177 protein-coding genes and 1 pseudogene are annotated in these 196,827 nt (G+C 63.6%); 108 read left to right on the forward strand and 70 right to left on the reverse strand.

Annotated elements, in window-relative coordinates:
* Nucleotides 1-184 precede the first annotated feature (184 nt).
* The 4 genes from D0Z70_RS11425 to D0Z70_RS11440 are packed head-to-tail and all read right to left on the reverse strand — an operon-like array spanning nucleotide 185 to nucleotide 6,332.
* A complete protein-coding gene (locus tag D0Z70_RS11425) occupies nucleotides 185-3,358 on the reverse strand; it encodes an efflux RND transporter permease subunit (RefSeq protein WP_119746475.1) in 3,174 nt (1,057 codons plus the stop codon).
* Nucleotides 3,348-4,592, reverse strand: a complete 1,245-nt coding sequence (locus tag D0Z70_RS11430) for an efflux RND transporter periplasmic adaptor subunit (protein WP_119746477.1) — start codon at nucleotides 4,590-4,592, stop codon at nucleotides 3,348-3,350. Before D0Z70_RS11430 ends, D0Z70_RS11425 begins: the two co-directional genes overlap by 11 nt.
* On the reverse strand, nucleotides 4,592-5,860 hold the full coding sequence (locus D0Z70_RS11435) for a TolC family protein (protein ID WP_119746479.1): 1,269 nt from the start codon (nucleotides 5,858-5,860) through the stop codon (nucleotides 4,592-4,594). The genes D0Z70_RS11430 and D0Z70_RS11435 overlap by 1 nt, the downstream gene beginning before the upstream one ends.
* 58 nt (nucleotides 5,861-5,918) lie before the next feature.
* Complete coding sequence (locus D0Z70_RS11440) at nucleotides 5,919-6,332, reverse strand: hypothetical protein (RefSeq protein ID WP_119746481.1); 414 nt, start codon at nucleotides 6,330-6,332, stop codon at nucleotides 5,919-5,921.
* A 264-nt stretch (nucleotides 6,333-6,596) separates the two neighbouring features.
* Here D0Z70_RS11440 and kdgD point away from each other — a divergent pair, with 264 nt between their 5' ends.
* The 3 genes from kdgD to D0Z70_RS11455 are packed head-to-tail and all read left to right on the forward strand — an operon-like array spanning nucleotide 6,597 to nucleotide 10,001.
* Nucleotides 6,597-7,535 carry a 5-dehydro-4-deoxyglucarate dehydratase gene (gene kdgD, locus D0Z70_RS11445; RefSeq protein ID WP_119746483.1) on the forward strand — a complete coding sequence of 313 codons (939 nt, stop codon included), beginning with the start codon at nucleotides 6,597-6,599 and terminating at the stop codon, nucleotides 7,533-7,535.
* Nucleotides 7,536-7,563: 28 nt separating this feature from the next.
* Nucleotides 7,564-8,454 carry a LysR family transcriptional regulator gene (locus D0Z70_RS11450; RefSeq protein ID WP_119746485.1) on the forward strand — a complete coding sequence of 297 codons (891 nt, stop codon included), beginning with the start codon at nucleotides 7,564-7,566 and terminating at the stop codon, nucleotides 8,452-8,454.
* Nucleotides 8,451-10,001 carry a carboxylesterase/lipase family protein gene (locus D0Z70_RS11455; protein WP_220475639.1) on the forward strand — a complete coding sequence of 517 codons (1,551 nt, stop codon included), beginning with the start codon at nucleotides 8,451-8,453 and terminating at the stop codon, nucleotides 9,999-10,001. The genes D0Z70_RS11450 and D0Z70_RS11455 overlap by 4 nt, the downstream gene beginning before the upstream one ends.
* On the opposite strand, the gene D0Z70_RS11460 is transcribed toward D0Z70_RS11455, so the two are convergent.
* On the reverse strand, nucleotides 9,998-11,824 hold the full coding sequence (locus D0Z70_RS11460; protein WP_182913938.1) for a DUF8034 domain-containing protein: 1,827 nt from the start codon (nucleotides 11,822-11,824) through the stop codon (nucleotides 9,998-10,000). The genes D0Z70_RS11455 and D0Z70_RS11460 overlap by 4 nt on opposite strands.
* Nucleotides 11,824-13,164, reverse strand: a complete 1,341-nt coding sequence (locus D0Z70_RS11465) for an MFS transporter (RefSeq protein ID WP_119746489.1) — start codon at nucleotides 13,162-13,164, stop codon at nucleotides 11,824-11,826. Before D0Z70_RS11465 ends, D0Z70_RS11460 begins: the two co-directional genes overlap by 1 nt.
* 300 nt (nucleotides 13,165-13,464) lie before the next feature.
* On the opposite strand from D0Z70_RS11465, the gene D0Z70_RS11470 reads away from it, so the two are divergent.
* The gene (locus tag D0Z70_RS11470; RefSeq protein ID WP_119746499.1) at nucleotides 13,465-16,269 is read left to right on the forward strand and encodes a TonB-dependent receptor; all 2,805 of its coding nucleotides are present in this window, start codon (nucleotides 13,465-13,467) and stop codon (nucleotides 16,267-16,269) included.
* A 241-nt stretch (nucleotides 16,270-16,510) separates the two neighbouring features.
* Here the strand turns inward: D0Z70_RS11470 and D0Z70_RS11475 are convergent, their stop codons facing one another.
* From D0Z70_RS11475 to D0Z70_RS11495, 5 genes are all read right to left on the reverse strand, one after another.
* Nucleotides 16,511-18,904 (reverse strand): TonB-dependent receptor, encoded by a 2,394-nt coding sequence (locus tag D0Z70_RS11475; protein WP_119746501.1) that lies wholly within the window; start codon nucleotides 18,902-18,904, stop codon nucleotides 16,511-16,513.
* 218 nt (nucleotides 18,905-19,122) lie between these two features.
* Entirely contained in the window at nucleotides 19,123-20,583 is a 1,461-nt protein-coding gene (locus tag D0Z70_RS11480) for a lignostilbene-alpha,beta-dioxygenase NOV2 (protein ID WP_119746503.1), read from the reverse strand.
* Nucleotides 20,584-20,669: 86 nt separating this feature from the next.
* On the reverse strand, nucleotides 20,670-22,292 hold the full coding sequence (locus tag D0Z70_RS11485; RefSeq protein ID WP_119746505.1) for a GMC family oxidoreductase: 1,623 nt from the start codon (nucleotides 22,290-22,292) through the stop codon (nucleotides 20,670-20,672).
* Nucleotides 22,293-22,300: 8 nt separating this feature from the next.
* Nucleotides 22,301-24,472 (reverse strand): PQQ-dependent dehydrogenase, methanol/ethanol family, encoded by a 2,172-nt coding sequence (locus D0Z70_RS11490; protein WP_119746507.1) that lies wholly within the window; start codon nucleotides 24,470-24,472, stop codon nucleotides 22,301-22,303.
* Complete coding sequence (locus tag D0Z70_RS11495; protein WP_119746509.1) at nucleotides 24,469-25,383, reverse strand: NAD(P)H-binding protein; 915 nt, start codon at nucleotides 25,381-25,383, stop codon at nucleotides 24,469-24,471. Before D0Z70_RS11495 ends, D0Z70_RS11490 begins: the two co-directional genes overlap by 4 nt.
* A 95-nt stretch (nucleotides 25,384-25,478) precedes the next feature.
* Here D0Z70_RS11495 and D0Z70_RS11500 point away from each other — a divergent pair, with 95 nt between their 5' ends.
* A complete protein-coding gene (locus D0Z70_RS11500) occupies nucleotides 25,479-25,976 on the forward strand; it encodes a nuclear transport factor 2 family protein (protein ID WP_119746785.1) in 498 nt (165 codons plus the stop codon).
* 93 nt (nucleotides 25,977-26,069) lie between these two features.
* Here the strand turns inward: D0Z70_RS11500 and D0Z70_RS11505 are convergent, their stop codons facing one another.
* Genes D0Z70_RS11505 through D0Z70_RS11520 form a run of 4 tightly spaced genes read right to left on the reverse strand, consistent with a single transcriptional unit; the run spans nucleotide 26,070 to nucleotide 29,322 of the window.
* Nucleotides 26,070-26,588: a hypothetical protein gene (locus D0Z70_RS11505; protein WP_119746511.1), complete on the reverse strand. Its 519-nt coding sequence runs from the start codon at nucleotides 26,586-26,588 to the stop codon at nucleotides 26,070-26,072.
* A complete protein-coding gene (locus D0Z70_RS11510) occupies nucleotides 26,585-26,992 on the reverse strand; it encodes a c-type cytochrome (RefSeq protein ID WP_119746513.1) in 408 nt (135 codons plus the stop codon). The genes D0Z70_RS11505 and D0Z70_RS11510 overlap by 4 nt, the downstream gene beginning before the upstream one ends.
* On the reverse strand, nucleotides 26,989-28,521 hold the full coding sequence (locus tag D0Z70_RS11515) for an FAD-binding oxidoreductase (RefSeq protein ID WP_119746515.1): 1,533 nt from the start codon (nucleotides 28,519-28,521) through the stop codon (nucleotides 26,989-26,991). The genes D0Z70_RS11510 and D0Z70_RS11515 overlap by 4 nt, the downstream gene beginning before the upstream one ends.
* Nucleotides 28,522-28,554: 33 nt before the next feature.
* Nucleotides 28,555-29,322: an SDR family NAD(P)-dependent oxidoreductase gene (locus D0Z70_RS11520; protein ID WP_119746518.1), complete on the reverse strand. Its 768-nt coding sequence runs from the start codon at nucleotides 29,320-29,322 to the stop codon at nucleotides 28,555-28,557.
* Nucleotides 29,323-29,533: 211 nt separating this feature from the next.
* Between D0Z70_RS11520 and D0Z70_RS11525 the strand changes: the two genes are divergently transcribed.
* From D0Z70_RS11525 to D0Z70_RS11540, 4 genes are all read left to right on the forward strand, one after another.
* Nucleotides 29,534-30,382 carry a p-hydroxycinnamoyl CoA hydratase/lyase gene (locus D0Z70_RS11525; protein WP_119746520.1) on the forward strand — a complete coding sequence of 283 codons (849 nt, stop codon included), beginning with the start codon at nucleotides 29,534-29,536 and terminating at the stop codon, nucleotides 30,380-30,382.
* 115 nt (nucleotides 30,383-30,497) lie between these two features.
* On the forward strand, nucleotides 30,498-31,625 hold the full coding sequence (locus D0Z70_RS11530) for a cobalamin-independent methionine synthase II family protein (protein ID WP_119746522.1): 1,128 nt from the start codon (nucleotides 30,498-30,500) through the stop codon (nucleotides 31,623-31,625).
* Nucleotides 31,568-32,011, forward strand: a complete 444-nt coding sequence (locus tag D0Z70_RS11535) for a nuclear transport factor 2 family protein (protein WP_119746524.1) — start codon at nucleotides 31,568-31,570, stop codon at nucleotides 32,009-32,011. The genes D0Z70_RS11530 and D0Z70_RS11535 overlap by 58 nt, the downstream gene beginning before the upstream one ends.
* Nucleotides 32,012-32,026: 15 nt before the next feature.
* Nucleotides 32,027-32,788, forward strand: a complete 762-nt coding sequence (locus tag D0Z70_RS11540; RefSeq protein WP_119746526.1) for an IclR family transcriptional regulator — start codon at nucleotides 32,027-32,029, stop codon at nucleotides 32,786-32,788.
* A gap of 188 nt (nucleotides 32,789-32,976) precedes the next feature.
* Here the strand turns inward: D0Z70_RS11540 and desA are convergent, their stop codons facing one another.
* Both desA and D0Z70_RS11550 read right to left on the reverse strand, forming a co-directional pair.
* Nucleotides 32,977-34,377, reverse strand: coding sequence for a syringate O-demethylase (gene desA, locus D0Z70_RS11545; protein WP_119746528.1), 1,401 nt, complete (start codon nucleotides 34,375-34,377; stop codon nucleotides 32,977-32,979).
* Nucleotides 34,378-35,151, reverse strand: coding sequence for an alpha/beta fold hydrolase (locus D0Z70_RS11550; RefSeq protein ID WP_119746530.1), 774 nt, complete (start codon nucleotides 35,149-35,151; stop codon nucleotides 34,378-34,380).
* 116 nt (nucleotides 35,152-35,267) lie between these two features.
* On the opposite strand from D0Z70_RS11550, the gene D0Z70_RS11555 reads away from it, so the two are divergent.
* Genes D0Z70_RS11555 through D0Z70_RS11570 form a run of 4 tightly spaced genes read left to right on the forward strand, consistent with a single transcriptional unit; the run spans nucleotide 35,268 to nucleotide 38,236 of the window.
* Entirely contained in the window at nucleotides 35,268-36,137 is an 870-nt protein-coding gene (locus D0Z70_RS11555; RefSeq protein ID WP_119746532.1) for a methylenetetrahydrofolate reductase, read from the forward strand.
* Between the two features lie 29 nt (nucleotides 36,138-36,166).
* Nucleotides 36,167-37,021, forward strand: coding sequence for a formyltetrahydrofolate deformylase (purU, locus tag D0Z70_RS11560; RefSeq protein ID WP_119746534.1), 855 nt, complete (start codon nucleotides 36,167-36,169; stop codon nucleotides 37,019-37,021).
* 2 nt (nucleotides 37,022-37,023) lie between these two features.
* Nucleotides 37,024-37,887: a bifunctional 5,10-methylenetetrahydrofolate dehydrogenase/5,10-methenyltetrahydrofolate cyclohydrolase gene (locus D0Z70_RS11565; protein WP_119746536.1), complete on the forward strand. Its 864-nt coding sequence runs from the start codon at nucleotides 37,024-37,026 to the stop codon at nucleotides 37,885-37,887.
* A complete protein-coding gene (locus D0Z70_RS11570; protein WP_119746538.1) occupies nucleotides 37,880-38,236 on the forward strand; it encodes a dihydroneopterin aldolase in 357 nt (118 codons plus the stop codon). Before D0Z70_RS11565 ends, D0Z70_RS11570 begins: the two co-directional genes overlap by 8 nt.
* A 119-nt stretch (nucleotides 38,237-38,355) precedes the next feature.
* Here D0Z70_RS11570 and D0Z70_RS11575 read toward each other — a convergent pair whose 3' ends face one another.
* The gene (locus D0Z70_RS11575; RefSeq protein ID WP_239018886.1) at nucleotides 38,356-39,675 is read right to left on the reverse strand and encodes an MFS transporter; all 1,320 of its coding nucleotides are present in this window, start codon (nucleotides 39,673-39,675) and stop codon (nucleotides 38,356-38,358) included.
* Between the two features lie 140 nt (nucleotides 39,676-39,815).
* Between D0Z70_RS11575 and D0Z70_RS11580 the strand changes: the two genes are divergently transcribed.
* The gene (locus D0Z70_RS11580) at nucleotides 39,816-41,042 is read left to right on the forward strand and encodes a multidrug effflux MFS transporter (RefSeq protein WP_119746542.1); all 1,227 of its coding nucleotides are present in this window, start codon (nucleotides 39,816-39,818) and stop codon (nucleotides 41,040-41,042) included.
* Nucleotides 41,043-41,207: 165 nt separating this feature from the next.
* Here D0Z70_RS11580 and D0Z70_RS11585 read toward each other — a convergent pair whose 3' ends face one another.
* Nucleotides 41,208-41,759: a MarR family winged helix-turn-helix transcriptional regulator gene (locus D0Z70_RS11585; RefSeq protein ID WP_239018887.1), complete on the reverse strand. Its 552-nt coding sequence runs from the start codon at nucleotides 41,757-41,759 to the stop codon at nucleotides 41,208-41,210.
* A 59-nt stretch (nucleotides 41,760-41,818) separates the two neighbouring features.
* Nucleotides 41,819-42,220 carry a nuclear transport factor 2 family protein gene (locus tag D0Z70_RS11590; RefSeq protein WP_119746546.1) on the reverse strand — a complete coding sequence of 134 codons (402 nt, stop codon included), beginning with the start codon at nucleotides 42,218-42,220 and terminating at the stop codon, nucleotides 41,819-41,821.
* Between the two features lie 124 nt (nucleotides 42,221-42,344).
* Between D0Z70_RS11590 and D0Z70_RS11595 the strand changes: the two genes are divergently transcribed.
* From D0Z70_RS11595 to D0Z70_RS11605, 3 genes are read left to right on the forward strand one after another with little or no spacing between them, the layout of a single operon-like run.
* The gene (locus tag D0Z70_RS11595) at nucleotides 42,345-42,734 is read left to right on the forward strand and encodes a nuclear transport factor 2 family protein (RefSeq protein ID WP_119746547.1); all 390 of its coding nucleotides are present in this window, start codon (nucleotides 42,345-42,347) and stop codon (nucleotides 42,732-42,734) included.
* 11 nt (nucleotides 42,735-42,745) lie between these two features.
* Nucleotides 42,746-43,495 carry an SDR family oxidoreductase gene (locus tag D0Z70_RS11600; RefSeq protein ID WP_119746548.1) on the forward strand — a complete coding sequence of 250 codons (750 nt, stop codon included), beginning with the start codon at nucleotides 42,746-42,748 and terminating at the stop codon, nucleotides 43,493-43,495.
* Nucleotides 43,496-43,511: 16 nt separating this feature from the next.
* A complete protein-coding gene (locus tag D0Z70_RS11605) occupies nucleotides 43,512-44,015 on the forward strand; it encodes a DUF3237 domain-containing protein (protein WP_119746550.1) in 504 nt (167 codons plus the stop codon).
* Between the two features lie 133 nt (nucleotides 44,016-44,148).
* Here the strand turns inward: D0Z70_RS11605 and D0Z70_RS11610 are convergent, their stop codons facing one another.
* The gene (locus D0Z70_RS11610) at nucleotides 44,149-46,278 is read right to left on the reverse strand and encodes an acetate--CoA ligase family protein (protein ID WP_182913946.1); all 2,130 of its coding nucleotides are present in this window, start codon (nucleotides 46,276-46,278) and stop codon (nucleotides 44,149-44,151) included.
* 125 nt (nucleotides 46,279-46,403) lie between these two features.
* On the reverse strand, nucleotides 46,404-46,847 hold the full coding sequence (locus D0Z70_RS11615) for a MarR family winged helix-turn-helix transcriptional regulator (protein WP_119746554.1): 444 nt from the start codon (nucleotides 46,845-46,847) through the stop codon (nucleotides 46,404-46,406).
* A gap of 124 nt (nucleotides 46,848-46,971) precedes the next feature.
* On the opposite strand from D0Z70_RS11615, the gene D0Z70_RS11620 reads away from it, so the two are divergent.
* The 25 genes from D0Z70_RS11620 to D0Z70_RS11740 all read left to right on the forward strand — a co-directional run bounded on the left by D0Z70_RS11620 (nucleotide 46,972) and on the right by D0Z70_RS11740 (nucleotide 76,652).
* Nucleotides 46,972-48,390: an aldehyde dehydrogenase family protein gene (locus D0Z70_RS11620; RefSeq protein WP_119746557.1), complete on the forward strand. Its 1,419-nt coding sequence runs from the start codon at nucleotides 46,972-46,974 to the stop codon at nucleotides 48,388-48,390.
* Between the two features lie 167 nt (nucleotides 48,391-48,557).
* Nucleotides 48,558-49,301, forward strand: coding sequence for a DUF4198 domain-containing protein (locus tag D0Z70_RS11625; protein WP_119746559.1), 744 nt, complete (start codon nucleotides 48,558-48,560; stop codon nucleotides 49,299-49,301).
* Nucleotides 49,302-49,327: 26 nt separating this feature from the next.
* Nucleotides 49,328-49,708, forward strand: coding sequence for a hypothetical protein (locus D0Z70_RS11630; protein WP_119746561.1), 381 nt, complete (start codon nucleotides 49,328-49,330; stop codon nucleotides 49,706-49,708).
* Between the two features lie 12 nt (nucleotides 49,709-49,720).
* A complete protein-coding gene (locus D0Z70_RS11635; protein ID WP_119746564.1) occupies nucleotides 49,721-50,449 on the forward strand; it encodes a HupE/UreJ family protein in 729 nt (242 codons plus the stop codon).
* A gap of 1 nt (nucleotide 50,450) precedes the next feature.
* Nucleotides 50,451-51,050, forward strand: coding sequence for a hypothetical protein (locus D0Z70_RS11640; protein WP_119746566.1), 600 nt, complete (start codon nucleotides 50,451-50,453; stop codon nucleotides 51,048-51,050).
* A 23-nt stretch (nucleotides 51,051-51,073) separates the two neighbouring features.
* The gene (locus D0Z70_RS11645; RefSeq protein ID WP_119746568.1) at nucleotides 51,074-52,288 is read left to right on the forward strand and encodes an acetyltransferase domain-containing protein; all 1,215 of its coding nucleotides are present in this window, start codon (nucleotides 51,074-51,076) and stop codon (nucleotides 52,286-52,288) included.
* A gap of 315 nt (nucleotides 52,289-52,603) precedes the next feature.
* The gene (locus D0Z70_RS11650; RefSeq protein ID WP_119746570.1) at nucleotides 52,604-54,748 is read left to right on the forward strand and encodes a TonB-dependent siderophore receptor; all 2,145 of its coding nucleotides are present in this window, start codon (nucleotides 52,604-52,606) and stop codon (nucleotides 54,746-54,748) included.
* Between the two features lie 100 nt (nucleotides 54,749-54,848).
* On the forward strand, nucleotides 54,849-55,895 hold the full coding sequence (locus D0Z70_RS11655) for a PepSY-associated TM helix domain-containing protein (protein WP_119746572.1): 1,047 nt from the start codon (nucleotides 54,849-54,851) through the stop codon (nucleotides 55,893-55,895).
* The gene (locus D0Z70_RS11660) at nucleotides 55,892-56,818 is read left to right on the forward strand and encodes a 2-hydroxyacid dehydrogenase (RefSeq protein WP_182913939.1); all 927 of its coding nucleotides are present in this window, start codon (nucleotides 55,892-55,894) and stop codon (nucleotides 56,816-56,818) included. Before D0Z70_RS11655 ends, D0Z70_RS11660 begins: the two co-directional genes overlap by 4 nt.
* Nucleotides 56,819-56,977: 159 nt before the next feature.
* Entirely contained in the window at nucleotides 56,978-57,646 is a 669-nt protein-coding gene (locus tag D0Z70_RS11665) for a haloacid dehalogenase type II (RefSeq protein ID WP_119746574.1), read from the forward strand.
* Between the two features lie 7 nt (nucleotides 57,647-57,653).
* Nucleotides 57,654-58,937: an NAD(P)/FAD-dependent oxidoreductase gene (locus D0Z70_RS11670; RefSeq protein WP_119746576.1), complete on the forward strand. Its 1,284-nt coding sequence runs from the start codon at nucleotides 57,654-57,656 to the stop codon at nucleotides 58,935-58,937.
* Nucleotides 58,937-60,478 (forward strand): ABC transporter substrate-binding protein, encoded by a 1,542-nt coding sequence (locus tag D0Z70_RS11675; protein WP_119746578.1) that lies wholly within the window; start codon nucleotides 58,937-58,939, stop codon nucleotides 60,476-60,478. The genes D0Z70_RS11670 and D0Z70_RS11675 overlap by 1 nt, the downstream gene beginning before the upstream one ends.
* Complete coding sequence (locus D0Z70_RS11680) at nucleotides 60,478-61,458, forward strand: ABC transporter permease (RefSeq protein WP_182913940.1); 981 nt, start codon at nucleotides 60,478-60,480, stop codon at nucleotides 61,456-61,458. Before D0Z70_RS11675 ends, D0Z70_RS11680 begins: the two co-directional genes overlap by 1 nt.
* A complete protein-coding gene (locus D0Z70_RS11685; RefSeq protein WP_119746580.1) occupies nucleotides 61,455-62,288 on the forward strand; it encodes an ABC transporter permease in 834 nt (277 codons plus the stop codon). Before D0Z70_RS11680 ends, D0Z70_RS11685 begins: the two co-directional genes overlap by 4 nt.
* Nucleotides 62,285-64,093: an ABC transporter ATP-binding protein gene (locus tag D0Z70_RS11690; RefSeq protein WP_119746582.1), complete on the forward strand. Its 1,809-nt coding sequence runs from the start codon at nucleotides 62,285-62,287 to the stop codon at nucleotides 64,091-64,093. The genes D0Z70_RS11685 and D0Z70_RS11690 overlap by 4 nt, the downstream gene beginning before the upstream one ends.
* Nucleotides 64,090-64,395: a (2Fe-2S)-binding protein gene (locus D0Z70_RS11695; protein WP_119746584.1), complete on the forward strand. Its 306-nt coding sequence runs from the start codon at nucleotides 64,090-64,092 to the stop codon at nucleotides 64,393-64,395. Before D0Z70_RS11690 ends, D0Z70_RS11695 begins: the two co-directional genes overlap by 4 nt.
* Nucleotides 64,377-65,750 carry an FAD/NAD(P)-dependent oxidoreductase gene (locus D0Z70_RS11700; protein ID WP_119746586.1) on the forward strand — a complete coding sequence of 458 codons (1,374 nt, stop codon included), beginning with the start codon at nucleotides 64,377-64,379 and terminating at the stop codon, nucleotides 65,748-65,750. Before D0Z70_RS11695 ends, D0Z70_RS11700 begins: the two co-directional genes overlap by 19 nt.
* On the forward strand, nucleotides 65,747-66,883 hold the full coding sequence (locus D0Z70_RS11705; protein ID WP_119746588.1) for an NAD(P)/FAD-dependent oxidoreductase: 1,137 nt from the start codon (nucleotides 65,747-65,749) through the stop codon (nucleotides 66,881-66,883). The genes D0Z70_RS11700 and D0Z70_RS11705 overlap by 4 nt, the downstream gene beginning before the upstream one ends.
* 83 nt (nucleotides 66,884-66,966) lie before the next feature.
* On the forward strand, nucleotides 66,967-70,518 hold the full coding sequence (locus D0Z70_RS11710) for a CHASE domain-containing protein (protein WP_119746590.1): 3,552 nt from the start codon (nucleotides 66,967-66,969) through the stop codon (nucleotides 70,516-70,518).
* Nucleotides 70,519-70,658: 140 nt separating this feature from the next.
* Nucleotides 70,659-71,309, forward strand: coding sequence for a response regulator transcription factor (locus tag D0Z70_RS11715; protein ID WP_119746792.1), 651 nt, complete (start codon nucleotides 70,659-70,661; stop codon nucleotides 71,307-71,309).
* Between the two features lie 139 nt (nucleotides 71,310-71,448).
* A complete protein-coding gene (locus D0Z70_RS11720) occupies nucleotides 71,449-71,877 on the forward strand; it encodes a DUF4402 domain-containing protein (RefSeq protein ID WP_239018888.1) in 429 nt (142 codons plus the stop codon).
* 135 nt (nucleotides 71,878-72,012) lie between these two features.
* Nucleotides 72,013-72,519, forward strand: a complete 507-nt coding sequence (locus D0Z70_RS11725; protein WP_119746594.1) for a DUF4402 domain-containing protein — start codon at nucleotides 72,013-72,015, stop codon at nucleotides 72,517-72,519.
* Nucleotides 72,520-72,591: 72 nt separating this feature from the next.
* A complete protein-coding gene (locus tag D0Z70_RS11730; protein ID WP_119746596.1) occupies nucleotides 72,592-73,059 on the forward strand; it encodes a DUF4402 domain-containing protein in 468 nt (155 codons plus the stop codon).
* Nucleotides 73,060-73,157: 98 nt separating this feature from the next.
* A complete protein-coding gene (locus D0Z70_RS11735) occupies nucleotides 73,158-73,976 on the forward strand; it encodes a fimbrial biogenesis chaperone (protein WP_239018889.1) in 819 nt (272 codons plus the stop codon).
* A gap of 24 nt (nucleotides 73,977-74,000) precedes the next feature.
* Nucleotides 74,001-76,652, forward strand: coding sequence for a carboxypeptidase regulatory-like domain-containing protein (locus tag D0Z70_RS11740; RefSeq protein ID WP_119746600.1), 2,652 nt, complete (start codon nucleotides 74,001-74,003; stop codon nucleotides 76,650-76,652).
* Here the strand turns inward: D0Z70_RS11740 and D0Z70_RS11745 are convergent, their stop codons facing one another.
* On the reverse strand, nucleotides 76,653-78,125 hold the full coding sequence (locus D0Z70_RS11745; protein WP_239018890.1) for an aldehyde dehydrogenase family protein: 1,473 nt from the start codon (nucleotides 78,123-78,125) through the stop codon (nucleotides 76,653-76,655).
* Between the two features lie 206 nt (nucleotides 78,126-78,331).
* Here D0Z70_RS11745 and D0Z70_RS11750 point away from each other — a divergent pair, with 206 nt between their 5' ends.
* The 6 genes from D0Z70_RS11750 to D0Z70_RS11775 all read left to right on the forward strand — a co-directional run bounded on the left by D0Z70_RS11750 (nucleotide 78,332) and on the right by D0Z70_RS11775 (nucleotide 85,116).
* On the forward strand, nucleotides 78,332-79,189 hold the full coding sequence (locus D0Z70_RS11750; RefSeq protein ID WP_119746604.1) for a GNAT family N-acetyltransferase: 858 nt from the start codon (nucleotides 78,332-78,334) through the stop codon (nucleotides 79,187-79,189).
* Nucleotides 79,186-80,649 (forward strand): NAD-dependent succinate-semialdehyde dehydrogenase, encoded by a 1,464-nt coding sequence (locus tag D0Z70_RS11755; RefSeq protein WP_119746606.1) that lies wholly within the window; start codon nucleotides 79,186-79,188, stop codon nucleotides 80,647-80,649. Before D0Z70_RS11750 ends, D0Z70_RS11755 begins: the two co-directional genes overlap by 4 nt.
* A gap of 93 nt (nucleotides 80,650-80,742) precedes the next feature.
* Nucleotides 80,743-81,810, forward strand: coding sequence for a tartrate dehydrogenase (locus D0Z70_RS11760; protein ID WP_119746608.1), 1,068 nt, complete (start codon nucleotides 80,743-80,745; stop codon nucleotides 81,808-81,810).
* Nucleotides 81,811-81,933: 123 nt separating this feature from the next.
* Nucleotides 81,934-83,337 carry an aspartate aminotransferase family protein gene (locus D0Z70_RS11765; RefSeq protein WP_119746794.1) on the forward strand — a complete coding sequence of 468 codons (1,404 nt, stop codon included), beginning with the start codon at nucleotides 81,934-81,936 and terminating at the stop codon, nucleotides 83,335-83,337.
* Nucleotides 83,338-83,357: 20 nt separating this feature from the next.
* Nucleotides 83,358-83,852 (forward strand): Lrp/AsnC family transcriptional regulator, encoded by a 495-nt coding sequence (locus D0Z70_RS11770; protein WP_037490126.1) that lies wholly within the window; start codon nucleotides 83,358-83,360, stop codon nucleotides 83,850-83,852.
* A gap of 115 nt (nucleotides 83,853-83,967) precedes the next feature.
* The gene (locus D0Z70_RS11775; protein WP_119746610.1) at nucleotides 83,968-85,116 is read left to right on the forward strand and encodes a M20 aminoacylase family protein; all 1,149 of its coding nucleotides are present in this window, start codon (nucleotides 83,968-83,970) and stop codon (nucleotides 85,114-85,116) included.
* A 27-nt stretch (nucleotides 85,117-85,143) separates the two neighbouring features.
* Here D0Z70_RS11775 and D0Z70_RS11780 read toward each other — a convergent pair whose 3' ends face one another.
* From D0Z70_RS11780 to D0Z70_RS11800, 5 genes are read right to left on the reverse strand one after another with little or no spacing between them, the layout of a single operon-like run.
* A complete protein-coding gene (locus tag D0Z70_RS11780; RefSeq protein ID WP_119746612.1) occupies nucleotides 85,144-86,043 on the reverse strand; it encodes a copper resistance protein B in 900 nt (299 codons plus the stop codon).
* Nucleotides 86,040-87,779 carry a copper resistance system multicopper oxidase gene (locus tag D0Z70_RS11785; protein WP_119746614.1) on the reverse strand — a complete coding sequence of 580 codons (1,740 nt, stop codon included), beginning with the start codon at nucleotides 87,777-87,779 and terminating at the stop codon, nucleotides 86,040-86,042. Before D0Z70_RS11785 ends, D0Z70_RS11780 begins: the two co-directional genes overlap by 4 nt.
* Before the next feature lie 6 nt (nucleotides 87,780-87,785).
* On the reverse strand, nucleotides 87,786-88,361 hold the full coding sequence (locus D0Z70_RS11790) for an RNA polymerase sigma factor (protein WP_119746616.1): 576 nt from the start codon (nucleotides 88,359-88,361) through the stop codon (nucleotides 87,786-87,788).
* Nucleotides 88,358-88,798, reverse strand: a complete 441-nt coding sequence (locus D0Z70_RS11795) for a periplasmic heavy metal sensor (RefSeq protein ID WP_119746618.1) — start codon at nucleotides 88,796-88,798, stop codon at nucleotides 88,358-88,360. Before D0Z70_RS11795 ends, D0Z70_RS11790 begins: the two co-directional genes overlap by 4 nt.
* Entirely contained in the window at nucleotides 88,795-89,049 is a 255-nt protein-coding gene (locus tag D0Z70_RS11800) for a hypothetical protein (RefSeq protein ID WP_119746620.1), read from the reverse strand. Before D0Z70_RS11800 ends, D0Z70_RS11795 begins: the two co-directional genes overlap by 4 nt.
* 147 nt (nucleotides 89,050-89,196) lie before the next feature.
* Between D0Z70_RS11800 and copC the strand changes: the two genes are divergently transcribed.
* Together copC and copD are read left to right on the forward strand one after the other, a co-directional pair.
* Nucleotides 89,197-89,577: a copper homeostasis periplasmic binding protein CopC gene (gene copC / locus D0Z70_RS11805; protein ID WP_119746622.1), complete on the forward strand. Its 381-nt coding sequence runs from the start codon at nucleotides 89,197-89,199 to the stop codon at nucleotides 89,575-89,577.
* 18 nt (nucleotides 89,578-89,595) lie between these two features.
* Entirely contained in the window at nucleotides 89,596-90,444 is an 849-nt protein-coding gene (gene copD, locus D0Z70_RS11810; protein WP_239018891.1) for a copper homeostasis membrane protein CopD, read from the forward strand.
* Between the two features lie 105 nt (nucleotides 90,445-90,549).
* On the opposite strand, the gene D0Z70_RS11815 is transcribed toward copD, so the two are convergent.
* The 4 genes from D0Z70_RS11815 to D0Z70_RS11830 all read right to left on the reverse strand — a co-directional run bounded on the left by D0Z70_RS11815 (nucleotide 90,550) and on the right by D0Z70_RS11830 (nucleotide 96,842).
* On the reverse strand, nucleotides 90,550-91,269 hold the full coding sequence (locus D0Z70_RS11815) for a cupin domain-containing protein (RefSeq protein ID WP_239018892.1): 720 nt from the start codon (nucleotides 91,267-91,269) through the stop codon (nucleotides 90,550-90,552).
* A gap of 94 nt (nucleotides 91,270-91,363) precedes the next feature.
* Entirely contained in the window at nucleotides 91,364-93,508 is a 2,145-nt protein-coding gene (locus tag D0Z70_RS11820) for an autotransporter domain-containing protein (RefSeq protein WP_119746624.1), read from the reverse strand.
* A 122-nt stretch (nucleotides 93,509-93,630) separates the two neighbouring features.
* Entirely contained in the window at nucleotides 93,631-96,144 is a 2,514-nt protein-coding gene (locus D0Z70_RS11825) for an ABC transporter permease (protein ID WP_119746626.1), read from the reverse strand.
* The gene (locus D0Z70_RS11830) at nucleotides 96,141-96,842 is read right to left on the reverse strand and encodes an ABC transporter ATP-binding protein (RefSeq protein ID WP_119746628.1); all 702 of its coding nucleotides are present in this window, start codon (nucleotides 96,840-96,842) and stop codon (nucleotides 96,141-96,143) included. The genes D0Z70_RS11825 and D0Z70_RS11830 overlap by 4 nt, the downstream gene beginning before the upstream one ends.
* Between D0Z70_RS11830 and D0Z70_RS11835 the strand changes: the two genes are divergently transcribed.
* The 3 genes from D0Z70_RS11835 to D0Z70_RS11845 all read left to right on the forward strand — a co-directional run bounded on the left by D0Z70_RS11835 (nucleotide 96,841) and on the right by D0Z70_RS11845 (nucleotide 99,406).
* Entirely contained in the window at nucleotides 96,841-97,566 is a 726-nt protein-coding gene (locus D0Z70_RS11835; RefSeq protein WP_119746800.1) for an arylesterase, read from the forward strand. The two genes, D0Z70_RS11830 and D0Z70_RS11835, sit on opposite strands and share 2 nt — an antisense overlap.
* Nucleotides 97,559-98,602, forward strand: a complete 1,044-nt coding sequence (locus D0Z70_RS11840) for an oxidoreductase (RefSeq protein ID WP_119746630.1) — start codon at nucleotides 97,559-97,561, stop codon at nucleotides 98,600-98,602. Before D0Z70_RS11835 ends, D0Z70_RS11840 begins: the two co-directional genes overlap by 8 nt.
* 84 nt (nucleotides 98,603-98,686) lie before the next feature.
* Nucleotides 98,687-99,406, forward strand: coding sequence for a FadR/GntR family transcriptional regulator (locus tag D0Z70_RS11845; RefSeq protein ID WP_119746632.1), 720 nt, complete (start codon nucleotides 98,687-98,689; stop codon nucleotides 99,404-99,406).
* 1 nt (nucleotide 99,407) lies between these two features.
* Here D0Z70_RS11845 and D0Z70_RS11850 read toward each other — a convergent pair whose 3' ends face one another.
* Genes D0Z70_RS11850 through D0Z70_RS11880 form a run of 7 tightly spaced genes read right to left on the reverse strand, consistent with a single transcriptional unit; the run spans nucleotide 99,408 to nucleotide 105,781 of the window.
* Nucleotides 99,408-100,748 (reverse strand): DUF1552 domain-containing protein, encoded by a 1,341-nt coding sequence (locus D0Z70_RS11850; RefSeq protein WP_119746634.1) that lies wholly within the window; start codon nucleotides 100,746-100,748, stop codon nucleotides 99,408-99,410.
* On the reverse strand, nucleotides 100,745-102,430 hold the full coding sequence (locus D0Z70_RS11855; protein ID WP_119746636.1) for a DUF1592 domain-containing protein: 1,686 nt from the start codon (nucleotides 102,428-102,430) through the stop codon (nucleotides 100,745-100,747). Before D0Z70_RS11855 ends, D0Z70_RS11850 begins: the two co-directional genes overlap by 4 nt.
* Nucleotides 102,427-103,557: a hypothetical protein gene (locus tag D0Z70_RS11860; RefSeq protein ID WP_119746802.1), complete on the reverse strand. Its 1,131-nt coding sequence runs from the start codon at nucleotides 103,555-103,557 to the stop codon at nucleotides 102,427-102,429. Before D0Z70_RS11860 ends, D0Z70_RS11855 begins: the two co-directional genes overlap by 4 nt.
* Before the next feature lie 14 nt (nucleotides 103,558-103,571).
* A complete protein-coding gene (locus tag D0Z70_RS11865; protein WP_119746638.1) occupies nucleotides 103,572-104,345 on the reverse strand; it encodes a hypothetical protein in 774 nt (257 codons plus the stop codon).
* Nucleotides 104,345-104,797, reverse strand: coding sequence for a c-type cytochrome (locus D0Z70_RS11870; RefSeq protein WP_119746804.1), 453 nt, complete (start codon nucleotides 104,795-104,797; stop codon nucleotides 104,345-104,347). The genes D0Z70_RS11865 and D0Z70_RS11870 overlap by 1 nt, the downstream gene beginning before the upstream one ends.
* A 19-nt stretch (nucleotides 104,798-104,816) precedes the next feature.
* The gene (locus D0Z70_RS11875; protein WP_119746640.1) at nucleotides 104,817-105,473 is read right to left on the reverse strand and encodes a cytochrome b/b6 domain-containing protein; all 657 of its coding nucleotides are present in this window, start codon (nucleotides 105,471-105,473) and stop codon (nucleotides 104,817-104,819) included.
* A gap of 5 nt (nucleotides 105,474-105,478) precedes the next feature.
* On the reverse strand, nucleotides 105,479-105,781 hold the full coding sequence (locus D0Z70_RS11880; protein WP_119746642.1) for a high-potential iron-sulfur protein: 303 nt from the start codon (nucleotides 105,779-105,781) through the stop codon (nucleotides 105,479-105,481).
* Nucleotides 105,782-105,975: 194 nt separating this feature from the next.
* On the opposite strand from D0Z70_RS11880, the gene D0Z70_RS11885 reads away from it, so the two are divergent.
* Together D0Z70_RS11885 and D0Z70_RS11890 are read left to right on the forward strand one after the other, a co-directional pair.
* Nucleotides 105,976-106,704 (forward strand): response regulator, encoded by a 729-nt coding sequence (locus tag D0Z70_RS11885; protein WP_119746644.1) that lies wholly within the window; start codon nucleotides 105,976-105,978, stop codon nucleotides 106,702-106,704.
* Complete coding sequence (locus D0Z70_RS11890; RefSeq protein ID WP_239018893.1) at nucleotides 106,701-108,038, forward strand: sensor histidine kinase; 1,338 nt, start codon at nucleotides 106,701-106,703, stop codon at nucleotides 108,036-108,038. Before D0Z70_RS11885 ends, D0Z70_RS11890 begins: the two co-directional genes overlap by 4 nt.
* Here D0Z70_RS11890 and D0Z70_RS11895 read toward each other — a convergent pair.
* Both D0Z70_RS11895 and D0Z70_RS11900 read right to left on the reverse strand, forming a co-directional pair.
* Nucleotides 108,035-109,208, reverse strand: a pseudogene (locus D0Z70_RS11895) (FAS1-like dehydratase domain-containing protein). The gene D0Z70_RS11890 and the pseudogene D0Z70_RS11895 overlap by 4 nt on opposite strands.
* 111 nt (nucleotides 109,209-109,319) lie before the next feature.
* Nucleotides 109,320-110,444 carry an AraC family transcriptional regulator gene (locus tag D0Z70_RS11900; RefSeq protein WP_239018894.1) on the reverse strand — a complete coding sequence of 375 codons (1,125 nt, stop codon included), beginning with the start codon at nucleotides 110,442-110,444 and terminating at the stop codon, nucleotides 109,320-109,322.
* Between D0Z70_RS11900 and D0Z70_RS11905 the strand changes: the two genes are divergently transcribed.
* The 6 genes from D0Z70_RS11905 (at nucleotide 110,443) to D0Z70_RS11930 (ending at nucleotide 116,434) form a co-directional block, all read left to right on the forward strand.
* On the forward strand, nucleotides 110,443-111,012 hold the full coding sequence (locus D0Z70_RS11905) for a nuclear transport factor 2 family protein (protein ID WP_119746646.1): 570 nt from the start codon (nucleotides 110,443-110,445) through the stop codon (nucleotides 111,010-111,012). The genes D0Z70_RS11900 and D0Z70_RS11905 overlap by 2 nt on opposite strands.
* On the forward strand, nucleotides 111,000-111,881 hold the full coding sequence (locus D0Z70_RS11910; RefSeq protein ID WP_119746648.1) for an SDR family NAD(P)-dependent oxidoreductase: 882 nt from the start codon (nucleotides 111,000-111,002) through the stop codon (nucleotides 111,879-111,881). Before D0Z70_RS11905 ends, D0Z70_RS11910 begins: the two co-directional genes overlap by 13 nt.
* On the forward strand, nucleotides 111,871-112,431 hold the full coding sequence (locus D0Z70_RS11915) for a nuclear transport factor 2 family protein (protein WP_119746650.1): 561 nt from the start codon (nucleotides 111,871-111,873) through the stop codon (nucleotides 112,429-112,431). Before D0Z70_RS11910 ends, D0Z70_RS11915 begins: the two co-directional genes overlap by 11 nt.
* Before the next feature lie 445 nt (nucleotides 112,432-112,876).
* Nucleotides 112,877-114,067, forward strand: coding sequence for an AAA family ATPase (locus D0Z70_RS11920; protein WP_119746810.1), 1,191 nt, complete (start codon nucleotides 112,877-112,879; stop codon nucleotides 114,065-114,067).
* Nucleotides 114,064-115,083 (forward strand): ParB/RepB/Spo0J family partition protein, encoded by a 1,020-nt coding sequence (locus D0Z70_RS11925; RefSeq protein WP_119746652.1) that lies wholly within the window; start codon nucleotides 114,064-114,066, stop codon nucleotides 115,081-115,083. Before D0Z70_RS11920 ends, D0Z70_RS11925 begins: the two co-directional genes overlap by 4 nt.
* A 100-nt stretch (nucleotides 115,084-115,183) precedes the next feature.
* The gene (locus D0Z70_RS11930) at nucleotides 115,184-116,434 is read left to right on the forward strand and encodes a replication initiator protein A (protein ID WP_182913941.1); all 1,251 of its coding nucleotides are present in this window, start codon (nucleotides 115,184-115,186) and stop codon (nucleotides 116,432-116,434) included.
* Nucleotides 116,435-116,925: 491 nt separating this feature from the next.
* On the opposite strand, the gene D0Z70_RS11935 is transcribed toward D0Z70_RS11930, so the two are convergent.
* Nucleotides 116,926-117,975: a hypothetical protein gene (locus D0Z70_RS11935; protein ID WP_119746656.1), complete on the reverse strand. Its 1,050-nt coding sequence runs from the start codon at nucleotides 117,973-117,975 to the stop codon at nucleotides 116,926-116,928.
* A 227-nt stretch (nucleotides 117,976-118,202) separates the two neighbouring features.
* Between D0Z70_RS11935 and D0Z70_RS11940 the strand changes: the two genes are divergently transcribed.
* Together D0Z70_RS11940 and D0Z70_RS11945 are read left to right on the forward strand one after the other, a co-directional pair.
* Nucleotides 118,203-119,651, forward strand: a complete 1,449-nt coding sequence (locus D0Z70_RS11940) for an NAD-dependent succinate-semialdehyde dehydrogenase (RefSeq protein ID WP_119746658.1) — start codon at nucleotides 118,203-118,205, stop codon at nucleotides 119,649-119,651.
* A gap of 23 nt (nucleotides 119,652-119,674) precedes the next feature.
* Nucleotides 119,675-120,346, forward strand: a complete 672-nt coding sequence (locus tag D0Z70_RS11945) for an SDR family NAD(P)-dependent oxidoreductase (RefSeq protein ID WP_119746660.1) — start codon at nucleotides 119,675-119,677, stop codon at nucleotides 120,344-120,346.
* 6 nt (nucleotides 120,347-120,352) lie between these two features.
* On the opposite strand, the gene D0Z70_RS11950 is transcribed toward D0Z70_RS11945, so the two are convergent.
* Nucleotides 120,353-121,198, reverse strand: coding sequence for an alpha/beta fold hydrolase (locus D0Z70_RS11950; protein ID WP_119746662.1), 846 nt, complete (start codon nucleotides 121,196-121,198; stop codon nucleotides 120,353-120,355).
* Between the two features lie 10 nt (nucleotides 121,199-121,208).
* Nucleotides 121,209-122,054, reverse strand: coding sequence for an SDR family NAD(P)-dependent oxidoreductase (locus tag D0Z70_RS11955; protein WP_119746664.1), 846 nt, complete (start codon nucleotides 122,052-122,054; stop codon nucleotides 121,209-121,211).
* 166 nt (nucleotides 122,055-122,220) lie between these two features.
* Between D0Z70_RS11955 and D0Z70_RS11960 the strand changes: the two genes are divergently transcribed.
* From D0Z70_RS11960 to D0Z70_RS11980, 5 genes are all read left to right on the forward strand, one after another.
* Complete coding sequence (locus D0Z70_RS11960; RefSeq protein ID WP_119746666.1) at nucleotides 122,221-124,050, forward strand: flavin-containing monooxygenase; 1,830 nt, start codon at nucleotides 122,221-122,223, stop codon at nucleotides 124,048-124,050.
* Nucleotides 124,051-124,150: 100 nt separating this feature from the next.
* Nucleotides 124,151-125,527, forward strand: a complete 1,377-nt coding sequence (locus tag D0Z70_RS11965) for an aromatic ring-hydroxylating oxygenase subunit alpha (protein WP_119746812.1) — start codon at nucleotides 124,151-124,153, stop codon at nucleotides 125,525-125,527.
* Entirely contained in the window at nucleotides 125,524-127,311 is a 1,788-nt protein-coding gene (locus tag D0Z70_RS11970; RefSeq protein ID WP_119746668.1) for a thiamine pyrophosphate-binding protein, read from the forward strand. The genes D0Z70_RS11965 and D0Z70_RS11970 overlap by 4 nt, the downstream gene beginning before the upstream one ends.
* Before the next feature lie 214 nt (nucleotides 127,312-127,525).
* Nucleotides 127,526-128,941: an aldehyde dehydrogenase family protein gene (locus tag D0Z70_RS11975; protein WP_119746670.1), complete on the forward strand. Its 1,416-nt coding sequence runs from the start codon at nucleotides 127,526-127,528 to the stop codon at nucleotides 128,939-128,941.
* Nucleotide 128,942: 1 nt separating this feature from the next.
* The gene (locus D0Z70_RS11980) at nucleotides 128,943-130,532 is read left to right on the forward strand and encodes a Vgb family protein (protein WP_119746672.1); all 1,590 of its coding nucleotides are present in this window, start codon (nucleotides 128,943-128,945) and stop codon (nucleotides 130,530-130,532) included.
* Here the strand turns inward: D0Z70_RS11980 and D0Z70_RS11985 are convergent.
* Nucleotides 130,515-131,327 carry an IclR family transcriptional regulator gene (locus D0Z70_RS11985; protein WP_119746814.1) on the reverse strand — a complete coding sequence of 271 codons (813 nt, stop codon included), beginning with the start codon at nucleotides 131,325-131,327 and terminating at the stop codon, nucleotides 130,515-130,517. The two genes, D0Z70_RS11980 and D0Z70_RS11985, sit on opposite strands and share 18 nt — an antisense overlap.
* A 151-nt stretch (nucleotides 131,328-131,478) precedes the next feature.
* On the opposite strand from D0Z70_RS11985, the gene D0Z70_RS11990 reads away from it, so the two are divergent.
* From D0Z70_RS11990 to D0Z70_RS12000, 3 genes are all read left to right on the forward strand, one after another.
* Nucleotides 131,479-133,044, forward strand: coding sequence for an acetate--CoA ligase (locus D0Z70_RS11990; RefSeq protein WP_119746816.1), 1,566 nt, complete (start codon nucleotides 131,479-131,481; stop codon nucleotides 133,042-133,044).
* Between the two features lie 17 nt (nucleotides 133,045-133,061).
* Nucleotides 133,062-134,210 (forward strand): FAS1-like dehydratase domain-containing protein, encoded by a 1,149-nt coding sequence (locus tag D0Z70_RS11995; RefSeq protein WP_119746674.1) that lies wholly within the window; start codon nucleotides 133,062-133,064, stop codon nucleotides 134,208-134,210.
* A gap of 115 nt (nucleotides 134,211-134,325) precedes the next feature.
* Nucleotides 134,326-135,237: an SDR family NAD(P)-dependent oxidoreductase gene (locus tag D0Z70_RS12000; protein WP_119746676.1), complete on the forward strand. Its 912-nt coding sequence runs from the start codon at nucleotides 134,326-134,328 to the stop codon at nucleotides 135,235-135,237.
* Nucleotides 135,238-135,268: 31 nt separating this feature from the next.
* Here D0Z70_RS12000 and D0Z70_RS12005 read toward each other — a convergent pair whose 3' ends face one another.
* The 4 genes from D0Z70_RS12005 to D0Z70_RS12020 are packed head-to-tail and all read right to left on the reverse strand — an operon-like array spanning nucleotide 135,269 to nucleotide 139,531.
* The gene (locus D0Z70_RS12005; protein ID WP_119746818.1) at nucleotides 135,269-136,429 is read right to left on the reverse strand and encodes a sulfotransferase family protein; all 1,161 of its coding nucleotides are present in this window, start codon (nucleotides 136,427-136,429) and stop codon (nucleotides 135,269-135,271) included.
* Complete coding sequence (locus D0Z70_RS12010; RefSeq protein WP_119746678.1) at nucleotides 136,429-137,691, reverse strand: MBL fold metallo-hydrolase; 1,263 nt, start codon at nucleotides 137,689-137,691, stop codon at nucleotides 136,429-136,431. The genes D0Z70_RS12005 and D0Z70_RS12010 overlap by 1 nt, the downstream gene beginning before the upstream one ends.
* A complete protein-coding gene (locus D0Z70_RS12015; RefSeq protein WP_119746680.1) occupies nucleotides 137,688-138,698 on the reverse strand; it encodes a zinc-dependent alcohol dehydrogenase in 1,011 nt (336 codons plus the stop codon). The genes D0Z70_RS12010 and D0Z70_RS12015 overlap by 4 nt, the downstream gene beginning before the upstream one ends.
* A gap of 14 nt (nucleotides 138,699-138,712) precedes the next feature.
* Nucleotides 138,713-139,531 carry an SDR family NAD(P)-dependent oxidoreductase gene (locus D0Z70_RS12020; RefSeq protein ID WP_119746820.1) on the reverse strand — a complete coding sequence of 273 codons (819 nt, stop codon included), beginning with the start codon at nucleotides 139,529-139,531 and terminating at the stop codon, nucleotides 138,713-138,715.
* Nucleotides 139,532-139,688: 157 nt separating this feature from the next.
* Here D0Z70_RS12020 and D0Z70_RS12025 point away from each other — a divergent pair, with 157 nt between their 5' ends.
* From D0Z70_RS12025 to D0Z70_RS12085, 13 genes are all read left to right on the forward strand, one after another.
* Nucleotides 139,689-140,564, forward strand: a complete 876-nt coding sequence (locus tag D0Z70_RS12025; RefSeq protein WP_119746682.1) for a helix-turn-helix transcriptional regulator — start codon at nucleotides 139,689-139,691, stop codon at nucleotides 140,562-140,564.
* A 111-nt stretch (nucleotides 140,565-140,675) separates the two neighbouring features.
* On the forward strand, nucleotides 140,676-141,149 hold the full coding sequence (locus tag D0Z70_RS12030) for a VOC family protein (protein ID WP_119746684.1): 474 nt from the start codon (nucleotides 140,676-140,678) through the stop codon (nucleotides 141,147-141,149).
* Nucleotides 141,146-141,526, forward strand: coding sequence for a VOC family protein (locus D0Z70_RS12035; protein ID WP_119746686.1), 381 nt, complete (start codon nucleotides 141,146-141,148; stop codon nucleotides 141,524-141,526). The genes D0Z70_RS12030 and D0Z70_RS12035 overlap by 4 nt, the downstream gene beginning before the upstream one ends.
* Before the next feature lie 183 nt (nucleotides 141,527-141,709).
* Nucleotides 141,710-144,148, forward strand: a complete 2,439-nt coding sequence (locus D0Z70_RS12040) for a TonB-dependent receptor (protein ID WP_119746688.1) — start codon at nucleotides 141,710-141,712, stop codon at nucleotides 144,146-144,148.
* Nucleotides 144,149-144,450: 302 nt separating this feature from the next.
* Entirely contained in the window at nucleotides 144,451-145,143 is a 693-nt protein-coding gene (locus D0Z70_RS12045; RefSeq protein ID WP_119746690.1) for a TetR/AcrR family transcriptional regulator, read from the forward strand.
* A gap of 3 nt (nucleotides 145,144-145,146) precedes the next feature.
* Entirely contained in the window at nucleotides 145,147-146,130 is a 984-nt protein-coding gene (acuI, locus tag D0Z70_RS12050; RefSeq protein WP_119746692.1) for an acrylyl-CoA reductase (NADPH), read from the forward strand.
* A gap of 21 nt (nucleotides 146,131-146,151) precedes the next feature.
* Nucleotides 146,152-147,834 carry a class I adenylate-forming enzyme family protein gene (locus D0Z70_RS12055; RefSeq protein WP_119746694.1) on the forward strand — a complete coding sequence of 561 codons (1,683 nt, stop codon included), beginning with the start codon at nucleotides 146,152-146,154 and terminating at the stop codon, nucleotides 147,832-147,834.
* Complete coding sequence (locus D0Z70_RS12060; protein ID WP_119746695.1) at nucleotides 147,834-148,250, forward strand: nuclear transport factor 2 family protein; 417 nt, start codon at nucleotides 147,834-147,836, stop codon at nucleotides 148,248-148,250. Before D0Z70_RS12055 ends, D0Z70_RS12060 begins: the two co-directional genes overlap by 1 nt.
* Before the next feature lie 20 nt (nucleotides 148,251-148,270).
* Entirely contained in the window at nucleotides 148,271-149,032 is a 762-nt protein-coding gene (locus tag D0Z70_RS12065) for an SDR family NAD(P)-dependent oxidoreductase (RefSeq protein WP_119746697.1), read from the forward strand.
* A 119-nt stretch (nucleotides 149,033-149,151) separates the two neighbouring features.
* Nucleotides 149,152-149,934 carry a hypothetical protein gene (locus D0Z70_RS12070; RefSeq protein WP_119746699.1) on the forward strand — a complete coding sequence of 261 codons (783 nt, stop codon included), beginning with the start codon at nucleotides 149,152-149,154 and terminating at the stop codon, nucleotides 149,932-149,934.
* 99 nt (nucleotides 149,935-150,033) lie between these two features.
* Nucleotides 150,034-150,771: an SDR family oxidoreductase gene (locus D0Z70_RS12075; protein WP_119746701.1), complete on the forward strand. Its 738-nt coding sequence runs from the start codon at nucleotides 150,034-150,036 to the stop codon at nucleotides 150,769-150,771.
* Nucleotides 150,772-150,808: 37 nt separating this feature from the next.
* Nucleotides 150,809-152,275, forward strand: coding sequence for an aldehyde dehydrogenase family protein (locus tag D0Z70_RS12080; RefSeq protein ID WP_119746704.1), 1,467 nt, complete (start codon nucleotides 150,809-150,811; stop codon nucleotides 152,273-152,275).
* Between the two features lie 22 nt (nucleotides 152,276-152,297).
* Nucleotides 152,298-153,038, forward strand: coding sequence for a TetR/AcrR family transcriptional regulator (locus D0Z70_RS12085; RefSeq protein WP_239018896.1), 741 nt, complete (start codon nucleotides 152,298-152,300; stop codon nucleotides 153,036-153,038).
* 118 nt (nucleotides 153,039-153,156) lie between these two features.
* On the opposite strand, the gene D0Z70_RS12090 is transcribed toward D0Z70_RS12085, so the two are convergent.
* From D0Z70_RS12090 to D0Z70_RS12105, 4 genes are read right to left on the reverse strand one after another with little or no spacing between them, the layout of a single operon-like run.
* Nucleotides 153,157-153,957: an enoyl-CoA hydratase/isomerase family protein gene (locus tag D0Z70_RS12090; RefSeq protein ID WP_119746824.1), complete on the reverse strand. Its 801-nt coding sequence runs from the start codon at nucleotides 153,955-153,957 to the stop codon at nucleotides 153,157-153,159.
* A 10-nt stretch (nucleotides 153,958-153,967) separates the two neighbouring features.
* Nucleotides 153,968-156,178: an acyl-CoA dehydrogenase family protein gene (locus tag D0Z70_RS12095; RefSeq protein ID WP_119746706.1), complete on the reverse strand. Its 2,211-nt coding sequence runs from the start codon at nucleotides 156,176-156,178 to the stop codon at nucleotides 153,968-153,970.
* A gap of 19 nt (nucleotides 156,179-156,197) precedes the next feature.
* Complete coding sequence (locus tag D0Z70_RS12100) at nucleotides 156,198-157,025, reverse strand: coniferyl-alcohol dehydrogenase (protein ID WP_119746708.1); 828 nt, start codon at nucleotides 157,023-157,025, stop codon at nucleotides 156,198-156,200.
* 23 nt (nucleotides 157,026-157,048) lie between these two features.
* Nucleotides 157,049-157,279: a ferredoxin gene (locus D0Z70_RS12105; protein WP_119746710.1), complete on the reverse strand. Its 231-nt coding sequence runs from the start codon at nucleotides 157,277-157,279 to the stop codon at nucleotides 157,049-157,051.
* Between the two features lie 217 nt (nucleotides 157,280-157,496).
* Here D0Z70_RS12105 and D0Z70_RS12110 point away from each other — a divergent pair, with 217 nt between their 5' ends.
* Genes D0Z70_RS12110 through D0Z70_RS12125 form a run of 4 tightly spaced genes read left to right on the forward strand, consistent with a single transcriptional unit; the run spans nucleotide 157,497 to nucleotide 161,064 of the window.
* On the forward strand, nucleotides 157,497-158,750 hold the full coding sequence (locus D0Z70_RS12110; RefSeq protein WP_119746712.1) for a cytochrome P450: 1,254 nt from the start codon (nucleotides 157,497-157,499) through the stop codon (nucleotides 158,748-158,750).
* A 3-nt stretch (nucleotides 158,751-158,753) separates the two neighbouring features.
* Nucleotides 158,754-159,158 carry a Zn-ribbon domain-containing OB-fold protein gene (locus D0Z70_RS12115; RefSeq protein ID WP_119746714.1) on the forward strand — a complete coding sequence of 135 codons (405 nt, stop codon included), beginning with the start codon at nucleotides 158,754-158,756 and terminating at the stop codon, nucleotides 159,156-159,158.
* Nucleotides 159,155-160,324 (forward strand): thiolase family protein, encoded by a 1,170-nt coding sequence (locus D0Z70_RS12120; protein ID WP_119746716.1) that lies wholly within the window; start codon nucleotides 159,155-159,157, stop codon nucleotides 160,322-160,324. The genes D0Z70_RS12115 and D0Z70_RS12120 overlap by 4 nt, the downstream gene beginning before the upstream one ends.
* 2 nt (nucleotides 160,325-160,326) lie before the next feature.
* On the forward strand, nucleotides 160,327-161,064 hold the full coding sequence (locus D0Z70_RS12125; RefSeq protein WP_239018898.1) for a DUF2889 domain-containing protein: 738 nt from the start codon (nucleotides 160,327-160,329) through the stop codon (nucleotides 161,062-161,064).
* Here the strand turns inward: D0Z70_RS12125 and D0Z70_RS12130 are convergent.
* Nucleotides 161,061-161,333 carry a hypothetical protein gene (locus tag D0Z70_RS12130; protein ID WP_119746718.1) on the reverse strand — a complete coding sequence of 91 codons (273 nt, stop codon included), beginning with the start codon at nucleotides 161,331-161,333 and terminating at the stop codon, nucleotides 161,061-161,063. The two genes, D0Z70_RS12125 and D0Z70_RS12130, sit on opposite strands and share 4 nt — an antisense overlap.
* 140 nt (nucleotides 161,334-161,473) lie before the next feature.
* Here D0Z70_RS12130 and D0Z70_RS12135 point away from each other — a divergent pair, with 140 nt between their 5' ends.
* Nucleotides 161,474-162,469 (forward strand): thiamine pyrophosphate-dependent dehydrogenase E1 component subunit alpha, encoded by a 996-nt coding sequence (locus D0Z70_RS12135; RefSeq protein WP_119746720.1) that lies wholly within the window; start codon nucleotides 161,474-161,476, stop codon nucleotides 162,467-162,469.
* A complete protein-coding gene (locus D0Z70_RS12140; protein ID WP_119746722.1) occupies nucleotides 162,466-163,452 on the forward strand; it encodes an alpha-ketoacid dehydrogenase subunit beta in 987 nt (328 codons plus the stop codon). Before D0Z70_RS12135 ends, D0Z70_RS12140 begins: the two co-directional genes overlap by 4 nt.
* Before the next feature lie 44 nt (nucleotides 163,453-163,496).
* On the opposite strand, the gene D0Z70_RS12145 is transcribed toward D0Z70_RS12140, so the two are convergent.
* On the reverse strand, nucleotides 163,497-164,399 hold the full coding sequence (locus tag D0Z70_RS12145; protein WP_119746828.1) for a dienelactone hydrolase family protein: 903 nt from the start codon (nucleotides 164,397-164,399) through the stop codon (nucleotides 163,497-163,499).
* A 138-nt stretch (nucleotides 164,400-164,537) separates the two neighbouring features.
* On the opposite strand from D0Z70_RS12145, the gene D0Z70_RS12150 reads away from it, so the two are divergent.
* On the forward strand, nucleotides 164,538-165,551 hold the full coding sequence (locus D0Z70_RS12150; RefSeq protein ID WP_119746724.1) for an aldo/keto reductase: 1,014 nt from the start codon (nucleotides 164,538-164,540) through the stop codon (nucleotides 165,549-165,551).
* A 3-nt stretch (nucleotides 165,552-165,554) separates the two neighbouring features.
* Here the strand turns inward: D0Z70_RS12150 and D0Z70_RS12155 are convergent, their stop codons facing one another.
* The 3 genes from D0Z70_RS12155 to D0Z70_RS12165 all read right to left on the reverse strand — a co-directional run bounded on the left by D0Z70_RS12155 (nucleotide 165,555) and on the right by D0Z70_RS12165 (nucleotide 168,279).
* Nucleotides 165,555-166,502, reverse strand: a complete 948-nt coding sequence (locus D0Z70_RS12155; protein ID WP_119746726.1) for an acyl-CoA dehydrogenase family protein — start codon at nucleotides 166,500-166,502, stop codon at nucleotides 165,555-165,557.
* Nucleotides 166,499-167,710: an acyl-CoA dehydrogenase family protein gene (locus tag D0Z70_RS12160; protein WP_119746728.1), complete on the reverse strand. Its 1,212-nt coding sequence runs from the start codon at nucleotides 167,708-167,710 to the stop codon at nucleotides 166,499-166,501. The genes D0Z70_RS12155 and D0Z70_RS12160 overlap by 4 nt, the downstream gene beginning before the upstream one ends.
* 248 nt (nucleotides 167,711-167,958) lie before the next feature.
* Nucleotides 167,959-168,279 carry a Rieske (2Fe-2S) protein gene (locus D0Z70_RS12165; RefSeq protein WP_119746730.1) on the reverse strand — a complete coding sequence of 107 codons (321 nt, stop codon included), beginning with the start codon at nucleotides 168,277-168,279 and terminating at the stop codon, nucleotides 167,959-167,961.
* Between the two features lie 116 nt (nucleotides 168,280-168,395).
* On the opposite strand from D0Z70_RS12165, the gene D0Z70_RS12170 reads away from it, so the two are divergent.
* The gene (locus D0Z70_RS12170; RefSeq protein WP_119746732.1) at nucleotides 168,396-169,541 is read left to right on the forward strand and encodes an acyl-CoA dehydrogenase family protein; all 1,146 of its coding nucleotides are present in this window, start codon (nucleotides 168,396-168,398) and stop codon (nucleotides 169,539-169,541) included.
* A complete protein-coding gene (locus D0Z70_RS12175) occupies nucleotides 169,541-170,455 on the forward strand; it encodes an acyl-CoA dehydrogenase family protein (protein WP_119746734.1) in 915 nt (304 codons plus the stop codon). Before D0Z70_RS12170 ends, D0Z70_RS12175 begins: the two co-directional genes overlap by 1 nt.
* 188 nt (nucleotides 170,456-170,643) lie before the next feature.
* Here D0Z70_RS12175 and D0Z70_RS12180 read toward each other — a convergent pair whose 3' ends face one another.
* Both D0Z70_RS12180 and D0Z70_RS12185 read right to left on the reverse strand, forming a co-directional pair.
* On the reverse strand, nucleotides 170,644-172,041 hold the full coding sequence (locus D0Z70_RS12180) for an aromatic ring-hydroxylating oxygenase subunit alpha (RefSeq protein WP_239018899.1): 1,398 nt from the start codon (nucleotides 172,039-172,041) through the stop codon (nucleotides 170,644-170,646).
* Between the two features lie 114 nt (nucleotides 172,042-172,155).
* Nucleotides 172,156-173,316 (reverse strand): CaiB/BaiF CoA transferase family protein, encoded by a 1,161-nt coding sequence (locus D0Z70_RS12185; protein WP_119746832.1) that lies wholly within the window; start codon nucleotides 173,314-173,316, stop codon nucleotides 172,156-172,158.
* 183 nt (nucleotides 173,317-173,499) lie between these two features.
* On the opposite strand from D0Z70_RS12185, the gene D0Z70_RS12190 reads away from it, so the two are divergent.
* Genes D0Z70_RS12190 through D0Z70_RS12220 form a run of 7 tightly spaced genes read left to right on the forward strand, consistent with a single transcriptional unit; the run spans nucleotide 173,500 to nucleotide 179,575 of the window.
* Nucleotides 173,500-174,666, forward strand: coding sequence for an acyl-CoA dehydrogenase family protein (locus D0Z70_RS12190; protein WP_119746736.1), 1,167 nt, complete (start codon nucleotides 173,500-173,502; stop codon nucleotides 174,664-174,666).
* A gap of 14 nt (nucleotides 174,667-174,680) precedes the next feature.
* Complete coding sequence (locus D0Z70_RS12195; protein WP_119746738.1) at nucleotides 174,681-175,574, forward strand: HpcH/HpaI aldolase/citrate lyase family protein; 894 nt, start codon at nucleotides 174,681-174,683, stop codon at nucleotides 175,572-175,574.
* Complete coding sequence (locus tag D0Z70_RS12200) at nucleotides 175,571-176,827, forward strand: acetyl-CoA hydrolase/transferase family protein (RefSeq protein ID WP_119746740.1); 1,257 nt, start codon at nucleotides 175,571-175,573, stop codon at nucleotides 176,825-176,827. Before D0Z70_RS12195 ends, D0Z70_RS12200 begins: the two co-directional genes overlap by 4 nt.
* A 2-nt stretch (nucleotides 176,828-176,829) precedes the next feature.
* The gene (locus tag D0Z70_RS12205; RefSeq protein ID WP_119746742.1) at nucleotides 176,830-177,597 is read left to right on the forward strand and encodes an enoyl-CoA hydratase/isomerase family protein; all 768 of its coding nucleotides are present in this window, start codon (nucleotides 176,830-176,832) and stop codon (nucleotides 177,595-177,597) included.
* Nucleotides 177,598-177,615: 18 nt separating this feature from the next.
* Nucleotides 177,616-178,947: an aromatic ring-hydroxylating oxygenase subunit alpha gene (locus D0Z70_RS12210; protein WP_239018900.1), complete on the forward strand. Its 1,332-nt coding sequence runs from the start codon at nucleotides 177,616-177,618 to the stop codon at nucleotides 178,945-178,947.
* Between the two features lie 53 nt (nucleotides 178,948-179,000).
* Nucleotides 179,001-179,258 carry a ribbon-helix-helix domain-containing protein gene (locus D0Z70_RS12215; RefSeq protein ID WP_182913942.1) on the forward strand — a complete coding sequence of 86 codons (258 nt, stop codon included), beginning with the start codon at nucleotides 179,001-179,003 and terminating at the stop codon, nucleotides 179,256-179,258.
* Between the two features lie 5 nt (nucleotides 179,259-179,263).
* Nucleotides 179,264-179,575 (forward strand): type II toxin-antitoxin system RelE/ParE family toxin, encoded by a 312-nt coding sequence (locus tag D0Z70_RS12220; protein WP_119746749.1) that lies wholly within the window; start codon nucleotides 179,264-179,266, stop codon nucleotides 179,573-179,575.
* A gap of 41 nt (nucleotides 179,576-179,616) precedes the next feature.
* Here the strand turns inward: D0Z70_RS12220 and D0Z70_RS12225 are convergent, their stop codons facing one another.
* The 3 genes from D0Z70_RS12225 to D0Z70_RS12235 all read right to left on the reverse strand — a co-directional run bounded on the left by D0Z70_RS12225 (nucleotide 179,617) and on the right by D0Z70_RS12235 (nucleotide 181,931).
* Nucleotides 179,617-180,462, reverse strand: a complete 846-nt coding sequence (locus tag D0Z70_RS12225; protein ID WP_119746751.1) for a TauD/TfdA dioxygenase family protein — start codon at nucleotides 180,460-180,462, stop codon at nucleotides 179,617-179,619.
* 79 nt (nucleotides 180,463-180,541) lie between these two features.
* Nucleotides 180,542-181,117, reverse strand: a complete 576-nt coding sequence (locus D0Z70_RS12230; RefSeq protein WP_119746753.1) for a TetR/AcrR family transcriptional regulator — start codon at nucleotides 181,115-181,117, stop codon at nucleotides 180,542-180,544.
* Nucleotides 181,118-181,178: 61 nt separating this feature from the next.
* On the reverse strand, nucleotides 181,179-181,931 hold the full coding sequence (locus D0Z70_RS12235) for an SDR family NAD(P)-dependent oxidoreductase (protein WP_119746755.1): 753 nt from the start codon (nucleotides 181,929-181,931) through the stop codon (nucleotides 181,179-181,181).
* A gap of 261 nt (nucleotides 181,932-182,192) precedes the next feature.
* Here D0Z70_RS12235 and D0Z70_RS12240 point away from each other — a divergent pair, with 261 nt between their 5' ends.
* Entirely contained in the window at nucleotides 182,193-183,656 is a 1,464-nt protein-coding gene (locus D0Z70_RS12240; RefSeq protein WP_119746834.1) for a carboxylesterase/lipase family protein, read from the forward strand.
* Nucleotides 183,657-183,669: 13 nt separating this feature from the next.
* Here the strand turns inward: D0Z70_RS12240 and D0Z70_RS12245 are convergent, their stop codons facing one another.
* From D0Z70_RS12245 to ligK, 3 genes are read right to left on the reverse strand one after another with little or no spacing between them, the layout of a single operon-like run.
* A complete protein-coding gene (locus D0Z70_RS12245) occupies nucleotides 183,670-184,563 on the reverse strand; it encodes an amidohydrolase family protein (RefSeq protein ID WP_119746757.1) in 894 nt (297 codons plus the stop codon).
* Complete coding sequence (locus D0Z70_RS12250; protein ID WP_119746759.1) at nucleotides 184,560-185,615, reverse strand: 4-oxalomesaconate tautomerase; 1,056 nt, start codon at nucleotides 185,613-185,615, stop codon at nucleotides 184,560-184,562. The genes D0Z70_RS12245 and D0Z70_RS12250 overlap by 4 nt, the downstream gene beginning before the upstream one ends.
* The gene (gene ligK, locus D0Z70_RS12255; RefSeq protein WP_119746761.1) at nucleotides 185,608-186,282 is read right to left on the reverse strand and encodes a 4-carboxy-4-hydroxy-2-oxoadipate aldolase/oxaloacetate decarboxylase; all 675 of its coding nucleotides are present in this window, start codon (nucleotides 186,280-186,282) and stop codon (nucleotides 185,608-185,610) included. The genes D0Z70_RS12250 and ligK overlap by 8 nt, the downstream gene beginning before the upstream one ends.
* 106 nt (nucleotides 186,283-186,388) lie before the next feature.
* On the opposite strand from ligK, the gene D0Z70_RS12260 reads away from it, so the two are divergent.
* From D0Z70_RS12260 to D0Z70_RS12285, 6 genes are all read left to right on the forward strand, one after another.
* On the forward strand, nucleotides 186,389-187,540 hold the full coding sequence (locus D0Z70_RS12260; RefSeq protein ID WP_119746763.1) for a LysR family transcriptional regulator: 1,152 nt from the start codon (nucleotides 186,389-186,391) through the stop codon (nucleotides 187,538-187,540).
* A gap of 63 nt (nucleotides 187,541-187,603) precedes the next feature.
* Nucleotides 187,604-188,557 carry an NAD(P)-dependent oxidoreductase gene (locus D0Z70_RS12265; RefSeq protein WP_239018902.1) on the forward strand — a complete coding sequence of 318 codons (954 nt, stop codon included), beginning with the start codon at nucleotides 187,604-187,606 and terminating at the stop codon, nucleotides 188,555-188,557.
* A gap of 106 nt (nucleotides 188,558-188,663) precedes the next feature.
* Nucleotides 188,664-189,689: an amidohydrolase family protein gene (locus D0Z70_RS12270; RefSeq protein WP_119746765.1), complete on the forward strand. Its 1,026-nt coding sequence runs from the start codon at nucleotides 188,664-188,666 to the stop codon at nucleotides 189,687-189,689.
* Entirely contained in the window at nucleotides 189,686-190,138 is a 453-nt protein-coding gene (gene ligA / locus D0Z70_RS12275; RefSeq protein WP_119746767.1) for a protocatechuate 4,5-dioxygenase subunit alpha, read from the forward strand. The genes D0Z70_RS12270 and ligA overlap by 4 nt, the downstream gene beginning before the upstream one ends.
* Before the next feature lies 1 nt (nucleotide 190,139).
* Nucleotides 190,140-191,036 (forward strand): class III extradiol dioxygenase subunit beta, encoded by an 897-nt coding sequence (locus D0Z70_RS12280; protein ID WP_119746769.1) that lies wholly within the window; start codon nucleotides 190,140-190,142, stop codon nucleotides 191,034-191,036.
* Between the two features lie 92 nt (nucleotides 191,037-191,128).
* Nucleotides 191,129-192,067 carry a Gfo/Idh/MocA family oxidoreductase gene (locus tag D0Z70_RS12285; RefSeq protein WP_119746771.1) on the forward strand — a complete coding sequence of 313 codons (939 nt, stop codon included), beginning with the start codon at nucleotides 191,129-191,131 and terminating at the stop codon, nucleotides 192,065-192,067.
* Nucleotides 192,068-192,130: 63 nt separating this feature from the next.
* On the opposite strand, the gene D0Z70_RS12290 is transcribed toward D0Z70_RS12285, so the two are convergent.
* From D0Z70_RS12290 to D0Z70_RS12305, 4 genes are read right to left on the reverse strand one after another with little or no spacing between them, the layout of a single operon-like run.
* Complete coding sequence (locus D0Z70_RS12290; protein ID WP_119746773.1) at nucleotides 192,131-192,358, reverse strand: hypothetical protein; 228 nt, start codon at nucleotides 192,356-192,358, stop codon at nucleotides 192,131-192,133.
* A gap of 31 nt (nucleotides 192,359-192,389) precedes the next feature.
* Nucleotides 192,390-193,262, reverse strand: coding sequence for a helix-turn-helix domain-containing protein (locus D0Z70_RS12295; RefSeq protein ID WP_119746775.1), 873 nt, complete (start codon nucleotides 193,260-193,262; stop codon nucleotides 192,390-192,392).
* An 8-nt stretch (nucleotides 193,263-193,270) separates the two neighbouring features.
* Complete coding sequence (locus D0Z70_RS12300; protein WP_119746777.1) at nucleotides 193,271-194,578, reverse strand: MFS transporter; 1,308 nt, start codon at nucleotides 194,576-194,578, stop codon at nucleotides 193,271-193,273.
* Between the two features lie 17 nt (nucleotides 194,579-194,595).
* Nucleotides 194,596-195,156: a DUF3237 domain-containing protein gene (locus tag D0Z70_RS12305; protein ID WP_119746779.1), complete on the reverse strand. Its 561-nt coding sequence runs from the start codon at nucleotides 195,154-195,156 to the stop codon at nucleotides 194,596-194,598.
* Nucleotides 195,157-195,362: 206 nt separating this feature from the next.
* Here D0Z70_RS12305 and pobA point away from each other — a divergent pair, with 206 nt between their 5' ends.
* Nucleotides 195,363-196,532 carry a 4-hydroxybenzoate 3-monooxygenase gene (gene pobA, locus D0Z70_RS12310; RefSeq protein ID WP_182913943.1) on the forward strand — a complete coding sequence of 390 codons (1,170 nt, stop codon included), beginning with the start codon at nucleotides 195,363-195,365 and terminating at the stop codon, nucleotides 196,530-196,532.
* Nucleotides 196,533-196,827 lie beyond the last annotated feature (295 nt).

The following is a 196,827-nucleotide window of genomic DNA, read 5'->3' on the forward strand; positions in this document are numbered from 1 at the left end:
ATCCTTGCGTTTCGGAGGACTGCTCATCCACATCTGTTGGCGACCATTCAAAGCGCTACCTGCTGGCAGCGCCCCGTCCGGTGAACAGCCCTCTAGGTAACACCACAGATTCGGTCAACAGGGTTTTTCACACCAATGACTTTTTTTGATGGAAATTGGTGGGAAAGTCCCGAAAATCGGGGGTTCAAGGCTGTATCCTTTCCCGGCGTCGCCCATGCATCAGCCGGTAAAGGGCGGGCAGCACCAGCAATGTCAGCAATGTCGAAGAGACGATTCCGCCGATCACCACCGTCGCCAGCGGCCGTTGCACTTCAGCGCCCGCCCCGACGTTGAACGCCATTGGCACGAAGCCCAGGCTGGCCACCAGCGCGGTCATTAGCACGGGCCGCAGCCGGGTCAGTGCGCCGTCCCGGATCGCGTCCTCCAATGGTCGCCCCTCTGTCAGCAGCGTACGGATGAAGCTGAGCATCACCACCCCGTTCAGCACTGCGACGCCGGACAGGGCGATGAAGCCGATCCCCGCCGAAATGGACAGCGGCAAATCCCGCAGCAGCAACGCCGCGACTCCTCCGGTCAGCGCCAGCGGCACGCCGGAAAAGACGATGGCGGCATCTTTGACCGACCGGAACAGGCCGTAGAGCAAGCCAAAGATCAGCAAAAGCGCGGCCGGGACCACCAGCCGCAGCCGCTCGGCAGCGGAGATCAGCTGCTCGAACGTGCCGCCATAGCTGATCCAGTAGCCGGCCGGTGGTTCCACGTCCCGACCGACCTTCTCGCGCAGTTCCTGCACGAAACTGCCAAGATCGCGGCCGCGGACGTTCGCGGTCACCACGACGCGGCGCTTGCCGTCTTCGCGGCTGATCTGGTTGGGTCCGATGATCACCTCTACCCTGGCGACGTCCTGCACCGGGACGAAACCACGTGGCCCTTCGCTGTTCATGGGGAGCGGGATGCGCAGGCGGCCAATCTCGTCGACCTTGCGGCGGATATCCTCTGGCAGGCGGACGATCACCGGGAAGCGGCGGTCGCCCTCGAACATTTCGCCCGCTTCCTTGCCGCCGATCGAGATGGCGACGACATTCTGCACGTCGCCGACATTGAGGCCCAGGCGCGCCAGCGCGGCGCGGTCCGGCGTGATTTGCAGCACCGGCAGACCGGTCACCTGCTCGACACCGACATCGGCGGCGCCGTCTATGCCGCCAACCACCTCCTCGACAGACTGACCGATGCGGAGCAATTCGTCGAGATCGTCGCCGAAGATCTTGATCGCCACATCCGCGCGGACGCCCGATAGCAGTTCGTTGAAACGCATCTGGATCGGCTGGGTGAATTCATAATTATTGCCGGGTATCTGTTCGACCGCCTCCTGCATTTCGGCGACCAGCTGGGTGCGGGGCTTGCGCGGGTCGGGCCAGTCCTTGCGGTCCTTCAGCATGATGAAGGTGTCGGCGACCGAGGGGGGCATCGGGTCGGTGGCGACTTCGGCCGTGCCAATCTTGGCGACGACGCGCTCGACTTCAGGGAAGCGTTTGAGCCGCGCTTCGACCGTTTCCTGCATCCCGATCGCCTGGGTCAGGCTGGTGCCGGGAATGCGCAAGGCGTGCATAGCGATGTCGCCCTCGTCCAGATTAGGGACAAATTCAGACCCCATTTGGCTCGCGGCAAAGCCTGCGATCAGAACTAAGCCGACAGCGAGTGCGACAATGGCCTTGCGCAATCGCAACGCCTTTTCCAGCGCCGGTTCATAGACCTGCCGCGCCCAGAGCATCAGGCGGCTCTCCTTTTCCTCCACCTTGCCAGTCACGAACAGGGCGATGGCGGCAGGCACGAAACTGAGCGAGAGGATGAGCGCGGCGGTCAGCGCCATGACGACGGTGATCGCCATGGGATGGAACATCTTGCCCTCCACCCCCGTGAGCGCGAAGATCGGCACATAGACCAGGGCGATGATGAGGACGCCGAACAGCGACGGACGGATCACCTCCGACGTGGCCGACGCCGCGAGCGCGAAACGCTCATCGCGATCCAGCAAGCGACCCAGCCCATGCTGCGCCTCGCCATAGCGGCGCAGGCAATTTTCCACGATGATCACCGCGCCATCGACGATCAGGCCGAAGTCGAGCGCACCAAGGCTCATGAGATTGCCCGACACGCCGGCCTGCACCATGCCGGTGATGGTCATCAGCATGGCGATGGGGATGACGGCGGCGGTGATGAGCGCGGCGCGGACATTGCCGAGCAAGAGGAACAGCACGACAATGACGAGCAACGCGCCTTCGAGCAGATTCTTCTCGACCGTCCAGATCGCCCGTTCGACCAGATCGGTGCGATCGTAGATGGCGACGGCTTCGACGCCGGATGGCAGCGCCTTGGCCGCCTCTTCCAGCCGTTCCGCCGCCGCGCGAGCGACGATCCGGCTATTTTCACCCGCCAGCATGACGACGGTGCCCAGCACCACTTCCTGACCGTTCTCGGTCGCGGCCCCGGTGCGCAATTCCTGACCCATGCCGACATCGGCCACGTCATTGATGCGGACCGGCACGCCGCCGCGATTGGTGACGATAATAGATTTCAGATCATCGACGCCCCCCGCCTGCCCCGGCACCCGGACGAGATATTGTTCGCCATAGCGCTCGACATAGCCCGCGCCGACATTGGCATTGTTGCGGCCCAGCGCATCGACCACATCATCCAGCGCCAGCCCATAGGCCGCCATCCTGTCCGGCAAGGGCGTGACGTGATATTGCCGTTCATAGCCGCCGATGCTGTTGACTTCGGTGACGCCGGGCGTGTTGCGCAGTTGCGGGCGGATCACCCAGTCCTGCAAGGTGCGCAGATCTTCTGCATTATAGGGCGTGCCGTCGGCCTTGCGCGCGCCGGGCTTGGCCTCCAGCGTGTACATGAAGATTTCGCCAAGGCCGGTGGCGATCGGTCCCATTTCCGGTTCGACGCCGGGGGGCAGTTGCGACCGCGCGATCTGCAACCGTTCGTTGATCAACTGGCGCGCGAAATAAATGTCGGTGCCATCGGCGAACACGGCGGTGACCTGCGACAGGCCGTAGCGGGAGATGGAACGGGTATAGTCCAGCCCCGGCAGACCCGCGATCGCGGTTTCGACCGGGAAGGTGACGCGCTGTTCCGCCTCCAGCGGGGAAAAACCCACCGCCTCGCTGTTGATCTGCACCTGGACATTGGTGATGTCGGGCGTGGCGTCGATCGGCAGGCGCTGGAAGCTCCATATCCCCAGCGCGCAGAGCAGCAGCACGGCGGCCAGCACCGCCCAGCGCAGACGGATGGAAGCGGCGATGATGCGTTCGAGCAGCGGGGGCTGCGTCTCGGCAATGGCCTCAATGGTCATGGCTGGCTCCCGACTTGTCGATGTCGGCGCGGATCAGGAAGGCGCCGTCGGTGACATATTCGGTGCCCGGTTCCAGTCCGCCCAGCACCTCCGTCCATTCGGGCGTCTTGCGACCGAGTTCCAGCATCCGCACCTCATAGCTGTTGCCGACCTTGGCATAGACGACATCAAAGTCGCGGAAGCGCTGGATCGCCTTGGTCCGCACCGCCAGCGGCGCCTGCGTCTCGGCAACCGCGAAGGCGCCTTCCACCCCCATGCCGGGACGGAATTGTTCCGCTGCGGATTCAGGCAGATGGACATGGGCGAGCAGGGTCTGGCTGGCGAGGTCGGCGGTCGGCAGGATCGCCTCCACCGCGCCGGTCAGCCGCGCCGCGCCCGACAGGCTGCGCAACGCGACCTTCTGCCCCACCCGCACCCGTTCGGCGTCGCGGGGATAGACGAAAAACTCGGCGTGCAGCTTGGTCGGATCGGCAATCACGAACAGCGCACGGTCGCCGGTCATATCCCCTACATTGGCGTTTTTTTCGACGATGGTGCCACTGATCGGCGCGGTGACGGTATAGGTCTGGAGCGAATGGCTGGATTCGACGCGCAGCAAGGTCTGGCCACGCCGCACCACCTGCCCCAGTTCGCCGGTCATCGACAGAATCTGGCCGGGCAGGCGGGCGCGGACATCGGCCTTACCCTCCGGCGTGATTTCGATGCGGCCCGACATGTCGATCAGTTCGGCGATCGACGCTGGCCCTGCCCGTTCGGATCGCACCCCGCCCGCCCGCGCCGCGTCGGCGGCGATGGTGGTGCGGCCTTCATAGGAGGCGTAGTTCCATATGTGGGTGCGGCCATCCTCGACCGCCTTGACCTTCACATCGAAACTATGTGGCTCCTTCACGACCCCGCCCCCGCGCAGAAAATCATCCTGCGGGGTGAAGGCGAAACGGTCGACCTTGCCGCCCAGCCGGGTGAGGTCGACACTGAACTGGACATGTTGCGGGGCGACCGGTTTGTCGTCGCGATAGGCGTAGATGCGGAATTCGGGTTCGACGCCATCTTCAAAGATGGTGACTTCGACCGCGAAATTGCCGTCGCGCAGCATCCGGCCGCGATGGGGGCCGCGTTCTTCCTCGGCCTCTGCCGCGCCATGTTCCGCATGATCATCGGCGGGCGGGGTTTCGCTGCAAGCAGCGAACAGGGCGGGGGCGAACAGCAGGGCTGCCAATTTCAGGAAAGGGGACATCAGCGATTCTCCGCGCTGGCAAGAAGGGGGGCGTAGCGGCCGGTCAGTCGGTCGAGCCGTGCGCCGTCGAGATGGTAGGATTTGAGCAGGGTGATGCGGCGATCATAGGCGTCGATCATCGCTTCCTGCGCCTGCGTCACTTCCAGGAAGGTGAAGGCGGTGCCGCCGCGATTATAGCCGTCGCGCACCAGCATCACGGCGCGCTCGGCACTGGGCAGCACCGCATTGTCGATCTTGTTGATTTCGCGCACGATCGCTGCGCGCTGGGCGAGCAGCCGGTCCATGTCGCGTTTGACCTGCACCCGCAGCACCGCGATCTCGGCTTCGGCGACGCGGCGTTCGGCTTCGGCCTGCTCGACATTGCCACGCTGGGCGCGACGACCGCCAAGCGGGATAGAGCCGCCGACGACGATGCTGACATCATTCCCCTGGCCATAATGGCGAAGCCCTGCGCGCAGGGTCGGATCGGTCGCGCTGTTCGCCTCCGCCAGCCGCGCCCGTGCCGCCGCTGCGTCACGTTCGGCATCGAGCAGCGCGACATCTATCGGCTGGGCGTCGGCTGCCGGGTCGGGTGCGAGGCGGGAGAAGCTGCTGGTGTCGATCTGCACATCGCCATCCGCGCCCCACCATGCGGCTAATGACATGCGTGCGAGGCGGGCCGCTTCGATCGCCTGTTCATGAGCGATGCGCGCCTGCGCCACGGCGGTGCGGGCGCGTTCCAGCGCAAACAGGGGATCGAGCGCGCGTCCGACCCGCCGGGCGACTTCGCGCTCCAGCCGTTGGGCGAGGGTCAGACGTTCCAGCGCGACGGGTATTTCCGCTTCCGCCGCCAGCGCCTCGACCCACGCGGCCTGTGCCTGCGCCAATATGTCGAGCTGGCGCAGGCGACCGCGCTGCTGCGTCACGTCGCGGCTGAGCCGGGCCGCGCCGACCCGTGCCTCCCGCTTGCCGCCGCGCTCCCATGTCCGCTCGTACCAGGCGGTGGTCTGGGTGCTGGCGATCGGCGTGTAGGGACCGGTGCGGGCAAGGTCCTCCAGATCGACAGTGACGACATCCTGCGGGCGGACCTCCGCCTGACGCATGGCGGCGGTGGCCGCGTCACGCTGGGCAGCGGTCACGGCGACGCCGGGATCGGCCTGCGCGACGCGCGACAGCGCATCGGTGAGCGACAGCCCCTGCGCCGCCAATGGCAGGGCGGGGAAGAAAGCGCCGACAAGCAGCGCTACGGTCAGGCGCGGGAAGGCGCGCGGACAAACAGATGGAAACATGAAAACAGGCTTTCGCTATGCGACACGGACCAACCCGCGCCGCATGGCGGCCGCAGGTTCAGACGCGAAGTGCGATCAGCCTGGGTGGGCGCTCTGGCCCCTGCGAGACGGAGTCCGGCTCCACCCGATCAGTCCCTATAGTGGGTGGCACAGCGCGCGATGATGGCATGGCAAGCCCCGCCTGTCCGAGCAGGATGACGCCTGACCCGCTATCGCCATGATGGTGATGGCTGTCGGGCAGGCGGTCGGGCTGGCCGTCCTGCTTTTCGCCGCGCACATCATGGTCGGCGTCGTGGGCTTCTTCTACGGACAATGCGCTGAACAGCAGATGCCCATGGCCTTGGGTCATACCGGGCGCGTGCTGGACCTGATCGATCATCCGCGACAGGCTCATGCCCGCAAACAGCGCCAGCAGCGCGATGCACAGCCATGCGCCCAGGCGAAAATGCGGGGAGGGGCGCAACGCGGACATTGGCGGAGCCTATCCAAGCGGACGTAACCGCACAAGTATCTGTGCATCGCAATCCGCGATCCGACATTGCTTTTCGCGGCACGGTAGCAGCATATTCTGCCGCACCCGCACAAACCGCCATCAAGCCATCGTATTGGCCGATCATGCCAGCTTCTGCATCGTTCATGCGCGTCTTTGGTTTGGACGCATGGCCCCGAAAGCGCCTATTTCCTCTCCCCAAGCACGGGCGTGGAATGTCCCGCCGTGGAGAGGAGAGCAGCGCATATGAGCCATTACAGCCCCACCGACATGGCCCGGCATCTGGGCGAAGGGCTGTTGTCCTTTCCGGTCACCCACTTCGATGCGGATGGCGCATTTTTGGAAGGGCCCTATCGCGAACATTGCGCCTGGATGCTGGGTCATGAACTGACCGGCCTGTTCGCAGCGGGCGGCACCGGCGAATTTTTCTCGCTGACGCCTTCCGAAGTTGCCACGGTCGTCGCGGCAGCCGTAGCGGAAGGCGGCGGCAAGACGCCGGTCATCTCCGGCTGCGGCTATGGCACCGCCATCGCCACCGGCATTGCCCGCGATGCGGAGAAGGCGGGCGCGGATGGCCTGCTGCTGCTGCCCCCCTATCTGATGCACGCCAAGCAGGAGGGGCTGGCTGATCATATCGAGGCGGTGTGCCGCTCCACCGGTCTGGGCGTCATCGTCTACAATCGCGACAATGCGGTCATCAACGACGAAACCCTCGCCCGCCTGTGCGAGCGCAACGCCAATCTGGTCGGCTTCAAGGATGGCGTCGGCGACATCGAACTAATGACCCGCATCTATGCGCGGATGGGCGACCGGCTGACCTATATTGGCGGGCTGCCGACGGCAGAAACCTTCGCCACCCCCTATCTGACCATGGGCGTCACTACTTATTCGTCGGCGATTTTCAACTTCATGCCCGAATGGGCGCTGGCCTTTTACAAGGCCGTGCGCGCGGGCGATCATGCGCATGTCATGGACGGGCTGCGCCGGTTCGTGCTGCCCTATATCGCCTTGCGCAACAGGGGACAGGGCTATGCCGTGTCGATCGTCAAATCGGGGATGCGGATCATCGGGCGCGATGCCGGGCCGGTGCGGTCGCCCCTGACAGACCTGTCGGCAGCCGAGGAAGCCGAACTGCGCACCCTGATTGAAGCGGTGTCGCCGGGGGCTTTGTCCGCCGCCGCGTGACTTGAACGAAAGGCGGGGCTAGCTTGTGATGATGTTTGAACTCAGCCAGCTCCGCTGCTTCGTCGCCGCTGCCGAAGAACTCCACTTCGGCCGCGCGGCGCAACGCCTCAACATGACGCAATCGCCGCTCAGTCGGCAGATCCAGCTGCTCGAACGGATATTGGACGTGCAATTGCTGGAACGCACCAGCCGGCAGGTCAGCCTGACCCCGGCGGGCAGCGTGTTCCTGATCGAGGCGCGCCGGATCGTGCGCCTGTCCGACAGCGCGGCCCTCTCCGCGCGGCGCGTGGCGAAGGGGGATGCCGGGCGGGTGGCGCTCGGCTTCACCGCGGTATCGGGCTATAATGTCGTGCCGCGTATCGTGGCGCAGGCGCGCGCGGCGCTGCCCAATATCGAACTGGAACTGCGCGAGATGGTATCGACCGAGCAGGTCGATGCGTTGCTCACTGGCCTGATCGACATCGGTTTCGTCCGCCCGCCGATCGACCGGCATGAGTTTGAGACGAGTTGCGTGCTGCACGAACCGCTCTTCGTCGCGCTGCCGCCCGGCGACCCGCGTCAGTCGAAGGCGGCGCTGGAACCCGCCGATTTCGATGGTCAGCCGCTGATCATGTATTCGCGCCAAGGGGCGAGCTATTTCCACAATATGCTGGTGCGCCTGTTCGATGAGGCGCAGGTCGCCCCCCTCTATGTCCAGCATGTGACGCAGATCCATTCGATGCTGGGGCTGGTCCATGCCGGGGTCGCAGCGGCGATCGTGCCGGAAAGCGCGACCGGGCTGCACATGATGGACGTGCAGTTTCGCCGCCTGATGACGCCGATCGACAAGCCAGTCGAGCTGCACATGGCCTGGCGGCGCGACAATGCCAATCCGGCGCTGCCCGCGATGCGGCAGCTCTGCGCCGAAGCGACCGGATGAGCGGGATCGACCGGCGCGCGCTGATCGGTGGGCTGGCCGCTGTGCCGCTTGTCATTGCCGCGCGTGCCCCCGCCAGTCCGGTGGCGACAACGCGCCATGGCCGGGTGCGCGGGACGATCGAGCGGAATGTGCTGGCGTTTCGCGGCATCCGCTATGGTGCCGATACCGCACCGCGCCGGTTTCAGCGGGCTTTGCCGCCCGAACCATGGCAGGGCATTGCCGACGCCACCCGCTACGGTCCTGCTGCGCCACAGACCAAGCCGGAGGAGCAGACATCGGAGGACTGCCTCTTCCTCAACGTCTGGACGCCTGCGCTCGACAAGGGACGGCGCCCGGTCATGGTCTATCTGCATGGCGGCGCGCACGCGCATGGATCGGGCAGCGACCCGCTCTATGATGGCGGCAATCTGGTGCGACGCGGCGATGTGGTGGTGGTGACGCTCAACCATCGGCTGGCGGCGCTGGGCTATGCCTATCTGGCACAGCTGGGCGGCCCCAGGGAATCGGGCAATGTCGGCAATCTCGACATCATCTTGGCGCTGATATGGGTGCGCGACAATATTGCCGCGTTCGGCGGCGATCCGGGGCGGGTGATGATCTTCGGCCAGTCGGGTGGCGGGGCGAAGGTCGTGACGCTGATGGCGATGGCGGAAGCGCGGCCTTTGTTCCACGCCGCCGCGACGATGAGCGGGCAGCATGTCACCGCCGCCGGGCCGAACCATGCCACCGCGCGCGCCAAGGCGTGGATGGCGAAGGCTGGCGCGGCGGACGTGGCGACGCTGACCCACCTCCCGATCGGCGAGCTGGTCGAGGCGATGGCGATGACCGATCCGCTGGAGAGCAAGGGCGAGATCAGTTTCACCTCCACACTGGATCATCATGTGCTGACGCGGCACCCCTTCGTGCCGGATGCCCCGCGCGAGGCAGCGCATATTCCCCTGATCATCGGCAATACCCATGACGAAACCGCGCTGTGGATCGAAAAGACGCTGCGGGCCGGGGACACGACCTGGGACAATCTGCCCGACCGGCTGGCGCGGCAGATGGTCAAGGATCTCGCCCCCGATTACGTCATCGCGCGCTATCGCCAGCTTTATCCCGACCGGACGCCGGGGCAGATATTGCTGGCCGCCTCCACCGCCGGGCGATCCTGGCCGGGGCATCTGATCCAGGCAGAAGAACGCGCGCGGATCGGCGCGCCGACATGGATGTATCAGCTCGATTTCCCCTGCCCCGAAGCAGGCGGGATGTTGGGGGCGTTCCATACGCTCGACATTCCGCTGGTGTTCGACAATGTCGATGCACCGGGCGCGCGAACCGGGGTGAGCGCGGAGGCGCGGCGGCTGGCGGGGCTGATGGCTGACGCCTTCATCGCGCTGGCGCGGACGGGCGATCCCAATGGCGGGGCGCTGCCGCACTGGCCGCATTTTGAACTGACGCAGCGGCCGACGATGATCTTCGACCGGGACGTGCGGATCGAACATGATCCGCGCCGGGAAGAACGGCTGCTGTTCGCGGTCGCGCCCTATATCAAGCCGGGCGGTTAGGCCCGGTCCCACGGGAAGCTGAGCGTCGGGCGCAGCGCATAGCGTGTCATCGCCAGACGCAGTCGCACGCCGCAGCCCGGCTCCAGCCGCACGGTCATATCGCGCCCACCAGCCGCGACCGTGCATCCGTCGATCGTCACGCTATCGATGCGATGTTCGCCATAGGCACCGCCCTGCACGATGACGCTGCGCGCGCTTTTGGGGTCGAGATTGACCAGCGTCACCTCCGTCGCAGTATCGGACAGGCTGTGGACCAGCGCGGCAACCTGCGGCGGCACCCCGGCGCGGCGGGCGGCGGGATCGAAATAGCGCAGGCGGCAATGAAGCGGGACACCGCCCTGCGGCGGCGACGTTTTCGACCAGGGCGGGCGGGCGATGTGCAGGCCGCCGGTCATGAGTTGAACGAGACTGGTGACGCTGGCGGGATTAATGCCGATCGGCCAGTCGGCTAGCCGGGTCTGCGGCGTGGTCGTGTCGCCTTCGCGCAAGGTCACGCGCTCGGCCACGCGCTTGAGGTCCGTCTCGATCGCGCGCTCGGCATAGGCTGGGTCGCGCCCTTCCAGAAAGCCGATCCAGGGATGATCGCCAGCGAACTCGCGGTCCTCGGCGCGCTGCGACATATACCAGATTTCAAAGCCATTGGTGCGGTAGGGACCGGGCTTCCAGCCATACCAGCCGTCCGCGCCATACATGGTCGGCGCGTGCGACACGCCGTCGATGGTGCGGGCAGCGGCGTTGATCCGCGCAGTCTGTCGCCGCCACAGATCGACATAGCGCTGGTCGCCGCTCATCAGCAGCGCGCCCATGAAGGCGGTGATCGACCGGGGGACACGGTTGCGATCCTCCCGCACGCCAGTCTGCGGCACAAGGGGGGAGAAGCCCCAGCCATAGACGCCCGCCCACCAATCCTTGCCAACCGTGCCGTCGGGACGGACATGGCTGGGCAATATGTCATCGTTGCGCGCGGCACGCTCGACCCAGGCGTCCAGATAGTCGAGCGCCCAGCGGCGGAACCGCTCCCCTCCCCCCAGCGCATAGGCGTTGAGGCCTAAAGTCGTGGATTGCAGGTTCAGCGGATTGTCACCCACCACATCGCCATATTCGGCATAATGATCGAGCGTTTCCTGGTATGTGGTTTCGCCATGCTCCATGTGGAAGGGTGTGGGATCGAACGGATCGCCAGCCCAGTCGAGCGGGGTGGCGGGGCGCAGCATCGGGCCGCGGCTGCCGTTCATCAGGCTGCGCATCATCCGCAATTTCGGGTCGTAATTGGACGCGGTAGCATCGCGCCCAGTATAGAAATCGGCGTAGCGCGCAGTCCGCACCCGCAGCGCCGTGTCGCGGGGCATGGACAGGCCCATGACATTGAAGCTGGTCAACCCCTCCGCATTATGCTGCCAGTCCATTTGGACCGGAAATTCGCGATAATACATGCCCCGGCGCGCGATCGGCACGTCGCTAGTGCGGGCAGCTGCGAACTGGCGCAGATGCCCTTCCCAGAAGCGGGCGGCAAGGTCGCGGATGCGATCGCCCCCGCCCAGCGCGTGGAGAAGGAACCAGTCATTGGTCGCTTCGGCGGCGTCATCGGGACCGTCATTGGCACCCCAGCGCTCGAACACGCGCAGCCGGTCGCGTCGATCGACATAGTGGGCGTAGAAATCGACGCAGGCGGCTTCATTCGCCGCGAGCAACTGGCGTTGCAGCACGGCCCAGCGCGGCGGGGACATCGGCGCGCTGGCGACGAGTGTATCGCGGGTTCGCGCCTGGGCGGGCAAGGCGAGCGCGGCGGCACCGGTTACAAAAGCGCGACGGCCGATCCGCATCAGGCCAGCTCCAGCCTGCGGATCGGGCCGACAATGACCAGGAAGGCGAAGATGGTGAGCAGGCAATGCGCGCCCACGAAGATCAGCGCCCAATCGAACGAGCCGGTGGCGGCAACGATGAAGCCGACGACGATCGGCGTCACGATTCCGGCGATATTGCCGAACATGTTGAACACCCCGCCCGACAGCCCGGCCAGCTGCTTGGGCGCGACATCGGCCATGATCGCCCAGCCGAGCGAGGCGACGCCCTTGCCGAAAAAGGCGAGCGCCATGAAGGTGATGACGAGCGCTTCGGATTCCGCCCAGACGCAGGCGATGATCAGGGTGGCAAGCAGCATCCCGGCAACCAGCGGCGTCTTGCGCGCCAGATCGAGCGATCCGGTGCGACGCAGGATCAGGTCGGAGCCGTAACCACCAGCAAGCCCGCCGACAAAGCCGCACAATGCGGGGACCGCAGCGGCAAAGCCCGCCTCCATGATGTTGAGGCCGCGTTCCTTGACCAGATAGATGGGGAACCAGGTGACGAAGAAATAGGTCAGCACGTTGATGCAATATTGGCCGAGATAAATGCCCAGCATCATGCGGTTGGCCAACAATTGCCGGATATTGGTCCAGGTGAAGGTCGGCGCGCGCGCCGCCTGCGCCGCGCCATCCTCCATATGGATGAGGCCACCGCCGGCCTCGATATGCGCCAGTTCCGCCGCGTTGATCGACGGATGCCGGTCCGGGCTGTGGATATAGCGCAGGAACAGGGCGGTCGCCGCCAGTCCCAGTGCGCCCATGACCCAGAATACTGCGCGCCAGCCAAAACTATGGACCAGCCAGCCCATCAGCGGGGCGAAGGCGACGAGCGAGAAATATTGCGCGCTATTGAAGATGGCCGACGCCGTCCCGCGCTCCGCACCGGGAAACCACGCCGCAACCAGCCGGGCATTGCCGGGGAAAGACGGCGATTCAGCAAAGCCGACCATGAAGCGCATGGCAAACAAAGTCGCCACCACCGGCAGGCCGGCGATCAGCCCGACCGTGCCCTGCATCGCGGTGAAGATCGACCAGAGCGCGATGGCCCCCGCATAAATGCGCTTCGTGCCAAACCGGTCGAGCAGCGCGCCGCCCGGTATCTGCCCCAATACATAGGCCCAGGCAAAGGCGGAGAGGATGAAACCCGTCTGCACCGGCGAGATGCCCAGTTCGCCCGACGCCGCATTGCCCGCGATCGAGAAGGTTGCGCGGTCGGCATAGTTGATCGACGTGATCAGGAAGATCAGCGCGATGATGCGATAGCGCACATGGCTGGGCCGATCGGCGGCAACGGCGTTCGCGGTGGCAGGACGGATCACGAATGGCTCTCCTCAACGGTGCCGTCCATCTGTCGGAACGGTCGAAATGGCAAGGGCCGACGCTAGCGGGACAGGCCGGGCCGGTCCAAGCCGAAATCCGCCATGATCCAGTCCCATCTTGGCTTGATGCCGGAGCGGCTCCGCAATGCCACCAGCGATCAGTGCAAGCCGTGCATTGATCCATGCGGCATTGGGATTGGCAATTTATCGGGTTCCAGCGCTATCGAAGTGGGGCCGATCCGGTGATCAATGCCGGACATCATAAGCGCAAGCCGCAAACATTAGGGGAGTGATAGGGCCATGAACGCCACCCGTCGAACCAAAGCGATCCTGAGCCTGTCCAGCGCCATCGCAACGATTGCCCTGACGCCCATGGCACTGGCGCAGAGCGATGCGGGGGCTGCATCGCCCGCCACCGCCTTGCCGCAGGAAGAGCCTGCCGCCGCCGACATCGTCGTCACCGGATTTCGCGCCAGCCTGAACAGCGCGCTGAACGTCAAGCGCAACGAAACCGCTTCGATCGACGCGATCAAGGCAGAGGATATCGCCGAATTCCCCGACCTGAACCTGGCCGAATCGCTCCAGCGTATTCCCGGCGTCGCCATCAGCCGCGTGAACGGCGAAGGCCGCAACGTCACCGTGCGCGGCCTTGGCCCGGAATATACCCGCGTGCGCATCAACGGCATGGAAGCGATCGGCACGACCGGCGGCACCGACAATTCGGGCGGCGTCAACCGTGGCCGTGGTTTCGACTTCAACATCTTCTCGTCCGACCTGTTCAGCAACCTGTCGGTGCGCAAGACCGCCACGGCCGATGTCGAAGAAGGGTCGCTGGGCGGCGTCGTGGACCTGCAAACCGCGCGACCGCTGGACTATAAGAAGCCCACCGCCGTCCTTTCCGCCGCTGCCAGCTATAACGACCTGAGCGGCAAGACGACGCCGCGCCTGTCCGGGCTGGTCGCGACCCAGACCGATGATGGCCGCTTCGGCGTGCTGCTGTCGGTCGCCTATGAAGAGCGCAAGATTGTCGAGGAAGGCGCAAACATTACCCGCTGGACCTATGGCGGGTTCAATGGCGGCTTTGCCCCGACATCGACCCTGCCCGGCAAGACGATCGCGGAGATCAACGACGCCAATCCAGGCACCGCGCTGTTCCATCCGCGTATTCCCGGCCTGGTCAGCTACGACATTGCACAGAAGCGCCTGGGCGCTGCGGCGTCGGTCCAGTTCAAGCCGACCGACCGCACGACAATCTCGATCGACAGCCTCTTTTCGCGGCTGGATGGTACCCGCAAGGAAGCCCAGCTTCAGGCGATCAGCTTCAGCCGGTCCGGCAGCGGCAAGCCGCAGACGATCATCCGCGACGGCACGGTCGATGGCGACAACAACATCATCACCGGCACGTTCGACAATGTCGATATGCGATCGCAGTCCCGCTACGACGTCCTCAAGACCGAATTTTATCAGGTCAACGGATCGATCGACCAGCAGCTTGGCGACCGGGTGAAGATCAACATCATGGGCGGTCACGCCAAGTCGGAATTCAGAAACCCGATCCAGACCACGGTGACGATCGACGCGGTCAATACCGGCAATTTCCAATATGATTTCACCAGCCGTTTCCCGACCATCGCGCCGGGCGTCGATGTCGCCAATCCGGCGACCTGGAGCTTCACCAGTGGCACGTCGGAAGTCCGCATCCGGCCCCAGACTGTCGACAATGCTTTCACCACGGCCAAGGGCTTCGTCGAATGGGAAGCCAATGACATGGTGACCCTGAAAGCCGGTGCCGACTGGCGCAAGTTTGAATATGATTCGACCGAGCGTCGTCGCCTGTCGGGCGAAACGGTGGTCGCGCCGCTAACCGCTGCCGAGCTGGCAAGCATGACCACGCTGTTCGACGGGTTCGGCAAGGGGCTGAACGTCCCTGCTGGCACACCGACCGCATGGATTGTCCCCAATCTGGCTGCCTTCATCAGTCAGGGCAATATTTACGGCAATCCCATCTACGCCACTGGCGGGGTCGAAAATGCCACCGCGCGCGGTTCCTATGTCACCGTCACGGAAAAAGATCTCGGCATCTGGGGCATGACCCAGTTCAACCTGGCCGATGCGGGCCTGCCGATCCGCGGTGACCTGGGCATACGCTATGTCAAGACTGACCAGCTTTCGACCGGCTATGCCAGCCGCGGTGCGGCCACGAATCTGGTGAGCGCGGATCGCACCTACAAGCGCTGGCTGCCCTCGATCAACCTGGTCGGCAACATCACGGAGGATCTGCAGGTCCGCTTCGCTGCGGCCAAGACGCTGGCCCGCGCCGGGATCGCGTCGCTGACGCCGGGTGGCAACCTCAACGTGTCGGGCGGCAATCGCAGCTTCTCGTCCGGCAACCCCGACCTCAAGCCCACATCGTCGAAGAATCTCGACGTGTCGATCGAATGGTATCCGACGCAGGGAGCGATCTATGCGCTGGCCGCCTTCCGCAAGGATATCGGCACCTTCGTCCAGACGTTGAGCGTGGGCGTGCCCTATGCCAGCCTCGGCCTGCCCAACTCGCTGCTGGACGGCACCACCGCATCGCCCAGCGACGTGTTCATCGTCAGCCAGCCGGTCAATTCATCGGGCGGCATCCTTAAGGGCTTCGAAGTCAATATCCAGCAGCCCTTCAGCTTCCTGCCGGGCATCCTGTCCAACTTCGGCGTGCTGGCCAACTATACCTTCGTGAAGTCAGACATTGAATATCTGACCGCCGCCGATGGCAGCACGTCGGTCACCGCGCCGCTGGTCGGCCTGTCCCGGCACGCCGCCAACGCGACCCTCTATTATGAAACCAAGAAGTTCCAGATTCGCGGGTCGGTCGCCTATCGGTCCAAATATCTGACCGCGGTGCCGGGGACGGAGGGCAATGCCTATAATGGCACCAACCGCACCATCAACGTCGATGCCCAGGCCAGCTACAACATCACCGAAAAGATGAAGCTGAGCATCGAGGCGATCAACCTGACCGACACCAAGAACGACCAGTTTGTGGATGAAACCAATCGCCTGAACGTGCTGACCCATAGCGGTCGCCAGTTCAACTTCGGTATGCGCTACGCCTTCTAACCCGCCCTTCCTGAAAGCGGAGCGCCCTGATGGCCAGTTGCCCTGCACGGCAACTGGCCATTTTTTACCGTGTTTGTCGAAATGCGTGAAAGAACGCATTTCGGTTGCGGCACCGGCCCACACCCCCACCCGACCTCCCACAGAGTGTATCCTGAATGGGAGGTCGGGTGGGGTTCAAACGAGGCACGTGACTCGTTTGAAGGCCGGTGCGGTTGCGCCAAAGGCGCATTCAGAGAAACTCTCAGAAGCTCTTTTTCGCGGTGATCGACCATTCGCGCGGCCGCCCGACCACACCGGTGACGACGCCGAAGCTGCCGACATTTTCCGCCTTGCCCGCATAATAATAGCTGTCGAGCAGGTTGGTGACGGCTAGGCTGAGCGACCAGTCCTTGTCCGGCCCCTGATAGGTCAGGCGCGCATTGACCAGATGGGGCGCATTGATCTGGTTGAACGGGTTGTTGATGGCGTTGTAAAAATAGTTGGAGCGCCAGGACCAGTCGATCCGCGGCGTCAATGTGCCAGACCCGCCCAGATCGGCCTCATATTGCATACCCGCCGACAGCTGCCATTTGCTGATGAAGGGAGCGATCATATCCTTGGTCACCAGCGTCGCAGGATTGGTGATCTTCTTATAATCAAAGTCGAGATAACCGGCGGACGCATCGATCGACAGGCCGTCCGTGGGATGGAGCGAGGCTTCCAGTTCCCAGCCGAACACGCGCGCGTCGCCAGCATTGGACGGCACCGAGCAGGAGAATACCACGCTTTCCGGGCACTGGTAGCGGACGAGCTGCATATCCTTGTAATCATTGAGGAACACAGCGCCGTTGAGGCGTATCATGCGCCCCATCAGGTCCGCCTTGAACCCGGCTTCATAGGTGGTCAGCTTTTCCGGGCCGAATGTCTGCACCTGGTCGGGCGCGGACGGACGCGGATTGATGCCGCCGCCCTTGAAGCCGGTCGACACCTGCGCATAGGTCATCAACTCGTCGCTCCAACGATAATTGACCCCCAGACGATAATCGAGACGGTCGCCCTTGAACGTACCCGACAGGCCATCCAGCCCGGCGAGCAGGAAATTTGGCGTGAAGAAAGCGCCGCTCGGCACTGTGCCGTCAACATTCAGACGCGAATAATTATAGGTTTTCTTGTCGTCGGTGTAGCGCAGCCCGGCAATCACGTTGAACGCATCGCTGACATGAAATTCGGCATGGGCAAAGGCCGATGCGCTGCGGTTCTTGACCACGTCATCGACCAGGAAATCGAACAACAACGTCGGGATGGCGCTGCGGCCGGTCAGCAGATCGGTCGCTTTATAATAGAAGCCACCCACCGTCAGATCGACCGCGTCGTTGAAATTGGCGCTCAGGCGCAATTCCTGCGTGAATTGTTCGTGACCATAGTTGAATTGCTGCAACAATATGGCGAGCGGCGAACCATCGACGTCGATCGCGCTGGTGCCATCGGCCTTGCGATAGCCGGTGATCGACTTGAGTTTCAGCATGTCCGACAAATCATAGTCGATCGTCCCGGCAATGCCCCAGCTTTTGACCGAACTGGTCGGGCTGGCGGTGAAGCCGCCCGGAGCCACCTGGGTCGGGATGCCGAACACGGTCGTATAATTGCCGCCCGTGGCATAATTGGCGTATGAGGTGTAGCTTTTCGACGCGGTGATGAAGCGGCTGTCGAACGGAATGCCTGCCGTCGGATCGCCCGGCACATAGCTGCGCACCAGCGGATTGTTGGCGTAGAGCAATTTGGTCGCGACCGCTTCGCTATTATCCTTCGATACGTCAGCGACGATGTTGATTTCCAGCGGGGATCCGGCGGGCGCGTAACGCAGCGCGGCGCGCAGGGCCATGACGTCGATGCCGCCTTCGGTGCCGACCTGGCATCCCTTCTCATTGGTGCCGGTGGGCGCAATGCCCGAAGCGGGATTGACGCAGCCATAGTCGAGCAGCGTCATATAGCCGTCGACATTTTTCGACACGCCCGACACGCGCAGGGACAGGCTGTCGGTCAGCGGGATATTGGCGCTGCCGCGCAGTTCCACCTTGTCATAGCTGCCATAGGTCGCCTCGATAAAGCCGCCCGCCGTCGCGTCCGGCTTCTTGCTGAACAGCTTGACCGCGCCGCCGACGCTGTTCTTGCCCGCCAGCGTCCCCTGCGGCCCGCGCAGCACCTCGACCCGCTCCAGATCGGTGAGGTCCATCACCGCGCCATAGGTGGTGCCATAATAGATATCGTCGATATAGATGCCGACCCCCGGCTCCAGCGCGAAACTGGAATCGAGCTGGCCAACGCCGCGAATGAAGGCCGCGACCGAATTGCCCTGAAGGCTGGTCGCGGGTGCCAAGGCCACATTGGGGGCGAACTGGCCAAGGTCAGTGACGCTGGTCTGGCTGCGCGCGGCGAGCGTTTCGCTCGACACAGCCGTGATCGCGATCGGCGTGTCCTGCAAATTCTGCGCGCGGAATTGCGCGGTCACGATGATGTCGGCGGGCTGACCCGACTGATCGGCGGCCTGTGCGGGCGCAGTTGCGTCCTGCGCCAGTGCGGGCGTCGCGATCATCGCAGCGATCATCGCCAGGCTGGCGGCGCTGCTGTTAAACGCGGTTTTCCAGATATATGTCATGTTTTTCCTCCCTATTGCCAGCCCGCCGGGCATGGGGAGGACGACACCGGACGACCCCTGGGGCGATACCGGTTCAGGTGACGCTTATGCGCCTGCCTTTGCTGCCATCCTCTGATCCTGCTCGTTGGACCGTTCTGCTTTGCCAGTTCTTTTTGGAGGGGGTACGATCGTTTCGAACCCAACCCTCTCCATCATTAAATAACGATCGTTACTATTTGTCAAGCGGCGTCCGCAAGCTGCTGTGCCGACACCCAGGCACCATGAACCTGCGCCCGCATCGGCAATGGCATCGGCACGCGGGCGATCGGCCCGGCGGCAATCGCACCTGCCTCCACCACCCAAAGTTCGGACTTGAAATCGGCCTCCCCCACCTGCCGGTCGACGACCATCAGCAACCAGCCCTCATGCCCTTCCTGCATTGAAGGCACATGCACCGGCTCGCTGATCGCCATGCCCGGCTCCAGCCCCATCATGTCGATGCGGCCATTGCCCGGCTCGATCCGCAGCAAGGCGTTGAACGCAAATCCCACAGGCCCACCGGGCAGCGGCGGCCCGCCCTGCGGGTTCATCGACAGATACCAGGCCGCCCGATAGGGCCGCCCCTGATCCGCGTCGCGCAGGCGCGGCATGTCGCCTGGCGGGCCGACCAGCCGTTCCTCGAACGTCTCGCCTTCCTTCGACAGGTCGAAGGTCCAGCGGGTCAGCCCGCCCTGAATATCGCGCTGGTCCCGCAGAATGCCGCCAGCCTCGCGCATGAAGCCAAACGCATTGGTATCCGACAGGCACAGGTCCAGATGGACGAAGCCATCTTCTTCAAAGGCGTTTACCAGATGGAAGGCCGACACGCCTTTGCGTCCCTTGAACCAGCGCATCTCCTCCACCTTGCCATAGCGCGGCATGATACCGACCCAGCTTTCCAGATCCTGCTGGTGCGCCCAATGCGCTCCGCCCGCCTTTAGCCGGTCGAGATCGGCGGTTGTCGGAAAGATCGGGAAGATCGCATAATGCTCAGTGATCGCGAAATCATGGATGGTCGAGCAATAGGGCTGGTCGAACCATTGTTCGCAGATCAGTTTCCCGTCGCGATCCGCGATCGCATAGGATATTTTGGTCGAACATAGCCCGTCGGCCTCATAGCCGAAGAAGAACATTTCGCCCGTCTCCGGGTCGACGCGGGGATGGGCTGTGAAGGTCTGGGATTTGAGCGCGCCATAATAGTCCCAGCGCCCCAGCGTCTCCAGCGTATCGGGATCGACCTGATAGCCAAGGCCGTCCTCCTTGGTCATCAACAGCCGCCCGCCGTGCCAGACCGGCGTGGTATTGGCGACGGTGCGGTCGCAACCGGCGGCGCTGGCGTCGTCGGTGAAGGGGTTGCGATACCGGCCGAAAAGGGCGCGTCGCGCGTCCTTTTCCAGCCGATAGCGCTCGGTTTCGACATAGCGGATCGCATAATCCACCTTGCCATCATGGATGGCGAATTTCGCCACCATGCCGTCGCCCGACAGCACGATGTCATCGTCGAACATCGGCGGATGGGCAGGGTCCGGCACGGCGCGAAAGAAGGCGCCGTCAATCTCGGCGGGAATCGCGCCGATCACGTCCAGATTGCGCGCGGACCATTCGATGCCCACGGGTCTGTTCAGCCCGATGAAATGGATGGTCTGGGGATAGCTTGGCATCGCCCTTGGTTCCTTATTCTCTCCTGAAACACATACTAACATTCGTTACTATTATTGCAAGCATAGAATGTATGCCGGGGAAACCTTTATGCTGCCTGTTGCGCGTTGCGGCGTAGCGTCTTGAGAACATGATCCGCCCCCTTGTCGCCGATCATGATCGCGGTCGCATTCGTGTTGCCCGCGGGCAGCGATGGCATCACCGACGCATCGGCGATCCAAAGCCCGTCCACACCGATGACGCGCAAATCCGCGTCGACCACCGCAGCCGGATCATCGCGATACCCGATCCGCGCCGTGCCGACCGGATGATAGAGCGGGATCGACGCCATCTTCACATAGTCGCGCAATTGCGCCGCATCGGTCAGCGCCGCGCCGGGCCGCAGTTCCGATTTCACATGCGCCGCGATCGCCGACTGACGCAGAATATCGCGCGCGATGCCGATGCCTTCGACGATCTGTTCTATGTCCAGCTCACTGTCGAGTTGACGGTGCGCGATGACCGGCGGCGCATGCGGATCGGGCGAGCGCAGCGTGATCCGCCCGCGATGGCTGGGCCGCATCAGGCCGACCAGCGTCGAAACGCTGGGATTTTTCCGCAGCATCAACCGGCCCCGCTCGTCAAAGTCGAAGGCAAAGGCAGCAAAGCTGATCTGGAGGTTGGGCGCTGGCAAATCCGCCCGGCTTTTGACGAACGCCTGCGCATGACCGATCGCGGTGGTCAGCGCGCCCCGTTTCGCCAGCGCATAGCGCAGCACCTGCCAGGCTCCGCGCAGTCCCTGCGCATCGCTGTTGAGCGTCGCGCCATCGACTTCGTTGACGACATGGGTGCCGACATGATCCTGCAAATTGCGGCCGACGCCGGGCAGGTCGCGCACCACTTCTATGCCCATATCCGCCAAATGATCGGCCGGACCGATGCCCGACAGCATCAACAGGCGCGGCGTGTTCATCGCGCCTGCGGACAGCACCACGCCATGGCGCGCGCGCAGGATTTTCTCGACGCCATCCTGACGATAGACGATCCCGACCGCGCGCTGATCCTCGATCAGCAGCCGGAGCAATTGCGCCTCCAGCAGAACCGCCGGTGCCTTGCCGCCGCGCCGTTCGTGCAGATAGCCCCGCGCCGCCGAACAGCGGGTGCCGTTGCGCTGCGACACCTGGACATAATCGACGCCCTCGGCACTTTGCCCATTCAGGTCGGTCGAGCGGGCAATGCCCGCCTGTTGGGCTGCCGCGATCCACTGGTCGGTGATCGGATAGCGCGCGCGTCCTTCCGACACGGCGATCGGGCCGCCAGTCCCGCGCCACGCATCCGCGCCACGCTCATTATCCTCCATCCGCCGGAAATAGGGCAGCACCGACGCATAGTCCCAGCCGTCCGCACCCATCGCCGCCCACTGGTCATAGTCCCAGCGATGGCCGCGAATGAACATCATGCCGTTGAGCGCGCTCCCCCCGCCCAGCAGCTTGCCCGCTGGCCAGATGTCAGCCCGCCCGCCCAGCGTCGGGTCCGGCTCGACCTGATAACACCAGTCATAGTCCGGGTTCTGCACGATCGCGCTGGTCAGCGCAGGCACGCGCGAACGCATGTGCCGGTCGGTCTTGCCCGCTTCGATCAGGGTGACGGCCAGCCCGGCGTCGGCCAGCCGCCCGGTCATCGCAGCCCCGGCCGATCCGCCGCCCACGACGATGATGTCACTCTCTACCATGGATGATCCTAAAAATTGGACATGACGGCGATGCTCGGCGCATCGAGCGGTTTGCCCGTCGCCTTGAGCTTCATCTCGCGCGCCCGCAGCGCGCCCTGCTCGGCGATCAACCACGCGTGGATTGCATCGACATCCTGCACTGAGAGCAGATCATCCCAGCGCGGCATACCGCCCGGCAGCAACAGGCCGTCACGCACGATCGCGCCGAACATGTCATGGGTCGCGGGCTGCATCCGGCGCAGGTCGGGCGCGGTCGATCGCAACTGGTTGCTGTGGCAGATGGCGCAATTCTGGAAGAACAGCCCCTGCCCCTGCGCAATCATCGCGGGTGTCACGCCCGGCTTCTGTGCGGGCGGTGGGGAGGCAACCTCAAGCACCGGCAGCGGATCGGGCTTCTTCACCGGTGCGCCATCCAGTTTGAACACCAGCAGCCGGTTGGCATTGCCATAGCGATAAGCCGCGGAATAGTCCGGCACATAGCCCCAGCCGCCCCCGCCAAAGCCGGTCGCCACCGCCACATATTGCACGCCCTTGACCCGGTAGGTCATCGGCGCGGCCATGATCGAGCTGCCGGTATCAATTTCTTTGAGCAGCTTGCCGGTGTCGGCGTCGCGCACCATCAACTTGCCGCCGATCGTGCCGTGAAACACCAGCCCCGATGCGGTGGCGAGCGTCCCCATCCGGTCCTGCCACCCCTGCGTCGGCACGGCCCATTTCGCCTTGCCGGTCAGTGGATCGATCGCGCGCAGTTCCGAACTATAGGGCTTGTCCTTCACCCATTGCATTTCGGGCAGCTTTTCCACCTGATCGCGGATGACAGCGGGCAGCGTCGGCAGCACCTGTTGCAGCATCGGCGTGAAGACCAGGGTCGTCTGGACGTTCAGCGCCTTGGCACGGCGGGCCTGTTCCGGCGTGCCGGGTGACGGGCCGAACATGAGGTTGCCCATGTCCAGCACATGCGCGAAATAGAGTTTGCGCGTTGGATCATAGGCGGCGGGATACCAGTTGCGCGCGCCTGCCGAGGCTGGATAGACGATACGCGGCCCGTTCCAGTAATCGACATTTTTGGGCGTCATCTGCGCGACACCGTCCTTGTCGAACCCCTTGGTCCAGTTGGTGCGCACCAGCGCATTGATCCGCAGCGGCTTGCCGGTTTCCCGGTCGATCACGAAGAGATAGCCGTTCTTGGGCGAATGAAGGATGGCGGGGCGGACCTTCCCGTCCACCTCCACATCGGCCAGCACCATCGGCTGGGTCGCGGTATAGTCCCAGCTGTCGCCCGGCGTTTCCTGATAATGCCATTTGACCGCGCCCGTCTTGCGATCCAGCGCGACGATGGAGGAGAGATAGAGGTTGGTGCCGCCCTTGGGCGATCGCGTCTTTATCGCATAGGGTCCGCCATTGCCGACACCGATATAGACAGTGTCGAAGGCGGGGTCATAGTTGATCGCATCCCATACCGTGCCGCCGCCACCAATGTCCCAGCGGCTGTCCTTGTCCCATGTTTTGAGCGCAGCATCGAGCGCCGGATTTTCCTGCGGCCCGGTTTTGGGATCATGCGGCACGGTAAAGAAGCGCCACGCCTGTTTGCCATCCGCTATGCGATAGGCAGTGACATAGCCGCGCGCGTCATATTCCGCGCCCGCATTGCCGATCAGCACCAGATCGCCCGCCACTTCGGGCGCACCCGTGCTGGTGTAGCCGCGACTGTGATCGGTGACGGTGTCGGCCTTCCAGACCACCGCGCCGGTCTTTGCATCGAGCGCGTAGAGCATCCCGTCGAGCGCGCCGACCATCACTTTGCCATCGGCCACGGCCACCCCGCGATTGGCCTGGTCGCAACAGGCCGAACGGTTGGCCTGCATGTCCACCTCCGGCTCGAAGGTCCAGAGCGACGCACCCGTCGCTGCGTCCAACGCATAGACCCGGCCCAGATTGCCGCTGGTGTACATCACGCCATCGACCACCACCGGTGTGGCTTCCTGCACCCGGTTGGTGCCCAGATCATGCGACCAGGCGAGACCAAGCCGTGCGACATTGCCCGCGTCGATATCGGTCAGCCGCGAAAAATGGCTGCCGCCGACATCGCCCCCGGTGAAAGGCCAGTCGTCGCCCGCGCCGCCGTTGTCGCCCGCCGCGCAACCCGCCAGTAACAGCAAAGCCAGAATCGCGCCTCTCACAGCGGCCAGCTCCCCTTGTGGGCCAGCATGACCTCGTGCAGCGATTTGGGCTTCTGACCCGTGATCCGCTCGACGCAATCGGTGGCCTGCGCAAAATAGCCTTCGCGGATCGACTGGCCGAAAGTGACCATGTCATCGCTCGACCAGGGAATGGGGCCATCGGGCGCGATGTCGGACGCATGGCGGGGGATGCCGAGCGAATCGAAATAGGCGAACATCGCCTCGTCATCGACTGGCTCGACGATGATCGACTTGCCCGCAATGTCGCTGGCCATCGCCATGGCTTGCGGAATGGTGATGAGGTCGGGGCCGGTCAGCGTATAAGCCTTATTCTCATGCCCCGGTTGCGTCAGCACGCCCACGGCGGTGGCGACGCAATCGTCGCGGCTGACGAAGGCAACCGGGCCATCGGCGCAATTGTCGGGCTTGGTCCCGGCGATCAGCGCGGGGATGACCATCGCGGCGGCGACCGCTTCGGCATATTGGCTGTCGCGCAAATGGGTCCAGGCAGCGCCAGACGCCTCGATGATTTCCTCGGTCGCGCGATGGTCATATTTGACGATGGCGGGATTGCCCGGTTCGTCGGCGGCAATGATCGACGTATAGACGATATGGCGCACGCCTTGAGCGACCGCCGCCTCCACCGCGTTGCGATGCTGGCCGACACGAGTGCCGACGCGGGCGGTGCTGATCAGCAGCATCCGTTCGCCGCCCGCCATGGCGGCGGGAAGCGTTGCGGGATCATCGAAATCGGCGAAGCGGACATCGGCACCCCGTGCGGCAAAATCGGCGAGCTTGGCAGGAGTGCGCGATAGCAGGATGACGTTTTGGGGCGCGACCTTGTCCAGCAGCAGCGCGGCGGCGGCGCGACCAAATGCGCCGGAAGCCCCTGAAATGATGATCTTTCCCATGCACCCTCTCGCCCAGCTTGTTTATCGTCAGTTGCGCATAATAGTAACGAATGTTATTGTTGCGTCAAGAGCGTGAAAACAGGAGAGTGACCATCATGCCAAGCCTGCCCATCGAGGACCGGATCGCGCTACAGGATCTGATCGCCGCCTATAGCTGGGCGCTGGATACGGGCGATGTCGATGCGCTGGTCGCCTGCTTCACGCCCGACGCGCGGATGGTGGAGGAGGTGTTTGACGAACCCGACATCTGGGAAGGGCATGAGGGGATTCGCGGGATTGCCGAACATTATCGCAACGCGCCGGGCTTTCCCGGTCGCCAGCATCATGTGACGCAGATTCAATATACACCGCAGGACGATGGCAGTTGCACGATGCGATCCTTCGCCTTCGTCACGGAATGTGAGGGTGAACCGCCCTATCTGCTGCGCTTTACAGGCTGGTATGACGATCATGCGGTCAAGGGCGAGGACGGCCAGTGGCGTTTCCGCCGCCGCACCGTGCGGCTGTGGGATGGGCAAGTGCTGAGCAAATTCCCCGGCCGGGGCGAATGGGTGCCGCGCAAGCGGCCGGAGTCGCTGATCATTAAGCGCTGACAGGACCGACTAGCCAGGGTGCGCATCAGGCCACCCCGGCGATCGAACGACAGCCCCCACCCCCAGCCCCTCCCCTGAAGGGGAGGGGAGGTTTTAAGTGCGGACGAGCACCCAGCTTAGCGCTGGTTCCGTCGCGCCTGCGACCGGTGCGACCTCGCACTGCTCCACCCCGCCCAGCGCCAGTTCGGCGAAGGCCTCGGGCCAGCGGGCGCCTGCCAGCCGCGCCAGCGTGCCGATGGTCGCGCCATCGGGCGCGCAGATCGGCACCGTGACGCCGACGGCGCGATGCAGGACCAGCGCGACGCGGCGATAGCCTGCTTCCGCTGCAATCTCGCCGATCAGCAGTTCATCGCTGCGCCGGGTGACGCCGAACAGGGCCGCGGGTTCGCCCGCCAGCAGGCCACGCAATTGCCGCACCCGGTCGCCCTCCAGCGCCAGTGACGCACCGCCCAGCGCGCTGGCCCGCGCGGCAAAGCGTTGTCCTGCGCCAAGGCCCGGATCATGCAGCAGCAGCGCCCCGCCGGTCCGCGCCGCCATCGCGCCGCCTGATCCGGCAAGGGCGGACATCACCGCCGCGCTGGCCAGAAAGCCGCGCCGTGTCACGATGGTCATTGTCCCCCCTCCCCGGCCCGTGCCAGATGTCTGGCGATCAGGTCCATGTCCGCGTCGCTCACCTCGCCGCGCGTTATGGCGGGCATGTTGCCGATCCCCATGCGCGCGGCCTGCACGACATAATCGACGGTCAGGTCAGTGCGTTTTTCCAGCAGCGGCTGTTCCGTCCGGCGCGCCAGCAATCCCGTCCCCATGCCGCCCGGCCCATGGCACATGGCGCATTTTTCGAGATAAAGCCATTCGCCCGGTCCCGCCTTGGGCCGGGACGAGAGGGTTTCAGGCGCTGGCAGCGGCGGCGGTCCCTTCGCCGCCGCTGCCGACGCGCTCTCGCTCGCGCGGCCGCACGCTGCCCCGGCCAGCACCAGGGCGGACGCTGCCAGCGCTATCCATCCCCGCTGCATCATGCCCGGCCTCCTGCTTTACGGGTGGGCCAGATGCCGCTCTTGCCCGGCGCGATCACGCCGTTCGGATCGAGCGCATCCTTGACCTTGCGGTTGATCTGCCAGAGCGCCCCTTTGTTGAAATCATAGGTGCTAGCGACCGCATCCATATAGTCGAGATGGGTGCGATATTCGCCATAGCCCTGGGCCTTGGCATCGGCGATCAACTGTTTGAGGAAGGGATCGACCCGGCCCATCAGCGCAGGATCATCCTTGTTGATCAGCACGGCGTTCACGTTGATGAGATGGCGTTCGCCGAACGCAAAGCTGGCCTGATAATCCATGCCAAATTCCTTGTAGCGGGCATAGGTGCGCTGGAACTGCGCCATCGCCGCCGCGCCCGATTGCGGCAATATGGGCGAAAAGCCGACATGACCGCCGCGCCCGCCATGCCAGTTGGCGTTCTGCATCGGCATGGTCAGCGGCGTGCCAGTCCAGCCGCTTGCCTCCATCGGTTCGCCCGCCTTCCAACTGGTTGGCCGCATCGCCATGGGTTTCAATGCGCCCATCGCCTGTTCTAGCACGGCATAGGCCGCCTTGTTCACCGACTCGCGACCGTAGAGGCGCAGACTGACGCCCCACCAGCCGACGTTGAATTTCTTGCGGATCGCCGCGATCACATCATCGGCGAGCGCGCCGGGCTTGTCGGTCCACTGGTCGCGTGTCGTCACCACGGCGGCGGCGCGCAGCCAGTTGCCGATGGTGGGCGACTGCTGCAACAGCCCTTCGCGTCGCAACGGCGCGATAGCGTCGATCAGCGGACCCAAATCCTCCGGCCGGTCAAATTCCAGGTCGATGCCCATCAGCGATTCGGGCGCTGGCATCAGCCACAGGCCCATTTTGGTGACGATGCCGAAATTGGACTGGACGAACATCTGGTCCCAGCTGGGACCAAAGCCGAAGCGATAGAGCTGCCAGGTCGGCGCGCCGTCCAATGCGCCCATGCCGGTGCGCACGACCAGCCCATCGGCCATCACTGCTTCGATGCCGCAGATGCGCGCCGCATGTTCGCCATAGGGGGTATAGCCCACGCCCCGGTCGAGCGCATTGCCGACGACCGATCCCCAGCTATTCCCCGGCACCGACAGCCAATGCTTCATGCCCCTGGACTTGAGGAAATCATAAAGATCATAGAAGCCGACCCCCGGCTCCAGCAGCACGGTGCCGTTCGCCTCGTCATAGTCGATTTTCTTCATGCGGCTCATGTCGAGGACGACCGATCCCGCCAGCAGCGGGGCGGAGCCGCCATAACCCAGATTCTTGCCCCGGCTGATCGGCCACAGAGACAGGCCGCGTTCCGCCGAGACGCGGACGATCGCCTGCACTTGCTCCACCGTGGCGGGCGCTACGGCCCCAGCGGGATGATGGAGCGCGTCGTCGATGGCGAACTTGTCCTGATAGGACAGCTGGTCCGCATCATCGAAAAACACATGATCCTTGCCAACGATCGCCGCGAAGGCGGCGATGGTGGCGGGGGGGAGGGGTTGGGCCATGCTGCTATTTGTGCCTTATGCTTGGAAAGGGGATCAGGCCGCCGCCGTCCAGCGGGTGCGGGCCGGGGGCCGTGCGCCGCCGTCGAGCCGCAGCACTTCGGCGTTGATCATCGGGCTGCGGATCAGGAACATGGCGGCCTCGGCAAATTCCTGCGCAGTGCCAGCGCGGCGGGGAAATTCCATGCCGTCGATCAGCTCATCAACCAGCGCGGCGGGCATATGCGCCGTCATCGGCGTGGCGAAAAAGCCGGGCGCTATGCCCACGCACCGGATAGCGTGGCGCGACAGGTCGCGCGCCCAGATCAGCGTCAGCGCGGCCAGCGCCGCCTTTGAGGCGCCATAGGCACCCATCCCTTCCTGCCCCTCAAACGAGGCGATGGAACAGGCATTCAGGATGATGCCACGTTCGCCATCCGCGCCGTCGGGCGCATTGGCGATCATGGCGTGGGCGACATGGGCGGTGACGGCGACTGCGCCAATGAGATTGACGTCGATCACCTGGCGGAAGGCGGCGATGTCGCCTGGACCGGCGGGGGTCGCGATGGAGCCAATGCCCCCGATACCCGCCATATTGGCAAGGATGGCGATCGACCCGTGGTGATCGACAATGGCGGTAATGATGGCGGCTAGAGCCGCTTCATCGGTGATGTCGCACAGGATCGACTCGATGTCGGCTAGGGTAGATTGCTGCCGGTCCAGCACCACGACCCGCGCACCGGCGTCGCGCAAGGCCAGCGCCACCGCTTCGCCCAGACCCGATGCGCCGCCAGTCACGAGCGCCACTTTGCCCTTCACGTCCATCCCGCCTCGCTCCGTCGATCATGTCGACGTTTTTAATAACGATCGTTATCATCTAGTGACGTGTGGGCGTTGTCAAGCCAGCGCAATGTCCGGCATTTGACGCCGTCATAAAATTCGCTTGCCAATTCCGTCTGCGATATTGTATCCCTAGCATACATATTCGGTGAGGCCTCGCCCGGCCCGCCTGTCACAGGACCAGCCAGGGAGCAGGATGATGGAAAACGAAAGAGACGTCGTGTCGGTGCATGTCGAGGACCGGATCGCCTGGGTGAATTTCGCCCGCCCCGCCAAGCGCAACGCGATGAGCCCGACGCTTAACCGGCGCATGATGGAAGTACTGGACGAGCTGGAGTTTCGCGACGATGTCGGCGTGCTGGTGCTGAGTGGCGAAGGCACGGCCTGGTCCGCCGGCATGGACCTGAAGGAATATTTCCGCGAGACCGAGGCTGACGGCCTGCGCGGCGTGCGCAAGTCGCAGCGCGAAAGCTATGGCTGGTTCCGCCGTCTGCGCTGGTTCCAGAAGCCGACCATCGCGATGGTCAATGGCTGGTGCTTTGGCGGCGGCTTTGGCCCGCTATTTGCCTGCGATCTCGCCATCTGTGCCGATGAAGCGCAGTTCGGCCTGTCCGAAATCAACTGGGGCATCTTGCCCGGCGGCGGCGTGACCAAGGTGGTGGTCGATCTGTTGCCGATGCGCGACGCGATGTGGCTGACGCTGACCGGCGACCTGATCGACGGCAAGCAGGCGTCGGCAATGCGGCTGGTCAATGAAAGCGTGCCGCTCGACCAGCTCAAGGACCGCACCCGCGCGGTAGCCGACAAGCTGCTGTCGAAGAATCCGGTCGCGCTCAAATTCGCCAAGGATGCCGTGCGTCGCGTCAGCACCATGACTTATGACGAGGCCGAGGATTATCTGGTGCGGATGCAGGAAGCGGCCAATTTCCACGACAAGACCGAAGGTCGCAAGGAAGGCATCCGCCAGTTTATCGACGAGAAAAGCTACAAGCCGGGTCTGGGCAGCTATGACCTGTCCAAGGCAAAGGCTGACAGCGAGGCCTGATTCCGCTATCCCTCCTGACAGGCGTCGGCAGAGTCCGGCGCCTGTTTTTCATATCCGCGATATATCCATATCCGCGAAACTGTGGCAGGATGCTCCAAACAGGAGGAGGATCTTCATGCCCATTGCCACCACCCATGTCGGCAGCCTGCCGCGCGGCGACGCGCTGACGCCGCTGTTGCTGGCCCGCGACAAGGGCGAGCCTTATGACGCGGTAGCGTTCGATACATTGGTGCAGGCCGCCGTGTCGGAGGCTGTGACCGCGCAGATCGAAGCGGGCGTATCGATCGTCAGCGACGGCGAATTGGGGAAGGTTGGCTATTCGACCTATATGATCGAGCGACTGTCGGGCTTTGGCGGGCATACCGACCGCAGGCCCGCCGCCGATCTCGCCCCCCTGCCGGAGTTGCGACAGAAGCTGGCGGCGATCATGGGCAGTCAGGATTTCACGCGGGCGTCCTGCATCGCCCCGGTGCGGAAGGTGACGCTGGCGCCGCTGCATGACGATATTCGCCGGTTCAAGACGGCGCTGGCAGCCCATGGGGGCGACGTGCGGGCGTTCCTGAATGCCGCGTCGCCGGGGCTGATCACGGCGTTCCAGGTCAATCGCCATTATCCCAGCCATGAATCCTATCTCGCCGATCTGGTCGATGCGATGCGGGAGGAATATGAGACGATCGTGGCGGCTGGGTTTGACCTGCAACTCGATTGCCCCGATTTGGCCATGTCGCGGCACACCGGCTATCAGGATGCGAGCGAAGAGGAATTTCTGAAAATCGCCGCGGCCAATGTCGAGGCTTTGAACGCCGCGACCGCCAATATTCCGCCCGAACGAATGCGGATGCATATTTGCTGGGGCAATTATGAAGGGCCACATGATCATGACATTCCGTTGGAGAAGGTGATCGACATCATCCTGCCCGCGCGGCCCGCGACTGTCTTGTTCGAGGGGGCCAACCCCTGCCACGAGCATGAATGGACGGTGTGGCGCGACGCGGCCATTCCCGATCACAAGATATTGGCCCCCGGCCTGATCGATACCTGTTCCAACTATGTCGAACATCCCGAACTGATCGCCCAGCGGATCGAGCGTTTTGCCCGGATCGTCGGCAAGGACCGGGTGATCGGCAGCACCGATTGCGGGTTCGGTACCTTTGCGGGCTATGGCAAGATCGACCCGGCGGTGACATGGAAGAAACTGCGGTCGCTGCGCGCGGGGGCGGATCTGGCGGACGCGCGGCTGTGATGGCGGAGGAACGGCGCGCCATCGAGGCGGACTGCGCGCGACTGGTCGCGCTCTATGCCAATTTGAACGATGCGGGCGACTGGCAGGGCGTGGCGGAGCTTTATGCGCCGGACGGGCGGATGGCGCGGCCAACGGCGCCTGACGACTGGGTGCAGGGGCGGGATGCGATACTGGCCGCGTTCCTCGCCCGTCCGGCGCGGGTGACGCGGCATATCTGTTCCAATGTCGTGATCGACGTGGTGAGCGCGACCGAGGCGGTAGGGGAAAGCGCGATGCTGTTGTTCACGGGCGATGGCGCGCCTAAGGTCGGGTCGTTCCACGACCGCTTCGTCCTGAGCGCGGCCGGGTGGCGCTTTGCCGAGCGGCGGGGCAGCCTGATTTTCTAAGGGAGTTCGCGGCTCATGAATGGCACCACGCCGTCCACCGTCAAATCGGCGATGCGCACCATCGACATCATCGAATATGTCGTCGCGCGACCAGCGGGCGTGGTGGCGCAGGAGATTGCCGCAGGCCTGACCATTCCGGTCAGCAGCCTGTCCTATCTGCTTGCGACACTGGTGGAGCGGCATTATCTGGCGCGGGAGGGGCGGCGTTATCTGCCCGGCCCGGCGCTGGCGCGGCTGGCGTCGCCGCGTATGGCGCTGTCGCTGGCGGACAAGGTACGGCCGCTGGTCAAATCGCTTCGGACCCAGACCAACGAGACGGCGTCCTTCTTCGTGCGCGACGGGTGGCAGCTGGAGGCGATCGTCACCGAGACGGCGGAACAGTCGCTGCGCTATTCGATCAGCGTGGGGACGCGGATTCCGATGCACAGCCTGGCGGCGGGCAAGGCATTGCTGGCGACGCTGGCGGATAGCGAGATCGACGGCTATTTTGCGCAGGTGCCGCTGGAGCCGTTCACGCCGCAGAGCCTGACCGACGAACGCGCGCTGCGGGCCGAACTCGCCGAGATCCGCGCTTCGGGCGTGGGGCGCACAAGGGAGGAATATACGCCGGGCATTTGTGGCCTGGGCATAGCGGCGATGGTCGATGGCGTCGCGGTCGGCGCGTTCGCCGTCGCCATCCCCCTGCCCCGCTTCACGGCGGAACTGGAAGCGCGCGCGGTGGCGCGGTTGGAGCAGGCGGTCGGGCTGTTCGCGGCGGCTGAGGTAGGGGCAGCGTAGCTAAAGTCAGGATCCATTGGCGCTAATTTGACGCACAACCGCAAGCCTTGCGTGAATGGATCCCGGATCATGTCCGGGATGACGGAAGGAAGAGACGGCATTTTAAGATGATAATGGCGCACCTCACCTAAACGAAAACGGGGGACGCCTTTCGGCATCCCCCGTTCCTCCCCGCTCAGGGAGCGTGATCAGGCTTTCTTGGTGCGCCAGCCGTCGGCATAATTGTCGCGGGCGGCTTCCGAATAGGGGACCGAGGAGACGATCGCCTTGATTTCGGTCTGGACGTGACGTTCGACGGTCGGCTTGGAGGTGCCGCCATTGGGTTCGCCCCACAGCAGCGTCACTTCGGTGCCGGGTTCGGCGAACTCGGCGTCGACCATCGCCAGCGCCAGGAAGCGACCGGCGTTGATGGTGTAGCCGATCCAGGTGGACAGACCGATGGTCTTGCCGTCCTTCAGCACCGCGTCGTAAGGGTGCATACAATAGACCGCGCTGGGGAATTCCAGGAACTTCGCCTTGTCGCCGGTCTGGAGCATCGAGCTCATGACGCGGACGATATCTTCATTGTCGAGGGCCAGTGTCACCTTCTGACGGTGGGGCTGATCCTTGACCTTTTCGAGCGCTTCGCGGCCGACGAAGTCATGGTCGAACTTGACCATAATGCCATAGCCCAGCTCCCAGGGGTTCAGATAATAATCCTCGATATTGTCGGAGACGAAGCTGCCGCCGAGCGAGCACATGCCTTCATAGGATTTGGCGGGCAGCCATTCGCGGAACGCCTTGGAACCTTCGCCGGTATAGGTTGCGGGCAGCGGCGAGGGGATCCAGCCGGATTCCAGCGTGTTGGACGAATAGGTGCGGCCACCGCACAGGGTGAGGCCATAATCCTTGCCCGCTTCGATCAGCGCGTTGCGGACGGTGTCATAATCCTTCCAGGGACCAAACAGCTCGTAACCGGGCTGACCGGCCATGCCGTGACGCAGCGCGCGCACTTCGACGCCCGCGATCATGATCGGCGCCATGTGGAAGAATTTAAGGTCCGGCGGGGTCTGGCCCATCGCCTTTTCCAGCACCGGCATGGCGTTTGGCCCCTGCAGCTGGAAGCGATAGTTGCGGCGATAACCCTGCTGGTCGAGCGGACGGGCGGCGGTGCGTTCGTCGCGTTCGACCTTCACGTCCCACTTGCCGGTCGAGGCCCAATATTCGACCCATTCGATCGAGGGCGCGCGGCCGACCAACTCGAATTTTTCTTCTTCGAGATAGAAGAGGATGACGTCGCCGATGACATAGCCTTCGGGCGTGACGGGGGCAAACTGCTTGGCGCGGTTCGGCACGAAGCCCTTGAAGCTGTTGGGGGCGAGATAGGCGAGCATGTCGAACGCGCCGGGGCCGGTCACGAGCAGGTCGACCATGTGGAAGCTCTGGTTGAACAGGACCGAGCTTTCCGCCCAGCTGCGCTGTTCGTCGCGCCAGTTGCTATATTCGCCCGGAACGCCCGGATAGGCGTTGGGGCCGACCTGCTGGTTGCGCAGGAATTCGACGATGTCGCCCTTTTCATCGAGCAGTTGTTGCAGGGACTTGTCGGTCATTCAAACCTCTCCTTTGGCATGATTGGAAATGTTAGGGAAATCGGGTGCAGCGGGGATGGTGAGCCATTCCCCGACCAACCTGTTGAAAATCTGTGGCGCTTCGGCGGGCATCATATGGCCCGCGCCTTCGACGATGCGCAGCTGCGCGTCGGGAATGGCAGCGACGATCGCCTCATGCTGGGCGACAGGGGACCATTGATCCTGGCGTCCGACCATCGCGACCGTCGGGCAGGCAATGGTCGGCAGCAGCGCATCGACGGACGGGCGACCCAGCAGCGCTTCGATCTGCGCCTCAAACACAGGCAGACCCGCCGAGACGGCCATGGCGTAGAGGCTGTCCATCAGGGGTTCGTTGCGCAAGCCCGCAAAGCCGACCATCGGCGGCAGCCAGCGTGCAACCAGCGCGGCCATGCCCTGTTCGCGACCAATATCGCGCAGCGCATAGCGCGCTTCGCGTTCGCCGGGTTTCGGGCTGTGGACGCCGGTGTCGACCAGCGCGAGTCGCTCGACCCGTTCGGGTGCCTTGCGCACAAGCTCCAGCGCTATGCGCGCGCCCATGGAATGACCGAGTAGCGAGACGCGCGCGGGCATCCGCGCCAGCGCATAGTCGGCCATCGCCTCTACCCGGTCACACCCAGCGTAAAAGCCGTCAATCACCTGGGCTGCGGGGAAAGCAGCGACCAGTTCAGCGAACATGCGCGAATCGCACATCAACCCCGGAAGGATGATGAGCGGCGCGGCCTGGCTGCCCTGATCGGATGTTTTCGTATCCATGAAGTTTTCATCTATACGAATGTTTACGGATAGGCTAGGGGAAAAATGCGCCGGGGAGAGGCACGCCGCATTCGTCATGCGGGCCACCCCTGATCGAATGCTACCGGGAGAGAGACATGAGCCTGCCGTCGATCCATCCGAACTGGGATTTGCCGCCAAAGGGCATGACCGATGGCTATTCGCTGGAAATCACGGCGAAAGACATTGACGCACTGCGCGAGGCCGCGCCCGCCATGGCTCCTGAAACCCCGGTCGCCGTCACCTTTCTGCCCGGCGAATCGCTGGAGGCGCGGATCGAGGCGGCGCGGACCGTGCGGGCGCTGGGTTTTGAACCGATGCCGCATTTTTCCGCCCGCCGTCTGGAGTCGGGCGACGATTTCGAGACCTATCTGGCCGCCGTGGTGCGGGAGGCGGGCGTGACCCGCTGCTTCATCATTGCGGGCGATCCGCCCGAAGCCGCCGGTCCCTATACAGACAGCATGTCGCTGATCCGCACCGGGGCATTCGAGCGGGCAGGCATCAGGGCGATCGGCATTGGCGGCCACCCGGAAGGGCATCCCAATATGACGCCCGACCAGTGTTTTGATGTGCTGATCGCTAAATGCGCGGAGATAGAAGCGCGCGGCATGGCCCCGCTGATCGTCACCCAGTTCAGTTTCGACGCGGCGCCGGTGCTGTCCTGGCTGGCCGAATTGCGCACGCGCGGCATAAATGCGCCGGTGCGGATCGGCATTCCCGGCCCTGCGGGCATCAAGACGCTGATGCGCTTTGCGGCGCGCTGTGGCGTGGGGGCGTCCGCGTCAGTGCTGACCAAATATGGCATTTCGATCACCAAGCTGATCGGCACCGCTGGTCCCGACAAGCTGGTCGACGCTCTTGGCAAAGGGCTGGGAAGCCAGCATGGCAAGGTGCGATTGCATTTCTATCCATTTGGCGGCCTGACCCGCACGGTCGAATGGATCAACGATTATACAACAAGCCGCTAAAGGCGGCGCGACTTGAGCGGAGAAGCGATGTGACCGAGATTTGCACCCTGACCCTGCAATGCGACGACCGGCCCGGCCTGGTGGCCGATGTTGCCGGCTTTCTGGCGCAGCAGGGCGGCAATATTACCGACGCCCAGCAGTTTAACGACAAGCTGACCGACCGTTTCTTCATGCGGGTGGAGTTTGAGGCGGCGGACGACAGCGTCGACGGGCTGCGCGCGGCCTTTACCAATGTGGCGCAGAAACGCGGCATGGAATGGAGCCTGCGCCGCCGCAGCGAACGGCAGAAGGTGCTGCTGCTGGTCAGCAAGTTCGACCATTGCCTGGGCGACCTGCTGTATCGCTGGCGGATCGGTGAGCTGGACATGGATGTGGTGGGCATCATCTGCAACCATCCGCGCGAGGCGCTGACCATATCGCTGATCGGCGATGTCCCCTTCCACCATCTACCGGTGACGAAGGACACAAAGGCCGAGCAGGAAGCACGGATCAAGGCAATCGTTGACGAGACCGGCGCGGACCTGATCGTGCTGGCGCGCTACATGCAGATTTTGAGCGACGATCTGGCCGGGTTCGTGTCCGGCCGCTGCATCAATATCCACCATAGCTTCCTGCCCGGCTTCAAGGGCGCCAAGCCCTATCATCAGGCGCATGAGCGCGGGGTCAAGATGATCGGCGCGACGGCGCATTATGTGACCGCAGATCTGGATGAAGGGCCGATCATTCATCAGGATGTAGAGGCGATCGGCCATGCCGACACGCCTGACGATCTGGTGCGCAAGGGCCGCGACATTGAACGGCGGGTGCTGGCGAGCGCGGTGCAGCATCATTTGCAGGGTCGGGTATTCCTGAACGGCGCGCGCACCGTCGTATTCAAGGCCTGACCATGGCGCAGGTCATTGACGGGCGCGCGATGGCGCGCGCCCTGTCGGACGAGACCGCCGCGCGGGTGGCAGCGCTGGTCGAACGGACCGGCCTGCCACCCGCACTGGCGGTCGTGCTGGTCGGCGATGATCCGGCGAGCCATGTCTATGTGCGGCGCAAGATCAGCGAATGCCGGCGCGTGGGGATTACCTCGATCGAGCATCGCCTGCCGGTCGATTTTCCGCAGGCCAATCTGCTGGCGCTGATCGACACACTGAATGCAGACGCGGCGGTGCATGGCATATTGATCCAGCTGCCGCTACCCGCCGGGATCGACGCAGCGCTGGTGCTGGACCGGATCGATCCGGCCAAGGATGTGGACGGCTTTCACCCGGTCAATGTCGGGCGATTGTCCACCGGGACCGGCGGGCTGGTGCCCTGCACGCCATTGGGGATCATGAAGCTGCTCGATAGCGTGATCGACGATTATCGCGGATTGAACGCGGTGGTGATCGGCAAGTCCAATATTGTCGGCAAGCCGGTCGCCATGCTGTTGCTGGAGCGCGAAGCGACGGTGACGGTTACCCATATTGAAACGCTGCACCTGCCCGACATTGCGCGCAAGGCAGACATCATCGTCGCGGCCGCAGGTGCGCCGCATCTGGTGCGCGGCTATTGGGTCCGGCCCGGCGCGATCGTGATCGACGTCGGCATCAATCGCGTCACCCAGGCCGACAATAGCACGCATATTATCGGCGATTGCGCTACCCATGAACTCGACCATGCCAAGGCGGTGACGCCGGTACCGGGCGGGGTTGGACCCATGACTATCGCCTGCCTGCTCAGCAACACCGTGCTGGCAGCCGAAAGGAGCCAGTATGCCTGAGCCGATCTGCACCACCCGCGTGAAGGTGCGCGACCTGCCCCTGCTGGCCGATATCGGCATCAACCCCGACGAGATTGGCCGTCGCCAGCCTCTGGTGATCTCGGTCGATCTGCAGCTGTCCGCCGACCGGGTGGACGGGATTGGCGACACGGTCGATTATCGCAAGGTCGCGCAGGCGGCCGAGGATCTGGCGCTGGTCCATATCCCGCTGATCGAGACATTCGCGCAGAAACTGGGCGAGCGCTGTCTGGACTTTGCCTGCGTGGTCGAGGCGCGGATCAGCGTGGACAAGCCGTTCGCGCTGACGCGGGGGCTGGCGGGGGTCGAGGTGACGGTGCGGCGGGGGTAGGACGACGGGGTCACTTTTCCCCCGTTCGCCCTGAGCCTGTCGAAGGGCTGCCCTTCTTGAAGAAAAGTACAAGGCTTCGACAAGCTCAGCCCGAACGGCTCTTATTAAAGCGCGATGGCCTAATTTTCGTCCGAGGGGCGAATGCGGGAGGCCAGCAGGACTAGCGCTGCGATGCCTGACCCCAGCGCCAGCAACAGCGAGGTGGTCCCCCGCCCTGCCCCGGCCGCCAGCAACTGCCCCGCCGCGAAGGGACCAAAGGCCGCACCGAAGCGGCCGAAGCCGATGACAGCGCCAGTGCCGGTCGCGCGCAGGGTGGTGGGATAAACGTTAGCGATCAGCGCGTAGAGGCCGACCACCGAGCCATTGGACAGGAAACCCAGGATGAAAGCTGCGCCCTGAAGCAGGACCAGTTCCGGCGGCACGGCACCGAAGGCGGCGACCGCCACCGCTGCACCGGCGAGGCCGAAGATGACGAGCGGACGCAGGCCGAGGCGGGGCGAGAGCAGGCCCAGCATCAGTCCGCCGATCGCGCCCCCCGAATTCATGAATACCGACACGATCGTCGCGCGCGACGGATCGAACCCCAGCGCCACGACCAGCGATGGCGCCCAGCCCAGCGCATAATAGAAAGTCATCATGTGCAGGCCGTACATGACGATCAGCGCGATCGTGGTGACGCGGTAGCGGTCTGCGAACAGGGATCGCATTGATGCTTTGGGTTCGTTGAGTGCCACCAGTTGCGCCGCCTGCGACTGGCCAAGCCGTCGCAATATCGCGTTGATCCGCGCGAGTGCGTCCGGTCCACCGCGCGTCGCCAGCCAGCCGATCGATTCGGGCAAGCAGACCAGCACCAGCGGCACCATCATCAGCGTGGCCACGCCGCCGAACAGGAAGATCGCTTCCCACCCCTGCGTCCGCAGTAATTGGGCCGCCCCCCAGCCGCCGATGACGCCGCCGACCGGATAGCCGGCCGCCATGATGCTGACGGCCAGGTCGCGGCGGCGACGATTGGCAAACTCGGCCGACATGGCGTTGATCGCGGCCAACATCGCCCCCAGCCCCAGCCCGGTAAGTGCGCGCAGTAGGCCTAGCGACACCACGCCGGTGGCAAAGGCGGAGGCGAACATGCCGATCGTCATGATGCCGAGACAAAGCAAGATCTGGCGACGGCGGCCGATGCGGTCGGCCAGTTGCCCCAGCGTCAGCGATCCGATGACCATGCCAACAAGGCCGGTCGAGACAATGATGCCGATCGCACCCGGCCCAATCCCCCAGTCCTTCGCAATGCCGGGCGCAGCGAAGGTGATGGCCAGCACGTCGAAGCCATCGAGCGCGTTCAAGAGAAAGCACACAGTGACTGCGACGATCTGCGGCAGGCGCATTGGACTGTTGGCCATGATGCTACGCGGGTCGTCCGCTGGCAGGGTGACGATGCCCATATTCATTCTCTCCCGTCGCGCCGTGCGGCCATAGTTGCGATATTGTATGCCAACGACACAATTAGACGATCCTGCCCGCTTGCGCTAGCCCCATGATAAATGTAACGATCGTTATTAATTAGGAAGAGGTGCGGATATTTATGACCAATGCGAGCCGGATAACGGCCGGGGAAAATACGCAGCCCAGCCTGTTGCTGGGGATCGGCTTTGGCTTTCTGTCGTCGCTTGGTCCCCTGGCGATCGACCTCTATTTGCCCGCCATGCCCGCTATGGCGCGCGAGATGGCAGCCGATAGCGGCGCGGTGCAGCGGACCTTGTCTGCCTTTTTCCTGGGGCTGGCACTGGCGCAGATTCCGCTGGGCACGCTGGGCGACCGGTTTGGGCGACGCTGGCCGCTGATTGGCGGGCTGACGCTGTTCATCGTCGCATCGACCGCCTGCACGTTCGCTACCAGTCTGGAGCAGTTGATCGCCTTTCGCTTCCTTCAGGGAATGGGCGCGTGCGCGGGGACGTCGAGCGTGCGGGCGATGATCCGCGACCGGCATAGCGGCCATCGCGCGGCGCAACTGATGGCGTTCACCTTTCTGGTGATTGGCATTTCACCGGTACTGGCACCGCTGGCTGGAAGCTATTTGTTGCTGCTGACAGGTTGGCGCGGGCTGTTCGGGTTGCTGGCGTGCGGCGGTTTGGTGGCGATCGTCGCGGTGCTGCTGTTCCTGCCGGAATCGCTGCCGCCGGAGCGGCGACCGGTGCGCCTGTCGATGCTGATATCCTATGGCCAGTTGCTGGCGACTCCGGCCTTTGTTGGCTGGACGCTGATCGCAGGGCTGGCGACGACCATCCCCTTTGCCTTTGTCACCGCGGCCCCCTTTGTGTTCAGCATCGGTTTCGCCCTGAGCGCGCATGAATATAGCCTGTTGCTGGCGCTGAACGCCGTGACGTCGATCATCGCGACCCAATTTGCGCCGGGCCTGATGCAGCGCCTTGGCGCGCGGCGCCTAGTGCTGAGCGTCGCGAGTATTGCGATTGCCGCCACGGCAGTGATTGCGCTGGTGGCGACGCGGCAGGCCATGCCGTTGCTGCTGTTTCAGCTCTATTCGATGCTGTTGTTTACGATCGCGGGCCTGATCCTGACCCCGGCGGCGATTTCGGCGCTGGATGCTGCGGCGGGCGGCGCGGGCGCGGCGGCGGGATTGCTGGGTACGCTGCAACTGGCGATCACGGCGGTGGCGAGTGGGGTCGTGTCGCTGCTGCCGTCTTTTTCGGTGCTGCCGCTGGTCGGGGTGTTGGGGGGGGCGTTCGTCATCATGTGGGTGACGAGCATTGCGATGGGTGCGCGAAGTGAAAGCACCATTCGTCCTGAGTAGCCGTTGAGCTTGTCGAAATGGCGTATCGAAGGACTGCGATTGGACGCAACCCTTCGATACGGGCCTTCGACTTCACCTTCGGTGAAGTTTATCCTGAGCGCCTGCTGCAAGCAGGCAGTCGAAGGGCTCAGTCCCTACTCAGGGCGAACGGAGTTTAGATAACTTCTAAACCTCATCGTCGTCGGGGCGGGTGGATTCGAGGAAGCGGCTGTTGCCGGCTTCGTCCTTGGATTCAAGCGTGTCGACCAGCGTGTCGAGAAAATGGTTGAGCGTATCGACCTGCGCCGCTTCCAGTCCCGACACCAGATAGTCGGCGACCTTGTCGGTCTGGGGGCGCATCAGCAGATAGAGGCGCTGGCCTTCGTCGGTCAGCACCAGCGTCTTGCGCCGCTTGTTGCTGGCGTCGCGTTCCACCGTGATGCGGCCATGTTTTTGTAGGGCGGCAACGGCGCGGGAAACGCTCATCGGGTTGACCCCGGTCATTTCCGCCAGTTCGTGGCTGGCGGAATTGGGGAAGCGGCCGATCAGCATCAGCAGGCGAAATTCATTAAGGCTGATCTTGTAGCGATGCTCCAGATAGGTGGAAAAAGGCGCCATCAATTTATTGGCGAGCCGCAGGATGCGGTGCAGCGTATCGGACTGGCTGACTTCGTCAGCACGGGACCGGGGCGACTTGCGTGGCGCGGTCGGGCTTTTGGGCGCTGGACTGTTCGACATGGCTTTCCGATAGGACATTTGCCGGGCCTCAAGTCAAGCCGGGCATGGGAAAGACGTGATCAAGCGGCAGGGACGATCGCGCAGCCTACACTGGTGAAGCAACCGTCGGCGACATGATAATGGATATATTGGCGCATCTCCTGCACTTCGCCTTTGCGGATCGGGGCGAATTGATCCAGCCCCTGTTCGCGCAAAGCCTCCGCGGTCAGGTCGCGGGTCGCCTCGACCCGGATGATCCCTTCGAGCGCGACCAGTTCGTCGCTGGCCGCGAAGCGCTCGATCGTCAGGGTTTCGATGACATGGGCGTGAAGGAAAGCGTAGAAGCGCTTGAACGCCTCGCGCGTGCCAAGATCGACGCCGAAGAACTGAATCGTCGCGCCCGGCGCATAGAAATCGAACACCGTGTCATAATCGCGATTGTTGAAGGCGTGCGCATAACGCTCGTAGTCAGTCCGGTTCATATGGGCCTCTCCAATTTTCCGGGCGGCAATTTTTCCCCTGCCCGCTTGCCTTATTAATAACGATCGTTATCGTAAGGACAAAGGGCGGTCAAACGCCAGCAAAAAAAGATGGGAAGAGGATGATATGGCCCGCACCGAGCAGGAAGAGCGCAATCTCAAACTGGTCATGGCGATGTTCGACCATGTGCTGAAACCCATGGATGCCGACGCAGTCGACCGCTATCTGGCCCCCGATTATATCCAGCATAACCAGTGGGTCGATACCGGGACGGAGCCGCTCAAGGCGTTTTTGCGGCAGGTGCGTGGAGAAAACCCGGACGCCGTGCATGACATCAAGCGCTGCTTTGTCGAAGATGACCATGTCATCGTCCATTATCATGTCCGGCGGCGGTCGGGCGATCCGGGCTTTGCGGTGATCGACATTTTCCGCGTCGAAAACGGGCTGATCGCCGAACATTGGGATGTGGTGCAGGATGTGCCAGCTGATAGCCCCAATCCCAATTCCCCCTTTTGACGGAGAGCGACATGCGGTTCAGCGACAAGATCGTCCTGGTCGTCGGTGGCAATAGCGGGATCGGGCTGGCGAGCGCGCGGGCCTTTGCCGCCGAGGGCGCGATCGTGCGGATCACGGGGCGGGATCAGGCGACGATCAACGCGGCGGTGGCGTCTATCCCCAGCGCGAAAGGCTATCGCGCAGACATTGCCGATCTGGACGCAATGGACGCTGTGATGGCCGACATGGCGGCGCAGGACGGGCGGATCGACACTTTGTTCGTCAATGCAGGCGTCGGCGGCTTCGCGCCATTTCGCGACCTGACGCCCGCAGACTGGGACCATGTCCATGGCGTCAATCTGCGCGGCTGCATATTTGCGATCCAGAAGGCGCTCAAGCTGATGCGCCGGGGCGGGTCGATCGTCGCGACCGGATCGATCGGTGGCCATGCCTTCGTGCCGGGCAACACGGCCTATGCGGCGGCCAAGGGCGGGCTATATGCGGCGATAAAGGTGATTGCGGGCGAATTGGTGGGCGAGGGTATTCGCGTCAATCTGGTCAGCCCCGGCCCGATCGAAACGCCGCTGCTCCATCGCAATCCGGGGATGAGCGACGCGGATGTTGCGGCGATGCGTGAGGTCATGATCGAGGCCGTGCCGATGAAACGGATGGGCCGGGCGGAAGAAGTGGCGCGCGCGGTGCTGTTCCTGGCATCGGACGAGGCTAGTTTTATTACCGCTGCCAATCTGTTTGTGGATGGCGGCACGCTGGAATTGGGGTGATTGGGGAGTTAGGTTGATGGAAAATCTGTTTTCGACGCTGGATAATCCGCGGCTGGAATTTGCGATGGAGGTGCGGCTGCAATTTCCGCGGGTGCAGACCATCGTGAATACGCCGATGGGGGGCAATCGCAGCGCCGTCTATGTCGATGGCGGCACGTTCGAGGGGCCACGGATCAAGGGCAAGGCTGTGCCGGGATCAGGCGGCGACTATGCCTATTTCCGGCCCGACGATGTCGCGGTGTTCGATGCGCGCTATATGCTGGAGGAGGAGGATGGCACGCTGATCCTGCTCAACAATCGCGGCTTCCTGTGGGGGCGCAAGCCCGACACGATGGCGAAATTGCGCGACTGGGCCTTTGGCGAGGGACAGCCGGTGGAGCAGCAGGATTATTATCTGCGTGGTAATCCGACCTTCGAATGTCCGGTCGGCAAGCATGACTGGCTGACCAAACATGTGTTCATCGGCGTGGGCGAGCGGCGCGCGGATGGCAATGTGCTGCGCTATTATACGCTGACGTAAATGCACCATCAGCCGTTCGCTTCGAGCGAAGTCGAGAAGCTTTGAGCGCAGTGCTTCGCGTTTCTCGACGTAGTTTATCCTGAGCGCCTGCCGTAGGCGGGCAGTCGAAGGGCTCGAAACGAACGGAGGTGAGTTAAAGCGAGATCAGCGCATCGAGCGCCAGCGCGCCCTGTCCTTCGGGATAGACGATCACCGGGTTGAGATCGACCTCGCGGATGGCGGGGGTGGCGGCGACCATGCGGCCGAGGCGCTGGACCACGTCGGCGACTGCGCCGATGTCCATGACCGGCGCGCCACGGAAGCCGTCGAGCAGGGGGGCCATGCGCAGCGTGCGGATGCGGGCGATGATGGCATCGCGCGGCAGGTCGGCGGGGAGCAGGCAGACATCGTGCAGCAATTCCGCCGCGACGCCGCCGAAGCCGACCAGGATGGTCGCGCCCCAATGCGGATCGTTGCGCGCGCCGACAATGAGTTCGACACCCTTGTCCGCCATCCCCTCGACCAGCACGCCATCCAGCACCAGGCCGGGGCGGGACGCGGCGATATTGGCGGCGAGGCGGTGCCAGCCTTCGGCCAGTTCGTAGCGGTCTTTGAGACCCACGATGACGCCGCCCGCGTCGCTCTTGTGTGGCAGGTCGGGTGATTGGGCTTTGAGAACAACCGGATAGCCCTGCGTATCGGCGGCGGCGATCGCCTCGTCCACGCTCTGCGCCATGGCGAAGCGGGGGAAGGCGATGCCGTGTTCGGCCATGATTGCCTTGGAACGATATTCGGGGATGGAATGGCCGACCTGCGCCAGATCGACGACCGGGGCGGCGTCCAGCGGCGCGGTGGTAAAATCACGCGTGGCAGCGGCGCTGATATGAGCGAGTGCCCGGACGGCGCGTTCGGCGGTGGGCAGATAGGTGACGCCAGCCTGGCGCAGGGCGGCAAGGTCGTCCGCGGACACGCCGCCGCCTTCATCGACACCGCCGACGATGATCGGCTTGGTCGGACGCAGGCTGGCGAGGGCGTCCAGTACAGCAGTAAATTTGATGTGCGAGGTGCCGGTGTCGGTCTGGATCAGGGTCAGCAGAATCGTGGCGATGCGCGGATCATCGACCAGCGCGGCGAGCGTGCGGCCATAAAGGCCGGGATCGACCAGCCCCTGCGCGGTGACGTCGAGCGGGTTGGTGACGGGCACGAAATCGGGGAGCGCCGCGCGCAGGGCCGGGCTGTCGGCGTCTGTCAGGGCCGGCAGGTCGAGCGCGACCGCTTCGGACAGGTCGAGCATCATCGCCTTGAACGCGCCGGATTCGGCGATGACGCCAGTGCCGCCCGCGCCAATGGATGCATTGCGGGTCAGCATTTCGGCGACGTCGCCCAATTCTTCCAGCGAGTCGACCAGGATGACGCCGGCGCGTTCGACATGGACGGCCATGACAGCATGATCGCCCGCCATCGCGCCGGTGTGGGTAGCGGCGCTGGCCGCGCCCGCCGCGCTGCGGCCAGGGTGGAGCAGCACGACCTGCTTGCCCGCCGCGCGGGCGGCGCGGGCGGCGGCGAGGAATCGGGCAGGGTCGCGGATATGTTCGGCGATCATGGCGATCACCATGGTTTCGGGTTCATCGACCAGATGGGTGAGATAATCCTCGATACCGCTGGCGGCTTCATTGCCGGTCGAGATGTAGCAGCTCAACGGCACGTCGCGATGGATCATCGTCGTCGCCAGCACCGCAGCCATAGCACCCGATTGCGAGACGATGCCGACCCGGCGGTCGCCCTGCGCCTTGGCCTCCGGCATTTCGATGAAGGTCAGCGAGACATTGTCGCGGAAATTGACGAGGCCCAGGCAATTTGGCCCTTCGACCACCATCCCGGCGTCGCGGGCAATGCGGGCGATTTCCTGCTGGTCGGCCAGACCCTGCGGTCCGTCCTCGGCAAAGCCGGCGGAAAAGATCACCGCCGCACCGACATGGCGACGGGCAAGGCCGCGCATCGTATCCAGCACGCCTGCGCGGGGGATGGCGAGGACAGCGACATCGACACCTTCGGGCAGGTCATCGACCGAGGCGACACAAGGACGCCCGCCAATCTCGGAACGCTTGGGGTTGACCAGATGGATCGCCCCGGCAAAGCCCTGCCGCACCAGATTGGCCAGTACCGATGCGCCCAGCGCACCCGGCTTGTCCGACGCGCCGATGATCGCGACCGAGCGAGGCCGCAGCAACCGGTCGAGCGACGGCGCGGCCGTTGGCGATGCGGGCCGGTCGAGGTCGATCATGTCGGTCAAGCGTATCTCTCCCCAGAAATCAGGTCATGGGAGCGGGTCGAATCAGCCGCTCTTTCATGTCTATATTGTGCGCCTGTGATACAATTTACGCAACCGATTTTCCGTCTGCCTGTCCTTTAGTCCGCGCTGGCGGCTCGGGGCGCAGGGCCGAGTTTACGGAGCAGGCCATTCAAGGTGCGGACTTCCTCCGCGCTCAGACGTGCCGTCATCCGGGCGTCCGACACACGAAGCGCATCGACCATCACCGGCACCTGCGCCTGTCCCTCCGCCGTCAGCCATAAGGCATTGGTGCGCAGGTCGCGACCCGGCCGCCGTTCGACAAGGCCGCGCTCCGCCAGGATGTTAACGAGCTTCATCGCGCTCGACCGATTGATGCTGAGCGCCCTGCCCAGCGCCGTCTGGTCGCAGCCCGGATTGTCGCGGATCAGGATGAGCGCGGTCAGCTTGGCAGGCGACAGGTCATGCGCGGCCATTGCGGCGCGCGCATCCGTGTCGATCACCAGATGGGCACGCTGGACCTGATAGCCCACCAGTCCGCGCAGATCCGCCCCCTGTTTCATCGCTGCCTTTATCCTCTTGCCAAAATTGTATCACAGGCGCACAAATACATGCTACAGGCTAGCATCGCACAAAGCGATAGCCAAAGCCGTTGCGAATCAGGATTTGTAGTCAAGGAGAGCGATAATGGATCATGAATACCGCCTGTTGATCGACGGCGAACTGGTGCCGGGCGTCAGCATGTTCGATGTGGTGAACCCGGCGACGGGCGCTGCCTTCGCATCCGCGCCCAAGGCCGACGAGGCGCTGCTGGAGCGCGCTGTTGCCGCCGCCAAGCGCGCGCTGCCCGCATGGTCAGCGCTGCCGGTCGATGAACGGGCCACACTGGTCAACAAGCTCGCCGACGCGCTGGAAGCGCGAATTGGGGAATTTGCCAGCCTGCTGACCGCAGAACAGGGCAAGCCGCTGGACCAGGCCGGGTATGAGATTATGGGCAGCGTGTTCACGCTGCGCGGTTTCGCCGCGATGCGGATCGAACCCAAGGTGCTGAAGGATGAAGGCGGCAATCGCGTTGTCGAACATCGCACCCCGCTGGGCGTCGTCGCGTCGATCACGCCGTGGAATTTCCCGATGATCCTGCTGATGAACAAGCTGGGTCCGGCACTGGTCACCGGCAATGTGATGATCGCCAAGCCCGCGCCGACGACGCCGCTGACCACTTTGCTGTTCGGCGAACTGGCGCAGGCCATCCTGCCGCCCGGCGTGTTCAACATCGTGTGCGACCAGAATGAGCTTGGCGCTCTGATCACTGGCCATCCCGACATTGCCAAGGTTGCCTTCACCGGATCGACCGCGACCGGCAAGAAGGTGATGGCATCGTCGGCCGGGACCGTGAAGCGGGTGACGCTGGAACTGGGCGGCAATGACGCCGCGATCGTGATGGACGATGTCGACGCCAAGCAGGCGGCGAAGAAAGTCTATCAGGGCGCGATGACCAATGCCGGGCAGATTTGCGTCGCGATCAAGCGCGCCTATGTGCCCACCCCCATGTATGACGAATTTTGCGATGAGCTGGCCAGGCTTGCCAATGAAGCGATCGTCGATGATGGGGCCAAGCAGGGGACGACGATCGGCCCGGTGCAGAACAAGATGCAGTTCGACAAGGTCAACGCCCTGATCGAGGACGCCCGCACCCGCGGCACGGTGATGACCGGTGGCGCGCCGCTCGACCGGGCGGGCTATTTCATTGCCCCCACGATCGTGCGCGATCTGGACGATGATGCGCCGCTGGTGCGTGAAGAGCAGTTCGGCCCGGTGCTGCCGGTGCTGAAATATGACGATATCGACGATGTGATCGCGCGCGCCAATGACAGCGACTATGGGCTGGGCGGCACGGTGTGGGGCAAGGATCTGGCCCGCGCCACAGAAGTTGCGATGAGGATCGACAGCGGCACGGTGTGGGTCAACCAGCATCTGGCGATCGACGCCAATATTCCGTTCCGGGGTGTGAAGCAGTCTGGCCTTGGCGCGGAACTGGGTGAGGCAGGGATGCTGGAATATACCCAGGCACATATCGTCAATTCGGTGGAGTTTGCCGACGCCTGATCTTTTATCCTGATGGGGCGCAAAAAGGGCCGGAGAAGCAGATCGCTCCTCCGGCCCTCTCTTTTTGACATTTTCGCGTCGCCCATATGACGTATTCGGAATTTTCGTTCGCGCGGTCATCATAGCCTCGACCCAGGAATTGGCCCCCTTTGTCGAGGAACTTCCCTATGCGTTTCGTCCCCATGGTGACTGCCGCCGTTACCGCCGCCACTCTGATCGCCGCCACCATCCCTGCAAGCGCCCATGGCATCTGGTTCGCCCAGCGCGCGAGGCAGATTGCCTTGGTCTATGGCGTTGGCGCGGACGATCTGGATGCGGTCAAGCGGCTGCCGATGATCATGTCTGTCGCTGGTTATGATGCCGATGGCGCGCCGGTTACGACGTCGCTGCGCGCGGCTGGCGTGGTGCCGGTGGTCGATAGCGACGAGCCGGTCGCGATCGTCGCGGCAGTCATGGATTATGGCCTGTGGAGCCGGACGCCCGATGGCGAATGGCATAATAAGGGCCGTGACGAGGTGCCAACCGCCGCGCTGGCCGAACATAATTGGAAATATGCCGTCCATCTGACGCAGGTGCCGACCAAGGCGCTGCCCATCATTCCAGGGCATATGCTGCAGATCGTGCCGGTCGATCCCGCCATCCCACAGAAAATGGGCCAGCCGATGAAGGTGCGCGCCCTCTATCAGGGCAAGCCGATGGAGGGGGTCACGGTCATGACCGATTATGTCAATGATCCCGACGAGGCCGCCGTCAAGACGGGGGCTGACGGCACGGCGACGATCACGCTGCGCAATCAGGGTCTGAACGTGTTGATGGGCATCTATGTCGGCCCGGCGGACGACAAGACGAAGGTCGACCATGTCGAACATCGCGCGTCGCTGTCCTTCGTCCTGCCGCATCTGCCCGAATAATCCGGTTTGCCAAGGAGTTTGATCCCATGAACAGCGCATTTTTCCGCACCGGCCTCGCCGCCCTCGCCCTGATTGCCGCGCCTGCCATGCTGCACGCACATGGCAGCATGAAACCGCAGCATGGTGGCCTCGTCCAGATGTCGGGCGAGACGATGATGGAACTGGTTTCCAGCCCCAAGGGCGTCGACGTCTATCTGAGCGAGGAGGATGAGCCGCTGGCAGCGGCGGGCTTTACCGCCAAGCTGACCCAAAGCGTCGCCGGGGCCAAGACCGAGGCGGCGTTGAAGCCCGCAGGCGGCAACAAGCTGACCGCACCGGGCTTCAAGACCGCCAGGGGGGCCAAGCTGGTCGTTGCGCTGGTCGACAAGAGCGGCGCCAAGATTTTCGCAACCTTCCAGGCGAAATAAGGAACCCAGCCGATGCGCAACGCGACCCTTCCCCCGTCTCTCTCTCCAGGCGTGCGGCGGGTCGCGCTACTGCTGGTATCGTTTCTGTTTGCGCTGCTCAGCCAGGCGGCGATGGCCCATGGCGTCGATGAGAATGACAAGGCCTTCATCGAGGGCGCGTCGGGCGTCAACATCATCCCCTACATGTATCTGGGGGCCAAACATATGGTCACCGGCTATGACCATCTGCTGTTCTTGGCGGGGGTCATTTTCTTCCTCTACCGGATGAAGGATGTCGGCGCTTACGTAACCTTGTTCGCGATCGGCCACAGCACGACTTTGCTGCTGGGTGTGCTGCTGGACATTCGCGCCAACCCCTATCTGATCGACGCGATCATCGGCCTGTCGGTTGTCTATAAGGCGATCGACAATTTGGACGGGTTCCGCACCTGGTTTGGCATAGCGCCCAATCCCAAGGCGGCGGTGCTGATCTTCGGTTTCTTCCATGGCTTTGGTCTGGCGACCAAATTGCAGGAGTTGACACTCGCAAAGGAAGGAATGATATATAATCTCATTAGCTTCAACGTCGGGGTCGAGCTGGGCCAGTTCATGGCGCTGGCGATCATCCTGCTGCTGATGAATCTGTGGCGCATGAGCGGCAATTTCCACCGCTCCGCCATTTTCGCCAATGCCGCGCTGATGACGGCGGGCTTCGTCCTGGTCGGCTTTCAGCTGGCCGGTTATTTTACGCAAGGGGCATGACATGACAGCATCTGCGCTTCCAACCCGCATCACCCCGTCGCCTGCCACGCTGGCCAAGGCGACCGGTGGCGCGGCGATCGCTTCCGTGGCGATCCTGACCCTGTTCGTGCTGCCGGCCGAATATGGCATTGACCCTACGGGAGTCGGCGGCGCGCTGGGGCTGACGGGCATGGTCGCGGTCAAGACGGATGCACCCGAAGCTACCGCCGCGCCCGTTGCGGCTGCACCGGCGCTGCCGACCGGGGCCAGCATCGCGCGCTCAGGCACGCTGCGGCAGGACGAAATGACTATCACGCTGGAGCCGCATAGTGGACAAGAGGTGAAGGCGCATATGCAGGCGGGCGACAGTTTCGTGTTCAGCTGGGCCACCACCGGCGGGTCGGTGAAGGTCGATATGCATGGCGAGAAGCCCGATGCGGCCGAGGGCGAATTCACCAGCTATTGGGAAGAGCGCGAACGGACCAGTGCGCAGGGCAATTTCACCGCGCCCTTTGCCGGCACCCATGGCTGGTACTGGCGCAACAAGGGCGACACGCCCGTGACCGTGACGGTAAAAGCCACCGGTTTCTACAAGGATCTCTTCCAGCCCAAGGGCGCGTGAAGCAGAGGATAGAGGGACAGATTATGAGCAGCATTGCGGGCCACGCCCCCCCCACCCCCTACAGCCCAAGCGCCGCCTCGCCGGTCGCGGCAGCCAAGGCGCGCACGCGATTGATCGCCATCGACGCGCTGCGCGGCCTTGTCATGCTCTTCATGCTGGTCGATCATGTGCGCGAGACGTTTTTCCTGCATTTGCAGGTCACCGATCCGGTCGATGCCAACACGACCGATCCGGGGCTGTTTTTCACTCGGTTGCTGTCCACCTTCTGCGCGCCGACTTTCGTGGCGCTGACCGGCCTGTCGGCCTGGCTATACGGCCAGTCGCACAGCAAGGGGCAGGTTTCGGAATTTCTGCTCAAGCGCGGGCTGTTCCTGATCTTTCTGGAAATGACCGTTGTCGGCTATGCCTGGCCGACGCAGGCGCCTGCTTTTCCGCCGACAGCGATCTGGTTGCAGGTGATATGGGCGATCGGCATTTCCATGGTCGCTCTGGCGGCACTGCTGCATTTGCCGCGGGCCGCGCAATTTGGCGTGGGGCTGGCGATCGTCTGCCTGCACAATCTGCTCGATCCCATTCGGCTGACCGCAGACCAGCCGGGCTATGTCGCCTGGGCGATCCTGCACCAGCGGTCGCTGATCGAATTTGGCGGCGCGGCGATCAAGACCACCTATCCGGTGCTGCCGTGGATCGGCGTCATTCTGCTTGGCTATGCCTGCGGGCCATGGTTTGCCAAGGGCAGCGATCCGCAGCGGCGCATCCGCCGTCTCGTCACGTTGGGGCTGGGGTTGATCCTGGGTTTCGTTGCGATCCGCTATCTCAATTTTTACGGCGACAAGCCCTGGTTCGTCGCGGAAACGCCGCTGCGCACGGTGATGAGCTTTCTGGCGCTGACCAAATATCCGCCATCCCTGCTGTTTCTGATGCCGACCGTTGGCGCTGGCTGCCTGCTGCTGGCCCTGTTCGAGACATATGAGGACAGTCCGGTCATGCCGCATCTGGCGCTGCTGGGCGGGGCGCCGATGTTCTATTATATCCTGCATCTCTACGTCTTGAAGCTGATCTATAACGTCGCGCTCGTCCTCTACGGGCCGACCAAGGGCAAGGTGTTCGGCGTCGATAATCTGTCGACGGTATGGATCTGGGTCGCGCTGCTGATCCTGCCGCTTTACTTTCCGACCCGCTGGTTCGCGCAGCTCAAGCAGCGGCGCAAGGACATCTGGTGGCTGAAATATCTCTAAGACCGTTTCATATGGCCGTCTCCGTTACGGAGGCGGCCATTTTCAGGCGGTTTTGCTATCTTTGCCGCGAAAATCGAGCGCAGCATTTTAATGCCGTAACGACCATCGATTCACAATTTTGCGCCGTCCTATGCGCCAAGTTTGACGGAATATGTCTGGAACTCATCCTAGCCTGAACAGCAAGAAGAGGTGGCACAAACACCCCGTGGCCCGGCACCCGATGACAGGACCAACAGTCCGCGTCGGACATAAGAGACCCGCCGGTCCCCGCTTCGCAGGACGTTCGGAACAGCGATTTTTTAAGGGGATTTCATCATGCAACCATCATCCACATTCCGCCTGGCGCTGATCGCCAGCACCGCCGCCATCGCGTTGCCGACTGCCGCGATCGCGCAGGCACCCGCCGCCGAAACCAGCGACATCGTCGTCACGGGCCTCAAGCGCCAATATTTTGGCGACACGCCAGTCAAGGAAATCCCGCAGGCGGTGCAATTTCTGGAAGGCAAGCTGCTCAATGACCTGAACATCACGCGGCTCGACACCGCGCTGGAGCTGGCGAGCGGCATTTCCAAGCAGAATAATTTTGGTGGTCTGTGGGACAGTTTCGCGATCCGCGGCTTTGCCGGGGACGAGAATTTTCCGAGCGGCTTCCTGGTCAACGGCTTTAACGGTGGCCGCGGCTATGGCGGCCCGCGCGATGCGTCGAATGTCGAGCGGATCGAAGTGCTGAAAGGTCCGAACTCGGCGCTGTTCGGGCGCGGCGAGCCCGGCGGCACAGTCAACATCGTCAGCAAGAAGCCGACCTTCAAGGAAGGCGGCAGCTTTTCGGTCGCGGGCGGCAAGTGGGATACTTATCGCGTCGAGGGCGACTATAATCTGCCCATCACCGATACCGTCGCCATCCGCCTGACCGGCGCGGTCGAAAATGCCGAAAGTTTCCGCGACACGGTGGAGACGCGCAAATATGTGCTGAACCCGTCCTTCCTGGCGAAACTGTCGGACAAGACGATCTTCACCTATGAACTGGAATATGTGAACCAGGAAGTGCCGTTTGAGCGGGGCGTGGTGGCAATTCCGACGGTCGCCGCTAACGGGACAATCAGCTACAATCTGGGTGCCATTCCCAATACCCGCTTTTTGGGCAACCCTAATGACGGCCCGACCGAAGTCGAAGTGCTCGGCCATCAGGCGCAGTTGCAACATGACCTGAGCGACGATTGGGTCGTGATGCTGGGCGCGGGTTATAAGGATACGACGTTCGAGGGCTTTTCGAGCGATCCCGAACTGGTGCTGAGCCGCCAGCGGATCGACAATGACGGTCGCACCCTGTCGCGCCAGCGTCGCTATCGCGACTATAGCACCACGCATATGGTGTTCCGGGGCGAAATCAGCGGCAAGGCGGAAACCGGGTCGATCGTCCACAATATCCGCGTAGGCGCGGATTGGGACAAGTTTGAGATCGACAAACTTCAGACCCGCTATCGTCCAAGCGCAGCTGACCAATCCTATGCGATCGACATCTTCAATCCTAATTACAATATCGCTGCCCCAACGCCGATAACACCAGTAGAAAATTCAAACGAAGTGCAAAAAGCCTGGGGCATTTATGCTCAGGACCAGATAGAGATTACCGAGCAGCTGAAGGTACGCTTTGGCGGTCGTTATGATCATTTCAGCCAGAATATCGATCTGCGCCTGAACAATACCAACCCCAGAAAAAGCTATAGCAAGTTCAGCCCGATGGCGGGGCTGGTGTTCGAGCCGACCAGCAGCGTGTCGCTCTATGCCAGCTACGGCAAGGGGTTCCGGCCCAACAGCGGCGTCGGGTTCGATGGCCAGCCCTTTGCACCGGAAATCAGCAAATCTTATGAGGTCGGTGCCAAGTTCATCACGCCGGACGGTCGCCTGACCAGCACCGTGTCGCTCTACAAGATGAAGAAGAGCAACGTCCTGTCGACCGATCCGCTCAACGCGGGCTTCTCCAAGCCGGTGGGGTCAGCCGACAGCAAGGGCGTGGAGTTTGACGTCAATGCCAAGCTGCCGGCCGGGTTCGAGCTGTTCCTGACCTATGCCTATACCGATGCGGGCTGGGCCACCAATGTGTTCGACCCCAATTTCGGCCTGCCTATCCTGAAGGGCGATCCGCTGATCAACATTCCCAAGCATCAGGGCAACATACTGCTGTTCAAGAATTTTGCGATCGGCGATCATGAAGCGATGCTGGGTGGCGGTGTCAGCCATGTCGGCAAGCGCCTGGGCGAGACGGCGACAAAATTCTTCCTGCCCAGCTATACTATCGCCAAGCTGATGGGATCGGTCACGATCAACGACCAGTTCAAACTGTCGGCCAATGTCGATAATCTGTTCGACAAGAAATATTATGCCAGCTCCTATGCAGCCCTGTGGGTGCAGCCGGGCACGCCCCGTTCCTTCACGGTGCGTGGCACGTTCAACTTCTAAAACAGGTGCCGGGGAGGCGTTCGCGCCTCCTCTTTCAGGGCCGCTGGCGACATTTCTCCTCCTGTCGTCAGCGGCTCTTTTCGTTTCAGAGGGATGTCCCATGAACCGCGCGCTGATATTGCGCCTGCACCGGATCATCGGCCTGGCCATGGCGGCGTTTCTGCTGATGCAGGCGCTGAGCGGGGCGATGCTGGTCTATCGCGGGCCACTGGCGCGGCTGATCGATCCGGTCGCGATGACAAGCGGCGGCGTGGGACCGGAGATTTCTGTCGGTGCGACGGTGGTGCAGGCGAACCGGTCCGCTGCGGGCTTTACGGTGACGCGGCTGTTTGCGCCCGATGTGGACGGAGCGACCTGGTTCGCGCAGCTGGGCAATCGTGACGGCGCGCTACGCTATGCGTCAGTCGATCCGGCGGGCGGCGCAGTGACGCGGTCCGGCAGTGTGTTTGCCTTTCCGGTCGAGGCTGCGCTGCACATCCACTATCGGTTGATGGCGGGCAAGGTCGGCATGGCGGTGATCGTGCTGAACGGCATCGCCTTGCTGGCGATGCTGGCGAGCGGGCTGGCCTATTGGTGGCCCAAGCGCGGCAAGATGGGCAAGGCGCTGGCGATACGCTGGACGCTGTCGGCCCGATTGGTGCTGCGCCAGTGCCATCGCACGGCAGGCGTCGTGCTGAGCGCGATCCTGCTGTTCGTGGCGACGACAGGCCTGTTGCTGGCAGTGCCTGAATTGCTGGGTGGCGGCGCGGCGAGTGCGCCGTCCGCCGCATCGGCCGCTGCGATCGACCGTAGCCTGACGCTGGCGCAAACCGCCTTTCCCGATGCCGCATTGCGCGACCTGCGGATCGAGGACGACAGGCTGATCGTCAATTTTCATGCGCCGGAGCGTAATGCGCGCGCGATCCATCGTGTCATCGTGACGCTGGCGCAGCCGCGCATCGTCAGCGCAATCCGCGCGGATAATAACAAGGCGCTATGGATAACCGTTCTGCCGCTTCATGCCGGTGACGCCTTTGGCGCGGTTGGCAAGGCGCTGCTGCTGATCGTTGCGCTGGCATTGACCGCGCTGTGCATTTCCGGCCCTCTCATGTGGTGGCAGGTCCAACGCGCCCGCCGCCCCGCTCCCGCGCGAAAGTCTGTATCATGACCCTGCTCTATACCTCCGACCTCGAACGTGGCCGCATATGGCGCGAGATTTTCGCTGATGAAGCGGCGGATGTAGGCTTTGCCGATCCGGCGGACGCACCTGACCCCGCCACGATCCGCTATCTGGCCGCGTGGAACCCATCGGTGGAATTGATCGCGACATTGCCCGCACTGGAAATACTGTTTTCGATTGGTGCGGGGATCGACCAGTTCGATATGTCCCGCCTGCCGCCCCATGTCCGTGTCGTGCGGATGATCGAGCCGGGGATTGCGCAGGGCATGGTCGAATATGTCACTATGGCGGTACTGGCGCTGCATCGTAATCTGATCGACCATGGCATAGCGCAGCGCAAGGAGCGCTGGGTGCCGATCAAATTGACGCCCGCCAGCCAGCGCCGCATCGGCGTGATGGGGCTGGGCAATCTGGGGCAGGCGGTGCTGGGGGCATTGCGGCCGTTCGGCTTTCCGCTGTCGGGGTGGAGCCGATCTGCCCATGCGGTGGAGGGCGTCGATTGTTTTGCGGGCGCGGCGGCTTTGCCGACCTTCCTGTCAGGCTGCGATATCCTGATTTGCCTGCTACCGCTGACCGACGAGACGCGCGGCATTTTGTGCCGGGAGACGCTGGCGCAGCTGCCACGCGGAGCTGGCCTGATCAATGTCGGGCGGGGCGGGCATCTGGTGGAGCAGGATCTGCTGTCGCTGCTGGACGATGGGCATCTGTCGGGCGCGGTGCTGGACGTGTTCGATCCCGAACCGCTGCCCCAAGGCCATGCTTTCTGGGCGCATCCGCGCATCATCATGACCCCCCATGTCGCCAGCATGACCCGCGCCGACAGCGCGGCACGCGCGCTGATCGCCAATATCCGCCGCCACCAATCGGGCGCGCCGATGGAGGGCGAAGTCGCGCGTGACCGTGGCTATTGAGAGCGCGGCAATCTATGCCGAATGGGTGGCGATAAAAGCCCCATATATGCGCCCGCGCCCGCAGAAATGGGCTTCATGTTCCGGTGCGCCCATGTCGTAATATGGCAGTCACATGGCCAACAGGCCGACCGTTAAGAACCCGCAAAGGACGATCCGCCGATGCCCAATTTCCGGCCAAAATATATCAGCTTCGACTGTTATGGCACGCTCACCCGTTTCCGCATGACCGAGATGGCGACCGCCTTCATGGCCGATCGTATCGACGCGGAAAAACTGCCCGCCTTTTGCAAGGACTGGAGCGCCTATCGCTTCGACCAGGTGATGGGGCCATGGGAACCCTATCAGGAGATTATCCGCAACTCGCTGCGCCGGACGTGCGAGAAGTGGGGTGTGGCTTATAATGAGGCAGACGCGGACGCTGTTTACAACGCTGTGCCGACCTGGGGTCCGCATGACGATGTTGCCGGTGGCCTGTCCAAGATTGGCGACAAGATTCCGCTCGTGATCCTGTCCAACGCGATGAACGACCAGATCCACCATAATGTCGGGATGCTGGGCGCGCCCTTCCATGCGGTCTATACCGCGCAAATGGCGCAGGCCTACAAGCCGCGGATGCAGGCGTTCGAATATATGTTTGATCAGCTTGGCGCGAACCCGGAGGATATGATGCACGTCTCCTCCAGCTTCCGCTACGACCAGAATACGGCGACCGACCTGCATTTTGGCTGCCGCGTATTTGTGGGCCGGGGGCATGAGCCGTCCAACCCCTTCTATCGCGATGTCGAAATCCCCCATATCGGTTGCCTGCCGGCGGTCGTGGGTCTCTGATCGTCCAATGAGCGCCTCCCCCCTCTCCTACTGGCTCACCAGCGCGCCGCCCTTCATGGGCGGGGCGGAGGGCGGGGTCGACGGGTCGGCTGATGTCGCCATTATCGGCGGCGGCTTTACCGGTCTGTCGGCGACGCTGGCGCTGGCGAAGCGCGGCGCGAGCGTCGTGCTGCTGGAGGCTGGCCAGGTCGTGGGCGAGGCGTCCGGGCGCAATGGCGGCCAGTGCAATAATGGCACCGCGCATGACTATGGCGCATTGTCGGCCAAGTTTGGCAAGCAGGTCGCCAAAGCCTGGTATCGGGCGCATTGCGATGCGGTCGATACGGTCGAGCGGCTGGCGCGGGAGGAAGGCATTGACTGCAATTTCACGCGCTGCGGCCGGGTGAAGCTGGCGGCCAAGCCGGCCCATTATGACAAGCTGGTGCGCGCGCATGATTTGCTGGCCGCCGAGGTGGACGAGAATGTCCGGCTGGTGCCGCCAGAGCGTATCCGTGAGGAAGTGGGGTCCGACGCCTTTCATGGCGCGCTGATCCAGACGACGAGCGCGCAGATCCATCCCGCCCGGTTCGGGGTGGGGTTGGCCGAAGCGGCGGCGCGGGCCGGGGCGCGGATTTACGAGGGGGCCGAGGTGACGGGGCTTGACCGGTTGCCATCGGGGTGGCGGGTTACATCGTCGCGCGGGACTGTCGATGCCAAGCAGGTGCTGGTCGCCACCGGCGGGGCACCTGCCGCTGCGCCTTTCGGTTTCTTCCGTCGCCGGATCGTGTCGGTCGGCAGTTTCGTGATCGCCACCGAGCGGCTGGACGACGGGCTGATCGATCGGTTGCTGCCGGGGCGGCGCAATTATGTGACCAGCAAGAATATCGGCAATTATTTCCGCCTGGCCCCCGACAACCGCCTGATCTTCGGCGGGCGGGCGCGCTTTGCGATCAGCGATCCCCGGTCCGACATGAAGAGCGGGCGCATCCTTGAAGACACGCTGGGTGCAATTTTCCCGGCGTTGAAGGGTGTGGGCGTCGATCATGTTTGGGGCGGGATGGTAGACCTGACCGCCGACCGCCTGCCGCGCGCGGGCGAGACGGACGGGCTTTATTATTCCATGGGCTATAGCGGCCATGGCGTGCAGATGGCGACCCATATGGGGCAACAGATGGCGCGCGTGATGAGCGGTGAGCCGGCGGCCAATCCCTGGGCCAATCTCGACTGGCCCAGCGTGCCGGGCCATTTCGGCAAGCCATGGTTCCTGCCGCTGGTAGGGCTATGGTATAAATGGCAGGATGTGATCCATTGATGGACGGTCAGCCGCCTTTTTCGCGTCGCGATCTGATAGGTGCCGGGCTGGGGCTAGGCGCGGGGCTGTTGTTGCCTGACGGCGCGCGCGCGGCGAGCAAGCCGCGTGTCGGCGGGCGCATTCGTGTCGCCAGCCTGTCCAGCTCGACCGCCGACACGCTCGATCCGGCCAAGGGTGCGCTGTCGACCGACTATGTGCGCCATTATATGTTTTACAGCGGGCTGACCCAGCTCGACCGCAATCTCGTCCCCCGTCCTGCGCTGGCGGAGCGGATGGAGAGCGCGGACCAGATCAACTGGCATATACGGTTGCGCCGGGGTGTGACCTTCCATAACGGCGCGGAGCTGACCTCTGCCGATGTCGTCTGGTCGCTGCTGCGGCACAAGGATGCAGCCACCGGGTCCAAGATGGCGCAGATCGCCGAGCAATTTGCGCAAGTGAAGGCGACGGGGCGGCATGATCTGACCATCCGCCTGACCGGACCCAATGCCGATCTGCCGACCATATTGGCGCAATCCCATTTCCTGATCCTCCGCGCAGGCACACGCGATTTCCGCACCGCCAATGGCACCGGTCCCTATCTATGTGCGCAGTTCCGGCCCGGCGTGCGAACGCTGGCGCGGCGCAATCCCAATTTCTGGAAGCCGGGCAAACCCTATCTGGACGAGATTGAGCTGATCGGGATTCCCGACGAGGTCAGCCGGGTCAATGCGCTATTGTCGGGTGACGTCCAGCTCGTGATTGCGGTCAACCCGCGATCGACCAAGCGGATCATGGCGTCGCGTGGCCATGGGCTGCTGGAAACCCAGTCGGGCCTCTACACCAACCTCATCATGCGGCAGGACCAGTTACCGACCGGCAACCCGCATTTTGTCGCGGCGATGAAATATCTGCTCGACCGGCCGCTGATCAAGCGGGCGCTCTATCGCGGCTATGCGACGATCGGCAATGATCATCCGATCCCGCCCTTCCACCCTTATTATCGCGCCGACTTGCCCCAGACGAGCCTGGATCTGGACAAGGCGAAGTGGCATTTGCAGCGGGCGGGCCTGACGGGCGTGCGGCTGCCGGTCTATGCGTCGCCCGCCGCTGACGGATCGGTCGACATGGCGTCGATCTTGCAGGAATATGGGTCGCGCGTGGGGTTGAAGCTGGCAGTCAACCGCGTGCCGGGCGATGGCTATTGGTCGACCCACTGGATGAAGCATCCACTGGGCTTCGGCAACACCAACCCGCGCCCGACCGCCGACCTGCTGTTCAGCCTGTTCTACAAGTCCGACGCCGCCTGGAACGAGAGCGGATGGAAGAATCCGCGCTTCGACCGGCTGTTGCTGGAGGCGCGGGGCGAGGCGGATCAGGCGCGGCGCAAGCAGCTCTATGGCGAAATGCAGGGGCTGGTGCGCAGCCATTGCGGCGTCGGTATCCCGGTCTTTATCAGCCTGATCGACGGATATGACCGGCGGTTGAAGGGGCTATATCCTGTGTCGCTGGGTGGGTTGATGGGCTATCAATTTGCCGAACATGTGTGGTGGGAAGGCTGATGGCGGGCGCATCCACCCGGAGCGGCATGAGCGCCGCACTGACCTTGATCGGCAAGCGGTTCGCGTCATCACTGCTGACGCTGCTGCTGGTGTCGATGACGATTTTCGTGATCGCGCAATTGCTGCCCGGCGACGCGGCGCAGGAAGCGCTGGGGCAGAGCGCCACGCCGGAACAGGTCGCCGCGCTGCGCCATGAAATGGGCCTCGATCGCCCGGCCCATGTCCGTTACGTCAGCTGGCTGGCGGGCATGGTGAGCGGCGATCCGGGCCAGTCTCTGGTCGCCAATATGCCGGTGTCCGAAGTGATTGCCGAGCGGCTGCCCAACAGCCTGTTGCTGGCCGCACTGAGCGCACTGGTGGCGGTGCCGGTGGCGCTGGCGATCGGCATTGGCTCTGCGATGAATCGGGGCGGGCGGATCGACCGGGCGCTCAATATCGTCACGCTGTCGATGGTCGCGGTGCCGGAGTTTTTGGTGGCGACGATCGCGGTGTTGATCTTTTCGGTGAAGCTGCGCTGGCTGCCGTCGATCGCCATGGCATCAAGCGATATGGGATGGGGCGATTATCTGCGCGGGGTCGCCATGCCGATCCTGACGCTGAGCGTCATCGTCATCGCGCAAATGGCGCGAATGACGCGGGCGGCGGTGATCGACCAGATGGACCGGCCCTATGTCGAAATGGCGGTGCTGAAAGGCGTTGCGCCGGTCAGGATCGTGCTACGGCACATCATGCCCAATGCGATCGCACCGATCGTCAACGCCATGGCGCTCAGCCTGTCCTACCTGCTGGGCGGGGCGGTGATCGTGGAAACCATCTTTAACTATCCGGGGCTTGCCAGCCTGATGGTCAATGCCGTCACCAGCCGCGACATGCCGCTGTTGCAGGCGTGCGCGATGATCTTCTGCGCCGCCTATCTCATCCTGATGCTGATCGCGGATGTAACCGCGATCCTGGCCAACCCCAGGCTGCGGGCGCAATGATGGCTTCAGCTTTTCAACGGGCCAAAGCCCTGCCGGTGTCGGGCAAGGTGGGACTGGCACTGGTCATTTTCTGGCTGGCTGTCGCTGTGTTCGGGCCGATGCTGGCCCCCTATCCCGTCGGCGCGTTCGTGGCCTATGACGTGTTCGACGGCCAGTCGGCCAAGCACTGGCTGGGCAGTGACTATCTGGGCCGCGATGTGCTGAGCCGGTTGCTGTCAGGCGCGCGCTATACAGTGGGGCTGGCCGCGGCGGCGGCGTTGCTGGCCAGCACTACCGGCACGGCGCTGGCGCTGACGGCGGCGGTAGGCGGGGCGAAGGTCGATGAACCCCTGTCCCGCTTCATGGATATGCTGATTTCGATCCCGTCCAAGATATTCTCGCTAGTGCTGGTCGCAGCGTTCGGGTCGTCGCTGGGGCTGCTGCTGCTGATCGCGGCCTTCACCTATGTGCCGGGCAATTACCGGATCGCGCGGGCATTGGCGGTCAATCTGGCACAGATGGATTATGTGCAAGTGGCGCGAGCGCGGGGCGAAGGGCGGTTTCACATCGCGATTGCGGAAATTTTGCCCAATATGATCCACCCGCTGCTGGCCGATTTTGGCTTGCGCTTCGTGTTCATCGTGCTGCTGCTGTCGGGCCTGTCGTTCCTCGGCCTTGGCGTCCAGCCACCGGACGCGGATCTGGGGTCGCTGGTGCGCGAGAATATTTCGGGGCTGGGCGAAGGCGCGCTAGCGATATTGGCACCTGCCGTGGCGATTGCGACGCTGACGGTGGGGGTGAACCTGTTGATCGACGCGATCGGCTTTTCGGGCAAGGGGAAAGGCCGATGAGCGAGGCGCTCCATGTAGAAGTAAAAGGCCTGACCGTCACCGCGCGCAATGCGGCGGGCGAGGTTTTTCCGATCGTCAGCGGCATTGATTTTGCTTTGAAGCGCGGCGAAGTGCTGGCGCTGATCGGCGAGAGCGGGTCGGGCAAGACGACGATCGCGCTCACCCTGCTGGGCCATGCCCGGCCCGGCGCGACGATTGCAGGCGGATCGATCCGCGTGGGCGAGCATGACCTGACCAGGCTGGACCGGGCTGCGCTGGCGCAGCTGCGCGGCAACCGCATCGCCTATATTGCGCAAAGCGCGGCATCCGCCTTCAACCCGTCGCGCACGATCATGGATCAGGTGATCGAACCCGCGCTGATCCATGACCTGATGCCGCGCGCGCAGGCGGAGGCCAAGGCCGTCGAGCTGTTCCGCGCGCTCGCTTTGCCCTTTCCCGACACCATTGGCGCGCGCTACCCGCACCAATTGTCGGGCGGTCAATTGCAGCGGCTGATGGCGGCGATGGCGCTGATCACCGACCCCGAACTGGTGATATTGGACGAGCCGACCACGGCGCTGGACGTGACGACACAGATCGAGGTGCTGCGCGCGTTCAAGGCGGTGGTGCTGGAACGCGGCGCGACGGCCATCTATGTGTCGCATGATCTGGCGGTCGTCGCCCAGATGGCGGACCAGATTGTGGTGCTGAGCCAGGGGCGCATCCGCGAGGCCGGGGCGGCGGCGCAGATTCTCCATGCGCCTGCCGACGACTATACCAAAACGCTGATGGCGGCGGCGCGGCCCGCGATCCGCCCAGCGCCCGAAAAAATCGCCCTGCCCGCTGCGCCGCTGCTGGAAATCCGGGGCATGACGGCGGGCTATGGGAAGATCGGCAAGGATGGCCGTCCGCGCATTCCGGTGTTGCGCGACATCAACCTGACGATCGAGCGGGGCGCGACGTTGGGCGTGATCGGCGAAAGCGGGTCGGGCAAGTCCACCATCGCGCGGGTCATCGCCGGACTGCTGCCCCCCGCCAGCGGGCAAGTGCTGCTGGACGGCGAGGCTCTGCCGCCGGGCTTGCAGGGGCGCAGCCGCGACCAGTTTCGCCGGGTCCAACTGGTATTCCAGAATGCCGACACGGCGCTTAATCCCGCGCATAGCGTCGGGCGGATATTGGCGCGACCTTTGGCCTTTTATCATGGCCTGAAAGGCAATGCCGCGCGGATGCGGGTGCTGGAGCTGCTGGACCTCATTCGCCTGCCCGCAACGCTGATCGACCGACCGATCGGCGGCCTGTCGGGTGGACAGAAGCAGCGGATCAATCTGGCGCGGGCGCTGGCCGCCGATCCGCAGTTGATCCTGTGCGACGAGGTGACGTCGGCACTGGATACAGTGGTGGGCGCGGCGATATTGGAGCTGATGGCGGAGTTGCGCCGGGAATTGGGTATCACGACCATGTTCATCAGCCATGACATTTCGACGGTGCGGGCGATTTGCGACGACATCCTGGTCCTTTATTCCGGCACGATGGTGGAGACGGGGCCGCGCACCGCTTTCGGGGTTGCGCCCTTCCATCCTTACACCGACCTGCTGATCGGGTCCGTGCCGGAAATGCGCGCGGGGTGGCTGGAGGAAAGCCATGCCGGGGCCGCGCCGCCGCCGATTGGGGAGATAAGCGATCATCCCGACCTGTGCCGTTTCCTGCCGCGTTGCGCCGCGCGGGTGGATGGGCTGTGCAACACCACCCCCCCGCCCCGCCGCCCGCTCACCAAGGGCAGCCAGATATTGTGCCATCATGGAGATGAAAGCTTGTGTCCCTTATGAACCGCTTCGTTCGTCTGGGCGAAACCGATCGTCCCGCCGTCACGGTGCATGTCGATGGTGCGCCCGTCGAGGCACTGGAGGGTGACACGTTGATGGTCGCGCTGCTGAGCCAGGGCGGCGTATTGCGCCAGTCGGAATTCGGGCCGGAGAAGCGCGCGGGTTTCTGTCTGATGGGCGCCTGCCAGGATTGCTGGGTGTGGACCGAAAGTGGCGACCGCCTGCGGGCCTGTTCGACAGTGGCCGCAACAGGTCAGCGCATCCTGACCAGCCAGCCGGAGGCATCATGGCCGAACCACGCATAATCATCGTCGGGGCCGGACCAGCGGGGACGCGCGCGGCGGAAGCCTGTGTGCAGGCGGGGGTTCGCCCGATCGTTCTGGACGAAGGGCGGCGCGATGGCGGGCAGATTTACCGTCGTCAGCCCGACAATTTCACCCGGCCCTATGCCAAGCTCTACGGCAGCGAAGCCGGGCGGGCGCAGGCATTGCATGAGACGTTCGACACGCTGAAGGGCGCGGTCGATTATCGGCCTGAAACATTGGTGTGGAACATATCGGGTGGACAAGTCTGGACAGCGAGCCAGACATATGCGGACACGCTGCCGTTCGATGCGCTGTTGCTCTGCACCGGGGCGACTGATCGGTTGATGCCGGTCAAGGGTTGGCAGTTTGCGGGCAGCTATAGCCTGGGCGGGTCGCAGGTGGCGCTCAAGAGCCAAGCGGTGTCGATTGGACACAAGGTCGTGTTCATGGGATCGGGGCCGTTGCTCTATCTGGTCGCCAGCCAATATGTCGAGGCGGGGGCCAATGTCGTCGCGGTGCTGGATACCGCACCCTATAGCGCGCGGATCAAGGCGTTGCCCGATCTGCTGGCGGTGCCATCGGTGCTTTGGAACGGCGTGGCGCTGACGATAAAGCTGAAGCGCGCGGGCGTGGCAGTGCATAATGGCATCAAGCCATTGGAAATAAAAGGTGATGCTGACAGAGGCGTGAGTGGCGTCCGCTTTCGCACGCGGGCGGGTGTCGAACAGGAGATCGCCTGCGATGCAGTGGCGATGGGCCATCATTTACGGCCTGAAACGCAGCTGGCCGATCTGGCGCGCTGTGCCTTCGCCTTTGATCCCGGCACCCGGCAATGGCTGCCGGAGCGGGACGGCGATGGGCGGTCGAGCGTGGCGGGCGTCTATCTGGCGGGCGATGGCGCGAAGATATTGGGCGCGCGGTCGGCGGAAGCCAGCGGGCGGCTGGCGGCGCTCGCAGCACTGGGTGATCTGGGGCTGCCCGTCGACAAGGGCGAGATGACGTCGCTGCGCGGCGATGTGGGCACCTATGCGAAATTTGCGCGGGGACTGGCGAAGGCTTTTCCGTGGCCTTCAGAACAAGCATCGCAATTGCCGGACGACACCATCCTGTGCCGGTGCGAGGGGGTGACGGCGGGCGACTTGCGTGGCGTCATGCGTGAGACGGGCGCGAAGGAAGCGAACCGAGCCAAGGCTTTCAGTCGGGTCGGCATGGGACGCTGCCAGGGGCGCTATTGCGGGCTTGCGGCAGCGGAGCTGATCGCAGCGGAAGCGGACATTCCGGTCGAGCAGGTCGGGCGGTTGCGCGGCCAGGCGCCGGTCAAGCCGCTGACCATTGCGATTGGGGATGATCAATGAGCGCGGCCAGCGACGTCATCATCGTGGGCGGTGGGCTGATGGGATCATCGGCAGCCCTGTTCCTGCGCGGCCATGGCCTGTCGGTCACCCTGCTGGAAACCGACCTGATCGGGCGACAGGCGAGCGGCACCAATTTCGGCAATGTCCGGCGGCAGGGGCGACCCATCCACCAATTGCCTTTGGCCAATCGCGCCATCGCGATCTGGCGGCAATCGCGCGAACTGTTGGGGGCAGATGTCGAATATCTCCAGTCCGGCCATATCCGCGTCTGTTATCGCGAGCGGCCCGAACTGGTGGGATCGATGGAGGACTATGCCGCCAAGGCGCGCGAGGAGGGGCTGGAGCTGGAATTGCTGAGCGGCAATGCGCTGCGCGACAAATTCCCCTTCTTCGGGCCGGACGTGTTGGCCGGTTCCTATTCGGCCACCGACGGTCATGCCAATCCGCGGCTGGCCGCGCCTGCCTTTGCGCGGGCGGCGGCGCGGCTGGGCGCGGCGATCCATGAAAATACGAAGATTGTGGACGCGCAGAAGGTCGGTGAGGATTTCATCGTTACCGCCGCCGACGGGCGGACGTTCCGCGCGCCCATCCTGCTGGTGACGGCGGGGGCGTGGGGCAATGCGCTGTCGTCGCAATTTGGCGAGCCGGTGCCGATCACGCCCAAAGGCCCGAATATGAGCGTGACCGAGCCAGTCCCCTACGGCATCCTGCCAGCGGTCGGAGTGATGACCCCGATCGAGGAGGAGACGGTCTATTTCCGGCAGGTCGCGCGCGGCAATATCGTGCTGGGCGGCAGCACGCGCGGACCGTCCTTCCCCGACCAGTATCGCGCCTATGTCGAGCCCCAGAACACGCTGAGCCAATTGAAGCAGATCAGGCGGCTCGCCCCGTCGCTGGGCAAGCTGAACATCATCCGCGTCTGGTCCGGGATCGAAGGCTATATGCCCGACAGCCAGCCGGTGATGGGACCGAGCGCGACGACCAGCGGGCTTTATTATGCGTTCGGCTTTTCCGGGTCGGGATTTCAGATCGGGCCGGGCGTGGGCGAAACGATGGCGGAGATCATCGCCAAGGGGGCGACCGACATTCCGATCGAACCCTATCGCATCGAACGCTTCGCCACGCCGACCTGACATTGCCGATTGCGCGCCATCCCCTATAAGCGGGAGTCCAGACGGGCCGGAACCACGCCGCCCCGTCTGTGCCGGGGGGCAAGATGGAGCAACAAGGCAGCCGGGCTTCGGCCGGGGGTGACGGGACGCTGCGCGGGGGACGTTTTGCGCCGCGCGCGGTGATGCTGAATGCCGGGCTGGCGCTGGTCTATTGCATCGTCGGGTGGCTGGGCCTGAAAATGGCGATCCCGCCCGGCTATGCGACGTTGATCTGGCCAGCATCGGGCATTGCCGTGTCCGCCATCCTGATTTTCGGGCGCACGCTTTGGCCGGGCGTCGCGGTCGGTGCGTTCATCGTCAATGCCGCGATCGGCATGATGCGACTGGAGGCTGCCGGCCTGCCGCTGATCCTGTCCAACGCGCTGTGTATCGCGATCGGATCGACTTTGCAGGCGCTGGTTGCCGGCAGCATCGTGCGGGCGCGGTTCGGGACGCCGATCCGGCTGACATCGGTGTGCGATATTGCAGTGATGGCGCTGCTCATCTGCCCACTCGCCTGCATGGTTGCGCCAAGCGTGGGCGTCGCTACGCTATACCTCAATCACACCATCCCAGCCGCCGCGATTGGCGAAAGCTGGGCGACATGGTGGGCGGGCGACCTGCTGGGGGTTCTGGTCGTAACCCCGGTCATCTTGCTCAGTCCCTGGAAGGGGTGGCGGATATTGTGGCGCGGCGAGCCGATCGCACATTATACCGCCACGATGAGCGCCGTCATGATGGTCATGATCGGCGGCACATTGACCGCGTGGAAGCTCACATCCGAATTTGTCCATGACCGCAATCAGGCCAGCTTTGCTGTGCTGGCGCGGGAGAATGAGCGGGCGTTGCAGTACCGGCTTGAAGCCTATGCCCGCAGTCTGGATGGCGCGGCTGCACTTTTCGCAGCGTCGGACGCCATCATCCCTGAAGACTGGCGCACCTATGTGGCGACACTGGACATGACCACGTCGCTGCCCGGCCTGAACGGTATCGGCTATATCCGTCCACTTGGGGAAGCGCAGTTGCCTGGGTTCCTGCGCAATCAGACCCGGCGCTTCCCCGGCTATCGCATCCATCCCGACAGCGGGGCTGCGCTGCGCGGCGTGATCGCGCAGATCGAGCCGATCGCGGCCAACCGCGCCGCGATGGGACTGGATATATTGGCCGATGCCCGGCGGCGATCCGCCGCGCTGCACGCGCGCGATACCGGCAAGGCAACGATTACCCGGCGGATCATATTGGTACAGGATGCCCAAAAACGCCCCGGCTTCCTGCTGCTGCGACCGCTCTATCGGCCCGGTCTGCCCCATGCGACCGTTGACCAGCGGCGTAAGGGACTGATCGCGTGGATCTATGCGCCGTTCATCGCCAGCCGGCTGATGGAAGGATTGACGCAAAGTCAGGGCCGGTCACTGGACATCCATATTTTCGATGGTCCGGCGACGGACAATGCCGACACCATCTATGCCAGCGCCGCCAAAGACGATCATGAGCCGCGTTATAGCGTCACCCGCACGCTGTTGCTGATGGAGCAAAGATGGACGGTCCGCTGGACCAGCACGCCCCAGTTTGAGGGGAGCGTATCGACCAGCGAGGGTTGGCTCGTGCTCGTCAGCGGACTGGCGATCAGCTGGATATTCGGCATATTGGCGCTGTCCTACATCCGGCGCGAGGCCTATGCGCTGCGGCAGGTGGCGATCAAGACCAGCGAATTGATGGAGCGCGAAGCGGGCCTCCAGCGCGCGGTCGGCGCGCTGGAAGAAAGCGAACGGCATTTTTCTGCGCTCGCCAGCCTGTCGCCTGCCGGGATTTTCCGCACTGATGATCTGGGTTTCTGCAATTTCGCCAATGACGCCTGGCTGAAAACCACGGGCCTGTCGCGCGACGCAGTGATGGGCGTGGGGTGGATGGCGGCGATCCATCCCCATGACCGTGAGAAGGTCCGCACGCAATGGCGGTCCGCCATGTCGCAGGGGCTGACATGGCGGGTGGAATTACGCTTTTGCCACAGCGATGGCGGCATTTGCTGGGTCGACCTGATCTGCGGCCCGGAGGTCGATGCCCAGGGCAAGCTGATTGGCCTGATCGGGGTCGGTACAGACATCAGCCGGCGCAAGGAGCTGGAACAGGAAAATGAAACCGCGCTGGTGCGCGCCGAACAGGCCGCCAATGCAAAGGCCGTTTTCCTGGCGAATATGAGCCATGAAATCCGCACGCCGATGAACGGTGTGATCGGCTTTACCGAGTTGCTGTTACAGGATGAGCCGCGCCATCCACAGCGCGCCAAGCTGGAGCTGATCCTGGAATCCAGCCAGTCGATGATGGAATTGCTGAACGACATATTGGATTTTTCACGCATCGAGGCGGGCCAGATGGCGCTGGAACCCGAACCGGTGAACCTGCAGAAGAAGTTGCAGGCCAGCGTTGCCGCCCTTCACGCGCTGGCCGAGCGCAAGGGGCTGCCCGTGTCCATCATCGTCGATCCGGCATTGCCGCAGATGATATTGTGCGACCGGTTGCGGCTGCGCCAGATCATCGTCAACCTGCTGGCCAATGCGATCAAGTTCACCCATGAGGGGCATATCACCATCCGGGCGATCAAGCTGCCCGGCGATATGCTGCGCATAGAGGTGGAGGATACCGGCATCGGCATTGCCCGTGACCGGCAGACCGCGATCTTTCAGGAGTTTGTGCAGGCGCATGGGGCGGCGGCGCAGCGCCATGGCGGATCGGGGCTTGGCTTGGCGATATGCGACCAGCTGGCGCGGCTGATGGGCGGACATATATTGCTGCGCAGCGATCTGGGTGAAGGCACGATTGTCGCGCTTGAAATACCGCTGATGGCAGCACAGGGGGAGGCGGCGGCGGCGGCTCCCGCGGTGCTCCCCGCACAGGTCAGGGCCGCCGTTGCGCGCCGCATCCTGCTGGTCGAGGATCATGACATCAACCAGTTGCTGGTGTCGGATATGCTGGAGCGGCTGGGTCATGAGGTCGCGATCGCGGCCGATGGTGTCGAGGCGATCGCCATGGTGAGCGACGCCCATGCGCGGGGATTGCCCTATGCGCTGGTACTGATGGACCTGCGTATGCCGCGCATGGACGGGCTGAGCGCGGCGCGCAAGTTGCGAAGGCGGGGCCACAGCGCCGATCAGCTGCCGATCATTGCGATTAGCGCGAACGCCTATGCCGACGATATCGCCGCCTGTCTGGAGGCCGGGATGCAGGGCCATGTCGCCAAACCAGTCAGGATGGGGGATTTGCAGGCCGTGCTGGAGCCGTGGCTTCGCGCGGGCAGCGACCATCAGGTAGCGGATGGACCGGCACCATCGCCCCAACTCGCGCGCATGTATCGCAAACGCCTGGACAATATCGCCGCACAATTCGCTAGCGCCACCGCGCCCGATGGCCTGACCAGCGAGGCAAAGGCGCAGCTACGCATCGCGATGCACCAGTTGGCTGGAACGGCTGGCCTGTTCGAGGATGTGACGTCCACCAGCGCGCTGCGCGAGCTGTACGAGGCATTGGATGGCTGGTCGGACGAGCAATGGCCGCAACAAATTCGCCAGGCCGCCGATCGATTCGCAACGATCACGGCGCAGGCGGAGAGAATGTTGTAACGCTAACATCCGTCACGGGGCGGATTTAGTCCCCCTGTGAAACAATGTTCTGCCGGATTTAGCCCTTAGAGCGCTTGATGGTGGGATGCGGTTAGGTTAGCGCACGTATATAACAAATGTTTAACAGGGCTGGGGTCGGCGTGATACATAAGGTTTATGTCGTCGATGACGACGAACTCACGTGCGTCGCGTTGCGCGACATGCTCGAAATCGTGCCGGGGGTCGATGTCGAGATATTTGCATCAGGCAGTGATTTTCTGGACTCCATGCCGGTCGCTGGCGGGCTGTTGCTGATGGATGTCTATATGCCCGGCCTGGACGGGTTTGAGACGATCGCAAAACTGGAAACGAAGCGCAGCCATTTTCCCACCATCATGATGTCGGGCCGGGGTGAAATCCGCCAGGCGGTCCAGGCGATGAAAATGGGCGCGATCGACTATCTGGAAAAGCCGTGCCAGCCCCAAACCCTCTATGCGGCGGTCAAGGCCGGGCTGGACCAGCTGAAAACGGTGCTTGACGATCAGAGCGCCAGCGCCGACGCGCAGCAGCGCATCGGCGGCCTGACCGAGCGGGAAAGCGAGCTGCTGCGGCTGCTGGTCAGCGGCATGACCAACAAGGACGCGGCCGAGCAGATGGCGATCAGCGTACGGACGGCAGAGGCCCATCGCGCCAAAATGATGCTGAAGCTGGGCGCGGACAATTTTACCGACGTCATGCGGCTGGCCTATGCATCTGGCTTTGCGACGCTGAACCCGGACAATGGCGCGTCACCGGCACTGCAACAGGCTTAACGTTGCGGTAAGCATTTATGCTTACGTATTTATACCAATTCGCAGGCACAACGGCGATATGCGGGATGGCGGCATCATTTCATACCCCTTGATGCGGGTCACCCTGTTCGCCGGAGCCATGGCTTGTTCCAGCCTCGCCATGGCTCATACAGCGAATGCCGCCTCCGGCGGCGCGGCGGTGACGATCCTCCGGTCGTTATCGGCGACCCAGGAAGAATCGCTCGATTTCGGGCGCATTCTTCCTGCGGCGCAGGACGGAATCGTGACGGTGCGGCCTGATGGCGGGATCGAATGTAGCGGCGCAATGCTGTGCCTGGGCGATGGAAAGCCAGCATTGTTCCGGCTGACTGGCGCGGACGTGCCACTGGCGGTGTCGATCGACCCGGTGGTTGCCATGGTCGGGCCAGACACAGCGCGCCTGATGGTGACATTGTTGCCATCCGGGCCGGTGGCGATGGCGAGTCCGGCCGGGAGCCCCTTTGCCGTGGGCGGCCAGATGATCGTGACGGCGGGAACGCCGCCGGGCAGCTATGCTGGGCAATATAATATTAGCTTTGAATATCAGTAACTTATACTGAAATCCGCGACCCTTCACATGGTTAATGGCGGTTTTACCATGCCCATTAGCCTTAGATAGACGGACATTTCCTATCACTGCCCCTGTCGGAGCTGGAATGCCGACGCAACTCAAGGGGTATATGACATGACCAACAAATCCGTTCAGGCCCTGGGCCTGACTGCCATGCTGTTTGCAGGCGTTGCGCTCTCGATCGAACCGGCCCATGCTGCATCCGCCACGGGCGATGCGACGGTCAAGATCCTGCGCGCCATCACCGTCACCAAATCGTCGGACCTGGACTTTGGCAAGATCGTGCCGTCGGCCGCTGCTGCGACTGTCGCCATCGCCGAAGACAATAGCCGCGTCTGCGGCAGCGGCCTGTCCTGCTTCGGCACGACCACCGCGGGTGCCTTTGCCGTCGTCGGCACGGCGAATGAAACCGTGACCGTCGCGATCGACAATCCGTCGATCACCCTGACCGATGGCGGATCGAACAGCATGGCGGTAGCGCTGGCGACGACGACGTCGGCGATGACCCTGTCTGGCACTGGTGATGGCAGCTTCAAGGTGGCTGGCACGCTGAATGTCGGCGCCAATCAGGCGGCTGGCACCTATTCGGGCCAATATGCGGTCTCGGTTTCCTATCAGTAAAATCATGGTCGGCAGGGGCGGCACCTAGGTGCCGCACCCATGCTGTGCCGATTCCGGAGGGAGGACGGGGTGATGCGTGCAATATCCGCCATGGCGGTGATTGCCCTGAGCCTGTCCCCCCTGCCCGGCGACTTTGCCCATGCCGACACGCGCAAACAGGCACCGATTGTCGAAGCGGCCACCGACATCAGTTTCGGGATAGTGGCAGCCAGCGCGACTGGCGGCACGATCGAACTGACGCCATCAGGCGTCGCGCACTGCACCGCCGGGCTGCAATGCCTGGGCGGCGAGCGGGCCGGGCTATTCTATGTCACCGGGCCGAAAGACTATATGGTCGGCATAGTGCTGGCCCCAGCCCGTCTGACCAATGGACGCGGCAATAGCCTGTTGGCCCTTCCCAAAGCGTCGCAATCGACGATGGTCTTGGACCCTGGCAAGCGCAAGAATCAGTTTAGCGTCGGCGGCAAGCTGACCCTGTCGGCGGCACAGCCCGAAGGCGCATATACGGGCAGCTATGAGGTGATGGTCGAATATTTCTGACCCACACCCGGCATGGTTAGCGAGTTGCTAACCAATTTTCGTCATCCCTGCCCTTTGCGGCCCGCTGGACACGAAGCCGCTGACATGGGGTAGATAATATGAAACGCACAATGATGATGGTGGCGATGGCCGCCATCCATGCCCTTGCGCCAACCATGGCGCAGGCAGCCGCAGGCGACCTGCTGGTCGCGCCGACGCGCCTGATCATGAGCGCCAATAGCGGCGGCGAAGTGGTGGTCAACAATAGCGGCGACAAGGCGACGACATACCGCATATCGCTGGTGCTGCGGAAGATGACCGCGCAGGGGACGATCGAATCGGTCGATGAAGCCACTGCTTCGCAGCGGGATGCCGCCGCGCTGGACCTGATCACCTACGCCCCGCGCAAGATTACGCTCGCGCCGCAGCAATCGCAGACGGTGCGGATCGGCGTGCGGGTGCCACCGACCATGCCGGGCGGCGAATATCGCGCACACTTGCTGTTCCGCGCCGTCCCCGACGTGGCCGATGCCGCCGCGCCAGTGCCTGCGGGCGATGGCATGTCGATCAGCCTGACACCCATTTATGGCGTGACCATTCCCGTCATCGTGCGCGTGGGCGAACCGAAAGGCAGCGCCAGCCTGAACAACGCACGGCTGAGCGTGCAGGATGGGCAGGCGCAGCTGGACGTGGACCTGATCCGCGCGGGTGACCGATCCGTCTATGGCACGCTGGAATTGATGCAGGCCGACGGCAAGACGCCGATCGCCACGATCAAGGGGATCGCCGCCTATCCCGAAGTGGCGCAGCGGCACATCATGCTGCCGATCGACAAGACCGCTCTGGCGCGGGCGAGCGGGCCGCTCAAGGTGCGGTTCGTGGAGACCGATCCGGCGGCGGGCGGCGCGGTGAGCGAAACCGCCGTGGCGCGGCCCTGACACCAAGCCAAGGGTTCAGACCCCATGAACGCGCAGCCCCGGCTGTGGCGTGTCCTGCTGTCATGCCTGCTGGTCCTGCTGCTGTTGCGCGCGGGTCCGGCGATGGCGGCGGCCGCGCCGCTGTCTCCCGACGACGCGCTGTTATTCGACGCGCGGGTCGGGTCGCTGTCGGTCGGCAACGGCATTCGCGGCTTTGCGGTCGAGGATGCCATCTGCCTGGATCTGGGCGATGTGATAGACGCGCTGAAAATCGCAGTGGTACCGAGCGAGGACAAGCGCCGGGCGGAGGGCTGGGCATTTGATGAGGCGCGGCACATCGCCATCGACCGCGATACCGGCGAGGCACGGTTCGGAACGGAATATATGCGGCTGGGCGCGGGCGACATATATGACAGCCGATCGGGATGGTGCGTTGGCACCCATGCGCTGGGCCGGTGGCTGGGCGTCACGTTCGACGCCGACACGACCAACGCGATCCTGACGATCACATCGCCTGCGCCCCTGCCCATCGAAGCGGCGTTGCGCCGAACAGCGGCGGCGGAGCGACTGGCGACCAAGGCGCAACCTCAAACGGCAGGGCTGGAACGGCGCGCCTTTCCCTATCGGCTATGGCGTATGCCCGCGCTGGATGCGTCTCTGTCCGCCGGATGGCAACGCGACGCAAAGGGCGTGCAGGTACGAACGACGCGCTATGAAATGCTGGCGGCGGGCGAGCTGGCCTATGCGTCGGCTGAAGCGCGACTCGCATCCGATGCGCGCGGAATGCCCGACAGCGTGCGGTTGCGGCTCTATCGGGCCGATCCTGACGGGCAATTGCTGGGTCCGGTGGCAGCGACGCAGGCGGCGGTCGGAGATGTGGACAGCTTTGCCGTGCCGCTGGTCGCCGGGTCCGCCAGCGGGCGAGGCATATCCCTGACCAACCGGCCACTGGATGCCATTGGCGAATTTGACAAGGTGGCGCTGACCGGCCTGTTGCCGCTGGGGTGGGACGCGGAACTCTATCGCAACGGGGAGTTATTGCGCGTTGTGCCCGGCGATGCGGCAGGTCGCTATGCCTTTCGCGATGTCGCCCTGCGCCATGGCGTGAATGTGCTGGAAGTCGTGCGCTATGGGCCACAGGGGCAGGTAAGGCGCGAACGACGGGTCTATAATATTGCGGCGCAATCGCCGGGGCCGGGCGAAACCTGGTGGTCCACCACTATCGTGCAGGGCAATCATGATCTGCTGCGATTTGGCTCCAGCCGTCAGACCCCCTCGTCGGGATGGCGCGGCAGTGTGGCGGTGGACCATGGACTGGGCCGGGGGACGTCGATCGGCGCGGCGGTCGTGCGTGCGCCATCGTCCAACGGCAGCGCCGATTTTGCCCATCTCAATATGCGCGGCGGGATGGCCGGGATGCTGGGGGAATTATCCTGGGCCGGGCGCAGGGGCGGCGGATCGGCGATGCGGGCGTCGGTCGTCGGTGATCTGTTCAAGACCAGCATCGCGGTGGAGGCGGTGCATAATCGCGGGCTGCGATCCGAACGGATGGACCCGGCGCTGCGATCCTCGGTCGGGGTTGCGCTGGACCGGCCGGTTCATGCCGGGGGGCTGATATTGCCGCTGCATTTCGATCTGCGATCAACCCGGCAGCGGAGTGGGCAAGGGATAGAGGCAAATGGGCGCCTGTCCGTGGCAACACGCAGCGTTGCGGCAGGCCTGGTCGGCGGATGGAGCCGCTTCCGGTCAAGCGACGGCATTACGCGCGACAATGCGACGGCGGGGCTGCTGGTGAGCGGGCGGGCGGGCAAGATCAGGCTGCGCGGCGAAGTCCATTGGCGGTTGACGCCCGATCCGGCGCTGATGGGGGTGCAACTGACCGCCAACCGGGCGCTGGGCGCTTCGGACATGGTGCAGATTTCCGCCAATTATGCAGCGACCGAGCGAAAATTTGCGATCGATGCCGCCTATGCGCGCGATTTCGGCCCGGCGGCGTTGACGCTGAATCTGTCGGGCGACAGCCGCCGGGCAGTGGCGATCGGGCTGGGGCTGACGTTCAGCGTTGGGCCGGGGGGTGACGGGCGGTTCGGGCGGGTGCGTTCGGCGTCGCAGGCGCGCGGCGGCGGGCTGCTGGTGCGGGCCTTTCACGATCTGGACGGCAATGGGCGACGCGATGCGGGCGAGCCGCCCTTTGCCGATCCGGTCGGCGTGCTGGTGAACGACATGCCGCTGCCCGCGCGGCTGCGCGATGAGGCGGAACGGGACATAGCGCTGGACGGGCTAAGCCCCGCTACCCCGGTCAAGATCGCGCTGGACGAAGCATCGCTGTCCGATCCGTTCGATGTACCGAGCAATCCGGGCATCCTGGTCACGCCCCGCGCAGGGTTGCGCGAGGTAGTGGAGCTGGGCGTATCCCCTTCCGCTTCGGTCGAGGGGATGCTGGCGATGGACGGGCGGGCGCTGGCGGGGGAGACGATGGAATTGCTGACGATGGACGGGGTGAGCGCCTATCGCGCCCGCACGGAGTTCGACGGCATGTTCAGTTTCGAGCGGGTTCGTTATGGCCGCTACCGGTTGAAGGTGGCGCAGCGCCGCCACCCCCAGGTCGAGCAGATCGTCGAGCTGGGTCAGGCACGCAGCATGGTGCGGCTGGGCGTGATCGACGTGCGCGCAGCGGCGCAATTGGCCGCGCGCTGATCAAAATTCGATCAGCGCCACCTTGGTCTTGAGGTTGGCGACATAGGCTTCGCGGCCCAGATCCTTGCCGATGCCCGATTGCTTGAAGCCACCGGTGGGCAGGATGAAGTCGTTGCTGCGGCCATAGCGGTTGACCCAGACCGTGCCGGCCTCCAGCGCGCGGGTGGCGCGCAGGGCGCGGGTAAGGTCGCTGGTATGGACGCCGGCGGCCAGCCCATAGGCGCTGTCATTGGCCAGCGCATAGGCTTCGCCTTCGTCGGCGAAGGTCTGGACGGTCAGCACGGGTCCGAAAATCTCGCCCTGCACCACCTCGCTATGCTGCGCAGCATTTTGCAGCAAAGTCGGCTGGAAATAGCTGCCATCCTGCGGCGCGGTGGCGCGGGTGCCGCCGGTCAGAACTTGGGCGCCATCGGCCATAGCGCGCTGGACGATGCCATCGATCCGGTCGAGCTGGCCTTCGGAAATGATCGGGCCAAGCGTGCTGTCGCTGGCCCAGGTCGGTCCCGCCTTGTGCGCGGCAAAGGCCGTCATGATGCGGTCGATCACCTGATCGGCGACCTTGTCCTGCACCAGCAGGCGCGATCCGGCGACACAGACCTGGCCCGCGTTCAGCGTGATCGCGCGCGCGACGATGGCCGATGCCTTGTCCAGCCCTGCGTCGGCAAAGATGATCTGCGGGCTTTTGCCGCCCAGTTCCAGCGTCACCGGCTTTGGCCCGGTCTGGGCGCAGGCGGTCATGATCGCCGCGCCCGTGGCGGTCGATCCGGTGAAGGTGACCTTGGCGACTTCAGGCCGTCGCACCAGCGGATCGCCGACTTGGCGCCCGTCACCCTGCACGATATTGAAGATGCCCGCGGGCAGCCCCGCCTTGATCGCCAGTTCAGCCAGGCGCACGATGCTGAAAGGAGTCATTTCCGACGGCTTGAGGACGATGCTGTTGCCCGCCGCGATGGCAGGCGCGATTTTCCACGCGGCCATCACCAGCGGCAGGTTCCACGGCGCGATCGCCGCGACTACGCCATAGGGTTCGTGGATGGTGAGGCCCAGCTTGTCGGGCGTGGTCGCTGCGACTTCGCCGCCAATCTTGTCCGCCCATTCGGCAAAGAAGCGGACGGTTTCGGCGGTATAGGTCACGTCCCAGGCGCGGATTTCGTGGATCATCCGGGTGGAACCGAGCGCCTCCAAGGGCGCCAGCACCTCCATATCCGCCTCAATGAGGTCGGCCCAGCGGCGCAGCACGCGCATCCGCCCGCGTGGATCGGTCTGCGCCCAGTCGCTGCTCTTATAGGCGCGCTGGGCATCCTCGACCGCTTGCGCCAGTTGCGCGTCATCCACGCTGTCGAGATCGGCATAGACCCGCCCGTCCGAGGGACGCCGCACCGGGATCGCCTGCCCGCGCCCAACCACGCGCCGTCCGCCGATGAAATTGCTGCCCTGCGGCAAGGCGATCAGATCGGGGTTGAAAATGTCCACGGCGCGGCTCTCCTTCATGCAGGCTGGATGACAGAATATGGATCGCGCGCGGCATTTGTTGCAGTTGCGCGGGAAAATCTGCGCGATAATCTTCCAAAATCAGGGCGAAGGCAGCAGCCAATGCTTGGACACGCCCATTAAGCTTGCCCCAAGTGATTCCTAATCTGGGCAGGCGGACGACCCTTTTCCGCCGGGGAGCAAGACGCATGGCGACAGGCATAGAGGCGATGGTGGACCTGCGGGCAATGACCGTGGATGATCTGACCGCCGCGCACGCGCTTTCCAGCGAGCAGAAATGGCCGCACCGGATCGAGGATTGGGACATGCTGCTCAGCCTTGGTTTTGGCTATGTCGCGGAGCGCGACGGGGCGGTCATCGGCACGGCCATGGCGTGGCTGTACGGGACCAACGCCGCGACGCTGGGGATGGTGATCGTGTCGCCCGCCGCCCAAGGCATGGGGCTGGGCCGCCGGTTGATGGAAGCGGTGATGGCCGACCTTGGCGATCGCACGATCCTGCTCAACGCCACCGATGAGGGCGCGCCGCTCTATCGCAAACTGGGGTTTGAGAGCATCGGCCCGGTGTTCCAGCATCAGGGCGCGGCCTTTGCGGTGCCGGTCGCCGAACTCATCCCCAACGAGCGGGTGCGACCGCTGGGGGCCAAGGATATGCCGACGCTTCATGCACTGGCGCGGAGGGCCAGCGGCATGAACCGCGATGCGCTGCTTGATGCGCTGGTGCCGGGCGCACAGGGCGTGGTGCTGACACGCGACAATGAGCCGGTGGGCTTCGCGCTGTTCCGCCGGTTCGGGCGCGGCTATGTCGTCGGGCCGACCGTAGCGCCGGACACCGGTGGCGCGAAGGCGCTGATTTCGCATTGGCTGGGTTCCAATAGCGGCATATTCTGTCGGCTCGACGTGCCGGAGGAAAGCGCGCTGTGCAGCTGGCTCGACGAACTGGGCCTGCCCTGCGTCGGACGGGTGATGCGCATGGTGCGCGGCCCGATGCCGCAGACAGACCCTTCGATCAAAATCTTTTCCCTCACGACACAGGCGCTCGGATGACCCTTCCCCTTTCCAACCCCGCCCTTTTCGTCGAGCGCGCCTATATTGGCGGCGCATGGGTCGGCGCGGCATCCGGCGCCACGGTGCCGGTCGACAATCCTGCGACCGGCGCAATCATCGGCACTGTGCCCGATTGCAGCGCGGCCGATACGCAGGCGGCGATCGACGCGGCAGAAGCCGCTTTCCCTGCGTGGAAAGCCCGGACGGCGGGCGATCGCGCCGCCATGCTGGAGCGGTGGCACGCGCTGGTGTTGGCCAACGTCGCCGATCTGGGCCGGATCATGACCGCCGAACAGGGCAAGCCGATCGCGGAAGCCGAAGGCGAAATTCGCTATGCCGCGAGCTTCATCAAATGGTTTGCCGAGGAAGCCCGACGGATCGAGGGCGGCATCATCCCCGCACCCGAAGCCAATCGCCGGATATTGGTGATGAAGGAGCCGGTCGGCGTTTCGGCGGCGATCACGCCGTGGAATTTCCCCGCCGCGATGATCACGCGCAAATGCGCGCCCGCTTTGGCTGCGGGTTGCCCGGTGGTGGTGAAGCCGTCGGAACTGACCCCCTATAGCGCACTGGCCATGGCGAAGCTGGCGGAGGAAGCGGGTTTTCCGGCGGGCGTGTTTAACGTCGTCACTGGCCTGCCCACCGCGATCGGCGGGGCGCTGACCGCCAGCCCGGTGGTGCGCAAATTATCCTTCACCGGATCGACCCGCGTGGGTGCGCTGCTGATGCGGCAATGCGCCGACACGATCAAGCGGGTCAGCTTTGAGCTGGGCGGCAATGCGCCGCTGATCGTGTTCGATGATGCCGATATCGACCTGGCCGTCGCCAGCACGATGGTCAGCAAATTCCGCAATGCGGGGCAAACCTGCGTCTGCGCCAACCGCATATTGGTGCAGGACAGCGTCTATGACCAGTTTGCCGAGAAGCTGGCCAAGGCCGTGTCGGCGCTGACCGTAGCGCCCGGCGATATGCCCGGCAGCACGATCGGTCCGCTGATCAACGCCGCTGCCGCCGACAAGGTGAAGGCGCATATTGACGACGCATTGTCGCACGGCGCGACCCTGTTTGCGCAATCGCCCGAAGGGGCGAGCGGTGAGCGCTTTGCCCGCCCGGTGGTGCTGACCGGTGCGACGCGCGACATGCGGCTGGCGGAGGAGGAAACGTTCGGCCCGGTCGCGCCTTTGTTCCGCTTTGCCCATGAGGATGAAGCGATCGAGCTGGCCAACGCCACCAGCTATGGCCTGGCCAGCTATTTCTACACCGAAAATTTGCACCGCGCCTTCCGCGTGGCGGAGCGGCTGGAGGCAGGCATGGTCGCGCTCAACAGCGGGTCGATCGCCATGGAAGTCGCGCCCTTTGGCGGGGTAAAGATGTCCGGCCTGGGCCGCGAGGGTGCCCATGCGGGAATCGAGGAATATCTGGAAACCAAGGCGTTCCATATCGCCGGGCTGAAATTGTAAAGCCGCGTGTTCCCGCGAAGGCGGGAACCCAGCCCTTCCCTCTGAACTGGGTTCCCGCCTTCGCGGGAACACGTCCGTTGTAAAGGATGTATCATGCGCAACTATACCATCTCCGTCATCCCTGGCGACGGCATCGGCAAGGAAGTCATGCCCGAAGGCATCCGCGTGCTGGAGCGGGCGGCGAGCCTTTATGGTTTTACCATCGCGCAAAAGTGGCAGGATTTTGCCTGCTGCGATTATTATGCCAAACATGGCCAGATGATGCCGGACGACTGGAAGGCGCAGATCGGCAAGCCTGACGCGATCTTCTTTGGCGCAGTCGGCTGGCCCAATACCGTGCCGGATCATGTTTCGCTGTGGGGATCGCTGCTCCAGTTTCGGCGCGAATATGATCAATATGTCAATCTGCGTCCCGTGCGCCTGATGCCCGGCGTCCCCTGCCCGCTGGTGGGCCGCGAACCGGGCGACATTGATTTCTGGGTGGTGCGCGAAAATACCGAAGGCGAATATAGCTCGGTCGGCGGCAAGATGTTCCCCGGCACCGATCGCGAGATCGTGATCCAGGAAACAGTGATGACCCGGCACGGCACCGACCGGGTGCTGCGCTATGCGTTCGATCTGGCCGCCACGCGCGACCGCAAGCATGTCACGTCCGCTACCAAGTCCAACGGTATCGCCATCACCATGCCGTGGTGGGACGAGCGGGTGGAGGAGATGGCCAAAAATTACCCGACCGTCACCCATGACAAATATCATATCGACATTTTGACCGCGCAGTTCGTGCTGAACCCCGACCGGTTCGACGTGGTGGTGGCGTCCAATCTGTTCGGCGATATCTTGTCCGACCTTGGCCCGGCCTGCACCGGCACGATCGGGGTCGCGCCGTCGGGCAATATCAACCCGGACGGCACCCATCCATCGCTGTTCGAGCCGGTCCACGGTTCCGCCCCCGACATTGCCGGGAAAGGCATTGCCAATCCGGTCGGCCAAATCTGGTCGGCGGCGATGATGCTGGAGCATCTGGGTGAGGCGGATGCCGCCGCCGCGATCATGCGCGCGGTGGAAACCGTGCTGGCAGAACCCGGCCTGCGCACCGGCGACCTCAAAGGCAAAGCCAATACCGAGCAATGTGGCAAGGCGATTGCTGACGCCTTGACCTGACATCAAGCGGCGCGGCATAATATGCTGCGCCGTTTCGCTAATACGGCCAGACACAGGCCCGCAACCGGCCAGATTGAGACTTTCCCGCTGCGGCACAAGGATAGGCTGCATCCCATAACCACCATGGCGAGCACCCCGACGATGCACCAATCCAACCGATCCTTGCTGGACATCGACCGCGATCATTTGATCCATTCGGTCACATCCTTCCGTGCCCATGAAGCGCGTGGCGCAACCATGCTGCAAAGCGGCAAGGGCATGTGGCTGACCGATATGGACGGGCGCGAGGTTCTGGATGCCTTTGCCGGGCTATGGTGCGTCAATGTGGGTTACGGGCAGGACAGCATTGTCGAGGCGGCGGCGGAGCAAATGCGCCGCCTGCCCTATGCGACCGGCTATTTCCATTTCGGTTGCGAGCCTGCCGCGCGGCTGGCGGAGCGGCTGGTCGCCCTGTCGCCAGAGGGGCTGGACCATGTCTATTTCACGCTGGGCGGGTCCGATGCGGTGGACAGCGCGATCCGCTACATCACCCATTATTATAACGCGATCGGCAAGCCGACCAAGAAACAATGCATCGCGCTGGAACGGGGCTATCATGGGTCGAGCAGCACGGGCGCGGGGCTGACGGCGCTTGCCAATTTCCATCGCAATTTCGACCTGCCGCTGCGCTGGCAACATCATATCGCGTCGCCCTATCCCTATCGCAGCGATCTGGAGGGCGATGACGCCGCCATCATCGCCCGGTCAGTGCAGCAGCTGAAGGACAAGGTTGCGGAACTGGGCGCAGACAATGTCGCGGCCTTCTTCTGCGAACCGATCCAGGGATCGGGCGGGGTCATCGTGCCGCCGGTCGGCTGGCTCAAGGCGATGCGGCAAGCGTGCGATGAGCTGGACATTTTGCTGGTCGCCGATGAGGTCATCACGGCGTTCGGGCGCACCGGGCCGATGTTCGCCTGCGAAGCCGAGGATGTGACGCCTGACCTGATGACCGTCGCCAAGGGGCTGACCGCCGGTTATGTGCCAATGGGCGCGGTGCTGATGTCGGATAAAGTCTATCAGGGTATTGCCGATGGCGCGGCAGCCGATGTCGTGATCGGCCATGGCGCGACCTATTCGGGCCATCCGGTGAGCGCGGCGGTGGGGCTGGAAGTGCTGCGCCTCTATACGGAGGGCGGGATTTTGGCCAACGGGCAGAAGGTCGCAGCGCGCTTCGACGCGGGCCTTGCGGGCATTGCCGACCACCCGCTGGTCGGTGACACGCGCGGGCGCGGCTTGCTGGGCGCGATCGAACTGGTGGCGGACAAGGGGACGAAGGCGCGGTTCGACCCGGCGCTGAAAGTCGCCGACCGTCTGTTCAACGATGGCTATGCCAATGGCGTCATCTTCCGCGCCTTTGCCGACAATATCATCGGCCTGGCCCCGGCGCTGTGCGCGACGGACGCGGAGATGGACGAGATATTCGCGCGCATCAGGAAAACACTCGACGGCTTGCTCGAACAGGCCGATATTCGAGCGGCGCTGGGATAAATATAAGGGGGAACAAGGACATGTTGGGCGGACCCAGACTGGACAGGATCGACCTGAAAATCCTGACGCAGCTTCAGCAGTCGGGCCGGATCACCAATGTCGAGCTGGCCGATGCGGTCGGCCTGTCCCCCAGCCCGTGCCTGACCCGCGTGAAGCGACTGGAGAAGGCGGGCTATATCACCGGCTATGGCGCGCATATCAATCTGCACAAGCTGGGCGAATTTCTGACCGTCTTTACCGAAGTGACGCTGAGCGAACATCGGTCGGGCGACTTTTCCCGGTTCGAAACCCGCATCCGCAAGCTGGACGAGATTGTCGAATGTCATCTGGTCAGCGGCGGATATGATTATCTGCTGAAATTCGTGACGCGCGGCGTCGGCCATTATCAGTCGATCATCGAGGGAATGCTGGAAAGCGATTACGGCATCGAAAAATATTTCAGCTATGTCGTGATCAAATCGCCCTTCATCAAACATCATTATCCGATCCAGCATCTGTTCGGCGAGCAGCGTTAGTATTGAAGCGCAACGTGCTCCCGCGAAGGCGCGAGTCCAGTTGAGATAGTGGGACTGGGTTCCCGCCTGCGCGGGAACACGCTACTCCTTGGATAATATAGTTTAGGCTTCTTCCATGACCGACATCACCGATCTGATCGAACCGCTTGTCGCCTTCCGCCGCGACATTCATGCGCATCCGGAACTGGGCTTTTGCGAACATCGCACCGCCGGGCGCATTGCCGAGCAATTGCGCGCGCTGGGGCTGGATGTGCATGAGGGGATCGGGCGGACCGGCGTGGTCGGCGTGCTGCGCAACGGCACGTCAGGGCGCAGCATCGGTCTGCGCGCAGACATGGATGCGCTACCGATCGAGGAGCAGACCAATCTGCCCTGGGCCAGCAGGACGCCCGGCACCTTCCATGGCTGCGGCCATGACGGTCATGTCGCGATGCTGCTGGGCGCGGCGCAGCAACTGACGCGCAGCCGGAATTTCGACGGCACGGTCAACTTCTTCTTCCAGCCCGCCGAAGAGGGACAGGGCGGCGCGCGCGAAATGGTGAAGGAAGGGCTGTTCGAGCGTTTCCCCTGCGACCGGGTGTTTGGCCTGCATAACTGGCCAGACCTGCCCGCTGGCACGATCGCAACCCGGCCCGGCCCGATCATGGGCGCGGCGGACAAGTTCGAGATCGTGCTGGAAGGTCGCGGCGGCCATGCCGCCATCCCGCAGGATACGCCAGACGCGATCCTGGCGGCGGCCAGCCTGGTGACGCAGATGAACACGATCATATCGCGCCGGATCGCGCCGACCGCATCTGCCGTGCTGTCGATCACGCAGATTCATGGCGGGCATACGCATAATGTGATCCCGGCAGAGGTCCGCATTGGCGGAACGGTGCGGACGTTCGACCCGGCGGTACAGGACAGGATAGAGGCGTCGATCCGCGAAATCGCGGCCGGTGTGGCGCTGGCCAACGGGCTAAGCGCTACAGTCGATTATCAGCGCTACTATCCTGCAACGATCAACGATGCGGAGGCGGCGCAGGAAGCGCTTGATGCCGCCGCGACCGTCGGCATAGCGCAACTGGCGCCCGACCCCGCCTTCACGTCGGAGGATTTCGCCTTCATGCTGCAAGCGTGCAAAGGTGCCTATATCTGGCTGGGGCAGGCCAAGCCGGACGGCGGCGCGCCGCTGCACAACCCGCATTATGATTTCAACGATGATGTGCTGGGGCTGGGTATCCGGCTGCATGTTGCGTTGGTCGAGCGACATTTGGCGATTTAACGCCACGGGGCTTGTGTGTCGATCTTGTCAAAACCAGAAACGCACGCCCATCACCAGACTCGTGGCTGAAGTGCCCTCCCCGGCCGCGCGCGCATAACGCGCGGTATCGCCCAGCTTGCGTTCCCAATGGACGCCGACATAGGGCGCGAATTCGCGGGTGAATTCGTAACGCAGGCGCAACCCCAGTTCGATGTCGGACACACCCGACCCGATACCCAGTTCCGGCGCATCCTGCGCAGACATGTTCATTTCGGCGGCAGGTTGCAGGATCAGGCGCTGGGTAATGCGCTGGTCATAGCTGCCCTCCAGCCGCAGATGGGCGTCGCCCTTGTCGGACAGGAACGCCTGTGCGCCGACCTCGAACCAATAAGGGGCCAAGCCTTCGATGCCGACGACGGCGTAGGTGCGCTGGGGTTGCGGGCGGAAATCCTGCCGCACGCCCGCTTCGACATTGAACCAGGGGTTCAGCGCGCGGCTGTAGAGCGCCTGCACTTCTGCGCTTTCAAGCGGGCCGCCGACTTCGCCCTCACCTTCCGTCTTGAACGCGAAACGGTTGATGTCGCCACCGAACCAGCCTTCGCCTTCCCAGGCATAGCCATTCGCACCCTTGTGCGCGCGATATTCCAGGCGATCGAGCATCAGCTGCAAGAAGCGCATACCGCCGCTTTCCTTGATCATCGCGGCGCGGGCGCGGGCCATGGTGGCGGCGGGGTAGAAGGCTTCGGCAGCGTGATCAGTCGGGATTGGCGGGGCGACGCCCTGCGGCACGCTGTCGTCGGTTGAGGGCATGGCGTGACCAGCATGGGGGTCGGCGGGCGCTTGCGGCGCGGGCGGCGTCTGGTGCGCGCCCATCTGGCTATGGTCCATTTGCGCCAGCGCGGGCGTGGCCGTGCTGGCCAGCAGCAGGGCGGCGATCAGGCGCGTCATGCCGCGTCCTCCGCGTGACGGACCGTGACGACGCGCATCATGCCTGTGTGCATGTGCATCAGCATATGACAATGGAACGCCCAATCCCCCAGCGCATCGGCGGTCAGATCGAAACTGATCTTGCCGCCGGGCAACACATTGACCGTATGCTTGCGCGGATTATGCGCCGCATCCTCCCCGGTCAGCAGCTGGAAGAAATGGCCGTGGATATGGATGGGGTGCGGCATCATCGTGTCGTTGATGAGGGTGACGCGCACCCGCTCCATATGGCGGAAGGCGATGGGGTCCGCTCCGTCGGAGAGCTTCACTCCGTCGAAGGACCACATATAGCGTTCCATATTGGCGGTCAGGTGAATGTCGATCGAGCGGGTCGGGGCACGAATATCCTCATTCGGCTCCAGCGCGCGCAGGTCGGCATAGGTCAGCACGCGATGGTCAACATCCTCCAGTCCCGTGGGCCGGTCCGCCGTGCGATCGGCGGGCATGGAGGAGAGAGTCGCCACCCCCGGTCCCATCGGCACATTGGGCGCGACCGAAGGGTCGAGCATCTTCATGCTATGCCCCGCCATACTGTCATTGGCAGGTTGGGACAGGTCGATCACGCCCCCCTGCCCCATGTCCATGCCGGACATGTCCATCCCCATATCCTTCATGGTCAGCAACGGACGGGCGCGGAGCGGCGGGATGGCCGCGACCATGCCGATTTGCGGCGCCAGCGTCGCGCGGACCAGGCCGGACCGGTCGATGGCTTCGGCGATCAGGGCATAGGCCTGTGCGTCGGTGGGCTGGACGATGACGTCATAGGTTTCGGCGATGCCGATCTGGAACTCATCGGTTTCGACCGGCTGGACATGCTGGCCATCGCACTGGACCACGGTCATCGCCAGGCCGGGCAGGCGCACGTTGAAATTGGTCATGGCCGACGCATTGATGATGCGCAGCCGGACCCGCTCGCCCGGCGTGAACAGCCCGGTCCAGTTTTCCGCCGTGCCATGGCCATTGACCAGAAAGCTGTATGTGGAGCCGGTGACGTCCGAAATATCGGTGGGGTCCATCCGCATCTTGCCCCAGTCGATCCGGTCCTTGAGCGGCTGGTCCTTGCCATTAAGCAATCCGGCGAGCGTCTGGCGCTGCATATTATAATAGCCGCCCGATTGTTTCAGGCGCTTGAGCTGCACATGCGGGTGGACCGGCGACCAGTCGGACAGGACGATCACATGCTCGCGCGTCGCCTGCACCGGATCGGCGCCTGCGGGGTCGATGACGATCGGACCATAATGGCCCATCGCCTCCTGCATCCCCGAATGACTGTGATACCAATAGGTGCCGGACTGGCGAATGGGGAATTCATAGGTGAAGGTTTCGCCCGGCGCGATGCCGGGGAAGCTGACGCCGGGCACGCCATCCATCTCGAACGGGACGATCAGGCCGTGCCAGTGGATCGACGTATCTTCTTTCAACTTGTTGGTCACGGAGAGGCGGACATTCTGCCCTTCGCGCAGCCGGATCAGCGGCGCGGGGACGGTGCCGTTGATAGTGACGGCATGGGCAGAGCGGCCCCCGGTGGCGAAATGGCTGTCGGCGACGGTCAGCGCGATGCTTTCACCCGACAGGAGGCCCGGCGCAGGATGCAAGCCATGGGTGCCGCTTTGCGCCCAGGCGGGGAAGGCATTGGCGAAGCTGAGCGCAGCCGCGCTTTTGAACAGGGTGCGGCGGTCGAGAGTCAGGTTGGTCATGCCCCTTCATACGCGGGGCGCGGCGTCATCCCTCAAACTTTCCGACAATTTTGCGCGCGCGCGATAAAGGCGGGTTTCGACCGCTTTTTCGGTGAGGCCGAGCGCGGCGGCGGTGTCCGCCTGACTCATCGCCTCGATCGTGCGGAGCAGCAGCACATCCTTGAGCGCAGCGGGCAACGCGGCGATGGCAGCGTTGATGCGCACGAGTGCGGCCTGCGATTGCAGCGCCTGTTCCGGGTCTGGCGCAGCGTCGGCAATGTCGCCCGCTTCGTCGATCGGGCGCGCAAAGGCAAAGAAGCGCCGCACCGCACGGCGACGGCCCCAGTCGCGGCATTTGTTGAGCGTAATCCGCGCGATCCAGCTGCGAAACGGCCGCGCGCCGTCATAGCGGGCTAGTGCGGCGAAGGCGGCAATGAACACTTCCTGCGTAATGTCTAGCGCTTCGTCGCCATCGCCGACATGGGCGCGGGCGAGACGCCACACCGCGTCGCGATGCCGCCGCATCAGTGCGCCATAGGCGTCCTGATGCCCGGCCAGCGCGCGCGCGGCCAGCGTCCTGTCATCGGGTTCGGCTACGTTCACCGGGGGGCGGGCTGGGTCAGTGCCTTGACGACGGCGCTGTCAAACTGCGCCGCCTGATCGGGACGCAGCACCGCGCGCATCGCGAAAATATGCTGGAGTGTCTCCTTTTGCAGCGCGCCCATGACATGATGGGTGCGGTCCACGGCTTTGCCCACCTGCGGGCCATAGCCATGCTCGGCGGCAATCGCCTGCGCCAGCCGCGCATTGTCGGCACGCATTTCTGCCTCCAGCGCTTCGCGGCGCATGGCAAAGGCGGCTTCGAGCGCGTGGATGCGCTGTTCCTGTGCCGCGTCGAGCGTCAGCTTCTCATGCAGCAGCGCATGGACTTCGCTTTCGACGCGGGGCGGCGGCGCGATCCAGACGCGCGCGACCAGCACCGCCGCCAGCGCCGCGGCGAAGGCGATCAGCGCGACGAGCAGATAGCGCTTCAAGCTCATTGGCCGAGCAGGCGCGAGGGTGCATAATCCGACATGCCGATCGGCGCAGCTTGGGCGGGCGCTGACGGCACGATGCTGCCTGCCCAGCCGATGCCGAGCGCCAGCAGCCCGGCGAACATCATGCTACGCAGCGCCACGCCCCGTTCACGGCGGCGGGCAACGCCCTGCATCACCACGCCGTCCATCTGCTCCAGCCGGGCGTCGACCGGCATCGCCCGCATCTGCCCCAGCAACTGATCGAGATCACTCATCTTCCCATACTCCATCCTCATCGCGGCATACGCGCGGCGCGCGCTTATCCCTCACCCGATGGCCCAGGAAAAAATCATGCACCTGTGATGAGGGGTCGGGCAAGTCCATGCGTAATATCGCCTAACCACCATCATGGAGAAGCACCGATGTCCCGTTTCCTAACCGCCGCCATCGCCCTGTCGATCGCCATCCTGCCCGGAGCCGCTCTGGCCCATAGCAAACTGCTGTCGTCCAGCCCCGCCGCCAATGCGACGGTCGCCAAGCCGACCAAGCTGACGCTGACTTTTTCCGAGACATTCCTGGGGCCGCTTTCGGGCGTTGACCTCACCATGACCGGGATGCCGGGCATGAGCGATCATGCGCCGATGCCGATCAAGGGATTCAAGACCGTGGTCGCGCCCGACGGCAAGACGATGATCGTCACCCTGCCCCGCGCCCTGCCCGCCGGCAGCTACGACCTGAAATGGCATATAGTCGGTGCCGACCAGCACAAGATGGAAGGCGGCTACAGCTTCAAGGTCAAGTAAGCCTTCATGGACGGGGGGATGCTGGCACCCATGCTGCTACTGGCGCGCTTTGGCCTGATGGCCGACCTTGCCCTGCTCATGGGCCTGCCGCTTTTCTGGTGGGCGATGGGCATGGCGGGGCAGCGCGCGCTGCTGGCGGCGCTGGCGCTGGGCGGCGGTGCGCTGTCGGCGCTGTGGCTGCTGGCGAGCGCAGCGAGCATGACCGGCACCCCGTTGCTGCCGCCCGACTGGGCGACGGCAGAGATTTTGCTGACGATGACGCCGATCGGCCCGGTCCTTGCGGTGCGGAGCGTCGCTTTGCTCGGCGCGCTGGTGCTGGCTGTGGCTGGGCGGGATCGGTGGGTGCTGATCCCCGCCGCTATTGCCGCCGCGACGATCGCCTGGACCGGCCATGCCGGGGCAACTGAGGATGTCGCAGGAACCGTTCACCGCGCCGCCGATGTCGCGCATATCTGGGCGGCGTCAGGGTGGATCGGCGCGCTGGCCGCGTTACTGCACGCCGTGACGATGCGCCGACCGAATGTCGAACGGGTCGCAGTGATGCTGGCGAAATTTTCGCTGCTGGGGACGGTGTTCGTTGCGACTCTGGTCGTGACCGGGGTGGTCAACAGCCTGATGATCGTCGGATTTGCCGACCTGCCTACGCTGACGGGCAGCCGCTATGGCTGGCTGCTGGGCGCGAAGCTGGCTGTGTTCGGCGGGATGCTGGGGCTGGCGGCGCTCAATCGCTGGCGGCTGACCCCGGCGCTGGAGCGGGGTGACAGCGCAATTGCCGCGCTGCGTCTCTCATTGATGCTGGAGACGGGCGCGGCGATCGGGATTTTAATGCTGGTGGCCTGGTTGGGGACCTTGGATCCGATGGCCTAGAAACTGATGAGGCACAGCGTGTTCCCGCGCAGGCGGGAACCCAGCTCATAGGCTGGACTGGGTCCCCGCCTGCGCGGGAACACCGACGCTTCTATGAGGTGAGGATTACGCCGGGCGGTAGATGGCATACACCTTCTTGACATGGACCTGGCTGTCCCAGCTGCACGATGCGCCCTGTTCGACCAGGAAGATGTCGCCCTTGCCAAACGTCCCTTCCGCCCCAGCGCCATCGACGAAGGTCACGCTGCCATCGAGCAAGTACATCAACTCATAATGGCGGTAGGCCATGGAGCGGCGATGATAGGGGGTGGAATCCCAGGTGCCGCAGACAAATTCGCCGTCAGCCGAGCGATAATCGGTGAAGTTGCGGCAGGACGGGGTCGGCCCGACCAGCAGTTCAGCCAGCGGCGCGCCCGACGGTTCGAGCGGCGCGCTGGTGTCGATCGGAATGATCGCGCCGTCGGCGGCTGACCCGCCGGTGCGGCGCACGAACAGCAGGCGCGTGTCGGCGGTGGTTGTCCAGCCAAAGCTTGCGCCTTCGCACAGAATGATGCTGTCGCCTTCGTTGAGCGTACGCTGGTCAATCTGCACGCTGCCCGATTCAACGATGACAAATTCGTCGGCAGGCGTCGCCGCGACCGTGCCGCTGCCCTGCGGTAACGCGATCAGTCCGATGGACACCGGCCCCTCCGGCTGGGGCAGCACAGCGCGGACGGACAGGAAGGCGTCGCCCTCCCCTGCCCCAACCGTCACCCCCGCCGCCCAGGCGCGCAGATCGACGAAGGAACGGGTCACTCCCTGCGTCATTGCGTCCACATTCGTCATGCCTGCCTCCACCTGTCAATCCAGGCCATGATCTAGCCCAGACGGCGCGACAGGATTGACCGAGGAGGGATCGACCGACCGCAGCGCCTGCCGTTCAAAAGCCCAAGCGCAGGCCGATACTGCCGCTCAGCCGCGCATCCTCTCCCCCGCCGATCCGCGCATGGCTGGAGACGCTGAGCAAGGCTGAACCGCCCAGCCCGATGTCAAGGTCCAGCCCGGCACGGCCCCAGTTACGATCGGCAGCCGGGCCGGTCAGCGCAAAGCCCCCCGCGCCGATGATCGTGCCAGTCAGCGCGGCGCGATCCTGATCCAGGCGATGGACCCATTCGCCCGATGCCTGGAGCGACATGCTATTCCCCAGCGGCACCGCCGTCACGGCCCCCAGCCGGACTTCGTCAAAACCCGCTTTCGCCCGGTTGTACTGGACCGGAAAACCACCCCCGGTTTCGGTATAGCCATCAACATGGACCCTGCCATGGGTATAGGCGGCATAGGATGACAGGCTGACGGCACCGACCCTTGCCATATCGCGCCAGTCGATCCGTCCGCGCACGGCCCAGCTGCGCGCGTCAGTCTTGCCAAATGAGTGGTCGGTCGCGGTCCCGTTACGATAGGCACGGTCAATGCGCAGATTCCAGTCAGCATAATAGCCGGTCATGCTCAACAATAGCGGCGTGCCAGCTATGCGGGTATCAACTTCACCAATCAGATGATAGCCATCACCCCGAAAGCGGCCACCCAGGCCCATATCCTGATCCGTACCACCCAGCCCGACGCCGACACCCACGCGCACGGCATCGCCCAGATCATGGCACAGGCCAAGTTCCCCCAGCCAACTGTTACGATCCTGCCGTCCATGGGCGAAGTCCCCGGTCGCCCATGCGCAGCCGCGCCCGGTGCGGGTAAAGTCGGTCAATGGCCGATGATGCGCACCGAACAGGGTAAGGCTGGCGGCATTAAGGACGGTGTTCAATCCGACCCCGCCGTCCGATACGGTCGCGAGGAAATCGACCAGGCCGATGACGCCTGTACCCGGAACAGGGGCGGGGGGCGGTGTAGGAGTAGGAGTAGGAGTTGGGGTCGGTGTGGGTGTGGGCGTGGGCGTGGGCGTGGGCGTGGGGGATGCAGCCGCAACACGGGCGATATATTCCTGCGTCTTGCCGTTAATCTGTCCCGTGCCAATGATCGTGCGGCCATCATCGCTGATTGCTACAGCGTCAGTGAAACTGTCCGATCCTACGGCGATCCCTGCGCTGGCCAGCCATGCGGTAACCGTCTGCATCCCGCTGGTCGACGTCCAGCGTATCGCCAGCGTGTCCTGAATAGAGGGCACGACGGTAGAGGGTCGTGTCGCCGAGCCAACAATAACACTGCCGTCGGCATTGACCGCATAGGCGCGACTGCTCGTCCCTCCGTCAAGCAGGCCCAGCGACGCCATGCCACCACTGCTGGTCCAGCGGAACGCCTGAGACCGGTCGTTGCTGCCCGCCGAAAAGCCGACCACGGTGCCGCCGTCGGCCGACACGTCGGTCGCACGGCTATAGGCACCCGCGTCGGTGGATTGCGATGCCAGCACGCCCAGCCCCTGCATCCCACCCCCGGCCGTCCAGACAAAGCCTTCATTCGTCCTTGCCGACGTGCCGCCATAGCCAATGATAACGCCGCCATCGCGGCTCGCGCGCTGCGCGATGGAGAAGGCGAAGGGACCGCCATGCAGGTCCTGCGCCGCGCCCTTGCTGACCCAGCGCACCGCATGGGTTGCGCCACTGTCGGTCGTGCTGCTGCCCACAGCGACAAGGCCATTGCCCGATACGCCGAACGCCACGCTGTTCTGGACCGAGGCGCTGGTGGCCAGATGTCCCAATTCGGTCAGCGCCGTTCCGTCCCAGACAATGGCGCTGCCGCGCGTAGCCGAGCCGGTCTGCGATACACCAACGATCACATGGCCATCATCGGACACGCCATTGGCCAGGACATAGGTGTGCCCCGACAGCCCATTCAGCCGTTCATAGCCGCTGGCGGTGATACGATAGGCTTCGTGGTTGGTTGCGTCCCGGCGGACCACACCCGCAATGGTCGTGCCATCGCCCGACAGGTCCATAAAGGCTACGCCGATATTGGGCGTCGGTAGGCCCGGTATCCCCTCATGCCCTGTTACCCCGGCGCTTTGCGCCAGCGCAGGCACGGCAACCGCACTGATCGCAACCACCATGCCGACACTGATCATCTGCTTCTTCATGTTTCACCCCCACAGCGGATCGATTGGTTCGGAGGCGAAATAATTGCGGTGGCAGGCAAGAGGCGCGTGACAAAGGCTGTCAGCAATCAGCTAACATCATTTGTCATGTCAGGACGTTAGCGTCAAAGCTGCCGAAGCGCGCTCGCCGGACGAACCGACAGCAGCGGGATCGACCCGGCCAGACCAATGCCCAGCGTCAGCAGCGCGCCACCGCCAAGCGTCGCCAGCACGACCAGCCAATCGGGCGACCAGCTAAACTCGAAAATCTGGACGATCACGAACCAGGCTGCACCGGACCCCAGCCCCAGCGCGACCAGCGCCAGCATGGTGGCGAGCAGGCCATATTCGAGCGCCTGCCCGCCCAGCAACTGCGCGCGGGTTGCACCCAGCGTTTTCAGGATCACGCTGTCATAGCTGCGCGCCTGTCGCGAGGCAGCGATCGCGCCGACCAGTACGGCAATGCCCGCCAGGATCGCGACCGAAGCCGCCGCAACGATCGCTGCGGACATTTGCGTCATGATCGCACCGACCTGCGCGATCACCTCGCCTACCGCGATCACCGACACGCCGGGGAAGGCGGCGAGCAGGTCGCGGGTAACCGCGCTGTCGTGTCGTGTGTCCATGGTGATGGTCGCAGCCAGACTGTGCGGCGCGGCGGAAACGATGCCGGGGGAAAAGACGAGGATATAGTTGAAGCCCATCGTCTCCCAGTTAATCTTGCGCAGGGAGGCGATGCGCGCGGTGATTTCGCGGCCCAGCAGGCTGACGGTCAATGTGTCGCCCACCCCAATCCCCAATATCTTGGCCGCTTCCGCATCGAAGGAGACGAGCGGCGGCCCGGCATAATCGGCCGGCCACCATTGCCCCGCGACCAGCTCGCTGCCCTGCGGCAGGGTCGCGCTATAGGTGACGCCGCGCTCGCCGCGCAGGAACCAGGCGCCTTCGGGTGGTTCTTTCAAATCCGCCACACGCTGCTGACCATAGGCGACGATCGTGCCGCGCAGGGCGGGAACGATATTGAACTGCGCGTCGGAGGCCTGCTTGCGCACAATGGCGCGGAAACGGCCCGCTTCCTCCGAAGGGATATCCAGCACGAACTGGGCCGGCGCGGTCTTGGGCACGACATTACGGATTTCACTGTCGAGGCTGGTCTGGATGCCCGCCAGCGTCACGAACAGGGTGAGTGCCAGACCCAATGCAACGATCAGCGCGGCGGTCTGCGCGCCGGGGCGGTGAAGATTGGCCAGCGCCAGCCGCAGCAAGGGCCGTCGCGGACGCGGCGCGCGCAAGGCGATCTGGCGCACGCCCCAGCCAATGCCGAGCAGGAGCAGCAGAACCGCCGCGGTCGCGCCGAGCACAGCGGCGGAGAAAAGCGGCTCGCGCGCCGTGCCGAGCGCCAACGCCACGAGCAAGGCGCCAGCCCCAGCCATGGCGAGGACGCTGCGCCGGTCGATGCCATGGCGCGGATCGACCACGCCGCGAAAGATGAGCGCGGCGGGCTGGGTCCGGGCGCGGGCGAGCGGCGGCAGGGTGAAGAGGAAGGCGATCAATAGGCCATAAGCGGCGCTGGTGACGAGCGGCAAAGGATGGAGCCGGAAGCCGGGGCTGACCGGCAGTACATCGCCCGCCAGCGCGACAATGGCAGACGGCAGGAGCGCGCCCACCGCCAGACCGCAGGCGATGCCGAGCAGCGCGATACAACCGATCTGGAGCAGATAGATGCGCGCGATGTCGCTGGACGTAGCGCCCAGCACCTTGAATGTGGCGATGCCGGGGCGCTTCAATGCGAGATAGGAGGCGACGCCGTTGCTGACGCCGATGCCCGCGATCACCAGTGCGGCGAGACCGATCAGCGAGAGAAATTGCCCCATGCGGACGATGAAGCGGCTGGCCCCCGGAGCCGCGCGATCGCGGTCTTTGAACTCCCAACCGGCCGACGGATATTGCTTTTCCAGATCCTCGCGCACCGCCTGTGCGTCGGTTCCGGCGGGCAGGCGCAGGCGATATTTGCTGTCATAGAGACTGCCCGGCTGGATCAGGCCAGTGCGCCGCAATCCGTCGAGCGAGACGATCGCCACCGGGCCGAGGGTGAAGCCCTCGCCCAGCCGATCGGGTTCGTCGGATATGATCGCGGCAATGGTGAAGGTCGCGGTGCCATAGACCAGCCGGTCGCCGGGCCTGACGTTCAGCCGGTCGGCCAATGCAGGGCCAATCAGGATACGGTCGGGCGCTAATGGCGCGCGATAGCGCCCACCTTGCAGCGCCAGCGTGCCATAGAGCGGATAGGCATTATCCACGCCCTTGAGTTCGGTCAGCACGGCGGGCGCATCGGGCCGTTCACCCCGCGCCATCGCGCGCAGGCGGATTGTTTCGCTTAATGTGCCAAGGCGACGGAAGGCAGCTTTGTCGGCCTCCCCCGCTTCGCGCTGGGTCATGGCGATTTCGACGTCACCGCCGAGCAGTCCCTGCCCTCGTTCGCTCAGTTCCTGCGTGATCGCGGACGTGAGGCTGCCGATCGCGGCCAGCGTGGCGACGCCCAGGAACAGGCAAAGGAACAGCAGCCGCAATCCCCGGAACCGGCCGAGAAGATCGCGCCGGGCGATGCGCCAGCTTGTCGCCCAATCGAGCACGCTCACGCCGCGCGGTCCGATACGATCCGTCCGTCGCGCATTTCGACGATCCGGCCGCACCGGTCGGCCAGTGCCGGATCATGGGTGATGATGACGAGCGTTGCGCCCGCCGCGCGCTGCCGGTCGAACAGCAGATCCATGATGGTGACGCCGGTGGTCGCGTCGAGATTGCCGGTCGGTTCGTCGGCGAACAGGATGGTCGGGCGCGGCGCGACGGCGCGGGCGATGGCAACGCGCTGCTGCTCGCCACCCGACAATTGGGCGGGATAATGGTCGATTCGGTGGCCAAGGCCGACGGCGCGCAATTCTTCGGCTGCGCGGGCGAAGGCCTCCGCTTCCCCCGCCAGTTCCAGCGGCACCGCGACATTCTCCAGCGCAGTCATGGTCGGGAGCAGGTGGAAACTTTGCAGCACGATGCCGATGCGACCACGCCGGGCGCGGGCCAATGCATCCTCGTCCAGCGCACCGAAATCGACCCCGCCAATATGCACGTCCCCGCCGCTCGCCCGCTCCAGCCCACACAGCACCGCCATCAGCGAGCTTTTGCCCGAACCCGAAGCGCCCAATATGGCGATACTTTCGCCGCGCAACAGGGTGAGATCGACGCCCTTCAAAATCTCGACGGGCGCATCGCTTGTGCCAAGCGAAAGGGTGACATTGTGCGCGCGGATCGCGATAGTGGCCGGATCGATGGGCATGTGCATGAAGAAGGAGCGCTCCTTGGCGGGCAGATTTTTGCAATATGGGGCGCTGGCGCTGTTTGTCCAACTGGCTTGCGCCTGTTCGGACAAGGCACCGCCCCCGCCACCGGTCGCCAACAGCGCCCAAGGCACGTCAGCTTCCACGCCAGCCGCTGCGCCGGTGGCCGATGGTAAGCTGGTCGTGGCATTCGGCGACAGCCTTTACGCCGGCTATAATCTGGATCAGGGCAAGGGGCTGGCCCCGGTGCTGGAGCAGGCTTTGGCCGCGAAGGGCATGAAGGCGCAGGTCGTCAATGCCGGGGTGTCGGGCGATACCAGCGCGGCCGGGCTGGCGCGCCTCGCCTTCACGCTGGACGGGCTGGCGCGCAAGCCTGACCTGATGCTGGTGGGGCTGGGCGGCAACGACATGCTGCGCGGCCTGAGCCCGGAGGTGACGCGGGACAATCTCGACGCGATTCTGGCAGAGTTGAAGAAACGCGGCATCCCCGTGCTGCTGACCGGCATGTTGGCGTCGCCCAATATGGGGCCGGACTATGCCGCCGCCTTCAACCCGATCTTCCCGGCGCTGGCGAAGAAATATGACGCGACACTCTATCCCTTCATGCTGGACGGGGTGATCGGTGACCGGGCGCTGCAACTGCCCGACGGCATTCATCCCAATGACAAGGGGGTCACGGTGATCGTGGGCAAGCTGGCACCCGTTGTGATGGAGGAATTGCGTGGCTGATGTGATCCGTGTCGGATTGGTGGGCTATGGCCCCGCTGGCCGTATCTTCCATGCGCCATTGTTGCGTGCCGTTCCGGCGATGGTGCTGACGAGCATCAGCACCAGCAAGGCCGATGAAGTGGCCGCGCTCGACCCAGCCATCCGTTGTGCCGGGTCAGCAGCGGAGATTTTCGCCGATCCCGCCATCGACCTAGTGGTGATCGCGACGCCCAGCGCCACCCATGCACCGCTGGCCGCGCAGGCGCTGCGGGCGGGCAAGCATGTCGTCGTGGACAAGCCCTTCGCGTTGACGCTGGCCGAAGCGCAGGATCTGGCGGCGCTCGCGGCCCAATGTGGCAGGCAGCTGGCGGTGTTCCACAACCGGCGGTTCGACAGCGATTTTCGCAGCGTCCGCGCGGCGATCGAGGAGGGGCTGGTCGGGCGCGTTACCCACTTCGAATCGCATTTCGATCGCTTCCGGCCAGAGATACGCGATCGCTGGCGCGAGGATGGGTCGCCAGGATCGGGGGCGTGGCTCGATCTGGGGCCGCATCTGGTGGATCAGGTGCTGGCGCTGTTCGGACGCCCTGATGCAGTAAGCGCCGATTTTGCCGCACTGCGCGACGGCGCGGTATCGGACGACTGGGTGCATGTCGTGCTGCGTTATGCGCAGATGCGGGTGGTGTTGCACGCCAGCATGACCGTCGCGGGTGCCGAGGCCGGGGGCAGCCCACGCTTCATCGTCCATGGCACCAGCGGCACGTTGATCAAGCGGTTGCTCGATCCGCAGGAGACGCAACTGGTCGCAGGCCTGCGACCGGGCGATAGCGGCTGGGGCGTCGATTCCGATCCGCTGGAAATCTATGATGGGCAGGGCGGGATGGTGACGCGCCCGGCGCTGTCGGGGTGCCAGGAACGCTTTTACGCGCAGGTCGCCGCCGCGATCCGGTCCGGCGGACCGCTACCCACGCCGGTGGAGGATGCGCTTGCGGTGCAGGCGGTGATCGAAACCGCGCAACGTTCCGCCAGCGAAGGGCGCTGCCTGCCGCTCCCCTGATATCATCGCCCCCGCGCCAAACCGGCGCGAAGCTGGCCAGGGGCGCGGCATCGGGTTACGGATCAAGGCGGGATCAAGGAAAGGATGAGCGTGGCGACAGCCGACGATGACGCACCGCTGCACCGACGGCATCTGGCCGCCAAGGCGACCGAGCAGTTGCGCGACATCATATTGGCGCAGCCGCCCCAGACCCAGATCGGGGCGCTGCCCGACATCGCCAAATTGCTGGGCGTGGGCATCGCCACGGTGCAGCAGGTTGCCCGCGTGCTGGAGCATGAAGGCTTGCTGGAAGTGCGCCGGGGTCCGGGCGGGGGCTATTTCGGAACGAGGCCCGATGTCGCGGCGCTCGAACGGTCGGTCGCGGCCTATTTGCGGGTGCGCGGGTCGGACGCCTATGAAGCGCTGGAGATGATGACGCTGCTCGATTGCGAGCTGATGCCCGCCGCCGCCACATGCGATGACGCTGCGCTGCATCGGGCGCTGGCGACGCTGGCGAAACGGGTGGACCAATGCGCGGATGGCAGCGCGCGGCTGTTGTTCGAGGATGACCTGCACGACATATTGTTCCGCATGGTCGATCGGCCACTGATCGAGCTGCTCGCCCGCGTCAGTATGCGCTATTATCGCAGCGCGCCGATCGCACCGATTTTCGACGGCGCAGACGGGTTTGCAGCATGGCGGCAATGGCGCAGCGGCATCATCGACGCCATCGTCCGCCGCGATCCCGAACTCGCCCGGTTTGAGGCGGAACGCCACCGGCGCAGCCTGTTGCAACGGCTGTGCCAGGCGATCGCGGCGGGCTGATTCACGCCATCAGCGCTGATACCGGCTTGTTGGTTTCCATGCTGTCGGTCCCCCATGTATCGACCGGCACACCCATCAGTTGCTGCAACGTCAGGCCCACGCGGCTGACCGGTGTGCCTTCGCCTGCAATGTGCAGACCGGTTTTCACCCGTCCGCCTGCCGACCCGGCGGTCATCATCGGGATATTGTCGATCGTATGGAATTTGGCGAACTCGGTTTCGCTATGGGCAAAAACCAACGTGTTATCGAGCAGGGTCCGGTCCCCTTCCTGCACCGCGTCCAGCGCCTTGATGAAATAGGTCCAGGCTTCCATACATTTGTTGACGTAGAAGGTGACCTCCGGCTGATAGCCCAGGCGATTGTCCATCACCTCCTCATGGGTCAGCTGATGATGGGTGATGGTGCTGCCGATACGGGTCAGCGACGATGCGCCATTGTTGAAATTCATGTTGAACACGCGGACATTGTCGCACGCCAGCGCCATGACCAGCAGGTCGGTCATCACCTGATGATTGGCCATGACATTTTCGATTTCCGCATTGACCGGCCGGTCGGCGACGGATTGCGGCACGAGGCAGCTTTGCATCGGTTCGGGCTTGGTCAGCTGCACGTCTAGCTGCTTTTCCAGCTGGCGCACCGACGTGAAATATTGGTCGAGTTTCTGCCGATCCGCCGCGCCCAGTCGCGCGTTGAGCGCCTGCCGCTGGTCCGCGACGCCCGACAAGACGCTGCGCCGCGCAAGCAGCGCTGGATCGGGCGTGAAGGTCGCGCTGTTGGGATCGCGGAAATCCGGGCCGAAGATACGGGTGTAGAGCGCGCCGGGGGAGACTTCAGCCGGGTTGAGATTGCCATTGCCGCGCCCCGACAGCGAATTGCGCGGGTCGCCCGTCGCCGACAGTTCGAGCGAGCGGAAGCGGGTGCGGGTGCCGATGACGTCGCCGATCGCCACGTCGAAGGAGGGCGCGGGCAGTCCGCGGTCGGACACGATCGCGATGCCGGTGCGGATGCCGATGCCGCCGCTGATATGCGGCAGGTTAGGCTTGCCATCCAGCGGCAGACTGAAATCGCCCAATATGTTGACCTTATGCTTCAAGGGCGCAATCGCGGCCAGCTCTTCCTTCAGATCATAATCCGCGCCGATCTTGCTGGGATACCAGCGCGGCGGATTGACCCCCAGACCCCAGAACCAGGTGCCAAAGCGCACCGGCACCGGCGCGCCGGTCGCGGCGATCGCTGCGCCATTACCGTCCAGAAAAGCGTCGAGCAGCGGCAGGCCGACCGCGACTGCCATGCCATTGACCATGCCGCGCAACGCGGTGCGGCGGTTCAGGGTGAAGCTCATGGATGGACTCCTGTGCGGGTGGTCATGGCGATTTGGGGTGCAACGAGCGGCGTAGCGGCGATGCGATAGGCCTGCGGCATGGTGGCGACGCGCAGGAAGAGCGACGCGATGCGATAGCCATCCTTGGCAAAATCCTGCTCGATCCCGCCCGCCAGTGCGCCATCATCCTCCGGCACGCGGCCAGTGGCATATTGGAAGGCGCGGCCTGCGACACATTCGGTGGTGGATTTGCTGGCGGCGAGTGCCTTGCCCAGGCCGACATTGCCCTGAAACGCGACCCCTTCGAACAGGCCCGCCGTGTCGATCGGCGCGCCATTTTCCTGGCGACGGAAGGCACCAATGCCATCAAATTTTTCAAGCGGCAGGCCGAGCGGATCAGTGATCTTATGACAGGCTGCGCACACCGGGTCGCTATTATGGGCGTTGAGGCGCATCCTGGCGGTCGGCATGGCGGTGCTGGTCACGTCCTGCACCGCGGTGAAATTGACGTTGCCGGGCGGGTTGGGGACGGGTTGGCACAGCAGCAATTCACGGATCGCCCGGCCACGCAGGGTCGGCGAGCTGCGCCCCGAATGGGCGTAGAGCGCGAGGAACCCCGCCTGTCCCAACAGGCCGGCACGGTCATCACCCGGCGCAAATTCATACGGCACCCAGCCCTGCGTCGATGTGACCTTCGCCTGATAGAGCGGCCCCAGCGCGCGGTTGATGAAGGTGCGGCGCGTGGTGAACAGATCGCGATAATCGCCCTTTTGCGTCACCAGCTGATCGACGATCATCCGCAGCATCTGTTCCGACAAAGCCGATGCGACATCGGGGTTGAAACGGGGATAGACGATCTGGTCCTTGGCCATTTCGTCGAACTTCTCGAACAACAGCATGTCGGCGAAGAAGGCGCGCACGCCATCCTCCAGCCGGGGGGAGCGAACCATGCGCTGTGCTATGGCGGCCAGTTGCACCGGATCGGTCAGCTGGCCCTGCTCCGCCGCCTTCAGCAGCGCGTCATTGGGCGTCGTGTTCCACAGCAGGAAGCTCAGCCGCGACGCACGCGCCAGATTGTCGAGCCGCAGGCCACCGGGACTTTCGGGGTCGGGTTCCGCGCTTTCCACGACATAGAGGAAATGCGGCGACACCAGCATCGCGGCCAGCGCCAGTTCCATCCCCTTGTGGAAAGAACCGCTCGATTCCGTCGCCTTGCCTGCCATCATGACATAGGCCGCGACTTCCTCCTGCGTCATCGGACGGCGGAAGAGATAGCGGCCCATAGGCACCAATATGCGCGCGGCGCAATCGGGATCGGGGACCGCCGCGTCGCGTGGCGCGCAATCCATGAACTGGGCGCGATGGTCGGCATCGAAGATTTGCGCGGCGATCGCGCGGGCCATGGCATCGAATTGCTCAAGGCCCGCTGGCGAGATGGTGGAGGATGTAGCACCAGTCGCGATCAGTTCATGCACCGGGCGCACGATCGGCTCGAACCGGCCCGCGACGCGAATGTCGGAGCCGAATATGTCGGCGATGCTGTTGCGATATTGCGCTTCGGTCAGGCGGCGCATCGCGACGATCTGGCCCAGCGGCTCCTTGAGCGGGGCGAAGGACGGCTCTGCCGATGCACTTTGCGGAGCCTTCTCCGCCGAGCAGGCGGTCAGACCCAGCGCGACGATAAGGGAGAGCGCGCGGATCATTGTTGCGCCACCTTGGTCGCGGGCGGCGTATCATTGATGAAGGCGGGAATGGCCACCGCCTCCATCGCGCTGGAGATACGACGGCACTGGCCGGTCGCCGGATCGCGATCGCCATCGGCCAGCTTCTTGAGCGCCGCATACATGGCGGCGCAGTCATAGCCCGCCGTCGTCGCCGCCCCTTCCCCGCCAATCGAGGCGCTGGCCATGATATCCCAGATTGGCTGATAACCACCGACCAGTCCTTTAAGCGACCCGTCCGGCTGGAAGGTCAGGCGCAGGCGCGCCCTGGTCATGTCATATTCGGTGCGCTTGCCGCGAATGTCGCGTTCCGACCCCTGCCCCCAGGTCTGGCGCAGGCGGATATGGGTCGGATCGGTCATCAACACGCCGCCGACGATGCGGCCTTTCAGCACATTGCGATGCTGCGCGTTGGCAACGACGGTGTAGCTGGCGTCAGGCATGAAATTCTGTTTGGAATCGACGACAGCGCGATCCTCGCTATTGGCGTAGATGACGGTCACGTCGGGATCGTCCTGCAGACTGTCCACGCCGGTCAGCAGCAACACCTGCGTATGTTCGCCGCTGATCAGAAACTGGGTCAGTCCGCGCAGAATGTCACCGCCAGTGCCATCGACGCCGCGCCATGTCCGCACGCACCCCATGGCACGCCACATCTGATTGTCGATGCCGGTCTGCCCGGCGGGGCTGGTGAAGGGTTCATGGCTACAACTGTCCGTCGCAGCGCCATCATCCAGGTCCAACCCCTGCGCAATCTTGCCTTGCACTATGCGCTGGGGTGGACGGTCGAACAGGGCAGGATGGGTGCAGATGTTGGTGCCGTTCGGACCAAAGGCATAGCCGGTCCAGCGCTTGGTCAGCTCCGGTTCGTTCGCCTTGTCGAGCAGGCGCATCCTTTCTGCGGGTGACTGGGTCTGAAGATAATTGTCGCGCAGCGTAGCCGCCAGACCGTCCGGACAATCCCGTTCGCCCTGATAGATGGCGGGCGCGAAATGGGTAAAAACAAAGCCTAGCTCGCCATTGGCGGGCGGCGCGGGCAAGGCCTGTGCCTGCGCGATCGGGGCGAGGAAGCTTGCCGCGCATAGGGCTGCGATCCTGTAAACGATCATGATGCTCTCCTTCATCACGGGGTCAATGCCACACCATCGGCGGGCACGGGCTGGCGCGGGGCGGCGCGATAGACGGGCTTGCCGCGATAGACCCATTGCCCGGATTCGGCGGTCTGGCGGACACTCCATTGCCCCACGCTCCGCCGCGCCATGCCGGTGGAATGCGGACGCCAGCCGCAGGGATCGGCGCAGTCGGCGGATTTCGGGCTGAACAGCCAGTTGCCTTGCGCATCGGCCAGCATATAGGCACCATCGGCCAGCCGCGCAGTGACGTCAGGCGGCGCGACCAGCCTAGGCGGCGGCGGCAGATATTTGAGGCCATTCCACAAATAGCCATCCGCGCCGTCATGCTCGGTCGATCCAGGGCTTGCGTCCTTGCGCGTGAACACCAGATGGACCTTCTTATAGACCCATTGCGGCCCGGCCGGTCCTTCCATCACGGTCCAGTCGGGATTGGAGGAGGCCGGCTTTATCGTCGCCACTTCCTGACGCGACCCACCAAAGGCGCGCGGGACAGGGGAGATCGGTGCGCCGCGCGGGGCCAGCAATGGCTCCCATTGGGTCAGGCAATCACCGCTGCAATAAAGCGCGGGCTGTCCGGTTCTGCCGGTCGCGGCACGCATGTCCATGCCATAAAGGGTCAAGCCGCGCCGGTCGGTATAGACGCGCGCCTTGACCGAAATGCCACGCGGAAAATGATCGGCCGCCGCGACCGGAATGTCGAGGTCAGCCGCCTGCGCCCACAGCGGCGCGGGGAAGAAAGCCAGCAGGATGAGCGCGCGGCGCATCAGCGCTTGTCCTCGACCCGGAAGCTGCGGTGGCAGGTCGCGCAACTGCCGCCCAGCGCCTTGGCCGCGACCCGCATTTTTGCGACGTCGCCGCTGCCTGCGACCCCGGCAAAAGCATTGGCCTGCGCGACGAAGCCGTCCTGCGCCTTTTTGAAGGCGGGAGCCTGACTCCAGATTTCCGCCTTGGCCGCTGTCTTGACGCCGGGGCGCGGGCCGCTGCCCGCCGGGAACCAGCCCATATGCTGGCGCGCATAATCACGGATCTGGCGCGCGGAAATCTGTACCACATAAAGCTGCGGACTGCCCGATTTCAGTTCGTCATTGATATTCTTGAACGCCGCGCCGACTTCGCGGAAGCCCGCGATCCGGGTGGCGACAATATCGCCGGGCGCAGCGATCAGCGGCGATGTGAGCAGGGCCGCAAATCCGGCTGCGATCAGCAATGTCCGCATGGCATATCCTTTCATGGGTTCAGAGCGCTGGTTCGGCAAAGAGCCACCAGGCGAGTGCCGCCGACAGCGACAGCGCGATGACGAGCGCCAATGGTCCGGCGCGGCGCACGGGGATGGGGGCTGGGGCGGCAGCGCTGCCGGTGACCATCGGGCCAACCAGATTGCGCCGCCGCACCGCAAGGTAGAACAGCACCGCCAGCACATGCAGGGCGATCAGCACTTGCAATAGGGTGAAGCACAGGCCGTGGATCGCCGAGGCCAGCCGCCCCTGATCGAAATCGACAAGATGGGAAAGCGGCCCGGACTCAATGCCGTCAATATCGACCGCGAACAGGCCGCTGACGACCTGCGTCCCCAAAACCGCCAGCATGGCGACCACGCTCCAGCCGCCCAGCGGATTATGGCCGACGCTGGCAGGTGCCTGCTTGTCGGTCAGATAAATGCGGATCGCGCGCGAACCTCTAAGGAAATGGCTGAAGCGCGCCGTGTCGGAGCCGACCACGCCCCAGATCAGGCGGAAGGCGATGAGGAACAGCACCGCCTGCCCCGACAGGCGATGCCAGTCCATGTGGTAATTTTCCGCACTCCACCAGGAAAAGCCGATCAGCACGACCAGCGCCCAGTGAAACAGGCGGACGGGCAAGTCCCAGACGAACTGGCGGGGCGCGCGCGTCATCGCGATCAGCCCTTCTTCGCCCAGCTGTCACACACGCCATTGGCGGGGACAATGCCGCCGCTCAGCAATGCGCATGGGCCGCAATCCACGCCCTTGCCGGTGAAGAAAGCGCAGGTCGCGCAATGTTTGGCAGGATCAGGCGCGGGGGATTTGAAGCCGAGCGACTTGCGCATACTCTTCTGCGCAGCGGACAGGGTGGCAGGATCGCCGCAGGGCATAGCCTGCGCGCGCCCGGTCAATGCCAGCGGCACAATGGCGATCATCCCCATCACGCTCCGGCGTGTCAGCATCCCTTCGCCAACCGGCATAATCCTGTCTCCTGCATCGGGCCGGTCGAGCGGCCTCTATCTGCAAGGCTTTAGCAGATGGAGTGCCGACTAATTTGTCTGCATTGACACAGTAGGACGAAAGGCGGGCGTCACTGTCCCTGCGATGGCTGTCACGCCACAATTGAATCGCCACCGCAAAAGACCGACAAGAGGCACAAGAGAGGAAAGCCGCCATGTCGGACATCGCTGCCCCCGCCCGCCCCCGGCTGCTGATCGTCGATGATGATCCGGCGCTCCGCACGCTGATTCGCGATTTCCTGATCGGCCAGGGCTATGATGTGGATGAGGCGGAGGATGGCCCGGCAATGCGCGCGGCGCTGGCGCGGCAGGCAGCCGATATCGTCATCCTCGATATAATGATGCCGGGCGAGGACGGGCTGTCGCTGGCACGAACGCTATCGGATACCGCCGATGTCGGGATCATCATGGTGTCGGCGCTGGGGACGGAGACGGACCGGATCACAGGGCTGGAGGGCGGTGCCGATGACTATCTGCCCAAGCCCGTATCACCGCGCGAACTGCTCGCCCGCATCCGCGCGCTGGAACGGCGGCGGCGACCGGTAGCGGGTGGAAACGCCGACGCGACCGCCCATTACCAGTTTGACGGCTGGCGGCTGGACCCGGTGCGCCGGATATTGCGCGACCCGGGCGGGATCATCATCGGCCTGTCGGAAGGCGAATTTGGCCTGCTTTTGACGTTCATCGAAAAGCCGCAGCAGATATTGAACCGCGACCAGTTGCTGGAACTGGCACGCGGCGAGGATAGCGATGCCTTCGACCGCGCGATCGACACACAGGTCAGCCGTTTACGGCGGAAACTGGGCACCCGCACCCATGGCGAAATCATCCGCACGGTGCGGAGCGAAGGCTATATCTTCCTGCCGATGGTCACGCGCACATGATGATGCGCCTGCGCCAATGGGCCAACTCGATCCACGCCCATATGCTGGCAATGGCTTTTGGCGTGATCGCCATATTGACGCTGTTCAGCCTGTCGGTCCTGTTCCTGATCCACCCATCCGAAAAAACGCCCGTATCCATTTATGAAATTTCCCGCCTGATGCGCGGCCAGCCGATTTTGCGCGACGCGCCGGTGCTGCACATTCGCACACAGGCAAGCGCTCCCCGCGCGATGACCGACCCCAGCGAAAGACTGCTAGCCAGGATGTTGGCGGACAGGTTGCGGCTCCCGCCCGCTCATGTCCTGCTATATCTAAACGACGGCGATCAGAAACGATATGAGCAGTTCAGCCGCGAAATCGCACTCTACGGACGCGATGGACAGGTCGATCCGTTCATCGTCGGCACCTTCACCGCCGCAGCCCAGCAGCCATCAGGTCAATGGCGCATCGTGACGCGGGAAGCGCGCGCGCCCGGCACGATCTGGAACCTGACCGGGCAGGATACGCTGTTGTTCGGGCTGCTCTTCATCATCCCGCTCAGCATGTGGTTCAGCGCGCGGCTGACCCGCCCGATCCGCAGCTTCGCCGCCGCCGCCGAGCGGCTGGGGGCCGGCAATGAGGCTGCGCCGGTCCCGGTGGAGGGACCGACCGAAATCCGCATGGCTGCCCGGTCGATCAACGACATGCAGGCGCGCATCGCGCGCTTCGTGCAGGAACGCACATCGGTGGTCGGCGCGATTGCCCATGATCTGCGCACGCCCCTCTCCCGCCTTCACTTCCACCTTGCCGCAGCGCCAGACCCGATCCGCACCGCCGCGCAGGAGGAAATTCGTCAGATGGAGCAGCTGATCAGCACCACGCTGGACTTTGTCGACAATGAAAGCCGCCCGCGCCTCATGGAGCCGCTCGACCTTGGCCTGCTGGTCGAGGGGCTGGTCGATGATTTTGCCGATATGGGCCATGCCGTCACCATCGCCGACGTCGTCACCATCACCATCCATGGCGACATGATCCTGCTGCGGCGGCTGTTCACCAACCTGATCGATAATGCCGTCAAATATGGCGACGCCGCGCATATCATGGTGCGCATCGAAGGCATGATGGCTGTGGTCGAGGTGGCCGATACTGGTCCCGGCATGAGCCAGGACCATCTGTCCCGCGCGTTCGAACCGTTTTTCCGTGGCGAACCCTCCCGCAACCGACGCACCGGCGGGGTGGGCCTCGGCCTCTCCATCGTCCAGTCAGCGGCGCAAGCGCATGGTGGCCATGTCATACTGGCGAGCCAGGCCAAAGGCGGCCTGCGCGCCAGCGTCTATTTGCCGCTACCGGGTTAAGCGGGCTTTTTCGGCAACTCCACCTCACCCTTGGCGGTCGCCAGCGTCACGCCGACCTGGTTCATCAACCGGCATTCCACCTGCACAATGTGACGGCCTTCCTCATCGACAAATTTGTCGAGGATGGTGCCGGTCGTCACCGTGATGTCGCCTGTCAGCGCCGGGCCGCGATAGTTGCAGGCGGAATGGCGGACCATGCCCCACTCCCCCGCCCAGCCCGCAAAATAATCGGTGATCCACGCCCCCATCGACGCGCCATAGCCATAGCCGCGCGGCATCCCGATAAAGCGCGCCCAGCGCGGGAACAGATGCCCGCGTGACGGGCCGATATAGGCGCCATCAGTGAATTCGGGATTGATCGCCTCCATCACCGGGTCATTTTCATGCCCCGCCATTTCCTTGACGAAGCCCAGCGCTTCCATGTCGAGGTCGGTGCGCCGATGGGTGCCGCCCCATTGGGTGAACATATAGGCACGCCATTCGGTGGTGAAAGACACGATCGAATGGGGACCGATCACCCGCTGCGGCAAGGTTGCGCCGACCACCACATCATCCCACCAGCGCCGGTCATGGCCCAGATCGTGGAGCATCTGGATCCATTCCATCTTGCGCACTTCCAGTGTTTCCAGCTCATCGTCGGTCCAAATGGGATCGTCAAAGCCATCGGTCGGCGCATTATTCTTGCCCGCTGCCTGATCGTAGCGGATCGTCGTGGAACGCTGCTTGGCGATCAGGTCGCCGTCATGATTATAATAGAAATTGTCGCCGCGCTGAAAACAGGTAGGCCCGGCGAATTTGGTATCCTTGACCGTATAGTCGAACGGAATCCGCTCGTTCCAGATACGGTCGCCGCCTTTCATGCGCGGGCCCATAAAACCACCATTCGTCGCCACCGAACAGCAAATGGCTATTGGGGATGCTGCCGACGCAGGCGGGCGCGGAACCATGGGCGCAATCCATGGTGACGGCGAAACTTTGCGGCGCGACCAGCCCGCCCCAGCGGCTCTGCGCGGCATAGCCTGCATCATAATGGAGCCGGTTGGGATAGCGCATCCCCTGCACCCAGCGCCGAATATCGCTATTGGCGATCGGCTCCACCATGCGGGCGGGCTGGATCGGCTTGCCCAGATATTGGTCGATATCCGAACAATCGAGCGTCGGGCTGGTCATGTCTCTCTCCTGTCACGCATCTGTTGCCGCAGTTGGACTGGTCGGCGGAATTGCGATGCAGGCTAGCAGCGGCCCCAATGCAGCTGCTTGACGGATTTGGACAGTGCGGGCTTAGCCGCGTGCCGCCGCGCGGATCGCAGTGGGCGCAGCACCAAGCCATAAATGGCAACTGCGGGTCAGCACCGACTGTTCGGCAAAGCCCAGCTTCTCCGAAATGACCATGACGTCCAGATCGGTCTGGCGCAGATAATAGAGCAGCATGTCGCGGCGCACCTCATCCTTGATCGTCTGGAAGGCAGTGCCTTCGGCGCGCAACCGGCGATGCAAGGTGCGCGGGTGCAGGCCAAGCTGGACCGCGACCTGCGCATTGGAACAATCGCCAACGCCCAGGCCCTGCATGATCAGGCCGCGCACCTGTGCGTGCAACGGGGGATGATGATCGGGGAAATGCGCGCGGATATAGGCGGTCACGGCGCTCAACGCATCGGCGTCCGGCTCGACAATCGGGCAGGCCATGTCCCGATCGGCAAAGCTCAGGCCATCCTCGCTCTGGCCGAAATGCACCGGACAGCCAAAATGACGGCGATAGAGGGCAAGCGGCGAGAGCGGCTGATGTCGGAAATGGACCCGGCGCGCGCGGGCGCGGCTCCCCGTCAGGTCCATCGCGGTCAGATGCCCCAACAGCAATATCTGCTCCATCGCCTGCGCCCGGTCGGGCATGGCGTCGAGCAAGATGTCATGGCCGACAAACACATGACGGACCGATGGAAAACGCCGCAGCCAAAGCCGTGCTGCAAGGCTATGGGCATAGCTGTGGCTGCTGGCATAATCGAGCGCATCGCCCAGCGTCGGTGAGTTGCGCATCGCCTGCCCCAGCGGCCCGAATATCGCCCCGCCCCGCTGACGCAGGGCCAGACGCAGGCCGAAATCGGGGCGACCCAGCGCCACAGCGCTGCGTTCCAGCAGCAGGACAAGCTGGCGATACCCAAAGCCAGGGTCAGCCGGATCGAGCCCCGCTTGCTGGAACAGCAGCACAGGATCGCCGCCCAGATCACGCACCAGTTCAGGGTAGAAGCGCAGCAGGCGGGCATGGACGGCCTCGAATGGATCGCTGCTTGCGGTCATGATGATCCTCTCCGGCGGTGCCGCGGCGATGATGCGCTCCTGTCCAGATTCGTCAAGCCAATGGCCGCGCCGCCGCGCGATAATCGCGGGAACGAAGGAGAGGATCAACATGCCCGACGATGCGGCGACGTGGCGGTTTTTGCACGACCGGCAGCAGATCAGCGACTGTCTGGCGCGGCTGGCGCGGGGCGAGGACCGGCGCGACGCAGCCTTGATCAGCGCTAGCTTCTGGCCGGACGCCACAACCGACTATGGCATATTCGCGGGCGATTTTGCCGCCTATCTCGCCTGGGTGGTGCCGGGGTCGGATGCCATCGCGGTAACCCAGCATATATTGGGACAAAGCCATGTCGTCGTGGAGGGCAACGGCGCGCGGGTCGAAACCCAGGTCAGTGCCTACCACCGCATCGACGCGTGCAAAGGCGCTCGTGATGTGTGGCTGGGTGGGCGTTATCTGGACGTGATGGAACAGCGCGCAGACGAGTGGCGGATCATTCGCCGCATGATGGTCTATGACTGGTTCCGCGATGATGGCCCGTCGGTCGACTGGTCGCAGGGATTGATGGGCATGGCGTTCAGCGGCCCGGACTTTACCGGCCGCGCCCAGGGCGATGTCAGCACGGCCTTTTCGCGGGCCGCGAATAGAAATATAAGGAGTAGCACGGGATGGGACAGCTGACAGGCAAGGTGGCCGTCGTCACCGGCGCAAGCCGGGGGATCGGCAAGGGCATTGCGCTCGCGTTGGCGGAGCAGGGCGCGACCGTCTATGTGACGGGCCGCACTGTGAAAGACGGCGATCACGCTCTGCCCGGCACGGTCGGCGAGACCGCGAAGCAATGCGATGCACGAGGTGGCCGGGGCATCGCTGTCGCAGTCGATCATGGCGATGACGCCCAGGTCGCCGCACTGTTCGATCGCGTGGCGCAGGAACAGGGTCGGCTCGATATCCTAGTCAACAACGCCTTCGCCCTGCCGGAGGATCTGACCACCACCCTGCCCTTCTGGGAAAAGCCGCTGTCCAACTGGGAGATGGTGGATGTGGGGGTGCGGTCCAACTTCACCGCCGCCTGGCACGCAGCAAAGATCATGACGCCGCAGCGATCAGGGCTGATCGTCGCGATTTCGGGCTATGTCGGGGTCACCTATACTTATGGCACGGTGTTTGGCACAGCCAAGTCAGCCGTGGACCGGATGGCGCGGGACATGGCGATCGAACTGGAACCCCATGGTGTCGCATCGCTCTCGCTGTGGCAGGGGCTGACATTTACCGAGCGGGCCAACCGCAATCTGGCGGCCAATCCGGCGATGAAGAGCCGCACCGTCACGAACCCGCTGGTCGGCTGCTCACCCGAATTTCCGGGGCGCGTTATCGCTGCGCTGGCGGTCGATCCGGCGATCATGGCGCGGTCGGGCGGCACCTTCATCACCGCCGAGGTCGCGCAGGACTATGGTATCACCGATATAGACGGGAAGGTCATCCCGTCGCTGCGGGCCGAACGCGGATCGCCAATCTGGCACCCCATCAACGAGTCCAGCCATGGACGCTGATCGTATCGCCCGCCTCGACGCGCTGCTCGACCGGCAGGATATCGCCGATTGCATCACCCGCTTTGCGCGCGGCATGGACCGGTTCGACCGGGCGCTGTTCCTGTCGGCCTTCCACCCCGATGCCACCATCACCGCCGGGCCATTTGTGGGGGAAGCAGCGCCACTCTACGACTGGGCGACAGGCCTGCATGAGGGCGGTCAGGAGGCCACCCACCATAATCTCCTCAACCAGACGATCGACATCGACGGCGACAGCGCGCATGTCGAAACCTATTATCTATTCGTCGGTCGCAATCGCGACGCCAGCAACTGGATCGCGGGCGGGCGCTATCTCGACCGAATGGAGCGACGCAACGGCGCGTGGAAGATCGCGCTGCGCACCAATGTCATCGAATGGTCAGGGCTGGTCCCCACCCTCCCCCTGCCCTTTGCCGACTGGCCGGGGATCGACGCGAATGGCGTGTCGGCCCGCGACAGAAGCGATCCGTCCTATCAACGCCCCTTGGTCAATTATCGCCCTACCCATATACCCGCAATGGAGCATGATTAGGCCCGAAACACAGCGTGTTATCACGTCGCATCCGACGTGGTTTCAGAACCGCTCCAGCGTGTTTTCAGGTCCGATCGGACGTGGGATCGGTTTTGCCTACCCCTGCCCGACTCATGGAAATGGGCGGAGAAAAGCAGCGCGGACCAAGCCCTAACCCTGCTAATCCCAGAATAAATCTCTAAGCCGACAGCGAGGCCTGGCAGATCAAAACAGCTCAAGGTTCGCCATCCATCTCAATCAGAGCATTAGAGTTGAGGTTGATAGGCTATCAAGACACTCCAAACCCATCCGCTGCGACCCGACACCAAGGTTATGGTTTGGCGATATCGCAATGCAACAAGTCGGCATTATCGACGACTCTCACCGCTGGTTTGACTTTCGAGGGGAAATAGGCGCATTAAACGCCAACCAATTTACTGCCCATGATTCGGCAATGCGAGGCACCATGTCGTTTACGGTCAACACACTACGTAACGTCACCACAGCCTGCCAGCAAATGCGCGATCATATCAAGACGATCGTGTTCCGGCCGGACAATCACAAGACGCTCGACATCACTTTCGGCCCGACGGTCGCCGCCGAACTGATCGGCCGGACCCCCGAAGCGCTGGCCAAGGCGGAAGCTAAGGGCCGTCTGCCCCAGCCCAAGCAACTGCCCAATGGCCGCCGCTACTACACACTGGAGGATTTGACCCAGATTCGCACCGCGCTCGGCATACAAGTAGGCAAGCAGCCGGACGAAGATGCGGTCGTACTGGCCGTGCAGAATTTCAAGGGCGGGGTCGGCAAAAGCACGATCACCAAGCATCTGGCCGACTATCTCGCCCTCCATGGGTACAGCGTGCTGGTGATCGATTGCGACCCTCAGGCCTCCACCACCACCATGTTCGATATTCAGCCCGAAACGCTGATCGATGACGAACAGACGCTTGGCGCGTTCCTCTCGCCCCGCAGCACGTTCAGCGATTTCTCGCAAACGATCCGCGACACGCCCTGGCCGACCATCAAGATCGTGCCGTCGAGCCTTGGCCTGCAGGACGCCGAATGGGATCTGACCGCGACATTGCGCGAAGGCGGGCAGGCGGTGCGCGAAGGGTTGCAGGCGCTGCGCATCGGCATTGCCAGCGTGACCAAGGATTTCGACGTCATCCTGCTCGATCCGCCGCCAGCCATGGGCTTTCTCGGTCTCAACGTCATGGCCGCGGCAACCGGGCTGTTGATCCCGGTGCCAGCGCGCCAGCTCGATTATCTCTCGACCATCCATTTCATGGACACGATCGCGGACAATATCGAGATTCTCGAAGAAAATGGCACGCCGGTGGACTATGGCTTCATCCGCGTGGTCTGCTCCGCCTTCTCGCCCAGCAAGCCGGGTGAGAATGATATGTGGCGGATCATGCAGGCAACCTATGCCGGGCTGCTGCTGGGGCAGCCCATCCTGGCGTCCGAGGAAATCAAGAACGCCACCCAGGCGTTCCGCTCCATCTATGAATCCAAGCCGTCCGCCTCGCACCAGACCTATACGCGGTGCCGCGACAATCTCGACGCCGTCTTTGCCGAAGTCGAGCAGCAGATCCGCCAGCAATGGCCATCGACCAGCCTGACCGCTGACGCCAGCGTGGGTGTTGCCGCATGAGCCGCCGGTCCCTGATCAGCGAAGCGCTGGCGGCCTCGCTCAACGATCCCGCACCCGCACCCGTCGCGGTGAGCGACACCAACCCCGCGACCCCGCGCCCCAACTTCACCAACAAGCGGCTCGAAGCCTTTGGTGAGGCGGCGCGGATCGTCAAGCGCCCGACGATCCGGTTGAAGCCGTCGGAATGTTCGATCTGGTCGGGCAATGCGCGCGACTATTCGCTGCTGGACGAACATCGTCTGCGCAGCCTGATCGATTCCATCCTGGCCGAGGGGGGCAATCGCATCCCTGCTGTGGTGCGCCGGACGCCGCAGGGTGAACTGCCCTATGAGCTGGTCACCGGCACGCGACGGCACTGGGCGATCGCCTGGCTCAACGCCAATCATTATCCCGACATCGAACTGATCGCGATCATCGAGGATCTGGACGATGAAGCGGCCTTCCGTCTGGCCGACATCGAAAATCGCGAGCGGGAAGATATTTCCGATCTCGAACGCGGAGCGAACTATAAGGCAGCGGTCGATCGCTTCTATGGCGGCGTGCAGTTGCGGATGGCCGAACGGCTCAAAATCTCCAAGTCGCAACTGTCGCGCTATATTGCGCTCACCGAAATCCCGCCCCTGCTGGTCAGCGCCTTTCACTCGCCGATGGACCTTCAGGCCAAATATGCGGAAAAGCTCCTGCCGCTGCTGCGTGACCCAATCGCACGCGGCAAGCTGGAGGCCGCGGCCGACCAGATCGCGTCGGAACAGAGCTTTCGACGTTCTGGTGACGAACAGCCCATAGCCGGTTCGGAGGTGCTGGCGCGTCTACTCAAGGCGGTGACCGTGAAGGGCCGGGTGCAGAAGGCGACGATTGCTGGAGCCAGCGGCGCGACGGTCGGGCAGGTCGACAAGGACCAGCAGAAGCTTTTGACGCTGACGCTGATGCCATCCGACCTGTCTACCGACGATATATTGGAGGCGCTGCGCCCGGTGATCGAACAGGCGAAGATCATGCGCTCACGGCGACGCTAGGACCAAGGGATGGAAAGCTGAAAAATCCTCTTTTATTGTTATATTTCAGAACGTTATCGCAATTTTCCCCCTGGAGGGAACACAGGACGGGACCAATAGGGTGGAGATTGAGGGCGAACTCAAGACGGCGCTGAAAGAGCGCAAGGTCCAGTTCGAAATGTTCTTCACCCTGCCTGATTTCAGCGACATTTCGTTGCGTGACTATCAGGAAACGATGCAGCGGCCCTTCTTCAGCTTGTCGAAACGCAAGCGCATCAAGCCCATCGATTATACCAGTCCCGACAAGTCGGTGAGCGTCCATGTCTCACCCAATCCCGCCTATGGCATGGCGACGATCTGGGACGCGGACATCATGATCTACCTTGCCTCCCACCTCAACGAATTGCGCGAGCGTGGGGCCAATGATCTGTCGCCGGTGATCCGGCTCCAACCGGGCGACCTGCTCAAGCGCATCTGTTGGGGGACCAGCGGCCGCGCCTATGAACGGTTGGTCAACGCACTGGACCGGCTTCAGGCGACGACGATCAAGACCAACATCCGCGCCAGTGCCAAGAGCCGCGAGACAACCTTCTCCTGGATCGACAGCTATACCCATCTGGTCGATGAGCGCACACAGCGATCACTGGGTATGGAAATCACCCTGTCCAAATGGTTCTTCGACGGGGTGATGGACAAGCGCAACGTGCTATCGATTTCACCGCTCTATTTCGAGATTACCAGTGGCCTTGGCAAATGGCTCTATCGCGCCTCGCGCAAACATGCCGGAGGCAATGGCGCGGACGGCTTCACCATCGGTTTCGAGACGCTGCACCAGAAGAGCGGCAGCGAGAGCCTCTATCCCGTTTTCAAGCGCAAGCTGCTGGATCTCGCCCGCGTCAATGATCTGCCCGATATCAGTCTGGAAGTGATTGATGGAGATGGCCCGCGTCCCAAGATGAAGATGGTGATGCGGCGGCATCTGAGTGAACGGGCCAGAACCCGGCGACAGGCCGCCCTCCCCTCCCCCGGCCAGGACGATCAGGAGATGGTCGACCCGCGTCTGGCGCTGGGCATGATTTCCAGCCTGTCCAAAGAGATGCGGGTCAACACGGATGACGCGCCGCGACGTGTGATCGGAACGTCACCGGCGCGCCGATCCGGCCCCACTGCCCGCACAAACGCTAGCAAGATGATCGACGCAGAAGTTTATGCAGCTATTCGCGCTGACTTTCCCGGTTGGGATTATGATGAACTGCTGCACCGGTTCGATGCATTTCTCAGTGCCAATCCGTCGGAATTGCCGCGCAACTATTCCAAGCGCTTCTACGGTTTCGTCAAAGAACATCACCGCCGCAATAAATATCGTTTGTGATCTCTGGTCTGGCATAGCATCGAATTCGCGACGCGAACGTGTTTTTAGAATCGCGTGTCAGGAATCAATCATCCCCGCCCGTTTAGCACCTTGCCCCTGTAAAACGCCGCAGATGCGGGCCTTTCGCGCAGGCGGCCATTCGTCGCTGGAGTTGATGGTTCGACATTGAACGCGTCGCATCAGTGATTCTGAAAACACGTCGGACTACCGTTTACACGACGCTGTCCGTCCAATGTCACCAACATTGGATCGGTGCGACAGCAAGTTCTGCCCATAATGCAGACGAAGCCCATGCCCGATGGACGCATCATATCTGGCGTGATGAACTGAACGTGCTTTTAGATTCATGCACGCGCATCGGGTGGCGTCGGCAGCACCGCGTTCACAAAATGCGAACAAAAGATGAAATAGGCGAGAATGGCGCTGAGAGGCCCGTAGGGCCCATCCAGTGCCAGGGGATATCGGAGGTCGTCGGCTGCCCGGAATGGCGCTCAGAGAGGCTCTGGCGAGGTGTCATTTTCTGCCTCATCCGACCAGAAATCGTCTACGAGCCAATCTGAACGACGATGAGGACGCTGTGCAATGAGTGGCGTCATGTTCACGGGCAGGGCATAGCTGCGGTAGCTGGCTTGCCCGGACTGCTCGATCAGCAGCCCTTCGCCCACTGCGATGGTCAATAATTTGATCGCCCCCGCTGATGTCAGGCCCAATGCCTTGGCCACAGAGCCGCTTGAAATGCGCGGATGGGCCATGGCCAGGCGCAGTACGTCCTTCAACCGGCCCGGACGTCGCCTCTGCTCGATATGCTGCGCCGCCCGCCAGGCATAGGCGCGTAACCGCGTTTCCAGATCGAGATGGGCGCGCGCGCCGGTGCTGATCGCGTCGAGCCAGAGCCAGCCCAGTCGTTCGCCAGCGGCCCGCTTCCATGCAGCTCCAGCGATGTCCAGCCCCAGCGCGGTCAATCCTCCAGCCGAGCCGGTCCATCGCCCCGGACCCCAACGATCGCCGATCAACAGGCTGGCAACAAGATCGCCCTGCCCAATCGGCGCATGACGCCGCCAGAGCTGGAAAAGTTGCGCGCCATGGAGCAGGGGCGGGGAGGGGGGGAGTGCCGCAACATCGCGCTGCCATGCCGCTACGGCTGAGAGAATGTCCGCCGCATAGCGTCCTGCCCGCAAGACAGAATCAGGGTTAGTACCGGTTGGCGGGATAGCGCCAAGCCAATGCAGCACCTTGAGGCCGTCATTGAGGAGTGCATCAAATGTGATCGAGGTGCCAACCGCCTGCCGCCAATGGCTGAGATCGAAGGCCGAGGTCGAAACGGCTCCACGGCCGTCAATCGCAAAATCCTGATCATCGATAGGGCTATTGTCGATCCGGGCCAACGCTTGCCGTTCAGCGATAAGCGTGCGAATCCGCCAGGGATAACGAACCGGGCTGAACCTGCGCCGCTCCTCCAGCCGTTCCAGCGCCCCTTGCGCTTCGGCATAGGCGAGGATTAGCCTGTTTCGGTGGTCGAAGCGCGGGTCAGAGGGCTGCATAGGGTCAGTTGCACCGAATATTTTATTCAAAATGAATCAAATAATAATAACAATGATATCATTATTTATATTAAACGATAATCCTTCTATAGCAAGCCAGCTCCTACACCACCTCCCGTTGGCCGACCGCCCATCGCTGGGTCGATCCTTCATCGCCCGCGTTGACGCATAGCCACGCGCTGGCCAAACCATCCGTCCATATTGCCACCCGCCCGAAAGCTGACATCATGACCATCGCCCTTGCCGATCCATCGCTGTTGCGCGACCAGTGCCTGATCGATGGCCTCTGGACCGGAGTGCCAACCATCCCCGTAACCGACCCGGCGACCGGCGCGACCATCGCTTCGATCCCCGATCTGGGCGTGAGCGAAACACACGCTGCCATCGCCGCGGCCGATGCGGCGCTCCCGGCATGGCGCGCGAAAACGGCGGCGGAGCGCGCCCGGATCCTGCGTCGCTGGTTCGACCTGCTGATCGCGCATCAGGATGACCTGGCCATGATCCTGACCCGCGAACAGGGCAAGGCGCTGGCCGAGGCCAAAGGCGAGATCGCCTATGCGGCCAGCTTCGTCGAATGGTTCGCGGAAGAAGCCAAGCGCGTCTATGGCGAGATCATCCCGTCCCACCGCGCCGACAGCCGCATCGTCGTCATCAAACAGCCGGTCGGCGTCGTCGCCGCGATCACGCCCTGGAACTTCCCCGCCGCGATGATCACGCGCAAGGCAGCCCCGGCGCTGGCGGCGGGTTGCACAATGGTACTGAAACCTGCGACCCAGACCCCACTGACTGCGCTGGCACTGGCTGCGCTGGCAGAGCGGGCAGGGGTGCCGGCGGGCGTGTTCAACGTCGTTACAGGATCGTCACGGATTATCGGGGGCGAACTCACCGCGAATCCGCTGGTGAGCAAATTGAGCTTTACCGGTTCGACAGAGGTCGGCCGCACGCTGATGGCGCAATGCGCGCCGACGATGAAGAAATTGTCGATGGAACTGGGCGGCAACGCCCCCTTCATCGTCTTTGCTGACGCTGATCTTGACGCGGCGGTCGAAGGAGCAATGGCGTCCAAATATCGCAACAGCGGCCAGACCTGTGTGTGCGTCAACCGCATCTTCGTCCAGCGCGACATAGCCCCGGCTTTCGAGCAGAAGCTGGCCGACGCTGTGGCGAAGCTTAAAGTGGGACCGGGCACCGAAGCGGGCGTCACCCAGGGACCGCTGATTGATGACAAGGCGATGGAGAAGGTCGAGGAGCATGTCGCCGATGCCCTGGCCAAGGGCGCGCGGCTGGTAAGCGGCGGGCGTCGCCATCCGCTGGGTCACAGCTTCTACGAACCCACTATCGTCGCAGGCTGCACCCCGGACATGGCATTGGCCAGCGAAGAAACATTTGGCCCTCTCGCTGCGCTCTTCACCTTCGATACGGAAGAAGAAGTAATCGCGATGGCCAATGATAGCGAAGTCGGGCTGGCGGGCTATTTCTACACGCGCGATCTGGCGCGCGCCTGGCGGGTAGGGGAGGCGCTGGAAGTTGGCATGGTCGGCATCAACACCGGGCTGATCTCGACCGAGGTCGCGCCCTTCGGCGGCATCAAGCAATCGGGCATGGGCCGCGAAGGATCGCGCCATGGCATAGAGGATTATGTCGAGATCAAATATATGTGCATGGCGGGCATCTAATCGAGAACATAAAAGGGCAGGGCATGACAGGCATAGTGGCGGTTACGGGCGCAGCGGGCGCATTGGGACGCAAGGCGGTCGAGATATTGGCTGCCGCCGGGTGGAAGGTGATCGGCCTCGACCTGGGCGAGGTAGCACCCGATGGCGTCGCGCTGGCGCTGGGCGGCGTGGACCTGACCGATGAGGCGGCTATGACCGCAGCGGCCGCGCGGATCGAAAGCGAAGTTGGGCGGCTCGACGGGCTGGTCAATATTGCAGGCGGCTTCGCCTGGGAAACCGTGGCGGACGGCAGCGTCGCGACCTGGGACAAGCTCTATGCCATGAACGTCCGCACCGCCCTGATCGCCAGCCGCGCGCTGTTGCCGCTATTGCGCGCCAGTCAGGGGGCGATCGTCAATATCGGCGCGGCGGCATCGGTCAAGGCCGGGGCGGGGATGGGGGCCTATGCCGCCTCCAAATCCGGCGTCGCGCGCCTGACCGAGGCGCTGGCCGAGGAACTGAAGGACGAAGGCGTGCGCGTCAACGCCATCCTGCCCAGCATCCTCGACACGCCCGTCAACCGCGCAGACATGCCGGACGCAGATTTTACGAAATGGGTGTCACCCGCGCAGCTCGCGGGGGTGGTGGCTTTCCTGCTGTCGGCAGACGCCACGCCGATCACAGGCGCGCTGATCCCGGTGACCGGGCGGGTCTGATCCGCCTCAGCCCAGCTGTCGGTCCGCAAAGGCAAACACCGCGTCATTGAACGCATCATTGGCGTCGCCCGCCACCATATGATGCGCGCCGTCGATATGGACATAGTCGGCGTGCGGCACCATTTCCATGAAGGCCCGCGCGCCTTCTTCCGTGACGATGCGGCTGCGCCCGCCGCGGATCAGCAGGGTAGGGATAGTGAGGCCACGCGCCGCGCTTTCCAGCACCGTTGGTCCCTCGGCCTGTTGTTTCGCATCGACACCCATCGACATGAAGGCCGGGTCCCAATGCCAGTACCAGCGATCACCCCGCTGGCGCAGATTCTTCGCCAGCCCTTTGCTGCTGCGCGGCTTGTCGCGATGGGGGAGATAGGCGGACACGGCGTCCGCTGCCTCCTCAATCGAGGCGAAGCCGTCCGCACCCGCGCTCATGAAAGCGATCACCTCATTCGCGCCCTCCATGTCGACATGGGCGGTAATATCCACCAGCACCAGCGCGCGCAGTGCAGCCGGGTCCGCCGCCGCGACCATCATCCCGACAATACCGCCGAGCGACGCGCCCACCACTGCCGGCGGCTGCTCCAGCTGCGTCAGCACAGCGCGCAGGTCGTCGGCAAACAGGTCGAGGTCATAGCGCCCGTCCGGCGACCAATCGCTGTCGCCATGGCCGCGTAAATCCAGGCTGATCGCGCGAAAGCCGTGCCGCGCGGCCTCCACCAGCGCCTTGCCCCAGCTTTGCCGCGTCTGCCCGCTGCCATGCAGAAACAATAAAGGTTGCCCGTCCACAGGGCCAGTCGCATCGGCAGCCAGGTCCAGGCCTGCGCCGCGCAGGGTCAGTCGTTCGATCGCGCTCATGGGCGCACCCTTACGCCTTTATCGCCGCGCGGAAATCCTCATTCTTCAGGAATAGCGATGTATTGTCCGCCCCCAAATGGGTCCATTTCAGGTTCAGCCCGCCATCGACAAGGATGGTCTGCCCGGTGATATAGCTCGACAGGTCGGACAACAGGAAGGCGATTGCGCCTGCCTGCTCCTCCGGCTGGGCGCGGCGGCCCATGGCAATGGCGGCCTGATCGCGAGCGACATCCTCGTCAATATAGGCGCCCGATCCCGGCGTGATCGTGGTGCCGGGGGCCACCGTATTGACACGGATATTGTCGAGCGCCAGCTCGGTCGCCAGCGTGCGCGTCGCCGCAACGATCGCCGCCTTCGCTGTGCCATAGGCGATATGATAGGGCGCGCTGTTCAGCCCGCTGATCGACGACACACCCACGATCGCACCCGGATTGCCCCGCGCGCGCAACTCCCGCGCCACCGCCTGGCTCATGAAGAACATCGTTTCCAGATTCTGCTCGAACAACGCGCGCCAGTCCGCGCGCGTCACCCGTTCGGCCCGCATCCAGGTCTGCGGCGCGGCCCCGCCTGCGATATTGGCCAGGCCATAGAGTGTGCCGGGTGCTGCCAGTGCCGCCTCCATCACTTTCGCTACACCCTCGTCCGTGCCGACGTCAGCAATCACCGGCACAATCGCCAACCCTTCCGCGATCAGCGGCGCGATATGCGCGTCGAACTTGGCCTGCGTCCGTCCGGCGGCGATCACGGTCGCGCCCGCCTGCGCCAGCATCCTGGTCGTCGCGGTGCCGATGCCGCCGCCTGCCGCGCCAGTGACGATGATCGTGCGCCCCTCAAAACTCATCAGCGGCTGCGCCATGCTCTGTCCTCTCATTCTCTTGTCGGTCGCGGTTCTAGCGCGAGGCGAGGCGCGCAAAACAGGGGCGGCAAGAAAAGATCGCCACAGCGCTAACCGGGGGCTCTGCGTTGCAAATGAACACTAGTGTTGATTAACTCCCCGCAACGATAGAATCCATGGAGCGGATATGAGTTGCAAGCCCACGCGGACGCCAGCGCCCGATACATTCGATATCCCTGCGCTGCGCGAAAAATATCGCGAGGAGCGCGACAAGCGTCTGCGCAGCGACGGGCAGGGTCAATATCAGCCCACGACCGACGACACGACCCACAGCTATGACGAGGACCCCCATCAGCCGGTCGTTCCGCGCGATCCGGTCGTCGAGGAACTGGACGTGCTGGTGCTGGGCGCGGGCTTTGCCGGCGTGCTCGCGGGCTATCATCTGACCAAGCAGGGCGTCACCAATTTCCGCAATATCGACCATGCCGGCGACTTTGGCGGGGTATGGTACTGGAACCGCTATCCGGGCATCCAATGCGACAATGACGCCTATTGCTATCTGCCGCTGCTCGAAGAAACCGGCTTCATGCCGTCCAAGAAATTCGCCGATGGCGCGGAAATTCAGGGCTATATCAAGCAGATCGCGCAGACATTCGGCTTTCACAACCGCGCGCTGTTCCACACTCTCATCACCTCGCTGAAATGGGATGAGGGCATCCAGCGCTGGCGCGTCGCCACCAGCCGGGGCGACGAATTCCGCGCGCGCTTCGTCATCATGGGCTGCGGCGTCCTCAACATGCCCAAGCTGCCGGGCATCGAAGGCATCAACCAGTATAGGGGCAAGATTTTCCACACCGCCCGCTGGGATTATGGCTATACCGGCGGCAGCTACGAAAACCCCGTGCTGGACCGGCTGGGCGACAAGCGCGTCGCCATCCTTGGCACCGGTGCCACCGCGATCCAGGCAGTGCCGCATCTCGCCCGCTACGCCAAGCAACTCTATGTCATCCAGCGCACGCCCTCGACAGTGGACGAACGGCCCAATCCGCCGACCGACCCCGATTGGGCGGAATCGCTGCAACCGGGGTGGCAGGCGGAGCGGCAGGCCAATTTCCACCGCGCCGCGATGGAATTTTTCATGCCCGGCGAACAGGATCTGATCTGCGACATCTGGACCGAAATCGCGCGCAACCTCCACGCCGAGCTGGAAGCCGAAGGCTGGCCGCAACTCTCTCCGCAAGAATTCATGGCCCGGCGTGAAGTGGTGGATTATCGCGTCATGGAACGGCTGCGCGCGCGCGTCGATGAGATGGTGAAGGACGAAGCGACCGCTGCCTCGCTCAAGCCCTGGTATCGTTTCCTGTGCAAGCGCCCGCTGTCCAGCAACGATTTTTACGCCGCCTTCAACCAGCCCAACGTCAAGCTGATCGACGTCGCGGAATCGCGCGGGCTGGAACGAATGACGGAAAAGGGCTTCGTGTCGAACGGCGTCGAATATGAAGTCGATGCGATGATTTTCGCCAGCGGCTTTGAAGTCACCAGCGACCTCAAGCGGCGCTGGGGCATCGACGTGGTGGAGGGGCGGGGTGGCCTGTCCATTTACGATCATTGGGCAAATGGTCCGCTGACCCTGCACGGCACCATGACCCATGGTTTCCCCAACCAGTTCTTCATCGGCTATATTCAGGGTGGCCTTAACGCCAGCGTCACCGAACAGTTCGGGCGGCAGGCGCTGCATATCGCCCACATCATCCACGCGACGATGGAAAAGGGCGCAACCTCGGTCGAAACCAGCAGGGAAGCGCAGGACGCCTATGTCCAGCATTTTCACGATGTGGAATATGACACCTCCGCCTTCCAGATCGAATGTACCCCCAGCTACTTCACCAATGAAGGGCAGGTAAAAGCCCCCTGGGCGCTGTTCCGCAGCTACGGGCCGGGCTGGGCTGCGTTTCAGACCTTGCTGGAGGAGTGGCGCGCAAAGGGCGATCTGGCGGGCATGGAATTGCGGTCATGATCGCCGGGGGGATGATGTCGCCGCGCGTCCCGCTTTCACTTGGGTCAAGCCTGTCTGTCGCGATATTCGGACGCGCGGGATCAGGATGCGGGAGGATGGCATGAATAGCCCGACCAACATCGATGTGGACGATCTGACAAAGCCACTCACCTATCCGACCGAGGCGTTCCTGTCGAAAGACTATGCCGCAGCGGAGAAGGAATATCTGTGGCCAAAGGTCTGGCAGATGGCGTGCCGGGTCGAGGAGTTGCCGAATGTCGGCGACTGGCTGACCTATAATATCTGCGACGATTCGATCATTATCGTGCGCACCGCGCCAGACCGGCTGAAGGCCTATTTCAACGTCTGCCCGCATCGCGGCCGCCAGCTGGTCAATACGCCTGATACCGTCCATTCGGTGCGCGGCAACGGACGCCGGAATTTCATCTGCGGCTTCCACGGCTGGACCTTCGATATCGAAGGCAACAACACCTATATTCTCGATCCGCAGGACTGGCAGGGCGCATTGACGCCCGACTGCACCCATTTGTCGGAAGTGAAGGTCGACACATGGGGTGGCTGGGTCTGGGTCCATATGGATATGGATGCGCAGCCGCTCGTCGAATTTCTGGGCGATGCCGGGCGCATATTGTCGCATTTCGAACTGGACAAGATGCGCTACAAATGGCGCAAATGGGTGGTCTATCCGGCCAACTGGAAGACCGCGCTCGAAGCGTTCATGGAACCCTATCATGTCACTGGCACCCACAGCCAGCTGCTCGCCTATGGCGATTATTACGCCTATAGCGCCGCCTATGGCCTGCACGGGGTCAGCGGCTTCGACCAGCGCGACCCGGCCTTCAGCATGAGCCAGAGCAGCAGCGTGACCCGCGCTGGCAAGGGCGACGATCCGCGCCGCTCCACCTACGAACTGATCCGCGAAAATTACGAAACGCTCAACTATGCGGCCTCTACCGAGACGCTGGTCAATGCTGCCAGCCGTCTGGTGGATGAACTGCCCGAAGGCACGCCGCCTGCCGATGTCATCGCCCATTGGCTGAAATCGGCCAAGGCCGACGATGCCGCGCGCGGTGTCATCTGGCCGGAAATTCCGCCCGAAATCATGTCGGAAGCGGGCCTGGCCTGGAATGTCTTTCCCAACATGTCGGTGCTGCACGGGATCACCTTCGCGCTTTGCTATCGCACGCGGCCCTATGGCGACGATCCCAATATGTGCATTTTCGAATCCTACGCGATCGAGCGTTTCCCCGAAGGCGAAGAACCGCAGACGGAGTGGGACAATGCGCCCGCGACCGCCGAAGGCTGGGGCGCTGTATTGGCGCAGGATTTTTCCAACATGGAATGGGTGCAGAAGGGGATGAAGTCGCGCGGTTTCCGCGGGCCGCTGCCCAATCCGCATCAGGAACGCAAAATCACCAATTTTCACCGCAACCTAGCCACGTACATGGGTACGGGCGCACCGAGGCACCTGAAATGAGCTATGACGATCCCAAGCCCGCCGCTGCCGCTGTGACCGCATCGGGCAAGCCTGGCACCCCGGTTTACAAGCGCGTGCTCGACCTGTTCGAGGCTGAGGGCATCAACACGCTGTTCGGTATTCCCGACCCGAATTTCGTTCATATGTTTCTGGAGGCGGAACGGCGCGGCTGGACCGTGGTGGCCCCGCATCATGAAGCTGCCGCCGGTTTCATGGCCGAAGCCGCCTCGCGTATCACCGGAAAGCCCGCCGTTGCCATCGGCACGCTGGGGCCGGGCATCGCCAATATGGCGCCCGCCATCCAGTGCGCGCTGGTCGAACATTCGCCGGTCATCTTCCTGTCGGGCCAGCGCGCCCGCGTCACCGAACAGCGCGTCCGCCGTGGCCGCATCCAGTTCGTCAAGCAAATGCCGCTGTTTGAAAATTCGGTGAAATATGCCGCATCGATCGAATATGCCGACCAGACTGACGAGGTGATCCGTGAGGGCATCCGCAAGGCGATGGGCGGCACGCCCGGCCCGGTCTATATCGAATATCCCAGCCACATCATCCTGGAAGAGCTGGACCTGCCCGCGCCGCTGGTGCCGGAGCGTTACCGTCTGGTCAATCAGGGGGCGGACATCGACCGGGTGAAGGAAGCCGCTGACCTGATCCGTGCGGCGAAGAACCCGATCCTGCTGGTCGGCCATGGCGTCCACACCTCCCGCTCCGGCGCGGCGGTCAAGGAACTGGCGGACCTTATGAACTGCCCCGTCATCCAGACGTCGGGCGGCACCAGCTACATCAAGGGGCTGGAAGATCGCACCTTCCAGTACGTATTCTCCAAGGCGTCGATCGAAGCGGTGACCGAGTCCGACCTTGTGCTGGCGCTCGGCACCGAACTGGGCGAGCCGGTCCATTTCGGCAAATGGCGCTACTGGATGAAGAATGAAGCGATCCGTAAGTGGATCTATGTCGAGCAAGATCCGTCGGCGATCGGCGTCAACCGCCCGATCGACGTGCCGCTGGTCGGCGATCTGCGCGGCGTCGTGCCGCAGCTGGTTGCAGCGCTGAAGGACACGCCGCGCGCGCCCGCCCCGATGCTGGAAGCCTTCATGCGCGACGGTCAGGCAGAGCTGGACGAGCTGGCGGCGGAATCGCTCACCAAGAGCGACGGCAGCGGCGACGTTGCGATCCATCCTGCGCAGCTCGCGGTGCAGGCAACACAAGCCTTCCCCAGGGACGGCATCCTGATCCGAGACGGCGGCGCGGGCGTAGTGTTCCAGTGGACCTATTCGCAGTGCAAGCCCAACGACGTCATCTGGAACCAGAATTTCGGGCATATCGGTACCGGCATCCCCTATGCCACCGGCGCGATGCTGGCCGATCGGGCAGCGACCGGGGTCAGCCGTCCCGGCATGTTGCTGACGTCGGACAGCAGCTTCATGTTCCACATCGCCGAACTGGAAGTGGCGGTGCGCACCAAGCTGCCGCTGGTCTGCGTCATTGGTGTCGACAATCAATGGGGTCTGGAAGTCGGCGTGTACAAGCGCACCTTTGGTCCGGGCACCGAAGAAACCGGTACCCACTGGAGCAAGGACGTCCGTTTCGACAAGATCGGCGAAGGCTTTGGCTGCCACGGCGAATATGTGACTCGTGCGGAGGACATCAAACCCGCCATCGAACGCGCCTATGCCAGTGGCAAGGTGGGCGTGGTCCATGTCGTGATCGACCCCAAGGCGAATTCGGAAGAAATGCCCAAATATGCCGAATTCCGCACCTGGTACGCCGAAGGCACGCAATAAAAACCTCATCATTGAGGGCAGGGCTATCACATATGACCCCCCTCTTTCACCGTCACCCTGAACTTGTTTCAGGGTCCATTTCTCCGGCTCAAGCCGTTGTTTGTGACGAGAAATGGATGCTGAAATAAATTCAGCATGACGTTGAAGGGATAGCGAAAAGTCATGTGCGACAGCCCCCGCCTAAAGGGGGGAGGATATAAAGACGGAGAGACCCATGCGCGACCATCTGCAATTCTACATTGACGGCCAGTGGGTCGATTCGGTCGAACCCAAAACCGCCGAGGTCATCAACCCGGCGAACGAGCAGGTTGCAGGCCACATCGCGCTGGGTTCGACAGCGGACGTGGATAAGGCCGTCGCCGCCGCCCGCCGCGCCTTCCCCGCCTGGTCGGAAACGACGCGGGAACAGCGGCTTGACCTGCTGCGCGCGATCCAGGCCGAATATCAGCGTCGCCTGCCCGATCTGGGCGCGGCGATCCGGGAGGAAATGGGCGCGCCATCGGGCCTGGCCAACGGCTTCCATGTCGGGCTTGGCGCAGGCCATCTCCAGACCGCCATCGAACTGCTGGAAAATTTCGCGTTCGAGGAATTGCGTGGACCCACTATGATCCGCCGCGAGCCGATCGGCGTCTGCGCCCTCATCACGCCATGGAACTGGCCGATGAACCAGACCTGCGTGAAAGTCTTTCCCGCGCTCGCTACCGGCTGCACGATGATCCTGAAGCCGCCGCAGCTCGCCCCCTTCTCCGCCCAAATCCTTGCCGAAATCATCGACGCGGCGGGCGTTCCGGCGGGCGTGTTCAACATGATCCAGGGGCAGGGCAGCGTCATCGGTACGGCGCTCTCGACCCATGAAAATGTCGATATGGTGAGCTTCACCGGCTCCGAGCCGGTCGGCGTGCAGATCCAGAAGGACGCGGCCACCACGGTCAAGCGCGTCGGCCTGGAACTGGGCGGCAAGAGCGCGTTCATTGTGCTGGACGACGCTGCGCTGGCGGACAACGTCACTGGCGCCACCGCGGGCATGATGGGCAATAGCGGCCAGACATGCAGCGCCGGATCGCGCCTGCTCGTCCCCGCCGCGCGCCTAGACGAAGCGCTCGCAGCGGCGAAGGCTGCGGCCGACGCCGTCACCGTCGGCGACCCGGCGGGCGATGTCGCCATGGGACCTGTCGTGTCCAAGGCGCAGTACAACATCATTCAGGACTATATCGCCAAGGGCGTGGCCGAAGGCGCGACCCTGATTGCGGGCGGTCCCGGTCGCCCCGACGGCATCGACAAGGGCTGGTTCGTCCGCCCCACTGTGTTCCTTGGCACCAACGACATGGTCATTGCGCGCGAAGAGATTTTCGGTCCGGTGCTGGTGATCATCCCTTACACTGACCTGGATGATGCGGTCGCCATCGCCAATGACAGCCCCTTTGGCCTCGCCGGCTATGTCAACGGCCTCGACACGGACGCGGTTCACGCCGTCGCCCGCCGCCTGCGGACCGGCTGGGTCAGCATGAACGGCGGCTTCGATTTCCACGCCCCCTTTGGCGGCTACAAGCGCAGCGGCAACGGGCGCGAATGGGGCGAGTTCGGCTTCCACGAATATCTCGAAGTCAAGTCCATGCTGGGTTACGCCTGACATGAACGGCCGGATCGCGCCCAGCGGCATGACGGCAACGGAAGGGTGGAGCCTTGAACGGCTCACGCCCCCCAGCCGTCTCTATGGCGCGAACGGCTTGGCCACCGGCGCGGACGGTCGCCTCTATGTCGCGCAGGTCGGCGGCAGCCAGGTCAGCGCAATCGACGTCGACAGCGGTGTGATCTCCACCATCAGCCCGATGGGCGGCGACATCGTCGCGCCCGACGATCTGGTGTTCGATGAAGCGGGCAATCTCTACCTGACCGAAATTACCGAAGGCCGCGTGTCGATGCTGACGCCCGGCGGGCAGGCGCGTATCATCCATGGCGACATGCCCGTCGCCAACCCGATCACCTGGCATCGGGGTCGCCTGATCGCGGGCGAATGTCGCATGGGCGCGCGGATCATGGAATTGCCGCTCGACGGCGGCGCACCGCGCCTCATCCTCGACAATGTGCCGATGGCCAACGCCTTTCAGGTCGGCCCGGATGGCAAACTCTATTTTCCCGTCATGGGTGCCAATGAAATCTGGCGCGTGGACCTCAACGGCGGCGCGCCCGAAGTCGTCGCAGGCGATCTGGGCGTGCCGGACTCGGTCAAGTTCGACAGCAAGGGCCGTATCGTCACCACCCAGGTCGCGAGCGGTCAGGTGCTGCGCATCGATCCGGTCAGCGGCACGCGGGAGGTGCTGGCAGACCTTGGCCCCGGCCTCGACAATGTCAGTTTCATCGGCGACCGCATCTTCGTGTCCAGCATCCCCGGTGAGATCACCGAATTGATGGGCGACGGCAAGGTCCGCTCCGTCGTCCCGCGCGCACTGCAATGGCCGCTTGGTCTGGCGGTGGACGGGGAGGGGGCCATCTTCGTCGCCGATGGCACGTTCGGCTACACGCTGCGCCCCGGCGGTGTGCCGCAACTGGCGGGGATGATCTTCTACCCCGGCTGTCCCGGCTATTTGCGCGGTGTTGCACCGGGCGCGCAGGCAGGGGAATGGATCGTCACCACCGGCACCGGCAGCCTCGCGCGCTATCGACCGTGGGAGGGGGCCAGCGAGTTCCTCTCCCACGGCCATGACCGGCTGATGGGTGTTGCGGCCAACGCCAGCGGTGCCATCGTTTTCGCCGAACAGGGCACGGGGCAGGTGCATGTCGCCGAAAATGGCACAGTGCGCGCAATCGCCACGGGCCTTGATCAGCCGATGGGCGTCGCGTTGGATGGCGACACCGCCTATGTCGCCGAAGCGGGCAAGGGGCGCATCGTCCGGCTGCAACAGGGCCGCACCGTGGAAACGGTGGTCGAAGGGCTGGGACGGCCCGAAGGCATTACGATCAGCAACGGCACCCTCTATGTCATCGACACACAGAGCAAATCGCTGATCGCACTCGATCCCGCCAGCGGCGCGCAGCGCACCATCGCCACCCATCTGCCAGTCGGCGCGCCTGTCGGCATCACGCCTAAATATCTGGGACCGATCGGCGACATGGCTGGACCGATGATCAATTTCTGCGGCCTCACCGCCGGGCCGGATGGCACCCTCTATCTGTCTGGCGACGCCGAAGGCAGCGTTCTGGCGCTACGCCCCGCCGCCTAGCTGCCCCGACAGAGCACTCGCCGCCTCCACCAGCGCATCCTGCAACGCGCCAAGCTCCCGGCCCAGCGCCGCGCCGATGCCGATCGCGACCAATGCATGAACCGGCCGTCCCGCGCCCTTCCACACCGGCGCGGACACCACGGTCGCGCCCGCAATATATTGCCCCTCATCCACAGCGAACCCCTGTTCGCGGGTCCGGCGCAACTGCTCCATCCAGTCGTCGAACGCGGGCGGATCGTCCCAGCGCAACTGGTCGAACCGCGCCTTCAATTCTGCCTCAGGATAGTCGCCAAATGCCGCGATGCAGCGCCCGGTCGCGCTGATCAACGCCGGAAAACGACTCCCGACCTGCGTGCTGAGCTGAAACCCGCTGCCCGATTGCGCCATGGCGACGACGATCATATGGTCCAGCCCCACCGCTTGCACACCCAACATGGTCAAACCGAAACGCCCAGCCAGCCGGTCGAGATGCGGCTGCGCCAGATCGTTGAACAGGTCGCGCCGCAACCAGTGCCGCGCCAGCGTCAGCACGCCCGCTTCCAGCGCATAGCGCTTGGTGTCGGGATCAAACGACACCAGTTCCTCTTCCGCCAAGGCCCGCAGCACATAGAGGCAGGTGCTGGGGACCAGCCCCAATTCCTTGGCGATCGCCTGTACCCCCAGCGGCCGCTCGCTACGCCCCAGCAAGCGCAATATGGCCGCCGCGCGAGCGATGGCGGGCGCTTTGCTATCTTTCACTGCGCGCGCAACCTTTCGGACGGGGGAGGGGGTGGGCAGGGGCGTGGGGTCGGCCATGGCGCATATCTCCATCGCCCCAGCGATGGACGATCATTCAACATATAGAACATTGTTCATGATTTACAACAATGGAGTCGGCGTGACATTTCGGTTTCGTCATGGCGAAGGCGGCTTTCCTGTCGTTCGCTATAGTGAACGGACGGAACGAATGACCAAGCTCACCGACTATAGCAGCTATGCCGATGCGCAGGCCCATGCGACGCCCAATGCGCCGTGGGAGCTGTTCGACGGCAACCGCGAAGAGATGAACATCGCGCATGAGTGCATTACCCGCCATGCCGATGGATCGGGCCGCGCAGCGGTGCGGATCGCGCACGCCGATGGCCGCGATGAGATATTGAGCTTCGACACCATTTCGGCTGGCGCGGCCCGCTTTGCCCATTGGCTCGATGCAGAGGGCGTTCAACCCGGCGAACGCATCGCCTTCATGCTGGAACCCTCCTTGCCCTTCTATGTCTGCCTGTTCGGGGCGATGCAGACCGGCGCGATTTCGGTGCCGCTCTTCACCCTGTTCGGTCCCGACGCGCTGCGCCTGCGGGTGGATGACTGCAAGCCGACGATCCTGATCACCAACAGCGAAAAGGCGGACCTGGCACGCAGCATGAACGGCCCGCGCGTCGTCGTTGCCGACGATGGCCTGCTCGATGAGATTGAGAAATATCCCGCGACCTACACGCCGAAAACCAAGGCGAACGATCTGGCCGTGTTCCAATATACGTCCGGCACCACCCGCGAATTGCCCGAAGCGGTCAAGCACAGCCACCGCGCGCTGGTGACGCTGATGTTCGCCGCGCTCTACGGCACCGGCATCCGCCCCGGCGACGAATTTTTCTGCCCTTCCTCGCCCGCCTGGGGTCATGGATTGTGGCATGGCACGCTGGCCCCGCTGGGCATGGGCGTGACGACCGGTACCTTTGCGGGCCGCTTCGATCCGGTCCGGCTGATGAAGGCGCTGGACGATTATGGCATCACCAACATGTCGGCCGCCGCGACCCATTATCGCATGATGAAGAATAGCGGCAAGGCAGGCGACTACAGCTTCCATTTCAAGAAGCTGTCCTACACCGGAGAGCCGATCGATCCGGCAACGCTCGACTTTATCGAAACCTATTTCAAGGTGCCCGCCTGCTCCATGTATGGCACGACCGAAATCGGCGTGGTGCTGGTCAATTATCCCGGTGCCGACGATTTCGCCGTCAAGCCCGGTTCACTGGGCAAGGCGGTGCCGGGCCAGAAACTGCAAGTGCAGCGTCCCGACGGCACCCCATCCGACCCCGGCGAGATTGGCGAGCTGATGCTATGGCGTCGCGACAATTGGGAAACCACCAAGGATCGCGCAAAAATCGACGCGGACGGCTATTTCTACCATTGTGGCCGCGCCGACGATGTCATCATTTCGGCTGGCTGGACGATGAGCGCGGTCGAGATTGAAAACACCCTGCTCAAGCATCCGACCGTGCTGGAATGTGCCGTCATCGGCGTGCCCGATCCGCAGCGCGGGCAGGTGGTCAAGGCATTCGTCATCGCCAATGTCGATGGCAGCGACGCGCTGGTGAAGGAACTTCAGACCTTCACCCGCGAAAAACTGGCCCAGCATGAATTTCCCCGCGTGGTCGAATTCGTGACCGAACTGCCCAAGACCCCGGCGGGGAAAGTCCACCGCAAAATCCTTCGAGATCGTGAGGCTGCAAAAGCAGCCGAACTCGTCAACTGAACCCTAGGAGAAGAAACATGGCAACTTTGGCGGAAGCCCCCACCAATAAATTCCCCAAGATCACCGAGGAAGGCCTCGACGATCTGCGCAAGCGCATTGGCGTCAAGATCGAGAATACCGTCGAGCCGTGGAATTATGAAGCGACCCGCGACGCGATCCGTCACTATGCCCATGGCATTGGCGACGATAACCCATTGTGGTGCGACCCGGCCTATGCCGAAAAGACCAAATATGGCTCGGTCGTCGCGCTGCCCAGCTTCCTCTTCACCACCAGCCGGATCATTTCGGGCTATTGCGGTGGCCTGTCGGGCGTCCATGCCATGTGGGCGGGTGCCGACTGGACCTGGCACAAGCCTGTGTTGCGCAACGACACGATCCGCACGGAGGCCTATCTCAAGGATCTGGTCGAACATCAGACCAAATTTGCCGGCCGTTCGTTCCAGCAGATCTACCATGTCGACTTCTTCAACCAGTCGGGCGACAAGGTGGCCGAAGGCGACAGCTGGGTATTCCGCACCGACCGCGACGAAGCCCGCGAACGCGGCACGAAATATACCGAAGCGCGTGGCCGCGTGGAGCAATATACAGAGGAAGAACTGGCCGAATTTACCCGCCTGTATCAGGAAGAGGAAATTCGCGGCTCCGTTCCCCGCTATTGGGAAGATGTGAATGTCGGCGACGAACTGCCGCGCATGATGAAGGGACCGATGACGGTCACCGGCTTCATCTGCTATGCTCAAGGGTGGGGCGGCCTCTACATCCGCGCCAACAAGCTCGCCAACCAGATGCAGCAGGCGCATCCGGGCCTAGGCATCCGCAACCGCTTCAACGTGCCAGACTGCCCTGAGCGCGTTCACTGGGACGAAGCCTTCGCGCTCGAAGTCGGCGCACCGGGGGCTTATGACTATGGTCCAGAGCGTTGCAGCTGGCTGACCCACCACATCACCAACTGGATCGGTGACGATGGCTTCCTGACGCGCAGCAAGTGCCAGATCCGCCGCCACAATCCTGATGGCGACGCGATCTACATCGACGGCAGCGTGATCCGCAAGTTTGAGGAAAACGGCAAGAAGTTCGTCGAAATCCAGCAGCAGGCGACCACCCATCGCGGTGAAGTCTCGGCCTTCGGCACCTCGATCGCGCAATTGCCCAGCAAGCCAGCCTGATCCCTTTGAAGGGGTAGGAGAGGGGGTCGTCGCCGCAGCGATATGCGGCGGCGACCCTTTTTCGTTGCGTTCGTATCGCTAAGATCGGGCCAAAGTGAGTTGAGAGGATCGCAGGATGGACGAGATGCGCTTTGACGGCCGGGTGGCCGCGATCACCGGAGCGGGCCGTGGGTTGGGCCGCGCCTATGCGCTCTTGCTGGCGGCGCGCGGCGCAAAGATCATCGTCAACGATCCGGGCGTGTCGATGCAAGGGGAGGGGCGCGATGCCGGTCCCGCCCAAGCATTGGTCGATGACATCCGCGCCGCCGGGGGCGACGCCATCGCCTCGACTGACAGTGTCGCGACGCGGGAAGGCGGGCAGGCGATCATCGACGCCGCCATGACTCATTATGGCCGCATCGACATCCTCATCCACAATGCAGGCATCGTCCGTCGCGGCTCTCTCAATGATTTGAGCTATGCCGATTTCGAGACGGTGCTGGACGTCCATATGCGCGGTGCCTTCCACGTCGTGCGCGCCGCGTTCCCGCACATGACCGCGGCGAATTATGGCCGCATCGTCCTGACCGGATCGATCAACGGCCTCTATGGCAATGCAGGCGTCGTCAATTATTCCATGGCCAAGGCCGCGATGACCGGCCTGTCCAACGTCGCCGCGATCGAGGGTGCGGCGCATAACATCAAAAGCAACATCATCCTGCCTGGCGCGGTCACCCGCATGGCAGATGGCCTCGACACCAGCGCCTATCCGCCGATGGACCCGGACCTGGTCGCCCCCACGGTCGGCTATCTGGCGCATGAAAATTGCGCGGTATCGGGCGAAATGCTGATCGCCATGGCAGGCCGCGTCGCCCGCGCCTACATGATGGAGACGAAAGGCATGTTCCGCCCCGACTGGACCATCGAACAGGTCGCGGAGAATCTCGACACCATCCGCGCCACCGACGAGACGCTGCATTTCCCGCCCGTGCCTGACGGCCATATGGACCATCTGCGCTATTGTTTCGCGATGGCGCGAGCGGGCTGACCCTTCATCCTCCCCCGCAGGGGGGAGGATTTTAGCGGCAGCTAATCCCGAACCGCTCGGTATAATCCTTGAAATGCGCATGGATACCCGCGCGGTCCAGTCCGTAATCGGCCAAGTCATAGTGATGCTTGCCATGCTTGCCCTGCGGATTGGCGTCCAGCATCGCCTGCATCGCAGCTTCCGCCTCTGCCGTCAGTTCCGTGTCGAACCGCGCATAGAGCCGCTTCATCTCGCCGATCGGATCGCGCAGCTGCGCGTCATATTGGATGTCGTGGATCGACTCCGCGCCATGCTTCTCGCGATAGGCCAGCATCCGTTCGATCATCAGGTCGAAGGTGCGCAACTGCGACTTGCCCACCTCGACCGGATCGACATCATCGCTGAACATCTTGCGCACCTGATAGACCAGGCTGCACGCCGACGCGACGACATCGGCGGGATCACGATGGGTCATCACCAGCTGCGCGTCGGGATAGATGGTGGTCAGGTCGTTGAGGAACAAAGGATGCCACGGATTTTTGAGCGTCCACTGGCCGCCCTCATTCTCCTGCAACAGCTGGAACAGCCGCTTCTGATAGCGGAAGGCAGGCAGATAGCTCGTGGAGAACAACCACTTCTGATAGCTCGGAATATGCAAGACCGAGTCATAATATTGCGCGCAAAAGGATGGCGACATCGAGAATTGGCACTCGGTCGGGCTGTCGGCATCTTCATGATGCATCGCTGAAATATGCGGTGCATATTTGAGCATCATATCGAGCCGCGCCTGCTCCGCCACATAGCGCGGATCGCTGCTCAACGCGCCCTTGGCCGCGGGCGGCACGCTGTTAAACGCTTCCCAGCGCAGGAAGCAACGCCGTGCCGGATCAGCGTTCAGCAAATTGATCGTCAGCGTGGTCCCCGTGCGCGGCAGGCCGAATACGAACAGCGGCTTTTCGACCGGCGCGTCCAGCAGCGCAGGATGCTTGGCCAGATAATCCTCGACCTGCAAGCGGTTCGCCAGCGTCGCTATAATCTGCTGCGCCCAGCGACCCTGCGCCGCCTCGGTCAGCTTGGCTTCCCGGTTGATCGCGTCGATCAGGACATGCAGCCCCTCCAATATCGCGTCATCGCCCAGATCATTGAGGCCCGTCTGTTCGCGCGCGGCGGCGATCAGTGCATCGGCGTCCAGCCCTGCGGTCGTGGTGGTCATCATCCTTCTCCCTTTTGTGCGTGGCTGGCGAGGCGCTTGTCCGTCTCGGCGATTTCCGCCTTCAGCCACATGGTTTCCGACAGGTTGGTGCTGCCGCTCGCGGCCAGCAATTGTTCCAGCGCAGCCTTGCGTACGGTCAGGCCCGCCTCATGATCGGGCGTCACGCCCAATGCGATGTCGAGCAGGTGCAGCGCTTCCAAGGGCCGACCCGCCGCTACATGAACATGGGCGCGACCTACGATCGCGCCTGCCCCGCCCGCCAGTTCGACCAGATCGGCACTCACCGCCGAACGCGGCACGCCATAGAGCGCCGTGGTGCCATCGGCATAATGGAACCACCCGCCATTTTCCTCCCAGATGGCGCGCACCACCCAGCTGGTCTTGCCGTGGAACTCGCCGATTTTCAGGTCGACTGGCAGGGCAATCTCGCGCATCAGATCCTGCACCGTCCGGCCCGCATTCATCCCCGCGATCGTCTCGCGCTCCAGATAGCTGACCGCCGCGTGCATCATGTCCAGATCGGCGCGGATCGTCTCTGCCCCCCGGATCGGATCGCCATGGCCGGTAATCACCAGTTCCGCGCCCAGCGCCCGCACCTGCTCGACCGACCGCAGATAGGCGCGCACCAGCCGGGGCTTGTCGCCGCGCATCGTCACCAGATTGGGCATGGCCCGCCACACCGGGCCGAACAGATTGCCGGTAAAGACGGTCTTTTCGTCGGGCATCCACAGGAATACCGAATCCAGGCTTTCGCCGCCCGGCGTCTTGACGACCTCGAACCGGCGGCCGCCTTGTTCGAACGCCAGCGTGGTGGCGACCTCCATGTCCGGCACGATCACCGGCGGCTTGGGCGGCGGCCCTTCGCGTCGGGTCATGGACGCCCACAGCTTGCCTGACCGGCGGCCCAGAAAGAGCGCCAGTCGGTCGAAATAATCGACCGTCTCGATAAAGCCCGCCCCGACTATGACCTGCGTGCCTTCCTCCTTCTGGTCGGGTAGCGCGCCATAATGGTCGGCATGGGCCTGCGTCACGATGATCCGCCGCAATGGCCCTGTGCGATGCGCGGCAAACAGCCCCTTGTTGCGCGCGCCATTGCCCAGAAAGCCGGTATTGACCAGCAGGTCGCCATCGCCCGTCGTCACCAGATAGGCGTTGGAAATATCCTTCACCATGAAGATGCCGTCGCCGATCCGCTCGGCGTTGCTCTGGCCCTGACCCGCCATCACCAACGCGCCCAAAGGCGTCTGTTGCTTCTCGCTCATGCGCTTGCGCTTTCAAATTCGATCATCACCTTGGCCGATTGTGGGCGCGCGGCGATGTCCAGCCCCTCAATCACCCGGTCGAACGGCAATGTGTGGCTGATCAGTGCCGCGATCTTGTCCTTCAGGCGTGGCATCGCGGCGATCACATCGGGCATTTCCGTCGGATAGCCGACCGCCGTGGTGATGGTCATTTCGGTGGTCAGCATCGGCCCGGCGGGCAGTTCGATGGGCTTGAGATAGGCGGCGGTAATGACATGGCGCGCATGGGTCTTGGCCAGTGTCACCACATCATGCAGGATCGATGGCGCACCCGCTGCGTCGATATAGGCGTCAGTCAGCGACTTCTCCCGCCCGAACACCATGACTGTGCCGTGGATCGCCTTGATCCGGGCGATCGCATCCTCGCTGGCCGGATTGATCGTCGTTGCCCCCAGCGCCCGCGCCCGCTCCAGCCGCTCCTTCGCCAGATCCAGCGCGATCACTTCGCACCCCCGGTCCACGGCCCACAGGATCATGCCCAGGCCAATCGGCCCGCAGCCGAAAATCACGACCTTGTCGCCCGCCTTGGCCTGCGCCCGGTTGACCCCGTGCATCGCGACCGACAGCGGCTCGCACATCGCCGCGATATCGTAAGGGATGCCGTCGGGAATCGGCAGCAGACTGTCGCCCAACCGCGCGTTGCGCACCAGCAATTCCTCGGTAAACGCACCCTCCGGCCCGCCGCTGCCGATATAGCTGGGCGTCATCATCGGGTTGATGATGACGCTCTGCCCCACCGACACGCCAGTCACCTCGTCACCCACGAACATCAGTTCGCCCGCGCCCTCATGGCCCAGCGCGGTCCGCTTGCCGGGCGTCGGGATGCCGCCATTCTTGATGTAGCTGAGGTCACTGCCGCAAATGCCGCAGGCCTTCATCTTGACGACCACATCCTTCGGCCCGGCTTCCGGGCGTTCATAGGGGTCCAACCGCACATCGTTGACGTCATGGATAGTCAGCAGGCGCATGGCGGGGGTTCCGGTCAGAAGGCGTAAGGGGGATAGATCAGGCTGCCGCCATCGATCACGATCGTGTCGCCGCTATGGAAGCGCGAAGCGTCGGAGCAGAGATAGGCACCGATCCCTTCAAAATCTTCGATCGTGCCGGGCCGGTGGATCGGCGTCTTGGCGGAAAAATGCGCGTCCACGGCGGCCATGCGCGCTTTCATCTCTTCGCTCATGCCCTGGTCGGCACCGATGCCTGTCTTGACATAGCCGGGTGCGATGCTGTTCGCGCGGATTTCATATTTGCCTAGCTCCGCCGCCATGCCGCGCACCGCTGCGCCCATGCCGCCCTTGGACGCGGCATAATTGTTGATGCCCGGCATCCCGTGGAACATCGACAGGCTGCCGCAATAGACCAGGCTCCCGCCCGGCTCGCCCGCTTCCGCCCGCGCGACCATAGCCTTGGCTCCTTCGCGCAGGGTGAAGAAAGCGCCGTGCAGGTTCACCGCCATCAGGTCGTGCCATTCCGCCGAATCCAGCGTCAGCACTGACCGGCTGCGCGACGCGCGGCCCGAATTGGCGAATACGCAATCGACCCGCCCGAAATCGGCCAGCAATTGCGCATAGCCCGCAATGATCGCTTCTTCGGACGCCACATCGACCTGATAGGTCTCTACCCGGCTCGCGCCCGCTGCCAGCAGGTCCGCTTTGGCCGCGTCATTCTTTTCCGCATTGCGCGCCCAGATGGCGATCTTGCCACCCATCTTGGCGACGCCGCGTGCAAAGCCCAGGCCAATGCCGCCATTGCCGCCGGTCACCAGCGTCACCTTGTCCGAACAGTCGAAAAGACCCGCCACCTGTCGCTCTCCTATGAAAGAATGTCGCCGCCCCTTGGCGGTCCTGTGCTGGCGGCGATTGTCGGTCAGCATGGGCTGCCCCGCAATTGACCTGACTATAGATATCGGGTCATAATCCATCAATTGAGCCAAGAGTAAACAAGGGCAGGAGAGGGTGATGCCGCGAAACGAAACTTACGCCCAATCCATGTTCGAGGCGGAACTGATCGTCCCCTCGGCGCAGGTGCGGATCATGCGGCTGCGCCTCGAACAGCCGACCGACCGGCTGTTCCGCCGCACCGACCATTATTGGCTCGACCTGTGCCTGACGCCCCGCCCGGAAAAAGCGCGCGGCTGCTATCGCGAGCGCTGGGGACCGCATCGTTACGAACCGCTGGGCGAAATCTTCCTCGTGCCGCCGGGCGAAGCGATCCATATCCGCAGCGAATCGGGCGGGCGGCAGGCATCGGTCGTGTGCGAAATTCCTGCCGCCGTCATCGACTGCTGGCTTGACGATGGCGGCATCGAATGGACCGACCGGCGGCTGGCGGCGAGCCTCGACATCACCCACCCGCATATGCGCGCCTGCCTGTTCCGCCTGGCGCAAGAAGTGCGTCATCCTGGTGTTGGCAGCGCGACCTTGGCCGAACTGATCGCTCAGCAATTGGCGATCGAAGTGGCGCGCTATTGCCAGGCGATTGCCGACGGGCCGATTACCGGCGGCCTTGCCTCATGGCGTCTGCGCCGCGTCGACGAACGGCTGCACCAGCCCGGCCCGCCCCCCGCGCTGGAGGAACTGGCGACCCTGTGCAACATGTCCCCGCGCCAGCTGACCCGTGGTTTTCGCGCCTCGCGCGGCCATTCGATCGGCGACCATATCGCCCAGACCCGCATCGATATGGCCAAGCGGCATCTGGCCACCAGCGAAAGCATCAAGGAAATCGCCTTCGCGCTCGGTTTTGCCTCCCCGTCCAGCTTCGCCTTCGCCTTCCGCCGCGCCACCGGCTCCACCCCGCGCCAGTTCCGCCAGCGCCAGCTCCGACCTATGGCCTGATAGAGATAGTATGGCTGAATAACGACATAAACCGGTCTTGGAAAAACTGCCTAACATTGTCCAACTCACTGTCAGGATAATCAAAATGACAGATCAGGAGAGGGCAGGACGATGATCGTCGGACGCCATTATCAAAACGCCTATGTGACCCGAAACGTCGACAAGGCCGTCGCAGAGTTCAAGCAACGCGCCGACATCCGCACCCTTCTGGAAACGCAAGTCTCGGTCAATCTGTGGACCCCGCAGGGCGAAGGCGTCGGCGTCCAGAAGCTCGCCTTCGTCTGGGTCGGCGACCTGCAGTGTGAACTGATCCAGCCGATCGAAGGCGACGTCCTGTCGCTCTATCGCGACGCGCTGCCGACAGATGACAGTCTGACATTCCATCATGTCTGCCAGTTGGTGGACGACTGGGACGCCTTCATGGCGCGGGTCGATCAGCAACCCTTTCCCGTGGTCCTGAAAGGCGGCACGCCGGGGATGCTGGAATTTCTCTATCTCGATACCCGCGATTGGCTGGGACATTACACAGAATATTGCTGGATGGTCCCGGACCGTTGGGCCGCAATGGGAGGACGGCCCGCATGATTACCCTTGCCCGATTCGGCACACGCGACCTTGATCGCGCCAAAAGCTTCTATGATGAACTGGCCGCCCTGCTCGGCGCGGTCCGCGCCTTCGACAGGCCCGACGTCGTGGCCTATAAGGCGGCCGACGGCGGCATGTTGCTGATCGGCAAGCCCTTTGCTGGCGAAGCATCGCCCGGCAACGGCAATCAGGTCGGCATTCAGGCCAACAGCCGCGCGCTGGTCGACGCCGTCCACGCCAAGGCGATTGACCTTGGCGGCCAGTGCGAAGGCAGGCCTGGCGTCCGCGGCGATGATCCCAACGGCTTCTACGGCGCTTACTTCCGCGACCTGGATGGCAACAAGCTGGTCATCTTCCGTTTCGGCCCTCCCGACTAGGCTCTGGAAAACGCGCCATAAATCGCGCCGGAATCGCAGCGGCGATATATAAACACCCCTGTTCATTAGTGACTCCGCAAGCAAGTTCTATCGGGCATAACCAAGCTCACAAAAGCACAATGACAATTGCGCCCAGCCGGACAGCATGATTCGACGCGGCGCCTTTTTGGGGAGGATGTTTCTATGAAGCGCATGACAGCCTATTATCTGATGGGTGCCAGCATGGCGGCCCTGACGCTGCCGACGCAGGCGATGGCGCAGGAAGCGCCGCAGGATTCATCGTTCGACGCGCCCACGATTATCGTGCAGGCTCGTCGCCGCGAAGAAGATGTGCAGGACGTGCCGGCCGTCATCAACGCGGTGACCGCCCAGTCGATCGCCAACCTCAACTTCCGTGAATTCACCGAAGTCAAATCGCTCGCGCCGGGTCTGGAACTGACCACCAACGCGAACGGCATCGGCGGCAATGCGCGCCTGCGCGGCGTCAATTTTGATGCCAATGCCAGCGGCAATAACGGCACGGTCCAATTCTATTATAATGACGCGCCGATTTCGCCTGGCGCCATCCTCCAGCAGATCTATGATGTTGGTCAGGTTGAAGTGCAGCGCGGGCCGCAGGGCACGCTGCGCGGTCGCGCGTCGCCATCCGGCTCGATCACCATCACCACGCGCAAGCCTGATCTCAACGAATTTGGCGGCTATGCCGACTGGACCGGCAATGACATTGGCACGCTCAATTTCAAGGGTGCGCTCAACGTACCGGTTATCGAAGGTATTGCGGGTATCCGTGTGTCGGGCGTGTGGGACGAAAATGACGCCGATCGCGTCCGCCCGCTGGTGCGCACCGCTGGTGCTGCCGATCCCCACGCGCGGACAAAAAGCTATCGCGTCGTCGGCGTGATCGAGCCGGCGGACTGGATCAAGCTGGAGGGTAGCTATCAATATCTGGATCGCGACGCCCAGACCTATGACCAGTCGATTTCGTTCAGCGAAATCAATCCGGCGGCGGCCCCCAGTCCGGTCCTGATTACGGCCAAGGACCGCCGTTCGATTGAAGAAAATGCGCGCATCGTCAACCAGCGGTTCGACATCTACAACTGGCGGGCGGAACTGGCGCAATGGGGTCAGCGACTAATCTATCAGGGCCAATATTCCAGGCAGCAATTCCATTCGGTCGACAATGTCGATGATGGCAATCTGTTCATTGGCCGCAGCATCAATCAGGTTACGGACACGGTGGCGAAGGAAACCTCGCACGAAATCCGCTTGCAGAATGAAGAACGTGTCTTTGGCATGTTCGACTATGTGATTGGATTCTTTGACGACAAGCTTAATCCGCCATCGGATCTCACCTCACCGACGATCGTGCGCCTGCCAGTCGCTTTTGGTGGCGCTATCGCGTCAATTGTGACCACCAATATTGAGCGTCGCGGCCGGTCCCATGAACAATCCTTCTTCGGTAACCTGACCGCACATCTGGGCGAGGCGACCGAAATTTCCGGTGGCCTGCGACAGATCAAATATAAGTCGGACGGGTCGCTTCGAGTGAATGGCAACATCATTGCCAGGGACAGCCAGGATTTGAAAAAGCTCATCTACAATGCGTCGGTGAAGCATAATTTCTCGCCCGACTTCCTGGTCTATGCCGGAACGGGCAGTTCGATGCGGCCGGGCATCAATGTTATCGGCGATTTCAACATCGCCAAGTCGGCGCTGGAAAACAGCTTCCTCAATCTGCCACCCGAAACGTCCAAATCCTACGAAATCGGCTTCAAAAGCACGCTGATGGGAGGGCGCGCACGGTTCAACGTCACTGCCTATCACCAGAAGTATAAGGCCTTCCCCTATCGCGTTCCCAGCGGTGTTTATTATGTCAACACGGTCGCGCTTCGCGATGCGACCGGCGCTGTCACAGGTACAGCGCAGCAGGTCGGGTCGTTTAATTTCGTCGGGGCCGTCCCGGTCGAAGTCAACGGCATTGAAAGCGAACTGTCCTACGACATCAGCCGCAGTTGGAATGTCGGGCTGGTTGGCAGCTACTCGCTGGGCAAGATCAAGGGCGGCAATGTGCCCTGCACCGATCTGAACGGAGATGGCATTCCCGACAACGTCGTTGCGGCACCGTCGCTGGCAGATTTGCAGGCAGCGGTTGGGGCGAATAACCTGTCGTCCTGCAATGTAACGCAGCGGTCCGCCTTCATGCCGCCGCTGACCGCGACGCTGACCAGCGAATATCATCATAGCCTGTCGGGCAGGGTGGATGGCTTCCTGCGCGGCCTGGTGGCTTATAGTGGCAAGTCGCAGGGCGATCCTGGTAACAGCTTCGATCAGGTCGGAGCCTATGCCCTGGCCAATCTCTATGCCGGCATTCGCGCGCCGGACGGTGGCTGGGAGATCTCGCTGTTCGCCAAGAATCTGTTTGACACGACCAAGGTGCTGACGCGCACCACGCCGCTGTTTACCGGCTTTCAGCAGTTGGGCTTTGCCGGACAGTTTGCCAATGGTCGACCGGTCTTTACCGGGCCGACGGCTGGCAGCTTCACCAGCACCTACACCGGTGCCACGGTGACGCCGCCACGCGAATTTGGCGTCAACGTACGTTTCCTGTTCGGGTCGCGCTGATCAACGACAGGCCGGTTCAGGGCTTTGGGATCGGCCGGGCACCCCATCGGGTTGTCCGGCCGATTGCCGTGACGGGCCTGAAAAGCCGGCATGGCTCTTCGCTGGAGCGATGAAGGGTCGGCGCGCGTCCGACTGCTTGACTCTCCCCGGTGCGCAGGCAGGGATGGCGGTCGAACAAATTGATGGTGACGACGTGCCCTTGCCTGATGGACAATATGGACGTTGATTATCCGGGCGACCCTGCCCGATCCGCTTTGTGTCGGGATCGGGGAGTCGCCTGAAGGGCAATTGAGGCACATGCTATGACGGACGTTCGTAAAAGACGCGCTCGCGACCCGGCAGCCACCCGTGAGGCGATATTGGACGCCGCACAGGCGCTGCTGGCCAAACATGGCCCTGAAGGGATCAGCCTGGCGGAAGTGGCAGCGCTGGCCGGGGTCAACCGCGGCACCGCCTATCAGCATTTCGAAACGCGCGACAAGCTGATCGCCGCCACGGCGGACGGCGTATCCGACAGCATGTTTCGGGCTGTTTTTGGCGATCCTGAAACGATCGGGGAACGGCGGGTCGAACAAGTCGATATTGCCGACACCACCGATCGTCTCGCCATTTTCGCGATGGACAATCCCGAACTCTGCCGCATCTGGCTGCTGCAATTGCTGGCCTCGCCCGATCCGATGGCTGATCCCTTCTGGCGCGAGTATGAAGGGTCGCTGCAACGCTTTGCCGACACTGACCTGGCGCAGCCTGGGATCGATGTCGAAGTCCTGTCGGTCATGATGCTGGCGGCCTCGTTCCTATGGCCGGTATGGGCGCGTTCGCACGCGCGCGACGATGACGAGCGCCGCCATCTGGCGCGTCGCATGGCACAGGAGGCGCTGCGCCTGTGCATGTACGGATCGCTGCGCGCCGAATTTTTCCCCGAAGTTGCCGAACGCCTCCGTCAGGGCGTGGCGGCTGCCGATCCATCACCTTCCCTTTCGGAAAAGGACTAACCCATGTTTTCAGCCATTGTGATCGACAAGAGCGACGACAAGCAGAGCGTATCGCTCAGCCAAATTGATGAAGCGCAGCTGCCCGAAGGCGACGTGACCATCGACGTCGATTATTCGACCCTCAATTACAAGGATGGCCTGGCCATCACCGGCAAGTCGCCCGTCGTCCGCAAATTCCCGATGGTGCCGGGCATCGATCTGGTCGGCACCGTGCGCACATCCGATCATGCCGACTGGAAGCCGGGCGACAAGGTGGTCCTCAATGGATGGGGCGTGGGCGAAGGCCATTGGGGCGGCCTGGCCCAGGTTGCGCGATTGAAGGGCGACTGGCTGGTGCCACTGCCCGCCGCCTTCACCGGCGCGCAGGCCATGGCGATCGGCACCGCCGGCTACACCGCCGCGCTCTGTGTCGAGGCGCTGGTCAAGGCCGGCGTGACCCCCGACCAGGGCGAAATCCTGGTCACAGGCGCAACCGGTGGCGTAGGCAGCGTCGCGGTCGCCCTGCTGAGCAAGGCAGGCTACAAAGTCATCGGATCGACCGGCAAGGCGTCGGAGGCTGACTATCTGACCCAGTTGGGTGCAGCCGGCGTCATCGACCGCGCGGAACTGTCCGAAAAGGGCAAGCCGCTCCAGAAGGAACGCTGGGCTGGTGTCGTCGACTCGGTCGGCAGCTTCACGCTCGCCAATGCCTGCGCCCAGACCCGCTATGGCGGCGCGGTTGCGGCCTGCGGTCTGGCGCAGGGCGCGGACTTCCCCGTCACCGTCATGCCCTTCATCCTGCGCGGCGTGCGCTTGCTCGGCATCGACAGCGTGATGGCGCCCAAGCCGCCGCGCATGGCCGCCTGGGAACGGCTGGCCCGCGATCTCGACCCCGCGCTGCTGGGCGTCATCGCCCATGAAATCCCCCTGTCGGAAGCGACTGCCGCTGCCGCCGACCTGATCGACGGCAAGGTGCGCGGGCGCATCATCGTCAATGTGAACCGCTAAGCGACAAAGCGAGACCGCATCATGACCGACCAGCCGCTCTCGATCGTCGCCGGTCCCCCGCTCAGTGAGGAGCCGGGGCTGGGGACGCTGACATTGAGCGGCTGGTTGCAGGAAGTCACGGCCCGCTCCGGCCCGGCCGAAGCGCTAGTGATGCATGAAGGGGACAGCGTCACCCGCTGGACCTATGACGATTTGTGGACGCGGGCGAACCAAGTCGCCCGCGCGCTCATCGCCTGTGGCGTGGGGAAGGGCACCCGCGTCGGCGTGCTGATGACCAATCGCCCGGAATTTCTCTCGGCGGTGTTCGGTGTCGCGCTGGCGGGCGGGGTTGCCGCAACGTTCAGTACCTTTTCGACGCCCGCCGAACTGGACCATCTGCTCGCATCGTCGGCCTGCCACGTCCTGCTGATGGAGCGTAAAGTCCTCAAGAAGGATTTTGCCGCAGTCCTTATCGATCTGGAACCGGCCATCGCGACGGCTGCCCCCGGCGCACTGGCCGCGCCGCATTTCCCCTTTCTGCGCCACATCGCCTGCGTCGGTGGTGGTGATGGCATGATCGAGCCTTGGGACGATTTCCTGTCGCGCGGCGATGCGGTCGATCAGGCGCTGGTCGATGCGACCGCCGCCACTGTGACCCCCGCCGACCCCGGCGTCCTCTTCTTCTCGTCCGGCTCCACCGCCAAGCCCAAGGGCATCCTGTCGATGCATCGCGGCGTCACGCTGCAACTGTGGCGCTGGAAACGCTTTCTCGCCGCGAAGGAGGATGCCCGTGCCTGGTCGGCCAATGGCTTCTTCTGGTCGGGCAATTTCGCCATGGCCATTGGCGGCGCCCTGTCATCGGGCGGCAGCCTGATCCTGCAAGCGACCTTCCAGCCGGCGGAAGCGCTGACCCTGATGGAGCGGGAGCGGGCGACCATGGCCTTCGCCTGGCCGCATCAATGGACGCAATTGGAGGCGGCGGGCAACTGGAACGATGTCGATCTATCGTCGCTATATTATGTCGGCAAGAACACTCCGCTCGGCCGCCATCCGACTGTCAACACGGATTGGCAGGAGCCTATGGCCGCCTATGGCAATACCGAAACTTTCACGATCAGCACGATCTTTGATTCGGGCACGCCGGAAGAACAGATCGCGGGCACCCACGGCATTCCGCTGCCCGGCAATATTTTCAAGATATTTGATCCGCTGACCGGCCAGATCGTGCCGCTGGGCGAGCGTGGCGAAATAGCGGTCAAGGGACCGACCTTGATGCTGGGCTATATCGGCGTGCCGCTGGACGAGAGCGTCGATGCCGACGGTTTCTTCCACACCGGCGATGGCGGCTGGTTCGATGCTGAGGGCCGTCTGCACTGGGAAGGCCGCCTTAACGACATCATCAAGACTGGCGGCGCGAACGTCTCCCCGATCGAGATCGACACCGTCATCAAAAGCTGTCCCGGCGTCAAAGTGACCCAGACCGTGGGCGTGCCGCACGAAACGCTGGGCGAACTGGTCGTGACCTGCATCGTCCCCCATCTTGACACGCCACTGGACGAGGAAGCGATCCGCAGCTTCGCCAAGGCGCAACTCGCCAGCTACAAGGTGCCGCGCCGCGTCCTCTTCTTCAGCGAGGATGATCTGTCTCTGACCGGCAGCGCCAAGATCAAGACAGCGGACCTGAAAGCGCTGGTCGTCAAACAGCTGGCCGCCGAAGCCGCCTGATGGGTGATCAGGCGGATCAGGCACTGGCGATCGCCAATCTTAAGGCCCGATATTGCGCCGCGGCCGACCTGTCCGCCAGTGACCCGGACCAGGCCCGCCGCCTGCTTGCGGATATATTCGCGGACAATTTCGTCGGCAACTATGGCATGGGCCTTTTCGAGGGGGCGCAGGCGATCACGGACTTTCTCTGCACCGCGATCGGCGCAAACAGCGAATGGATGATCCATATGCTCCATTCGCCCCGCATCGAAATCGACGGCGACCGCGCGACCGGCGACTGGACCGTACTGGGCCATATGAAGCGGCGCGCGACCGGAGCGATCGACTATGTCGTGGGCCGCTATAGCGACATTTTCCGCCTGACCCCAACGGGCTGGCGGATCGAGCGGGTAACATTCACCCGCCTGCAACAATAAAAAAAAGGGACAAGAGGATCATGGCCAATCGTTTCAGCGGCAAGTCCGTGCTGGTCACCGGCTCCGCAGGCGGGCTGGGCCGCGCCCATGCGCTGGCGTTTGCGGGGGAGGGCGCGCATCTCATCCTGGCCGACATCAACGAAGCAGGACTGGCGGAAAGTCAGGCGCTGATCGAGGCGTTGGGCAGCAGCGCGTCGGTCCATCGCGTCGACATGGGGCAGGAAGCCGACATTGGCGCCTTTGCCGCTACCGTGCTGGCCGCACATGACCGGCTCGACGTCCTCATCAACAATGCAGGCCTCCACGCGGGCGAGATTGCGCGCGGCTTCTTCGGGCTTGGCTTGGCGAAATGGCAGCATTTTTTCGCGGTCAACACGTTCGGCCCGATGCTTCTGGCCGAAGCGCTGCGCCCCGCACTGGCCCGCGCAAAGGGCGTCATCATCAACAAATGCTCGATGGCCAGCTATAATCCCGCGACTGCCTATGGCATCACCAAGGCGTCGCTCAATGTTTTTACCCACGCCATGGCGCAGCAATTCGGTGCGGATGAGATACGCTGCGTCGGCATCGCGCCAGGCCTGATGGAAACCGAAGCGGCATTGCAAGGGGTCGATCCTGCCAATTGGGAGCGGCTGAAAGCCATGCAGTCGGTCAAGCGGCAGGGGACCGCGCAGGACATATCCAACCTCGCCCTGTTCCTCGCCTCCGACGAAGGTAGCTTCGTCAATAATCTGGTCATCCTGTGCGACGGCGGCAACCAGATGCGCGGCTTTCGTTTCTGATCCCATTGCCCCGGCGATCAATCGGAGCCTGATGCCCAAGCCTCTGGCGCGCAGTCCCGGTCCATGCTGGATTAGCGCCAAACAAGCGCCATAGCGCGCGCCGCCAGAGGGCAGAGGCCATGAACCTGCATACCACCATCCACCTGCACAATGTCCCCGCCGGGCGAGAGGCCGACTATAGCGCCTGGTTCGACGGTCCACATCGCGACGACCTCGCCCGGCTGCGTGGTTTCCGCTCGGCCGACCGCTACGAGGTCACGCCGCAGCAGATCATGCCCGACATTCCGCAGCCCTGGCGCTATATGAGCGTCTATGAACATGACACGGCGACCCCGGAAATAGACTTGCCTGCGCTCGCCCCCTTGCTGGCGCAGGCGCGCGACATCGGGCTGATCGATGACAGCGACGAAAGCGAACGCATCCACAGCTACGCCATGTATGCCGACTGGGCGTTCAGTCCCAATCATCGCCCCGACCAGCCCCTCTCCGGGGTCAGCATCATCCTGGCCAATTTCGTCGCCGGGCGCGAAGCGGAATATCATCACTGGTATGACAATGTGCATTCTCCCGAAGTCACCCGCGTGCCGGGCAAGGTCGGCATGAAGCGCGGTCGCCTGTCGCCGGTGCAGCTGGAACCCAGACGCTATTGCCCCGGCAGCGACCTGGTATTTTGCGCGCAGCAGACCGACGATCTGCTCTTTACCGTCAAGGATTTCAGCGCCCGCGCCCGCGGCGTCAGCCCCAGCGGCGTCGCCTTCGCGCCGCGCTCCGCTTCCGGCTCGGTCGCGCGCACGGTCCATTATTTCGCCAAGGTCAGCGGCACGCATTTCTGGCCCGGCGGCATTGCCTATGATGGCGACCTGTCCGTCTATCCGACCGACTTCGCCCGCCCGGCGGGCTAGCACCAAGCAGCTATCGCGCGCGCGATGGCCAGCCCCCTTGCCGCGCGCGCGCCGGTGCGGGAAGGAATGAAGCGATAATCAGGACAAGCGGAGCAGGATATGGCCAAGACGATCGTGATCACAGGAGCCGGCGATGGCCTTGGCCGCGCGCTCGCCCGCCGCTTTGCGCGCGATGGCGAAACCGTCATCCTGCTGGGCCGCACTTTGTCGAAGGTCGAAGCGGTCGCGGCGGAACTGGGTGCGCCGCATCTGGCGCTGCAATGCGATGTCGGCAACCCGGACTCGGTGCGCGCCGCCTTCGCAGCGATTGCTGCGCAGCATGATCGCATCGACGTCCTCATCAACAATGCCGCCATCTACGAACCTTTCACCCTCGCCGAAGTGCGCGATGATCAGATTGTCACGTCGCTGATGACCAATGTCGCCGGGCCGATCCATTGCGCCCGTGAAGCGCTGCCGTTGCTGCGCGGCGGCGGACATATCATCAATGTCAGCAGCGAATCCGTCGCGCTCAAAATGCCGATGCTGTGGATGTATGCCGGGGGCAAGGCGGCGCTGGAACTCGTGTCCGACATGTGGTCGCGCGAACTGGAGCCAGACGGTATCCGCGTCACCACCGTGCAGGCAGGCATGATGATGGACGAAACCAAGACTGGCAGCAGCTGGCCGATCGACGTGTCGATGCGCTTTGGCCAGGAAAATGCCAAGGTCGGCATCAACCTGCGCGAACGCGGCATCAGCCATTATAACAGCGTGACGGACGCCTTCCGCGCCATCCTCGACATGCCCGCCGACCTGCATATGGGCATCGTCGCCCTCAATGCGCGCAAGCGCTGACCTCCCTTTTTCCCAAGCCTTTCGACAGGAACACGCCATGGCCACTCTTCCCGACGCCAAACTTTTCATCGACGGCGCGCTGCGCGACGCACAGGGCGGCGCGACCTTCGACGTCATCAGCCCCTGGACCGGTGAGCCGGTCGGCAAGGCCGCTGATGCGTCGGCCGCCGATGTCGATGAAGCGATCGCCGCTGCCCGCCGCGCCTTCGACACGACCGACTGGTCCACCAATGTCGCCAAGCGCGTCGAACTGGTGACGAAGCTCCGCGCACTGTTCGATGAGAATCGTGAACGCCTGTCGGATCTTGCCCGGAATGAAGCAGGCGCAGCGTTGGGAGCGGTCGGGCGCGCCCATGTCGACATGGCGCTCGATGGCTGGGACGACTATCTGCGCCTCTTCCCGCAATTGAAGTGGGACAAACATTATGGCGGCCGCACCGGCTATGGCTTCGAAACCCAGCGCAAGGCGGTCTATGAACCTGTCGGCGTCGTTGGCGCGATCACGCCGTGGAACGTGCCGCTCTATGTGAATGTGGGCAAGGTCGTCGCCGCGCTGCTGGCGGGCTGCACCGTGATCCTGAAACCCGCGCCCAATACGCCGGGCATGGGCGCGATCTTTGGCGAACTGGCACTCGAAGCAGGCTTCCCTGCCGGTGTCCTCAACGTCATCTTCGGCAGCGATCCGGCGCTGGCCGGCGAAATGCTGGTCACGGACCCCCGCGTCGATCTCATTTCCTTCACCGGCTCCACCGGCATTGGCAAGCGTATCATGGAACAGGGCGCCGCGACGCTGAAGCGCGTATTTCTGGAACTTGGCGGCAAATCGGCCAAGATCGTGCTGGAGGACAGCGCCAATTTCGCCATGGACGTTGCCCAGTCGATGCTGGTGTTCCACGCCGGTCAGGGCTGCGCCGTCCATTCGCGCCTTCTGGTGCCGCGCAGCCGTTATGAGGAAGCCAAGACCGTCCTCAAACATGCCTATGCCAGCTTCGGCGACAATTGGGGTGACTATGACAATCCCGCGCACATCATGGGTCCGGTCGTGTCGAAGCGACAGATGGAGCGGGTATTGTCCTATGTCGACATCGGTGTCGCCGAAGGCGCGACTTTGCTGGCGGGCGGCAAGGCGCGGCCCGACAAGGGCAGCGGCTATTTCGTAGAGCCGACCTGCTTTGCCGATGTCACCAATGACATGCGCATCGCCCAGGAAGAGATTTTCGGACCCGTGCTGGTCGTCATCCCGTTCGAGGATGATGATGATGCCGTCCGCATCGCCAATGAAAGCGCCTATGGCCTGTGTGGCGGTGTCCATTCCGCTGATCTGGATCGCGCGATGGCGGTCGCGAAGCGGATACGCACCGGATCGGTCAGCGTTAACGGTGGCATGTGCATCGCGGGAGACTTGCCTTTTGGCGGTTATAAGGCCAGTGGAATCGGTCGTGAATGGGGTCTGGAGGGAATCGAGGAATTTCTCGAAACCAAGCTGATCGCATGGCGCGCCTGATGGGATAACGAAGGACGGGATTTTGAGCGCAAAGGCGGAAGCGGCGGTGGAGCAGGGGGCAATCAGGCCGTCCCGCACGCGCGCGCCCGCCGCGACCAAGACGCTCAGCCATAATCTGAATGGCCAGCGGCTGGGACGCAAGGGGCGCGACACGCGCGACCGCATCCTGGCCGCAACCAACGAGTTGCTGGCCGGTCCCCCCGACGTCGAGATTTCACTGAGCGCGGTGGCGCGCCAGACGTCGCTCGGCATGACGTCGCTCTATAATTATTTCAACGATCTGACCGAATTGCTGCTCGCAGTGCTGGAACCGGTGATGGCGACGGCCGAGGATGAATATGTCGGCCTGCTGCGCACCCGCTGGGACGACGCGGATCTGGGTGAGCGGACATTGGCGTTCGTCACCGCCTATCATGGCTTCTGGGTCAAACATTCGCGCCTGCTTCACTTGCGTAACCGCATGGCCGACGCGCAGAATGAGCGGATGATGATGCATCGTGTCCGCGCGGCTCAGCCGGTCATGCGGCTGATGGTCGAACAGATGGACGGGGAACTGGCGCAGCCGCAATCGCCAGTATTCAGCATGGCGACAGCGCTGATGACCGGGCTGGAACGTATCGTCACGGTGACGACCGACGTTGCCTTGCAAACGACATTGCACGCGCCCAATCCGCTGGGCCGTACCCACTTGCTGCGCGCCGAAGCGCGGCTGCTGGAACTGGGTATTCGCGATTACCGGACGCTGGCCGCGTCTGCGGATTAAGGCCATCAGGGCTGGATGTCATTGGATTGAAAACCCGGTCTCCGTTCGTTTCGAGCGAAGTCGAGAAACTGCACGTAACGGTTTCTCGATTTCGCTCGAAACGAACGGGTTAAGCTGTTCAGTCCTTCTGGCCGCCAACACCCTTCAAATAACGCTCCATCCCTTCCAGATAGGCCGGGTTCAGCATCAACGCGCTATTGGCCATACGCTCGACATGGCGGCCCATGGACGGCCCGACTTCCGCCGCCAGCTCGATCGCGATCTTGGCCGCGCCCATCTGTTCGGCGTTCTGCTTCGTCAGGTGACGACAGAAATTCAGCGCCGCCTCGCCAAACCCCTCATCGGGCAGCACGTCATGCACCAGCCCCATGATGAGCGCGCGATCCGCATCAGCGCGCTGGTTGCCCATGATCAGCCAGCGCGCCCAATGCGGCCCGCAGATGCGCGTCAAGCGACTGACGCCATTGGATGCGGGCAATACGCCGAACAATCCTTCGGGGAAGGAGAAAGCCGCGCTCTTCGCCGCCAGCCGGAAATCGCATGACAGCGCCATTTCCAGCCCGCCACCCACACAGGTCGCATGAATGGCGCTGACGATCGGCTTTTCGATATGCTCCATCTCGTCATAGATGCGCTGCATCCCGTTGAGGTTGAGCCGGTGATTTTCGCGAATGCCCGATGGCGTGCGCGGATAGGCGGGGGCGTCCCCGCTTTTCAGGTCCGCGCCCGAACAGAAATAGCGCCCGGTCGCCCGGATCAGCATGACCCGCAATTCCGGCGTATCGCGGAACCGCAACAGCGCCTGTTCGAACAGCGTCATCGTCTGCGCCGACAGCGCGTTGAGCTTGTCGGGCCGGTTCAGCGTCACGATCAGGATGCCGTCCTGGTCCTTGCTCAACAGATGCGGGGCGTCGCTCATCTTATCATCCTCAGGCGCGGGTGCGCGGCAGGCCCAGCGCACGCTCGGCGATCATGGAACGATGGACCTCGCTTGTCCCGCCATAAATGGTCGCGCCCTGGGCATGGCGATAGAACATGTTGATCTCCGCTGCCGCGCCCTTGCGCTTGGACAGCGACAGCGGCGCCGTCAGGTCCAGCAGGTCGCGGGCATCGCTCTGGAATTTCTCGGAACTGAACATTTTGGCCATCGGGCCATAGGCCAGGTTCGGCTTTTTCTCCATGCTCGCCCAATTGGCGCGGAAGGCGATCAGTTCCGACACCCACAGATTGGCGGCGGTACGCGCCAGCCGCGTCTGCGCGCCTTCATCCTCGATCAGCGGCTTACCCTTGTGGCGTATCTCCCGGCACAGCGTTTCGGCTGCGTACAGCATGGCGCGCTGATATTTGGCAAAGCCGCCGCCATGCTCCAGTTCAAGGCTCGCGCTCATCGTCCGCACGCCGCCGTCAATCTCGCCCAGCCGCCAGCTGTCGGGGATACGCACCCCGTCATAGAAGGTGATGTTGGTGCGCTCGTCCTGAAAGGTATAAACCGGCTGGATCGTCACGCCATCGGCCTTCAACGGCACGATGAACATGGTCAGCCCCTTATGCTTGGCGACTTCCGTATTCGTCCGGCACAACATCAGCACATAGGCGGACAGGTTCGCCCCGCTGGTGAACATCTTGGTGCCGTCGATCCGCCAGCTGCCGTCCGGCTCCTGCGTGGCGCGGCATTGCGCCGCGAACACGTCGGACCCGGAACCCGGTTCGGAATAGCCCAGCGAACAGATGACCTCTCCGCGCATGATTTCCGGCAAGACCGCTGCTTTCAACTCCTCGCTGCCGAACCGATGGATGATCAGTGCCACCATCTGCGTCACACTGGCTGCCGGGTTGTTATAGCCCTGCAACTCGAACGCATCCATCGCAGCGGTCTTTTCATAGGCGGACAGGCCACGCCCTCCGACATCCTTGGGCAGGCCCAGATAGAGGAGATTCTGCTCTGCCAGCTTGCGGTTGAGTTCGGGGTTATAGCCCTCCCAGCTATAGTGGAACGTCTCGCGCATGTCCGGCGTGACGTTCGCTGCAAAAAAGGCCTCAATCTCCTGCGTGATCGCCCGTGCGTCCTCGCCCAGGTCGAAGTCGACCGGCATTGCGCCCGCGTCGGGCAAGGCGGCGGTTTCCCCGCCATAAAGGCGCCGACCGGCCTCGGCGATCAAGGCTTGCGGATCGCCCAGCACCAGCGGCCATGCCTTGGCCCGCAGGTTGAACAGGAAAATATCATATTCGGTGGTCAGGCCATAGCCGCCGAACGTGTGCAGCGCTTGGCCCACCGCGCGGCTTGCCGCGTCGCTGCTCCACCATGCCGCGATGCTGATTGCAGCGCCCGCTTGGGGCGCGCCATCGGCCAGATCGCGGATCGCCTTCCACACCAGAAATTTGCCGCCATCGACATCGCAGAGCAGATCGGCGAGCGGATGGGAAATCGCCTGAAACTGGCCGATATACTGGTCAAACTGCTTGCGCTCGCAGGCATAGGCTGCCGCCAGTTTCAACGCTTCGCGTCCGATCCCGGCGAGACCCGCGGCGATCAACAGCTTCCATTCCTCAATCCCCGCGGCAAAGGTCGCCAGCGCGTCGGCGCCCGACGTCAGCGTCACCCGCGGGTGCGCCAGCAGGTCGATCTGTGCTATCGGTGTGGAGGCCAGATTATCCTCCGCGATCCGCCCCGTATCGGGCACACTGATCAGGACGATCTCCTCGCCCTGCCGCGCGATCACGGCCTGCGCCACTTGCCCGCCGCCAATCCACTGGACCGGTTCGACCGCTACATCGTGGAATGCCAGACTCGCAACCGCCTCGCCGCTGACGACCTGCGCCAGCAGCGTTGCCCCGGCATCGCCGCCCAGTTGTGCCAGCAGGCGCGCGGTCACCAATGTTTCGGCCAGTGGTCCCGACGTCAGCGTCCGGCCCGCTTCCTCCATCAGGATTGCAGCATCGAACAGGCCCAGGCCCAGCCCGCCCGCTTCCTCCGGCACCCGGATCGACAACGCCCCCAGTTCGGCCAGCCCCGACCACAGCACAGGGTCGAACCCCGACGGCGCGGCCTCACGCACGCGGGCCATGCTGCTATGTTCGTCCAGAAAGCGCGCGAACATGTCGCGCATCATGTCCTGGTCGTCGGTCAGGTCGAAATTCATGGGGTCAGGCTCCGGGGGGTTATTGCGCGGGCGCGGAACGGCGCATCATGACGCTCAGGTCCACCTGTCCGGTGGCGACCCCGCCCATGAAGCCGCCATCGACCGGGAACACGACGCCATTGACGATGCTGGCCAGATCGCTGTTGATCAGCACCAGCCCGGCGGCCTGTTCCTCCGGCGTCGAATAGCGACCCATCGGTTCAGCCGCCGCCGCAACGACATCCTTGCCCGACGTCGCCTCGAATGCGGCCATCATCGGCGTCTGGGTAGGGGAGGGCAGGGTGCAGTTGATGCGGATACCCTGCTTGATCAGGTGCGCGCCCATAAACTGGGTCCACACGATCACATTCTCCTTGGAGAAGCTGTAGCCCTCCTTGACTATATCCATATTGGCGTCGCACCAGGCCAACGCTTCGTCAAAGCCCTTGGTCGTCACAAATTCCATATTGGTCGGTATCCGGCGGCTCCAGCCCAGGCCACCCGTCGATGCAATGCTGGCGATCGCCCCGCCCGGCCCCATCAGCGGCAGCACCTGCTGGGTCAGATGGCGCAGGCCGATGAAATTGACCTTCATCACGTCCATCGCGGGGAAGGATTGCGGCAGCCCCGCACAGTTGAACAGCGCGTCCACCGTGCCGCCTATACCGGCGACCGCTGCATCGATGGATGCCGGATCGCGCAGGTCGACATTATGGAAGGAGGCCAGCGGCAACGCGCTGTCCTTATAATCCAGCCCATGCACTTCCGCGCCCAGCTCCAGCAACAGCTTTGCCGTCGCCTCCCCCATGCCGGAAAAGCAGCCGCTCACGACGACGCGCTTGCCCTTATAGCCCAATAGGTCGCTCATTTTCGGCTCTCCACTATCTGTTGTCAGGCTTTGGCCGCGGGGGGCCAGCTGATGCTGCCGTCATCTTCCTCGACGAAGATGATCCGTTCCGGGCAGGCCCGCGCGCCATTTTTCGCAGCGCGCTCCTCGCCCTTCGGCACGTCGAAACCTTCGGTGTCGATGTAGCCATCGTCATCGAGCGGATAGAGGGTTTCCGACACAGCGGCGCAGCGGGCATTGCCCACGCAACCGGCCTTTTCGATACGAATTTTCATGGGGTCTCTCCCGCAAAGCTTGCTGTCCTTAGAAAGGAGAAACATGTGTCGATCAACATGGCCATCTGCTCAATCGCTGCCACGATACGGCGGCGGCGCTGGTGGCTGCGTCTATCGTCGGTGCGGTATCGTGGGGCGATGTGCGGCGGACATTTGCCTTTGGCGGCGCTGCGCGCGACACCGGTTGTAACAAGATGCAGGATTGCCGGAGATTCACATGGTCCACGCCGCCCTAAGCCCCGTCGCCCCCAAGCCCGCCCATGTGCCGGACGCGCTGGTCTATGATTTCGATATCCACGCCGATCCCGGCCTGCTGGCCAATCCGCACGCCCGCATCCTCGACCTGCTGCACAGCGCGCCGCCGGTATTCTGGACCCCGCGCAACGGCGGCGGCTGGGTTGCGCTGACCCATGCGGCCAATCATGAAGCCTCGCGCGACACCGAAACCTATTCCAGCGAATTTGTGCCGCAGGACAGGATGAAGGCACTGCTCGCCTCGCTGCCGCCCGGCGCGCCGCATATCCCCCAGCCGATTCCGATCACGCTCGATCCGCCCGAACACACCAAATATCGCCAGCCGCTGCAAAAGGTGTTCTCGCCCAAGACGATCGCCGCGTTGCGCGACAGCATCCGTGAGCTGGCCGCTGCCCTGATCGAGGAGATGAAGCCCGCTGGCCGATGCGAATATATGGCCGCCGTCGCCGAACCGTTGCCGGTGCAGGTGTTCCTCAAAATGCTCGGCCTGCCGCTCGACCGGCTGCCCGAATATCGCGCCATCGTGAAGGAGCATATGGAGGCGATCGACAGTGATCGCGAAGGCTCGATGCGCCGCCTGCAAAAGATCGCGGCGGCCATGCGCGACACCGTGCTGGACCGGCGCGACAATCCGCAAGATGATATCCTGTCCATGCTGTGGAAGCTGGAAATTGATGGCCAGCCGACCACGCTGGCCGACATGGAAAATTACGGTGTGCTTCTGTTCATCGCTGGTCTCGACACGGTGATGAACGGCATGGGGCTGGCCATGCGCGGTCTGGCCACCGACCTGCCGTTGCAACGCAAGCTGCGCGACAATCCAAAGCTGATCGCCGAAGCCGCCGAAGAAATGCTGCGCCGCTACACCTTCACTGTGCCGATGCGGATCGTGAAGAAGGAAGCGCAGCTTGCCGGTGCGACATTGATGCCGGGCGACTGGCTCAAACTCTTCCTGCCCGCCGCAGATCTGGATGCGAAGGAATTTCCGCAGCCCGACGTCTATGACCTTGATCGCGAAAATAATGTCCATATCGCCTTTGGCGTCGGCCCGCATCGCTGCCTTGGCTCGCACCTTGCCCGCGTAGAATTGCAGGTCCTCTATGAAGAGATGCTGGCACGGATGCCCGAATTCCGGCTCGATCCGGATCATCCGACGGTATTCCATGGCGGCCATGTCATCGGCATTGAAAGCCTGCATCTGGTTTGGGACGTCTGACCCATGGCATGGCAACGCTCCCGTCCGCGCCTTGACCGGGAAAACCGCGCCTTCTGGACCGGGGGCGCGGACGGGAAGCTGCATATCACCCGCTGCAGCGATTGCGGCCAATATACCCATCCGCCGCGCGAGATGTGCCGCCATTGCCAGTCGGAAAATGTCGCCCCCCATGCCGTAGCGGGGACCGGCACGATCGACACCTACACCGTCAATCATCAGGCCTGGGCCAAGGATATGGACGTCCCCTTCGTCATAGCGCGGGTGAAGCTGGACGATGCGCCGGGGGTCTATCTCACCACCAATATCATCGGCAGCCCGGTCGATGCCGTGGACATAGACGATAAGGTGCATGTGGTGTTCGAGGAACAGGACGGCATCTGGTTCCCCTTGTTTGAAAAGGTCGCCTGATCATGGCGCAACCCGAAGCCTATATCACCGGCATCGGCATGTCCGACGTTGGCGTCCGCCTGACCCGTTCGCCCTTGTTGTTGACGGTCGATGCGGTGCGCGAAGCCATTGCTGACGCGGGCCTGACCCTTGACCAGATTGACGGCGTCGCCACCTATCCCGGCAAGATGCCCAGTTTCCTGGGCTTCTCTCCCGTCAGTTCGGACGATCTGATCGAGGTGCTGGGGCTCAAGACCCGCTGGCATATCGGCGCGGCGGAATCGACCGCGCAACTGGGCGCAATCATCGAAGCCGCCAATGCCGTGAAAGCAGGGCTGGCCCGCCATGTCATCTGTTTCCGCACTGTCTATGAAGCCGCAGCCATGGCACGCCCGGAAGAATTCCCGCCGATGGAACGGCGCAAGGATGTGTCGGGCAACTCCCAATGGGTGTCGCCATTCGGCGCTTTCTCCGCCGCGAACTGGACGGCGCAATATGCGATGCGCCACATGAAGCGCTACGGCCTGACCCGCGAGCAACTGGCGCAGGTCGCGCTCAACGACCATGCGAATGCCGCGATCAACCCGCGCGCTCTGGTGAAGAAGCCCCTGACGATGGACGATTATATGTCCGCGCGGATGATCAGCACGCCCTTCTGCCTCTATGATTGCGACCGTTTCACCGATGCCTCGACCGTCGTGATCGTGTCGGCGGGCGAGGCGTTGGGGGATGTGAAAGCCACACCCATCCGCATCGCCGCCAGTGCCGGGTCGGTCGAACGCTATAGCTGGGACCAGGCCGAATGGGCGGGTGCCTATCCCACTGGCCGCGACCTGTGGCGCAACACCGATTATACCGTCAAGGACGTCGATACCGTCCAGCTTTACGACGGGTTCGCCTTCCAGCCGATCACCTGGCTCGAAGGGCTGGGCTTTTGCGACGTGGGCGAGGGCGGCCAGTTTCTGGAAGGCGGCACCCGCATCGCCCGCGACGGCGCATTGCCGATGAATACCGGCGGCGGTCAGTTGGGTTGGGGGCGTCTCCACGGCTTTGGCTTTGCCTATGAAGCGGTGGTCCAGTTGCGCGGGGAGGGCGGCGCACGCCAGATTGGCGGCGATCCCCGCGTCGCCATCGCCACGTCAGGCGGCGGTCCCATGGCGGCGGCTTTGCTGCTGGCCAAGGACTAAGCATGATGGACAGCGCCACGCTCGACGCGCTGCCCGGCTTCCGGCGGCGCTTGCGGGTCACGCCGTCGGCTGGGCAGGTGATTGCGGCGCTGGAGGATGATTATCACTGCATGGCGGTCACCCTGCGCCATGACGGCACGGTCATCACCGGCGTCGAGTCCGTCATGGAGCGCGTGCCCTGGACCACCTGCCCCGGCGCGCCTGCGGTGCTGGTGGCAACCTTCACCGGCGTGGCACTGGCCGATGTCGCGGCGCGCGGCGAAAAGAAGGCAAACTGTACCCATCTCCACGACCTGACCGTGCTGGCGGCGGCCCATATAACCGATGCCGACCCCACCCTCTATGACATCGTCACCTGCGATCCCGTCGATGGGCTGGCGATTGCCGAAATCCGCCGCAACGGCGTTGTTGTGCTACAAGTCGCCCACCGCAATCATGTGATGGAAGCCCCTGCCGCTATCGCGGGCCTGTCGATCATGAAGCTGCGCGACTGGATCGAGGGGCTGGATGGCCCGAGCCGCGAAGCCGCCAAATTGCTGCAATGGGGCGCGATCCTGGCCAATGGCCGCCTGATCCCCATGGAACGGCAATCCACCGCCAGCCGGGTGCCACCCAACTGCTTCACCTTCCAGCCCGACAATGCGGCCAAGGCCGTGCGCGTCGGCAAGGTGATCGACTTCACAGCCGCGCCGCTGGTCCCGCTCGATCATTTTGACGGGGCCAGTTTCGCGTCCCGCTAGCTGTCGAAGCGCGCCGGACGGGACAGGCGAAACGGCAGGCCCGGTGACGATATCCGCGATTCGGTCCCATCGTCATGGATCAGCGATACGCGGCCAACGCCGGGCGAGGAAACCACCGCCACCACGCTGTCGATCCACTGGTGCAGCATCGCGCGGGCATGGGCCAGTTCGTCGCCCTGCGTTGATGCTGCGCCTTCGGCCTCCAGCTCGCCTTCCAGTTGCAACACCCGCTCGGTTGCCTGCCTGATGCTATCACTTTTGTCGGTCATGCGCGTCCTTCTCCATCATCCCAGTTTGGGTAGCCACCCGGCCATTGCAAGGCGCCGCCCACATATCGCCCCGGCGAGTTGACCAATTCCCCCTGAGCGCCAATTCAAGGAGGCATCCCATTGGCCATCTTGAGGACATCATGGCAGAGCTGAGCAACGCCCCGGCGCCTACCCCGGACCAGCTGGTAGATATCTACCGGCGCATGATCCGTATCGAGCGCAACGACGACGCCATCCGCAAGACCATTCGCCTTGGGCGGCTGGTCATGCCCTATTATTCTGCGCGTGGGCAGGAAGTGATCCCCGCCACCCTGTCATCGCTGATGACCGACGATGACAAAATCTGCACCATCTATCGCGGCATCCATGACATGGTGGCGAAAGACATGCCGCTGCGCCCGCTTTGGGCGGAAATCGCCGGCCGGGTGGATGGCACCTGCAAGGGCAAGGGCGGGCCGATGCACCTTACCCACCCCGAAAGCGGCGTCATGGTCACGACCGGCATTGTCGGCTCCTCCATGCCGATCGCCAATGGCCTGGCCTGGGCCGCCAAGCTGGATGGCAGCAAGCGCGTTACCATCGCCTATTTCGGCGACGGCGCATCCAATATCGGCGCTTTCCATGAATCGCTCAATCTGGCGTCGGTATGGAAATTGCCAGTGATCTTCGTGTGCCAGAATAACGGCTTTGCCGAACATACGCGCTATGAGAATGGCACATCGGTCGACTTCATCGCCAAGCGCGCGATCGGCTACGGAATGCCGGGCCACACCGTGGACGGCAATGACCCGCTGGCGATGTTCGCCGCCGCGCACGAAGCCATCACCCGCGCCCGTGAAGGCGAAGGGCCGACACTGCTGGAGTGCAAGACCTTCCGTTTCCACGGCCATGTGCTGGGCGACGACGACAAATATATGACCAAGGAAGAGAAAGCGGCGGCGATCGCGAAAGACCCGCTGCCCGCCTTCAAGGCCTGGCTGGTCGAACAGGGCCACGCAACCGAGGAGTCTCTCGCTGCGATGCAGGCCACCATCGAAGCCGAGATTGAGGACGCACAGGAATTCGGTCTCGCCAGCCCCTTGCCATCGGTGGACGAACTCCGCCGCGATGTTTTTGCGCAGGAGATCCCGGCATGAGCGCGAAGAAGATGAACAGCCTTCAGGCCGTCAATGCAGCGCTGCATCAGGCGATGGCAGAAGATGACAAGGTGATCGTGCTGGGCGAGGATATTGCCGATCGCGAAGGTGGCGGCGTCACGGGCGCGACCGCTGGCCTGTCGACCAAATTCGGCGATGACCGCGTGAAATCGACCCCGATTTCGGAACAGGCGATCATCGGTGCCGCCATCGGCGCAGCGCTGGCCGGTTACAAGCCGGTCGCCGAAATCATGCTGATGAACTTCACCGCCGTCGCCATGGACATGATCTTCAACCATGCCGCCAAGCTGCGCTTCATGTCCGGCGGGCAAAGCACCGTGCCAATCACCATCCGCACCCTCACCGGCGCTGGCTGGCAGACGGCGGGCCAACATGCCGACCATCTGGAAGGCTGGTTTGCGCATGCGGCGGGGATCAAGGTGGTCGCCCCTTCCAATCCGGTGGACTATAAGGGGCTTCTCCTGTCCTGCATTCAGGACCCGGACCCTTGCATCTTCATCGAATCGGCAGGGTCGCTGTTCATCCCGGCCGAAGTCCCCGACGATCTTGCCCCCATCCCCTTGGGCAAGGCGCGCGTGGTGCAGGAAGGCACCGACGTCACCATCATCTCCTGGTCCTCGCAGGTCATTCGCTGCCAGCAGGCGTTGGCTCCGCTGGCGGAAGCGGGCATCTCGGTCGAACTGATTGACCTGCGCACCGTGTCGCCCTGGGACAAGGAAGCCGTGCTGGCTTCGGTCGCCAAGACGGGCCGCGCGGTCATCGCTCATGAAGCGGTGCGCCATTTCGGCCCCGGCGGCGAAATCGCCTCCACCATCAGCGAGGAGTTGTTCGGCCAGCTGAAGGCCCCGGTCCGTCGCCTCGGCGCGCCTTACTCGCCAGTGCCTTTCGCCAAGGTGCTGGAGGACGCCTATATCGTCTCGCCCGATCAGGTGGTCGAAACGGTCAAGGCACTGATGGCCTGACACCCCCATGGCTGTCCCGCCACATCGGGCGGGACAGCCATGGGTCAGCCAATCGTCTGCCGGAACAGCGCCAAAGTCCGCGCCCAGGCCAGGTCCGCCGCCGCCTTGTCGAAACGCGGCGTGGTGTCGTTGTTGAAGCCATGCTCCGCGCCATCGTAAATATAAGCCCGGTAGCGCGTCCCGGCCTGTTTCAGCGCTGCCTCATAATCGGGCCAGGCCGCGTTGGTCCGCGCGTCATTGCCGCCATAATGGATCAGCAACTGCGCCTTGATCTTCGGCACGTCGGCCAGCGTCGGCGGGCTGCCATAAAAGGGCACCGCGGCGCGCAGGTCGGGTAGCCTGGTCGCCAGCAGGTTGGCAATCCACCCGCCAAAGCAGAAGCCGACCGCGCCAATCTTGCCATTGCTCCCCGCCATCGTCCGGGCATAGGTTGCCGCCGCGACAAAATCCTCGCCAATCTTGGCTCGGTCCAGCGTCGCAAAGGCGGTCCGCGCCTTGTCCTCATCGCCCGGATAGCCGCCGATCGTCGTCAGCGCGTCGGGCGCGACCGCCATATAGCCATCGACCGCCAGCCGCCGGGCGATGTCCTCGATATGCGGGTTAAGCCCACGATTTTCATGCGCTACGATGACGACCGGCAGCTTTGCGGCCTTCTTTGCCGCAGGCCGCACGACATAGGCGCGCACCGTGCCATTGCCCGCAGGCGAGGCGATATCGACATGGCTGATCGCGATCCGCCTGTCGTCGGGCTTGATCACTTGCCCCCGCGCGAAATCGGGGCTGAGCGCCGCCAGCATCGTCGTGGCCGCCGCCGCGCTGCCAACATGGACGGCGCATTGGGTCACAAAGCCGCGCCGGTCGATCGCGCCATGCACATAGGCATCGAACAAATCCAGCACCGCGCGCGGATAGGCGGCGGCTCCCTTCCTGTCGGCATCTTGCGTCATGTCGCTGTCCTTCCATCCTGCCCGCCGCCGCAGTGTATTGCCGCCTTTCGCAATCAAGCCAAGAAAAACTCATAGCCCCCGACCGCAAAGCCTCGCTATGGGGAGCCGACCCCACAGACACAGGATATTGCCCCCGACATGAGCGCCCCGCTGTCGTCCCGCACCATCGGTCCCTTCACGGTCAAGGCAATCGGCCTTGGCTGCATGAATTTGAGCCATGCCTATCTGCCCCGGCCTGAACCGGACCAGGCCGAACGGCTGCTGCGCTATGCCCTCGACGTCGGGGTCGACTTTTTCGATACCGCCGCCCTCTACGGCTTTGGCGCCAATGAGGAACTGTTGGGCCGCACGCTGATGCACCGGCGCGACGACTTCACCCTCGCCAGCAAATGCGTGCTGGGCGGCAAGGATGGCAAGCGCGGGCTGGACGGCTCACCCCAGGCGATCGCCGCCACGCTGGAGGATTCGCTCCAGCGACTGAACGTCGATCATATCGACCTTTATTACCTCCACCGGCTCGACCCGAATGTCCCGATCGAGGAGTCGGTCGGCGCGCTCGCGCGTGCGGCGGAGGCGGGCAAGATCGGCGCGATCGGCCTGTCGGAAATGTCCGCCGCGACGCTGCGCCGCGCCCATGCTGTTCACCCGATCGCGGCGATGCAGACCGAATATTCGCCCTGGAGCCGCAATGCCGAAGTCGCGGTGCTGGACGCTTGCGGCGAACTGGGTGTCGGCTTTGTCGCCTTCTCGCCCGTCGCACGCGGCGTGCTGGCGGGCGGAGTGGGGCCGGAGGGCGTGCAGCCGGGCGACGTTCGCGCCTCCATGCCGCGCTTCCACGCCCCCCATCTGGCGCATAATCTCCAGCTCGCGACCGCCTTCGGCCAGATCGCGGCGGACGCAGGCTGCACCATGGCGCAACTTTCACTCGGCTGGGTCTTGTCGCGCCGCCCTTACATCGTTGCCATCCCCGGCACCACCAGCATCGCCCATCTGGACGAGGATATGGCGACGCTGACGATCGACCTGTCCGCCGACACGCTGGCGGCGGTCGATACGCTGTTCAGCTTTGGTGCCGTGTCCGGCCCGCGCTATCCCCGCGCCGCGCAGGCGCAGATCGACACCGAAACCTGGGACGGCGAACCGCTTGAGTAATGGTCAGGCGTTGAGCGCCCGTCGCCCCGCTGCCTCTTCCCACTGATCGCCATCCCCGCCCAGCGCCGCATTCAACGTCGCGCGTTTCAGGAACAGGTGGCAGGGATGCTCCATCGTCAGACCAATGCCGCCATGCAGCTGGATCGCCTCCTCGGCGATCAGCCGATAGATGCTGGCCGCATGGGCCTTCATCGCCCCCATCGTAACAGCGTCCGCCGCTGAATCCTCGGTGCGCGCCCAGAACAGCGCCTGCGCCGCGGCCAGCGCGGCTTTCATGTCGGCGACGCGATGCTTCAATGCCTGAAACAACGCCAGAGGCCGGTCAAACTGCCGCCGCGTCTCCAGATAGTCGGTCGTCATCGCCAGCGCCGCATCGGCCCCGCCCAGACAATCGCCCGCCAGCGCCACGCTGCGCAGCGCCGACAGCCGATCGGCCAGCGCCGTCGCGGCATCCCCCTGTGCCAGCACGACACCAACAGCATCGCCCGCATCGACATCGAACAGCCGCCGCGTCTTGTCCCAGGTCGCCCGCGCCGTCAGCGCAAGCCCCTCGACCGGCAGAAGCGATATGCGCCCCGCCTCGACCCGCAACACATGACTCGCCCGGTCCGCATCCGGCACCGCGCGCAGCCCCTCGGCCAGCGATGCCGACATTATCTCGCCGGCCATCGCCCGGCCCAGCAATTCATCCTGCCCGCCAGCCGCGCTCAGCGCATCGATCACCAGCATCTGCGCGATTGCCGGACCCGCCACCAATGTCCGCCCCAGCGCCTGATGGATCACGCCCACCGCTTCTCGCCCCAGGCCCAGTCCGCCCTGATCCTCCGGCACGGCCATCATCAGCCATCCCATATCGGTGATCAGGTTCCAGCTATGTGCCGCATCGGGGGTCAGGTCGCCGTCAAACGCCTTGGTCGCGGCGTCCTGCAATTCGGCTCTGGTCATGCTCATGCCGCGCCCTCCTTCACGACCCAGTTTTTGGGTTCGCGCGGCATCCCCAGCAGCCGTTCGGCAATGATATTGCGCTGCACCTCGTCACTGCCGCCCGCGATCGTCCAGGCATAGCTGTTCATGAAATCGGCCATCCAGTTGCCCGTCTCCATCCCCCCGCCAAAGGTGATCGGCGCATGATATTGCGCATCCAGCCCACTGATCCGCAGCCCCAGCGACGTAAATTCCCGCAGCGTGCGCGAATAGGCGAGCTTGACGATGGAGGCGTCACCGACTCGCTCCTCGCCCGCGATCCGATTGGCCAGAAACTGGTCGGCCACTGCGCAGGTCGCATCGACCTTGCTCGCCAGCCGCCCGAAATCGCGCAGTACGCCCGCATCCTCGCTACGCCCGTTCGCGCGAATGAGATCGCCGATCCGCCACAATGCTCCGCGCATCCGCGCGCTCAGCTCCAGCAGGGTCAGCCCGCGCTCGGACGACAGGGTCGATTGCGCCACGGCCCAGCCTTGCCCTTCCTCGCCCAGCCGGTTGGCGACCGGTATCTCGACATTGTCGAGGAAGATTTCGGCAAATTCCTCGTCGCCATGAATCTGGTGGATCGGCCGCGCGGTGACACCGGGGCTTTTCAGGTCCAGCAGCAAATAGGTCAGCCCCGCCTGCTTCACGCCCTCGCTGCTCGTGCGCACCAGCAACAGGCATTGATCGGCAAATTGCCCCATGGTCGACCAGAGCTTCTGGCCATTGACGACATAGACGTCGCCGCCACCCGAAAAAGAAGGTCGGCGCTCGGCCCGCGTGCGCAGCGCTGCCAGGTCCGACCCTGCGCCCGGCTCGGAAAAGCCCTGACACCAGATTTCGCCCTCCAATATGCGCGGAATATAGCGTTGCTGCTGTTCCTCGCTGCCCCATTCAAACAGGGTGGAGGCGGCATGATAGGTGGACATGAAGGACAGGAGCAGGCGCGGCGTATCGGCCCGCGCAAGTTCCTCGTAGATCACCTTCTGCTCGGCGAGTGATCGCCCGCCGCCCGGCCAGTTTTCCGGCCAGTGCGGCACGGCATAGCCGCCCTTGACCAGCGTCGTGAACCAGCTGCGCTGCAACTCCAGAAAGGCTGCCTCGCTCGTGCTGCGCGCGCGCCAATCCTTTGGCGCATGAACGGCAAGCCAGTCGCGCACCTCCTGCCGCAAACTGTCCAGTGCGTCGCTCAAAGTCCCGTGCCTCCAGTCATTATGGATCAGCTAGGCAGCAGTTCGGCCCTCTCGCGCAAGGGGCGCAGCCGCAATATCCCCAAGGCGATGGCATAGAATTTGTCTCGAAATGCGCCTTTGGCGCATCCGCACCAGCCCTCATCCCCACCCGACCTCCCATTCAGGATACACTCTGTGGGCGGTCGGGTGGGGGTGAGGGCCGGTGCGGCAACCGAAATGCGCCTTTTTCCGCATTTCGAGACAGACTCTTACAATGCCACCTCGATCATCCCGTCGACCACCCGCACCTTATAGGTTGCGATCGGGTCGCGCGCTGGCCCGGTCAGCGGCTCGCCCGTTTCCAGATCGAACCGTGCGCCATGGGCGGGGCAGGCGATCCAGCCCAGCCGCATTCGCCCGCACGCCAGCGGCTCCTGCGCGTGCGAACACATATTATCAAGCGCATGGATACGACCCTCAAAATGGCAGAGCATGATCGCGCGCCCGCCTGCCTCGACACCTACGGCTTTGCCGTCCGGCACATCGTCCAGCGGCAGCAGGGGGGTGAAGCGGGCATCGTTCCTATCCATGACCCCAATTCTACCGCCGCACCGCGCTTGTCCAAGCCTCCATGCGCCATATCACCGGGGCGTTCTCTTGGGTGCGCGTCTATTCTCGCCCGGCTGCATCCCGTAATCACTGAGATATGGACTTTGACTGGACAGAACAGGAAACCGCCTTCCGCGACCGGCTGCGCAGGCTTCTGGCCGATACGCTGCCGGACGACTGGGAGCGTTTCTCGCAGCACGGCCCGGCCTCGCCCGCGCTCACCAAATTTGCCGAAAGCTTCTGCGGCACGCTGGCGGAACAGGGGCTGTTGATCCCCCACTGGCCCGAAGCGCTGGGCGGGCAGGGGCTGGACCCATGGCACCAGACGATCCTGGCCGAAGAAATGTGGATCGCGGGCGAACCGCGCGGTGGCCAATATATGAACGTCAACTGGATCGGCCCGACGCTGATCCGTTACGGCTCCCCCGACCAGCAGGCGCGCTACCTGCCCCCGATTGCGGAAGGCAAGGCGCTCTGGTGCCAGGGCTTTTCCGAACCCGGCTCCGGCTCCGACCTTGCCTCGCTGCGCACCCGCGCCGAGCGAGATGGAGACACATATCGCGTCAACGGCCAGAAAATCTGGACCAGCTATGCGGGCCTCGCCGATACCTGCTTCCTCGTCTGCCGCACCAGTGACGACCGCAAGCGCGGCATCTCCATCCTGCTCGTGCCGATGGACACGCCCGGCATCACCGTCCGGCAAATTCCCTCGCTGATCGGCGAAGGCGATATTCACGAAGTCTTTTTCGATGACGTCACCGTCCCCGTCACCGCGCGCCTTGGCGACGAAGGACAGGCGTGGGAGATTATCGGCTATTCGCTCACCAACGAAAGGCTGGGCATCCCGCGTTACGCGCTGGCCCGCGCCGCGCTCGACCGCGCCGTTGCGGTGCTGAAAGCACAGAGTGAATTTGACGGCGAAGCGGTGAAAATCGAAGCCGCCCATGCCGCCGCGCTGGCCGAAGCCGCCCGCATGGCCAGCTACGCCATCGTCGACCGCCGCGCCAAGGGGGAAGCGATCGGCGCGGAATCCAGCTCCGCCCGTTTCGCCACCGTCATGGCCGAACGACGTGTGTGCGAATTCATCGTCGAATATCTGCCCGAAGCCCTGGCCGACGCGCATCCCTATCTCAAAATGCACCACCAGCGCGGCATCGTTGCGGGCATCGCGGCAGGCGCAGCGGAAATCCAGCTCAACATCATCGCCACCGATGTCCTCAAATTGCCACGGGAGCCGCGTTGATGGACCTGTCCCTGACCGACGATCAGGTCGCGATCCTCGACGCGATCGACACGCTGTCCCGCCCCTATGCGGGCGCATCGTTGCATGAAGCAGGCTTCGCTTTGCCGGACGCGCAGCTTGACCGTGATCTTGCCGAAGGCGGCTTCCTCGACATCGGTTTCGATCCCGATCTGGGCGCGGTATCCGCCGCGCTGGTCGTCGAACGCCTCGCCCGCCTGCCGCAAACGGTCGAAGCCGCCGCCAGCGCGTTGATCCGCCCGCTGCTTGGCGATGACCTCCCACGCCCGCTCTGCCTGGTGGAGGAAGGCCGCACCACGCGCCCCGTCCGCTTCCTGCGCGAAGGGGCCACCGTGCTGCTCGTCGGCCCGTCCGGTGTCTCGACCTTCACCGCCACCGCCGCGCAGGTTCGCGCCGAAGCGCAAGCGCTCTACGGCTACCCCATGGCCACGCTGCTTGATGTGCCAACCGACCGCACCTCGCACGCCATCCCCGCCAGTCAAGTCCTGACCCGCTGGCGCATCGCGCTAGCCGCCGAAGCCGCCGGCCTGCTCGCCGCTGCGCTCGACAGCACGGTCGCCCATGTCACCGACCGCCAGCAATTCGGCCGCTCGCTCGCTACCTTCCAGGCTTTGCGCCATCGCCTTGCCGAAGCACAAGTGCGCGCCAATGGCGTCCGCTGGCTGGCACTCAAAGCCGCTGCGACGCTCAACCCCGGCGACGCCGCGCTCGCCGCGCTGCACGCGCAAGAATCGGCCCGCGCCACTGTCTATGATTTCCACCAATTTTTCGGCGCGATGGGCGTGACGCTGGAGCATCCGCTCCACCTGTGGACCTACCGCCTCAAGGCACTGATCGGCGACCTGCGCGGCCGCGGCGGGCAGGCACTCGCGGCGGCAGAGGCGCTTTGGGGCTGAACTGTAACCCACTCACCCCGTTCGTCCTGAGTAGCCCCTTCGACTGCCTGCCAAGGCAGGCGCTCAGGACAGGCATTGAGCGAAGTCGAAATGGCATATCGAAGGATCAAGCACAGCGTTTGATGCTTCGATACGGGCCTTCGGCTTCGCTCAGTCCCTACTCAGCACGAACGGAGTAAGGGCGCGCCTCAGAACCCCAGATCCAGTATCGGCCCGTCGAAATTCCCCGCCAGCTTCTGCGTCGCCGCGCTCAGCTTCTCCGGCTCCACGCCCTTCAGATAGCCGTCGATGATCCGCTGATAGTTGGAAATCAGCCCCTCAATATCTTTCGACAGCCGCATGAAGTCGAAACCCTTGGCGTGCAGCCCCTTCTGCTGGAGCGGGATATTGCCATAGTCCTGACGCGGGATCATCGGGAACTGATCGCTGTCATAGGGCAGCATCACGGCTTCCATCACCGGCGCAGGTTCCTGCCCCACCGGAAAATTCGTCAGCGACCATAGCTCGAACAGACAGCTTTCGGGGCCAAGCGGGCGGATACGATAGGCCGCCATGCTGGAGAGGAACGGCAGCAGGAAATAATTGGGGAAGATATATTCCACCGCCTTGACCGGCGTGTTGACTGCAATGTGATTAAGGTCCGCCGCCGGTTCGCCCCGCGCCAGCGCCGCCTGCGTCACGCAATGGTTGAGCATGCCAAACCATTGCATGATCGCCTGCCCCGGATCGTCGGGCAGTTCCACATCGATCAGCGTGCGCGCTACTGCGACATCCTTGGCATGGCACATCCCCGCCATGCCATCGCTCAGCAATTGCAGATGCTCGACCTGATCGACGATATTCTCTTTCATCGACCGGTTGGGGTTGATCGGCACACCAATCCCGCCCGTGTCCATGCCATACATCATATTATAGAGGATCGGCACCTTTTGCTGCAATTGCGGGTGGGTGCGCATGACATGATAGCCTTCCATGAAGGCTTCCATCGCGATCTTCCAGTTGGCGGGCAGCACCGTGGCGAACTGCCATTCCGCCCGCATGGAATCGGCATGATAGGCGTCAAGGCCAGCGGCCAGCGGACCCAGCTGCTGGCGCAATCCCGGCGCGTCATCATCGAAATTGATGAACACGCAGCCCATCTCGATTTCCGACCGGCACGGCCGCAGCGCCAGATCGCCTTCATCCAGCTGCCCTTCGCTGAACATATGGCGGCCATAGACGAAGGTATTTTTCCCCTCGATATTCCAGCGCCAGCCATGGAAGGGGCAGATGAACCCCTTGCCCTTGCAATTGCCGTGGCTCCCCTCGGTCAGCGGCACGCCGCGATGGCGGCAGGCATTGTGAAAGGCGCGAATGCCCTCCTTGGTCCGCACGATGATGACCGATTGGCCAAGGTTGCTATATTCGATCCAGTCGCCAATTTCCGGCACCTGCTCGACGCGGCAGGCCATCTGCCAGACATGCGGCCACAACTCCTCGCACTCGCGCTTGTAGAAGCCTTCATCATAATAGCGCGGCGTGGGGATACGCTCGGGATCGGTAATTTCGAACGGAACCGATGTCGTCGCTGCCATAACCTCTGCCATATCACCCTGTCCGCTATTAGCTTTGAGGGCGAAGGGTAAAGACTGGAGAGGGCCGTTCAAGACGGATCGGGCACACCCCCCGCATCATCGCCGTGGCGGTGGAAATGTCTCGCTTTATAAGGGAGGCCTGCCGATCTCCCTCCGCACCTCATCCCCATGCGCGCCTATCCCCGGCGCACCGCCTGCCACCTTCCCCGGCGTCGCGGAAAACCATGTCGGCACGCCGGGAAAGCGCACTGCGCCATGCTCCGTCTCCACCGTCTCGAAAAAGCCGATGGCGTTCAAATGTTCATTCTCGAACAGCTCGTCAGTGGTCCGCAAAGGCGCCGCCGGAATATGCAGGGATTCCAGCAAATCCAGCCATTCCTGGGTTGTCCGCTGCGCAAAGGTGCCGCCCAGCAACCCATAGACCCGGTCGATCTGCTTGGCCCGCTTGGGCAGGCTGTCAAATTCCTCGCTCGCCCATTCCGGCTGCACCGCACCCATAAAGGCGTTCCAATGCTTGTCATTATAGATGAGCGCGGCGACATAGCCGTCCTTGGTCGCATAGGGTTTGCGGTTGCGCGCGACCACGCGGTGATAATGGGCCGGTCCCATCGGCGGATCGAACAGCATCCCGCTGGCATGTTCGGTCAGCATGAACGCGGCCATCGTCTCGAACATGCCAACTTCCACCTCCTGCCCCTCGCCAGTGCGCTCGCGGTGGAACAGCGCCATCATCGTGGCATAAAGTCCGGTCAGTCCCGCCACCTTGTCGGCGATGATCGTCGCCATGAAATCGGGCTTGCCGGTCATCAATCCCTGCAAATGCGGGATGCCGCATTCCGCCTGGATCGTATCGTCATAGGCCGGCTTGTCGCAGTTCGGCCCGCGGCGGCTGTAACCATAGCAATTGGTATAGACGATATCGGGCCTGATCGTCTTGACCGCGGCATAATCGAACCCCAGCCGGGCGATCGCCTTGCCGCGCATCGAATGGATGAAGATGTCGGCGGTGGCGATCAGCGCGCGCAGCAGATCCTTGTCGGCCTCCTGAGACAGGTCCAGCACGATGCTGCGCTTGCCGCGATTGACGTTGGTGAACACCCCGCCCAGGTCGGGTGCGTTGCCGCTGTTGATGAACCGGGTCTGGTCACCCCCCGGCTGCTCCACCTTGATGACGTCCGCGCCCATGTCGGCCATGATCTGCGTCGCATAGGGACCAAAGACCATCGCGGTCAGATCGACCACCCGCACCCCGGTCAGCGGCCCGCCATGTGCCTTCGGCTCGCCCATTTCGCTCTCCTGTTTCATGCCATCGGGCTAAAACAAGGTGCGGGCCGACGCCATGGGCAACCACTTCGCCCCACCGATATGTAAAATGTTGAACAGCTGTTCGATTGTGCGTCCGGCTCGCCACTGATAGCCCGAACTTAGGAAAACCGGCGCCTTGACGGCGCGGCAAGCAGGGCCAGAAACGTGGATTTTGCCTTTACCGACGACCAGCAGAATATTCGCGACGCGGTGCTCGCCCAATGCAGCGCCTTCAGCGACGATTATTGGCTCGCGCGCGATCATGACGCCCAGTTTCCCGTCGATTTCTACCGCGCGATGGCACAGGCGGGCTGGCTGGGCGTGGCCATGCCGGAATCCGTCGGCGGCGCTGGCCTTGGTATTACCGAAGCGGCGATCATGATGCAGGCCGTGGCCGAAGCGGGCGGCGGCATGACCGCCGCCTCCACCATCCACGGCCCGGTATTCAGCCTGGAGCCGATCGACCAGTTCGGCACGGAGGAACAGAAGCAGCGGATGATCCCGCCGATCCTGTCGGGCGAAGAAAAGATGTGCTTTGCCGTCACCGAGCCCAATACCGGGCTGGATACGACCAAGCTCAAGACCCGCGCCGGGAGGGAGGCTGGCGGCTACCGCGTCAATGGCGAGAAGATCTGGATCACCAACGCCCATGTCGCCGACCGGATGATGCTGCTCGCCCGCACCACCCCGATCGACGAGGTGGAGAACAAGACCCACGGCCTGTCGCTCTTCTTTACCAGGATGGACCGCACGAAGATCGAACATCGGCTGATCCCGAAAATGGGCCGCCACGCCGTCGGCTCCAACATGCTGTTCATCAACGATCTTTTCATCCCGCAAGAGGACCGGATCGGTGAAGAGGGCCAGGGCTTCCGAATCATCCTCAAAGGCCTGAACCCCGAACGCATATTGCTGGGTGCCGAAGCGATCGGCATCGGCCGCAACGCGATCCAGCGCGCGGCGCGCTATGCCCGCGAACGCATCGTGTTCGACCGGCCGATCGGCATGAATCAGGGTATCCAGCACCCGCTCGCCAAATGCTGGGCGCAGCTGGAAGCGGCGAACCTGATGGTGATGCAGGCCGCAACCAAATTCGACAAAGGCGAAGATTGTGGCGTCGAGGCCAATGCGGGCAAATATCTTGCTGCCGAATTTGCGTTTGAAGCCTGCCACACCGCCATGCTGACGCTGGGTGGCATGGGCTATGCGCAGGAATATCATGTCGAACGGCTGCTGCGCGAAGTGCTGATTCCGCGCACCGCGCCGGTCAGCCCGCATATGATACTTAACTTTCTCGCCGAAAAAGTGTTGGACTTGCCCAAATCCTACTGACCGGAGAGAATATCATGCCTACCCCCGCTACCCTCTCGATCAAGATGCGCTCCTGGCTGTTCGCGCCGGGCGACAGCGACAAGAAAATGGCCAAGGCCGCCGACAGCGCCGCCGATATTGCGCTGTTCGATCTGGAAGATGCCGTCGCGACCGAAAATAAGGTGATCGCGCGCCAAATGGTCCACGATTTCCTGGCCAGCCGCACGGAGGGGTGCGAACGTCTGTGGGTGCGGATCAACCCGCTGGACGGACCCTATACGCTGCTTGATCTCGCCGCGATCATGCCTGCCCGACCCGGTGGCATCATGTTGCCCAAAGTCTATGGCCGGCAGGATGTCGATCGGCTCGATCATTATCTCTCCGCCCTCGAAGTCGCCCATGGCATCGATGAAGGCTCGACCCCGCTGATCGTGCTGGTCACCGAAACCGCCGAAGCCATGTTCCACACCGGCAGCTACAAGGGCGCGCCGCGCGTCGTCGCGCTGACCTGGGGGGCGGAGGATCTGGCCGACTCGATCGGGGCCAGCGACAACCGCAACCCGGACGGCAGCTATGGCTTCACCTATGAACTGGCGCGCTCCATGTGCCTGCTCGGCGCTGCCACCGCTGGCGTGACCGCGATCGAAACGATCCAGGGCGATTTCCGCGATCTCGATGGTCTCAAGGCTCGCGCCGAAAAGGTCCGTCGCGACGGCTATCGCGGCATGTTGGCGATCCATCCCGCGCAGGTCGACGTCATCAACGCCGCCTTCACTCCGACCGCCAAGGAAATCGCCCAGGCGCAGGAAATCGTTGATATATTTGCCAAAAATCCCGGCGTGGGCGCGATTGGCTATAAGGGCGGGATGCTCGATCGCCCCTATCTCAGCCGTGCTGAACAACTGCTCAAACAGGCCGGTGCAACATGACCACATATGTCCAGCTTGGTGTCGGGTTAAGGCCCGGCGACCATATCGTCCTGGGCCAGGCCTGCGGCGAACCCACCACTTTGGTCGAGGCGCTGATCGAACAGGGTTGGGAAATTCCCGGCCTGTCCGCCTTCATCGCCACCAGCTTCTCCGGCCTCTTCACCCCCGCCACTGCCGACAGCTTCGCCCTCTCCAGCATGGGCGCGATCGGCGCGCTGCGGTCGATGACCAAGGCAGGCAAGCTCCAGGTCATCCCCGTCCATGTCAGCCAGGTCGGCCCGCTCATCACCGCCGGGATCATCCCCTGCGACGTCGCGATGATTCAGGTCAGCCCTGCGGATGAGAATGGCAATCATAGCTGCGGCCTGATCAGCGATTATGTCCGCGCCGCCGTGGACAAGGCGCGGATCGTCATCGCTGAAATCAACGAAGCTGTCCCCTTCACACCGGGCGAAGCCATCCCGGCCTCCGCCATTGACGTCGCGATTCCCGTCAACCGCCCCCCGGTCGAAGTCGCCCCCGCTGCCATCGGCCCGACCGACGAAGCCATCGCCCGCCACTGCGCCGCCTATATCGGCGACGGCGCTGTCATCCAGACCGGGGTAGGGGCCGTCCCCGACGCGATCCTGCGCCTGCTCCATGATCGCCGGGATCTGGGCTTCCATTCCGGGATGCTGGGCGATGGCCTGGTCGATCTGGTCGAAGCAGGCGTCATCACCAACGCCCGCAAGGAAGTCGATCCCGGCGTCTCGATCAACGGTGCCTTGATCGGCACCAAGCGCCTCTACGACTGGGCGCATCGCAACCCCACAATCCGCATGTGCGCGACCAGCTACACCCATGACGCCGCGGTGCTGGGCCGCCTCTCGCGTCTCGTCACCATCAACAGCGCACTGGAGGTGGACCTCACCGGACAGGTCAATGCCGAACAATCGGGCGCAGCCTATCTGGGCGGAACCGGCGGCCAGGTCGATTTCGTCCGCGCAGGCAGCCGATCGCCCGGCGGCCGCTCGATCATCGCCCTGTCCGCCTCGGCCAAGGGCGGCACGCTCAGCAAGATCGTCGCCCAACTCTCCGGCCCCGTCACCACGGCCCGCACCGATGTGGACGTCATCGTCACCGAATATGGCGCAGCCGAACTCAAGGGGCAGAGCCTCGCCGAACGCACCCGCCGCCTGATCGCCATCGCCCATCCCGACTTTCGCGAGGAACTGGACCGGGCCGCCCATGTCATTACGCAAAGGGGATTTTGATCATGACCGACGCCGTCCTTTTCGACGCCCGCGCCGATGGCATCGCCATCCTCACGATCAACCGTCCCGACCAGCGCAACTGCCTCAGCCGCGAAGTCCGCGAAGGGCTGCGCGATGCCTGGGCGCGGTTTGAGTCCGACCCCGCGCTGCGCGTCGCCATCCTGACCGGTTCGGGCGACAAGGCTTTCTGCGCGGGCGGCGATCTGAAGGAAATGGTCGAAACCGGCATGACCGTTCCGTCGCGCGCCATGTTCCCCTTGCCCTATGACAGCATTGAACTGAGCAAGCCGACCATCGCCGCCGTTAATGGTGTCGCCTTCGCGGGCGGCTGGATGATCGCGCAAGCCTGCGACCTCTGCGTCGCCAGCACAAGCGCGCGCTTTGCCATTACCGAGGTCAAGGTCGGCCGCGCCTCCCCCTGGGCCGCACCGCTCATCCACATGATTCCGCAGCGGATCATGATGGAGATCATCCTGACCGGAAAGCCTATCACCGCCCAGCGCGCCTATGAGATCGGCCTCGTTAACCGCTTGGCCGAACCCGAAGCGCTGCTGGACGCGGCAATCGCCCTGGCCACCGAGATACTCGACGGCGCGCCTCTGTCGGTGAAGGCAGGGCGGGACACGGTGATGCTGGCCACCGAAATGGGCCGCGCCGCGGCGCTCCAGGCCGCCCGCGCCGCTTCCGAACATAGCTATATGAGCCAGGACGCGCAGGAAGGCCCACGCGCCTTCGCCGAAAAACGCCCCCCCAACTGGCAGGGCCGATAGATGACAAGCGAGGATGTTATGACAGATCTCACCAAGCCGGTCACCGTCCCGGTCGAAGCCTATGTGTCGCCCGATTATGCCCGTGCCGAACAGGACCGGCTCTGGCGCAAGGTCTGGCTACAGGCCGCCCGGCTGGAGGACATCCCCAATGTCGGCGACTTCGTCACCTACGATATTCTCGAAGACTCGGTCATCGTCACGCGCATCGGCCCGGACGAGCTGCGCGCCTTCCACAATGTCTGCCCCCATCGCGGCCGCCGCCTGATCGACACGCCGCCCGGCGCCCGCAATGCGCGTGGCAACCGGACGAGCATCATCTGCGGCTTTCACGGCTGGACCTTCGACCGGGCCGGGCAATGCAGCTTCGTCAACCATCAGGACGACTGGCAGGGCAAGCTGACGGCGGAGCGCACGGCGCTGGGCAAGGTGCAGGTCGATACATGGGGCGGCTGGGCTTGGATCACGCTCAATCCCGATGCGAAATCGCTTACCGACTATCTGGGCGTCGTGCCGGAGATGCTTGACCCGTTCGGCCTTGCGAATATGCGCTATCGCTGGCGCAAATGGATCATCTTCGACTGCAACTGGAAGGTCGCGCTGGAAGCGTTCAACGAAACCTATCATGTCCAGACCACCCACCCCGAATTCAACGCATTCGGCGAATTTCGCGGCTGGGCGCGCCAGCACGGCCTGCACAGCAATATCGGCTATGACGCGCCCAAAAATATGGACGAGAATCAGGCCAAGCTGCGCATCGGGTCGGGCGAGGACCCGCGCCTGTCTACGGCGGAGATGCAGCTTTTTACCTGGGAAAATGCCAATACCAACACGACGATGACTTTGGTCAACGCCGCTACCCGACTGAAGGACGAACTGCCCGAAGGCACCCCCGCGCCGCAGGTGCTGCAACATTGGCTCGCGTCCGCCCGCGCCGACGATGAAAAGCGCGGCGTATTCTGGCCGGTGGTCGAACCCGCCCATACCGCCAGGAGTGGCACCGCCTGGCAGATATTCCCCAATTTCCAGATCGGCCATGCGGTCAACAACATGCTATGCTATTCGGCCCGCCCCTATCAGGGCGACCCGGACAAATGCATTTTTGAGGCTGCGGTCTATGAACTGTTCCCGGAAGGCGAAGCGCCCGCGACCGAGTGGGAATATACCCCGCCCGAAGCCTGGCCCCCGGTTTTGCAACAGGATTTCACCAACATGGCGGCGGTTCAGCAGGGCATGAAAAATGTCGGCTTCCGCGGCACCCAGCCTAATCCCTATATGGAGCGATCGGTCGCCAGCCTGCACCAGAATCTGGCGCGCTACATGGGGACGGGCGGACCCCGACCGATCGATTGACCTGCTTGCCCTGTCCTCGATATTCATTATATTGAGGACAGGGAGAAAGCGCCATGTCCAAACCTATGACGCTCAACGTGCGGGTAAGCGGCGCGCTCAGCGACTTCGTAGCCGCCAATGTCAGTGACGCCGGAGCCTATGACAATGTCAGCGAATATGTCCGCGACCTGATCCGCCGCGACAAGGAGCGAGTGGAAGCCGATCATTTCGCCCGATTGAAAGCCGAACTGACACGCGCCTTTGCCGCACAGGATTCAAGCTATCAGACGTTGGATGCCGAAACGGTCATCGCCCGCAACCGTCGTCCCTAAAACCGATGGCTACATACCGGGTACAGGAAGCGGCGGGCCGTCGGCTGGACGAAATCTATATCTACACTCGCGACACCTGGGGCGAAGCGCAGGCTGAACATTATATCCGCGCATTGTTCGGCCAGTTTGAAGCGATCGCGGGGCGGGGCGTCATGTGGCGCGCGATCCCGGCGGAATTTGGTGTGGACGGCTATTATTGCCGGTTTGAACATCATTACATCTATTGGCGTTTGTTGCCGGACGGCACCATCGGGATCGTCACCCTCCTCCACGAGCGGATGCACCAGATGGATCGCTTCCGCGACGATCTGCCATGATACGCAAACAAACGCTTCCAAGCCGTCCAAATTACCGCCGCTTATTCAAACGGTTCTTCGCCCTGCAACTTGGTGCGGTGCATCATCCGGTTGCATGTCGGGTCATAGGCTTCGGCGCGGTGCATGGTGCCGGTATTGTCCCAGATCACCAGATCGCCCACGCTCCAGTCATGGCTGTAGCTGAATTCTTCCTGCGTCGCCCATTCGCGCAGGCCGACGAGGATTTCCGCGCTCCGCATTGGGGTTACGTCCAATACCCGATGCGCGGTGCAGCCCAGCACCAGCGACTTGCGGCCCGACTTGTGGTTCCACACCAAAGGCAGTTCATTCTCGCCGATCCGCTGCATCCCCTGGATCTTCGCCAGGCTCGGTTCCGGCTCATAATAAAAGACTGTCGCCCAGACCGAATGGATCACTCGCAGCTTTTCATATTCGGCCTTCTGCTCGTCGCTCAGCGCGTCATAGGCTGCATAGGTGTTGCAGAAACCGGTATTGCCGCCCCAGGTCGCCTTGACCTTGCACGACAGCAACGACGCCAGGATCGGCGTGTCGTTCATCGTGCCGTCGATATGCCAGTAGAGCGAGCCTTTGAGATATTCGGCGCTCTGCGGGTTTTCCTTCACGTCCAGCGTGATCTTGTGAATTTTGTGATTGGTGCCGTCCTGCATTTCCGGCGCGAACGTGCCCAGCGTCTTGGTGAAGGCAATCTGCTCATCGTCGTTAAAGTCGATCTTGGGGAATACCAGCACGCCGCTCTGTTCCAACAATTCGCGAATCTGTGGACCAAGATCGCCTGCCAGCAACTCTTCCTTGCTGTTCAGGATGCGACTGCCGATCTTCGGCTTGATCTCTTCATGCGCGAAGCGCGTGATCGCGGTGGTTGCCATGTCCGACTCTCCTCAATCTGCCTGTACGTTGAACACATGTTCAGCATCATGCGCGCAAAAAGTCAACACCTCTCATTTTTTAAGCCAGCAGATCGTCCAGCCACTGTTCAACCGCCCGCCGCGCGTCCGCGTGTCCGGCTGCGACACCCAGCCCGCCTTCCATGACAAGCGCCCGCCCAGCGCTCGCCAGCAGCAGGCTCAACCCCGCCGCGCTGACCCCGTGCTGCGCCAGCCGGTCACCTAGCAGGCGTTCAAAACATTCCGTCTGGCGCGCGCGCATCGCTTCGCTGTGGCGAGCGATTTCGGCGCGGATTGCCTTGCGATGATTGGCCAGCGCGACAAATTCCATCGCCAGCGCGGTGCGGCTGGTATCGGAAAAAAAGCGCCACAGCGCCCGGATCGGATCGTCGCTGGCCAATGCCTGCTCGATCATCGCGTCGCTTTGTTCTGCGCCACGCCGGAATACGGCCAGCAGCAGATCGTCGGTGGTCGGAAAGTAATAATGGACCAGAGAGGGCGGCAGTTCGGCGCGCAGCGCAACGCGTCGGGAACTGGCGGCGGCATAGCCTTCATCGCGAATCACCTGTTCAGCGGCTTCGACAATGCGGGCGCGGGTTTCGGAGCTTTCCGCCCCGATGCGACGTTTCTGGACCATGTCTCCAGCATACGTGCCGCTGGCGCTCACGCAAGGCACGCTAGCATTGCCAGCCCTTCCTTTAGTGCGACCCCATATAGCGACCGCCATTGGTGCTGATCGTCTGGCCGGTGATGTAGCTGGCCTCCTCGGATGCCAGATAGGCGCAGGCGGCGGCAATATCTTCCGGCTTGCCGACGCGTTTCATCGGCAATGTCTTGGCGAAGGCTTCCACGTCGATCGGTGCTGCGCGCATCATCGGTGTGTCGATGAAGCCGGGCGGTACCATGTTGAACGTCACGCCGCTGGCGGCAAATTCCAGCGCCAGCGCCTTGGTCATGCCCATCAGGCCCCCCTTGGACGAGACATAATGGCCCTGCGCAAACGACCCGGACTGGACCGAGGAGGACGTGATGTTGATCACCCGGCCCCACCCGGCGGCCAGCATGTCGGGCAGCACTTCCTTGGTCAGCAGATAAGGGCCGCGCAGGTTGATATGGATGACCTTGTCGAACAGATCATCGTCAATATCCATGAAGGGGGTGAAGGGGGCGATCCCGGCATTGTTTACGAGAATCGCGACCGGACCCAGCTTCGCGCGGGTTTCCTCTGCCGCGGCTTGGATCGCAGCCTTGTCAGAACAGTCGACGGTCAAAGCTATGGCGGTGCCGCCCGCCGCCTCGACCAGTCGGGCGGTTTCGGCTGCCCCTTCGGCGTTAATGTCCCAGATCGCGATCTTCGCGGTATCTTCTGCCAGCCGGATGGCGATGGCGCGGCCAATCCCCGACCCTGCGCCCGTCACGATTGCCACCTTGCCATTGAGAGAGCGTGTCATCGCCAAATCCTTCCTGTCGTTCGATCCCTGTGGACCGGACCTGTGTTTGAGCGGGTGATCAACTCGGGGCTGCCCACTGTCAAGCAAGGGCTGATTGAGATCGCCAGAGCGAAGCCGCCAGCGCTGATCGGGGGACGAAAAGTGGTGTCTGGTCGCCATTCCCCACCGCCTTGCGCGATGCCGCTATCGCCGATATCGGAACAAGAGCGATGCTGTAGGCACTGGACGGAGCGCGGCGCAAAGCGGTCGAAGGGCAAGGGCATGGACGGGTTGGTCGTTGCTACACAATCTGGTTTGGTTCGGGGAACAAGTGCCGATGGTGCGCGCCGCTGGCTGGGCATCCCCTATGCCGATGCTGCCCGGTTCGCCGCGCCGGTGGCGACGGCCCCATGGGCTGACGTGCGCGATGCGACTATGCCGGGGCCGCAATGCCCGCAAATGTTTGGCAATGCCGCCAAACGTGCGCGGATCGCCGAACCCGATTTTTCCGAACAATGCCTGATGCTCAACATCTACGCGCCTGATGATCTGGGTGAGGGCGAACGTCTGCCCGTCTATGTGTGGATCCATGGCGGTGCCTTCGTCGCGGGCAGCGGCAATGGCTATGACGGCTCCCTGCTGGCGCGCGAGGGGCGGATCATCGTCGTCACCATCAACTATCGTGTCGGGGTGCTGGGTTTCGTCAACTTCGCGGCCGCGCTGGAAACGTCGGACATTCCTTCCAACCTTGGTCTGCGCGACCAGATTGCGGCGCTGACCTGGGTGCAGACGAATATTGCCGCCTTTGGCGGCGATCCCGGTCGGGTGACTATTGGCGGCCAGTCAGCCGGGTCGATGTCGGTGTCGCTGTTGCTCCACGCTCATGCCGCGCGGCCGCTCTTCCAGCAGGCGCTCATGCAGAGCGGTGCGGTCAGCATGATCCATAGTCAGGCCAAAAGCGTGGCGATCGCGCGACAATATCGCACCTTTCTGGGCGATGATGGCCGGAGCCTTGCGGCGTTGCAGACGGTGGATCTGCGCCGGTTGTTCGAGGCGCAGGCGGCGGTGGGCGCGGCCAATCCCGGCACGATTCCAGCCTCGCCCTGGCTGGACGATGATCTGGTGCCGGGGACGATGGAGGATGTTCATGCCGCACAGGCCGCACCCGTGCCGTTGCTGGCGGGTGCGACGCGCGATGAGGTGCGGTTGTTTGAACTGATGCCGGGCGACATATTGCCGACCAGTTGGCCCGCGCTGGAAACGCTGTTGCATGGGCAATTGGGGGCGGATCGGGCACAGGCGATATTGGCGACCTATCCGCGGACCAAGGCCGGGCGCCGCGCGCTGGCGAGCGACCTGACCTTCGTCATGCCCACCCGCCATTTTGCCGACCGCCATGCCGCGCATAGCCCGACCTGGTTCTATCGGTTCGATTATGCCCACCCGATTGCCGGGGCGACCCACGGACTGGACCTGACCCTTATGTGGCCAATGCAGGGATTGCGCGCGGCGCTGGCGCGGGGCGGGCGGATGACTGGACGGCGCGCGGCGCTGGGGCAGCGGATGGTGCGGCACATTGCGCATTTCGTGCGTCATGGTCGGCCCGAAGCGGCATGGCCTGCCTATGATGCCAGTCAGGGGCAGGTGATGATCTTCAACCTGGCCGATCGCGTCGAGGCGCGGCCGGAAACGGATCGCTGGCGGGCATGGGCCGGACATGATGTCGGGGTCGGCTTGTCCGGCTGACCCCAACGGGCGATCAGGCGCTGACCTCTTCGGGCCAGTAGAGACGCATGGGGTTGTCGATCAGCAGCTTGCGTTGCAGTTCGGCGGTGGGTGCGATGCGCGGGATCATGTCGACCAGATGGCCGTCATCGGGAATGGCGTCCTGCATATTAGGATGCGGCCAGTCAGTGCCCCATAACACCCGGTCCTGATAGTCGGCCACCAGCGGCGCGATCGCATCGGCAAAGCTGTTCCACGGATCGCCATTGGGGTCCAGTCGGTCGGGGCAGGTCGCCTTGAACCAGATGTCGTCCCGGCTGTCGAGGAAGGCGCGAAAGGCCTTCATGTCTACGCCGTCCGGTCCATGGGTCACATCGGGGCGGCCCATATGGTCGATCACCAGCGGCACGGGGATGGCGTCCATGAAGGGCCGCAATTCTGCGAGAATATCCGCCTCGAAATAAATGACGACATGCCAGCCCGCGGGCAGGCGCTGGGCCACTTCAAGGAATTTGTCCTTGGGGGCGTCATCGACCAGACGTTTCAGGAAATTGAAGCGGATGCCACGCATCCCGCCATCGTGCAGGGCGGCGAGATCGGCGTCGGAGATGGCGGGATCGACCACGGCGACGCCGCGTGCCTTGCCATTGGATTTGGCGATGGCATCCAGTGTCGCGGCATTGTCCGTGCCGTGGCAGCTCGCCTGGACGATGACGTTGCGGGCAAAACCCAGATGGTCGCGCAGGGCGAACAGCCTGTCCGGCCCGGCATCTTCCGGCAGATATTTCGCCTTCGCGCTGAAGGGGAAGTCGGCCATGGGTCCGAACACATGGCAATGGGCATCGATCGCGCCCGGCGGCGGGGTGTAGAGCGGCTTGGACGGGTTGCCGTGCCAGCTTATGATGCGCCCGGTTTCCTTGACACTCATGCGAAAATCTCTCCATCCATCAGCTTGCGGGCGGTGCGCAGCATGGCGGCGCTGGTGACAGTGCCGCTGTCGTCCAGTTCCATGACGCAGGTGGTTTCCCCGGTCGGATGTTCGACCGACAGCGTTTTGCGGTTGCCGTCGGGGATGCTGGCGACCTCGGCCGCTGGCGACCCGTCGATGAGGCAGGCGGTGGCGACGCTGACCGCGCCCAGCACACCGATGGAGGCATGGGCGCGGTGCGGGATGAAGCTGCGCACGGTGACGGCACCGCCGTCGCGGGGCGGGGCGACCAGCATCATCTTCGGGACGGACTTTTCGCGGACATCGCCAAGGTTCATCCGTTCGCCCACGGCGAGGCGGATGGCCTCAATCCGGGCTTTCAGCGCGCTGTCTTTGTCCAGCGTGTCGCGGTCCTCATAGCCGGTGACGCCGACATCGCTGGCCTTCATCACGACGCAGGGCATCCCATTGTCGATCAGGGTAACCGGCACACCTTCCACCATATCGAAAGCATTGCCGGTGGGGAGCAGCGCGCCGCAGGACGAACCGGCGGTGTCGCGAAATTCCAGCGGGATCGGCGCAGCGCTGCCGGGGACGCCGTCAATCTTCGCGTCGCCGTCATAGCGGACGATGCCGCCGGGGGTCTGGACCGTGGCAATGGCGATCTGGCCGGTATTTTCCATGAAGATGGCAACGCGGGTTTCGTCCTGCTGCGCGGAAACGAGGCCTCGCTCGATGGCGAAGGGACCGATCCCGGCAAGGATATTGCCGCAATTCTGCGCGTCGCTGACGATCGCCTGATCCACGAACACTTGAAGGAAGAGGTAATCGATATCGACGCCGTCGCGTTGCGACCTCCTGACAACTGCGACCTTGCTGGTCAGCGGGTCGGCGCCGCCCATGCCGTCGATCTGGCGTGGGTCGGGCGACCCCATGGCGCGCAGCAGGAAGGTGTCGCGGGCGGCAGTGTCGGCGGGCAGGTCGTCCGTGAGGAAGTAGCCGCCCTTCGACGTGCCGCCGCGCATCCACATGACGCGGGCGCGGTCAAACATATTTGAGGCCCATCTCTTCGAGGCGCGGGCGCATACTGTAGATGTCGAGGCCGAGTTCACCGGCGGCGAGGCGGACACGCTTGGCTTCTTCGGCGGCTTCGCGGGCCTGGGCCCTTTCCAACACCGACACGGCGTCGGCGCGGGGGACGATGCAGACGCCGTCATCGTCGGCGATGACGACGTCGCCTGCGTTGACCAGCGCATTGGCGCAGACGATGGGGACGTTGACCGATCCCAGCGTGCCCTTGATCGTACCCTGGGCGTGGACCGCCTTTGACCAGACCGGGAAGTTCATCTGCTTCAAGTCGCGCAGATCGCGGACGCCCGCGTCGATGATGAGGCCGCGGCAGCCACGGGCCTGGGCGGAGGTGGCGAGGAGGTCGCCGAAATAGCCGTCGGTGCAGGGACTGGTGGGAGCGAGGACAAGGATGTCGCCCTCTTTCAATTGTTCGATCGCGACATGGACCATCCAGTTGTCGCCCGGAGGCGCGGAGATGGTGACGGCGCTGCCAGCGATGCGGGCACCGGGATAGATGGGGCGCATATGGGGGGCGAGGAGGCCGGTGCGGCCCTGGGCTTCGTGGACGGTGGCGACGCCGCATTGGGCGAGGCCGTCAATGACGGAAAGGTCCGCCCGTTCGATATTCTGGACGACGATGCCGGACATGGGCGCTGCTCCTCTTAACCTAAACCCGACAGTGACATGGACATATGTAACGCAATGCTCAAATCGGTTATGGCGCGGACACATAAAATTTTGCTAATTGTCAAAAATGGAAGCTGACCAGTTCAATATCCGGCACTTGGCCGCGCTGGTCGCGGTGGTCGATCAGGGGAGTGTCAGCCTGGCGGCGCGGGCGGTGAATTTGACCCAGCCGGCGGTGACGCAGGGGATCGCCAAGCTGGAGGCGCAACTGGGCGCGGCGCTGTTCGAGCGGCGACCGGGCGGGATGATGCCGACCGATGTAGCATTGCGCTTCAAGCCGCGGGTCGAGGTCGCTTTGCGGCTGATTGGCAGCAGCCGGGTGACGGCAGCGCAAATCCGCGCCTTTGTCGCACTGGCGCGAGCGGGCAGCTATGCCGCGGCGGCGGCGCTGGTCGGGGTGGCGGAGCCGTCGCTGCACCGGGCGGTGGGCGATCTGGGGCTGGCGCTGGGCGTGCGGTTGGCCGAGCGGCGGGGCAGGGGGTTGATGCTGACGCGCGCGGGCGTGGCGCTGGCGCGGCGGTTGCGGCTGGCGCTGGCGGAACTGCGACAGGGGCTGGAGGAGATTGCCGAACTGCGGGGCCAGGAGAGCGGGCGGATATTGGTAGGCGCTATGCCGCTCAGCCGGGCGCGGCTGCTGCCGCTGGCAATAACCCGATTTCGCCGCGACTTTCCGCAGGTCGACATATCCGTGGTGGAAGGATCGCACGCCGAACTTGTGGGGCCGCTGCGCGATGGCGAGATCGACACGATGGTCGGCGCGTTGCGCGATGCGACGATCGGGCAGGATCTGGTCCAGTTGCCCCTGTTCGAGGACCGGCCGACCATTTTTGCGCGGTCGGGCCATCCGCTGGAGCGGGGCTGGGATGGCGATGATCTGCGGCGGTTTCCGTGGATATTGCCGCCCGAAGGGACGCCGCTGCGCCAATTGTGGCGGGCGATGTTTGCGGCGCTGGAGGGCAACTTGCCTGCGGTGCCGATCGAGTGCGGATCGGTGATGACGGTGCGGCAATTGCTGGTGAGCGGCGACTATCTGACCTTGTTGTCGGTCGATCAGTTACGGGTCGAACTGGACAGCGGGATGCTGGCGGATATCGGCCCGGCTCCGGGTGATATCAGTCGCACCATTGGCCTCACCAGGCGGGCCGATTGGCGACCGACGCGGTTGCAGCAACAATTCATGGTAGCGATCGAGCTGGCCGTTGCAGAGATGAATTCGTAAAATCTTATATTCAGACCCCGGATATGATTGGCGACTACGGATTCAATCCGGCATCCCATTCGCATGGAGCAGGAAGTCGGTCTCATCGGGTTTGGCGAAGCGGGGTCCACCTTTGCATTAGCAGGGGACTGGGCAGCGGCCGCCCATGTCTATGATGTCAAGACGGAATGCGCGACCACGCGCGATGCGATGCTGGCCGCCTATGCGCAGGCGGGCGTGCTGCCCGCGCGCTTCATGGAAGATGCGCTGGACGGCGTGGATTTGATCCTGTCGCTGGTGACGGCGGATCAGGCGCTTGTCGTGGCAGAGGCGGCGGCAGCGTTGATCGCGCCCGGCGCGATCTTCTGCGACATGAACAGTGTCGCGCCGCAGACCAAGCAGGCCGCGGCGCAGGCGATCGAGGCGGCAGGCGCGCACTATGTCGATGTCGCTGTCATGGCCCCGGTCGATCCGGCGCGGCTGAACGTGCCGTTGCTGTTGAGCGGTGAAAAGGCTGGGGTTGCAGAAGCGCGGTTGCAGGCATTGGGCTTTGCCAAGACGCGCGTTGTTGGCGCGGATGTCGGGCGGGCGTCGTCGATCAAGATGATCCGGTCGGTCATGGTCAAGGGGATAGAGGCGCTGACCGCCGAATGTGTGCTGGCGGCGGATGCGGCTGACGTGCTGGACGAGGTGCTGGCGTCGCTCGATGCGAGCGAGAAGGCCAGGCCATGGGCCGAGCGGGCGGACTATAATCTCGACCGGATGCTGGTGCATGGCCTGCGCCGCGCCGCCGAGATGGAGGAAGTGGTCAAGACGCTGGAGGGGCTGGGCACGGGCGCGGCGATGACGCGCGGCACGGTCGAGCGGCAGCGGGCGATTGGTGCGCTGGGGGTGAAGGTGGTGCCGGAGGGGTTGGGGGCGAAGATTGGGGTGGTTTGCGATTCTTCACTTCGTCATCCCCGCGAAGGCGGGGATCCATCTCCGGCCTTGGCGCTCGCTGAAGCGTTGGGAGATGGGTTCCCGCCTTCGCGGGAATGACGGGGTTTGCGGGGAAAGTTTTTGGGCGGCTCGCTGCAAGGCGGTTGGGGCGAGATGGATCCCCGCCTTCGCGGGGATGACGGAAAGTTTGTGGAGATAAGCGCGGATGAGCCTGATTGTTGATTGCCATGGCCATTATACGGTGTTGCCCAAGGGGCATGACGCCTGGCGCGAGGCGCAGAAGGCGGCGTTCAAGGCAGGGACGCCGTGCCCGCCCTATCCTGAGATCAGCGACGCTGAAATTCGCGAGACGATCGAAGCGAACCAGCTGCGGCTGATCAAGGAGCGCGGCGCGGACCTGACGATCTTTTCGCCGCGCGCATCGGCGATGGCGCCGCATGTCGGCGATGAGGCGATGGCCAAGGAATGGGCGATCCGCTGCAACGACCTGATCGCGCGGGTCGTGGCGATGTTCCCCGAAACCTTCGTTGGCGTGTGCATGTTGCCCCAGTCGCCCAAGGCCGACATGCGCAACAGCATTGCCGAGCTGGAGCGGTGCGTCACGGAGCTGGGCTTTATCGGCTGCAATCTCAATCCCGATCCGGGCGGCGGGCATTTCACTCATCCGCCGCTGACCGATCGCTACTGGTATCCCTTTTACGAGAAGATGGTCGAGCTGGACGTCCCGGCGATGATCCATGTGTCGGGCAGCTGCAACCCGGCGATGCACGCGACCGGCGGCTATTATATCGCGGCGGACACGATTGCGTTCATGCAGTTGCTGGAAGGTGATCTGTTCAAGGATTTCCCGACGTTGCGCTTCATCATCCCGCATGGTGGCGGTGCGGTGCCCTATCATTGGGGGCGCTATCGCGGGCTGGCCGACATGCTGAAGAAGCCCGACCTGTCGACCCATTTGATGAACAACATCTATTTCGACACGTGCGTCTATCACCAGCCGGGCATCGACCTGCTGGCCGATGTGATCGACAACAAGAATATATTGTTCGGGTCGGAAATGGTCGGCGCGGTGCGCGGGATCGATCCGACGACTGGTCATTATTTCGATGACACCAAACGCTATGTCGATGCGCTGGACATTAGTGATGCCGAGCGGGCTGCCATTTTCGAGGGCAATGCCCGTCGCGTCTTTCCCCGGCTGGATGCGCAATTGAAGGAGAGGGGACTATGATAACAGAAGATCCCAGGCATCAGGATATTCACGAATATCTGGCCGAGATGGAGGATATTCCCGGCACCCGCGTGTTTACCGCCAAGCGGGCGCGGCAGGGCTATCATATGAACCAGTTTGCGATGAGCCTGATGAAGGATGAAAATCGCGCAAGGTTCAAGGCCGACGAGCGCGCCTATATGGACGAATGGCCGCTGACCGAGGACCAGAAGCTGGCGCTGCTGGCGCGCGATTATAATCGCTGTCTGGATCTGGGCGGCAATGTCTATTTCCTGGCGAAGCTGTTTTCGACCGACGGCCTTCCCTTCGCCGAAGCGGTCAGCACGATGACCGATATGGAATTTCCCGAATATCGCGCGATGATGATGGCTGGCGGTCGATCGCCCGAAGGTATGCGGTCGATCAGGGCCAATGAAGCGGCCGCTGCGGCCAAGAAAGAGGATCGCTGATATGGCGCGGATAACTGCTGGCGTGGCGTCGAGCCATGTGCCGCTGCTGGGCGTGGCGTCGGATTTCAACAAGGATCGCGACGATTATTTCGGGCCGATCTTTGCCGGTTATGACTGGACGCGGGAATGGGAGAAGGCGGAAAAGCCCGATGTCATCATCCTGGTCTATAACGACCATGCGTCCGCCTTTGACATGAAGATCATCCCGACCTTCGCGATCGGTTGTGGCGAGCGCTACAAATCGGCGGACGAGGGCTGGGGACCGCGTGCGGTGCCGGACGTGGAGGGGCATCCTGATCTGGCCTGGCATATCGCCCAGAGCCTGGTGCTGGACGAATTCGACATGACCATCATCAACGAGATGGACGTCGACCATGGCCTGACCGTGCCGCTTTCCATGATGTTCGGCAAGCCCGACGCCTGGCCATGCAAGGTCGTGCCGCTGGCGGTCAATGTCGTCACCTATCCGCCGCCGTCGGGCAATCGCTGCTGGGCGCTGGGCGAGGCTGTGCGCAAGGCGGTCGAAAGCTTCCCTGAGGATCTGAACGTTCAGGTGTGGGGCACGGGCGGCATGAGCCACCAGTTGCAGGGGCCGCGCGCGGGGCTGATCAACAAGGAATGGGACAATATGTTCCTGGACGGTCTGGTCGGTGACAGCGACCATCTGCGCCGGATTCCGCATATCGAATATCTGCGCGAAACCGGCAGCGAAGGCATTGAAATGGTGATGTGGCTGGTGATGCGCGGCGCGCTGGGCAAGAAAACCCGCGCGCTGCACCGCCATTATCACGTGCCCTGCTCCAACACTGCGATCGGCCATATGGTCCTGCGCCCCGACAATGGCGAAGGGCTGGACATGACCGGGAGTGACACGGTGACGGCTATCGCGGCGGAGTAAACCCCCTTCAAGATGGGTGCAGGCTCGCTTCGCTCGCACCCACCCCTTCCCCCTCCCTTAAAAGGGAGGGGCTTATTATGGAGTAGTTTTCCATGCGTATTGCCCTGGCTGGTGCGGGCGCCTTTGGCGAAAAGCATCTGGATGGCCTGAAGAATATCGATGGTGTTAGCGTGACGTCGCTGGTTGGGCGGCGGCTGGACGCGACGCAGGCGATTGCCCACAAATATGGCATTGGCCATGCGACCACTGACCTTGCGGACACGCTGGCGCGCGACGATGTCGATGCGGTGATCCTGTGTACGCCGACGCAAATGCACGCGGCGCAGGCCATCGCCTGCATGGATGCGGGCAAGCACTGCCAAGTCGAAATTCCGCTGGCCGACAGCTGGGCGGATGCGCAGGCGGTGCTGGCCAAGCAGCAGGAAACCGGCCTCACCTGCATGGTCGGGCATACGCGGCGGTTCAACCCCAGCCATCAATATGTCCATAATCTGATCACGGCGGGTGATCTGAACATTCAACAGATGGACGTTCAGACCTATTTCTTCCGCCGCAAGAATATCAATGCCAAGGGTGAGGCGCGGTCCTGGACTGACCATCTGCTGTGGCATCATGCGGCGCATACGGTTGACCTGTTCGCCTATCAGGCGGGCAAGATCGTTTCGGCGCACGCGATGCAGGGACCGATCCACCCGGAACTGGGCATTGCGATGGACATGTCGATCCAGCTGAAGAGCGAGAGCGGGGCGATCTGCACCCTGTCGCTGTCGTTCAACAATGACGGGCCGCTCGGCACATTCTTCCGCTATATCGGCGACACCGGCACCTATATCGCGCGCTACGACGATCTGGTGAATGGCAAGGAAGAGCCGATCGACGTGAGCAAGGTCGCCGTGTCGATGAACGGCATCGAATTGCAGGACCGCGAATTTATCAGCGCGATCCGCGAAGGCCGCGAACCCAATTCGAGCGTCGCCAAAGTGTTCGATTGCTATCGCGTGCTGGGCGAGCTGGAGCAGCAGTTGGCCTAGTCTGGTTCCCTTCGGGGTTGCACGGAAGGGCGCGGCGGAAACATCCGCTGCGCCCTTTTTGCGTCAGGCTGTGACGAAGGGGTGCGCCAGCCGCAGATCGTCGAGCAGGGTTTCGAGCCGGGCGACGTCGGCAAAGGCACCGGTCGGCGTCACCGACCAGTTGCAATGGGGATGGGTGGCGCGGCTGTAGAGGCGGATCGGGCCGATCAGCTTGCGCCAATGATGTTTGCTCTTGCCATGGTCGCGCAGCAATTTCGCCACGAGCAGATCGGTCAGCTTATCCACGGTCATGGTTCACGCATAGGGCAGGGGGCGTGGTGGTTCAACCGTCTCTGGCGGCGCGCCAGGTGCGGGGCGGCTGGCCGATATGGCGGGCGAAGAAGCGCGAGAAATAGGCCGGGTCCTCAAAACCGATGGCATAGGCAATCTCTGCCACCGACATTTGCGAATAGAGCAGCAGGCGGCGCGCCTCCAGCAGGGCACGGTCGTCGAGCATCTGGGCGGGGGATGTGCCCGCGACACGGGCGCAGGCCTGACGCAGGGCGGTGAGGCTGACGCCCAATGCGCGGGCATGGTCCGACACTGGCTCACGCCGGCGAAAGCGCTGCTCGATCCGTTCGCGCAGCCGGGCGACGAGCGCGGCTTGACGCGGCGTGCCTGGCTGCGCCTGTCGCGCCAGGGGTGCGTGGCGCAGCGCCAATACCATGAGGTGCAGCAGGGCGGATTCGACCGCGGCGCGCTGGCCGGGGCCGGACCAGCCAAGCTCCTGCGCCATGCGCGCGATCGCGGCTTCGGCGGCATCGCCCTCCGCCTGTGGCAGCATCACCGCATGGGGATAGGCAAAGAGCGGGGCGAGATCGGCGTCGCGGGCGACCAGATGGCGCAGATAGGCGGCGGCAATGGTGGCGACATGGCCGCTGGACTCACGGTGCCAGGTGAAGCCGTGGATGATGCCGGCCGGGACCAGCAGCAGGCAGGGTGCGTCGAACCGGAATTCGCTCGCTTCCGCCTGCATCGCGCCACCGCCCTGCGCGATGAGGATGATATGGTTGAGGTCGCGATGGACATGGCGGTTGATCGTCCATTCGCTGGGGCGGGATCGGTCGTCCAGGCTTTCGACATGGACGAACCCCTCCGCCACGCTGCGCTGCGGTTCGCCATAGAGGTAGAAGCTGGGGACCGGAGCGGTTGCCATGGGCGGTGTCAGCTGGTGCGGGCGCGCAGCGGGATCAGCAGCGCCGCACCGACCAGCGATCCGAGCGCCATGGCGAAGGCGACCCAGGGCAGGCTGACGTTAAGGCTGAACAGGAAACCCGCAAGGATCGGTCCCAGCGCCGCGCCGCCGCGGCCCACGCCGATGACGATCCCGGTCCCCCCGGCACGCACGGCGGTGGGGAAGGACTGGGCGACCAGCGCATAAAGGCCAACGACCGCGCCATTGGTGCAGAAACCGGCCATCGCCGCGATCAGGCTGAGACCCGCCAGCGTGGTCTGGCCCTGCCCGAACAATGTTACCATGACGGTCGATGCGACCATGGCGACGATAACGAGCGGTCGGATCGCGATCCGCCAGCTCAGCGCGCTCAGCAGCAGTGCGCCCAGCAGGCCGCCGACATTGGCCCATACAAGCACGCCGCCAGCGGTCGAGGGGGCATGGCCCATGTCCACCACGATCTTTGGCACCCATTTCAGGATGAAATAAAAGGTCATGATGTGGCAGAAATAGCCAAGCGTCAACAGGATGGTGGTGCGGGCGAGGCCGGGGGCGAACAGGGCGGCGAAGGAGGGTTTGAGCGCTTTGCTGTCAACCGGCGGCAGGGTGTCGATCGGGGGCTGGCCGAGGCGACCTAGCGCATGATTGACCCGCACCAGCGCGTTGTCGGGCCGCTTTTGCAGCAGGAAGCCGATCGATTCAGGCAGCAGGAACCAGATGAAGGGCAGGAACAGGGCGGTGGCGATGCCGCCCAGCAGGAAGATGTCGCGCCAGTCGCCCGCGACCAGCAGTTGGGAAGCGACCGACCCGCCCAGGATCGCGCCCGCCGGATAGCCCGCCGCCATGATCGCAACAGCCAGACTGCGGGTGCGGGCATTGGCCAGTTCGGCGACCATCGCATTGGTGCAGGCCAGCATCCCGCCAATGCCAAGGCCGGTGACGAGCCGAATGACCGAGAGCGAGACGACGTCCCAAGCCTGCGTCGCCGCGCCCATGCCTGTCGCCATGACGATGAGGCAGAAGATTATGGTCGGGCGGCGGCCGATCCGGTCGGCGACATTGCCGAGCAGGACGGAGCCGACTGCCATGCCGATCAATTCCATTGAGAGGACGAGGCCCAGCGCAGCGCGCTCCACGCCCCATTCCTTGGCGATGCCGGGCGATGCGAAGCTGATCGCCAGTACATCGAACCCGTCCAGCGCATTGAGCAGGACGCACAATATGATCGCGATGATCTGAAGCCGCCCCATGGGCGCTTCATCCAGTCGCTGCCGGATGTCCGCTGCCGGTCCCGTCATCCTCAATCCTTTTATTTTCAGCCGACCGCGAAAATATCGAGCCGCACATGATCTCTATAGCGCGCAGCGGTGCAGAGAAAGACCGTGCGGCCAAGCCAGGCGTGCGGGCCATCGCTCGCCACCTCGAAACGCGGGGTAGTGCGGAAATAATAGTGGGCGGGATCGACCACTTCGCCTGCCGCGATCCGCGCCAGCACCGGTGCAGGGCCGTGGCGATAGCCCGGATTGACGATCGAGAGGATGGCGCCGTCGCTGGCCTCTATCGAATAGCGGGCGAGAATGTCCGCAGTCCCATCCGGGCGGATGGACTGCCAGTCCGCGCCGCCGGGCAGGATCTTGCCGGTCAGGCGCGGGCCGTCCACGCTGCCGCCGGTAATGGGAATGACCCGCTTGCGCACCCCATCGACGGTGCCCAGTTCCTGCGGCACGCCGATCAGCACCCGCAGCCGCATGGCAAGGGTGAGCGGCGGGGTCGCCAGTGCGTCGGACGCGGCGGCCATGGCGGGCGCGGCGGCACCGGCCAGGGCGAGGCCCGGCATCGCCTTGAGCAGGCTGCGGCGGGGCAGGGTGTCGGTCATGTCTCTCCTCTCGCATCCATGTCGGATCGTCCATTATTGGTTCTGGCACCATTTCATGCGGTAATCCGCTATGCCGATCAAGTTTGCGCTATATTCGTACGACAAGACTGCTGAATCATCCAACTATATGGTTGCTCCGCCCCTGTAATGGCGACGGGCAAAAGGCCATGATCGGCGCAAATCTGGTTCGGCAGGAGAGGCGTATCATGAAAACCCAGGTTGCGATTATCGGCGCAGGGCCAGCCGGGCTGTTGCTTGGCCATTTGTTGCGGGCCGAAGGGATCGACACCGTCATCGTCGAGCGCGCCGCGCCTGACTATGTGCTGGGCCGCATCAGGGCGGGCGTGCTGGAGCGGACGACGACCGATCTGATGGACCAGCTGGGGCTGGGCGCGCGGATGCATGCCGAAGGCCTGCCGCATGACGGCTTTCATCTGGCTGATGGCGAGCGGTTGATCCGCATCGATGTCGCCGCGCTGACTGGCAAGCAGGTGATGGTCTATGGCCAGACCGAAATAACGCGCGACCTGATGGAGGCGGCGCCTGAACGTGGTCTGGAGATTATCTATGATGCGGGCGACGTCGCGTTGCATGATGTAGATAGCGATGCGCCCTATCTGACCTATAGCAAGGACGGCACGACCCACCGGATCGATGCCCAATTCCTGTGCGGTTGCGATGGTTTCCATGGCCCCTCGCGCAAGGCGATCCCGGCTTCTGTGGCAACCGCCTATGAGAAAGTCTATCCGTTCGGCTGGCTGGGCATATTGGCCGACGTGCCGCCCTGCAATCACGAACTGATCTACGCCAATCACGAACGTGGTTTCGCGCTGGCGTCGATGCGGTCGGAAACGCGCAGCCGCTATTATGTGCAGGTGGCGCTGGACGAGAAGGTCGAGGACTGGTCCGACGACCGGCTGTGGGACGAACTGGCGATCCGGCTGGGGCCGGAAGCGGCCGCGCATATGGTGCGCGGCCCGGCTTTGGAAAAGTCGATTGCGCCGCTGCGTTCCTTTGTGTTCGAGCCGATGCGGCACGGGCGGCTGATGCTGGCTGGCGACAGCGCGCATATCGTGCCGCCGACCGGGGCGAAGGGGCTGAACCTGGCCGCGTCGGACGTCCATTATCTGTCGCAGGCACTGATTGGCTATTTCCGGCGCAGGGATGCCGACGGGGTGGCGGGCTATTCCGCCAAGGCGCTGGCGCGCGTGTGGAAGGCCGAGCGCTTTTCCTGGCAGTTGACCCGGTTGATGCACCGCTTCCCAGACAGCGATGCGTTCGACCGGCGGATGCAGGTCGCTGACCTGGACTATATCGCCTCGTCCGTGGCGGCGCAGACGACGATCGCGGAAAATTACGTGGGCTTGCCGCTGTAGGCACCGATTGATTCGCAGTTTCGGTCACGATCAGGCGGTGGAAACGGCGCAGGCGGGGTGAAAAGCCACCTGCGCCATGTGTTGTTTCAGTGCGTGCAAAGCCCGATGATTGAGGGGTTTTGGCGTCATTTTAATGAACATTCTCAACAAAAAATCGTTCTGGGGCCATTTTCCCTGTTGACCGAATCTGTGGTGTTACCTAGAGGGCTGTTCACCGGACGGGGCGCTGCCAGCAGGTAGCGCTTTGAATGGTCGCCAACAGATGTGGATGAGCAGTCCTCCGAAACGCAAGGAT

It is taken from the genome of Sphingobium terrigena, assembly GCF_003591655.1.
GTDB classification, from domain to species: Bacteria; Pseudomonadota; Alphaproteobacteria; order Sphingomonadales; family Sphingomonadaceae; genus Sphingobium; species Sphingobium terrigena.

Coding starts and splice junctions, on each gene's coding strand:
- D0Z70_RS11640 (WP_119746566.1), top strand. CDS start 50,451: ATGACAGCATCTGCGCTTCCAACCCGCATCACCCCGTCGCCTGCCACG.
- D0Z70_RS11760 (WP_119746608.1), top strand. CDS start 80,743: ATGCGCAACTATACCATCTCCGTCATCCCTGGCGACGGCATCGGCAAG.
- D0Z70_RS11875 (WP_119746640.1), bottom strand. CDS start 105,473: ATGACGCGCGCGCCCCGCCAGTTCGTCTGGGACTTGCCCGTCCGCCTG.
- D0Z70_RS11725 (WP_119746594.1), top strand. CDS start 72,013: ATGACCAACAAATCCGTTCAGGCCCTGGGCCTGACTGCCATGCTGTTT.
- D0Z70_RS11980 (WP_119746672.1), top strand. CDS start 128,943: ATGAACGGCCGGATCGCGCCCAGCGGCATGACGGCAACGGAAGGGTGG.
- D0Z70_RS11770 (WP_037490126.1), top strand. CDS start 83,358: ATGTTGGGCGGACCCAGACTGGACAGGATCGACCTGAAAATCCTGACG.
- D0Z70_RS12110 (WP_119746712.1), top strand. CDS start 157,497: ATGGTCCACGCCGCCCTAAGCCCCGTCGCCCCCAAGCCCGCCCATGTG.
- D0Z70_RS12140 (WP_119746722.1), top strand. CDS start 162,466: ATGAGCGCGAAGAAGATGAACAGCCTTCAGGCCGTCAATGCAGCGCTG.
- D0Z70_RS11510 (WP_119746513.1), bottom strand. CDS start 26,992: ATGATGCAGCGGGGATGGATAGCGCTGGCAGCGTCCGCCCTGGTGCTG.
- copC (WP_119746622.1), top strand. CDS start 89,197: ATGTCCCGTTTCCTAACCGCCGCCATCGCCCTGTCGATCGCCATCCTG.
- D0Z70_RS12195 (WP_119746738.1), top strand. CDS start 174,681: ATGCCTACCCCCGCTACCCTCTCGATCAAGATGCGCTCCTGGCTGTTC.
- D0Z70_RS11740 (WP_119746600.1), top strand. CDS start 74,001: ATGAACGCGCAGCCCCGGCTGTGGCGTGTCCTGCTGTCATGCCTGCTG.
- D0Z70_RS11675 (WP_119746578.1), top strand. CDS start 58,937: ATGGACGGTCAGCCGCCTTTTTCGCGTCGCGATCTGATAGGTGCCGGG.
- D0Z70_RS11585 (WP_239018887.1), bottom strand. CDS start 41,759: ATGTCGAACAGTCCAGCGCCCAAAAGCCCGACCGCGCCACGCAAGTCG.
- D0Z70_RS11755 (WP_119746606.1), top strand. CDS start 79,186: ATGACCCTTCCCCTTTCCAACCCCGCCCTTTTCGTCGAGCGCGCCTAT.
- D0Z70_RS12290 (WP_119746773.1), bottom strand. CDS start 192,358: ATGACCGTGGATAAGCTGACCGATCTGCTCGTGGCGAAATTGCTGCGC.
- D0Z70_RS11645 (WP_119746568.1), top strand. CDS start 51,074: ATGAGCAGCATTGCGGGCCACGCCCCCCCCACCCCCTACAGCCCAAGC.
- D0Z70_RS11480 (WP_119746503.1), bottom strand. CDS start 20,583: ATGCCAAGCTATCCCCAGACCATCCATTTCATCGGGCTGAACAGACCC.
- D0Z70_RS12080 (WP_119746704.1), top strand. CDS start 150,809: ATGGCCACTCTTCCCGACGCCAAACTTTTCATCGACGGCGCGCTGCGC.
- D0Z70_RS12215 (WP_182913942.1), top strand. CDS start 179,001: ATGTCCAAACCTATGACGCTCAACGTGCGGGTAAGCGGCGCGCTCAGC.
- D0Z70_RS11890 (WP_239018893.1), top strand. CDS start 106,701: ATGATGATGCGCCTGCGCCAATGGGCCAACTCGATCCACGCCCATATG.
- D0Z70_RS12105 (WP_119746710.1), bottom strand. CDS start 157,279: ATGAAAATTCGTATCGAAAAGGCCGGTTGCGTGGGCAATGCCCGCTGC.
- D0Z70_RS11800 (WP_119746620.1), bottom strand. CDS start 89,049: ATGAGTGATCTCGATCAGTTGCTGGGGCAGATGCGGGCGATGCCGGTC.
- D0Z70_RS12235 (WP_119746755.1), bottom strand. CDS start 181,931: ATGACACGCTCTCTCAATGGCAAGGTGGCAATCGTGACGGGCGCAGGG.
- D0Z70_RS11650 (WP_119746570.1), top strand. CDS start 52,604: ATGCAACCATCATCCACATTCCGCCTGGCGCTGATCGCCAGCACCGCC.
- D0Z70_RS11935 (WP_119746656.1), bottom strand. CDS start 117,975: ATGCAGCCCTCTGACCCGCGCTTCGACCACCGAAACAGGCTAATCCTC.
- D0Z70_RS12070 (WP_119746699.1), top strand. CDS start 149,152: ATGAACCTGCATACCACCATCCACCTGCACAATGTCCCCGCCGGGCGA.
- D0Z70_RS12145 (WP_119746828.1), bottom strand. CDS start 164,399: ATGACGCAAGATGCCGACAGGAAGGGAGCCGCCGCCTATCCGCGCGCG.
- D0Z70_RS11565 (WP_119746536.1), top strand. CDS start 37,024: ATGGCGCAGGTCATTGACGGGCGCGCGATGGCGCGCGCCCTGTCGGAC.
- D0Z70_RS11620 (WP_119746557.1), top strand. CDS start 46,972: ATGGATCATGAATACCGCCTGTTGATCGACGGCGAACTGGTGCCGGGC.
- D0Z70_RS12035 (WP_119746686.1), top strand. CDS start 141,146: ATGATTACCCTTGCCCGATTCGGCACACGCGACCTTGATCGCGCCAAA.
- D0Z70_RS11945 (WP_119746660.1), top strand. CDS start 119,675: ATGACAGGCATAGTGGCGGTTACGGGCGCAGCGGGCGCATTGGGACGC.
- D0Z70_RS11575 (WP_239018886.1), bottom strand. CDS start 39,675: ATGGGCATCGTCACCCTGCCAGCGGACGACCCGCGTAGCATCATGGCC.
- D0Z70_RS11860 (WP_119746802.1), bottom strand. CDS start 103,557: ATGATCGTTTACAGGATCGCAGCCCTATGCGCGGCAAGCTTCCTCGCC.
- D0Z70_RS12265 (WP_239018902.1), top strand. CDS start 187,604: ATGGAGCAGGAAGTCGGTCTCATCGGGTTTGGCGAAGCGGGGTCCACC.
- D0Z70_RS11540 (WP_119746526.1), top strand. CDS start 32,027: ATGAATGGCACCACGCCGTCCACCGTCAAATCGGCGATGCGCACCATC.
- D0Z70_RS11765 (WP_119746794.1), top strand. CDS start 81,934: ATGGCGAGCACCCCGACGATGCACCAATCCAACCGATCCTTGCTGGAC.
- D0Z70_RS11500 (WP_119746785.1), top strand. CDS start 25,479: ATGCCAAGCCTGCCCATCGAGGACCGGATCGCGCTACAGGATCTGATC.
- D0Z70_RS12245 (WP_119746757.1), bottom strand. CDS start 184,563: ATGAGTGTCAAGGAAACCGGGCGCATCATAAGCTGGCACGGCAACCCG.
- D0Z70_RS11990 (WP_119746816.1), top strand. CDS start 131,479: ATGACCAAGCTCACCGACTATAGCAGCTATGCCGATGCGCAGGCCCAT.
- D0Z70_RS11735 (WP_239018889.1), top strand. CDS start 73,158: ATGAAACGCACAATGATGATGGTGGCGATGGCCGCCATCCATGCCCTT.
- D0Z70_RS12285 (WP_119746771.1), top strand. CDS start 191,129: ATGCGTATTGCCCTGGCTGGTGCGGGCGCCTTTGGCGAAAAGCATCTG.
- D0Z70_RS12040 (WP_119746688.1), top strand. CDS start 141,710: ATGAAGCGCATGACAGCCTATTATCTGATGGGTGCCAGCATGGCGGCC.
- D0Z70_RS12305 (WP_119746779.1), bottom strand. CDS start 195,156: ATGACCGACACCCTGCCCCGCCGCAGCCTGCTCAAGGCGATGCCGGGC.
- D0Z70_RS11950 (WP_119746662.1), bottom strand. CDS start 121,198: ATGAGCGCGATCGAACGACTGACCCTGCGCGGCGCAGGCCTGGACCTG.
- D0Z70_RS12045 (WP_119746690.1), top strand. CDS start 144,451: ATGACGGACGTTCGTAAAAGACGCGCTCGCGACCCGGCAGCCACCCGT.
- D0Z70_RS12180 (WP_239018899.1), bottom strand. CDS start 172,041: ATGGCAGAGGTTATGGCAGCGACGACATCGGTTCCGTTCGAAATTACC.
- D0Z70_RS12135 (WP_119746720.1), top strand. CDS start 161,474: ATGGCAGAGCTGAGCAACGCCCCGGCGCCTACCCCGGACCAGCTGGTA.
- D0Z70_RS11955 (WP_119746664.1), bottom strand. CDS start 122,054: ATGGCGCAGCCGCTGATGAGTTTTGAGGGGCGCACGATCATCGTCACT.
- D0Z70_RS11920 (WP_119746810.1), top strand. CDS start 112,877: ATGTCGTTTACGGTCAACACACTACGTAACGTCACCACAGCCTGCCAG.
- D0Z70_RS11835 (WP_119746800.1), top strand. CDS start 96,841: ATGAAGAAGGAGCGCTCCTTGGCGGGCAGATTTTTGCAATATGGGGCG.
- D0Z70_RS11655 (WP_119746572.1), top strand. CDS start 54,849: ATGAACCGCGCGCTGATATTGCGCCTGCACCGGATCATCGGCCTGGCC.
- D0Z70_RS11520 (WP_119746518.1), bottom strand. CDS start 29,322: ATGGACGTGAAGGGCAAAGTGGCGCTCGTGACTGGCGGCGCATCGGGT.
- D0Z70_RS11535 (WP_119746524.1), top strand. CDS start 31,568: ATGGAAGAAACTGCGGTCGCTGCGCGCGGGGGCGGATCTGGCGGACGC.
- D0Z70_RS12300 (WP_119746777.1), bottom strand. CDS start 194,578: ATGACGGGACCGGCAGCGGACATCCGGCAGCGACTGGATGAAGCGCCC.
- D0Z70_RS11960 (WP_119746666.1), top strand. CDS start 122,221: ATGAGTTGCAAGCCCACGCGGACGCCAGCGCCCGATACATTCGATATC.
- D0Z70_RS11925 (WP_119746652.1), top strand. CDS start 114,064: ATGAGCCGCCGGTCCCTGATCAGCGAAGCGCTGGCGGCCTCGCTCAAC.
- D0Z70_RS11815 (WP_239018892.1), bottom strand. CDS start 91,269: ATGACGAATGTGGACGCAATGACGCAGGGAGTGACCCGTTCCTTCGTC.
- acuI (WP_119746692.1), top strand. CDS start 145,147: ATGTTTTCAGCCATTGTGATCGACAAGAGCGACGACAAGCAGAGCGTA.
- D0Z70_RS12095 (WP_119746706.1), bottom strand. CDS start 156,178: ATGAATTTCGACCTGACCGACGACCAGGACATGATGCGCGACATGTTC.
- D0Z70_RS12060 (WP_119746695.1), top strand. CDS start 147,834: ATGGGTGATCAGGCGGATCAGGCACTGGCGATCGCCAATCTTAAGGCC.
- D0Z70_RS11470 (WP_119746499.1), top strand. CDS start 13,465: ATGAACGCCACCCGTCGAACCAAAGCGATCCTGAGCCTGTCCAGCGCC.
- D0Z70_RS11970 (WP_119746668.1), top strand. CDS start 125,524: ATGAGCTATGACGATCCCAAGCCCGCCGCTGCCGCTGTGACCGCATCG.
- D0Z70_RS12115 (WP_119746714.1), top strand. CDS start 158,754: ATGGCATGGCAACGCTCCCGTCCGCGCCTTGACCGGGAAAACCGCGCC.
- D0Z70_RS11555 (WP_119746532.1), top strand. CDS start 35,268: ATGAGCCTGCCGTCGATCCATCCGAACTGGGATTTGCCGCCAAAGGGC.
- D0Z70_RS12015 (WP_119746680.1), bottom strand. CDS start 138,698: ATGCGCCTGCTGACTATCCATGACGTCAACGATGTGCGGTTGGACCCC.
- D0Z70_RS11855 (WP_119746636.1), bottom strand. CDS start 102,430: ATGATCCGCGCGCTCTCCCTTATCGTCGCGCTGGGTCTGACCGCCTGC.
- D0Z70_RS12250 (WP_119746759.1), bottom strand. CDS start 185,615: ATGTTTGACCGCGCCCGCGTCATGTGGATGCGCGGCGGCACGTCGAAG.
- D0Z70_RS11600 (WP_119746548.1), top strand. CDS start 42,746: ATGCGGTTCAGCGACAAGATCGTCCTGGTCGTCGGTGGCAATAGCGGG.
- D0Z70_RS12005 (WP_119746818.1), bottom strand. CDS start 136,429: ATGACCACCACGACCGCAGGGCTGGACGCCGATGCACTGATCGCCGCC.
- D0Z70_RS11750 (WP_119746604.1), top strand. CDS start 78,332: ATGGCGACAGGCATAGAGGCGATGGTGGACCTGCGGGCAATGACCGTG.
- D0Z70_RS12240 (WP_119746834.1), top strand. CDS start 182,193: ATGGACGGGTTGGTCGTTGCTACACAATCTGGTTTGGTTCGGGGAACA.
- D0Z70_RS12210 (WP_239018900.1), top strand. CDS start 177,616: ATGACAGATCTCACCAAGCCGGTCACCGTCCCGGTCGAAGCCTATGTG.
- D0Z70_RS12225 (WP_119746751.1), bottom strand. CDS start 180,462: ATGGCAACCACCGCGATCACGCGCTTCGCGCATGAAGAGATCAAGCCG.
- D0Z70_RS11425 (WP_119746475.1), bottom strand. CDS start 3,358: ATGACCATTGAGGCCATTGCCGAGACGCAGCCCCCGCTGCTCGAACGC.
- copD (WP_239018891.1), top strand. CDS start 89,596: ATGCTGGCACCCATGCTGCTACTGGCGCGCTTTGGCCTGATGGCCGAC.
- D0Z70_RS12100 (WP_119746708.1), bottom strand. CDS start 157,025: ATGAGCGACCTATTGGGCTATAAGGGCAAGCGCGTCGTCGTGAGCGGC.
- D0Z70_RS11780 (WP_119746612.1), bottom strand. CDS start 86,043: ATGACGCGCCTGATCGCCGCCCTGCTGCTGGCCAGCACGGCCACGCCC.
- D0Z70_RS11665 (WP_119746574.1), top strand. CDS start 56,978: ATGCCCAATTTCCGGCCAAAATATATCAGCTTCGACTGTTATGGCACG.
- D0Z70_RS11830 (WP_119746628.1), bottom strand. CDS start 96,842: ATGCACATGCCCATCGATCCGGCCACTATCGCGATCCGCGCGCACAAT.
- D0Z70_RS11910 (WP_119746648.1), top strand. CDS start 111,000: ATGGGACAGCTGACAGGCAAGGTGGCCGTCGTCACCGGCGCAAGCCGG.
- D0Z70_RS11670 (WP_119746576.1), top strand. CDS start 57,654: ATGAGCGCCTCCCCCCTCTCCTACTGGCTCACCAGCGCGCCGCCCTTC.
- D0Z70_RS11625 (WP_119746559.1), top strand. CDS start 48,558: ATGCGTTTCGTCCCCATGGTGACTGCCGCCGTTACCGCCGCCACTCTG.
- D0Z70_RS12270 (WP_119746765.1), top strand. CDS start 188,664: ATGAGCCTGATTGTTGATTGCCATGGCCATTATACGGTGTTGCCCAAG.
- D0Z70_RS11940 (WP_119746658.1), top strand. CDS start 118,203: ATGACCATCGCCCTTGCCGATCCATCGCTGTTGCGCGACCAGTGCCTG.
- D0Z70_RS11525 (WP_119746520.1), top strand. CDS start 29,534: ATGATGGAAAACGAAAGAGACGTCGTGTCGGTGCATGTCGAGGACCGG.
- D0Z70_RS12130 (WP_119746718.1), bottom strand. CDS start 161,333: ATGACCGACAAAAGTGATAGCATCAGGCAGGCAACCGAGCGGGTGTTG.
- D0Z70_RS11730 (WP_119746596.1), top strand. CDS start 72,592: ATGCGTGCAATATCCGCCATGGCGGTGATTGCCCTGAGCCTGTCCCCC.
- D0Z70_RS12055 (WP_119746694.1), top strand. CDS start 146,152: ATGACCGACCAGCCGCTCTCGATCGTCGCCGGTCCCCCGCTCAGTGAG.
- D0Z70_RS12030 (WP_119746684.1), top strand. CDS start 140,676: ATGATCGTCGGACGCCATTATCAAAACGCCTATGTGACCCGAAACGTC.
- D0Z70_RS11795 (WP_119746618.1), bottom strand. CDS start 88,798: ATGAGCTTGAAGCGCTATCTGCTCGTCGCGCTGATCGCCTTCGCCGCG.
- D0Z70_RS12010 (WP_119746678.1), bottom strand. CDS start 137,691: ATGAGCGAGAAGCAACAGACGCCTTTGGGCGCGTTGGTGATGGCGGGT.
- D0Z70_RS11580 (WP_119746542.1), top strand. CDS start 39,816: ATGACCAATGCGAGCCGGATAACGGCCGGGGAAAATACGCAGCCCAGC.
- D0Z70_RS12280 (WP_119746769.1), top strand. CDS start 190,140: ATGGCGCGGATAACTGCTGGCGTGGCGTCGAGCCATGTGCCGCTGCTG.
- D0Z70_RS12150 (WP_119746724.1), top strand. CDS start 164,538: ATGAGCGCCCCGCTGTCGTCCCGCACCATCGGTCCCTTCACGGTCAAG.
- D0Z70_RS11435 (WP_119746479.1), bottom strand. CDS start 5,860: ATGTTTCCATCTGTTTGTCCGCGCGCCTTCCCGCGCCTGACCGTAGCG.
- D0Z70_RS11460 (WP_182913938.1), bottom strand. CDS start 11,824: ATGCGGATCGGCCGTCGCGCTTTTGTAACCGGTGCCGCCGCGCTCGCC.
- ligA (WP_119746767.1), top strand. CDS start 189,686: ATGATAACAGAAGATCCCAGGCATCAGGATATTCACGAATATCTGGCC.
- D0Z70_RS11550 (WP_119746530.1), bottom strand. CDS start 35,151: ATGGATACGAAAACATCCGATCAGGGCAGCCAGGCCGCGCCGCTCATC.
- D0Z70_RS11845 (WP_119746632.1), top strand. CDS start 98,687: ATGAGCGTGGCGACAGCCGACGATGACGCACCGCTGCACCGACGGCAT.
- pobA (WP_182913943.1), top strand. CDS start 195,363: ATGAAAACCCAGGTTGCGATTATCGGCGCAGGGCCAGCCGGGCTGTTG.
- D0Z70_RS12295 (WP_119746775.1), bottom strand. CDS start 193,262: ATGGCAACCGCTCCGGTCCCCAGCTTCTACCTCTATGGCGAACCGCAG.
- kdgD (WP_119746483.1), top strand. CDS start 6,597: ATGAGCCATTACAGCCCCACCGACATGGCCCGGCATCTGGGCGAAGGG.
- D0Z70_RS11515 (WP_119746515.1), bottom strand. CDS start 28,521: ATGGCCCAACCCCTCCCCCCCGCCACCATCGCCGCCTTCGCGGCGATC.
- D0Z70_RS12260 (WP_119746763.1), top strand. CDS start 186,389: ATGGAAGCTGACCAGTTCAATATCCGGCACTTGGCCGCGCTGGTCGCG.
- D0Z70_RS11440 (WP_119746481.1), bottom strand. CDS start 6,332: ATGTCCGCGTTGCGCCCCTCCCCGCATTTTCGCCTGGGCGCATGGCTG.
- D0Z70_RS11685 (WP_119746580.1), top strand. CDS start 61,455: ATGATGGCTTCAGCTTTTCAACGGGCCAAAGCCCTGCCGGTGTCGGGC.
- D0Z70_RS11605 (WP_119746550.1), top strand. CDS start 43,512: ATGGAAAATCTGTTTTCGACGCTGGATAATCCGCGGCTGGAATTTGCG.
- D0Z70_RS11505 (WP_119746511.1), bottom strand. CDS start 26,588: ATGACCATCGTGACACGGCGCGGCTTTCTGGCCAGCGCGGCGGTGATG.
- D0Z70_RS12175 (WP_119746734.1), top strand. CDS start 169,541: ATGGACCTGTCCCTGACCGACGATCAGGTCGCGATCCTCGACGCGATC.
- D0Z70_RS11785 (WP_119746614.1), bottom strand. CDS start 87,779: ATGACCAACCTGACTCTCGACCGCCGCACCCTGTTCAAAAGCGCGGCT.
- desA (WP_119746528.1), bottom strand. CDS start 34,377: ATGACCGACAAGTCCCTGCAACAACTGCTCGATGAAAAGGGCGACATC.
- D0Z70_RS11590 (WP_119746546.1), bottom strand. CDS start 42,220: ATGAACCGGACTGACTACGAGCGTTATGCGCACGCCTTCAACAATCGC.
- D0Z70_RS11775 (WP_119746610.1), top strand. CDS start 83,968: ATGACCGACATCACCGATCTGATCGAACCGCTTGTCGCCTTCCGCCGC.
- D0Z70_RS12075 (WP_119746701.1), top strand. CDS start 150,034: ATGGCCAAGACGATCGTGATCACAGGAGCCGGCGATGGCCTTGGCCGC.
- D0Z70_RS11695 (WP_119746584.1), top strand. CDS start 64,090: ATGAACCGCTTCGTTCGTCTGGGCGAAACCGATCGTCCCGCCGTCACG.
- D0Z70_RS11615 (WP_119746554.1), bottom strand. CDS start 46,847: ATGAAACAGGGGGCGGATCTGCGCGGACTGGTGGGCTATCAGGTCCAG.
- D0Z70_RS11660 (WP_182913939.1), top strand. CDS start 55,892: ATGACCCTGCTCTATACCTCCGACCTCGAACGTGGCCGCATATGGCGC.
- D0Z70_RS11630 (WP_119746561.1), top strand. CDS start 49,328: ATGAACAGCGCATTTTTCCGCACCGGCCTCGCCGCCCTCGCCCTGATT.
- D0Z70_RS12125 (WP_239018898.1), top strand. CDS start 160,327: ATGATGGACAGCGCCACGCTCGACGCGCTGCCCGGCTTCCGGCGGCGC.
- D0Z70_RS12155 (WP_119746726.1), bottom strand. CDS start 166,502: ATGAGCATGACCAGAGCCGAATTGCAGGACGCCGCGACCAAGGCGTTT.
- D0Z70_RS12025 (WP_119746682.1), top strand. CDS start 139,689: ATGCCGCGAAACGAAACTTACGCCCAATCCATGTTCGAGGCGGAACTG.
- D0Z70_RS11820 (WP_119746624.1), bottom strand. CDS start 93,508: ATGAAGAAGCAGATGATCAGTGTCGGCATGGTGGTTGCGATCAGTGCG.
- D0Z70_RS12065 (WP_119746697.1), top strand. CDS start 148,271: ATGGCCAATCGTTTCAGCGGCAAGTCCGTGCTGGTCACCGGCTCCGCA.
- D0Z70_RS12185 (WP_119746832.1), bottom strand. CDS start 173,316: ATGGGCGAGCCGAAGGCACATGGCGGGCCGCTGACCGGGGTGCGGGTG.
- D0Z70_RS11965 (WP_119746812.1), top strand. CDS start 124,151: ATGAATAGCCCGACCAACATCGATGTGGACGATCTGACAAAGCCACTC.
- D0Z70_RS11475 (WP_119746501.1), bottom strand. CDS start 18,904: ATGACATATATCTGGAAAACCGCGTTTAACAGCAGCGCCGCCAGCCTG.
- ligK (WP_119746761.1), bottom strand. CDS start 186,282: ATGTCCGGCATCGTCGTCCAGAATATCGAACGGGCGGACCTTTCCGTC.
- D0Z70_RS11985 (WP_119746814.1), bottom strand. CDS start 131,327: ATGGCCGACCCCACGCCCCTGCCCACCCCCTCCCCCGTCCGAAAGGTT.
- D0Z70_RS11905 (WP_119746646.1), top strand. CDS start 110,443: ATGCCCGACGATGCGGCGACGTGGCGGTTTTTGCACGACCGGCAGCAG.
- D0Z70_RS12000 (WP_119746676.1), top strand. CDS start 134,326: ATGGACGAGATGCGCTTTGACGGCCGGGTGGCCGCGATCACCGGAGCG.
- D0Z70_RS11635 (WP_119746564.1), top strand. CDS start 49,721: ATGCGCAACGCGACCCTTCCCCCGTCTCTCTCTCCAGGCGTGCGGCGG.
- D0Z70_RS11455 (WP_220475639.1), top strand. CDS start 8,451: ATGAGCGGGATCGACCGGCGCGCGCTGATCGGTGGGCTGGCCGCTGTG.
- D0Z70_RS11450 (WP_119746485.1), top strand. CDS start 7,564: ATGATGTTTGAACTCAGCCAGCTCCGCTGCTTCGTCGCCGCTGCCGAA.
- D0Z70_RS11870 (WP_119746804.1), bottom strand. CDS start 104,797: ATGCGGACATTGCTGATCGCAGCCGGATTTGCGGCCCTGCTCACATCG.
- D0Z70_RS11720 (WP_239018888.1), top strand. CDS start 71,449: ATGGCTCATACAGCGAATGCCGCCTCCGGCGGCGCGGCGGTGACGATC.
- D0Z70_RS11710 (WP_119746590.1), top strand. CDS start 66,967: ATGGAGCAACAAGGCAGCCGGGCTTCGGCCGGGGGTGACGGGACGCTG.
- D0Z70_RS11495 (WP_119746509.1), bottom strand. CDS start 25,383: ATGGGAAAGATCATCATTTCAGGGGCTTCCGGCGCATTTGGTCGCGCC.
- D0Z70_RS12200 (WP_119746740.1), top strand. CDS start 175,571: ATGACCACATATGTCCAGCTTGGTGTCGGGTTAAGGCCCGGCGACCAT.
- D0Z70_RS11530 (WP_119746522.1), top strand. CDS start 30,498: ATGCCCATTGCCACCACCCATGTCGGCAGCCTGCCGCGCGGCGACGCG.
- D0Z70_RS11690 (WP_119746582.1), top strand. CDS start 62,285: ATGAGCGAGGCGCTCCATGTAGAAGTAAAAGGCCTGACCGTCACCGCG.
- D0Z70_RS11900 (WP_239018894.1), bottom strand. CDS start 110,444: ATGTTGATCCTCTCCTTCGTTCCCGCGATTATCGCGCGGCGGCGCGGC.
- D0Z70_RS11865 (WP_119746638.1), bottom strand. CDS start 104,345: ATGCGCCGCGCGCTCATCCTGCTGGCTTTCTTCCCCGCGCCGCTGTGG.
- D0Z70_RS11680 (WP_182913940.1), top strand. CDS start 60,478: ATGGCGGGCGCATCCACCCGGAGCGGCATGAGCGCCGCACTGACCTTG.
- D0Z70_RS12230 (WP_119746753.1), bottom strand. CDS start 181,117: ATGGTCCAGAAACGTCGCATCGGGGCGGAAAGCTCCGAAACCCGCGCC.
- D0Z70_RS12205 (WP_119746742.1), top strand. CDS start 176,830: ATGACCGACGCCGTCCTTTTCGACGCCCGCGCCGATGGCATCGCCATC.
- D0Z70_RS11705 (WP_119746588.1), top strand. CDS start 65,747: ATGAGCGCGGCCAGCGACGTCATCATCGTGGGCGGTGGGCTGATGGGA.
- D0Z70_RS12220 (WP_119746749.1), top strand. CDS start 179,264: ATGGCTACATACCGGGTACAGGAAGCGGCGGGCCGTCGGCTGGACGAA.
- D0Z70_RS12165 (WP_119746730.1), bottom strand. CDS start 168,279: ATGGATAGGAACGATGCCCGCTTCACCCCCCTGCTGCCGCTGGACGAT.
- D0Z70_RS11995 (WP_119746674.1), top strand. CDS start 133,062: ATGGCAACTTTGGCGGAAGCCCCCACCAATAAATTCCCCAAGATCACC.
- D0Z70_RS11610 (WP_182913946.1), bottom strand. CDS start 46,278: ATGATCGACCTCGACCGGCCCGCATCGCCAACGGCCGCGCCGTCGCTC.
- D0Z70_RS11570 (WP_119746538.1), top strand. CDS start 37,880: ATGCCTGAGCCGATCTGCACCACCCGCGTGAAGGTGCGCGACCTGCCC.
- D0Z70_RS11430 (WP_119746477.1), bottom strand. CDS start 4,592: ATGTCCCCTTTCCTGAAATTGGCAGCCCTGCTGTTCGCCCCCGCCCTG.
- D0Z70_RS11485 (WP_119746505.1), bottom strand. CDS start 22,292: ATGGTAGAGAGTGACATCATCGTCGTGGGCGGCGGATCGGCCGGGGCT.
- D0Z70_RS11850 (WP_119746634.1), bottom strand. CDS start 100,748: ATGAGCTTCACCCTGAACCGCCGCACCGCGTTGCGCGGCATGGTCAAT.
- D0Z70_RS11700 (WP_119746586.1), top strand. CDS start 64,377: ATGGCCGAACCACGCATAATCATCGTCGGGGCCGGACCAGCGGGGACG.
- D0Z70_RS12170 (WP_119746732.1), top strand. CDS start 168,396: ATGGACTTTGACTGGACAGAACAGGAAACCGCCTTCCGCGACCGGCTG.
- D0Z70_RS11915 (WP_119746650.1), top strand. CDS start 111,871: ATGGACGCTGATCGTATCGCCCGCCTCGACGCGCTGCTCGACCGGCAG.
- D0Z70_RS11880 (WP_119746642.1), bottom strand. CDS start 105,781: ATGCCGGTTGGCGAAGGGATGCTGACACGCCGGAGCGTGATGGGGATG.
- D0Z70_RS12090 (WP_119746824.1), bottom strand. CDS start 153,957: ATGAGCGACGCCCCGCATCTGTTGAGCAAGGACCAGGACGGCATCCTG.
- D0Z70_RS11885 (WP_119746644.1), top strand. CDS start 105,976: ATGTCGGACATCGCTGCCCCCGCCCGCCCCCGGCTGCTGATCGTCGAT.
- D0Z70_RS11975 (WP_119746670.1), top strand. CDS start 127,526: ATGCGCGACCATCTGCAATTCTACATTGACGGCCAGTGGGTCGATTCG.
- D0Z70_RS11595 (WP_119746547.1), top strand. CDS start 42,345: ATGGCCCGCACCGAGCAGGAAGAGCGCAATCTCAAACTGGTCATGGCG.